The organism is Micromonospora sp. NPDC048063 (genome assembly GCF_043202855.1).
Classification (GTDB): domain Bacteria; phylum Actinomycetota; class Actinomycetes; order Mycobacteriales; family Micromonosporaceae; genus Micromonospora.
In genome coordinates this window covers 57,208-279,532 of record NZ_JBIDBG010000008.1, presented here as the reverse complement: position 1 = coordinate 279,532, position 222,325 = coordinate 57,208, and the positions used below count along the sequence as shown (strand labels likewise).

216 protein-coding genes, 2 tRNA genes, 1 other RNA gene and 1 pseudogene (1 of these 220 cut by a window edge) are annotated in these 222,325 nt (G+C 73.8%); 90 read left to right on the top strand and 130 right to left on the bottom strand.

The window, feature by feature from the left end; translation table 11 throughout:
* The 4 genes in view from ACGFZ2_RS21450 to ACGFZ2_RS21435 are tightly spaced (at most 43 nt apart) and all read left to right on the top strand, a layout consistent with a single transcriptional unit that may run on beyond the window.
* Positions 1-489, top strand: partial view of a sigma-70 family RNA polymerase sigma factor gene (locus tag ACGFZ2_RS21450; protein WP_393456131.1) — the 3' portion only. The gene continues 96 nt to the left of window position 1, outside the view; 489 of the gene's 585 nt are visible here — the last part of the coding sequence; its start codon lies beyond the left edge, outside the window; its stop codon occupies positions 487-489.
* A 43-nt stretch (positions 490-532) separates the two neighbouring features.
* Positions 533-1,057, top strand: coding sequence for a MauE/DoxX family redox-associated membrane protein (locus tag ACGFZ2_RS21445; RefSeq protein WP_393259124.1), 525 nt, complete (start codon positions 533-535; stop codon positions 1,055-1,057).
* Positions 1,050-1,766, top strand: a complete 717-nt coding sequence (locus tag ACGFZ2_RS21440; protein WP_393259122.1) for a DsbA family protein — start codon at positions 1,050-1,052, stop codon at positions 1,764-1,766. The genes ACGFZ2_RS21445 and ACGFZ2_RS21440 overlap by 8 nt, the downstream gene beginning before the upstream one ends.
* Complete coding sequence (locus tag ACGFZ2_RS21435; RefSeq protein WP_393456128.1) at positions 1,763-2,863, top strand: hypothetical protein; 1,101 nt, start codon at positions 1,763-1,765, stop codon at positions 2,861-2,863. Before ACGFZ2_RS21440 ends, ACGFZ2_RS21435 begins: the two co-directional genes overlap by 4 nt.
* Positions 2,864-2,974: 111 nt before the next feature.
* On the opposite strand, the gene ACGFZ2_RS21430 is transcribed toward ACGFZ2_RS21435, so the two are convergent.
* Genes ACGFZ2_RS21430 through ACGFZ2_RS21415 form a run of 4 tightly spaced genes read right to left on the bottom strand, consistent with a single transcriptional unit; the run spans position 2,975 to position 5,639 of the window.
* Complete coding sequence (locus ACGFZ2_RS21430; RefSeq protein WP_393456125.1) at positions 2,975-3,745, bottom strand: energy-coupling factor ABC transporter ATP-binding protein; 771 nt, start codon at positions 3,743-3,745, stop codon at positions 2,975-2,977.
* Positions 3,742-4,512: a cobalt ECF transporter T component CbiQ gene (cbiQ, locus tag ACGFZ2_RS21425; protein ID WP_393456122.1), complete on the bottom strand. Its 771-nt coding sequence runs from the start codon at positions 4,510-4,512 to the stop codon at positions 3,742-3,744. The genes ACGFZ2_RS21430 and cbiQ overlap by 4 nt, the downstream gene beginning before the upstream one ends.
* A 6-nt stretch (positions 4,513-4,518) precedes the next feature.
* The gene (locus ACGFZ2_RS21420; RefSeq protein WP_393259117.1) at positions 4,519-4,926 is read right to left on the bottom strand and encodes a PDGLE domain-containing protein; all 408 of its coding nucleotides are present in this window, start codon (positions 4,924-4,926) and stop codon (positions 4,519-4,521) included.
* Positions 4,923-5,639 (bottom strand): energy-coupling factor ABC transporter permease, encoded by a 717-nt coding sequence (locus tag ACGFZ2_RS21415; RefSeq protein ID WP_393456119.1) that lies wholly within the window; start codon positions 5,637-5,639, stop codon positions 4,923-4,925. Before ACGFZ2_RS21415 ends, ACGFZ2_RS21420 begins: the two co-directional genes overlap by 4 nt.
* 247 nt (positions 5,640-5,886) lie before the next feature.
* Here ACGFZ2_RS21415 and bcp point away from each other — a divergent pair, with 247 nt between their 5' ends.
* The 3 genes from bcp to ACGFZ2_RS21400 all read left to right on the top strand — a co-directional run bounded on the left by bcp (position 5,887) and on the right by ACGFZ2_RS21400 (position 7,180).
* Positions 5,887-6,363 carry a thioredoxin-dependent thiol peroxidase gene (gene bcp / locus ACGFZ2_RS21410; protein WP_350676747.1) on the top strand — a complete coding sequence of 159 codons (477 nt, stop codon included), beginning with the start codon at positions 5,887-5,889 and terminating at the stop codon, positions 6,361-6,363.
* A 100-nt stretch (positions 6,364-6,463) separates the two neighbouring features.
* Positions 6,464-6,546, top strand: a tRNA-Leu gene (locus ACGFZ2_RS21405).
* A 94-nt stretch (positions 6,547-6,640) separates the two neighbouring features.
* Positions 6,641-7,180, top strand: a complete 540-nt coding sequence (locus ACGFZ2_RS21400; RefSeq protein WP_393259113.1) for a GNAT family N-acetyltransferase — start codon at positions 6,641-6,643, stop codon at positions 7,178-7,180.
* A gap of 43 nt (positions 7,181-7,223) precedes the next feature.
* Here ACGFZ2_RS21400 and ACGFZ2_RS21395 read toward each other — a convergent pair whose 3' ends face one another.
* On the bottom strand, positions 7,224-8,057 hold the full coding sequence (locus ACGFZ2_RS21395; RefSeq protein WP_393259111.1) for a class I SAM-dependent methyltransferase: 834 nt from the start codon (positions 8,055-8,057) through the stop codon (positions 7,224-7,226).
* Between the two features lie 119 nt (positions 8,058-8,176).
* Between ACGFZ2_RS21395 and ACGFZ2_RS21390 the strand changes: the two genes are divergently transcribed.
* The 3 genes from ACGFZ2_RS21390 (at position 8,177) to ACGFZ2_RS21380 (ending at position 12,370) form a co-directional block, all read left to right on the top strand.
* Positions 8,177-9,259: an LCP family protein gene (locus ACGFZ2_RS21390; RefSeq protein WP_393456116.1), complete on the top strand. Its 1,083-nt coding sequence runs from the start codon at positions 8,177-8,179 to the stop codon at positions 9,257-9,259.
* 128 nt (positions 9,260-9,387) lie between these two features.
* Positions 9,388-10,905, top strand: coding sequence for a sugar transferase (locus ACGFZ2_RS21385; RefSeq protein WP_393456113.1), 1,518 nt, complete (start codon positions 9,388-9,390; stop codon positions 10,903-10,905).
* 91 nt (positions 10,906-10,996) lie between these two features.
* Positions 10,997-12,370, top strand: coding sequence for a glycosyl hydrolase family 28-related protein (locus ACGFZ2_RS21380; protein ID WP_393456110.1), 1,374 nt, complete (start codon positions 10,997-10,999; stop codon positions 12,368-12,370).
* Positions 12,371-12,388: 18 nt separating this feature from the next.
* On the opposite strand, the gene ACGFZ2_RS21375 is transcribed toward ACGFZ2_RS21380, so the two are convergent.
* From ACGFZ2_RS21375 to ACGFZ2_RS21350, 6 genes are read right to left on the bottom strand one after another with little or no spacing between them, the layout of a single operon-like run.
* Positions 12,389-13,630: a hypothetical protein gene (locus tag ACGFZ2_RS21375; RefSeq protein WP_393456107.1), complete on the bottom strand. Its 1,242-nt coding sequence runs from the start codon at positions 13,628-13,630 to the stop codon at positions 12,389-12,391.
* Positions 13,631-13,633: 3 nt separating this feature from the next.
* Positions 13,634-15,763 carry a hypothetical protein gene (locus ACGFZ2_RS21370; RefSeq protein ID WP_393456104.1) on the bottom strand — a complete coding sequence of 710 codons (2,130 nt, stop codon included), beginning with the start codon at positions 15,761-15,763 and terminating at the stop codon, positions 13,634-13,636.
* Positions 15,760-16,938: a glycosyltransferase gene (locus tag ACGFZ2_RS21365; RefSeq protein WP_393456101.1), complete on the bottom strand. Its 1,179-nt coding sequence runs from the start codon at positions 16,936-16,938 to the stop codon at positions 15,760-15,762. The genes ACGFZ2_RS21370 and ACGFZ2_RS21365 overlap by 4 nt, the downstream gene beginning before the upstream one ends.
* Before the next feature lie 3 nt (positions 16,939-16,941).
* Positions 16,942-18,051, bottom strand: coding sequence for a glycosyltransferase (locus tag ACGFZ2_RS21360; protein ID WP_393456098.1), 1,110 nt, complete (start codon positions 18,049-18,051; stop codon positions 16,942-16,944).
* Entirely contained in the window at positions 18,038-19,177 is a 1,140-nt protein-coding gene (locus ACGFZ2_RS21355) for a glycosyltransferase (RefSeq protein ID WP_393456095.1), read from the bottom strand. Before ACGFZ2_RS21355 ends, ACGFZ2_RS21360 begins: the two co-directional genes overlap by 14 nt.
* A gap of 57 nt (positions 19,178-19,234) precedes the next feature.
* The gene (locus ACGFZ2_RS21350; protein WP_393456092.1) at positions 19,235-20,467 is read right to left on the bottom strand and encodes a hypothetical protein; all 1,233 of its coding nucleotides are present in this window, start codon (positions 20,465-20,467) and stop codon (positions 19,235-19,237) included.
* A gap of 197 nt (positions 20,468-20,664) precedes the next feature.
* On the opposite strand from ACGFZ2_RS21350, the gene ACGFZ2_RS21345 reads away from it, so the two are divergent.
* The 6 genes from ACGFZ2_RS21345 to hutH all read left to right on the top strand — a co-directional run bounded on the left by ACGFZ2_RS21345 (position 20,665) and on the right by hutH (position 28,610).
* Positions 20,665-21,516, top strand: coding sequence for a MurR/RpiR family transcriptional regulator (locus ACGFZ2_RS21345; protein WP_393456089.1), 852 nt, complete (start codon positions 20,665-20,667; stop codon positions 21,514-21,516).
* A gap of 13 nt (positions 21,517-21,529) precedes the next feature.
* Positions 21,530-23,179 carry a urocanate hydratase gene (gene hutU / locus ACGFZ2_RS21340; protein ID WP_393259098.1) on the top strand — a complete coding sequence of 550 codons (1,650 nt, stop codon included), beginning with the start codon at positions 21,530-21,532 and terminating at the stop codon, positions 23,177-23,179.
* Positions 23,180-23,190: 11 nt separating this feature from the next.
* On the top strand, positions 23,191-24,411 hold the full coding sequence (locus ACGFZ2_RS21335) for an allantoate amidohydrolase (RefSeq protein WP_393456086.1): 1,221 nt from the start codon (positions 23,191-23,193) through the stop codon (positions 24,409-24,411).
* 106 nt (positions 24,412-24,517) lie between these two features.
* Entirely contained in the window at positions 24,518-25,876 is a 1,359-nt protein-coding gene (locus tag ACGFZ2_RS21330) for a formimidoylglutamate deiminase (protein ID WP_393456083.1), read from the top strand.
* Positions 25,873-27,075 carry an imidazolonepropionase gene (gene hutI, locus ACGFZ2_RS21325; RefSeq protein WP_393259093.1) on the top strand — a complete coding sequence of 401 codons (1,203 nt, stop codon included), beginning with the start codon at positions 25,873-25,875 and terminating at the stop codon, positions 27,073-27,075. The genes ACGFZ2_RS21330 and hutI overlap by 4 nt, the downstream gene beginning before the upstream one ends.
* Positions 27,072-28,610: a histidine ammonia-lyase gene (hutH, locus tag ACGFZ2_RS21320; RefSeq protein WP_393259092.1), complete on the top strand. Its 1,539-nt coding sequence runs from the start codon at positions 27,072-27,074 to the stop codon at positions 28,608-28,610. Before hutI ends, hutH begins: the two co-directional genes overlap by 4 nt.
* Positions 28,611-28,657: 47 nt before the next feature.
* Here hutH and rdgB read toward each other — a convergent pair whose 3' ends face one another.
* The 10 genes from rdgB to ACGFZ2_RS21270 all read right to left on the bottom strand — a co-directional run bounded on the left by rdgB (position 28,658) and on the right by ACGFZ2_RS21270 (position 36,421).
* A complete protein-coding gene (rdgB, locus tag ACGFZ2_RS21315) occupies positions 28,658-29,278 on the bottom strand; it encodes an RdgB/HAM1 family non-canonical purine NTP pyrophosphatase (protein ID WP_393259091.1) in 621 nt (206 codons plus the stop codon).
* Between the two features lie 52 nt (positions 29,279-29,330).
* On the bottom strand, positions 29,331-30,059 hold the full coding sequence (gene rph / locus ACGFZ2_RS21310) for a ribonuclease PH (RefSeq protein WP_393456080.1): 729 nt from the start codon (positions 30,057-30,059) through the stop codon (positions 29,331-29,333).
* Between the two features lie 72 nt (positions 30,060-30,131).
* Positions 30,132-30,908 carry a hypothetical protein gene (locus ACGFZ2_RS21305; RefSeq protein ID WP_393456077.1) on the bottom strand — a complete coding sequence of 259 codons (777 nt, stop codon included), beginning with the start codon at positions 30,906-30,908 and terminating at the stop codon, positions 30,132-30,134.
* A 57-nt stretch (positions 30,909-30,965) separates the two neighbouring features.
* On the bottom strand, positions 30,966-31,712 hold the full coding sequence (locus ACGFZ2_RS21300) for an MBL fold metallo-hydrolase (RefSeq protein WP_393456074.1): 747 nt from the start codon (positions 31,710-31,712) through the stop codon (positions 30,966-30,968).
* A gap of 292 nt (positions 31,713-32,004) precedes the next feature.
* Positions 32,005-32,970 (bottom strand): pyridoxal-phosphate dependent enzyme, encoded by a 966-nt coding sequence (locus ACGFZ2_RS21295; RefSeq protein WP_357698468.1) that lies wholly within the window; start codon positions 32,968-32,970, stop codon positions 32,005-32,007.
* A gap of 10 nt (positions 32,971-32,980) precedes the next feature.
* A complete protein-coding gene (locus ACGFZ2_RS21290; protein ID WP_350702868.1) occupies positions 32,981-33,316 on the bottom strand; it encodes a MoaD family protein in 336 nt (111 codons plus the stop codon).
* 73 nt (positions 33,317-33,389) lie between these two features.
* Positions 33,390-33,878 carry a M67 family metallopeptidase gene (locus tag ACGFZ2_RS21285; RefSeq protein WP_350676806.1) on the bottom strand — a complete coding sequence of 163 codons (489 nt, stop codon included), beginning with the start codon at positions 33,876-33,878 and terminating at the stop codon, positions 33,390-33,392.
* Between the two features lie 53 nt (positions 33,879-33,931).
* Positions 33,932-34,426, bottom strand: coding sequence for a DUF2017 domain-containing protein (locus ACGFZ2_RS21280; RefSeq protein WP_393259232.1), 495 nt, complete (start codon positions 34,424-34,426; stop codon positions 33,932-33,934).
* A 2-nt stretch (positions 34,427-34,428) separates the two neighbouring features.
* Entirely contained in the window at positions 34,429-34,719 is a 291-nt protein-coding gene (clpS, locus tag ACGFZ2_RS21275; protein WP_350702872.1) for an ATP-dependent Clp protease adapter ClpS, read from the bottom strand.
* A 148-nt stretch (positions 34,720-34,867) separates the two neighbouring features.
* On the bottom strand, positions 34,868-36,421 hold the full coding sequence (locus ACGFZ2_RS21270; protein ID WP_393456071.1) for a hypothetical protein: 1,554 nt from the start codon (positions 36,419-36,421) through the stop codon (positions 34,868-34,870).
* 203 nt (positions 36,422-36,624) lie between these two features.
* Between ACGFZ2_RS21270 and ACGFZ2_RS21265 the strand changes: the two genes are divergently transcribed.
* From ACGFZ2_RS21265 to ACGFZ2_RS21250, 4 genes are all read left to right on the top strand, one after another.
* A complete protein-coding gene (locus tag ACGFZ2_RS21265) occupies positions 36,625-39,300 on the top strand; it encodes a LuxR C-terminal-related transcriptional regulator (RefSeq protein WP_393456068.1) in 2,676 nt (891 codons plus the stop codon).
* A gap of 16 nt (positions 39,301-39,316) precedes the next feature.
* The gene (locus tag ACGFZ2_RS21260) at positions 39,317-40,603 is read left to right on the top strand and encodes a nicotinate phosphoribosyltransferase (RefSeq protein ID WP_393456065.1); all 1,287 of its coding nucleotides are present in this window, start codon (positions 39,317-39,319) and stop codon (positions 40,601-40,603) included.
* A gap of 13 nt (positions 40,604-40,616) precedes the next feature.
* Complete coding sequence (locus ACGFZ2_RS21255) at positions 40,617-41,198, top strand: isochorismatase family protein (protein WP_393456062.1); 582 nt, start codon at positions 40,617-40,619, stop codon at positions 41,196-41,198.
* 65 nt (positions 41,199-41,263) lie between these two features.
* Positions 41,264-42,487, top strand: a complete 1,224-nt coding sequence (locus ACGFZ2_RS21250) for an MFS transporter (protein WP_393456059.1) — start codon at positions 41,264-41,266, stop codon at positions 42,485-42,487.
* Positions 42,488-42,983: 496 nt separating this feature from the next.
* Here ACGFZ2_RS21250 and ctaD read toward each other — a convergent pair whose 3' ends face one another.
* The 5 genes from ctaD to ACGFZ2_RS21225 form a co-directional block, all read right to left on the bottom strand.
* Positions 42,984-44,741: a cytochrome c oxidase subunit I gene (ctaD, locus tag ACGFZ2_RS21245; RefSeq protein ID WP_393259076.1), complete on the bottom strand. Its 1,758-nt coding sequence runs from the start codon at positions 44,739-44,741 to the stop codon at positions 42,984-42,986.
* A 153-nt stretch (positions 44,742-44,894) separates the two neighbouring features.
* Positions 44,895-46,001, bottom strand: coding sequence for an FAD-dependent monooxygenase (locus tag ACGFZ2_RS21240; protein ID WP_393259075.1), 1,107 nt, complete (start codon positions 45,999-46,001; stop codon positions 44,895-44,897).
* A gap of 317 nt (positions 46,002-46,318) precedes the next feature.
* Positions 46,319-47,281, bottom strand: coding sequence for an N-acetylmuramoyl-L-alanine amidase (locus ACGFZ2_RS21235; protein WP_393456056.1), 963 nt, complete (start codon positions 47,279-47,281; stop codon positions 46,319-46,321).
* Positions 47,281-47,445, bottom strand: a complete 165-nt coding sequence (locus tag ACGFZ2_RS21230) for a hypothetical protein (protein ID WP_350702894.1) — start codon at positions 47,443-47,445, stop codon at positions 47,281-47,283. Before ACGFZ2_RS21230 ends, ACGFZ2_RS21235 begins: the two co-directional genes overlap by 1 nt.
* 186 nt (positions 47,446-47,631) lie before the next feature.
* Positions 47,632-48,420, bottom strand: coding sequence for an aldo/keto reductase (locus tag ACGFZ2_RS21225; protein WP_393259071.1), 789 nt, complete (start codon positions 48,418-48,420; stop codon positions 47,632-47,634).
* A 96-nt stretch (positions 48,421-48,516) separates the two neighbouring features.
* Between ACGFZ2_RS21225 and ACGFZ2_RS21220 the strand changes: the two genes are divergently transcribed.
* The gene (locus tag ACGFZ2_RS21220) at positions 48,517-49,566 is read left to right on the top strand and encodes a DNA polymerase ligase N-terminal domain-containing protein (protein WP_393456052.1); all 1,050 of its coding nucleotides are present in this window, start codon (positions 48,517-48,519) and stop codon (positions 49,564-49,566) included.
* Between the two features lie 75 nt (positions 49,567-49,641).
* Positions 49,642-50,835 carry a threonine synthase gene (locus ACGFZ2_RS21215; protein WP_393456049.1) on the top strand — a complete coding sequence of 398 codons (1,194 nt, stop codon included), beginning with the start codon at positions 49,642-49,644 and terminating at the stop codon, positions 50,833-50,835.
* A 65-nt stretch (positions 50,836-50,900) separates the two neighbouring features.
* Here ACGFZ2_RS21215 and ACGFZ2_RS21210 read toward each other — a convergent pair whose 3' ends face one another.
* The 3 genes from ACGFZ2_RS21210 to ACGFZ2_RS21200 form a co-directional block, all read right to left on the bottom strand.
* Entirely contained in the window at positions 50,901-52,697 is a 1,797-nt protein-coding gene (locus tag ACGFZ2_RS21210; RefSeq protein ID WP_393456046.1) for a glycoside hydrolase family 15 protein, read from the bottom strand.
* Positions 52,698-52,825: 128 nt separating this feature from the next.
* The gene (locus tag ACGFZ2_RS21205) at positions 52,826-53,230 is read right to left on the bottom strand and encodes a cupin domain-containing protein (protein WP_393456043.1); all 405 of its coding nucleotides are present in this window, start codon (positions 53,228-53,230) and stop codon (positions 52,826-52,828) included.
* Between the two features lie 286 nt (positions 53,231-53,516).
* Positions 53,517-53,969, bottom strand: coding sequence for a septum formation initiator (locus ACGFZ2_RS21200; protein ID WP_393456040.1), 453 nt, complete (start codon positions 53,967-53,969; stop codon positions 53,517-53,519).
* Positions 53,970-54,072: 103 nt separating this feature from the next.
* Between ACGFZ2_RS21200 and ACGFZ2_RS21195 the strand changes: the two genes are divergently transcribed.
* The 4 genes from ACGFZ2_RS21195 (at position 54,073) to ACGFZ2_RS21180 (ending at position 57,919) form a co-directional block, all read left to right on the top strand.
* Positions 54,073-54,765, top strand: coding sequence for a response regulator transcription factor (locus ACGFZ2_RS21195; protein ID WP_350676845.1), 693 nt, complete (start codon positions 54,073-54,075; stop codon positions 54,763-54,765).
* Positions 54,762-56,036, top strand: coding sequence for an ATP-binding protein (locus tag ACGFZ2_RS21190; RefSeq protein WP_393456037.1), 1,275 nt, complete (start codon positions 54,762-54,764; stop codon positions 56,034-56,036). The genes ACGFZ2_RS21195 and ACGFZ2_RS21190 overlap by 4 nt, the downstream gene beginning before the upstream one ends.
* A gap of 188 nt (positions 56,037-56,224) precedes the next feature.
* A complete protein-coding gene (locus ACGFZ2_RS21185; protein ID WP_393456034.1) occupies positions 56,225-56,713 on the top strand; it encodes a PepSY domain-containing protein in 489 nt (162 codons plus the stop codon).
* A 102-nt stretch (positions 56,714-56,815) separates the two neighbouring features.
* Positions 56,816-57,919 (top strand): hypothetical protein, encoded by a 1,104-nt coding sequence (locus ACGFZ2_RS21180; RefSeq protein WP_393456191.1) that lies wholly within the window; start codon positions 56,816-56,818, stop codon positions 57,917-57,919.
* A 54-nt stretch (positions 57,920-57,973) separates the two neighbouring features.
* Here ACGFZ2_RS21180 and ACGFZ2_RS21175 read toward each other — a convergent pair whose 3' ends face one another.
* Together ACGFZ2_RS21175 and ACGFZ2_RS21170 are read right to left on the bottom strand one after the other, a co-directional pair.
* Complete coding sequence (locus tag ACGFZ2_RS21175) at positions 57,974-58,255, bottom strand: adhesin (protein ID WP_393259059.1); 282 nt, start codon at positions 58,253-58,255, stop codon at positions 57,974-57,976.
* Positions 58,256-58,435: 180 nt separating this feature from the next.
* Positions 58,436-59,509, bottom strand: a complete 1,074-nt coding sequence (locus tag ACGFZ2_RS21170; protein WP_393456031.1) for an NAD(P)-binding domain-containing protein — start codon at positions 59,507-59,509, stop codon at positions 58,436-58,438.
* 167 nt (positions 59,510-59,676) lie between these two features.
* Between ACGFZ2_RS21170 and ACGFZ2_RS21165 the strand changes: the two genes are divergently transcribed.
* Both ACGFZ2_RS21165 and dacB read left to right on the top strand, forming a co-directional pair.
* Positions 59,677-60,108: a hypothetical protein gene (locus ACGFZ2_RS21165; RefSeq protein WP_393456028.1), complete on the top strand. Its 432-nt coding sequence runs from the start codon at positions 59,677-59,679 to the stop codon at positions 60,106-60,108.
* Positions 60,109-60,170: 62 nt separating this feature from the next.
* The gene (gene dacB / locus ACGFZ2_RS21160) at positions 60,171-61,754 is read left to right on the top strand and encodes a D-alanyl-D-alanine carboxypeptidase/D-alanyl-D-alanine-endopeptidase (RefSeq protein WP_393259054.1); all 1,584 of its coding nucleotides are present in this window, start codon (positions 60,171-60,173) and stop codon (positions 61,752-61,754) included.
* A gap of 73 nt (positions 61,755-61,827) precedes the next feature.
* Here dacB and ACGFZ2_RS21155 read toward each other — a convergent pair whose 3' ends face one another.
* The 6 genes from ACGFZ2_RS21155 to ACGFZ2_RS21130 all read right to left on the bottom strand — a co-directional run bounded on the left by ACGFZ2_RS21155 (position 61,828) and on the right by ACGFZ2_RS21130 (position 64,978).
* Positions 61,828-62,154 (bottom strand): hypothetical protein, encoded by a 327-nt coding sequence (locus ACGFZ2_RS21155; protein WP_393259053.1) that lies wholly within the window; start codon positions 62,152-62,154, stop codon positions 61,828-61,830.
* An 89-nt stretch (positions 62,155-62,243) separates the two neighbouring features.
* Positions 62,244-63,227, bottom strand: a complete 984-nt coding sequence (locus ACGFZ2_RS21150; protein ID WP_393456025.1) for a hypothetical protein — start codon at positions 63,225-63,227, stop codon at positions 62,244-62,246.
* Between the two features lie 72 nt (positions 63,228-63,299).
* Complete coding sequence (locus ACGFZ2_RS21145) at positions 63,300-63,644, bottom strand: DUF1330 domain-containing protein (protein WP_393259050.1); 345 nt, start codon at positions 63,642-63,644, stop codon at positions 63,300-63,302.
* Between the two features lie 119 nt (positions 63,645-63,763).
* Entirely contained in the window at positions 63,764-63,892 is a 129-nt protein-coding gene (locus tag ACGFZ2_RS21140) for a nitroreductase/quinone reductase family protein (protein WP_393259228.1), read from the bottom strand.
* A complete protein-coding gene (locus tag ACGFZ2_RS21135) occupies positions 63,889-64,338 on the bottom strand; it encodes a pyridoxamine 5'-phosphate oxidase family protein (RefSeq protein WP_393456022.1) in 450 nt (149 codons plus the stop codon). The genes ACGFZ2_RS21140 and ACGFZ2_RS21135 overlap by 4 nt, the downstream gene beginning before the upstream one ends.
* A gap of 46 nt (positions 64,339-64,384) precedes the next feature.
* Complete coding sequence (locus ACGFZ2_RS21130) at positions 64,385-64,978, bottom strand: pentapeptide repeat-containing protein (RefSeq protein ID WP_393456019.1); 594 nt, start codon at positions 64,976-64,978, stop codon at positions 64,385-64,387.
* Between the two features lie 79 nt (positions 64,979-65,057).
* Here ACGFZ2_RS21130 and ACGFZ2_RS21125 point away from each other — a divergent pair, with 79 nt between their 5' ends.
* Both ACGFZ2_RS21125 and ACGFZ2_RS21120 read left to right on the top strand, forming a co-directional pair.
* Positions 65,058-66,290: a serine hydrolase domain-containing protein gene (locus ACGFZ2_RS21125; RefSeq protein ID WP_393259048.1), complete on the top strand. Its 1,233-nt coding sequence runs from the start codon at positions 65,058-65,060 to the stop codon at positions 66,288-66,290.
* A gap of 137 nt (positions 66,291-66,427) precedes the next feature.
* Complete coding sequence (locus ACGFZ2_RS21120) at positions 66,428-67,069, top strand: NAD(P)-dependent oxidoreductase (protein WP_393456016.1); 642 nt, start codon at positions 66,428-66,430, stop codon at positions 67,067-67,069.
* Between the two features lie 72 nt (positions 67,070-67,141).
* Here the strand turns inward: ACGFZ2_RS21120 and ACGFZ2_RS21115 are convergent, their stop codons facing one another.
* On the bottom strand, positions 67,142-67,783 hold the full coding sequence (locus ACGFZ2_RS21115) for a DUF6642 family protein (protein ID WP_357698404.1): 642 nt from the start codon (positions 67,781-67,783) through the stop codon (positions 67,142-67,144).
* A gap of 304 nt (positions 67,784-68,087) precedes the next feature.
* Here ACGFZ2_RS21115 and ACGFZ2_RS21110 point away from each other — a divergent pair, with 304 nt between their 5' ends.
* Entirely contained in the window at positions 68,088-68,903 is an 816-nt protein-coding gene (locus ACGFZ2_RS21110; RefSeq protein WP_393259046.1) for a D-Ala-D-Ala carboxypeptidase family metallohydrolase, read from the top strand.
* 371 nt (positions 68,904-69,274) lie between these two features.
* Here the strand turns inward: ACGFZ2_RS21110 and ACGFZ2_RS21105 are convergent, their stop codons facing one another.
* Positions 69,275-69,988 carry a response regulator gene (locus ACGFZ2_RS21105; protein ID WP_393456188.1) on the bottom strand — a complete coding sequence of 238 codons (714 nt, stop codon included), beginning with the start codon at positions 69,986-69,988 and terminating at the stop codon, positions 69,275-69,277.
* On the bottom strand, positions 69,967-71,205 hold the full coding sequence (locus ACGFZ2_RS21100; protein ID WP_393456013.1) for a sensor histidine kinase: 1,239 nt from the start codon (positions 71,203-71,205) through the stop codon (positions 69,967-69,969). The genes ACGFZ2_RS21105 and ACGFZ2_RS21100 overlap by 22 nt, the downstream gene beginning before the upstream one ends.
* Before the next feature lie 133 nt (positions 71,206-71,338).
* Here ACGFZ2_RS21100 and ACGFZ2_RS21095 point away from each other — a divergent pair, with 133 nt between their 5' ends.
* The 5 genes from ACGFZ2_RS21095 to ACGFZ2_RS21075 all read left to right on the top strand — a co-directional run bounded on the left by ACGFZ2_RS21095 (position 71,339) and on the right by ACGFZ2_RS21075 (position 75,896).
* Positions 71,339-72,235: an ABC transporter ATP-binding protein gene (locus tag ACGFZ2_RS21095; RefSeq protein WP_393456010.1), complete on the top strand. Its 897-nt coding sequence runs from the start codon at positions 71,339-71,341 to the stop codon at positions 72,233-72,235.
* Positions 72,232-73,023: an ABC transporter permease gene (locus ACGFZ2_RS21090; RefSeq protein ID WP_393456007.1), complete on the top strand. Its 792-nt coding sequence runs from the start codon at positions 72,232-72,234 to the stop codon at positions 73,021-73,023. The genes ACGFZ2_RS21095 and ACGFZ2_RS21090 overlap by 4 nt, the downstream gene beginning before the upstream one ends.
* A complete protein-coding gene (locus tag ACGFZ2_RS21085) occupies positions 73,020-73,769 on the top strand; it encodes a hypothetical protein (protein WP_393456004.1) in 750 nt (249 codons plus the stop codon). Before ACGFZ2_RS21090 ends, ACGFZ2_RS21085 begins: the two co-directional genes overlap by 4 nt.
* A 39-nt stretch (positions 73,770-73,808) precedes the next feature.
* On the top strand, positions 73,809-74,360 hold the full coding sequence (locus ACGFZ2_RS21080; RefSeq protein WP_393259043.1) for an SOUL family heme-binding protein: 552 nt from the start codon (positions 73,809-73,811) through the stop codon (positions 74,358-74,360).
* Positions 74,361-74,474: 114 nt separating this feature from the next.
* Positions 74,475-75,896, top strand: a complete 1,422-nt coding sequence (locus ACGFZ2_RS21075; protein ID WP_393259042.1) for an amino acid permease — start codon at positions 74,475-74,477, stop codon at positions 75,894-75,896.
* On the opposite strand, the gene ACGFZ2_RS21070 is transcribed toward ACGFZ2_RS21075, so the two are convergent.
* Genes ACGFZ2_RS21070 through ACGFZ2_RS21050 form a run of 5 tightly spaced genes read right to left on the bottom strand, consistent with a single transcriptional unit; the run spans position 75,863 to position 79,986 of the window.
* Complete coding sequence (locus ACGFZ2_RS21070) at positions 75,863-76,651, bottom strand: 4Fe-4S single cluster domain-containing protein (protein ID WP_393456001.1); 789 nt, start codon at positions 76,649-76,651, stop codon at positions 75,863-75,865. The two genes, ACGFZ2_RS21075 and ACGFZ2_RS21070, sit on opposite strands and share 34 nt — an antisense overlap.
* Entirely contained in the window at positions 76,644-77,654 is a 1,011-nt protein-coding gene (locus ACGFZ2_RS21065) for a ComEA family DNA-binding protein (RefSeq protein ID WP_393455998.1), read from the bottom strand. Before ACGFZ2_RS21065 ends, ACGFZ2_RS21070 begins: the two co-directional genes overlap by 8 nt.
* Positions 77,638-77,850 carry a DUF2997 domain-containing protein gene (locus tag ACGFZ2_RS21060; RefSeq protein ID WP_393259039.1) on the bottom strand — a complete coding sequence of 71 codons (213 nt, stop codon included), beginning with the start codon at positions 77,848-77,850 and terminating at the stop codon, positions 77,638-77,640. The genes ACGFZ2_RS21065 and ACGFZ2_RS21060 overlap by 17 nt, the downstream gene beginning before the upstream one ends.
* Entirely contained in the window at positions 77,850-78,302 is a 453-nt protein-coding gene (locus ACGFZ2_RS21055; protein WP_350702960.1) for a hypothetical protein, read from the bottom strand. The genes ACGFZ2_RS21060 and ACGFZ2_RS21055 overlap by 1 nt, the downstream gene beginning before the upstream one ends.
* 31 nt (positions 78,303-78,333) lie before the next feature.
* The gene (locus ACGFZ2_RS21050; RefSeq protein WP_393455995.1) at positions 78,334-79,986 is read right to left on the bottom strand and encodes an AAA family ATPase; all 1,653 of its coding nucleotides are present in this window, start codon (positions 79,984-79,986) and stop codon (positions 78,334-78,336) included.
* Positions 79,987-80,171: 185 nt separating this feature from the next.
* On the opposite strand from ACGFZ2_RS21050, the gene ACGFZ2_RS21045 reads away from it, so the two are divergent.
* The 3 genes from ACGFZ2_RS21045 to ACGFZ2_RS21035 all read left to right on the top strand — a co-directional run bounded on the left by ACGFZ2_RS21045 (position 80,172) and on the right by ACGFZ2_RS21035 (position 82,353).
* Positions 80,172-81,104: a ParA family protein gene (locus ACGFZ2_RS21045; RefSeq protein ID WP_393455992.1), complete on the top strand. Its 933-nt coding sequence runs from the start codon at positions 80,172-80,174 to the stop codon at positions 81,102-81,104.
* On the top strand, positions 81,101-81,640 hold the full coding sequence (locus ACGFZ2_RS21040; protein WP_393455989.1) for a hypothetical protein: 540 nt from the start codon (positions 81,101-81,103) through the stop codon (positions 81,638-81,640). The genes ACGFZ2_RS21045 and ACGFZ2_RS21040 overlap by 4 nt, the downstream gene beginning before the upstream one ends.
* Before the next feature lie 173 nt (positions 81,641-81,813).
* A complete protein-coding gene (locus tag ACGFZ2_RS21035; protein ID WP_393455986.1) occupies positions 81,814-82,353 on the top strand; it encodes a DUF1697 domain-containing protein in 540 nt (179 codons plus the stop codon).
* Positions 82,354-82,423: 70 nt separating this feature from the next.
* Here the strand turns inward: ACGFZ2_RS21035 and ACGFZ2_RS21030 are convergent, their stop codons facing one another.
* Both ACGFZ2_RS21030 and ACGFZ2_RS21025 read right to left on the bottom strand, forming a co-directional pair.
* Positions 82,424-83,413 carry an MBL fold metallo-hydrolase gene (locus ACGFZ2_RS21030; protein WP_393455983.1) on the bottom strand — a complete coding sequence of 330 codons (990 nt, stop codon included), beginning with the start codon at positions 83,411-83,413 and terminating at the stop codon, positions 82,424-82,426.
* A gap of 153 nt (positions 83,414-83,566) precedes the next feature.
* On the bottom strand, positions 83,567-84,475 hold the full coding sequence (locus tag ACGFZ2_RS21025) for a serine hydrolase (RefSeq protein ID WP_393455980.1): 909 nt from the start codon (positions 84,473-84,475) through the stop codon (positions 83,567-83,569).
* 52 nt (positions 84,476-84,527) lie between these two features.
* On the opposite strand from ACGFZ2_RS21025, the gene ACGFZ2_RS21020 reads away from it, so the two are divergent.
* Complete coding sequence (locus ACGFZ2_RS21020; protein ID WP_393455977.1) at positions 84,528-85,484, top strand: LysR family transcriptional regulator; 957 nt, start codon at positions 84,528-84,530, stop codon at positions 85,482-85,484.
* A gap of 114 nt (positions 85,485-85,598) precedes the next feature.
* Positions 85,599-86,450: an aldo/keto reductase gene (locus ACGFZ2_RS21015; protein ID WP_393455974.1), complete on the top strand. Its 852-nt coding sequence runs from the start codon at positions 85,599-85,601 to the stop codon at positions 86,448-86,450.
* A gap of 125 nt (positions 86,451-86,575) precedes the next feature.
* Here ACGFZ2_RS21015 and ACGFZ2_RS21010 read toward each other — a convergent pair whose 3' ends face one another.
* Complete coding sequence (locus ACGFZ2_RS21010; protein ID WP_393259024.1) at positions 86,576-87,103, bottom strand: nuclear transport factor 2 family protein; 528 nt, start codon at positions 87,101-87,103, stop codon at positions 86,576-86,578.
* Between the two features lie 130 nt (positions 87,104-87,233).
* On the opposite strand from ACGFZ2_RS21010, the gene ACGFZ2_RS21005 reads away from it, so the two are divergent.
* Complete coding sequence (locus ACGFZ2_RS21005; protein WP_393455971.1) at positions 87,234-88,262, top strand: DUF5937 family protein; 1,029 nt, start codon at positions 87,234-87,236, stop codon at positions 88,260-88,262.
* A gap of 201 nt (positions 88,263-88,463) precedes the next feature.
* On the opposite strand, the gene ACGFZ2_RS21000 is transcribed toward ACGFZ2_RS21005, so the two are convergent.
* Together ACGFZ2_RS21000 and ACGFZ2_RS20995 are read right to left on the bottom strand one after the other, a co-directional pair.
* On the bottom strand, positions 88,464-88,844 hold the full coding sequence (locus tag ACGFZ2_RS21000) for a hypothetical protein (protein ID WP_393259021.1): 381 nt from the start codon (positions 88,842-88,844) through the stop codon (positions 88,464-88,466).
* Positions 88,845-89,458: 614 nt separating this feature from the next.
* Positions 89,459-89,959 carry a GNAT family N-acetyltransferase gene (locus ACGFZ2_RS20995; protein ID WP_393259019.1) on the bottom strand — a complete coding sequence of 167 codons (501 nt, stop codon included), beginning with the start codon at positions 89,957-89,959 and terminating at the stop codon, positions 89,459-89,461.
* Positions 89,960-90,179: 220 nt separating this feature from the next.
* Here ACGFZ2_RS20995 and ACGFZ2_RS20990 point away from each other — a divergent pair, with 220 nt between their 5' ends.
* From ACGFZ2_RS20990 to ACGFZ2_RS20980, 3 genes are read left to right on the top strand one after another with little or no spacing between them, the layout of a single operon-like run.
* Positions 90,180-90,725 carry an NADPH-dependent FMN reductase gene (locus ACGFZ2_RS20990; protein WP_393259227.1) on the top strand — a complete coding sequence of 182 codons (546 nt, stop codon included), beginning with the start codon at positions 90,180-90,182 and terminating at the stop codon, positions 90,723-90,725.
* A 25-nt stretch (positions 90,726-90,750) separates the two neighbouring features.
* Positions 90,751-91,764 (top strand): ATP-binding cassette domain-containing protein, encoded by a 1,014-nt coding sequence (locus ACGFZ2_RS20985; protein ID WP_393259018.1) that lies wholly within the window; start codon positions 90,751-90,753, stop codon positions 91,762-91,764.
* Positions 91,761-92,618 carry an ABC transporter permease gene (locus ACGFZ2_RS20980; protein WP_393259016.1) on the top strand — a complete coding sequence of 286 codons (858 nt, stop codon included), beginning with the start codon at positions 91,761-91,763 and terminating at the stop codon, positions 92,616-92,618. The genes ACGFZ2_RS20985 and ACGFZ2_RS20980 overlap by 4 nt, the downstream gene beginning before the upstream one ends.
* Before the next feature lie 61 nt (positions 92,619-92,679).
* On the opposite strand, the gene ACGFZ2_RS20975 is transcribed toward ACGFZ2_RS20980, so the two are convergent.
* From ACGFZ2_RS20975 to ACGFZ2_RS20965, 3 genes are all read right to left on the bottom strand, one after another.
* Entirely contained in the window at positions 92,680-93,993 is a 1,314-nt protein-coding gene (locus tag ACGFZ2_RS20975; RefSeq protein ID WP_393455968.1) for a hypothetical protein, read from the bottom strand.
* Complete coding sequence (locus ACGFZ2_RS20970) at positions 93,990-94,514, bottom strand: SigE family RNA polymerase sigma factor (RefSeq protein ID WP_393259013.1); 525 nt, start codon at positions 94,512-94,514, stop codon at positions 93,990-93,992. Before ACGFZ2_RS20970 ends, ACGFZ2_RS20975 begins: the two co-directional genes overlap by 4 nt.
* 92 nt (positions 94,515-94,606) lie before the next feature.
* On the bottom strand, positions 94,607-97,960 hold the full coding sequence (locus ACGFZ2_RS20965) for an ATP-binding protein (protein ID WP_393455965.1): 3,354 nt from the start codon (positions 97,958-97,960) through the stop codon (positions 94,607-94,609).
* Positions 97,961-98,246: 286 nt separating this feature from the next.
* On the opposite strand from ACGFZ2_RS20965, the gene ACGFZ2_RS20960 reads away from it, so the two are divergent.
* On the top strand, positions 98,247-98,975 hold the full coding sequence (locus tag ACGFZ2_RS20960; protein WP_393259010.1) for a DUF981 domain-containing protein: 729 nt from the start codon (positions 98,247-98,249) through the stop codon (positions 98,973-98,975).
* Positions 98,976-99,039: 64 nt separating this feature from the next.
* On the opposite strand, the gene ACGFZ2_RS20955 is transcribed toward ACGFZ2_RS20960, so the two are convergent.
* The 3 genes from ACGFZ2_RS20955 to ACGFZ2_RS20945 are packed head-to-tail and all read right to left on the bottom strand — an operon-like array spanning position 99,040 to position 100,402.
* Positions 99,040-99,441, bottom strand: a complete 402-nt coding sequence (locus ACGFZ2_RS20955; RefSeq protein ID WP_393455962.1) for a hypothetical protein — start codon at positions 99,439-99,441, stop codon at positions 99,040-99,042.
* Positions 99,438-99,698, bottom strand: a complete 261-nt coding sequence (locus tag ACGFZ2_RS20950) for a hypothetical protein (RefSeq protein WP_091097231.1) — start codon at positions 99,696-99,698, stop codon at positions 99,438-99,440. The genes ACGFZ2_RS20955 and ACGFZ2_RS20950 overlap by 4 nt, the downstream gene beginning before the upstream one ends.
* 17 nt (positions 99,699-99,715) lie before the next feature.
* A complete protein-coding gene (locus ACGFZ2_RS20945; protein ID WP_393455959.1) occupies positions 99,716-100,402 on the bottom strand; it encodes a hypothetical protein in 687 nt (228 codons plus the stop codon).
* Positions 100,403-100,727: 325 nt separating this feature from the next.
* On the opposite strand from ACGFZ2_RS20945, the gene ACGFZ2_RS20940 reads away from it, so the two are divergent.
* Both ACGFZ2_RS20940 and ACGFZ2_RS20935 read left to right on the top strand, forming a co-directional pair.
* The gene (locus ACGFZ2_RS20940; protein WP_393259006.1) at positions 100,728-100,949 is read left to right on the top strand and encodes a hypothetical protein; all 222 of its coding nucleotides are present in this window, start codon (positions 100,728-100,730) and stop codon (positions 100,947-100,949) included.
* Between the two features lie 33 nt (positions 100,950-100,982).
* The gene (locus tag ACGFZ2_RS20935) at positions 100,983-101,303 is read left to right on the top strand and encodes a GYD domain-containing protein (protein ID WP_393455956.1); all 321 of its coding nucleotides are present in this window, start codon (positions 100,983-100,985) and stop codon (positions 101,301-101,303) included.
* Positions 101,304-101,324: 21 nt separating this feature from the next.
* Here the strand turns inward: ACGFZ2_RS20935 and ACGFZ2_RS20930 are convergent, their stop codons facing one another.
* On the bottom strand, positions 101,325-101,963 hold the full coding sequence (locus ACGFZ2_RS20930; protein ID WP_393455953.1) for a TetR family transcriptional regulator: 639 nt from the start codon (positions 101,961-101,963) through the stop codon (positions 101,325-101,327).
* A gap of 81 nt (positions 101,964-102,044) precedes the next feature.
* Between ACGFZ2_RS20930 and ACGFZ2_RS20925 the strand changes: the two genes are divergently transcribed.
* Positions 102,045-102,980 carry an oxidoreductase gene (locus tag ACGFZ2_RS20925; protein WP_393455950.1) on the top strand — a complete coding sequence of 312 codons (936 nt, stop codon included), beginning with the start codon at positions 102,045-102,047 and terminating at the stop codon, positions 102,978-102,980.
* A gap of 123 nt (positions 102,981-103,103) precedes the next feature.
* On the opposite strand, the gene ACGFZ2_RS20920 is transcribed toward ACGFZ2_RS20925, so the two are convergent.
* Positions 103,104-104,030 carry an S-4TM family putative pore-forming effector gene (locus ACGFZ2_RS20920; RefSeq protein WP_393455947.1) on the bottom strand — a complete coding sequence of 309 codons (927 nt, stop codon included), beginning with the start codon at positions 104,028-104,030 and terminating at the stop codon, positions 103,104-103,106.
* 252 nt (positions 104,031-104,282) lie between these two features.
* Here ACGFZ2_RS20920 and ACGFZ2_RS20915 point away from each other — a divergent pair, with 252 nt between their 5' ends.
* Positions 104,283-106,805 carry a hypothetical protein gene (locus ACGFZ2_RS20915; protein ID WP_393455945.1) on the top strand — a complete coding sequence of 841 codons (2,523 nt, stop codon included), beginning with the start codon at positions 104,283-104,285 and terminating at the stop codon, positions 106,803-106,805.
* A gap of 26 nt (positions 106,806-106,831) precedes the next feature.
* Here the strand turns inward: ACGFZ2_RS20915 and ACGFZ2_RS20910 are convergent, their stop codons facing one another.
* Positions 106,832-107,341: a peptidase inhibitor family I36 protein gene (locus tag ACGFZ2_RS20910; RefSeq protein ID WP_393455942.1), complete on the bottom strand. Its 510-nt coding sequence runs from the start codon at positions 107,339-107,341 to the stop codon at positions 106,832-106,834.
* Positions 107,342-107,611: 270 nt separating this feature from the next.
* Positions 107,612-108,973 carry an AAA domain-containing protein gene (locus tag ACGFZ2_RS20905; protein ID WP_393258999.1) on the bottom strand — a complete coding sequence of 454 codons (1,362 nt, stop codon included), beginning with the start codon at positions 108,971-108,973 and terminating at the stop codon, positions 107,612-107,614.
* 196 nt (positions 108,974-109,169) lie between these two features.
* Here ACGFZ2_RS20905 and ACGFZ2_RS20900 point away from each other — a divergent pair, with 196 nt between their 5' ends.
* Positions 109,170-112,451: an NACHT domain-containing protein gene (locus ACGFZ2_RS20900; protein ID WP_393455939.1), complete on the top strand. Its 3,282-nt coding sequence runs from the start codon at positions 109,170-109,172 to the stop codon at positions 112,449-112,451.
* Between the two features lie 57 nt (positions 112,452-112,508).
* On the opposite strand, the gene ACGFZ2_RS20895 is transcribed toward ACGFZ2_RS20900, so the two are convergent.
* Positions 112,509-112,751 (bottom strand): hypothetical protein, encoded by a 243-nt coding sequence (locus ACGFZ2_RS20895; protein WP_393258997.1) that lies wholly within the window; start codon positions 112,749-112,751, stop codon positions 112,509-112,511.
* Positions 112,752-112,892: 141 nt separating this feature from the next.
* On the opposite strand from ACGFZ2_RS20895, the gene ACGFZ2_RS20890 reads away from it, so the two are divergent.
* The gene (locus ACGFZ2_RS20890) at positions 112,893-113,348 is read left to right on the top strand and encodes a hypothetical protein (RefSeq protein WP_393258995.1); all 456 of its coding nucleotides are present in this window, start codon (positions 112,893-112,895) and stop codon (positions 113,346-113,348) included.
* Between the two features lie 84 nt (positions 113,349-113,432).
* On the opposite strand, the gene ACGFZ2_RS20885 is transcribed toward ACGFZ2_RS20890, so the two are convergent.
* The 8 genes from ACGFZ2_RS20885 to ACGFZ2_RS20850 all read right to left on the bottom strand — a co-directional run bounded on the left by ACGFZ2_RS20885 (position 113,433) and on the right by ACGFZ2_RS20850 (position 121,412).
* Positions 113,433-114,941, bottom strand: a complete 1,509-nt coding sequence (locus tag ACGFZ2_RS20885; protein ID WP_393455936.1) for a hypothetical protein — start codon at positions 114,939-114,941, stop codon at positions 113,433-113,435.
* A 267-nt stretch (positions 114,942-115,208) separates the two neighbouring features.
* Positions 115,209-116,042 (bottom strand): peptidase, encoded by an 834-nt coding sequence (locus ACGFZ2_RS20880; RefSeq protein WP_393258993.1) that lies wholly within the window; start codon positions 116,040-116,042, stop codon positions 115,209-115,211.
* Entirely contained in the window at positions 116,039-117,349 is a 1,311-nt protein-coding gene (locus ACGFZ2_RS20875) for a VWA domain-containing protein (protein ID WP_393456185.1), read from the bottom strand. Before ACGFZ2_RS20875 ends, ACGFZ2_RS20880 begins: the two co-directional genes overlap by 4 nt.
* 379 nt (positions 117,350-117,728) lie before the next feature.
* On the bottom strand, positions 117,729-119,453 hold the full coding sequence (locus ACGFZ2_RS20870; RefSeq protein ID WP_393455933.1) for an HNH endonuclease: 1,725 nt from the start codon (positions 119,451-119,453) through the stop codon (positions 117,729-117,731).
* A 102-nt stretch (positions 119,454-119,555) separates the two neighbouring features.
* Positions 119,556-119,828, bottom strand: coding sequence for a DivIVA domain-containing protein (locus ACGFZ2_RS20865; protein ID WP_393455930.1), 273 nt, complete (start codon positions 119,826-119,828; stop codon positions 119,556-119,558).
* A complete protein-coding gene (locus tag ACGFZ2_RS20860; RefSeq protein WP_393455927.1) occupies positions 119,828-120,898 on the bottom strand; it encodes an FAD-binding oxidoreductase in 1,071 nt (356 codons plus the stop codon). The genes ACGFZ2_RS20865 and ACGFZ2_RS20860 overlap by 1 nt, the downstream gene beginning before the upstream one ends.
* Positions 120,895-121,188: a hypothetical protein gene (locus ACGFZ2_RS20855; protein WP_393455924.1), complete on the bottom strand. Its 294-nt coding sequence runs from the start codon at positions 121,186-121,188 to the stop codon at positions 120,895-120,897. Before ACGFZ2_RS20855 ends, ACGFZ2_RS20860 begins: the two co-directional genes overlap by 4 nt.
* Positions 121,185-121,412, bottom strand: a complete 228-nt coding sequence (locus ACGFZ2_RS20850) for a hypothetical protein (protein ID WP_393455921.1) — start codon at positions 121,410-121,412, stop codon at positions 121,185-121,187. Before ACGFZ2_RS20850 ends, ACGFZ2_RS20855 begins: the two co-directional genes overlap by 4 nt.
* A gap of 251 nt (positions 121,413-121,663) precedes the next feature.
* On the opposite strand from ACGFZ2_RS20850, the gene ACGFZ2_RS20845 reads away from it, so the two are divergent.
* The 7 genes from ACGFZ2_RS20845 to ACGFZ2_RS20815 all read left to right on the top strand — a co-directional run bounded on the left by ACGFZ2_RS20845 (position 121,664) and on the right by ACGFZ2_RS20815 (position 130,144).
* Positions 121,664-122,722 carry a DUF5919 domain-containing protein gene (locus tag ACGFZ2_RS20845; RefSeq protein WP_393455918.1) on the top strand — a complete coding sequence of 353 codons (1,059 nt, stop codon included), beginning with the start codon at positions 121,664-121,666 and terminating at the stop codon, positions 122,720-122,722.
* Positions 122,719-123,546, top strand: a complete 828-nt coding sequence (locus tag ACGFZ2_RS20840) for an inositol monophosphatase family protein (RefSeq protein WP_393455915.1) — start codon at positions 122,719-122,721, stop codon at positions 123,544-123,546. Before ACGFZ2_RS20845 ends, ACGFZ2_RS20840 begins: the two co-directional genes overlap by 4 nt.
* 4 nt (positions 123,547-123,550) lie before the next feature.
* Complete coding sequence (locus ACGFZ2_RS20835; RefSeq protein WP_393455911.1) at positions 123,551-124,489, top strand: aminoglycoside phosphotransferase family protein; 939 nt, start codon at positions 123,551-123,553, stop codon at positions 124,487-124,489.
* 119 nt (positions 124,490-124,608) lie between these two features.
* Positions 124,609-127,683 (top strand): DUF3427 domain-containing protein, encoded by a 3,075-nt coding sequence (locus ACGFZ2_RS20830; RefSeq protein WP_393455908.1) that lies wholly within the window; start codon positions 124,609-124,611, stop codon positions 127,681-127,683.
* Positions 127,680-128,576 (top strand): phosphorothioated DNA-binding restriction endonuclease, encoded by an 897-nt coding sequence (locus tag ACGFZ2_RS20825; protein WP_393455905.1) that lies wholly within the window; start codon positions 127,680-127,682, stop codon positions 128,574-128,576. The genes ACGFZ2_RS20830 and ACGFZ2_RS20825 overlap by 4 nt, the downstream gene beginning before the upstream one ends.
* Positions 128,577-128,619: 43 nt before the next feature.
* Positions 128,620-129,288 (top strand): hypothetical protein, encoded by a 669-nt coding sequence (locus ACGFZ2_RS20820; protein ID WP_393455902.1) that lies wholly within the window; start codon positions 128,620-128,622, stop codon positions 129,286-129,288.
* A gap of 91 nt (positions 129,289-129,379) precedes the next feature.
* Positions 129,380-130,144, top strand: coding sequence for a hypothetical protein (locus ACGFZ2_RS20815; RefSeq protein ID WP_393455899.1), 765 nt, complete (start codon positions 129,380-129,382; stop codon positions 130,142-130,144).
* 29 nt (positions 130,145-130,173) lie between these two features.
* On the opposite strand, the gene ACGFZ2_RS20810 is transcribed toward ACGFZ2_RS20815, so the two are convergent.
* From ACGFZ2_RS20810 to ACGFZ2_RS20795, 4 genes are all read right to left on the bottom strand, one after another.
* Positions 130,174-131,355, bottom strand: a complete 1,182-nt coding sequence (locus tag ACGFZ2_RS20810) for a phosphotransferase family protein (RefSeq protein ID WP_393455896.1) — start codon at positions 131,353-131,355, stop codon at positions 130,174-130,176.
* A 100-nt stretch (positions 131,356-131,455) separates the two neighbouring features.
* A complete protein-coding gene (locus tag ACGFZ2_RS20805) occupies positions 131,456-132,133 on the bottom strand; it encodes an ankyrin repeat domain-containing protein (protein ID WP_393455893.1) in 678 nt (225 codons plus the stop codon).
* The gene (locus tag ACGFZ2_RS20800) at positions 132,130-132,762 is read right to left on the bottom strand and encodes a response regulator transcription factor (protein WP_357454977.1); all 633 of its coding nucleotides are present in this window, start codon (positions 132,760-132,762) and stop codon (positions 132,130-132,132) included. The genes ACGFZ2_RS20805 and ACGFZ2_RS20800 overlap by 4 nt, the downstream gene beginning before the upstream one ends.
* A complete protein-coding gene (locus tag ACGFZ2_RS20795; RefSeq protein WP_393258967.1) occupies positions 132,759-133,889 on the bottom strand; it encodes a sensor histidine kinase in 1,131 nt (376 codons plus the stop codon). Before ACGFZ2_RS20795 ends, ACGFZ2_RS20800 begins: the two co-directional genes overlap by 4 nt.
* Before the next feature lie 174 nt (positions 133,890-134,063).
* On the opposite strand from ACGFZ2_RS20795, the gene ACGFZ2_RS20790 reads away from it, so the two are divergent.
* The 3 genes and pseudogenes from ACGFZ2_RS20790 to ACGFZ2_RS20780 form a co-directional block, all read left to right on the top strand.
* Positions 134,064-134,612 carry a heme-binding protein gene (locus ACGFZ2_RS20790; RefSeq protein WP_393258966.1) on the top strand — a complete coding sequence of 183 codons (549 nt, stop codon included), beginning with the start codon at positions 134,064-134,066 and terminating at the stop codon, positions 134,610-134,612.
* Positions 134,613-134,842: 230 nt separating this feature from the next.
* A complete protein-coding gene (locus tag ACGFZ2_RS20785) occupies positions 134,843-135,352 on the top strand; it encodes a VOC family protein (RefSeq protein WP_393455890.1) in 510 nt (169 codons plus the stop codon).
* A 124-nt stretch (positions 135,353-135,476) separates the two neighbouring features.
* Positions 135,477-135,917 (top strand): annotated as a pseudogene (locus tag ACGFZ2_RS20780) (SitI3 family protein); the annotation flags it as partial.
* Positions 135,918-136,005: 88 nt separating this feature from the next.
* Here the strand turns inward: ACGFZ2_RS20780 and ACGFZ2_RS20775 are convergent.
* Both ACGFZ2_RS20775 and yidD read right to left on the bottom strand, forming a co-directional pair.
* Positions 136,006-136,494 (bottom strand): hypothetical protein, encoded by a 489-nt coding sequence (locus tag ACGFZ2_RS20775; RefSeq protein ID WP_393258963.1) that lies wholly within the window; start codon positions 136,492-136,494, stop codon positions 136,006-136,008.
* A gap of 68 nt (positions 136,495-136,562) precedes the next feature.
* On the bottom strand, positions 136,563-136,994 hold the full coding sequence (gene yidD / locus ACGFZ2_RS20770) for a membrane protein insertion efficiency factor YidD (RefSeq protein WP_393456182.1): 432 nt from the start codon (positions 136,992-136,994) through the stop codon (positions 136,563-136,565).
* Positions 136,995-137,109: 115 nt separating this feature from the next.
* Between yidD and ACGFZ2_RS20765 the strand changes: the two genes are divergently transcribed.
* Complete coding sequence (locus tag ACGFZ2_RS20765; RefSeq protein ID WP_393258962.1) at positions 137,110-137,667, top strand: hypothetical protein; 558 nt, start codon at positions 137,110-137,112, stop codon at positions 137,665-137,667.
* Between the two features lie 82 nt (positions 137,668-137,749).
* Here the strand turns inward: ACGFZ2_RS20765 and ACGFZ2_RS20760 are convergent, their stop codons facing one another.
* The gene (locus tag ACGFZ2_RS20760; RefSeq protein WP_393455887.1) at positions 137,750-138,913 is read right to left on the bottom strand and encodes a hypothetical protein; all 1,164 of its coding nucleotides are present in this window, start codon (positions 138,911-138,913) and stop codon (positions 137,750-137,752) included.
* Between the two features lie 301 nt (positions 138,914-139,214).
* Here ACGFZ2_RS20760 and ACGFZ2_RS20755 point away from each other — a divergent pair, with 301 nt between their 5' ends.
* The 3 genes from ACGFZ2_RS20755 (at position 139,215) to ACGFZ2_RS20745 (ending at position 140,794) form a co-directional block, all read left to right on the top strand.
* Positions 139,215-139,742 (top strand): DUF6244 family protein, encoded by a 528-nt coding sequence (locus ACGFZ2_RS20755; RefSeq protein WP_393455884.1) that lies wholly within the window; start codon positions 139,215-139,217, stop codon positions 139,740-139,742.
* Positions 139,743-139,915: 173 nt separating this feature from the next.
* On the top strand, positions 139,916-140,326 hold the full coding sequence (locus tag ACGFZ2_RS20750; RefSeq protein ID WP_393456179.1) for a hypothetical protein: 411 nt from the start codon (positions 139,916-139,918) through the stop codon (positions 140,324-140,326).
* Positions 140,327-140,341: 15 nt separating this feature from the next.
* Entirely contained in the window at positions 140,342-140,794 is a 453-nt protein-coding gene (locus ACGFZ2_RS20745) for a SitI3 family protein (RefSeq protein ID WP_393455881.1), read from the top strand.
* Between the two features lie 110 nt (positions 140,795-140,904).
* Here the strand turns inward: ACGFZ2_RS20745 and ACGFZ2_RS20740 are convergent, their stop codons facing one another.
* The 3 genes from ACGFZ2_RS20740 to ACGFZ2_RS20730 are packed head-to-tail and all read right to left on the bottom strand — an operon-like array spanning position 140,905 to position 145,333.
* Positions 140,905-143,283 carry an acylase gene (locus ACGFZ2_RS20740; RefSeq protein WP_393455878.1) on the bottom strand — a complete coding sequence of 793 codons (2,379 nt, stop codon included), beginning with the start codon at positions 143,281-143,283 and terminating at the stop codon, positions 140,905-140,907.
* A gap of 26 nt (positions 143,284-143,309) precedes the next feature.
* The gene (locus ACGFZ2_RS20735; RefSeq protein ID WP_393455875.1) at positions 143,310-144,719 is read right to left on the bottom strand and encodes an RNA-guided endonuclease TnpB family protein; all 1,410 of its coding nucleotides are present in this window, start codon (positions 144,717-144,719) and stop codon (positions 143,310-143,312) included.
* Positions 144,716-145,333, bottom strand: a complete 618-nt coding sequence (locus ACGFZ2_RS20730; protein ID WP_393455872.1) for an IS607 family transposase — start codon at positions 145,331-145,333, stop codon at positions 144,716-144,718. Before ACGFZ2_RS20730 ends, ACGFZ2_RS20735 begins: the two co-directional genes overlap by 4 nt.
* 224 nt (positions 145,334-145,557) lie before the next feature.
* Here ACGFZ2_RS20730 and ACGFZ2_RS20725 point away from each other — a divergent pair, with 224 nt between their 5' ends.
* On the top strand, positions 145,558-147,093 hold the full coding sequence (locus ACGFZ2_RS20725; RefSeq protein ID WP_393455869.1) for a gluconokinase: 1,536 nt from the start codon (positions 145,558-145,560) through the stop codon (positions 147,091-147,093).
* A gap of 76 nt (positions 147,094-147,169) precedes the next feature.
* Entirely contained in the window at positions 147,170-148,420 is a 1,251-nt protein-coding gene (locus ACGFZ2_RS20720; RefSeq protein ID WP_393455866.1) for a serine hydrolase, read from the top strand.
* 102 nt (positions 148,421-148,522) lie between these two features.
* Here the strand turns inward: ACGFZ2_RS20720 and ACGFZ2_RS20715 are convergent, their stop codons facing one another.
* The 3 genes from ACGFZ2_RS20715 to ACGFZ2_RS20705 all read right to left on the bottom strand — a co-directional run bounded on the left by ACGFZ2_RS20715 (position 148,523) and on the right by ACGFZ2_RS20705 (position 150,225).
* Positions 148,523-148,807 carry a putative quinol monooxygenase gene (locus ACGFZ2_RS20715; RefSeq protein ID WP_393455863.1) on the bottom strand — a complete coding sequence of 95 codons (285 nt, stop codon included), beginning with the start codon at positions 148,805-148,807 and terminating at the stop codon, positions 148,523-148,525.
* A 33-nt stretch (positions 148,808-148,840) separates the two neighbouring features.
* Positions 148,841-149,599 (bottom strand): MerR family transcriptional regulator, encoded by a 759-nt coding sequence (locus ACGFZ2_RS20710; protein WP_393455860.1) that lies wholly within the window; start codon positions 149,597-149,599, stop codon positions 148,841-148,843.
* 98 nt (positions 149,600-149,697) lie between these two features.
* On the bottom strand, positions 149,698-150,225 hold the full coding sequence (locus tag ACGFZ2_RS20705) for an ArsR/SmtB family transcription factor (RefSeq protein ID WP_393455857.1): 528 nt from the start codon (positions 150,223-150,225) through the stop codon (positions 149,698-149,700).
* A 55-nt stretch (positions 150,226-150,280) separates the two neighbouring features.
* On the opposite strand from ACGFZ2_RS20705, the gene ACGFZ2_RS20700 reads away from it, so the two are divergent.
* Entirely contained in the window at positions 150,281-151,216 is a 936-nt protein-coding gene (locus ACGFZ2_RS20700; RefSeq protein ID WP_393455854.1) for a S41 family peptidase, read from the top strand.
* A gap of 307 nt (positions 151,217-151,523) precedes the next feature.
* On the opposite strand, the gene ACGFZ2_RS20695 is transcribed toward ACGFZ2_RS20700, so the two are convergent.
* From ACGFZ2_RS20695 to ACGFZ2_RS20650, 10 genes are all read right to left on the bottom strand, one after another.
* Positions 151,524-153,113 carry a hypothetical protein gene (locus ACGFZ2_RS20695; RefSeq protein WP_393455851.1) on the bottom strand — a complete coding sequence of 530 codons (1,590 nt, stop codon included), beginning with the start codon at positions 153,111-153,113 and terminating at the stop codon, positions 151,524-151,526.
* Positions 153,110-154,222 carry a hypothetical protein gene (locus ACGFZ2_RS20690; protein ID WP_393455848.1) on the bottom strand — a complete coding sequence of 371 codons (1,113 nt, stop codon included), beginning with the start codon at positions 154,220-154,222 and terminating at the stop codon, positions 153,110-153,112. Before ACGFZ2_RS20690 ends, ACGFZ2_RS20695 begins: the two co-directional genes overlap by 4 nt.
* Before the next feature lie 112 nt (positions 154,223-154,334).
* Positions 154,335-154,820, bottom strand: a complete 486-nt coding sequence (locus ACGFZ2_RS20685) for a hypothetical protein (protein ID WP_393455845.1) — start codon at positions 154,818-154,820, stop codon at positions 154,335-154,337.
* Positions 154,821-155,094: 274 nt separating this feature from the next.
* Positions 155,095-155,328, bottom strand: a complete 234-nt coding sequence (locus ACGFZ2_RS20680) for a zinc-ribbon domain-containing protein (RefSeq protein ID WP_393455842.1) — start codon at positions 155,326-155,328, stop codon at positions 155,095-155,097.
* Between the two features lie 48 nt (positions 155,329-155,376).
* Positions 155,377-156,261 (bottom strand): sugar phosphate isomerase/epimerase family protein, encoded by an 885-nt coding sequence (locus ACGFZ2_RS20675; protein WP_393455839.1) that lies wholly within the window; start codon positions 156,259-156,261, stop codon positions 155,377-155,379.
* A 167-nt stretch (positions 156,262-156,428) separates the two neighbouring features.
* On the bottom strand, positions 156,429-157,319 hold the full coding sequence (locus ACGFZ2_RS20670; protein WP_393455836.1) for a CHRD domain-containing protein: 891 nt from the start codon (positions 157,317-157,319) through the stop codon (positions 156,429-156,431).
* Positions 157,320-157,624: 305 nt separating this feature from the next.
* A complete protein-coding gene (locus tag ACGFZ2_RS20665) occupies positions 157,625-158,503 on the bottom strand; it encodes an SRPBCC family protein (RefSeq protein ID WP_393455833.1) in 879 nt (292 codons plus the stop codon).
* Positions 158,496-159,053, bottom strand: coding sequence for a helix-turn-helix domain-containing protein (locus tag ACGFZ2_RS20660; protein ID WP_393455830.1), 558 nt, complete (start codon positions 159,051-159,053; stop codon positions 158,496-158,498). The genes ACGFZ2_RS20665 and ACGFZ2_RS20660 overlap by 8 nt, the downstream gene beginning before the upstream one ends.
* Positions 159,054-159,140: 87 nt before the next feature.
* The gene (locus ACGFZ2_RS20655; RefSeq protein ID WP_393455827.1) at positions 159,141-160,484 is read right to left on the bottom strand and encodes a class I SAM-dependent methyltransferase; all 1,344 of its coding nucleotides are present in this window, start codon (positions 160,482-160,484) and stop codon (positions 159,141-159,143) included.
* Entirely contained in the window at positions 160,481-161,881 is a 1,401-nt protein-coding gene (locus ACGFZ2_RS20650) for an FAD-binding oxidoreductase (RefSeq protein ID WP_393455824.1), read from the bottom strand. Before ACGFZ2_RS20650 ends, ACGFZ2_RS20655 begins: the two co-directional genes overlap by 4 nt.
* A 159-nt stretch (positions 161,882-162,040) precedes the next feature.
* Here ACGFZ2_RS20650 and ACGFZ2_RS20645 point away from each other — a divergent pair, with 159 nt between their 5' ends.
* Positions 162,041-162,325 carry a DUF427 domain-containing protein gene (locus ACGFZ2_RS20645; RefSeq protein WP_393455821.1) on the top strand — a complete coding sequence of 95 codons (285 nt, stop codon included), beginning with the start codon at positions 162,041-162,043 and terminating at the stop codon, positions 162,323-162,325.
* A 51-nt stretch (positions 162,326-162,376) separates the two neighbouring features.
* Here the strand turns inward: ACGFZ2_RS20645 and ACGFZ2_RS20640 are convergent, their stop codons facing one another.
* A complete protein-coding gene (locus tag ACGFZ2_RS20640; RefSeq protein WP_393455818.1) occupies positions 162,377-163,732 on the bottom strand; it encodes an MFS transporter in 1,356 nt (451 codons plus the stop codon).
* Positions 163,733-163,751: 19 nt separating this feature from the next.
* Here ACGFZ2_RS20640 and ACGFZ2_RS20635 point away from each other — a divergent pair, with 19 nt between their 5' ends.
* Positions 163,752-164,723, top strand: a complete 972-nt coding sequence (locus tag ACGFZ2_RS20635) for a GlxA family transcriptional regulator (RefSeq protein WP_393455815.1) — start codon at positions 163,752-163,754, stop codon at positions 164,721-164,723.
* A gap of 147 nt (positions 164,724-164,870) precedes the next feature.
* Here the strand turns inward: ACGFZ2_RS20635 and ACGFZ2_RS20630 are convergent, their stop codons facing one another.
* From ACGFZ2_RS20630 to ACGFZ2_RS20595, 8 genes are all read right to left on the bottom strand, one after another.
* The gene (locus ACGFZ2_RS20630) at positions 164,871-165,335 is read right to left on the bottom strand and encodes a hypothetical protein (protein ID WP_350703116.1); all 465 of its coding nucleotides are present in this window, start codon (positions 165,333-165,335) and stop codon (positions 164,871-164,873) included.
* A 126-nt stretch (positions 165,336-165,461) separates the two neighbouring features.
* A complete protein-coding gene (locus tag ACGFZ2_RS20625) occupies positions 165,462-167,417 on the bottom strand; it encodes a VWA domain-containing protein (protein WP_393455812.1) in 1,956 nt (651 codons plus the stop codon).
* A 2-nt stretch (positions 167,418-167,419) separates the two neighbouring features.
* Positions 167,420-168,934, bottom strand: a complete 1,515-nt coding sequence (locus ACGFZ2_RS20620; RefSeq protein WP_393455809.1) for a magnesium chelatase — start codon at positions 168,932-168,934, stop codon at positions 167,420-167,422.
* Positions 168,935-168,996: 62 nt separating this feature from the next.
* A complete protein-coding gene (locus tag ACGFZ2_RS20615; RefSeq protein ID WP_393455806.1) occupies positions 168,997-170,064 on the bottom strand; it encodes a hypothetical protein in 1,068 nt (355 codons plus the stop codon).
* Between the two features lie 98 nt (positions 170,065-170,162).
* Positions 170,163-170,831 carry a response regulator transcription factor gene (locus ACGFZ2_RS20610; RefSeq protein WP_350703124.1) on the bottom strand — a complete coding sequence of 223 codons (669 nt, stop codon included), beginning with the start codon at positions 170,829-170,831 and terminating at the stop codon, positions 170,163-170,165.
* The gene (locus ACGFZ2_RS20605) at positions 170,828-172,072 is read right to left on the bottom strand and encodes a sensor histidine kinase (protein ID WP_393258919.1); all 1,245 of its coding nucleotides are present in this window, start codon (positions 172,070-172,072) and stop codon (positions 170,828-170,830) included. Before ACGFZ2_RS20605 ends, ACGFZ2_RS20610 begins: the two co-directional genes overlap by 4 nt.
* An 88-nt stretch (positions 172,073-172,160) precedes the next feature.
* Positions 172,161-172,658, bottom strand: a complete 498-nt coding sequence (locus ACGFZ2_RS20600; protein WP_393455803.1) for a hemerythrin domain-containing protein — start codon at positions 172,656-172,658, stop codon at positions 172,161-172,163.
* 5 nt (positions 172,659-172,663) lie between these two features.
* A complete protein-coding gene (locus ACGFZ2_RS20595; protein ID WP_393455800.1) occupies positions 172,664-173,632 on the bottom strand; it encodes an aldo/keto reductase in 969 nt (322 codons plus the stop codon).
* A 104-nt stretch (positions 173,633-173,736) separates the two neighbouring features.
* On the opposite strand from ACGFZ2_RS20595, the gene ACGFZ2_RS20590 reads away from it, so the two are divergent.
* Positions 173,737-174,189, top strand: a complete 453-nt coding sequence (locus tag ACGFZ2_RS20590) for a GNAT family N-acetyltransferase (RefSeq protein WP_393455797.1) — start codon at positions 173,737-173,739, stop codon at positions 174,187-174,189.
* Positions 174,190-174,227: 38 nt separating this feature from the next.
* Positions 174,228-175,217, top strand: coding sequence for an L-glyceraldehyde 3-phosphate reductase (gene mgrA, locus ACGFZ2_RS20585; protein WP_393455794.1), 990 nt, complete (start codon positions 174,228-174,230; stop codon positions 175,215-175,217).
* Positions 175,218-175,318: 101 nt separating this feature from the next.
* Here the strand turns inward: mgrA and ACGFZ2_RS20580 are convergent, their stop codons facing one another.
* The gene (locus tag ACGFZ2_RS20580) at positions 175,319-175,792 is read right to left on the bottom strand and encodes a hypothetical protein (protein WP_393455791.1); all 474 of its coding nucleotides are present in this window, start codon (positions 175,790-175,792) and stop codon (positions 175,319-175,321) included.
* 300 nt (positions 175,793-176,092) lie between these two features.
* Between ACGFZ2_RS20580 and ACGFZ2_RS20575 the strand changes: the two genes are divergently transcribed.
* Positions 176,093-176,671 (top strand): hypothetical protein, encoded by a 579-nt coding sequence (locus ACGFZ2_RS20575; RefSeq protein ID WP_393455788.1) that lies wholly within the window; start codon positions 176,093-176,095, stop codon positions 176,669-176,671.
* A 126-nt stretch (positions 176,672-176,797) separates the two neighbouring features.
* On the opposite strand, the gene ACGFZ2_RS20570 is transcribed toward ACGFZ2_RS20575, so the two are convergent.
* Together ACGFZ2_RS20570 and ACGFZ2_RS20565 are read right to left on the bottom strand one after the other, a co-directional pair.
* Positions 176,798-176,870: transfer RNA gene (locus ACGFZ2_RS20570), tRNA-Ala, on the bottom strand.
* Positions 176,871-176,959: 89 nt separating this feature from the next.
* The gene (locus ACGFZ2_RS20565) at positions 176,960-177,550 is read right to left on the bottom strand and encodes a YqgE/AlgH family protein (protein WP_393455785.1); all 591 of its coding nucleotides are present in this window, start codon (positions 177,548-177,550) and stop codon (positions 176,960-176,962) included.
* A 150-nt stretch (positions 177,551-177,700) separates the two neighbouring features.
* On the opposite strand from ACGFZ2_RS20565, the gene ACGFZ2_RS20560 reads away from it, so the two are divergent.
* Positions 177,701-178,504, top strand: coding sequence for an S-methyl-5'-thioadenosine phosphorylase (locus ACGFZ2_RS20560; RefSeq protein ID WP_393455782.1), 804 nt, complete (start codon positions 177,701-177,703; stop codon positions 178,502-178,504).
* A 61-nt stretch (positions 178,505-178,565) separates the two neighbouring features.
* The gene (mdlC, locus tag ACGFZ2_RS20555) at positions 178,566-180,161 is read left to right on the top strand and encodes a benzoylformate decarboxylase (RefSeq protein WP_393455779.1); all 1,596 of its coding nucleotides are present in this window, start codon (positions 178,566-178,568) and stop codon (positions 180,159-180,161) included.
* A 140-nt stretch (positions 180,162-180,301) separates the two neighbouring features.
* Here the strand turns inward: mdlC and ACGFZ2_RS20550 are convergent, their stop codons facing one another.
* The 10 genes from ACGFZ2_RS20550 to pruA all read right to left on the bottom strand — a co-directional run bounded on the left by ACGFZ2_RS20550 (position 180,302) and on the right by pruA (position 189,286).
* A complete protein-coding gene (locus ACGFZ2_RS20550) occupies positions 180,302-181,276 on the bottom strand; it encodes a hypothetical protein (protein ID WP_393456176.1) in 975 nt (324 codons plus the stop codon).
* A gap of 39 nt (positions 181,277-181,315) precedes the next feature.
* Positions 181,316-181,786 carry a hypothetical protein gene (locus ACGFZ2_RS20545; RefSeq protein ID WP_393258817.1) on the bottom strand — a complete coding sequence of 157 codons (471 nt, stop codon included), beginning with the start codon at positions 181,784-181,786 and terminating at the stop codon, positions 181,316-181,318.
* 209 nt (positions 181,787-181,995) lie between these two features.
* Positions 181,996-182,371, bottom strand: a transfer-messenger RNA (tmRNA) gene (ssrA, locus tag ACGFZ2_RS20540).
* A 107-nt stretch (positions 182,372-182,478) separates the two neighbouring features.
* The gene (gene smpB, locus ACGFZ2_RS20535; protein WP_357867720.1) at positions 182,479-182,958 is read right to left on the bottom strand and encodes an SsrA-binding protein SmpB; all 480 of its coding nucleotides are present in this window, start codon (positions 182,956-182,958) and stop codon (positions 182,479-182,481) included.
* A gap of 134 nt (positions 182,959-183,092) precedes the next feature.
* Entirely contained in the window at positions 183,093-183,968 is an 876-nt protein-coding gene (ftsX, locus tag ACGFZ2_RS20530) for a permease-like cell division protein FtsX (RefSeq protein ID WP_393258815.1), read from the bottom strand.
* 65 nt (positions 183,969-184,033) lie between these two features.
* Entirely contained in the window at positions 184,034-184,714 is a 681-nt protein-coding gene (ftsE, locus tag ACGFZ2_RS20525) for a cell division ATP-binding protein FtsE (RefSeq protein ID WP_091097362.1), read from the bottom strand.
* Positions 184,715-184,832: 118 nt separating this feature from the next.
* Positions 184,833-185,954, bottom strand: a complete 1,122-nt coding sequence (prfB, locus tag ACGFZ2_RS20520; protein WP_393455776.1) for a peptide chain release factor 2 — start codon at positions 185,952-185,954, stop codon at positions 184,833-184,835.
* Between the two features lie 159 nt (positions 185,955-186,113).
* Positions 186,114-186,629 (bottom strand): PadR family transcriptional regulator, encoded by a 516-nt coding sequence (locus tag ACGFZ2_RS20515; RefSeq protein ID WP_350685626.1) that lies wholly within the window; start codon positions 186,627-186,629, stop codon positions 186,114-186,116.
* Positions 186,630-186,746: 117 nt separating this feature from the next.
* Positions 186,747-187,550: a tryptophan 2,3-dioxygenase gene (locus ACGFZ2_RS20510; RefSeq protein ID WP_393455773.1), complete on the bottom strand. Its 804-nt coding sequence runs from the start codon at positions 187,548-187,550 to the stop codon at positions 186,747-186,749.
* Between the two features lie 107 nt (positions 187,551-187,657).
* On the bottom strand, positions 187,658-189,286 hold the full coding sequence (pruA, locus tag ACGFZ2_RS20505) for an L-glutamate gamma-semialdehyde dehydrogenase (protein WP_393455770.1): 1,629 nt from the start codon (positions 189,284-189,286) through the stop codon (positions 187,658-187,660).
* Between the two features lie 243 nt (positions 189,287-189,529).
* Between pruA and ACGFZ2_RS20500 the strand changes: the two genes are divergently transcribed.
* Complete coding sequence (locus tag ACGFZ2_RS20500; protein WP_393455767.1) at positions 189,530-190,603, top strand: hypothetical protein; 1,074 nt, start codon at positions 189,530-189,532, stop codon at positions 190,601-190,603.
* Positions 190,604-190,630: 27 nt separating this feature from the next.
* On the opposite strand, the gene ACGFZ2_RS20495 is transcribed toward ACGFZ2_RS20500, so the two are convergent.
* Complete coding sequence (locus tag ACGFZ2_RS20495; protein WP_393455764.1) at positions 190,631-191,140, bottom strand: DUF6912 family protein; 510 nt, start codon at positions 191,138-191,140, stop codon at positions 190,631-190,633.
* Between the two features lie 216 nt (positions 191,141-191,356).
* On the opposite strand from ACGFZ2_RS20495, the gene ACGFZ2_RS20490 reads away from it, so the two are divergent.
* Entirely contained in the window at positions 191,357-191,584 is a 228-nt protein-coding gene (locus ACGFZ2_RS20490; protein WP_350685633.1) for a helix-turn-helix domain-containing protein, read from the top strand.
* Positions 191,585-191,686: 102 nt separating this feature from the next.
* On the top strand, positions 191,687-192,289 hold the full coding sequence (locus tag ACGFZ2_RS20485; RefSeq protein ID WP_393455761.1) for an Rv3235 family protein: 603 nt from the start codon (positions 191,687-191,689) through the stop codon (positions 192,287-192,289).
* Between the two features lie 79 nt (positions 192,290-192,368).
* On the opposite strand, the gene secA is transcribed toward ACGFZ2_RS20485, so the two are convergent.
* The gene (secA, locus tag ACGFZ2_RS20480) at positions 192,369-195,290 is read right to left on the bottom strand and encodes a preprotein translocase subunit SecA (RefSeq protein WP_393258803.1); all 2,922 of its coding nucleotides are present in this window, start codon (positions 195,288-195,290) and stop codon (positions 192,369-192,371) included.
* A gap of 161 nt (positions 195,291-195,451) precedes the next feature.
* Between secA and ACGFZ2_RS20475 the strand changes: the two genes are divergently transcribed.
* Entirely contained in the window at positions 195,452-196,615 is a 1,164-nt protein-coding gene (locus ACGFZ2_RS20475) for a GNAT family N-acetyltransferase (RefSeq protein ID WP_393455758.1), read from the top strand.
* Positions 196,612-197,721, top strand: a complete 1,110-nt coding sequence (locus tag ACGFZ2_RS20470; RefSeq protein ID WP_393455755.1) for a GNAT family N-acetyltransferase — start codon at positions 196,612-196,614, stop codon at positions 197,719-197,721. The genes ACGFZ2_RS20475 and ACGFZ2_RS20470 overlap by 4 nt, the downstream gene beginning before the upstream one ends.
* Positions 197,722-197,818: 97 nt before the next feature.
* Here ACGFZ2_RS20470 and hpf read toward each other — a convergent pair whose 3' ends face one another.
* The 5 genes from hpf to mtrA all read right to left on the bottom strand — a co-directional run bounded on the left by hpf (position 197,819) and on the right by mtrA (position 203,690).
* A complete protein-coding gene (hpf, locus tag ACGFZ2_RS20465; RefSeq protein WP_393258797.1) occupies positions 197,819-198,457 on the bottom strand; it encodes a ribosome hibernation-promoting factor, HPF/YfiA family in 639 nt (212 codons plus the stop codon).
* Between the two features lie 249 nt (positions 198,458-198,706).
* On the bottom strand, positions 198,707-199,411 hold the full coding sequence (locus ACGFZ2_RS20460) for a ComF family protein (protein WP_393455752.1): 705 nt from the start codon (positions 199,409-199,411) through the stop codon (positions 198,707-198,709).
* Complete coding sequence (locus ACGFZ2_RS20455) at positions 199,411-201,204, bottom strand: LpqB family beta-propeller domain-containing protein (RefSeq protein WP_393455749.1); 1,794 nt, start codon at positions 201,202-201,204, stop codon at positions 199,411-199,413. The genes ACGFZ2_RS20460 and ACGFZ2_RS20455 overlap by 1 nt, the downstream gene beginning before the upstream one ends.
* Positions 201,201-202,988: an MtrAB system histidine kinase MtrB gene (gene mtrB, locus ACGFZ2_RS20450; RefSeq protein WP_393258792.1), complete on the bottom strand. Its 1,788-nt coding sequence runs from the start codon at positions 202,986-202,988 to the stop codon at positions 201,201-201,203. The genes ACGFZ2_RS20455 and mtrB overlap by 4 nt, the downstream gene beginning before the upstream one ends.
* A gap of 12 nt (positions 202,989-203,000) precedes the next feature.
* Positions 203,001-203,690, bottom strand: a complete 690-nt coding sequence (gene mtrA, locus ACGFZ2_RS20445) for an MtrAB system response regulator MtrA (RefSeq protein ID WP_089001893.1) — start codon at positions 203,688-203,690, stop codon at positions 203,001-203,003.
* 199 nt (positions 203,691-203,889) lie between these two features.
* On the opposite strand from mtrA, the gene ACGFZ2_RS20440 reads away from it, so the two are divergent.
* From ACGFZ2_RS20440 to ACGFZ2_RS20420, 5 genes are read left to right on the top strand one after another with little or no spacing between them, the layout of a single operon-like run.
* A complete protein-coding gene (locus tag ACGFZ2_RS20440; protein WP_393258790.1) occupies positions 203,890-204,732 on the top strand; it encodes a hypothetical protein in 843 nt (280 codons plus the stop codon).
* Complete coding sequence (locus tag ACGFZ2_RS20435; protein WP_393455747.1) at positions 204,729-205,310, top strand: DUF4129 domain-containing protein; 582 nt, start codon at positions 204,729-204,731, stop codon at positions 205,308-205,310. The genes ACGFZ2_RS20440 and ACGFZ2_RS20435 overlap by 4 nt, the downstream gene beginning before the upstream one ends.
* Positions 205,307-206,851 carry a DUF4350 domain-containing protein gene (locus tag ACGFZ2_RS20430; protein ID WP_393455744.1) on the top strand — a complete coding sequence of 515 codons (1,545 nt, stop codon included), beginning with the start codon at positions 205,307-205,309 and terminating at the stop codon, positions 206,849-206,851. Before ACGFZ2_RS20435 ends, ACGFZ2_RS20430 begins: the two co-directional genes overlap by 4 nt.
* Entirely contained in the window at positions 206,848-207,840 is a 993-nt protein-coding gene (locus ACGFZ2_RS20425; RefSeq protein ID WP_393455741.1) for an AAA family ATPase, read from the top strand. The genes ACGFZ2_RS20430 and ACGFZ2_RS20425 overlap by 4 nt, the downstream gene beginning before the upstream one ends.
* Entirely contained in the window at positions 207,837-209,147 is a 1,311-nt protein-coding gene (locus tag ACGFZ2_RS20420) for a DUF58 domain-containing protein (protein ID WP_393455739.1), read from the top strand. The genes ACGFZ2_RS20425 and ACGFZ2_RS20420 overlap by 4 nt, the downstream gene beginning before the upstream one ends.
* Positions 209,148-209,183: 36 nt before the next feature.
* Here the strand turns inward: ACGFZ2_RS20420 and ACGFZ2_RS20415 are convergent, their stop codons facing one another.
* Positions 209,184-210,170 carry a stage II sporulation protein M gene (locus ACGFZ2_RS20415; RefSeq protein WP_393455736.1) on the bottom strand — a complete coding sequence of 329 codons (987 nt, stop codon included), beginning with the start codon at positions 210,168-210,170 and terminating at the stop codon, positions 209,184-209,186.
* 33 nt (positions 210,171-210,203) lie between these two features.
* Here ACGFZ2_RS20415 and ACGFZ2_RS20410 point away from each other — a divergent pair, with 33 nt between their 5' ends.
* The 4 genes from ACGFZ2_RS20410 (at position 210,204) to ACGFZ2_RS20395 (ending at position 212,852) form a co-directional block, all read left to right on the top strand.
* Positions 210,204-211,259, top strand: a complete 1,056-nt coding sequence (locus ACGFZ2_RS20410; RefSeq protein WP_393455733.1) for an RDD family protein — start codon at positions 210,204-210,206, stop codon at positions 211,257-211,259.
* 122 nt (positions 211,260-211,381) lie between these two features.
* Positions 211,382-211,828 (top strand): hypothetical protein, encoded by a 447-nt coding sequence (locus tag ACGFZ2_RS20405; RefSeq protein ID WP_393258778.1) that lies wholly within the window; start codon positions 211,382-211,384, stop codon positions 211,826-211,828.
* Positions 211,825-212,697: a tetratricopeptide repeat protein gene (locus ACGFZ2_RS20400; protein ID WP_393455730.1), complete on the top strand. Its 873-nt coding sequence runs from the start codon at positions 211,825-211,827 to the stop codon at positions 212,695-212,697. Before ACGFZ2_RS20405 ends, ACGFZ2_RS20400 begins: the two co-directional genes overlap by 4 nt.
* Complete coding sequence (locus ACGFZ2_RS20395; protein ID WP_393258774.1) at positions 212,685-212,852, top strand: hypothetical protein; 168 nt, start codon at positions 212,685-212,687, stop codon at positions 212,850-212,852. The genes ACGFZ2_RS20400 and ACGFZ2_RS20395 overlap by 13 nt, the downstream gene beginning before the upstream one ends.
* Positions 212,853-213,040: 188 nt before the next feature.
* Here the strand turns inward: ACGFZ2_RS20395 and ahcY are convergent, their stop codons facing one another.
* The 8 genes from ahcY to ACGFZ2_RS20355 form a co-directional block, all read right to left on the bottom strand.
* Positions 213,041-214,540 carry an adenosylhomocysteinase gene (ahcY, locus tag ACGFZ2_RS20390; RefSeq protein WP_393455727.1) on the bottom strand — a complete coding sequence of 500 codons (1,500 nt, stop codon included), beginning with the start codon at positions 214,538-214,540 and terminating at the stop codon, positions 213,041-213,043.
* 315 nt (positions 214,541-214,855) lie between these two features.
* Positions 214,856-216,019 (bottom strand): mannose-6-phosphate isomerase, class I, encoded by a 1,164-nt coding sequence (manA, locus tag ACGFZ2_RS20385; RefSeq protein WP_393258772.1) that lies wholly within the window; start codon positions 216,017-216,019, stop codon positions 214,856-214,858.
* Positions 216,020-216,022: 3 nt separating this feature from the next.
* Entirely contained in the window at positions 216,023-217,024 is a 1,002-nt protein-coding gene (locus tag ACGFZ2_RS20380) for a cation diffusion facilitator family transporter (protein WP_393258770.1), read from the bottom strand.
* 76 nt (positions 217,025-217,100) lie between these two features.
* Positions 217,101-218,297, bottom strand: a complete 1,197-nt coding sequence (locus tag ACGFZ2_RS20375) for an SIS domain-containing protein (protein WP_350703202.1) — start codon at positions 218,295-218,297, stop codon at positions 217,101-217,103.
* Positions 218,294-218,479, bottom strand: a complete 186-nt coding sequence (locus ACGFZ2_RS20370; RefSeq protein ID WP_350682673.1) for a Trm112 family protein — start codon at positions 218,477-218,479, stop codon at positions 218,294-218,296. Before ACGFZ2_RS20370 ends, ACGFZ2_RS20375 begins: the two co-directional genes overlap by 4 nt.
* Positions 218,480-218,541: 62 nt before the next feature.
* Positions 218,542-219,927 (bottom strand): phosphomannomutase/phosphoglucomutase, encoded by a 1,386-nt coding sequence (locus ACGFZ2_RS20365; protein ID WP_393455724.1) that lies wholly within the window; start codon positions 219,925-219,927, stop codon positions 218,542-218,544.
* 69 nt (positions 219,928-219,996) lie between these two features.
* Positions 219,997-221,142: a hypothetical protein gene (locus ACGFZ2_RS20360; RefSeq protein WP_393455721.1), complete on the bottom strand. Its 1,146-nt coding sequence runs from the start codon at positions 221,140-221,142 to the stop codon at positions 219,997-219,999.
* Positions 221,143-221,482: 340 nt separating this feature from the next.
* Positions 221,483-222,175 carry an endonuclease V gene (locus tag ACGFZ2_RS20355; protein ID WP_393455718.1) on the bottom strand — a complete coding sequence of 231 codons (693 nt, stop codon included), beginning with the start codon at positions 222,173-222,175 and terminating at the stop codon, positions 221,483-221,485.
* Between the last annotated feature and the right edge of the window lie 150 nt (positions 222,176-222,325).

The following is a 222,325-nucleotide window of genomic DNA, read 5'->3' as shown; positions in this document are numbered from 1 at the left end:
GGGGATCCCGTCGCCCAGGCCGCCTTCGTCCGGCTCACCCAGGCCGAGGTGTGGCGCTTCGCCGCCGCGCTGGTCGACCCGGACAGCGCCGACGACCTGACGCAGGAGACCTACCTGCGGGCGTTCCGGGGGCTGCCGGCCTTCGAGGGGCGGTCCAGCGCGCGGACCTGGCTGCTCGGCATCGCCCGGCGGGCCTGCGCCGACCACCTGCGCACGGTCGTGCGTCGCCGGCGGCTCGACGAACGGCTCGCGGCCGACGCGGGAGCCGACCGGGCGCACCCCGACCCCGCCGGCCAGCTCGGCGCCGCCGACCTGGTCCGCCGGCTCTCCGCCGAGCGGCGCGGGGCGTTCGTGCTCACCCAGCTGCTCGGCCTGTCGTACGCCGAGGCCGCCGCCGTGGAGGGGGTGCCGGTGGGCACCATCCGCTCCCGGGTGGCCCGGGCCCGCAACGACCTCGTCGAGGCGGTCGGCGACGCCCTCGCCGGATGAGCGGGAACGTGGCCGGGAACTTCCGCGACGGACGCGACGTCCAATGATCGTGACCGCCCCCCGCACTCCGGCCGCCCGCTGGCCGGCCGTCCGTCCCTGGCTCGGTGTGGCCGCCCGGCTGGGCCTGGCCGCCGTCTGGCTGATCGCCGGCGGCAGCAAGGTCGGTGACCTGGCCGCCTCCGGACGCGCCGTCAACGCGTACCAGGTCATGCCGTACGACGCCGCCACGGTGGTCGGCGCGGCGCTGCCCTTCGTGGAACTGGCGCTGGGCGTGCTACTGCTCCTCGGGCTGGCCACCCGGCTGAGCGCCGCGATCTCCGCGGCGCTGCTGGTGGTCTTCGTCGCCGGCATCGCCTCGGCCTGGAGCCGGGGCCTGGCGATCGACTGCGGCTGCTTCGGCAGCGGCGGCCAACTCGCCGAGGGGCAGGCGCCGAGCTACCTCCCGGAGATCCTCCGGGACCTGGGATTCCTGGCACTGGCCGGGTTCCTGCTGATCTGGCCCCGCACGCCCGTCTCCGTGGACGGCTGGCTGACGGGGGACGCACCCGTGGAGGACGAGAATGAGTAGTCGCAAGGGGCAGAAGGTCGCCGCGCGGGTGGTCCGCGAACAGCTCGCCCGGGAGCAGCGGCGCAAGCGGACGCTCTGGGTCTCCGTGGCCGCCGTCGCCGTCCTGGTGATCGCCGGCCTCATCGGCTGGAGCGTCTACTCCAGCCAGCGCTCCGACGACTTCACCCCGCCGACCGGCGCGAACGAGGCCGGCACCGGCGTCGTCGCCGGCTCGGGCCCGGTCACGGTGGACATCTACGAGGACTTCCTCTGCCCGGCCTGCAAGCAGTTCGAGCAGGTCAGCGGCCCGACGATCGACCAGCTCATCAGCGAGGGCAAGGTCCGGGTCGTCTACCACCCGGTGGCCTACCTCAACCGATTCTCCACCACCCAGTACTCGACCCGCTCCTCGGCGGCCTCCGGCTGCGCGGCGGAGGGCGGCCGGTACCGGGAGTACGCCAAGGCACTGTTCGACCGGCAGCCGCCGGAGGGCGGCGCCGGGCTCAGCGACGACGAGCTGGTGGACATCGCGGCGGGCGCCGGCATCGACCGGGACGGGTTCGCCTCCTGCCTGCGGGAGGGCACCTTCAAGCCGTGGACGGAGCACGTGACCGACGAGGCCAGCAAGGCCGGCATCACCGGTACCCCGACCATCGTGGTCGACGGCCAGGAGGTCGCCGACCGCAGCCCGGAGGGGATCAAGGCGGCGGTGGAGGCGGCCGGCAAGTGATCCGTGACCTGCTGGCCCGCGCCGGCCTGGTGCTCGCCGCCGCGCTGGCCGCGACGCTCGCGCTCGCCGGGCCGGCGGCCGCGCACGGGGCGGACGCCCCCGACGGCACGGACTACCGCACCGAGGTGACGGCGGTCACCCCGGCGCGGGCCGGGCTGAGCGTACGGGTGGTGGAGGCGGGTGCCCGGCTGGAGCTGACCAACACCGGCGACCACGCCGTCGAGGTGGTCGGCTACTCCGGCGAGCCGTACCTGCGGGTGGGTCCCGACGGGGTGTACGAGAACGTCCGCTCCCCCGCGACGTACCTGAACCGGACCATCGCCGGGGACACCCGGCTGCCGGCCGAGGCGGACCCGGCCGCGCCGCCGGACTGGCGGCGGGTCGACGACTCGTCCACGGTGCGCTGGCACGACCAGCGGGTGCTCTGGCGCGAGTCGGCGCCGCCGCCGCAGGTGCGGGCCGCCGCAGACCGGGAGCACCGGGTGCGGGACTGGGTGGTGCCGCTGCGCGCCGGTGACGAGCCGATGGAGATCCGCGGCACCCTGGACTGGGTGCCGCCGCCGGACGCGTACGCCTGGTGGGTGGTCGCCACGGTCGGGCTGCTCGCGGTGGGCGCGCTGGGGCTGCTGCCGGCCGGGTCGGCGCCGGGCGCGCGGGCGCTGGCCGGGCTCGGCGGGCTGCTGGTGCTCGGCGGGGTGGCCGCGGTGGCGTTCACCGTGGGCCGGGAGTTCGATGCCGGGGCGCGGGGCGTCGGCGGCCTGCTGACCGGCCTGCTCGGCGGGCAGGTGTGGGCGCTGCTGACCGGGCTCGGCGCGATCGCCGCCGGGGTGTACGCGCTGGCCCGACGGCCGGCCGCCGACTTCGCGCTGGCGCTGGCCGGCGCCTGCCTGGCGCTCTTCGCCGGGGTGGCGAACGCCGCGGTCTTCGCCCGCGCCGTCGCCCCCGTCCCGTGGCCGGCGACGGCGGCCCGGATCCTGGTCGCCGTAGTCCTGATCGCGGGCGTCGGCGCTGCGGCGGCCGGCGCCCTCCGCCTCCACGCCACCTCCCGCCGCCCCTCTCCCTCTCCCACCCCCGCCCCCACGGCGCCCCGCCCCTGACACCTCCGCGATCTTGCATTTTCGGCCCTCCACATGAGAGGAAAGCCCCTTTTGCCGGGGCGGCAAGTGCAAGATCGCCGAGGGGCTCGACGCCGGAGGACGGGGTGGGGGTCAGTGGGGGGTGCGGGCCGTCGGGGTGAAGCCGTACGGGAGCTCCAGGCGGTGACGGGACAGGAGGTCCTGGTCGGCCAGGAGGTCCGGCGTCGCACCGTCGGCGACGATCCGGCCGGCGTCCAGGATCACCGAGCGGGCGCAGAGTTCCAGGGCGTACGGCAGGTCGTGGGTCACCATGAGCAGCGTCACCGGCAGCCCGCGCAGGATCTCGGCCAGCTCGCGGCGGGCCGCCGGGTCGAGGTTCGACGACGGCTCGTCGAGGACCAGGATCTCCGGGTGCATGGCGAGCACGGTGGCCACCGCCACCCGGCGCCGCTGCCCGAAGGAGAGGTGGTGCGGCGCGCGGTCCCGGTGTGCGCCCATCCCGACCGCGGCGAGCGCCTCGTCCACCCGGGCGGCCAGCTCCGCCCCGCGTAACCCCAGGTTGGCCGGCCCGAACGCCACGTCCTCGGCGACCGTGGGCAGGAAGAGCTGGTCGTCCGGGTCCTGGAAGACGATCCCCACCCGGCGGCGCACCTCGGCCAGCGTGGCCCGGTCCTGGCTGACGGTCAGGCCGCCGACGCTCACGCTCCCCTCGGTCGGGGTGAGGATGCCGTTGAGGTGCAGCACCAGGGTGGTCTTCCCGGCACCGTTGGGGCCGAGCAGCGCCACCCGGTCGCCGCGCGGCACGGTCAGGTCCACCCCGTGCAGGGCGACGTGCCCGTCCGGGTACGCGTACCGGACGCCACGGACGTCCAGCGAGACAGCGGTCTGCACGTCTCCGATCATGTCAGCACGACGGCGGTGGCGGCGATGGTGGCCGCCAGGACCGGCACGGTGGCCGCGACCAGCCACTGCCCGGCCGTCGCCGCGCCCGCGCCCTGCCACACCGCCGGCATCCGGCCGGCGTAGCCGCGCGACAGCATCGCCAGGTAGACCCGCTCGCCGCGTTCGAACGCGCGCAGGAAGAGCGCGCCGATGCCGGCGGCGAAGCCGCGCAGCTGCCACAGGAAGCGCGGGTCGTCGCCGCGGGAGACCCGGGCCACCCGCATCCGGCGGGCCTCGCCGACCAGCACGTCGAGGTAGCGCAGCATGAACGTGGCGATCTGGGTGAGGATCTGCGGGCAGCGCAGCCGGTCCAGGCCGACGATCAGGTCGCGGGTCGTCGTGGTCGCGGCCAGCAGGAGCGACGCGAGCACCCCGAGGGTGCCCTTCGCGACGATGTTCCAGGCCCCGAGCAGCCCGTCGGACGACAGGCTGAGGCCGAGCACGTCGACGCGCTCGCCGGCGCCGAGGAACGGCAGGGCGACGGCGAAGAGCACGAACGGCAGCTCGATCAATGACCGGCCGAGCAGCCAGCCCGGGCCGACCCGGGCCAGCGCGGCGACCACCGCGACCAGCAGGGCGTACCCGCCGAAGGCCCAGAACGCCTCGCGCGGGGTGGCCACCACGGCGAGGGTGAAGACCACCATCGCCGCGATCTTGGCCTCGGGCGGGAGGCGGTGCACCGGCGAGGTGCCCTCCCGGTACAGCACGTGCGCGTGCCCGGCGCCCATCCCCGGCTAGCCCCGGCCCGTCGCGCCGGTGCTGGCGCGCTCGCCGTCGACCGCCTCGCGGTCGGCCGCCTGGCCGTCTCGCGGGCCGCGGCGGCGGACCAGCCAGAAGGCCCCGCCGGCCACGGCGAAGGTGAGCAGCACGCCGAGGACGCCGGACAGGCCGGTGGAGAGGAAGTCGTTGTCGATCCCCGCGATGCCGTAGTCGGCCAGCGGGCCGCCGATCTCGTGTTCCTTCTCCTGCTGCGCCGGGCAACTGCCGCCGGTGATGTTGTCGTCGGCGTCGAACGTGCAGCCCTCGCGCAGCGACGAGTCCAGCCCGTCGGGGTGCGACGAGGCGAAGTTGCTCACCACCCCGGCGAGCAGCAGGGCCACCAGCAGCCCGCCGACGAGGAACCCCCAGGAACGCTTCCTCACCGGACACCTCCGACGGCCGGGACGGTGGGCGCGGACGCGGGCCGCAGCCCGCGCAGCGCGTAGACGAGGTCGGGCCGGACCTTGGCGACGGTGACCACCGTGGTCGCGGTGATCAGGCCCTCGCCGATGCCGATCAGCAGGTGGGCGCCGGCCATCGTGCCGGCCAGGCCGCCCAGGTTGCCGCCCAGGTCGGTGGTGCCGCCGAGCCAGTACTGGAACACGAAGCCCATCGACGCGACCACCACGCTGACCAGGGCGGAGACGAAGGCGGTCACGCCGAGGCCGGTCGGGGTCCGGGGCAGCACCCGCAGCAGCAGCGCGATCAGCAGGTACGCGGCGGCGGTGCCGAGCACCGCCATGTTGGTGATGTTGAGCCCGAGCATCGCGACGCCCCCGTCGCCGAAGACGAGCGCCTGCACGACGAGCACCACGGCCACGCAGAGCGCGCCGACCCACGGGCCGACCAGCATCGCGGCGAGCGCGCCGCCGAGCAGGTGGCCGCTGACGCCGGCGGTGAAGATCGGGAAGTTGAGCATCTGCACAGCGAAGATGAAGGCCGCGACGAGACCCGCCATCGGCGCCAGCCGGTCGTCCAGGTCGCGCCGGCCGCGCAGGACGCCGAGGGTCATCGCGGCCACCGCGACGGCCGCGAAGACCGCGGCGACGGGACCGTCGATGATCCCGTTCGAGATGTGCATCGCCAGCGTTTCCACACGACCTCCCACGCGTCGGCGGCCCGTCCGCGCCCCGCGGGGGTCAGCGTATTTCCCGTACATCGCTGTTGCCAATATCTGGCAACAGCACATGGCATCGATCACCGTCCGCCGCACGGACGCCGGGCCGGCGCGCACCGGACGCCGGGCCGGTGCCGATGCCGGCGCGCACCGGACGCCGGGCCGGTGCCGATGCCGGCGCGTCGCCCGGGGCCGGCGGGCCGGCGCCGGCGGTAGGGTCGTGGCCATGACCGCGCCCGACCGCCTCTCCCCCGGTGACCCCGCGCCCGACTTCCGCCTGCCCACCGACACCGGCGAGACGCTCTCGCTGGCCGACCTGCGCGGCCGCAAGGTCGTGCTGTACGCCTACCCGGCGGCCATGACGCCCGGCTGCACCAAGCAGGCCTGCGACTTCCGCGACTCGCTCGCCTCGCTCCAGGCGGCCGGCTACGAGGTCGTCGGCATCTCGCCGGACAAACCGGAGAAGCTGGCGAAGTTCCGCGAGCGCGACGCCATCACCTTCCCGCTGGTCGCCGACACCGACAAGTCGGTGCTGACCGCGTACGGCGCGTACGGCGAGAAGCAGTCGTACGGCCGGACGGTGACCGGCGTGATCCGCTCGACCTTCGTGATCGACGCCGACGGGAAGATCGAGCGCGCGCTCTACAACGTCAAGGCGACGGGCCACGTCGCCAAGCTGCGCCGCGACCTCGGGCTCGACTGAGGCCGGCCGCCCTCGACCGGTCGCGGGACCCGTCTCGCCGCCCGGCCGGCGAGACGGGCTCGGCACCGTCGTGACCCGACGCTCTAGACTCAGCGGGTCGGCGGGAGTGGCGTAACGGCAGCCGCGGTAGGTTTAGGTCCTATTGTCCGAAAGGACGTGGGGGTTCGAATCCCCCCTCCCGCACCTTCGGGGTCCACCCCGCCCGTGCCACCGGCTGCGCTGTCGGACGCGTCACGATCGCGGGTCGGCGCGGACCCCGCGCGGTCAGGATTGGCCGGTGACCCTGCGCTTCGTCCTCGACCCCGAACTGACCCCCGAGTTGCGCGAGGCGATCGTCGCGCTCTGGGTCGACGTCACCAACGCCGGCGGGGCGGTCGGCTTCGTGCCGCCGGTCACCGCCGCCGACGTCCGGCGCACCGCGGACCCGACGTTCACCGGCATCGCCGAGGGCCCGGACCGCCTCCTGCTCGGGTACGCGGGCGACCGCCTCGTCGCGGCGCTGATCTTCTGCGACAACCGGTTCAACCTGAAGGCGCACTGGTGCGTACTGAAGCGGGTGATGGTCCACCCGGACACCCAGGGCCACGGGTACGGCCTGACGCTGATGCGCGAGGCCGAGCGCCTCGGCCGCGAGCTGGGCCGGGAGGCGCTGCACGTGACGGTCCGGGACGGGCTGGGGCTGGACCGCTTCTACCGGCGGCTCGGTTACCGGGAGGTCGGGCGCCTGCCCGGCGCGCTGCGGGTCGCGCCCGGCGACGACCGCGACGAGATCCTCATGTGGCTCGACCTGACCGCCCCGCACGCGCCCGCGCGCTGACCGACCGCCCCGCGCGCCGAGCCGACGGCTCAGCCGCGCCCGGTCACCATGCCACGCCGATGCCGTCCCCCGGGTACCAGTGGTTGGCCGGGGTCTCCCGGTAGGCGAGGAACTTCCGGCCGGTGCGCTCGGCGTGCTCGGCGAGGACGTTGGTGGCGGTCACGTTGTCGGTGAGCAGGACCGCGCCCGGCGCGAGCTTGCCCTCGACCGCCTCGAACTCGCGCTTCTCGTGGGCCCGGCTGTGGTCGCTGTCGTGCAGGAAGAGGTCGACCGGCCGGTCCAGCGCGGCGATGGAGGCGATGGAGTCGCCGATCACCAGGTCGACCACCTCGGACCAGGGCGCGGTCCGGGCGAGGTAGCCGGCCTCGGGGTTGATGTCCAGCGAGGTGACCCGGCCGGGGTGCCCGTCGGCGGCGTTGCGCAGCAGCGCGGCGGCCAGGACGCAACTGCCGAGCCCCTTGTCGACGCCGGTCTCCACGACGTGCTGCGGTCGTGTGGCGCGGACGATCGCGTACCAGCCGATCCGGCGGGCATAGCGGACGTGCCGGTCGGCGAGGCCCCGGCGGGCCGCGCCGGCGGTGGCGGACTCGATGTGCCGGCGCAGCACGTCGTCCGACTCGATCTCGCCGAAGTACGCGCGGACCTGCTTGACGGGCACGTCGCAGACCACGCTGACGAACCAGGCGAGGTGGTGCCGGCTCAGCTTGGTCAGGTCGTACGTGTAGTTGTGGTGCTCCCGGGAGGTGACCAGCCACCGGGCCGACGTGCGCAGCACCTTGGCGTCGTGGCGGGCGACCCGGGCCAGGCGCTTGGGGAAGGCGGCGACGGGGGCGAAGGGAGTGCGGGCGATGGCTCGCCGGAGCTTCGTTGCGTCCACGAGAGGGTTCTACCAGGCGAAGGGAAACAGGCGCTCGTCGAAGTTTCGGTCATGAGGCCGACTCAGCCAGGCCCGGACGGGGGTACGCGGGCCGGAACCGGAATAAGTAGCATCACGCCATGCCACATCGCCAGTCGTACGCGGAGCCCGAGACCCCGTTTCTCGACCTCCCCTCAGCACCGGAGTCGACGGGCAAGCGCCGCCGGCGGCGGCCGCGGTGGCAGCGGGTCACCCTGATCACCTTCCTGGTGTTGGCGGTGCTCGGCGGCGGCGGCGTAATCGCGGGCGGGCTCTACCTGCGCTCCGTCGAATCCGGCATCGATCGGGTCGACGCCTTCACCGACGTGCCGGAAGCGGAACGCCCGCAGGTGGCGCCGGCTGCCCGCGGCGCGATGAACATCCTCATCCTTGGCAGCGACTCGCGGGACCCGGAGAACAGTTCCGGCTCGCGCACGGACACGATCATCCTGGCGCACCTGCCGAAGGACCGGTCGAGCGCGCAGCTCATCTCGATTCCGAGGGACACCTGGGTGAGCGTGCCGCGGGCGAAGGACGGTCGGAACGGCGGGCGCGACGCGAAGATCAATGCGGCGTTCGCATGGGGTGGTGTTCCGTTGATGGTGCAAACCCTGGAGAAGTTCACCAGCATCCGGATCGACCACGTCGCGATGGTGGACTTCGCCGGCTTCAAGGAGATCGTGGACGCCCTCGGCGGCATCGAGATCACCATCGATCGGGGCTTCACCTCGACGCACTCGCTGAACGCGGACAGCCGGCGGACGTTCCACGCCGGCCGGCAGACCATCGACGGCGCTGCCGCGCTGGACTACGCCCGCGAGCGTTACGCCTTCGCTGACGGCGACTTCTCGCGGATCCGCCACCAGCAGCAGGTGATCAAGGCGATTCTGGACAAGGCGTCGTCCGGGGGCGTGCTGGCCAACCCCGGGAAGCTCAACTCCTTCATCAAGGCCACCGCGGACTCCGTCTCCGTGGACAAGTCGCTGTCCATCCTCGACCTGGCGATGGAGCTACGCCACCTCCGCAGCGGCAACCTGCACTTCTACACCTGCCCCACGAAGGGCACCGGCCGGATCGGCTCCGAGAGCGTGGTGCTGGCCGACAAGGCGAAGGTCCCCGCCTTCTTCGACGCGGTCCGTAGCGACAAGGTCGACGAACTCACCCACATCGCCCAACCGTCCTGACCAACCGGAATCGTCCGTCCGGGCCTTCCGGCCCCTGCCTGGCCGGCCGTATCCTGCACTGCGCCTCGGCGGCTTCAGCGCGCCGCCCCGGCACCACGGGGGAGGACATGGAGATGTCGGGTCATTCGGTGACGACACAGCGTGTCGTCGGCATGCCCGCGCCGGAGCGCGTGCCGCACGACGTCGCACCGGAAGCCGGCCGGTCGGACGACGGCGCGGATCCCGGCGCCACCGCGGGGCATCCGGACCGCGGGGACGACTTCCCCGGGCTGGACACCACCACCGTCCTGCCGTACGCCAGTTCCCGCGCGTCCAAGCGGACCCGGCCTCTGCGGGCGTGGATGGTGACGGCACCCCTGGACGTCGCCGCGCTGCTGACACCGTTGCTGCTCAGCGACCGCCACTGGCGGGGGACGCTGTGCATGGCCGTCCTCACGGTCGCGCTCTTCGCGGTGGGCGGCCTCTACCGGGCCCGGCGACACCTGAGCATCCTCGACGAGCTGCCCGGCCTCACCGGGCGGTTGCTCGCAGCAGCGTCGGCCGTGGCGATCGTCGCCGCGATGCGCAGCGACTCCGCCGCGCACGTCGGGAGCTTCCTGCGGGGCGTGCTGCTGTCCGCGGCCCTGGTCCTGGTGGGGCGGGCGGTGACGCGCACCCTTGTCGTCATGGCGCGCCGCCGGCGGTGGGTGGAGCACAATGCGATCGTGATCGGCAGCGGGCCGATCGGCGTGGAACTGGCACGCCTGCTTCGCCGCTATCCGCAGTACGGTCTCCGGTTCGTGGGCTGCGTCGACAGCAAGCCGGACCCCAGCGGCAGACTGCCGATCCTGGGCAGCCTCGGTGACCTCGAACAGCTGGTTCGTCTGCTGCACACTGACGTGCTGATCCTCGCCGACCCGGCCTGCGCGGAGTCGACCCTGATGGACATCCTGCGGCAGCCCAGGAGCGCGAGCTGCGACCTGTGGGCCGTGCCGCGGTTGTGGGGCTCCCGCTCCTCGCACGCCGGAAACCCGGATCACATCGGCGCGATCCCGATCGTCAAGATCGGCGACACCACCCTCTCCGGTCCTCGCTGGGCACTCAAGCGGGCGTTCGACCTGGTCTTCGCGACCGTCGCGCTCGTCGTGCTGAGCCCGGTCATGCTGCTCTGCGCCATCGCCGTGTTCATCGAGGGCGGTCGGGGCATCTTCTTCTACCAGGAGCGGATAGGCCGGCACGGTCGTCCCTTCAACGTCATCAAGTTCCGCTCCATGCGGCCCGTCAACCAGCACGAGTCGCAGACCAACTGGTCGATCGCCCACGACCGGCGGGTCGGTCCGGTCGGGCGGGTGCTGCGCCGGACGTCGCTGGACGAGCTTCCCCAGCTGTGGAACATCGTGCGCGGCGAGATGAGCGTGGTGGGGCCGCGGCCCGAGCGGCCGTACTTCGTGGAGAAGTTCTCGGCCGAGTACCCGACCTACGCGATGCGGCACCGCGTCCCCGTCGGCCTCACCGGGCTCGCCCAGGTCAGCGGCCTACGCGGTGACACTCCGATCTCGGACCGGGCGCGCTTCGACAACTACTACATCGAGAACTGGTCCCCCTGGCTGGACGTCAAGGTGCTGCTGCGCACCGTCGCGGAGGTGTTCCGGGGCGGCGGACGCTGACCTTCGCGACGCTACCAGCCGGCCACCGCATGTCCGGCCGCTCGCCCCGACGTGGGATCATCGTCCGTCCACGTGTCTCGGGGAGGATGCCATGGCCGACGAGGGCAGCGCACGGCCGCACGCCGCGGTAACGCGACGGACCGCCCTGCTGAGGGGCGGCGCGGTCGCCGCAGGGCTGGGCACCGCCGCGCTCGGCGGTGCCGCCGCTGCGAGCGGCATCTCGTCCGGCGACGGCGCCGTGATCGACGTCCGGGACCACGGCGCCACGGGTGACGGTGCCACCGACGACACCGCCGCGCTCCAGGCGGCCCTGGACGCGGTGGGCACCCGGGGCGGGATCGTCCTCCTGCCGCCCGGGGTGTACGTGACCCGCCGGTTGATCCTGCGCTCCCGGGTGCACCTGCGGGGTGCGGGTGGCGACTCGTCGGTGCTGAGACTGCGGGCCGGCGCCAACTCGGCGATCCTCGAATCGGAGGGCTTCGAGCGGCTGACCGGGACCCGGTCCGACGCCGGCATCAGCCTGTTCAGCGTGCGCGACCTCACCCTCGACGGCAACAAGGGGCAGAACCCGGAGGGCGGCTACGGGCTGCGGATCTACGGGTACGGCTACGAGCTGACGGAAGTGATCGCCCACAACTGCCGCAACGACGGCATCGTCAGCGAGTGGGGACCGACCGCCGCGCTGCCCGCGCCGTCACACCAGATGGAGGCCCGGCTGTCCGCCGTACGGAGCCACGGCAACGACGGTCACGGCGTCAACTTCCAGGGTCCGCACGACTCGATGTTCCTCAACTGCGTGACATTCGAGAACGCGGGTGTGGGCTTCCGCATCGCGGGTGACGCGATGGGCACCCAGATGGTGAACTGTCACGGCTGGGGCATCCGGCAGGACGTCTCGTTCGACCTGGCGGCCACGAGCGTCGGCTGCGTGAACTGCTACGCCGACCTCAACGGCGGCGTGGGGGTCCGCATCTCCCGCAACGACTGCCGATGGATCGGCGGGTACATCCTCGGCTACAACCAGTCGCATCCGAACCCCGAGATCGGCGTGCAGTTCCTGCCCGGCACGCAGCCGGAGGAGCCGTCCGGCTGCCTCGTCGAGAGCAAGATCGTCAACTGTGGCACGGCCGCCGTCGACTTCGGTGCCGACCGGGGCCGTTCGTCGGTCCGGGTCAGCCTGTCCCAACCGGGCGCGCTGGCGGAGGACGGCCGGCGGATCCCCGGCACCGGACGCGGCTGGATCGGCAAGCCGGCCCCCACCACCGAGGTGGAGATCACACAGGGACTGGGGGATCCGGAGAAGAACCTGGTGGTCCGACCTGCGTTCGACCTGCGGGCGCAGGCGACGCCCGACCGCCCGACGGACGGGAACGTCCGCCTGTTCGCCCGCGAGGCCGGCGGCCGGACCCAGCTGTGCGCGCTCTTCCCGAACGGCACGGTGCAGGTGATGGCCAGCGAGCCGTGACGCTGCGGCGGCGGTGCCTCAGGCCGGTGCCGCCGTGACCGACGACGTCCGCGACTCGGGCACCACCTCGACTGCCTCCGGCCCGGCTTCGTCGGACGGGGTGGACCGCATCCGCACCAGAAACCACGCCCCGACCAGCGCCTCGCAGACCACGAGCTGGATCACCAGGTCGGAGAAGTCGGTGGCCCAAACCAGCGCCACGGCCACGCCGCCGAACGCGATGGCCCGGGACCCGACGGCGGAGACGAGGTACCGCCGCGGCCGGGCCCGGATCATGTGCCGTACCGACGTCCAGGTCGACACCGTGAGCAGCAGTTTGTACGCGCAGTATCCGGCGAGCGCAGCGGCGCCGACTGCGGCGAGGTCGGCGGCGAGCAGCCCGCGGACCCACTCGCTGCCGACGACCACCGCGGTCACGACCAGCCAGGTTACTAGCGTGAGGCCCCGGGTCGCGGTCACCCACCGGGCACGCCGGCCGGCCACGATGTCCTCGCGGGTGCTCGCCGAGAGCACCACGTGGAACGGACCGAACGCCAGGTCGAGCGCCCGCAGCACCACCACCGCCGTCTGCCCGGCCACCGCACCCGCCACCGCGGGAAGGGCCACGGTGTACGAGAGGTCTACCAGCGCCGCGACGCAGTACACCGCGCCGACCGAGAGGCTCGCCCGCGCCCCCGGCCGGACCCGGCCCGCAGAGCCGGTGCGTGGGCGCAACAGCACCCAGGTCAGCACCAGGAACTGCGCCGGCAGCGCGGCGACGTCGACGCGTACCTCCGAGGCGACGAACGCCGTCCCACCCAGCAGCGTCCCGATGGCCGTGAGCTGGGGAAGGAGGTTGGCGCGCGCCGTTCCTCGGGTACGCGCGCACGCCCAGAACAACGCCTCCACGGGCAGTTGCAGGAGCACCGGTGCGATCACGAACAGGCGGTCGGTGAGGCTGCTGTCCGGCAGCGCGACGGAGACCGCCGTGAAGGCCACCAGGCCCACCGGCAGCATGGTCAACGCCGCGACCCGCTTGGCCCAGCTCTCGACGTTCCAGGCCGCCGGCACCACGCCGGCCGACAACGGCCGGCCGACCAGCGCTTCCATCAACGCGTACGGGATGGCGAGCAGGGTGCCCTGGAGGGCGACCAGGGCCAGCCGGTCACCGTCGGCCCAGGAGGCGAGCAGGAACAGCGAGATGCTGGACAGGCGGGTGAACGCCTGCACGGACACCTGTGACCGCTGCAGTCGCGCCGCCGTCGAGGTGAGAACGCGCACAGATCACCGCCTTCCGGGGTGTTCGGGGGGCCCGGACGCCGGGCGGGCCGGCGGAAGGACATCGGTCTCGTCGTCGAGGGGCGGCGGGATGGCTCGGTGCCGGCGCGGCTGCTCGACACGTGGCCGCCGCGGTTCCGCATCCGACGACGGCCAGTGCGATTCCTCGGCCCGACGCCAGCGTGGGTCCGCCGGAGGACGCCGATGCCGTTCGGCCGGCCCGTACGCCTCGGTGCCCGAGAGCCGCCCCGGCTGCTCCGCCGGGTTCGGGTACGGGTCGGCAACCGGGGGCCGGTACGGCTCCTGGGGCGAAGGCCCGTACGGCCGATTGGCGGAGCGCCGATGCGGCGGCTCGGCCGGCGGACGGCGCGACTCCGCAACCGGTTGCCACTGCGGCTGCTCCACCGGATGCCCGGACGGCTCACCGGCCGAACGCCGACGCGGCCGGTCAGGCGACGAACGGCCCGGTTCGGCAGGCGGCGACCAGGTCGCTTCCTCGCCTCCCTGCCAGCGAGGTTCCTGGGCCGGGCGCCGTTGCGGCCCAGCCGGGGGCCCGTACGGCCGAGCAGGGCCGGGCGGTTGCGCCGGAGGGGCAGGGGGCGGCGTCACTGGCGACCCCGGCGGGGAACCGGGCCAGGAGGGCTGAGCAGCGGCCGGGCGTGACGGAGGAACCCGGGGCATCACGACCGTCGGTGCATCCGTCGGGGATTGCCTCGTTTGCAGCACCACCGTCTCGGCGTCGATCTGCCCGACGACGCCCGGCTCCGAGCGGGACTGCGGCTCCTTGTCGGCGTCGAGGAAGCGACCGTGGGCCACGAAGATGGCCAGGCCCATCATCGCGCCCAAGTACTCCCAGGCCTCGACCACGAGACACGCGGCGGAGAGACCGGCCAGGACGGCCACGTGGAGCACCGCCGACGGACGCGTCGCGCCGCGGCGCCACAGCCAGAAGAACAGATAGCCGACGGCGGCGAGGAGCACGACCATCATCGGCAGCCCGTACTGGAGGGCCACGCTGACGAAGTAGTTGTCCACGAAGATCTGTTCGCCACCGGCGACACGGGAGACGGTGGCCGCGCCCGCCGCACCGATCCCCCGGCCCCACAGCGGCAGGTCCCCGCCGAGCAGATCGGACCAGATCTCGAAGCGCTGGAAGAGGCTGCGGGCCCCGGTGGCACCCACCACCACGAAACCCGCCAGGACGCAGACGATGACGCCCAGGCCGACCAGCCGGGCACGGCGTCTGGCGGCGGCGCTGCCGGACCGGTTGGCCACGGCGGCCGCAACCACTCCGGCCACCACGAGCAGGGCGCCGGAACGGCTGGTGCTGAGTGCCAGGCACACCACGGCGCAGACCGCGCCGAGATGCCATGACCAGCGGGTGGGCCGGCCCCCCGGAGCCAACCACAGCGTCACGTAACCGAGCAGATACGCGCCGGCGAGGATGCCCAGCTCCGCGTTGAACTCGGTGAGACCCGGGGCCCGGAACGTGTCGCCGATGTAGCGGACGTTCCGCCCCTCTTCAAACCCCCACGCGACAAGCTGGGCCGGTCCGATGATCAGCTCGGCCACCGTGGCCGCCGCGTTCGCGATCATGAGCCAGGCCGCGACGGTCACCATGCGGACGACGTCGGGCCGGGGAAGCGCCGTCATGACCAGCAGCAGGAACAGCGGCATCACCGTCAGACGAAGCCCGGCTACGGTCTGCGCCGGGCCGTGGTGCGCCACGCCGATGAGGCTCCACACGCCGAGGACGACCAACACCACTACGCCAGCGATGAGCTGTTCGTTGCTCCAACGACCGCGCACCGCCGCACGCAGGGCGTGCACGCCGGTCACTGCGGCGGCGGAGAGCCCGAGCGCGTATTCCCGGCCGCCGAAGGCATCCCCGACCAGGCCCTCCACCCCGGCGAAGCGCAGCCCCAGCGGCGCATTCAGCACGACGAACACGTATGCCAGGCCCGGCACCGGGCGGACGGCGAGGAAGCCGAACGCGGCGAGGAACGCCGGCAGCAGGGGTGGAAGCCCGACGACGGCGCACGCCGCGACGGCCACCGGGAGTGCGACCGCGGCGGCGATCAGAAGCCGCCGATCGCGCCGCCGGCTCGGGGCCGCGGAGCGAGCGCCGGACGTCATCGTCGGGTCGCTCCGGCGGGTTGACGGGTCGCGCCGTGGCGCCCACGGACGGCGGTGTAGGCGTCGACCACCGCGTCGACGTGCCGGTCCCAGTCCAGTTCACGTCCGTCCGCGGCGGCGGACGCGGCGATCGGGGCGTACTCGGAGCGGGACATGCCGGCCGCGTGGCGCAGCAGCGCCGCGAGGTCCGCCGTGGTGTCGAAGACCCGCACCGACGTGTCCGACGCCATCGGCGGCCGGGCCACGGAGCTGGTGACGATCGGGCGGCCCGCCCGCAGCGCCTCCACGCACGAGATGGGGAAGTTCTCGGCCCACTGGCTGGGGAACACCAGCCAACCCGCGCGGCCCATCGCCGCTTCCTTGCCCGCCGAGTCGAGGAAGCCCAGGTAGTGCAGCCCCGGCAGCTGCCGGGCCGCCTCCTCGACGGCCGCCCGCCGCGGCCCGTCGCCGCCGACGAGCAGGGTGGCGTTCGTCTCCCCGGCGACGCGACGCCACGCGTCGAGCAGCAGGTCGATGCCCTTGTGCTCGCTCAACGCACCGAGGAACAGGAACACCGTCGGGTCGCCGGCCGGCCACGTCACCGGCGCATCGGCAGCCGGAACCGCCAGCGGTACGACGATCCCGTCGAGCCGGTGACCGGCCGGCACGTGACGCTGGGCGATGTCCCTCGTCCGCGCCGCCGGCCACAGCATCGAGACCTCGCGCATTCGCCGGACCAGCCAGGCGGACCGCAGCCCGAGGAGTCGGTTCCCCATCGCCGACCGGCCGTGGTTGGCGAGGCTGTTGTTCGGGTCGCAGAGGGCATAGTCGTGGACGGTGTGGCAGGTCGGCCAGGTGCGCGCGACCCGCGCCACCGGCAGCGCGCCGAGGCCCTGCCAGTTGTGGACGTGCACCACGTCGGGCGCGAACGCACTCAGCGTGTCGACGTTCAGACCGGTCGGGTCGAACAGGTCACCGAGGTGGGTCAGGGCCTTGCCCGCGCGCGTACCGGGCTGGCCCAGCCGGGCGGCGAGCCGGGGCGCGACCGGCGCGTCGTCGGGCAGGCTGTGCGGCGAGGGGCGGCTGAAGACCCGTACCTCGTGGCCGCGCTGTCGCAGCGAGTTGGAGAGGTCCCGGACGTACTGTTCCGCGCCGCCGCGGATCGCGAACGACGAGTGGACCATGGCGATCCGCACGACTCAGACCTGCTTTCCGATCGGGTGGAGGGTCGATGCCCGGTCGTGGTCGAGGGCCAGGAGGTCGGCGAGGTGCCGGGCGGCCTCCCGCCAGGACCGTCCGGCCGCGCCAGCGGTCGGCCGGGGCCCGCCGATCGCCTCTGTTGTCGCTCGCACCAGCGCCGTCGCCGTCCAGGCCGTCATGCGTGCGGCCTGCCCGTCGGTCGCCTCATGCAGGGCGGGGTCGGGTGAGATCACCGTCGGGGTGCCCAGCCGCAGCGCCTCGGCCGCCGGCAGCCCGTACCCCTCGAAGTGGCTCGGCATGAGGAAGGCGGCGGCGCCGGCGATCGTGGCGGCGTAGTCGTCGTCGGACAGCCGGTCGAGCAGCAGCACCCGGTCGGCAGCCGGGGACGCCGCCACCACAGCCTCGAACCGCTCGACCCGCTGCCCACCGGTGAGCACCACCAGCACGTGCCCGGGAACGTCGGGCAGGGCCCCGACCGCCAGCTCGACGCCCTTGTGCGGGGCGTGCCCGGCGACCACGAGGTACGGGCGACCGCCGGTGCCGGCGAGTACCTGCGCCGGGGGGCCGCCGGATACGAGGCGGACGTCGCTGCCCGGGTGCCAGACGACCGTGTGCTCCTCCGGCACCCCGTAGAGGCCCAGCAGGTCGTGTCGGGTGCGCGCACTGACGCAGAGCAGGCGACGGGACCGGTTGATCGCGGTGCCGTAGCTGGCCCGGCGGTACTGGCGCACCGCGGCCGACAGATCGTGCGGCCAGAGCTTGAACGCGAGGTCATGCACGACGGTGACGACCGGCAGCTGGCTGCCCAGGATGGCCATCGACGGGCTCAGCGACAGCATCGTGGTCGCGTCGCCCCGTACGCCGTTGGTCACCTTGCGCAACGTGGTCGTGGCGGAGGCGACGGCGCGGGCGCGGTCACCGCTCTGCCTGCTCACCACGTCCACGTACGCGGCCGAGTCGGCGGGCGGCTCCCAGGCCGGCGGCACGGCGACCAGCCGGAGGCGCCCTCCGGCCGGCCAGTGGCGGGTGACCTCGGTGAGCACGCGGGTGATTCCGCCGGGGCCCACCCCGCTGCAGTCGATGACCGTGGTCGTATCAGCGGGTCTCATACGCGATCCACTCCGCCATCCGCGCGGCGAATCGCTGCGTCGAGAAGGACCCCGCGTGCTCCCGGATCCGCGCCGCGGACAGTTCGCCCACCCGGCGCACCGCGGCGGCGTGGTCCGCGGGCCGCATCGAGCCGACCAGGAACCCGGTCTCGCCGTCCACCACGGTCTCCAACAGCCCGCCGCTGTTGACCCCGATGACGGGGGTCCCGCACGCCTGGGCCTCGACGGGGATGATGCCGAAGTCCTCGTGCGCGGGAAACAGCAGCGCCCGGGCGCCGGCGTACAGTTCCCGCAGCCGCTCGCGGGTCGGCCGAACCTCGAACGTGACCGGCACGCCGGCGTCGGCGGCGGCACGCCGCAGCCGCGCCTCCTCTGGCCCGGAACCGGCGATCGTGAGCGGAAGCCCCGCCTCGGCGGCCACCTCGATCATGAGGTCGAAGTTCTTGTACGGGATCCAGCGCCCGACGCCCAGCAGGTAGTCGCGTGGCGCGGCGGACCGCACGTCGGTCCCGCCGAAGAAGTCCACGTCGACCGGCGGATGGATGACCGCGGCGTCGCGCTTCCAGAACCGCTGGATGCGCTTCTGGACCTCCCGGGAGTTGGCAGCGTAGGCGTGCACATGCCGGCTCATCCGCACGTCCACCGCTTGGAGGACCCGGCGCGGTCCGCTGAGCAGCGCTCCTGAGCCGCGGCCGTCGAAGTCGGGACTCCAGACGTAGCGGGCGGGCGAGTGGATGTAGCTCAGGTGCCGCGTGCTCTCCGGCGGGCCGAGCCGGACGGTGTGGGCGAACGCGTGGCTGGAGGAGATCACCACGTCGTACTTCTCGTCGCCCACCGTCCGCCAGGCGAGCGGCATCAGCGGCAGGGCGAGGGCCTTGCTGCGGCGCAGGGGGGTGCGGGCGAGCCAGCTCTCGTGCAGGCCCAGCCGCTCGACCTCGACGTCCTCGTCCGCCCAGAGGACGATCCGCCGGGCGTGTGGCACGAGGTCCGCGATGGCCAGGAAGACGTTCTCCGAGCCGCCGGTCGCGCCGAACCACTCGTGCACCATCGCCACCGAGCGATTGGCGAGCAACGGTGGTCGTACCGCCGGCTGGGCAGCGGGTCGGATGTCGTCGAGGGAGGTCATGTTGTCTCGCTCACATCGGAGTCCGGTGGGGGTGCCGACGGACGCGGCCGCGCACGGTCAGCTGTTGCGGCGCCACAGGTCGCGCATGGCGTCCCAGTTGCCGGCGATGCCGGCCTCGCAGAGCGTCTCGACGTAGAACGCACCCTCGACGTCGTCACGGTCCCACCAGATGCCGCAGATCGTCCGACCGTCGTCGCCCTTGAACGCGTACTCGACGTAGCTGCCGGGCGCGCCGGTGACGCCGCCGGTCGTGCGGGTCGCCTCGCGCAGGCCCGGCGCCAGGGCGCCGCCGGCGAGGTTGAGCTGCTGGCGGTACGCGCGCGCGGCGTCCTTCTGCTCCCTCGCCGGGTATTGCGCGAAGTGCAGGGACGCGCCGCCGTAGCGGCAGAACACGTGGCGCTTCTCGTCGGCCGGCAGCTTCGGCCCACCGACCTCGGTGTCGGCCGTGCAGCCGCCGATGCGGGTCAGCCAGGGCTCGGCGAGCGGAGCCAGTTCGCCCTCGAACTTGGCCTTGTTGATGGAGAACTGGGTCGCCTCGAACGGCGGGAGGGACGTGCTGGAGGACGGTGCCGCGCCCGGCTCGGCCGCGTCGCCGCTGGCGGCAAGGACGTACCCGGCGGTGCCGGCGACCAGGGCGAGCGCCAGCGCGCCGACGGCGATCCAGATCCTTCCGCGCCGCTTCGGCTGGGGCCGCACCGGCGCGATCCGGCGATCGGTGGCGGCGAACGGATCGCGGGCAGCCTGGGGCGGCGCAGACGCTGGCGCGGCCGCCGAGGGCGTGGACGCGGGCAGGATCGGTGCCCCGGAGACCGGCGGGGCCGAAACCGACCAGGGCTGCGCGGCCCCGGCGGCCTGCGACTGGGTGGAAAACAGTTGCGTCGGCTCCTCCAGGCCGGGGACCGGCCTGGGCACGCCCGACACCGACTGGGGCATCCCGGATACGGGCTGGGGCATCCCGGAGACCGGGCGCGCGTCCGTCGGTTCCGGGGTGTACTCCACGCCGAGCGCGCGGAACAGCTTCTCCGCCCCCGGCCCGACCTCCGCCGAGTACGCCACCCAGGGCGCGGCGGCCGAGAAGTCGACGTAGGCGTAGGGCAGCGGGTCCGCCGCCTGCGCCAGGGAATTCGCCATCCCGACGAACGCCTCCCGCCAACCGGGGGCAGCGGCGACGGAGGCGTCCAGGACGGCCACGGTGACGAAGCGTCCCTGCTCGTCGATGCCTGCCCACGCCTTACCCACCGGAGACCCGCCCAGCACGTGGGTAAGCCTGTAGGGACCTCCCGGTTGCATGCCATCTCCTCTGCTCAACCGCCGTGCGGATCCTACAGAGCCGGCGCCAGCGCTTCCGCCCGCCCGTCGCCGGCCCGACACGGGCTGGGAACGCGCGCCGGGTCCACTGTGCCTCCGTAGGTCACTCGTCGGCCCCGCATGCGGCCGTTCGGGCAGGTGGCTTGCCCTGTGAAAGTTTCTATGCATAGAGTCCTTGCGTGAATGACGGAGCTGTCGCGGCGCCCACCGAGCAGGTGCTTGACCTGTTCCAGGGGGTCCGGCTCACACCGACCCAGCGCCGGATCGCGCACTGCCTGGTGCAGCACGCGCCGACGGCGGCGTACCTGTCGGCGGCCGAGGTGGCCGAGCTGGCGGGGGTCAGCCAGCCGTCGGTGACCCGCTTCGCGGTGGCGCTCGGCCACGACGGCTACCCCGCGCTGCGCCGCCGGCTCCGCGAGCTGACCGCCGGCACGCCGGGCGGCCCCGCCGACGCGGGCAACGAACTCCAGCAGGCCGTACGCGCCGAGATCGGCAACCTCGACCGGCTCGCCGGGCAGTTGGCCGACCGGGACCGGCTCGCCGAGACCGGGAGGCTGCTGGCCGCCAGCCGCCCCCTGCCGGTGCTCGGCCTGCGGGCCGCCGCGCCGCTGGCCGCGTACTTCGCCTACTTCGCGGCCAAGGTGCACCCCGACGTGCGGGTGCTCGACGACGGCGGCAGCCTGCTCACCGACCGCCTCGAACAGGCCGCCGCGGCCGGGGCGGGCGCCCTGCTCGCCTTCGTGCTCCCCCGCTACCCCCGGGAGACCATGGACGCGCTGCGCGAGGCGCGCGCCGCCGGCCTGCGTGTGGTGGCCATCACCGACTCGCCGGTCAGCCCGGCCACCGAGCACGCCGACGTGGTGCTGCCCGCCGCGGTCGGCGCTCAGCTCGTCTTCGACCTGCACACCGCCCCGATGACCCTGGCCATGGTGCTGCTCCAGGCCATCTGTGACGCCGACCCCGCCGACACCCAACGCCGGCTGGAGGCCTTCGAGGCGTCCGCCGCCCGCCGCCAGTTGTTCCTCGGCTGAGAGGAGACCCGAGATGTCCCAGCCCGTCCGCGCCGCGCGCGGCACCGAACGCACCGCCCGTGGTTGGCCGCAGGAGGCCGCACTGCGGATGCTGATGAACAACCTCGACCCGGAGGTGGCCGAGCGCCCCGAGGACCTGGTGGTCTACGGCGGCACCGGGAAGGCCGCGCGGGACTGGCCGTCGTACCACGCGCTGGTGCGCACCCTGACCGACCTGCGCGACGACGAGACCATGCTGGTGCAGTCCGGCCGGCCGGTGGGCGTCATGCGCACCCACGAGTGGGCGCCCCGGGTGCTGCTGGCCAACTCCAACCTGGTGGGCGACTGGGCCACCTGGCCGGAGTTCCGCCGCCTGGAGCAGCTCGGCCTGACCATGTACGGGCAGATGACCGCCGGCTCGTGGATCTACATCGGCACCCAGGGCATCCTCCAGGGTACCTACGAGACGTTCGCCGCCGTCGCCGCCAAGAGGTTCGGCGGCACCCTGGCGGGCACGCTGACGCTGACCGCCGGATGCGGCGGGATGGGCGGGGCGCAGCCCCTCGCGGTCACCATGAACGGGGGCGCCTGCCTGATCGTCGACGTGGACCGGAGCCGGCTGGACCGGCGGGTGCACGACCGCTACCTCGACGAGGTCGCCGACTCCCTCGACGACGCCGTCGAGCGGGCGCTCGCCGCGAGGCGGGACCGCCGCGCGCTGAGCGTCGGCGTGGTCGGCAACGCGGCCACGGTCTTCCCGGAGCTGCTGCGCCGGGGCGTCGCCATCGACATCGTCACCGACCAGACCAGCGCGCACGACCCCCTGTCGTACCTGCCCGAGGGGGTGGAGCTGGCCGACGCCCGGGACTACGCGGCGGCGAAGCCGGCCGAGTTCACCGACCGGGCGCGGGCGTCGATGGCGAAGCACGTCGAGGCGATGGTCGGGTTCCTCGACGCCGGGGCGGAGGTCTTCGACTACGGCAACTCGATCCGGGGCGAGGCGAAGCTCGGCGGGTTCGAGCGGGCCTTCGACTTCCCCGGCTTCGTGCCCGCGTACATCCGGCCGCTGTTCTGCGAGGGCAAGGGCCCGTTCCGGTGGGCGGCGCTCTCCGGCGACCCGGCCGACATCGCCGCGACCGACCGGGCCATCCTCGAGCTGTTCCCCGAGAACGAGTCGCTGGCCCGGTGGATCCGGATGGCCGGCGAGCGGGTCGCGTTCCAGGGTCTGCCGGCGCGGATCTGCTGGCTCGGCTACGGCGAGCGCGACAAGGCCGGCGTGCGGTTCAACGAGATGGTCGCCTCCGGAGAGCTGAGCGCGCCCGTGGTGATCGGCCGGGACCACCTGGACTGCGGCAGCGTGGCCAGCCCCTACCGGGAGACCGAGGCGATGGCCGACGGCTCCGACGCGATCGCCGACTGGCCGCTGCTCAACGCGCTGGTCAACACCGCCAGCGGGGCCTCCTGGGTGTCGATCCACCACGGGGGCGGGGTCGGCATCGGGCGGTCGATCCACGCCGGGCAGGTCTGCGTCGCCGACGGCACCGCCCTGGCCGGGCAGAAGATCGAGCGGGTGCTCACCAACGACCCGGCGATGGGCGTGATCCGGCACGTCGACGCCGGCTACGACGCCGCCCGCGAGGTCGCCGCGCGCACCGGCGTCCGCACCCCCATGGCCGAGGCGTGAGGCGGGGCACCTTGTTAACGGATTTGGTAGAGGAAGGGTCCCTTCCTTACAGGTTCCGGGCGCTGTGGGACGAGATCGCGCCGATCGGGCGGGACGACCGCAGCGGCGGCTACCTGCGGTACGCGCTGACCGAGCCGGAGCTGCGGCTGCGGGAGTGGTTCCGCGACCAGGCCGGCCAACGCGGCATGCCGGTCACCGAGGACGGCAACGGCAACCTGTTCGCCTGGTGGGGTGAGCCGGCGGCCGGCGGCGCGGTGCTGACCGGCAGCCACTTCGACTCGGTGCCGCACGGCGGGGCGTACGACGGGCCGCTCGGCATCGTCAGCGCGTTCCTCGCCGTGGACGAGCTGCGCGCGGCCGGTGTCGCGCCGGCCCGCCCGCTGGTGGTCGGCGCGTTCGTCGAGGAGGAGGGGGCGCGGTTCGGCGTACCGTGCCTCGGGTCGCGGCTGCTCACCGGGGAGATCGCGGTGGACCGCGCGGCCGGGTTGCGCGACGCCGCCGGGGTGAGCTTCGCCGAGGCGCTGGGCGAGCGGCCGGCGGGCGCCCGGCCGGAGCTGGTCGGCAGCTTCGCCGCCTTCGTGGAGCTGCACGTCGAGCAGGGCCGCGCGCTGGTCGAGGGCGACGCGCCCGTCGCGGTCGCCAGCGCGATCTGGCCGCACGGCCGTTGGCGCTTCGAGTTCAGCGGCGAGGGCAACCACGCGGGTACGACCCGGATGGTCGACCGCCGCGACCCCATGCTGACGTACGCCTTCACGGTGCTGGCGGCGAACAAGGAGGCCCGGCTGCGCGGCGCCCACGCCACCGTCGGCCGGGTGTCGGTGGAGCCGAACGCGACCAACGCGATCCCGTCGAAGGTGACCGGGTGGCTGGACGCCCGCGCCGCCGAGCCGGACACGCTGACCGGGCTGGTCGACGCGGTGCACGCCAAGGCCGCCGAGCGGGCCCGCCGGGACGGTACGGAGGTGGCGCTGACCGAGGAGTCGGCCACCCCGCTGGTCGCCTTCGACGGTGGCCTGGCCGGCCGGCTCGCGGCCCTGCTCGACGCGCCGGTGCTGCCGACCGGGGCGGGCCACGACGCCGGGGTGCTCGCCGCGCACGTGCCCACGGCGATGCTCTTCGTGCGCAACCCGACCGGGGTCTCGCACTCCCCGGCGGAGTCGGCCACCGACGCCGACTGCGCCGCCGGGGTGGCTGCCCTGGCCCGGGTGCTGGAGGAGCTGACATGCCGCTGAACATCCTGCCGGCGGCGGTGGGGCCCCGCCGGGACGCGCGATGGACGGCCGGGACGCCGGGGCTGGTGGTCTCATGGACGGGGCAGCTCGACAGGGGGCGAACGAGATGACCGCGACCCGCTGGCTGGCCGAGTACGCCTGGCTGCCCGACCACGCCGAACCGACCGCCGACGTGCTGATCGAGACGGCCGACGGGCGGATCACGGGCGTCACGCCGTTGACTGCCGGGAGCGACCCACCCGCCGGCGTGGAGGTGCTCGGCGACGCCGAGCGGCTGCCCGGGCTGACCCTGCCCGGGCTCGCGAACGCGCACTCGCACGCCTTCCACCGGGCGCTGCGCGGGCGTACCCACGGCGGGCGCGGCGACTTCTGGACCTGGCGCGACCGGATGTACGCGGTCGCCGCCCGCCTGGACCCGGACTCGTACCTGGCCCTGGCCCGGGCGGTCTACGCCGAGATGGCGCTGGCCGGCATCACCTGCGTGGGCGAGTTCCACTACCTGCACCACAACCCGGACGGCACCCCGTACGCCGACCCGAACGCGATGGGCGGGGCGCTGGTCGAGGCCGCCGCGCACGCCGGGATCCGGATCACCCTGCTGGACACCTGCTACCTCACCGCCACCGTCGACGGGCAGCCGCTCACCGGGCCGCAGCGGAGGTTCGGCGACGGCGACGCGCTGCGCTGGGCGGAGCGGGTCGCCGCGTTCACGCCCACCGGCGACCACGCCCGGGTGGGCGCCGCGATCCACTCGGTGCGCGCCGTGCCGGCCGGGCAGCTCGCCACCGTGGCCGGGTGGGCGGACCGGCGGGGCGCGCCCCTGCACGTGCACCTGTCCGAGCAGCCCGCCGAGAACGACGCCTGCCGGGCCGTGCACGGCCGCACCCCGACCCGGCTGCTCGCCGACCACGGGGCGCTCGGCCCGCACACCACGGCCGTGCACGCCACCCACCTGACCAGCGGCGACCTCACGCTGCTCGGCGACGCCGGCACCGGCGTCTGCCTCTGCCCGACCACGGAGCGCGACCTGGCCGACGGGATCGGCCCGGCCCGGCGGATGGCCGACGTCGGGCTGCCGCTCAGCCTGGGCAGCGACAGCCACGCCGTGGTCGACCTCTTCGAGGAGGCCCGCGCGGTCGAACTGGACGAGCGGCTGCGTACCCGCCAGCGTGGCCACTTCAGCCCCGCCGAGCTGCGCGACGCGGCCACCGTGGGCGGTCATGCCGCGCTGGGCTGGCGCGACGCCGGGCGGATCGCCGTGGGAGCCCGCGCCGACCTGGTGACGGTACGGCTGGACAGCCCGCGCACGGCCGGCGTACCGCCGGTGGGGGCCTGGTTCGCGGCGGGCGCCGCGGACGTCGCGCAGGTCGTGGTGGACGGCCGGGTGGTGGTACGCGACGGCCGCCACCTGACGGTCGACGTGCCGGCCGAGCTGGCCGCGGCCATCGAGGAGGTGACGTCTTGAGCAGTCTGCTGGTCGACGACATCGGCGAGCTGGTGACCAACGACGGCGGCGGCGAGGGCGGCCCGCTGGGCATCCGCCGCGACGTCGCCCTCCTGGTCGAGGAGGGGCGGGTGGCCTGGATCGGGCCGGCCCGCGACGCGCCGGCCGCCGACCGGCGCGTCGACGCCGGGGGCGCCGCGGTGCTCCCCGGCTTCGTGGACAGCCACGCCCACCTGGTCTTCGCCGGTGACCGGGCCGCCGAGTTCGCGGCCCGGATGGCCGGGCAGCCGTACACCGGCGGCGGCATCCGGACCACGGTCGGCGCCACCCGGGCCGCCTCCGACGACGAACTGCGGGCCACCGTGCGCCGGCTGCGCGACGAGGCGATGCGGCAGGGCACCACCACCATCGAGATCAAGAGCGGGTACGGGCTCACCGTCGCCGACGAGGCCCGCTCCCTGGCGATCGCCGCCGAGGTCAGCGAGGAGACCACCTTCCTCGGCGCCCACGTGGTCCCCGCCGAGTACGCCGACCGTCCCGACGACTACGTGGGCCTGGTCTGCGGGCCGATGCTGGCCGCCGCCGCCCCGCACGCGCGCTGGATCGACGTGTTCTGCGAGCGGGGCGCCTTCGACGCCGACCACACCCGGGCGATCCTGACCTGCGGCCAGGCCGTCGGGCTGGGCGTACGGGTGCACGCCAACCAGCTCGGCCCGGGGCCGGGCGTCCAGCTCGGCGTCGAGCTGGGCGCGGCGAGCGTCGACCACTGCACCCACCTGACCGACGCCGACGTCGACGCGCTGGCCTCCAGCCGGGTCGACTGCATGTGCGCCGAGGGCGGGCACACCGCCACCGTGGCGACCCTGCTGCCGGGCGCCGAGTTCTCCACCCGCTCGCCGTACCCGGACGCCCGCCGGTTGCTCGACGCCGGCGTCACCGTGGCGCTGGCGACCGACTGCAACCCCGGCTCGTCGTACACCTCGTCGATGCCGTTCTGCGTGGCGCTGGCCGTACGCGAGATGCGGATGACCCCGGCGGAGGCCGTCTGGGCCGCGACCGCCGGCGGCGCGCGAGCGCTGCGCCGCGACGACGTCGGGGTGCTCAGGCCCGGGGCCCGGGCCGACCTGATGATCCTCGACGCCCCGTCCCACCTGCACCTGGCCTACCGGCCCGGTGTGCCACTGATCCGCCAGGTCCTGCACAACGGAGTGCCGCAATGACGTCTGTTTCCATTCTGCCCACCGGGATCTCCCCCGCCGACGTGCTCGCCGTGGCGCGCGGCACCGCCAAGGTCGTGCTCGACCCGGCCGCCGTGGACGCGATGACCGCCAGCCGGTCCATCGTGGACGGCATCGAGGCCGCCGGCCGGCCGGTCTACGGCGTCTCCACCGGCTTCGGGGCCCTCGCCAACACGTTCGTCGCGCCAGAACGGCGGGCCGAACTGCAGCACGCGCTGATCCGCTCGCACGCCGCCGGGGTGGGCGCGCCGATGCCGCGCGAGGTGGTGCGGGCGATGATGCTGCTGCGGGTCCGCTCGCTGGCGCTCGGCCGCTCCGGGGTCCGGCCGCTGGTCGCCGAGGCGCTGGTCGACCTGCTCAACCACGACGTGACGCCGTGGGTGCCGGAGCACGGCTCGCTGGGCGCCTCCGGCGACCTGGCGCCGCTGGCGCACTGCGCGCTGGTGCTGCTCGGCGAGGGCTGGGTGCTGGGCCCCGCCGGCGAGCGGATCCCCGCCGCCGACGCGCTGCGCCGGGCCGGTCTGCAGCCGGTCGAGCTGGCCGCCAAGGAGGGGCTGGCGCTGATCAACGGCACCGACGGCATGCTCGGCATGCTGCTGCTGGCGATCCACGACGCCGCGCACCTGTTCACCATGGCCGACGTCACCGCCGCCCTCGCGATCGAGGCGATGCTCGGCTCGGAGCGGCCGTTCCTGCCGGAGTTGCACGCCATCCGGCCGCACCCCGGGCAGTCGGCCTCGGCGGCGAACATCCACCGGCTGCTCCAGGACTCCCGGGTGATGGACTCGCACCGCGACGACCTGGCCCACGCCGTGCAGGACGCGTACTCGATGCGCTGCGCCCCCCAGGTGGCCGGGGCGGCCCGGGACACGCTGGACTTCGTCCGCACGGTGGCCGACCGGGAACTGGTCTCGGTGGTCGACAATCCGGTGGTGCTGCCGGACGGCCGCGTCGAGTCGACCGGCAACTTCCACGGCGCGCCCCTCGGCTTCGGCGCGGACTTCCTGGCCATCGCCGCCGCCGAGGTCGGCGCGATCGCCGAGCGTCGGGTCGACCGGCTGCTCGACGTCACCCGGTCCCGGGAGCTGCCGGCGTTCCTCTCCCCCGACGCCGGGGTCAACTCCGGGCTGATGATCGCCCAGTACACGGCGGCCGGGATCGTCGCGGAGAACCGTCGGCTCGCCGCGCCCGCCTCGGTGGACTCGCTGCCCACCAGCGGCATGCAGGAGGACCACGTCTCGATGGGCTGGGCGGCGGCCAAGAAGCTGCGCACCGTGCTGGACAACCTGACCAGCCTGCTCGCGGTCGAGCTGCTCGCCGCCGTACGCGGTCTCCAGCTGCGCGCCCCGCTCGACCCGTCGCCGGCCGGTCGGGCGGCCGTCGCGGCCCTCGGCGGGATCGCCGGGGAGCCGGGGCCGGACGTGTTCCTCGCCCCGCTGATGGAGGCCGCCCGGGCCGTGGTGGCCGGGCCCGAGCTGCGCGCCGCCATCGAGCGCGAGACCGGCCCCCTCGCCTGAACCGGGGAACGGACGGACGGGCGGGCCGGTGGCCCGCCCGTCGGCGTTCAGGCGGTGGCCGGGGGCAGCACCTTCGCCACCAGCTTGGCCAGCTCGCGCAGCGCCTTGCCGCGGTGGCTGACCGCGTCCTTCTCCTGCGGCGTCAGCTCGGCGTTGGTCCGCTCCTGCCCGTCGCCGAGGAAGATCGGGTCGTAGCCGAAGCCGCCGTCGCCCCGCGGCGAGCGCAGCAGCCGACCGGTCTGCCGGCCGTCGACCAGGTGCTCCTTGCCGCCGGGCAGCACCAGCGCCACCGTGCAGACGAAGGAGGCCCCCCGGTGCTCGTCGCCGAGGTCCGCGATCTGGTCCAGCACCAGCTGGAGGTTGGCCTGGTCATCGCCGTGCCGGCCGGCCCAGCGGGCGCTGAACACCCCCGGCATGCCGTTCAACGCGTCGACGGCGAGGCCGGAGTCGTCGGCGATCGTCGGCATGCCGGTGCGCCGGCAGCCCTCCCGCGCCTTGATCAGGGCGTTCTCGCCGAAGGTGAGGCCGGTCTCCGGCAGCTCCGGATATGCCTCGACGTCGTCCAGGCCGACCAGGGCGACGCGGTGCGCGCCGAGCGCGCCGTCGAGGATGCGCTGCAGCTCGATGAGCTTCTTGCGGTTACGGGTGGCGAGCAGCACCTTGTTCATCAGACCTCACCTCTGTTCGCGACTGCGGGGCTCGCAAGCTCACTCCTCGCGCTCACGACCCGAGAGCCTTCCGCTGGGCTTCGGCCAGTTCCACGCAGCCGGCGACGGCCAGGTCGAGCAGGGCGTCGAGCTGCTCGCGGGCGAGCACGCCCGCCTCCCCGGTGCCCTGCACCTCGACGAACTCCCCGGCACCGGTGCAGACCACGTTCATGTCGACCTCGGCGGTCACGTCCTCGGCGTAGTTGAGGTCCAGCCGAGGCTCGCCGGCGATGACCCCGACGCTGACGGCCGCCACCGAGCGGTGCATCACCTTCTCCGGCTTGCCGGCCAGCGCCTTGCGCCCCGCCAGCCAGGTCACCGCGTCGTGCAGCGCCACGTACGCGCCGGTGATCGCCGCGGTCCGGGTGCCGCCGTCGGCCTGGAGCACGTCGCAGTCGAGCACGATGGAGTTCTCGCCGAGCGCCTTCAGGTCGATCGACGCCCGCAGGCTCCGGCCGATCAGCCGGGAGATCTCGTGCGTACGCCCGCCGACGCGCCCCTTCACGCTCTCCCGGTCGGAGCGGGTGTTGGTGGCGCGGGGCAGCATCGCGTACTCGGCGGTGACCCAGCCGAGCCCGGAGCCCTTGCGCCAGCGGGGCACCCCCTCGGTCACGCTGGCGGTGCAGAGCACCCGGGTGTCGCCGAACTCCACGAGCACCGAGCCCTCCGGATGGGTGCTCCAGCCCCGGGTCAGCGTCACAGGTCGGAGTTCGTCGGGTCGCCGCCCGTCAGGTCGTGCCATGCCTGCACCCTATGCGGTGCGATGGCCGGCCCGTTGCGGGGTGCCCGGTGCCCGCCGTGAGCGCGCCCCTCCTCAGTCGCACTCACGGATGCGGACGTTGAGCACGAGCGGCCGGTCCCAGCCGACCGGCACCTTGTCCAGCCCGGTCGTCGTCGCCGTCGCCCGGCACGCCTTCACCCGCCACGTCCAGGTGCAGGTGGGGCCGCCGTACTGGAAGCCGTTCGCCACGCAGCGCGTCACGTCCTCGATCTTCGCGTCCTGCGCGCCGGCCGCGACGAGCCACTCGTGCACCCGTTCGCCGAGGTCCACCGGGCACCGCCCCTGCGGGCAGGTGAACCGATACACCTGCAGCGTCGCGTCGTCGCCCTCGACGAGCCCGTCCGAGGTGAAGCTGTGCGGCCGCCCCCAGTCCGCGAAGATCGCCCGCCGCTCCGCCATGTCCTGCCGGGGCGCCCACCAGCCCACGTACCCCGCGATGCCACCGCCGGCGCAGAGGCCCATCGCGAGCAGCCCGGCGAGCACCACGAAGAACACCCGCAGCCCGGCGGAGCGGCGCGGCGGCGCCGGGGCGGGCCCGGCCGGCGGGAAGGTGGTCGCCGCCGGGTATGCGACGGGCTGACCGGCCGGCGGGTACGGTCCGGCGGCGAACGGCGCGGGCCCGGGAACCGGACCGGCGGCGGGCGACGGCGCGCCTTGCGGGAACGGGCCGGGCGGGTACGGCGCGCCTTGCGGGAACGGCGCTCCTTGCGGGTGCGGCGGGCCGGGCGGGTACGGCGCGCCGGGCGGACCCGTCGGAGGGGTCGGCGGGTGGGGCTGCCAGCCGGCCGGCTGGACGGGGGAGTTGCTCACCGGCGAGATCCTAGGCGGACGGTCCCGTTTCCGAGGCCCCCGGTACGCCGGCGCGGCTCAGACGTCGTACGTCGCGCCGGCGCGGACCACCTCGAGCGGCCCTGCGTACGCCGCCCCGGCCGCCTCCACGGTCATCGCCTCGCTGCCCCAGGCGGCCACGAGGTGGGTCAGCAGCAGCCGGCCGACGCCCGCCTTGGTCGCCGCCTCGCCGGCCTCCCGGCCGGTCAGGTGCAGGTCCGGCGGGTTGTCCACGCCGTCGAGGTAGCTCGCCTCGCAGAGGAAGACGTCGGCGTCCTGGGCGAGCCGGAGCAGCGCGTCGCAGGGCGCGGTGTCCGAGGAGTAGCAGAGCACCCGGCCGCCGTGCTCCAGCCGGACGCCGTACGTCTCGACGGGGTGGTTGACCCGGTCGACGGTGACGCTGAACGGGCCGATGGGGAAGGTGCCGGGCTGGAGGGCGTAGAACTGGTAGACGTCCTCGACCGTGCTGTCCTCCTGCCCGTACGCGGCCGCCAGCCGGTCGGGCGCGCCGGACGGCGCGTAGACCGGCAGCGGCGGGTAGGGGCCGTCCGGGGCGTAGCGGCGGACCACCACGTAGGACGCGGCGTCGAGGATGTGGTCGCAGTGCAGGTGGGTCAGCAGGATGGCGTCGGGGGCGTGCAGCCCGGCGTAGCGCTGGAGGTTGGACAGCGACCCGGAGCCGAAGTCGACCAGGAGTCGGAAGCCGTCCGCCTCGACCAGGTAGGCAGAGCAGGGGGACTCGGGGCCGGGAAAACTGCCGGCACAGCCCAGCACGGTCAGGCGCATCGAGTGGTCTCGCTGTCACGCTGCGTAGCGATCGCGCCGACGGTCGCTCTCTCGATGATCTTTACCGACGCGTGCGCCACGCTGCGCAGCCTACGCCGGCACGCGGGGCGGCAAGAATCATCCACAGGAAGTTGTCACCAACGTGACACCCGCCCCGGGCCCGCCGCGCCACCCGCGACCGGTGCGTGACGAGCCGAGACCCGACGGTAGCGCTGAGTGAGCAGGGCGCCTACCGCGGCCGGCAGCCGCCCGCAGGGCCACCGCGCCTGACGGTGACCCTGCGGCGACGTCCTCAGGCCCAGAGCTGACCCTCCAGCGCCGCCTCGGCGTCGGCGAGGGTGCCGCCGTACGCGCCGGTGGAGAGGTATTTCCAGCCGCCGTCGGCGACCACGAACGCCACGTCGGCGCGGCGGCCGTCGCGGACCGCCTCGTGCGCCACCGCCAGGGCGGCGTGCAGGATCGCGCCGGTGGAGAAGCCCGCGAAGACACCCTCGACCTCCACCAGCTGCCGGGTCCGCAGCACGGCGTCCCGCGTGCCGACGGAGAAGCGCCGGGACAGCACGGTGGCGTCGTAGAGCTCCGGGACGTACCCCTCGTCGATGTTGCGCAGCCCGTAGACCAGCTCGCCGTACCGTGGCTCGGCCGCGACGACCTGGATCCCGTCGACCTTCTCGCGCAGGTAGCGCCCGGTGCCCATCAGCGTCCCGGTGGTGCCGAGGCCGGCCACGAAGTGCGTGATGGTGGGCAGGTCGTGCAGCAGCTCGGGGCCGGTGGTCTCGTAGTGCGCCCGGGCGTTGGCCTCGTTGCCGTACTGGAAGAGCATCACCCAGTCGGGGTGCTCGGCCGCGATCTGCTTCGCCGTGGCCACCGCCTGGTTCGAGCCGCCCGCGGCCGGCGAGAAGATGATCTCCGCGCCGTACATCCGGAGCAGCTGCACCCGCTCGGTCGAGACGTTCTCCGGCATCACGCAGACCAGCCGGTAGCCGCGCAGCTTCGCCACCATGGCCAGCGAGATGCCGGTGTTGCCGCTGGTCGGTTCGAGGATGGTGTCGCCCGGGCGGAGCCGGCCGGCCTCCTCGGCCGCGCGGACCATGAACAGGGCCGCCCGGTCCTTGATGCTGCCGGTCGGGTTGCGGTCCTCGAGCTTGGCCCAGAGCCGCACCGGCGGCGCCCCCGCGGGCACCGTCGGAGAGAGCCGGGGCAGGCCCACCAGGGGCGTGCCCCCACAGGCGTCGAGGAGGCTGTCGTACCGCGTCATCGCGGCCGCCTCAGCCGGCGGCGACGGACGCGCGGTGGCCGGCGATCGCCGCGGCGGCGGCGAAGCCGAACGCGCCGCCGGCGACGGCCGGCAGGATGGTCACGCTGTCGCCGTCGTTGAGCTTGGCGTCGAGCGCGCCGAGGAAGCGGACGTCCTCGTCGTTGACGTAGACGTTGACGAAGCGGTGCAGCGCCCCGGTGTCGGTGACCAGCCGGGCCCGGAGGCCGGCGTGCCGGGAGTCCAGGTCGGCGAGCAGGTCGCCGAGCGTGTCGCCGGCGCCCTCGACGACCTTCGCGCCGCCGGTGTAGCTGCGCAGGATGGTGGGGATGCGAACCTCGATGGCCATGATGTCGTGCTCCTCGGTGATGATCGGGTGTGCCGGAAGGTGACGGGACGTGGACGGGTGGTGCGGCGCTGGGTCAGCGGCCGGAACACTCGTAGTCGACCGTCGCCGGGCTCTGCCCGAACATGTAGGACTGCACGGCGTGCGGGTCCACCCCCGCGTCGAGGATGCGCACCGGCTCCTCGGTCACCACGCCGTCGACGATCCGGAACGAGCGGATCTCCTCCGTGTCGGGCTCCCGGGTGGAGACCAGCAGGTAGTGCGCGCCCGGCTCGCCGGCGAAGGAGATGTCCGTCCGGGACGGATAGGCCTCCGTGGCGGTGTGCGAGTGGTAGATGACGACGGGCTCCTCGTCCCGGTCGTCCATCTCGCGCCACACCCGCAACTGCTCCATCGAGTCGAACTCGTAGAACGTCATGGAGCGGGCGGCGTTGTCCATCGGGATGTGCCGGGTGGGGGTGTCGCTGCCGGCGGGACCGGCGACCACGCCACACGCCTCGTCGGGGTGGTCCCGACGCGCGTGGGCGACGATCGCGTCGACGATCGACCGGTCGATGCTCAGCACGTGCTCCAGCCTAACGCGTACGGGGCACCAGCTTAAGGTGGTGCCGGTCACCCCTAGTCGATCAAGGCGTTGAGCAGGGACTCCTGGAGATACCCGAGGTATGCGTAGACCGACAGTTGGAACACCCGGCTGGAGGTCGGATCCTCGGCGACGGCGTCGTCGAGCTCCTCGCCGAGATCCGTGCCGTCCTTGATCTCCAGCCGCACGCCCATCGCCAACCGGGCGTCGTTGAGCGCCCGCAGCCACGCCTCGGCCGCCTCCGCGTCAAGGCGTACCTCGCCGCCGGCGGAGTCGGGCAGCGCGGCGAGGATCGCGCCGGCCTGGTCGATCTTGCCGGTCTTGAGGTCGCCCTCGGTGTAGCGGCGGAACTCGGCGGTGCCGGACGGGTCCTCCGGGTAGACGTCGGGGAAGAGCCGGCCGACCACCGGGTCGGAGTGGTCGAAGCCGTCGGTGAGCAGGCCGACCACCTCGGAGGCGACCTTGCGCAGCACCCGGACCTCGTCGACGGCGAAGGTGGCGACGTAGCAGTCGCCCTGGCGACGGAACATGCTCACGACCGGTCCACCGTCGCCCACAGCCCGTACGCGTGCAGCTGCGACGCGTCGTGCTCCATCCGCTCCCGGGCACCGCTGGAGACGACGGCGCGCCCCTTGTGGTGCACGTCGAGCATGAGCTGCTCGGCCCTCTCCCGGCTGTAGCCGAAGAGCTTCTGGAACACCCAGGTCACGTAGGTCATGAGGTTGACCGGGTCGTCCCACACGATCGTCACCCACGGCCGGTCGGACGCCGGCACCTCATCGGTGTCCGGCGTCTCGACCGGTGCAACCTGCGGAGCCGCCATGCCCCCCATCGTGCCACCGGATCCGGCGAACCGAGGAACCGGAACGCCGGCCCGTCGTGGAACACCGCGTCCGGCCTGGCCGGGCGCGTCGGAGGCAGCCCGCGGCGGCCCCGGCGCGGGGCCGGCGGCGCGGACGACGCGGTCGCCGTCAGGCGAGCAGGATGCCGTGGTCGACAGCATCGGAGAGCACCCCGTCCAGCGAGAGGCGGACCACCTCGATCCGCCGGGACACCTCCCGGGACAGCTCCAGCTCGATCTCGCGCAGTGCGCGCTGTGCCCAGGCGCGGGCGGCGTTGGGATCGTGGTTGCCGGGGCTGCGCCAGTGCTGCCAGCAGGCGCCCGAGAGGGCCACCGCGACGGGCGGGAGCACCTCCTCGCGCTCGGCGCCCGGGCAGCTCGCCAGCGCGTCGGTGGCGCCGGCACCGGTCAGCCCGGCCACGCCGCCGGTGCTGGTCACCAGCAGCACGCGGTCCAGCTCGTGGCCGGCCCGGTGGTCGGCCAGCCCCCAGCGCACCGCGAAGAAGAGGCGCCGGCGCACGCCCGCGGACAGCGGCGCGCCGAGGACGCGGCCGGCGGCCTCCTCGACGAGCCGGCGGACCGCGTGGTCGCACTGGGCGGTGGCCAGCAGCGACAGCGCCTCCATCTCCCGGTCGAGCAGCTGCGGCAGGCCGGCGCAGCCGACGCCGAAGACGATCTCCTGCACCACGCGCAGGTGGGCGTTGGCCAACTCCAGGGCGAGGTGCTGGCGGATGCGCTGGGCCCAGGATCGGGCCTGGCCGTCGAGCCGCTCGGACCAGTCGCCCGGGTCGGCGGCCACCGGCACCCGGCCCTGTGCCCCGGGCAGCACCGGCGGGTCGACGCTGGCCCGCCGCAGCCCCTCGTCGGCGGCCCAGCCCACCAGGGCCCGGCGCAGGTCCGCCCCGTCGCCGTCGGCGACCGCGAACCAGCGGGCGCGGGCGAGCCCCGGAACGGCGGCGAGCAGGGCTGCCCGGTGCGCCTCGACGGTGACCGCGACCGGGTCCACCGGGGCCGGCGCGGAAGCCGACCCGACCGGCGCGACGGACGCCCCCGTGCCCTCCGTCGCCGCCGGGACCTCGGGCACCGGCGCCCAGCCGGCCGCGCCCGGGGTGACCGCGAAGAAGACCTCCACGCGGGCACGGGCCACCTCGGCGAGCAGGTTCAGCTCGACGGCGGTGAAGGCCTGGTCGGCGGCGGTGACGAAGAGCACCGCCCCGGCCCGGCCCGCGGCGTCGAGCAGCAGCCGGGTGCCGGCCGCCCCGAGGGCGCCCGTGTCCGGCGTGTCGACGAGGCTGAAGTGCCGCAGCAGCGGCTCGGGCACGCTCAGCTCGACGCGGCGCGGCGGACGGGCCAGCGCCGGGCCGGCGGCCAGCAGGTCGGCGCCGTACGCGTGCGGCTGGCGGTAGCCGGGCACGTAGGCGGCCCGGGTCGACACCCGGGAGTGCCGGACCACCAGCCAGCTCCCGGCCGGCACGGCCAGCATTCCGGGATCCAGCCGGAGCACGCCGGCGAGCACCTCGGGCCGACCCGCGCCGGCCGGGCCGACGGCGACGACGGCCAGCGGTTCCTCCGGCCCCGACTCGGTCACCCCGAGCCTGGTGGGCAGGGGACCACGGTGGGGCAGCTTCGCGGCGCCGGTCGTGTCGTCGGGCACGTCGACCGCGGGGAGAGGACCGGGCTTCATTCGAGAGCGGCCTCCCATGACAGGCGGCCGGCAACTGCGGGCCGCGTGGAATCGTCCGGGGACGGCACCCGGATGCCGGAAGAGTACGGGCGACCAGGGCCCCTACCCGAACACCTCGGCTACTTAGGAGTTACCACGAGATTACTCAACTTCGCTGCGTGACGACGCGGGCGCGGACGGAATTCGATGGATATGCTGCCTCGATGAGTCGGTGGAGTTTCGTCGGCAGAACGGATGAGCTCAGCCGCCTGCTGTCGGCGGTGACCGGCGCGGAGGGGCGGGGCCTCTTCTTCAGCGGGAGCGCCGGCATCGGCAAGAGCCGCCTGCTGCGCGAGGGGGTGGCGGCGCTGCCCCGCGACGGGTATGCGGTGTGGTGGATCGCGGCCAGCGCCACCACCGCCGCGCTGCCGTTCGGCGGGCTGGTCCAGGTGCTCCCCGCCGAGCAGCCGCAGGGCCTGTCCCCCGCCGGCATCCTGCGCTGGGCGGTGGACGTGCTGCAACAGCAGGCGGCCGGCCGCCGGATCGTCCTCGCGATCGACGACGCGCACCTGCTCGACCCGCCCTCGGCCGCGCTGGTGCACCTGGTCGCCCGCGCGGAGAACGCCACGGTCATCGGCACGCTGCGCGACAGCGAGCAGCTCCCGCTGCCCATCCGTGCGCTGTGGACCGACGACCTCGTCGACCACGTCGAGCTGAACCCGCTGGCACCGGCCGAGACCACCCGGCTGCTCTCCGAGATCCTCGACGGCCCGGTCGACGCCACCTCCGCCGACCGGCTGGGCCGGCTCTCGGCGGGCAACCCGCTGCTGCTGCGCGAGCTGGTGTTCGCCGCCGACCGCGGGGAGCTGACCCGCACGTACGGGATCTGGAAGTGGACCGGCCGGCTGGAGCTGGCGCCCAACCTGACCGACCTGATCGACACCCGGATCGGGCAGCTCACCCCGGGCGTACGCGCGGTGGTCGAGCTGGTCGCCTTCGGCGAGCCGCTCGGCCTGCACCTGCTCAACCAGGCCGTGGACCCGGCAGACGTGGAGTACGCCGAGGAGCGCGGGCTGATCGTCGTGGTGCGCGACGACCGGCGCGCCAACGTGCGGCTGGCGCACCCGCTCTACGGCGAGGTGATGCGCCGCCGCTGCCCGGTCAGCCGGACCCGCCGCCTGGAGGCCCGCCTCGCCGAGCTGCTGGAGCAGATCGGCAAGCGGCGCCGCGACGACCTGCTCCGGGTGGCGGTCTGGCGGCTCGACTCCGGCACCGCCCAGGACCCGACCCTGCTGCTCGACGCGGCCGGGCAGGCGTTCGCCCGCTACGACGTACCGCTGGCGACCCGGCTGGCCCGCGCGGCGCTCGACGCCGGCGGCGGGTTCGACGCCGCGGAGCTGCTGGCCACCATCCTGATGTTCGCCGACCGGCCGGAGGAGGCGATCGCGGTCCTCGACGCGGTCTCCGCCGAGATCCACGGCGACCGGCGGCTCAGCCGCTGGCTGACCGTGCGGGGCATGGTCAGCTACTGGGGCCTGAGCCGGGAGTCCACGGTGGAGGAGATCGCGGCCCGCGGCTCGACGCTGGAGGACTCCGCCGACCAGGCCCGGGTGCTGGCCTTCGAGGGCATCATGCGGCTGCACCGGCTGGACACCGGCCTCGCGCTGCGGCTCGGGCAGACGGTGCTGGACCGGCCGGCCGCCAGCGTCTCCGCCCGGGAGCTGGCCCGCAGCACCATCGCCTACCTCCAGGCGGCGCAGGGGCAGCTGCACCGCAGCGCCGCCGCGATCGACCAGGTGCAGGCCGAGGCGGGCCGCTGGCGGGCCGACATGCCGTACCTGCAACTGGCCCTGGAGCTGGCCCGCGGCACCCGGCTGGCGCTCGCCGGCGACCTGCCCGGCATCGACGCGATCGTGGCCGACGAGTTCGCCGACCTGGCCGGCGCCGGGGACTTCCGGCTCGGCACCGGCTACCTGGCCATCCTCCAGGCGTACGCGGCCCGGCTGCGCGGCCAGAGCGACGCGGCGCTGCGGACCAGCCTCGAGGCGTGCGCGGTGCTCGCGACCAGCCGGGTCTACGCCGGGCTGGCCCAGGCCGAACGGGCCCAGGCGGCGGCCCTGCGCGGCGACGCCGCGCAGGCGGCCGAGGCGATGGCGGAGGCCGACCGCACCCACGCCCCGGGCATGGTCGTGCTGTATCCGTGGCTGGAGCAGGCGCGCGGCGCGGTGCTCGCCGCCGGCGGCGACGTGCCCGGCGCCGCCAAGCACCTCGTCCAGCTTGCCGACCGGCTCCGGGCGGACGGCTTCGCCGGCCACGAGGTGCACGTGCTGCACGATCTGGTCCGGCTGGACCGGGCGACCGCCCCGATCGGCCCGACCTGTTCCGACGGCAGCCGGCGCACGGTCGCGCAGCGGCTGGCGGAGCTCTCCGAACGGGTCGACGGACTGCTGCCGCCGCTGCTGGCCCGGCACGCCCGGGCCGCCGCGGCGGGCTCCGCCGACGACCTGCTGGCGGTGGCCGACGGCTTCGAGGCGCTGGACCTGGCCGTCTACGCGGCGGAGGCGGCCGCCGCCGCCCTGGACCGGCTGCGCCGGCAGCGGTCCCCGGCGGCGGGCGCGGCCCGGGAGCGCCTGGCCGCGCTGCTCGGCCGCTGCGACCTGATCCGCACGCCGGCGTTGCAGGCCGGGGCGCCCGCGCTGAGCGAGCGCGAGTGGCAGGTGGCCCGGCTCGCGGCGGACGGGGTGACCAGCCGGGTCATCGCGGAGCGGCTCTATCTCTCCGCCCGCACCGTGGAGAACCACCTGCAACGGATCTACAGCAAGCTCGGCGTGACCGGCCGGGCCGAGCTGCGGGCCGCGCTGCGGGCGATCCCGGGCCACGAGGGCGGCCTGCCGGAGTGAACTCTAGGCTGGGGCGGTGAGCACCCTTCGCCCCGCGCTGCTGACCGACCACTACGAGCTGACGATGGTCAGTGCCGCCCTGCGGGACGGCACCGCCGACCGCCGCTGCGTCTTCGAGGTGTTCAACCGCCGGCTGCCCGCCGGCCGCCGCTACGGGGTGGTCGCCGGCACCGGCCGGCTGGTCGAGATGATCCGCGACTTCCGCTTCGACGCCGACGAGATCGACTTCCTGCGCCGCACCGGGGTCGTCGACGAGCGGGCCGCCGACTGGCTGCGCGACTACCGCTTCACCGGCGACGTCGACGGCTACGCCGAGGGCGAGCTGTGCTTCCCCGGCTCGCCGATCCTCACCGTCACCGGCGGCTTCGCCGAGTGCGTCGTGCTGGAGACGCTGGTCCTCTCGGTGCTGAACTACGACAGCGCCGTGGCGGCGGCCGCCGCGCGGATGGTCACCGCGGCCCGCGGCCGGACGCTGATCGAGATGGGCTCCCGGCGGGCGCACGAGGAGGCGGCCGTGGCCGCGGCGCGGGCCGCGTACCTGGCCGGGTTCCGGTTCACCTCCAACCTCGCCGCCGGGCAGCGGTACGGCATCCCGACCGCCGGCACCGCCGCGCACGCGTTCACCCTGCTGCACGACGACGAGCGGGCCGCGTTCGCCTCGCAGGTCGCCACGTTCGGCAAGGAGACCACGCTGCTGGTCGACACGTACGACATCAGTGAGGGCATCCGCAACGCGATCGCGGTGGCCGGGCCCGACCTGCGGGCCGTCCGGATCGACTCGGGCGACCTCGCCGTCATCGCCCAGCAGTCCCGCGAACTGCTCGACTCGCTCGGCGCCACCGAGACCAAGATCATCGTCTCCGGCGACCTCGACGAGTACGCCATCGCCGCGCTCGCCGCCGAGCCCGTCGACATGTACGGCGCGGGCACCGCCGTCGTCACCGGCTCCGGCGCGCCCACCGCCGGGCTCGTCTACAAGCTGGTCGAGGTCGACGGCCGTGCGGTGGTCAAGCGCTCCGAGCGCAAGGGCACCATCGGCGGCCGGAAGGTGGCCGTACGCCGGCACAAGCCGACCGGCACCGCCACCGAGGAGGTCATCGTGCCGCAGGGCGTGCCCGACCGGCAGCCCAACGACCGGCTGCTCCAGCGGCCGTTCCTGGTCGGGGGCGAGCCGGTGGACCTGCCGACCCTGGACGAGTCGCGGGAGCACCTGCGGCAGTGCCTCATCTCCATCCCCTGGGAGGGGCTGAAGCTCTCCGGCGGTGACCCCGCCATCCCCGTCACGGTCGTACCGGCCGACTGAAAGGAGCCCTCCGGTGGGCAACGCGCTGATCATCGTGGACGTGCAGAACGACTTCTGCGAGGGCGGCTCGCTGGCCGTGGGCGGCGGGGCCGGCGTGGCGGCCGGCATCACCCGACTGCTCGCGGCCGAGCCGGACCGCTGGGACCGCGTGGTGGCGACGAAGGACTACCACGTCGACCCGGGCGCGCACTTCGGCGACCCGCCGGACTTCGTCGACTCCTGGCCCCGACACTGCGTGGTGGGCACGCCCGGCTCCGAGTTCCACCCCGAACTGGCGACCGACCGGATCGAGGCGATCTTCCACAAGGGCGAGCACGCGGCGGCGTACTCGGGCTTCGATGGGCACGCCGACGACGGCGAGTGCCTGGCCGACTGGCTGCGCCGGCACGGGGTGGACACGGTCGAGCTGGTCGGCATCGCCACCGACCACTGCGTCCGGGCCACCGCCCTGGACGCCGCCCGGGAGGGCTTCGCCACCACCGTGCTGCTGGACCTGACCGCCGCCGTCGCCCCGGAGACCACCGACGTGGCGCTGCGGGCGATGGAGGGCGCCGGGGTCGCCCTGCGCGGGCGGCCTGTGATCAGGGCCGCATGAGGCGGTAAATCGTTGGCGGGTGTCGTACCCCGGGCCGAGGATGTCCGGCGGAGGTACGCACCGACATGAACCTGAAGCCTTACCGGGAGGCGCTCGCCCTGCCCGGTCTCCGGTCGTTGCTGCTGGTGTCGGTGCTCGCCCGCGTCCCGCTCACCGCGACCGGGGTGACCCTGACGTTCTACGTCGTGTTCGACCTCGGGCGCGGCTACGGGGCGGCCGGTCTCGTCGGCGCGGCCATCACCGTGGGCGCCGCCATCGGCGGCCCGCTGCTCGGCCGGCTGGTCGACCGGCGCGGCCTGCGGCCGGTGCTCGTGCTGACCGGGATCGCCGAGGCGCTCTTCTGGTCCACCGCCCCGATGCTGCCCTACCCGCTGCTGCTGCCGGCCGCGTTCCTGGCCGGCTCGCTGGCCCTGCCGATCTTCTCGGTCGTCCGGCAGTCCATCGCCGCGATGGTGCCGCCGGAGCGGCGCCGCCCCGCGTACGCGCTGGACTCGATGTCGGTGGAGCTGTCGTTCATGGTCGGCCCGGCGCTGGCCGTGGCGGCGGTCACCGCGATCTCCGCCCGGACGACCCTCTACCTGGTCGGCGCCGGGATCGTCGCCTCCGGCATCGCGTTCTGGCTGCTGAACCCGCCCGTCCGGGGCGGCGGTGAGCCGACCGGGCCGCAGCCGAGGGTGCCCCGTCGGGCGTGGCTCACCCCGCGGCTGCTCGCCGTGCTGGCGATCAGCGCCGCCGGCACGCTGGTGCTCGGCGGCACCGACGTGGCCGTGGTCGCCGTGCTGCGGGAGAGCGGCGACGTCGGGTGGACGGGCGCCGTACTCGCCGTGTGGGCGGTCGCCTCGCTGGTGGGCGGTTTCGCGTACGGAGCCGTCAGCCGCTCCTTCCCGCCCCTGGCCCTGATGGCCGCGCTCAGCCTCTGCACCATCCCGGTCGGGCTGGGCGGGGCGCACTGGTGGCTGCTCTGCCTGGCGCTGATCCCCGCCGGGGCGCTCTGCGCGCCGACCCTCGCGGCCACCGCCGACGCGGTGAGCCGGCTCGTACCCGCGTCCGTCCGCGGCGAGGCGATGGGCCTGCACGGCTCGGCGGTCACCGTCGGCATCGCGGTGGGCGCCCCGCTCGCCGGCGCCGTCATCGACGCCTCCGCCCCGGCCTGGGGCTTCGCGGTCACCGGCGCGATCGGCGCGCTGGTGGCGCTGGCCGTGCTCCCGATCGAGCTGCGCCGCCGCCGCGCCACCACCCCGGCCACCCCCGAGCCCGAGCCCGACCTGGCCCCGCTCGCCACCACCTGACCCCGCGCCCTCGCCGCCGTCCCTCGCCCGGCGATCTTGCACTTTCGTCCCTCGGTATATGACCCTTTGTTCGGCTTCGCCGGGGCAGCAAGTGCAAGATCGCGCCGCGGTTGGCTGAGGGCCGGGTATCCTGCCGTGGGCGGTGTGGGCGGCTCGGGTTTCGGCTACGGGCCGTCGGACCGGATGCCCAGCGGCCAGCGCCGAACTCGGCGTCGACGCACCTGACGTCCATCCGGCCGGTGCCGCCTCGATCTCGTCAGTGGATCGATGCGGCCTGCCAGCGGCCCGGCCCGCCTGTCCCGTCCCACCGTCGGACGGCGCTGCGAGCCGTCGGGCGGGCGCTGCGAGCCGTCGGGCGGGCGCTGCGAGCCGTACCGCTGTCCGGTCGGCTGTCCGCGCCCCTGTCGGAGGGCGACCGGGCGACGTCACCTCCGACAACGGCGACGGGCGCCGCCCCTTGTGGGGGGCGGCGCCCGTCGTACGTGGTGCGTGAGCATCAGCGGCGGTCGACGTCGGAGGCGACGTCCTCCTGGTAGCTCGCGCCGCCGTCGGACTCGCTGGTCAGCGGCTTGGCGCCGCCCTCCGGCGGGCCGGCCAGCGTCTGCCCGGCGGCCAGCTCGGGGAACTTGAGGTCGAACGCGGGCCGCTCGGAGCGGATCCGCGGCATCCGGTCGAAGTTCCGCAGCGGAGGCGGCGAGGTGGTCGCCCACTCCAGCGAGTTGCCGTGGCCCCACGGGTCGTCGACCTCGACGACCGGCCCGGCCTTGTACGACTTCCAGCAGTTCCAGATGAACGGCAGCGTCGAGATACCGGTGAGAAACGCGCCGATCGTGGAGACCGTGTTCAGGAAGGTGAAACCGTCCTCGGGCAGGTAGTCGGCGTACCGACGCGGCATGCCCTCGTTGCCCAGCCAGTGCTGCACCAGGAACGTGGTGTGGAAGCCGATCATGGTCAGCCAGAAGTGCACCTTGCCCAGCCGCTCGTCGAGCATCCGGCCGAACATCTTCGGGAACCAGAAGTAGATGCCGGCGAAGACGGCGAACACGATCGTGCCGAAGAGCACGTAGTGGAAGTGCGCCACCACGAAGTACGAGTCGTGCAGGTGGAAGTCGAGCGGCGGGCTGGCGAGCAGCACACCGGTGAGACCACCGAAGAGGAAGGTCACCAGGAAGCCGAGCGAGAAGAGCATCGGCGTCTCGAAGCTGACCTGGCCCCGCCACATGGTGCCGATCCAGTTGAAGAACTTCATACCGGTCGGCACGGCGATCAGGTAGCTCAGGAAGCTGAAGAAGGGCAGCAGCACCTGGCCGGTGGCGAACATGTGGTGCGCCCAGACGCTCATCGACAGGCCGGCGATGGCGATGGTCGCGGCGACCAGGCCCTTGTAGCCGAAGATCGGCTTACGGGAGAAGACCGGGATGACCTCGCTGACGATGCCGAAGAACGGCAGCGCGATGATGTACACCTCGGGGTGGCCGAAGAACCAGAAGAGGTGCTGGTAGAGCATCGGCCCGCCGGTCGCGGGGTCGTAGACGTGGGCGCCCATGATGCGGTCCGCGGCCAGCGCCAGGAGCGCGGCGGCCAGCAGCGGGAAGACCAGGATCACCAGGAGGCTGGTGACCAGCATGTTCCAGGTGAAGATCGGCATCCGGAACATGGTCATGCCCGGCGCGCGCAGGGTCAGGATCGTGGTGATCAGGTTGACCGCGCCGAGGATCGAACCCAGACCGGAGATGACCAGGCCGATCACCCACAGGTTGGCGCCGACGCCCGGGGAGTGCTCGACGCCGCTCAGCGGCGCGTAGGCGGTCCAGCCGAAGTCGGCGGCGCCACCCGGGGTGATGAAGCCGACCATCGTCATCGAGCCGCCGAAGAGGAACAGCCAGTAGGCGAAGCTGTTCAGCCGGGGGAACGACACGTCCGGCGCGCCGATCTGCAGCGGCACCACGTAGTTCGCGAAGGCGAACACGATCGGCGTCGCGAAGAACAGCAGCATGATGGTGCCATGCATGGTGAAGAGCTGGTTGTACTGCTCGGGCGACAGGAACTGCAGCCCGGGTCGGGCCAGCTCGGCCCGCATGATCAGGGCCATCAGGCCGCCGATCATGAAGAACACGAACGCGGTGACCATGTACATGATCCCGATCTGCTTCGCGTCCGTGGTCCGCAGCAGCCGCGCGATGGCCGACCCCTTGACCGGCGCTCGGACCGGCCAGGGCCGGGTCACGACCGGCTTGGGTGCGACGGTGGTCACGAGTGGCCTCCGGTTCTGGGTTGTCCCGCTCGGCACGCGCTGGTTATCTGCGGGCCGTCATCCGCAAGGAGGATAGTCCCCGGCAGGTGGCTGCGCCGCGTGGGGTGGTCGGGTAACCTGCGCCACCCGCTCTGGTGGGCGGCTCGCCGCGACCTACAGCGGGCCGAGCAGCAGTCGGTAGTGCTCGCCGAAGATCCGACCGCCGCGCCCGCGCAGCAGCGGGTCGCGCAGCGCCGGCGGCACGTCCCGGGTCCGGTTGCGGTCGCGGGTCCGGTCCCGCACCCATCGCGTACGGGGGCGACGACGACTCTCGTACGCGGCCAGCGCGGCCTCGACGCCGCCGGCCGCGCGGAGCGACTCGGCGAGCACGACGGCGTCCTCCAGTGCCATCGCCGCGCCCTGGGACAGCGTCGGGGCGGTGGCGTGCGCGGCGTCGCCGACGAGCAGCACCCGCCCCCGGGACCAGCGTCCCAGCTCCACCTCCTCGGTGACCCCGACGTGCACCCGGTCCAGCGCCTCCAGCACCTCCGGCACCGGCCCGCCGTAGTCGCCGAACAGCTCGCGCAGCCGGGCCACCGGGTCGGCCGGCGGGACCGTGCCGGCCTCGTCGGCGTAGCAGTGCAGCCGCCCGGCGCCGAGCGGCACGGCCAGGAAGCCGGCGCGCTGGCCGAGCAGGGCGGTCCACTCCGCGAGCCGGGGGCCGCCGCGCACCACGCTGCGGTAGACGACCTGGCCGGCGGGCTGGGGCGGACCGCCGAGCGCGGCGAGGGCACGGACGGTGGAGCGCAGCCCGTCGGCGCCGATCACCAGGTCGTACTCGGTGGCGGTGCCGTCGACGAAGGTGACGCCGACCGACCGCGGCAGCAGGTCGAGGGTGCGCACCTCGGCGCCGTGCCGGACGGCGCCGCCGGCCCCGGTGAGCAGCACCCGGTGCAGTTCCGACCGGGGCAGGGCCCGGCACTCGCCGACGCCGGCCCAGAGCGCGTCGAGGTCCACCTCGCACAGCGGCGCCCCGGCCGCGTCGAGGAACCGCTGGCGGTGGATGACCTGCCCGAGCGGGCGGACCGGCCCGTCGAGGTCCAGCCGGCGCAGCGCCCGGGCGGCGTTGCCGGGCAGGTAGAGCCCGGTCTCGGCGTTCTCGCCCGGGGGCAGCTTCTCGGTGACGTCGGGCCGGAGGCCCACCATCCGCAGCGCCCGGGCCACGGACAGGCCGGCGATGCCCGCGCCGACGACGAGGATGCGCAGGGGGAAGCCACCCATGGTGGTGTACGCCTCCGGAGGGGTGCGGAACGCGTTGGAGGCAAGACACTACTCGGCGCAATCGGCACACACCAGAGTCAATCGTCCCACTCCGAAACATTCCTCGGCGGGCGCATCACGTTGCACGGAGGATCACCTGCCCACCGCGCGGCCGGTCGTGACAAACCCCACCAATCTCCCCAATACCCCGGGCCGTTACGCAGCGGTTTCAGAGATGTGGACGGGTCGCGGAGAAACGACGAACCGGCTGGGCGGCTGCCGAACGTAGGGCGGCTCCGGGTCACCGGAGCCGCCCTACGCGACGTACTGTCGAACGGTCAGACCCGGGTGAGTCGGACGGCGTCGGCGATGACCAGACCGCTGGCGGAACTCCACCGGCTGACGGCGACCCGGTTGGCGTCGCCGGCCGGCAGCGTGAAGGTGCCGAGCGTGCGCCACTGCCCGCCGGTCGCCCGCTGGTCGACGATGATCGTCCGGTTGCCGGTGGTGGTGGCGACGATGTACGGCGTCGCGGCGTTGTAGCCCGCGTTGGCCGGCCACCAGGCGTCGACCCGGTAGTTCGCGGTCGCCGGGACGTTGAACTTGTACCAGGCGGCGTCGCTGGCGGCGACCGGGTCCGCGAAGCGGTAGTCGGCCCCGTAGCGCTGGCCCGAGTACGTCGAGGTGCCCCAGCTGGAGCTGGCGGTGAACCGGCCGGCGGTGGAGTTGTCCACCACGGAGCTCCAGGCGGTGCCGCCCGCCATCTTCGCGGCGACGTCGGAGCGCATCTTGTCCAGGTCGATGAACGACGGGTCGATCTTGCCGGTGGTGCTCGTCTCCCGGTGCCCGCGCGCGTAGCTGGCGTCGCGGCCCAGCCGCTTGAGCACGGCCGCGGTGGCGGCGATCGACGCGTTGTACTGCGCCGCCGTCATCTGCTGGCTGACCCCGTTGTAGTCGATCTCCCAGCCGATCATCAGGGTGTTGCCGTCCCCGGCCGGGATCGGCCCGCTGCCGCCGCTGACGCCCGCGTGGTTGCAGCGGCCGGCGGAGATGACGTGGAAGACGCCGTGGTAGTCGACCAGGGCCTGGCAGAGCGGGCCGGGCAGGTCGGACCGGCCGTTGATGCAGACGTTGAGCGCCGGGTGCGGGTTGGTGGCGCTGGAGGTCGCGGCGGTGTGGTGCCACAGCACGCCGATCGGGTTGAAGTCACCCGGGCGCATCCGGTTGAGCCAGTCGCCCTCGACGACGACCTGGACGCCCGCCCCCCGCAGGACGTCCACCAGCCAGGGAATGGTGGCCATCAGGACTCCCCGAACAGGTCGGCGAGGCACTCGGCCTTCGGCGCGGCGATCGGCGCGGCGCTGGCCGCGGCGGGCTTGGCGGCGACGGCCACCGCGGTGGCCGCCAGGGCCGACATGCCCAGGAGCCTGCGGCGGCGCAGGCGGGCGGGTCGTGGCGCGTTCATGGGGGCTCCTTCAGCGAGGGCGGAGGGGTTCCGACTGACCGATGAACTGGTGACGCGCACGCTATATCGTCACGAGCATCTATGTCGATACCCTTCATCGCCCCTATTCAGGCTGAAGGAATTTGGCAACGCCGACCGCTGTCCGGGCCCCGCCGACCCCCCGACCAAGGGTCGCCGAGGGGGCCGTCAGGGGTTGCCGAGGGCGTCGATGTCGCGCATCTCCTCGGCGGTGAGCGAGAAGTGGAAGATGTCGGCGTTGGCGCGGATCCGGTCCGGGGTCACCGACTTGGGGATGACCACGATCTCGTGGTCGACGTGCCAGCGGAGCACCACCTGGGCCGGGGAGACGTCGTGCGCGGCGGCGATCCGGGTCAGCACCGGATCGGCGAGGTCACTGGTCTTGAACGGGCTGTAACCCTCCAGCACCACGCCCCGGTCCCGGTGCTCCCGGTGCCGCTGCCGGTCGTACAGCGACGGGCTCCACCGGATCTGGTTGACCGCCGGGTTCTCCTCCGTCGCCTGGATCAGCTCGTCGATCTCGGCGGTGCTGTAGTTGCTCACCCCCACCGCCCGCGCGAGCCCCTCGTCCCGGGCGGCGAGCAGCTCCCGCCACATCGGGATGCTGTCGCCCGGGTTCGCCGGCGGCCAGTGCACCAGCCACAGGTCGACGCAGTCGGTGCCGAGCGCGGTCAGGCTCGCCTCGAGGGTCTCCCGCTCCCGGCCGACCCGGTCCGGCGGCAGCTTCGTGGTGACGAAGACGTCCTCGCGGCGCAGCCCGCTCTCCTGCACCGCCCGGCCGACCTCGTCCTCGTTGCCGTACATGGTGGCGGTGTCGACGTGCCGGTAGCCGGCGTCCAGCGCAGCGAGCACGGCGTCGTACCCGGCCTGGCCGGTGGCCTGCCACGTGCCGAAGCCGAGCAGAGGCATCCGCACCTCGCCCGGGAGCGGAACCGTCGGCTGCTCCTGGTGGTCCATGCCGACGGGTCTACCCGTGCTGACCCCCGACATGCTCCGCCGATCCGGACAACCGGGCGCCCAGCGGGCCGGCGCGGTTTGCCGGAGAATGCGGGGGTGGCTGACCGGCTGGAGGAGTACCGGCGCAAACGGGACGCGGCGCGCACCCCGGAGCCGGTGCCGAAGCGGCCCCCACGGCGGAAGAAGCCGGCCGAGGGGACGGCCCGGTTCGTCATCCAGCAGCACCACGCCCGCAGCCTGCACTGGGACCTGCGGCTGGAGCACGAGGGCGTACTGGCCTCCTGGGCGGTGCCGCGCGGGCTGCCCCGCGACACGGGCCGCAACCACCTCGCCGTGCACACCGAGGACCACCCGATGGAATACCTGGACTTCCACGGCGAGATCCCGGCGGGCGAGTACGGCGGCGGCCGGATGACCGTCCACGACCGGGGCACGTACCGCTGCGAGAAGTGGCGCGACGACGAGGTCGTCGTGGTGCTCGACGGGGAACGCACCGCCGGGCGGTACGTGCTCTTCGCCACCGGCAGCAAGGGTGGCCGGGACTGGATGGTGCGGCGCACCGACCCGCCGCCGGAGGGCTGGACGAGCATGCCGGAGCTGGTCCGCCCCATGCGTCCCACGCCGGCGGCGAAGCTGCCGAGGGACCAGGCGGAGTGGGGCTACGAGCTGCGCTGGGACGGGGTGCGCGCGGTCGCGTACGTCTCCGGGGGACGCCTGCGGCTGCTCTCGGAGGACGACGACGACATCTCGGGGACGTACCCCTGGCTGCGCGAGATGGCCGAGGAGCTGGCCCCGGCGGAGGCCGTGCTGGACGGCGTCCTGGTCCGCATCGACACCGCCGGGAGGGTACGCCCCGCCCGTGGCGGGCGCCGGACCCCGGACGCGCAGTACCTGATCTTCGACCTGCTCTGGCTGGAGGGCGTGACCAGCACCGACCTGCCGTACGCGCAGCGCCGGGAGCTGCTCGACGGTCTGGCGCTCGCCGGCCCGCACTGGCAAACTCCGCCCTGGTTCCCCGGTGCCGGCCCCGAGGCGCTGCGGGCCGGGCGGGAGCAGGGGCTGCCCGGGGTGGTGGCGAAGCGGCTGGACTCGACCTACGAGCCCGGCCGCCGCAGCCGGCGCTGGCTGAGCATCGACGCGGGCTGAGGAACGGGGCGGCCGGAAGCCGGGACACGAGCGGGACCACGATCCGCGACACGAGTCGAGACGGCGAGGAGCAGCGTGTACCTGACCCACCTGGAGTGCCCGCGCTGCGGGCGGGAGCACGACGCCGGCAAGCTGGTCAACCTCTGCGACTGCGGCTCGCCGCTGCTGGCCCGCTACGACCTGGCCGCGGTGGCGAAGGTGCTCACCCCGGAGCGGTTTCCGCTGCGCCCGGCCGACCTCTGGCGCTACCGGGAGCTGCTGCCGGTGGCCGACCCGCGGCACACGACCACGCTGGGCGAGGGCTGGACGCCGCTGCTGCGTACCCCGGCCTACGGCGCGGAGATCGGCATCCCGGACCTGCTGGTCAAGGACGAGGGGCTGACTCCGACCGGCTCGTTCAAGGCGCGCGGCGCGGCGGTGGGCGTCAGCCGGGCCCGCGAGCTGGGCGTGCGGCGGATCGCCATGCCGACCAACGGCAACGCGGGCGCGGCCTGGGCGACGTACGCCGCGCGGGCCGGGCTGGGCGCGACGATCGTCATGCCGCTGTCCGCGCCGGCCGTCTGCCGGCGGGAGTGCGTGGCCGCCGGGGCCGACCTGCGCCTGGTCGACGGGCTGATCGGCGACGCCGGCCGGCACGTCGCGCGGCTGGTCGCGGACTCCGGCGGCGCGGTCTTCGACGCCGGCACGCTGCGCGAGCCGTACCGGCTCGAGGGCAAGAAGACGATGGGGTACGAGATCGTCGAACAGCTCGGCTGGCAGGTGCCGGACGTGATCGTCTATCCCACCGGGGGCGGGGTCGGCCTGATCGGCATCCACAAGGCACTGCACGAGCTGCGCGAGCTGGGCTGGATCGAGGACAGGCTGCCCCGGCTGGTCGCGGTGCAGTCGACCGGCTGCGCCCCGATCGTCCGGGCCTTCGCCGCCGGGGAGGAGCGGGCGCGGCCCTGGGCCGACGCGCACACCGTGGCGTTCGGCATCACCGTGCCCGCCCCGCTCGGCGACGAGCTGATCCTCGACGCGCTGCGGGCCAGCGCCGGCACCGCGGTCGCGGTCGACGACGCCGAGATCCTGGCCGACCTGCGGGACTTCGCGGCGCGGGAGGGGCTGTTGCTCTGCCCGGAGGGGGCCGCCTGCCTGACCGCCGTGCGGCACCTGCGTGCCGGCGGCTGGATCCGGGCCGGCGAGCGGGTGGTGGTGCTCAACACCGGGTCCGGGCTGAAGGACCCGGAGACCGTGGACGTCACCGACGTGCCGGTGCTGCCGGTCTGACGGTGTTAGGAAGGGCCCCTTCCTCTACACATTGCGATAGGAGGGGGCCCTTCCTTACACCGCCGTCAGTCCGTGGTGGGGTCGGTGAGGCGCCAGGCGGCGCTGACCAGGCCGATGTGCGACAGTGCCTGCGGGGTGTTGCCGAGCTGCGCGCCCGTCCGCGGGTCGATCTGCTCGCTGAACAGGCCGACGTCGTTGGCGTGCCCGAGCACCCGCTCGAAGAGCGCCTCGGCGCGCCCTCGCTCGCCGGCCATCACCAGGCATTCCACCAGCCAGAACGAGCAGAGCACGAAGCCGGCCGGGTCGGTGCCCCAGCGCCGCAGGAGACCGTCGCCGGCGCCCAGCTCGCGTTCGACCGCCTCGATGGTGGCGCGCATCCGTGGGTCGGTCGCCGGCAGGAAGTGCACCAACGGCAGCAGCAGCGCGGAGGCGTCCAGCTCGGGCGAGCCGAACGCCCCCGTGTACGCGCCGACCCGCTCGTCCCAGCCCTCGCGCAGCACGGCGGCCCGGATCTCGTCGCGGGTGCTCGCCCAGCGCCGCGGGTCGGCCCGGCCGCCGAGCCGGGGCGCGAGCCGCACCGCCCGGTCGATCGCCACCCAGCACAGCACCTTCGACGACAGGTAGTGCCGGTCGGCGTCCCGGGTCTCCCAGATCCCCCGGTCGGGCAGGTGCCAGGTGGCCGCCACCTGCTCGGTCAGGCCGAGCACCATCTCGCGCAGTTCCTCGTCGAACGTCTCGCCCAGGTGGTCCCGCATCCGCCAGACCGCCGAGATCACCTCGCCCGGCACGTCGAGCTGGCGCTGCCGCCAGGCGTCGTTGCCGACCCGGACCGGCAGGCTGTCGGCGTAGCCGCGCAGGTGGTGGCACTCGTACTCGGAGATGTCCCGTTCCCCCTCCAGCCCGAAGAGCACCGGCACGGGAGCGGGGCCGATCCGGCCGATCGACCGGGCCGCCCAGGCGAAGAGGCGGGACGCCTCCGACGGGCACGCGGCCACCCAGAGGGCACGCATGGTCATCGCGAAGTCGCGCAGCCACGAGTAGCGGTAGTCGTAGTTGCGGTCGCCGCCGATCCGTTCCGGCAGCGACGTGGTCAGGGCCGCGGCGACCGCGCCGCTGCGGGCGTACGTGAGGCCGGTGAGCACGGTCGCGCTGTGCCGGACCTGGCCCGGGTAGCGGCCGTCGTAGTGGTGCGTCTCCCGGTACGCCTGCCACGCCCGCACCGTCTCGGCGAGCGCGGTCACCGGGTCCAGCCGGACCGGCGCCGCCCCGTACGCCCGCCCGTACGCCACGTCGAAGCCGACCACCTGCCCGGCGGCGATCTCGAAGTCCTGCCGGACGCGGTCCCGCTCGACGGTCAGCGGGACCCCGCCGGCGCGCAGGCTCAGCACCATCGGGCCGGCCGCGGCGAGCACCCCGCCGTCGGGCCGCTCGTGCAGGTAGGGGGTGAGCAGGCCGTACTCCGGGCGGGGGCGGAAGTCCAGCGACATCCGCACCCGCCCGGTCAGTCCCTCGACCACCCGCAGCAGCACCGCCGGCGAGTTCATCCCCAGCTCGTGGCCCCGGGCGCCGAGTTCGGCGGCGAGCGCGTCGGTGACCGCCACGCTGCCCTCCGGGGTGTGGTGCACGGTGCGCAGCACCAGCGTGTCGGCGAGGTACGTCCGCTCCGTGCGGTGCCCGGGCAGCCCGGCCGCGACGGGCGCCAGCCGCCAGTGGCCGGCCGCCGGGTCGAGCAGCCGGCCGAAGACCGACGGGGCGTCGAACCGGTCCGGGCACCACCAGTCGATCGATCCGTCCCGGCCGACCAGTGCGCCCGAGCGGCAGTCGGAGAGGAATCCGTAGTCGGAGATCGCCGGCTGGTCCACCCGCTGCGGGTACCCCGTTCGGCCCGCCTCAGGCAGCCCCGCCGGGGCACCGATCGGGCCGGCCAGGGGGCGGCAGCGCCGGCAAGCGGTCAGGCGGTCAGGCGGGCGGCACCGCCCGGTTGACGGGGTCAGGAGGTGGGCGGCTCGTCCTCGCCGGCCTCCTCCGCCGCGTCGGCCTCCTCCTTCGTCCGGTGCACCGCCTGGTCGGCGTGCTCCGGCGGGCCGTAGACGGTGTAGAGCACCAGCGGGTTGGGGCCGGTGTTGACGAAGTTGTGCTTCGTACCGGCCGGCACCACCACCAGGTCGCCCTGGACGACGTCGCGCTTCTCCCCCGCCACCCGGGCCTCGCCGGTGCCGCTGACGAAGGTGAGAATCTGGTCGATGTCCTCGTGGACCTCCTCGCCGATCTCACCACCCGGCGGGATCGTCATGATCACCAGCTGGGTGTGCTCACCGGTCCACAGCACCCGCCGGAAATCCGGGCTCTTCTCGGCGACGGTCGCGATCGTGTAATGCTCCATGCCGACGCACATACCCGCTCGGGCGCGACGCCACGCCGAGACGTGCAGATGGTGGAATTCCCCACTGATCCCAGGTTTGGCGCCCCCGTGGGCGGGGATCGAGACAGGGACGGGCGCACGGCGCCGGTCGAGCCAGGTCCCCGCTGACGTACCGCCGTACGGCTGCGGTGGTGGGAGACGGCCAGAGCGCGGCGACGTTCCGATCCCGAGGGATCCGAGCGGCGCCGCGCGCTCATGTCCCGCGCCAGGGCGGCGGAACGCCCGTCGTCGCGCGCGCTCCTCCATGGCCGTCGCGCGCTCAGTCGTCGTCGGCGGCCGCCACGGGCTCCCGGCCGACGCAGCGCAGCTTCAGCTCGAACTCGCCGGCCGGGCCGGCGAACGCGACCTCCACGTCGTCGTCCGGCCCCCGGTCGACGTCGGAGACGCGGTAACCCTGCGCCGGCGCCCAGGAGACCAGCCGCACCCCGTCCGGCCCGCACTCGGCCACGGCCGTGCCGCCCGCCGTGACGAAGGCCCGGCGCTCGCCGTGCGGAGCGGAGCCGGTCGGTGCCGGGGACGACGGCCCCACGCCGGTGGCGGTCGGCTCGGGCGAGGCCAGCGCGCGCTCGACCTCCTCCTGGCTCAGCACGACGCCGCCCGGGGTGCCGGCGATGCTCTCCCCCACCCACCGGATCGCGGCCACCCCGATCAGGGTGGCGACGGCGGCGGTGGCCAGCCAACCGGCGACAGCGAGGAACGAACGGCGGCGCATCCACCGAGTGTCCCCGATCCCGGGTTGGGCCGAGCCCTGGCCGAGGCTAAGGGACGGTTAAGGACCCGGGTCGGCGCGTCCGGCGGCGGCTACCCTGCCCCCTGTGGCCCGCCTGCTGCTCATCGAGGACGACCTGACGATCCGTACGCCACTGCTGCGGGCGCTGCGCGAACGGGGGCACGCGGTGGCCGCCGCCTCGACGGCGATGGCCGGCCTGCGCGACGCGCTGGACGACCGGCCCGACCTCGTCGTGCTGGACCTGGGCCTGCCCGACCTGGACGGCCGGGAGCTGCTGCGGATGCTGCGCGCCGTCAGCGTCGTGCCGGTGATCGTGGCCACCGCCCGCGACGACGAGACCGAGATCGTCCGGGTGCTCGACGCCGGAGCCGACGACTACGTGGTGAAGCCGTTCACGGCGGCCCAGCTCGACGCGCGGATCCGGGCGGTGCTCCGGCGCGGGGCGGGGTCCGTCCCCGAGGACCCGGCGCTGGTGGTCGGCGGGCTGCGGGTGGACCCGAGGTCGCGGCAGGTCACCCTGGACGGCGAGCCCGTCGAGCTGACGCCGCGCGAGTTCGACCTGCTGCACCACCTCGCCGGCCGGCCGGGCCAGGTGGTCACCAAGCGGGAGCTGCTCGCCGAGGTGTGGCAGATCCCGTACGGCGGCGCAGACAAGACCGTGGACGTGCACCTGTCCTGGCTGCGCCGCAAGCTCGGGGAGAGCGCCCAGGCGCCCCGTTACCTGCACACGGTGCGGGGCGTCGGGGTGCGGCTCGAAGCGCCCGGGAGCGCCGGATGAGGGCGCGGCTGGCCCTGCTGGTCGCCGCCGTCAGCGTGCTCACCCTGGTCGCCTTCCTGGTGCCGCTGGCGCTGCTGGTGCGGACCGTCGCCGAGGACCGGGCCACGGTGCGGGCCACGGCCGACGCGCAGAGCCTCGTCACCGTCGTCGGCACCGCCGACACCGCGACGATCCGGTTGACGGTGGAGCAACTGGCCGCGGAGTCCGACCGGCCGGTCAGCGTCTTCCTGCCCGACGGCACCGTGCTCGGCACCCCGGCCCCGCGGACGCCCGCGGTGGCGCTGGCGGCGCGGGGGCAGAGCCTCACCGCGGAGTCGGGGCGGGGGCGCGAGGTGGTGATCGCGGTGCAGGGCCGCCCCGACGGCACCGGGGTGATCCGCACGGTGGTCCCGCCCGAGGAGCTGACCGCCGGGGTGACCCGCTCCTGGCTGGTCCTGGCCCTGCTCGGCGTGTTGCTGGTGCTGATCGGGCTGGCCGTCGCCGACCGGCTGGCCCGCACCCTGGTCCGGCCGATCGGTGAGCTCTCCGCGGTGTCGCACCGGCTGGCGAACGCCGAACTGGACGCGCGCGTCACGCCCGCCGGGCCGCCGGAGCTGCGTGAGGTGGCCGGTGCCCTCAACCACCTCGCCGGTCGGATCCAGGTGCTGCTGGCGCAGGAGCGGGAGGAGGTCGCCGACCTGTCACACCGCCTGCGCACCCCGCTGACCGCGCTGCGGCTGGAGGCCGAGTCGCTGCGCGACCCGGAGGACGCGGCCCGGGTGACTGCGGCGGCGGACGGGCTGGAGCGGGCGGTCACCGGCCTGATCCGGCAGGCCCGCTGGCGGGCGCCGACAGCCGGGGCGGCCAGCGCGGACGCGGCCACGGTGGTGGCCGAACGGGTCGCGTTCTGGTCGGTGCTGGCCGAGGACACGGGGCGCGCGGTCACGCTGGACCTGGCGCCGGGACCGCTGCCGGTGGGCGTACCCGCCGACGAGTTGGCGGCGGCCGTGGACGCCCTGCTCGGCAACGTCTTCGCGCACACCCCGGACGGCACGGCGTTCGCCGTCCGGCTGACGGCCCGGGCGGGCCGGGCCGTGCTGACCGTGGCGGACGAGGGGCCGGGCATCGCGCCCGACACCGTCGACCGGGGCGCCAGCACCGCCGGTTCCACGGGACTCGGCCTGGACATCGCCCGGCGCGCCGCCGAGGCCACCGGCGGCCGCCTCACCCTGCACACCGCGCCCTCCGGCGGCGCCGTGGTACGCCTCGAACTCGGCCCGCCGACGCCCTGACCGGGCAGCTCGCGCCGCGCCGGGCGGGGCGGTCGGGGTCCCGGCGACCGGACGCGGCGACCGGGCAGAGCGGCCGAGCGCGGCAACCGAGCGCGGCGACCTTAACCCGGGCTTAGCGTTCGGGCAGCGTGCCGCTATCCGGCCGGGCGCGATCCTCGTGGTCAGGAACCGAGGAAAGGCGAACCGAGATGAAGCGCAACCCCCTGATCCTGGCGTCGGTCGGCGGCATGGCCGTGCTCGCCGTAGCCGGCGCGACCCTCGGCGTCGCGGCCGCCGACAGCGGTCCCGCCCAGGCGACCACCCTGGCCGCCGCCACGACCACCCCGACCCCGGACGACAGCACGACCAGCGCCCCGGCGACCGGCGGCACCTCGGCGGCCCCCGGCACGCCGTCGGGCAGCGGAGCCCCGGCGACCGGCGGGAACGCCGTCAGCGAGCAGCGGGCCCGCGAGATCGCGCTCGCCCGGGCGGGCGGCGGCCAGGTCGTCGAGATCGAGGCCGAGCAGGAGCACGGACGTCCCGTGTGGAGCGTGGAGATCGTCTCCGGGCAGACGGAGCACGAGATCGACGTCGACCGGGAGAACGGCACCGTGGTCAAGGCCGAGCAGGAGCCCGTCGACGACGACCACGACGACGACGATGACGACGACAAGGACGACGACTCCGACGACGACTGACCCTGGTGCCGCCGCCTCCCGCGTCAGGGGGGCGGCGGCGCGTCGGTCGGGTCGCGTCCGATCGACCCTGTGACCGACACCGATGTCTGGCTACATTGGGGTATGGTGCCCGCCCACGGAGGCCGGGCGGCGGAACCGGTCTACCGCCCCATCCTCGCCACTCGGCGGGGCGAGCTGGAGGCGCTCGGTCATCTCGACGACGTCGTCACTTCCCTGCTCGCCCCGGTTCTCCAGGTGTCCATCCTGGACTCGTACACACTGGACGTTCTCGGTCGGCTGCCCACCGGGCTGCTCCCGGCCGTCGACGTCACCGGTCTGCCCGACACTCCGGAGACCGAGCTGGCCCGCTGGGGCGTACCGCTGGTGCCGGTGATCGGGCTCGCGGACAGCGACCGGCGCCTGGTGGCGCACGGCGCGGCGGCGCGGGGCCACGCCCACCGGGCGGTGGTCCGGCTGCGGGTCGGCCAGGACCGGGCCGGCCCGGACGCGACCACGGCGGCGGTGGAGCGCGTCTGGCGTCTCACGCGCCTCGTCCCGGAGCAGTGCGACCTGCTCCTCGACGCCGGGGACGTGTGCTGTGCGGCCGACGTTCGGCTCGCCGAGCCGCGGCTGCGCCGGCTGCTGGAGTGGGCCCGCCGGCACGCCTGGCGGTCGGTGAGCGTGGCGGCCGGCGGGATGCCGCCCACGGTGTCCCGCCTCCCCACCGACGAGCCGGTACGCCTCGACCGCTGGGACTGGCGGCTCTGGCAGCGGCTGGCGGACCTCGGCGTCGGGTACGGCGACTACGGCGTCGGCTCGGCGGTGCCCGGCGCCGACCAGCCGGGCGACCGGCTGCCCACCGTGCGCTACACCACCGACGACGCCTGGTGGGTGTACCGCTGGTCGCGGCGGGGTGGGCGGGGCGACGACCGGTTCGCGGACCTGTGCCGCGCGCTGATCTCGGCGCCGCACTGGCCCGCCGCCGGGGCCGACTTCTCCTGGGGCGACCACGAGATCGTCCGGCGCGCCCGGCGGGGCGCCGGTGCGGGCTCGGCCAGCAACTGGGCGGCGTGGAGCACGTCGCACCACCTGGCGCACGTGCTGGCGACGCTGGCGCGCCCCGGGCGGGAGGCCCGGCCGGGGCCGTGGCGTTCCGGTCAGCCGGCCGCCGAGCGGGGTCGGCCCGCCCGGCCGCACCGGGGCGGGGAGACCCGCCGGGCCGGCTGACCCGCTACCTCAGCGCCGGCGACCCGCACCGGCACCGGCACCGGCACCGGCACGTCACTGTTTTTCGGTGAACCCGAACTGCACGATGCCCTCGTCGTCGACGGAGGCATCGACGGAGGCGTCGCCGAGCAGCTCGGCGGCGTCGGAGTCCAGGAAGATCCGGGCGCCCTGGTTGTCGACCACATGGTCGCCCTTGACCGGTTCGGCGACCAGCTCGACGGTGAGCGAGCCCGCCTGGGTGTCGGCGGCGATCCGCACCCCGCCGTCCTCGGCGACGTCCTGCTGGTTGGCGAGGTCTCGAATCACCATCACGGCGTTGTCGGTCATGGTGAGCATGGCGGAACTCCTCGTGGATTCTCGGATACGCGGTGCGGACCGGGATTCGGCCCGCGCACGAGCGCACGTGGGAGGCGATGGAAGGGCGACACGCACATCGCCGTCGCAGGTCGGGGCAGGTGAGAGCCCCTCCACGGCCTACGTTGCCCCCTGCCGGGGGATCCGTCAAATAGAGCGGGATCAGTGCCGGGCGCCGGCCGGGGCGAGCAGTGCCCGGATCTCGCGTGCCGCCGCGCGGCCGGCCCGGTTGGCGCCGACGGTGCTCGCCGACGGTCCGTACCCGATCAGGTGGATCCGCTCGTCGGCGACCACCCGGGTGCCGTCCATCGTGATACCGCCGCCCGGGGCGCGCAGCCGCAGCGGCGCGAGGTGGTCCAGCGCGGCCCGGAAGCCGGTGCACCAGAGGATCACGTCCGCGGGCACGAACCTGCCGTCGTCCCAGGCCACGCCGTCGGGCGTGATCCGGTCGAAGACGGGTAACCGGTCCAGCACGCCGCGCTCGCGCAGCCGGCGCAGCTCGGGCGTGAGCGGCAGCCCGGTCACCCCGACCACGCTGGCCGGGGGGCGGCCGGCGCGGACCGCCGCGTCGACCAGGGCCACCGCCGCCCGCCCTCGTTCGGGGGTGAACTCCTCGTCGCGGAAGTCGGGCGGGCGCCGGGTCACCCAGGTGGTGCCGGCCGCGACGGCGGAGACCTCGGCGAGCAGTTGGACGGCGGACGTCCCGCCGCCGACCACCACGACCCGCCGGCCGGCGAACTCCGCCGGACCCCGGTAGTCGGCCGTGTGCAGCTGGCGGCCCCGGAAGCCCGACCGGCCCGGGTAGTGCGGCCAGAACGGCCGGGTCCAGGTGCCGGTCGCGTTGACCAGGGCCCGGGTGGACCAGGCAGCCCCGTCGGTCAGCACGTCCAGCCGGCCGTCGGGCCGGTCGCGCACCTCGCGGACCCGCACCGGACGCCGTACCGGCAGGGCGAACTCGCGCTCGTACGCGGCGAAGTAGGCGCTCACCACCTCGGCCGCCGGCCGGTCGGGATCCGCCACGGGGAACGGCAGGCCGGGCAGGTCGTGGAAGCCGTGCACCCGGTCGAGCCGCAGCGTCGGCCAGCGGTGTCGCCACGCCCCGCCGGGCCCGTCGTCCCCGTCGAGGATCACAAAGCCGTCACCGGGGGCGAACCCGACGCGGCGCAGGTGGTAGCCGGCGGAGAGGCCGGCCTGGCCGGCCCCGATCACCAGCACGTCGACGGAGCGCTCGTCCATGTCGGGTACAACAACGCACGCCCGGTCCTACTGCCCGCCGGGTGGCGTCTCGCCGCTCACACGGCGCGCCGCGCCGCCGGCATCGTGGCGTTCCGGTTCGGGTAGGAACCGGGCCGCCTCGCCCGGAGTCTGATCGGCGTACGGGCCGGGCTCGGGCGGGAGGCGGAATGGGTGGACGGCGGGGTTGGCGGGCGCTGCTGCCGGCGGCGGCGCTGGGCGTGCTGCTGAGCGGCTGCACGGGCGTCGGGGTGGCCGAGGCGCCGACCGAGGGCGCGGCGTCGTACGAGGCGTGGGGGCTCAACGAGGCGTCGAGCGACCTGAGCGGCGAGGACCGGACGGTGGTGCTCAACGGCGACCTGGAGCACGACAGCAAGGCGTTCTTCAGCGTCGACGGGCGGTGGCGGGCCGACGGGTTCGTGCTGGACGACGCCTCGGCCGAGAAGGTGCGCGCCCTGGCCGGCCGGCTCCCCGACCGGACCGGCGACCCCGAGTGCCGGCGGCTGGTGCTGGTGGCGGAGGGGCTGGTCGACCGGGCGGTCGCCGTCCTCACCCCGGAGGCGTCCGGCGGGCCGGTCACCGCCGCGCCACTCGACGGCTGAACGGTAATTTTCCTTCGGTTGGCGGTCTTCTCTGGCGAATACCTCCGTGGCAGCATCAGCGCATGCATCGTCGTCTCTTCCCCCGGACGCTCGCGCTGGCGGCGCTGGTGGCCGCCGCCGCCACGGCCGGCGCCCCGACCGCCACCGCCGAGTCGCCGACCCCCGCGGCGACCCGCCTGAACGCCACCATCGACGCGATCCTCGCCGACTCCCGGCTGGCCGGGGCGCAGGCATCGGTGGTCGTGAAGGACGCGGCCACCGGCGAGACCGTCTACCACCGCAACGGCGACCGCCGCCTGGTGCCCGCCTCCAACACGAAGCTGCTGACCTCTGCCGCGGCGCTGGAACTGCTCGGGCCCGGGCACCGCTTCGCCACCGAGGCGCGCACCACCGGCACCCGGCGCGCGGGCCTGGTCTCCGGCGACCTCTACCTGCGTGGCGGCGGCGACCCGACCATGCTCGCCGCCGACTACGACGCGCTGGCCGCGCAGGTCGCCGCCAAGGGCATCCGGGTCGTCACCGGCAACCTGGTCGCCGACGACACCCGCTACGACAGCACCCGCCTCGGCCCCGACTGGACCTGGGACGACGAGCCCTACTACTACGCGGCGCAGGTCTCCGCCCTGACCGTGGCTCCCGACACCGACTACGACGCGGGCACCGTCATCGTGCAGGCCGCACCCGGGGCGAGCGCCGGCACCCGCCCGGTCGTCACCACGACCCCGGCCACCGGGTACCTGAAGATCGACAACCGGGCCCAGACGGTCGCCGACGGGGAGACGTCGATCTCCTTCGAGCGGGCGCACGGCGGCAACACGGTCGTGGTCACCGGGCAGATCGCGCTCGGCGACGCGCCGGAGAGCGACTGGGTGACCGTCTGGGAGCCGACCGGCTACGCCGCCGACGTCTTCCGCTCCGCGCTGCGCAAGCACGGCGTTCGGGTGCTCGGCCGCACCGTGCTGGGCCAGGCCACCCCGGAGGAGGCGGCCGAGGTGGGGCGGCACGAGTCGATGCCGCTGGCCCAGTTGATGGTGCCGTTCCTCAAGCTGTCCAACAACGGGCACGCCGAGGTGCTGACCAAGGAGATCGGCCGGATGCTCTCCGGCACCGGCACCTGGACGGCCGGGCTGACGGCGATCAGCGAGTACGTCGCCGACGCGGGGATGGACACCGGCACGCTGCGCCAGCGGGACGGCTCGGGGCTCTCCCGCCGCAACCTGATCCCCGCCGACGAGTTCGTGGACCTGCTCACCGCCGTCCGGGCCGAGCCCTGGTTCGACACGTGGTACGCCGCCCTGCCGGTCGCCGGCGACGCGGACCGCTTCGTCGGCGGAACGCTGCGCAGCCGGATGCGCGGCACCCCGGCGGCGGGCAACGTGCACGCCAAGACCGGCAGCCTGACGGGCGTCTCCGGCCTCTCCGGCTACGTCACCGACGCCGACGGGCGGGTGCTCGCGTTCTCCATCCTGCTCAACAACTACCTGGCCTCGTCCGTGAAGGGGCTGGAGGACCAGATCGCGATCGCGCTCGCCTCGTACACCGAGAAGGGCGCCGCCGCGGCGCGGGTCGCGCCCCCGACGGCACCCGACGCTCCCCGGGTCCCCGAGGGCCGGGAGTGCTCCTGGGTGAAACCCGTCGCCTGCTGACGGGCCGGCGGGGCTGGGCCCGCCGACGGGCCGGCGGGGCCGGGTGCGAGGGTCCCGCCGGCGCTCAGGGCGCTCAGGCGCCCGGGCGCTGCGGCGGCTCGGCGGTCGGGTCGCCGCGCGCGATCAGCGCGGCGATGTCGGCGGGGCGCAGGCCGCGCTGCGCCAGCACCCGGACGCCCCAGCGGTGCAGCCGGCACGGGTGCGGGCTGGCGTCGTTGCGGCAGACCGTCCCGCCGGACCAGCTTCGGGGCGCGTGCACCACCACCGCCCGGACGGCGAACTGCGCGTCCTCGGCGGTGACGTACGGCGGCAGCGGGATCTCCCGGAGCACCTCCCCGGACGGCTCCCCGGCGCCGCGTGGGGCGGGCGGACGGACGGTGCGGGCGATGGTGCTGCTCATCGGTCGAGCCTCCACAGAGGATTGTCGGACGTGGACAGCAGAAAGTTACGACACGGCGAACGCAGCGCGACGGACAAACTGTCCCGGAGTCAGCGACCGCAGCCCCGGCACGGGCGCCGCGTACGCAGGTGGTGGCCGACCGCCGCGCCCCCCAGCCCCCACCCCCACAGCCAGTACGCCGGCTCCGCGACCCAGAAGAACGCGAGCGGGTAACGACCGTCCCCCGGGTCGAACGTGCCGGTGACCGTCTCGACGGTGAGCTGGGCGAGTCCCACCCCGAAATAGCAGACCAGGCCGACGGAGAACAGCGCGGCCGGGACGAGGAGCAGCAGCCGGGGGATCCGCCGGCCGGCGAGCAGCGGCACCCAGCCCGGCCAGACCACGCCCCAGGAGTGGGCCAGGGCCAGCGGCAGCAGCACGCCCGCGAGCAGGAAGCCGACCTCGAAGGCGACCATCGACGCGCCCGCGCTGAGCGGCACGTCCTCGAAGCCGACCCACAGCTGGGCGGCCAGCCGCAGCAGGCAGCCCGCCACCGCCGACCAGGCCGCCACCCGGACCCAGGTCGGCACCGTCGTCGCCGCCTCGCGCGCCGCGCCCGTGCGCCCGCACCGGCGGCAGTCGCCCCGGAGCCGACGCCGGTGTTGCAGGACCGCCGCGTGCAGCAGCGCGGCCCCGGCGAGGCAGGCGAGGCGGCTGAGCAGGGCACCCGGGTGGAACGCCGCACCCGGATCGAGGATCAGCAGCCCGACCACGTCCAGCAGCAGCAACGCGCAGGAGAGCAGCACCGCCGCGCAGACCCCCCACCCGGCGACGGCCAGCGCCGGCCGCCAGGAGCGGGCGGCGGCGAGGCCCGCGCCGACCAGCCCGGCGGCGGCACAGAGCGCCACCGCCCACCAGCCGGTGAAGACCACGAGGTCCGTGTCGAGCGGCGGGAAGGCCGGCGACCCGACGAGGGCCCAACGCACCCGCACCGCGCCGTAGAGCAGGGCCCAGGCGATCACGGCGTACGGCAGGACCGGGCGGCGCGGGCGGGCGGCGGCGGGTGACGGGGCCGGTGACGGCAGCGTGGTCATGCCGCCAGGCTGCCGTCGTACGCGGCGCGGCGGTTCCCCGGCAGGGGTGGACCGGCTCCCCCGCCCGGGGGATCAGCGGGCGGCGCGCTCCCGCAGCCGGGCGGCCGTGCGGCGGGCGTCGTAGTCGGGGGCGACCCCGTCGACGATCAGCGTCGCGCCCGGGATGTGCCGGGTGCGCAGCGGAACGATCTCCTGGTAGGCCGGCGAGTCGTACCAGGCCCGGGCGCGCTCCAGGTCGGGGAACTCCACGATGACCACGGTGCCGGGCCAGTCGCCCTCCTTGACCTCCACCTCGGCGCCGTGCACCCGGAACCGGCCGCCGAACGGGTCCAGCGTGCCCTGGATCCGCTCGATGTAGGTCAGGACGTCCTCGTTGATCTGCGGTGCGTGCAGGTGGGCGAGCGCGAACGCGGGCATGGGTCCCTCCCCGTGGGCCGGTCCGCCCGGCCGGATCGCCGGTGCGGTACGCCGAGTCTCGCGCCGGCGCCCGCCCGGCGTCGATTACCCACGGGGTAACGGCGGCCCGCCGCCCCTGCTCAGACGCGGTCGAGCACGACGACCGGGATGTCCCGGCCGGTCCTCGCCTGACACTCGTCGTACGACGGCCAGACGGCGGCCATCGTGGACCACGTCCGCGGCCCCGGTGGGCGTCGCGCGGAACTCAGTGCCGTCGGCGGCGGTGCAGCCCGCGGCCGGGGTGCCAGCTCTCGATGACCAGGTGGTCCGGCGGATCCCCCACCCGGGTCAGGACCACCTCGGTCAGCTCGATCCGGAACCGGTGCGAGCCGTCGTCGCCGGGCGGCTCCTCGTGCGCCCGGCCGGCGATCTTCGCGTCGCCGTCCCAGGACCGCGGATCGTCCTCGGGAGCGTCCTCCGTCGGGCAGTGCAGCGCCACCCGTGGGTCGCGGCGCAGGTCGAGGGCCTTTAGCGCGCCGGCCATGCTGCCCAGCCGCAGGCGCTCGGGGCCGAAGTCGAACTCCGTGCCGCTGATCCGGGGCGAGCCGTCCCGGCGCAGCGTCGCCATCGTGCCGTGCTTGCGTACCGCGAAGCGGGCACGCACCCGCTCGGCGAACTCGGGTTCCTCGCGCAGGAGGTCGGACCACCATGTCATGGGGCCCAGCGTGGCAGCCAATCCGGACAACCCGTGGCGGCTTTCCTCAGCGGATCTCGAACCCGAGCGCCTGCGCGATCACCACGGTCTGCTCCGGGTCGACGATCGCGCCGGCCCGCTCCACGACGGTGGGGTCGAGCGCGGTCAGGTCGCTGCCGCGCAGGTCGGCGCCGGACAGCCGGGAGCTGTGCAGTTGCGCGGCGGAGAGGTCCACGCCGGTGACGGTGGCGCCGGTCAGGTTGGCCCCGGTGAGGTCGGCCTCCCGCATCCGGACGTCGGTGATCCGCACGCCGCGCAGGTCGGCGCCGGGCAGCGCGACGAACGACCAGTCGCCGCCGGAGACCGTCAACGGCCGCAGGTCGCACTGCGCGAACGTGCTGCCCACCAGCTTGCAGCCGGTGAACTCGGCCTCGAAGAAGTTGCACCGTTTGAAGGTGCAGCGGGTGAAGGCCGAGTCGGTGTGCCGCGAGGCGTTGAACCGCACGTTGCCGAAGGTGCACCCGTCGAAGACCGCGCCCTGGCTGACCGCCTCGGTCAGGTCGACGTGGAAGAACGAGCAGCCGACGAAGTGCCGGTCCACCAGTTCCTCGCCGTACCAGTCCTCGTCGCGGAAGGTCGCGTCCTCGGTCAGTTCGGGCATCGGGCCAGGCTACCGACGTCGTACGACATGTGGCCGCCGAATCTTCCGGTGCGGGGTACCGGCTAGTAGGTTCGGCGGCGTGAGTGTGGCACGCAGCATCGACCCGGACCAGATCGGCTTCGACCCGGCGCGCCTGGCGCGGATCGACGCGCACTTCGGCAGGTACGTCGACGACGGCAAGCTCGCCGGCTGGCAGGTGGTGGTCACCCGGCGCGGCGAGATCGCCCACTCGTCGACGTACGGGCTGCGCGACGTCGAGGCGGGGGCGCCCGTCGAGGCGGACACGCTCTGGCGGATCTACTCGATGACCAAGCCGGTCACCTCGGTCGCCGCGATGATGCTCTGGGAGGAGGGCCGCTTCGAGCTGACCGACGAGATCAGCCGCTGGCTGCCCGAGTTCGCCGACCTGCGGGTCTACAGCAAGGGCTCGGCCCTCAAGCCGTACACGGTGCCGGCGGTCGAGCCGATCCGGGTCTGGCACCTGCTCACCCACACCGCCGGCCTGACGTACGGCTTCATGCAGACCTCGGTGGTCGACGGCCTCTACCGGGCCGCCGGCTACGACATCTACCCGCCGGCGGACGTCGACCTGGCCACCGCCTGCCAGGCGTTCGGCGAGCTGCCGCTGCTGTTCCAGCCCGGCACCGCCTGGGGCTACTCCGTCGCCACCGACGTGCTGGGCCGGCTGGTCGAGGTGGTCTCCGGGCAGAGCCTGGACGCCTTCTTCGCCGACCGGATCTTCCGCCCGTTGGGCATGACCGACACCCACTGGTGGGCCGACGGTGACGCCGCCGACCGGCTCGCCGCGCTCTACGCGCCCGATCCGCGCACCGGCCGCGCGTTCCGCTACGACAAGCTGGGCGCCCTGGCGTACGAGAAGCCGCTGCTCCTCTCCGGCGGCGGCGGCCTGATCTCCTCCGCCGCCGACTACCACCGGTTCACCCAGATGCTGCTGCGCGGCGGCGAGCTGGACGGGGCGCGCCTGCTGGCGCCGCGCACGGTGCGCTTCATGGCCCGCAATCACCTGCCCGGCGGGCAGGACCTGGGGACCCTCTCCACCGGCGGCTTCGCCGAGACCACCTTCGACGGGATCGGCTTCGGGCTGGGTTTCGCGGTGGTGGAGGACCCGATCCCGAGCCGGGTGCCGAGCAGCGTGGGCGAGTACTACTGGGGCGGGGTGGCGAGCACGGCGTTCTGGGTCGACCCCGCCGAGGAGGTCACCGCGCTGCTCTTCACCCAGCTCATGCCGTCGAGCACCTACCCGCTGCGACCGCAGCTGCGCCAGCTCGTCTACTCCGCCCTGGTCGACTGAGCCGGCCGGGCACGGTCGGATCGCCGGTTACCGCACCGGCCGGGCCACCCGCTCCATAACCTGGGAGGCGGACGGCAACCCGGCGGGCGGGCAGGCAGACGGTCACCGCCCCGGCCGGACGGGGGCGGGAGGCGGTCATGAGCAACATCGTCGTGTTCGGGGCGGGCGGCACCGCGGGCTCGCGGATCACCGCCGAGGCGGTCGGCCGGGGGCACCGGGTCACCGCCGCGGTGCGCCGCCCGGAGGCCACCTCGTACCTGCCGCCGTCGGTCAAGCTGGTCACCGGCGACGCCACCAGCGGACGGAGCGTGCGGGAGCTGGCGCCCGACACCGACGCGATGGTGGTGGCGATCGGCGGCGGGGAACGCGGCCTCTGGCTCAACGCGGCCCGGACCCTGGTCGGCACGCTGCGGGACCTGCCGGCCGCGCCCCGGATCATCCACGTGGGCGGCGGGTCCACGCTGCTCACCCCGAAGGGCACCCGCTACCTCGACGAGCCGGACTTCCCCGACGAGTACCGCGACGCCGCGCTGGGCCAGGCCGACGCCCTGGAGTTCTACCGCTCGTCGGCCGACGGGGTGACCTGGACGTACGTCTCCCCGCCGCCGCTGGAGTTCCATCCGGGCGAGCGCACCGGGCACTACCGCACGGGCGGCGACCAGCCGGTCACCGACGACGAGGGCCGCTCGGTGCTCAGCTACGAGGACCTGGCGGTGGCGATCGTCGACGAGATCGAGGCCCCTCGCCACACGAACGAGCGGTTCACCGCCGCGTACTGACGGCGGTTCCGCCCGCCGGGGGTCGACCCGGGTTCGTCGCGATGCCTGCCACCACCCGTTTCTACCAGCCGGTCAGCGCGGGCGGGGCGCGGCGCGGCCGGCGGCGGGCTGGGCGGGGACCCGGGGGCGGACCGAGGGTCGCCAGGCGCGGCCGTTGGCGTAGATGATCCGGAAACCGAGGTACGACGCGAGGGGCGCCCAGTGCGCCGAGCCCATCCGCAGCTCGGCGGCGTTGTGCCGCTGCCCGTTGGCCAGCACGTCGAGCAGTACGGTTTCGAAGGCAGCCGATTCCACCCAGTCCACTTCCCGGGTGAAACCGCAGATCAGCGCCGCTCCAGTGGCGGCCAGGAAGTCCCGCAGCGCGGCGTCGGAGGCGCGCAGCACGGAACAGCTGCCGAAATAGAGCCGCCGGCCCTCGCAACGGCCGGCCATCAGCTCGGCGACGTCGGCGAGTTCGACGGATTCCCAGTCGGTGAGGCAGAGCCGGCTCGGTTCGCCGTGCATCGCGAAGAAGCCCACCCGGTGGTCGGCGTACTGCTTGAGCAACCAACGGTCGACGAAATAGAAGAGTTCGTCGCGGGTCGCCGCGTCCTTGTGGATGAAGCGGATCTTCCCGAGCCGTTCGAGCAGTTCGAGGGTGGGCAGGACGGAGCCGCGCTCGTTGAGGTCCCGGTGCCACTGGCCCTCGACGCAGAAGACGCCACCGCGCGCCACGCCGCCACCTCCCCCGTTCCCGCCGGCGCTGACGTTACCGCGTCGAACCGCCCGCAGAACATCACCCTCGGTGTCGCCTGGTGCGACGCCACGTGCCGTTCGCGGTTCTCTGCGGCCGGTTCGCAGCGATTGGGCGTTTCGCAAATGGGCCCGATGCCCGGGCAGGACCCAGGAACAGCCAATCGTGAGGACAATTCTTGTTAATTGCCACCAAAGGGCCGCCCAGGTGCCAGGGTGGAAACGCGGGACGCCCCGGTCGAGTCCCGAAGGCCACCCCAATCGCACTCCTATCGGGAGGACTTCTGTGCGCGTTAACACCCTGAAGCGGGCGCTTGTCGCATTCGCCCTGGCGGTGCCGGGAGCCGCGATCGCCACGGTGGTCGCCGCGCCGGCGGCCCACGCCGACGCCTGCTACACGTGGAACCGCAACCTCTACCAGGGGCGCTCCGGCGAGGACGTCCGCCAGCTACAGATCCGGGTCGCCGGCTGGGCCGGCAACCGGGACATCGTCGAACTCGACGGCCGCTTCGGGCCGAAGACCGCCGCCGCGGTCCGGCGGTTCCAGTCCGCGTACGGGCTGCGGGTCGACGGCGTCGCCGGGCCGCAGACGTACGCGAAGATCTACGAGCTGCAGGACAACGACTGCACTCCGCGGCACTTCAGCTTCGCGGAGATGGACGACGGCTGCGGCCGCGGCGGGTGGACCGGCGGCCCGCTGTCAGCCGCCCAGACCCGGCAGAACGCCCTGCAGACGATGTGGAAGCTGGAGGCGCTGCGGCGCAGCCTCGGCGACAAGCCGCTCTACGTGAGCAGCGGCTTCCGCAGCCGCGCCTGCAACGACCAGGTCGGTGGGGCGTCGGACAGCCAGCACCTCTACGGCAACGCCGCCGACGTGGTCTCCCGCACGAGTTCGCTGTGCGAGGTGGCCCGGGACGCCCGCAACCGGGGCTTCAGCGGGATCTACGGGCCGGGCTACCCGGACCACGACGACCACGTGCACGTGGACTCGCGGCGGGAGAACGACAGCGATCGCACGCCCAACACCACCAGCTGGTCCGCGCCGGACTGCGGGATCGGCGCCGCCAACACCCGAGCCGGCCAGGGGCCGACGGATCGGTAGGACGGTCACGGCGACGCCGGCCCGGAGCGCGGGTGGGCAATCCCCGCACCCCGGCCGGCGTCGTCCCGCCCCGGGTCGCCGCGGGCGGGCGTACCACGGTCGTCCCGCTGCGGGACACCGCGACCAGCGGCACCTGCTCGTCGGCCCCGGGCAGCCGGGACCGGTGCAGCAGCAGGCGATTCAGGTCGTGCACGTCGAAGGGACGATTCTCCAGCCACTTCACCGATCCGACGACGGTGATCCGCTTTGCGATCGGCTCACGATCGGCGCCGACCAGATCGATCTCCGGATCGTTCGTCCACGTCCATCCTTGATAGTTCCAAGGGTGAAACCCTCACGGATGAGTGTGTCCGCCGGGAGTGGGTCGCGGCTCAGACCAGGCCGGCGTCGTGGACCAGCAGGGCGACCTGGACCCGGTTGTTCAGGTCGAGCTTGACCAGCAGCCGCGACACGTACGCCTTGACGGTGGCGACGCTCATGAACAGCTCGCCGGCGATCTCGGCGTTGGTCCGGCCCTGCCCGAGCGCGACGGCGACCTCGCGCTCCCGCTCGCTGAGCCCGGCGAGCTGCCGCAGCGCCCGCTCCCGGCGGGGGTCGGGGCCACCGGGCGCGCGGGGGGTCGTCACGTGGTCGATCAGCCGGCGGGTCACCGCCGGGGAGAGGGTCGCCTCCCCGGCCGCCACCCGGCGCACCGCCCGCACGATCTCCGCGGGCGGGGTGTCCTTGAGCAGAAAGCCGCCGGCACCGACCCGCAGCGCCCGGAGCACCTGCTCGTCGGCGTCGAAGGTGGTCAGCACCAGCACCTCCGGCGGGTCGGGGGACGCCCGCAGCGCCTCGGTGGCGGCGAGCCCGTCGAGCCGGGGCATCCGGATGTCCATCAGCACCACGTCCGGCGCGCACGCGGCCACGGCGTCGGGCACTTCGCTGCCGTCGGCGGCCTCGCCGACCACGAGCACGTCCGGCACGCCGCCGAGGATCATCGACAGCCCGGCCCGGACCAGCGCGTCGTCGTCGACGATCAGCACCCGCACCGGCCCCTCGGTGGCGGCCGTCGCCGGCCCGGTCACGCCGGCCATGGCAGCCAGGCGGCCAGCCGGAAGTCGCCCGAGTCGTCCCGCCCGTGCTCCAGCCGGCCGCCGGCCAGGCTGACCCGTTCGGCGATGCCGACCAGGCCGGTGCCCGCGCCGGGGATCTCCGGGCCGGTGATGCCGCCGACCGGCCACCGGTTGCGGATCTCCACGGTCAACCCGTCGCCGGGGCCGCCGCCGACGTCGACGGTGACCGTGGCCCCGGCGGCGTGCTTGCGGGCGTTGGTCAGCCCCTCCTGCACGATCCGGTAGACGCTGCGCCCCGCCGCCGCGGGCACCCGTTCCGCCGCCGTGACCACCTCGCGGATGCTGACCCGCACCCCGGCCGACCGAGACTCCTCGATGAGCGCCGGCAGGTCGCCCAGGGTGGGCTGCGGGCGCTCCGGGTCCTCCTCGGCGGCGGTCTCCGCGCGGAGCACCCCGATCACCTCGCGCAGGTCCTGCAACGCGGCGTGCGCGCTGTCCCGGATCACGCCCGCTGCCCTTGCCACCTCCTCCGGCGCGGCGTCCGGCCGGAACTCCAGCGCCCCGGCGTGCAGGCTGAGCAGCGAGATCCGGTGCGCCAGCACGTCGTGCATCTCCCGGGCGATCCGGGTGCGCTCCAGGTGCCGGGCCTGGGTCACCCGCAACTGCTGCTCCGCCTCGGCCCGCTCGGCGCGCTCCCGCAGCGACACGACGAGCTGCCGCCGCGCCCGGACGAACATGCCCCACGCGAGCACGGAGAGGCTGAGCACCACGCCCCAGACGGTCGCCACCCAGTACGGCAGGTGGGGATCGGGACGCAGGTAGCTGAAGAAGAAGTTGGTGACCAGACCGGCTGCGGTGATCCCCAGCGCGACGGCCGTGCGGCGGTGCACCACGACGGTGAAGTAGATGATCAACAGCGGGACCGCCGACGCCAGCGAGAAGACGGTCAGCGGCAGGGTCGCGACGGCCAGCCCCAACGGCCACCGGCGCCGCACCCAGAGCAGCACGCAGCAGACGAGCCCGAGCAGGGCGTCGACCGGGACCATCCAGCGCTGCGGCAGCGGGGTGGCGAATTCCGGGTCGGGCCCGGCGGCGTCCGCCGTGACGAGCAGGACCCAGCCGAGGCCGAGCAGGAAGCAGAGGCTGTCGACGAGCCAGTCCCGGGTGGTCCGCCGACTCCGCCCGGCCGCCCCGGCGAGGGCCCCCGGCAGCAGCCAGGGATGCTCGGGTACGGCCGCGCTGGTCATGCCGCCATGCTAGGCAGCCGCGCCGGACGCCTGCCAGCTACCAAAGTCGAGACCTCAGCGTCGACCAAGGTAGCCGCCGGGCGAGACCCTCGGCCGCTGCGGACAGCCGGCCGGCGCGGGCAGCCTGACCGACATGATCGACGTGGAACATCTCACCAAACGGTACGGGCGGCACACGGCCGTCGACGACGTGTCGTTCCGCTGCGAGCCGGGCACCGTGACCGGCTTCCTCGGGCCGAACGGCGCCGGCAAGTCCACCACCATGCGGATGATCTGCGGCCTGACCCCGCCGAGCGGGGGCGGCGCCACGGTCGCCGGCCGGCCGTACCGGGAGCTGCCCAACCCGGGACGGGAGATCGGCGTGCTGCTGGACGCCTCGGCCCAGCACGCCGGGCGCACCGGGCGGGAGGCGCTGGCCGTCGCCGCCGCGACCATGGGCGTGGACCGCCGGCAGGTGGCCGCCACGCTCGACCTGGTCGGGCTGAACGCGGTCGCGGCCAGGCGCCGCGTCCGGGCGTACTCGCTGGGGATGCGGCAGCGGCTCGGCCTGGCACACGCGCTGCTGGGCGACCCGCGGGTGCTGATCCTCGACGAGCCGGCCAACGGCCTGGACCCGGAGGGGATCTTCTGGATGCGCGGCCTGCTGCGCGACTTCGCCGACCGGGGCGGCACCGTGCTGCTCTCCTCCCACCTGCTGCGCGAGGTGGAGGCGGTCGCGGACCGGCTGGTGGTCATCGGGGGCGGCCGGATCGTGGCCCAGGGCGACAAGGACGAGCTGCTGGCCGGCGGCGGCACCCTGGTCCGGGCGCGGGACGCGGCGGCGCTGCGCCGCGCGCTGGACCGGGCCGGGCTCCCGGTCACCGAGGGCACCGACGGGCTGCTGGTCCGTGCCGACGCCGAGGCGGTCGGGCAGGCCGCCGCCGACGCCGGCGTCGCCCTCACCGAGCTGCGCGCCGCCGGCAGCGGCGGCCTGGAACAGCTCTTCCTCACCCTGACCGCCGGCACGTCGACCCGGGAGGCCGTCCGATGACCACCACAACCGCCACCTCACCCACCGTCGCACCCCACCGTCGTCCGGCGGTACGCCGACCGTCGCTGCTCCGGCTCACCGGGGTGGAGCTGCGCAAGCTCGTCGACACCCGGGCCGGGCTGTGGCTGCTGATCACCATCGGGCTGCTCGCCGCCGCCCTCGTCGTCGTCCAGCTCGTCTGGGCGCCCGACGCCGACCAGACCTTCGCCAACTTCTTCCTCCCGACGCTGCTGCCGGTCGGGTTGCTGCTGCCGGTGCTGGGCATCCTTTCGGTCACCGCGGAGTGGTCGCAGCGCACGGCCCTGACCACGTTCGCCCTGGTGCCCCGCCGCGGGCGGGTGATCACGGCCAAGCTGGCCGCGATGGTGCTGGCCGCCTTGGCATCGGTGCTGGTCAGCCTCGGCGTGGCCGCCGCGGGCACGCTGGTCGCCGGGGCCACCGGCGGCGCGGGCACCTGGCGCTTCGAGGGGTCGCTGCTGCTGCACGCGGTGGTGGTCCAGGTGGCCAACGTGCTGATGGGCGCCGGCTTCGGCCTGCTGCTGCTCAACACGCCGCTGGCCATCGTCGGCTACCTGCTGCTGCCGGCCCTCTGGTCGATCCTCGGCGGGCTGATCCGGCACCTGGAGGGTCCTGCGGGCTGGCTGGACACGGGCCGCACCATGGAACCGCTGTTCACCCCGGACGTGACCGCCGGGCAGTGGGCGCGGCTCGGCGTGTCGCTGCTGGTCTGGCTGGTCGTCCCGCTGGTCGCCGGGCTGGTCCGCACGCTACGCCGCGAGGTGTCGTGACGGTGGTCGGCCACGGCGCTCCCACCGCCGTCGACGGCGGTGTGGCGGAGCTGGCGCTGCTCTGGGGCGGCTTCCCGGCGCTCGGGGCGGGCGCCGGGTGGCTGCTCACCGCGGGCGCGGGGTGGCTCGCCGAGCTGCCCTGGGCCCCGGCACAGAAGCTGTTCGGGCTGGTCGCCGGGCTGCCCGACCCGCAGGCGAGCATCGGCGGGCTGGCGGTCGGCGCGCTGGGCGGCCTGCTGGTCGCCGCCATCGGCACCGCCGAGCGGCTCGCCGTCACCGTCGACGCCGAGCGGGTGGTGCTGCGCCGCGGCGGCACCCGCCGGGAGGTCGGGTGGCGGGGAGTGCGCGCGGTGTTCCTCGACGGCAGGGACCTGGTGCTGCTCGGCCCGGACGACGGGGAACTGGTCCGGGAGAAGTCCGACCTGGCCCCCGACCGGCTGCGCGCCGCCTTCCGCGCGCACGGCTGGCCGTGGGCGGAGGCCGACCCGCACCGGGACGCGTACCGGCGGTGGGTGCCGGGGCTGCCCGGCCTGCCGGTCGGCGCGGACGCGTTGCTGCGGGCCCGGCAGAAGGCGCTCGACGACGACCGGGGCGGCGAGGCCCGGGAGCTGCGCGGCGAACTGGCCCGCTCCGGGGTGGTGGTCCGGGACGAGCGCAAACGGCAGTACTGGCGGCTGACCCGATCGGCCGTGCGTCCCTGGCCGGAGGACGCGACTTCTCCTGAGCCGGAGGGCGACGGACGGTAGCGTTGCGATAGACGGGGCCCTGGGCACGGGGAGCGCGCGATGACCGAGCAGCAGCCGTACCGGGTGGTGACCCGGCACCCCGGCTTCGAGCTGCGCCGCTATCCGCCGTTCCTGGTCGCCGAGGTGCAGGTCGAGGGAACGTTCGAACAGGCCGCCCGGGACGGCTTCCGGCCGCTGGCCGCGTACGTCGGGGGTGCCAACCGGCCCCGCGCCGCGAGCGGGACCGCGGCGCGGGAGGCGGGCCCGGAGACGATCGCGATGACCGCGCCGTACCTCCAGGAGGAGGCCGACCGGCCGGGCTGCTGGCTGCTGCGGTTGGTGTTGCCGGCGGCCTGCGCCCCCGACACGCTGCCCGAGCCGACGGACCCCCGCGTCCGCACCCGGCAGGTCCCCGCGCAGCTCGCCGCCGCCGTCCGGTTCCGGGGCCGGTGGACGGCGCGGGCGTTCGACCGGCGGGCGACCGCGCTCGGCCGGGCGGTCACCGCGGCCGGGCTGCGCCCCACCGACGCGGTCCGGTACGCGCGCTTCGACCCGCCGTGGAAGCCCTGGTTCCTGCGCCGCAACGAGGTGGTGCTGCCGGTCGCCGAGTGAGCCCGTGCCGCACCCCGGCACGGGCGTCCTCGTTGGAGATTTACCCGCGTCGTTCGCGGGTACCGGCAGGGGCGCACGGGTGACCGCCCGGGCGGGTTCGGAAGGGGGACGAGGATGACCTCCGCGGGAAACGCTGCGGGCGGCGGCGGCACGGGCATCTTCCGCCGCAAGCCGGTCGAGGAGATCGCCGACGAGCGCGGCGGCGGGCTGGCCCGATCGCTCGGCCTCTGGCAGCTCACCGCCATCGGGGTGGGCGGCATCATCGGCGCCGGCATCTTCGCCCTGGCCGGAGCGGTGGCACGCGAGACCGCCGGCCCGGCCGTGCTGCTCTCGTTCCTGATCGCCGGGCTCGCCAGCGCGGCCGCCGCCCTGTCGTACGCGGAGTTCGCGGGCATGATCCCGAAGGCCGGCTCGGCCTACACCTACGGGTACGCGGTGCTCGGCGAGGCGGTGGGCTGGTTCATCGGCTGGGACCTGCTGCTGGAGTACACGGCGATCGTGGCCGTGGTGGCCATCGGCATCTCCGGCTACTTCTCGTTCCTCGTCACCGAACTGGGGGCGGAGCTGCCGGCCTGGATGCTGGGCGCCCCGGGCACCGGCGACGGGCACGTGGTGGACTTCTTCGCGGTGATCCTCTGCCTGTTCATCGCGTTCCTGCTGAACCTCGGCATCTCCTCCGCCGCCCGCTTCGAGACGTTCGTCGTCGGGTTGAAGGTCACCGTGGTGCTGCTGGTCATCGTGGTCGGCTTCTTCCACGTCCACACCGCGAACTACTCGCCGTTCTTCCCGTTCGGGGTGAGCGGGGCGTTCACCGGCGCCGCCACGGTCTTCTTCGCGGTCTTCGGCTACGACGCGATGAGCACCGCCGCCGAGGAGTCGAAGGACGCCCGCCGGCACATGCCCAAGGCGATCCTCTACTCGCTGGCCATCTCGATGGTCCTCTACGTGCTGGCCACCCTGGTGCTGACGGGCATGCAGAACTACCGCGACATCGACCCGGAGAGCGGCTTCTCCTCCGCGTTCGCCTCCGTCGGCCTGTCGGGCCTGGCCAGCGTGATCGCCGTCGGCGCGATCATCGGCATCCTGACCGTGATGTTCACCTTCATGCTCGGCGTCACCCGGGTGTGGTTCTCGATGAGCCGGGACGGCCTGCTGCCGGGCTGGTTCGCAAAGGTGCACCCGGTCCGCCGGGTGCCGAGCCGGGTCACCTGGATCGTCGGCGTCGGCTCGGCCCTGATCGCGGGCTTCCTGCCGATCCGGGAGGCCGCCGAGCTGACCAACATCGGCATCCTGCTGGCCTTCGTGGTGGTCTGCGTCTCGGTGATCGTGCTGCGCTACCGCCGTCCCGACGCGCCGCGCACGTTCCGGCTGCCGGGCATGCCGGTGGTGCCGGCGGTCGGCGCGCTCTTCTCCCTCTGGCTGATCACCTTCCTCGCCCCGGTGACGTGGCTGCGCTTCGCGGTCTGGTTCGTGCTCGGCGCGCTGATCTACGCCTTCTACGGCTACCGCCGCTCGAAGCTCGCCCGGCGGGGCTGAGGACGGGCCACCGACGCCAGCAGTTCGTCGAGGGCGTCGGCTTCCGCCCAGCCGTTCACGGCGATCCCGCCGGCGGCGTCGACGGTGACCTCGACGCGGTCCGGGCTGCGCGACACCGCGTCGAGCAGGTCGGGGAAGCGGTCGCCGAGCAGCACGAACTCCTGGTTGGTGGAGCCCACCCAGGGTCGCCGGGTGTCGAGCCGGTCGGCCAGGAACGGCCCGGCGACGAGGAGGTCGGTCGTCGCGAGCAGCGCCGCGACGTCGTCCCGGCCGGCGTCGACGGCCCGGTCCAGCTGTGCTCTGGTGTAGCCGGTGAAGGTCATCACCGAGCGCCCGGCGGCGCGTACGCCGGCGGCGACGGTCGCCAGCGGGGCCGCCTGGTCGAAGGGCTCGCCGCCCAGCAGCGTCAGCCCCTCGGTGCCGGCGTCGAGCACCCGCCGCACCAGGTCGGCCGGGGCCACCCGCTCGCCGCCCCGGAAGCTCCACAGGTGCGGGTTGAAGCAGCCGGGGCAGCGGATGGCGCAGCCCTGCACCCAGACGGCGGTGCGCTCGCCCGGCCCCTCGGCCCGGGTGGCGTTGAGGAACCGGGCCACGGCGACGGTCTCCGCCCCGCCCGCCGCGCGGGGCGCCGGGCCGAGCGCCGCCCCGGATGCCGGACCGAGCGCCGCCCCGGATGCCGGGCCGAGCGCCGCCCCGGATGCCGGACCGAGCGCCGGCTCGGGTACCGCGCCGGGTGCCGGGGAACTCTCAGACATCGAGGACCCGGCCGAGCGGCGGTTGCTGCCCCGGCGCCGGGCCGGCGAGCGGGGCGCAGACCAGGACGTCCCGCAGGCGCGCGTACTCGTGGGGGGCCAGGTTGGCGGCGGCGGCGAACTCGGCCAGGCTGCCGAACCCGCCCCGCCGGTCCCGCTCGGCCAGCACCTGCCGCGCGCGGTGCGGGTCGAAGCCCGGCAGCGCGGCGAGGTCGTCGTGGCCGGCGGCGTTGACGTCCACCGGCCCGCCGGACGGCCGGCCCGCGACCGGTTGGCCGGGCCGGGAGACGGGAGCCGCGACCGGCCCGGTCCCGTAGTAGTCGACGGGCTGGTGCGGCACCATCGTCGGGTCGGCCGGCGGCGGCGACCCCGCCGGCACGGGCGGGTAGGTCGACGCGGAAGGCGGGTACGCCGGCGCCGGCGGATACCCGGGCGATCCCGGCGGAAAGGCCGGCGACGCGGGCGGGTACGCCGACGACGCGGGCGCGTGGACCGGCGACCCGGGCGGGTACCCGGTGGCGGGCGTGAACGCACCGGCGGGGGTCGACCCGGGGGGCGGGGCCAGCGGGCCGGGCGGGTACGGGCCGCCGGGCCACGACGCCGCCGGCTGCGGGGCGTACCAGGGGCGGTAGCCGGCCCGCCAGCGCAGCCACGCCGAGTTGATCAGCAGGGCGTGCAGGATGCCGGCCGCCGTGACGGCCAGGAGCGTGCCAGCGGTGAAGTCGCTGAGGGCGCTCTCCTGGTCGGACTCGCCGAAGACGACGAAGACGGTCCAGCCCACCACGGTGTAGACGATGCCGGGGATCCACCACGCCGCGCGCCGGGCACGGAGCCCCACGTAGATGAACCCGAGGCCGCCGAGGCAACTGCACCCGAACAGCGGCAGCAGCAGCCACCAACTGTGCAGCACCCGCCACCTCAGGCTCCCCACCGGGCCGGCCAGGCCCGGGGCGGTCGGGTGCGGGGCGGTCGGGTGCGGCCAGCCCGGGCTAGGCGCGCTCGACATCGCGTTGCTCCTGCCGTGCGGTCACGGCGGCGCGGGCGTGGTCCGCCGTGTACGCGCTGCTCACCGTCCGCGCCGCCAGCAGGTCCTCCAGCACGGCGACGTAGTCGAGACAGCGGTCGCCGAGCACGTCCCGGGTCTCGGCGCTCACCACGCCCTCACTGGAGACGGTGACCACGATCCGCGGCTGCCCACCCATCAGGACCTGCCCTCCACGGCGAACACCAGGCGGACGCTCGCGTCCTCGGTGACCTGCTCGGACTCCAGGCGCAGGCCGGCGACGGGGGCCTGCTCGCGCAGCCGGGCCAGCACGGCCCGCTGGACCTGCCGCCCGTAGGCGGCGTCGATGGCCCGCACCACCTCGACCGCCCGCTGCTCGTCGACCTCGCCGGTGAAGTGCGCCGCCCAGACGCCGTCCTCGCCGCGCCGGAAGCTCGCCCGCACGCCGGCCCACTCCGCGGTGATCGCGTCCCCGTCGGTGCCGACCACCGCATCCGTGTCGCGCAGCGCCGCGGCGAGCAGCGTCTCGTCCCGCATCCGGGTCTGCACCTGGCAGACGACGCGGCCCTCCCGGTCCCGGCCCGCGGTGGCGCCGTGGGTCGCGGCGACGGCGGCGACGGCCAGCGGCAGGAGTATCAGTGAGACGCTCATCGGGCACCTCTCCTTCCAGTCGGGGCACACACTAGAACTCGACCGCTCGTCCGCCCTGCCCCCGCTGCGGGGGTGGGCCGGGGCGGGATCCGCGCGGGCCACCGGGACGGCCGCCGAGGTCCCAGTCCTCGGCCGCGGTGGCGGCGACGGCACGGGTGTCGGCCCAGGAGCGTACGGAGTCGATCCGTTCCGCCTGCGTGACGCTGAGCGGCACCATGCTGACCAGCGCCCGGACCAGGTCGTCGCGGCGCAGCGGACGCCGCTCGGCGAACGCGTCGAAGAGCCCGCCGACGACGGCCTGCTCGATCTCGGCCCCCGAGTAGCCCTCGCTGAGCCCGGCCAGCTCGCCGAGCAGGGCGTCGTCGAGGGCCAGGCCGCCGGCGACGGCCGGGTTGCGCAGCCGCCGGGCCAGGTGGACCCGCCAGATCGACGCCCGCTCCGCGCGGGTCGGCAGGTCGACGAAGAAGATCTCGTCGAAGCGGCCCTTGCGGAGCAGCTCCGGGGGCAGCCCCTCGAAGTCGTTGGCGGTCGCGATGACGAAGACGGGCCGCGTCTTCTCCTGCATCCAGGTCAGGAAGGAGCCGAAGACCCGGGCGGAGGTGCCGGAGTCGCCGGCGCCACCGGCGAAGCCCTTCTCGATCTCGTCCACCCACAGCACGCACGGCGCGGTCGCCTCGGCCGTCCGGATGGCGGTGCGCATGTTCTGTTCGCTCGACCCGACGAGCCCGGCGAAGACCCGGCCGACGTCCAACCGCAGCAGCGGCAGTCCCCAGGCCGCGGCGATCGCCTTCGCGGTCAGCGACTTGCCGCAGCCGGGCACTCCGGTGATCAGGACGCCCCGGGGCGCGGGCAGCCCGTACGCCGCCGCCTCGGCCAGCCAGGAACCGTCCCGCCGGGCCAGCCACCGCTTCAGGTTCTCCAGCCCGCCGACGTCGGCGAGGTCGACGGTGACGTCGACGAACTCCAGCAGCCCCGACTTGCGTACGGTCTGCCGCTTCTCCTCGTGCACCACGGCGAGGTCGCCGTCGTCGAGCACCCCGTCGTTGACCATGGCGCGGGCGAACGCGTTCTCCGCCTCGTGCAGGGTGAGCCCGAGCGCGGCCTTGGCGAACCGTTCCCGGCCGAGGTCGTCCAGGCCCATCCGGATCCGGCCGCTGGCCGAGTTGGCGGCGATCATCCCGTCGAGCACCCGCCGGATCTCCGCCTCGGTGGGCAGCGGGAAGTCGACGATGGTCACGTCCTTCTCCAGCTCCACCGGGATGTGCAGCACCGGCGAGACGAGGACGAGGGTGCGCGGCACCGGCCCGGACTTGAAGGCCGCCGCCAGGTCCCGCAGCCGGCGGACCACCCCGGGGCCGCCCCGTTGGTCGCCGCCGTGCGCGGGGTGCAGGTCCTTGAAGATCAGCACGCTCGGGTGGTCGACCCGCAGCGCCGCGTCGAGCGCGTCCTCGGGGTCGGTCGTGCCCTTGCGGGCGACGCCGTCGGGCTGCACGAGCCCCGTCGTCTGCGACCAGGTCCACACCGCGCGGGGCGTGCGGACCGCCATGGCGTCCTGGGCGACCGCGCAGACCTCGGCGACAACGCGCTGTTCCTCGAACGACTCGACGTAGAGGATCGGGAAGCGGGCCTTGAGCAGCTGCGACAGCGCGACCCGGAACGGCACCACCGTCGATCCCTCCCCCACGCCGGCCCATCCGAGCAGCGCAGACTCTAACAGCCGGGTCGACCGGCATCCGGGCCACCGACCCGGCGCGGGATCGGTGGTCGAGCGCCCAGGTCTCGCGGGCGAGGTGGGCGAGGCGGCGGCCGGAGCGGTTCCGCGCACGATCCGCCCGCCCGTTACCGTTCCCGGTCGGGGAGGTGCCGCCGATGTACGTGGTGTCCGTGATCAACTACAAGGGCGGGGTCGGCAAGACCACCGTCACCGCCAACCTCGGGGCCGAACTGGCCAACCGGGGCATGAAGGTGCTGCTCGTCGACCTCGACCCGCAGGCCAGCCTGACGTTCGGCTTCTACGAACCCGACGACTGGCGGGAGCGGCTGCGCGACGGCCGGACGGTGAAGCGCTGGTACGACGGGTTGCGCGGAGACACCCCGGCGGTGACCCTGGGCGAGCTGGTCGTCTCTCCCGGCCCGGCCAACGCGCGGCTCACCGGCGCCGGCCGCCTCGACCTGATCGCGTCTCACCTCCAGCTCGTCGACATCGACCTGACCCTGGCCCGGGGCGTGGCCGACGGCGAGGAGTACGACGCCGAGCTGTTCCGGGTGCGCGGCTCCCTCGCCGAGGGGCTGCACGACGACGCGCTGGGCGGCTACGACCTGGTGCTCATCGACTGCCCGCCGAACTTCAACGTGGTCACCCAGTCGGCCATCATCGCCAGCGACCACCTGCTCATCCCCGCGAAGGCGGACTACCTCTCCACATTGGGCATCGACTACCTGCACGGCAACGTCCGGGAGCTGGTCGACCACTACAACGCCGACGCCCGCCGGTTCGCCACCACCCGCCGGCACCACAAGGTCGCCCCCGGCGTGGCCGGGGTGGTGTTCACGATGATCCAGCTGATGGCGCAGCGGCCGATCGCCGCGCACCAGGGCTACATGGACCAGGTCCGCGCGCTCGGCCTGCCGGTCTTCCCCACCGCCCTGCGGGAGAACGTCACGGCGTTCGCCACGAACACCCCGCGCGGCGTGCCGGTGGTGCTGCGTGACCGGATCACCACCCCGGTGGTCCGCGACGAGCTGCGTCAGTTCGCCACGGAGTTCCTCGAACACCTCCAGCCCGAGCGGGTCGTGGCGTGACCGGGCCGGGCCGCGACGTCACCGACCTGCTGACCGCGTTGCTGCGGGACCTGCCCGCCGCCGACCTCGCCGCCCTGGTCGAGGGACGCGCCCGACTCGCGGTGGTGCCGCTCGACGGGGCCCCGCCCGGTCCGCCCACCGCCGCGCGCCCGGCGCCCCCCGCCCGTCGGACCGCCGCACCCGCGGATCCGGCCGTCCCGCCGGCGGGACGGTTCGGCCCACCCGCGGATCCGGCCGCCCAGCCGGCACGTCCGGTCGCCCCACCCGCGGATCCGGCGGGCCCGGCCGCGCGGTCCGCCCGGCGGGCGGTGCCGGCGGCCGACCCGGCCCGAGCCCGCGCCGCGCTGGCGGCCATGTCCCGCCGCGCTGACGGTACGGCGTACCTCTCCGGCTGGACCGCCCGCGACCTGCGGGCGCTGGCCGCGGGCCTGGAACTGCGGGGCGTCGCCGGGCTGCGCAAGGCGGACCTGGTCGACCGGATCGTGGACCGCACCATCGGCTTCCGCCTCGACTCCACCGCCATCCGCCGCCGCTGAACCGGCGCGCGAGCCGGCGCGCGAGCCGACGCTGAGCCGGCGCGCGAGCCGATGCCAACCCGGTGCGCGGGCCGACGCTGAGCCGGCGCGCGGGCCGACGCCAACCCGGCGCGCGGGCCGACCGGCGGGCCGCCGGCCCCTAGGCTGGCCGTACCAGGGGTCGAGGAGGTCGCATGGACAGGTGGGTGGCGCTGTTGCGCGGGGTCAACGTCGGCGGCGCGAAGGTCGGCATGGCCGACCTGCGCCGGCTGGTCGCCGGCCTCGGGCACGACGACGTGAAGACCTACCTCCAGAGCGGGAACGTGGTCTTCGGCAGCACCGTGCGCGACGCCGACGCGCTCGCGCGGGGCATCGAGCGGGCGATCGCCGACGAGCTGGGGCTGACCGTGCCGGTGCTGGTGCGCGGCGGCCGGGAGCTGGCGACGGTGGCCGGCGGCAACCCGTACGCCGACGGGGAGGACGACCCGACGCGGCTGCTGGTCGCCTTCCTCGCGACCGCGCCCGAGAAGTCCACGGTGGACGCGCTGACCGTGCCCGGCGGCGAGAACGTCGCGTTCACGGTCACCGGGCGCGAGGTCTACCTGCACTACCCCGACGGCGGCTACGGCCGGTCGAAGTTCACGAACAACTACCTGGAGAAGAAGCTCGGCGTGGTGGCGACCACCCGCAACTGGCGGTCGGTGCGCGCCCTCGCCGAGCTGGCGACGCCCTGAGCCGGACGAGCATGGTCGGGGCGCGCCGCCCCCTGTCAGCGGCGCGCCCCGAGCGTGTGCCGGCGACCGGTCAGAAGTGGTACGCGGTGTGGTACTCGGGCACGACCACCCGGCTGCGCGGGGAGACCCGCCGCACCGCCGCGACGAGCCCGTCGAGCCGCTCCCGGTCCTTCGGCGCCACGGGCACCGGGTTGCGCAGCTCCGTCTCGAAGTTGTCGAAGTGCACCGGCACCACGACCTTCGGCCGGTCCAGCGCGTCGAGCAGCCGCTCGGCGTAGTCGGCGGTGGCGGTGCTGCTCGGCAGCGCCACCATGGCCACGTCGGGGGCGAGGCCGGTCAGGTTCCGCGCGACGAAGTCGCTCGCACCCATGAAGAACACCGACGGTCCGTCGGCCACCCGCACCTGGTACGCCAGCGTGTCCCCCTCCGGCAGGTCCGCGATGGTGGCCGGCCGCGCCGGCTGGCTGACCCGTACGCCGGGGAACGCCATCGAGTACGACGCGTTGCGGCTGTGCAGGGAGCCGACCACCTCCACGGTGTACGCGCCGAAGTCCAGCACCTCCCCGCCCCGGACCGGGCTGAGCCTCCCCGACGGCAGCCCGTACGCCAGCCCGAGGTGGTAGGCGGTCAGCGTGCCGACGACCCGGGCGCCGGTACGGCCGACGATGTGCGGCACGTCCATGTAGTGGTCCCAGTGGGTGTGCGTGACGAGCACCGTCTCGGCCCGGTCCACGAGGGAGTCCACCACGTCGGTGCGGACCTCCAGCGGCGCGGCCGCGTCGAAGGCGCCCTTGAACAGCCCGGTGTCGATACGGCTGAGGAAGGGGTCGACCAGGACGGTGCGGTCGCCGATGTCGATGCGCCAGGCCGTCGTACCCCACCAGCGGAAGCTGACCGGGCCACGGCGGCGGCCGGCCGGGGCGGCGGCGACCGGGGCGGTGGCCGGCGGCGCGGCCTGCGCCGGGCCGGCCAGGGCGGTGCCGGCGAGCCCGCCGGCGGAGACCAGCGCGGTGCTGGCGGCGGCGTCGCGGAGGAAGCGGCGGCGGTCGAGGTTGGGCATGCGGAACTCTCCCCGTCGTGGTGCTGATCGGTCGGTGCCGAGCCAATCAGCACGCCCCCCGCCCGGTCCAAGATCCACGGCCGGAACGGTCGATACCCGCCGGCATATCGGGCCAGCTCAGCGGGGCCCGGCGCGGCTCGCCCCGGCCGAAGATCAGGGGGCGCGCAGCGCCTCGACGGCGGTCCGGGCCGCCTCGCCCATCGCCAGGTCGACGTCGATGCGGCGGGTGGCGAGGTGGGCGGCGCGGGCGAAGACGGCGATCGCATACCGGCCGCCGTCGGGGTACTCGGCCACGCCGGCCTCCAGGTGCAGCCCCGGCAGGCTGCCGGTCTTGCCGGCCACCCGCACCCCGGACGGGAAGCCGGCGGCCAGCCGGGTCCAGAAGAGCTGCCGGGCCATCCAGCCCCGGACCATCGCGCAGGCCCCGGGTGGGCCGGCCTCGTCCCGCCAGACCAGGCCGAGCAGCCGGGTGATCTCGCGAGCCGTGCTCGACGTGGTGTGCGCGGGGTCGAACACCCGCATCGCGCGGACCCGCTCGGCGGGCAGGGTGGGGAAGATCCGGGCGAAGTCCGCCTCGGTGCGCGCGCCGACGTCGGCGAGCATCATCTCCACCAGATGCCGGGGGCCGCCGACGATCCGGGTGCGCGGCAGCCCCAGCTCGGCGGCGAGCATCGGCAGCACGTCCGCGCCGACCCGGCGCAGCAGCAGGTCGGCGGCGGTGTTGTCGCTGACCGACATGGCGAAGTAGGCCAGGTCCCGCAGCGACACCTCGGCGTCGTCGGCGCAGCCGGCGATCCCCCACCCGCCGAGCCGGTCGGCGGCGGTGACCAGCACCCGCTCCTGCGGGTCGAGCTGGCCGGCGACGACCTGCCGCGCGAACTCCAGCACCAGCAGGATCTTGAAGATCGAGGCGATCACCACCTGCTCGTCGGCCCGGACCGCCACCTCCCGCCGGCCGCCGGGCTGCCCCGCGCCGTCGTCGGCCGCGTCGAGGTCGACCGCGTGCAGGCAGCCGGTGACCCCGACCCGTTCGAAGATCTCCGCGATCCGCTCCGTCACCACGCTACGCACCGTAGCCGCCGCCCGCGTCGGGGCGCTGGCGTAGGGTCCGGCCGTGGACCTGCTCCGGCACCTGCGGCACTTCGTGGTGGTCGCCCGCGAGCTGCACTTCGGCCGGGCCGCCGAGTTGCTCGGCATGGCCCAGCCGCCGCTGAGCCAGTCGGTGCAGCGCCTGGAGCGGGAGCTGGCGGTGGAGCTGTTCGACCGGTCCCGCCGCCAGGTGCGCCTGACCACCGCCGGCCAGCTGCTGCTCGGCGAGGCCGAGGACCTGCTCGCCGGGGAGGGGCGGCTGCGCAACCTGATGCGCCAGGTGCGCGAGGGGGTGTCCGGGGTGCTCCGGGCGGGGGTGCCCCCGGAGACGCCCGCGGTGACCCTGCGCGAGCTGCTCGACCGGCTGGCCGACCGGACGCCCGGGCTCGACGTGGACCTGCACGAGCTGACCAGCGGCGAGCAGGAGCGGATGCTGGCCGAGGGGCGGCTGGACGTCGGCCTGCTCCACCACCCCGTCACCGACGAGGGGCTGCGCCTCGGCGCCGCCGTCGACGTACCGCTGGGGGTGCTGCTGCCGCGCGCGTCGCCGCTGGCCCGGGGCCGGGAGGTGGAGCTGGCGGCGCTGGCCGGCCTGGACCTGGTCACCGCGCCCCGGGCCACCGCGCCCGGCTGGCACGACCACCTGCTCGACGTCTGCCGCCGGCACGGGTTCACGCCGGCGCGGGTCCGCCCGGCGCGCAACCCCGAGTTCCTGTTCGGGCTGGTGCTGGCCGGCGGCGGGGTCGCCGTCGAGCCCGCCGCGACGGCCCGCCGGGAACCACGGATCGCCTGGCGGCCGATCGCCGGGTCGCCGCTGGTCAAGCGCACCTCGGCGGCCTGGCCGCGCCGGTCCGCGCACCCGGCCGCGCCGATGTTCGGGCAGCTCGCGGCGGAGGTGCTGGCCGACGGGTCCGCGCCCCCGGCGCCGCCGCCCGGGCCGGCGCCCCGGCCCTGGCCGGTGCTCTTCGACGAGCCGACCTAAGGCCGGGATCACCGGTTGGAACACCTCGGATCAGGGGTACGCCAGGGGATGGCCCGCCGGGCGTGGAAGCGGTTCCGCGCACCCGGCTTCGTGACGACCGGCGAAGGAGCCCCGATGGCGAACGCGGTCCCCATCCTCTCCCTGAACGACGGCAACACCATCCCGCAGTTCGGCTTCGGGGTGTTCCAGATCGATCCGAAGGACACCGTCGCCGCGGTCCGCAGGGCCCTGGAGGTCGGCTACCGGCACATCGACACCGCCGAGATGTACGGCAACGAGGCGGAGGTGGGCCAGGCGGTCCGCGAGTCGGGGCTGGACCGCGACGAGGTCTTCGTGACCAGCAAGTTGAGCAACGCCTTCCACCGGCCCGACGACGCCCGCAAGGCGTTCGAGTCGACGCTGGCCGCGCTGAAGATGGACCACATCGACCTGTTCCTGATCCACTGGCCGCTGCCCACCCTCTACGACGGCGACTTCGTCTCGACGTGGAAGACGCTGAAGGAGTTCCAGCTCGACGGCCGGGCCCGCTCGATCGGGGTGTCGAACTTCCAGGTGCCGCACCTGGAGCGGCTGGCCGCCGAGGCGGACGTGGTGCCGGCGGTCAACCAGGTCGAGGTCCACCCGTACTTCGGCAACGAGGAGGTGCGGGAGTACGGCCACCGGCACAACATCCTCACCGAGGCGTGGTCGCCGATCGCGCAGGGCAAGGTGCTGGGCGACCCGACGATCGTCGACGTCGCCGAGCAGGTCGGCCGGACCCCGGCCCAGGTGGTGCTGCGCTGGCACGTGCAGCGCGGCGACATCGTCTTCCCCAAGTCCACCACCCCGGAGCGGATCGAGGAGAACATCCGGATCTTCGACTTCGAGCTGGACGACGCGGCGATGGAGCAGATCACCGGGCTGGACCGGGGCGAGGCCGGCCGGCAGGGCGGGCATCCGGACACCTTCGACTACCTACCCGCGTAACGCGACACGACGGAACGGCGCGGGTGGAAGGGGGCCGGACGGTGCACGCTGCTGCTGGTCCGGGGCAACTTCGTGGCGGGCGCGGCAGTGACCGCGCCCGCCCCTCCCCCCGATCGCCCCCCGGGTCAGATCCGGCCCACCGAGTCCTGGTTCTGCACCACCAGCCACCGGCCGTGCTCGTAGGCGAAGCTGACCCCGATCAGCAGCGACACCCGGGTGCCGGTCGCGGGCACCGCGTAGACGGAGTCGAACAGCACGAACCCGGTGCGACAGCCCACCACGGTCCGCTTCGCCACGCTGAACGACTGGGTCCAGGAGTCGTCGGCGAAGAAACCGCGCAGCCAGTCCACGGTGGCCTGCTTGCCGTCGAGGATTTCCCCGTCGGAGGCGAAGACCGAGGTGACATCGGGGTGCAGCAGGGCCGCGAAGCCGTCCAGGTCGCGCCGCGCGGTGGTGTCCACGTACGCCTGGACGGCGCGGTCGAAGGCGCGCTCGCAGCCGTGGGCGGTGGCGTCGCCGCTTCCGGCCGTCGCGGCGTCGGGGGCGGCCGACACGGCCGCGGGGGCCGCGGCGAGCAGGCCGGCGGCGAGCCCGACCAGGGCGAGCGTGCGGCCGAGCCGGCCGGCGGTACGGACGGGGGCGGGTGGGCGCATCGCATGCTCCTCGGCGAAGAGTGGGTCGGTCGGGTGGCAGCAAACCCCGCTCACGGCGCACCCGGCCACTGATTCGAGCCCGGTCGAATGCTCGACACCGCACCGACCACGCCGCCGGTAGGATCCCCCCGTGCTGGTCGCGCATCTGGACTGCCCGACTCTCGCCCAGCTCCGCCTGGCGACCTCGCCGGCGGCGGAGGTGACGTCCTGGCTGCAGGCCGCGCTGTCGCCGTTCGGGCACCCGGTGCACGGCGACCCCGGCCCCGCCGCGCGGGCCACGCTCCGGCACCCCGACGTGGCCCTGGTCGCACAGCTGGTCACGCCGCCCGGCCGGGGCGGCTACACACCGGACCTGCTCACCCCGAAGCCGCCGCTGAGCCCGCCCGACGCCGTGTTCGACGAGCAGTTGGCGGCGGCCGAGGCGACGTCAGCCGACGAGGTGGCCGTGCAGGTGCACGAACGGTTCCCGGCCGGCCGGCTGCCGGTGTGCGTCCGCGCGGCGGTCGAGGACGGCACCCTGGCCCGGCGGGTCGCCGACGGGCTCCGACACTTCTGGCGGGCCGCGCTGGCCGACCAGTGGCCGGCGCTGCGGGCCACGCTGGAGGCGGAGTTGGCCCTGCAGGCCACCACGATGGCGACCACCGGGGTGGGCAGCGTGCTGAACAGCCTGCACCCGAGGGTGGCCTGGACCGGCCGGGCACTGACCATCGACAGCTCGTACCGGATCACCACGGCGCTCGCCGAGGCGGAGCTGGTGCTCGCGCCGTCGGTGCTGGCCTGGCCGCACATCTCGACGCAGCTCTGCGACGCCGGCAACGCGGTGCTGGTCTACCCGCTCGGCGCCAGGCGGGCCGACCAGCGCCGGGGCGGGCTCGGTGAGCTGGTCGGCGCGAGCCGGGCCGCGATCCTGGCGGACCTGGACGTGCCCCGCTCCACCCGGCAGCTCAGCGAGCGGCACCGGCTGGCCCCGGCCACCGTCTCCTACCACCTGGGGGTGCTGCTGCGGTCCGGTCTGGTGCTCCGGAGCCGGGACCGGCACAGCGTGCTCTACCGGCGCTCGGCTGGCGGGGAGGAGCTGGTGGGCTGCCAGCCGGAACCGACACGCTCGGCGAGCCGGCGGAAGACCGCCTGCGTGGGCGAGCCGGGCTCGGGGACGTAGACGACGAGCCGCTGCCCGGTTGAGCTGCGGCGATGAACGACCGTCGAACGGTGGCGGACGCCCCTGAACGTCCCTGGATGAGACGACGAATGAGACGGCGCGAGCCGTCCAACTAGCTGTCGGACGCTTAGAGCCTCAGCGTCCGACTACGCAATCGCCGTGCCCGGCGCGCCAGCTGGGCGCGCCGGGCTTCCACGGCCGTCAACGGTGTGAAAACTTGACCTTGCGCGTGGGGATCTCGCCGTAGGTCCGGAACACGTTGTGCTCGCCCGTCTTGATCATCTTCCAGTCGATCCAGAACGTCGCGCCGTCGCTGGTCCGGTAGGCATACACGTGGACAGGCTCAGTGCTGCCGCTGCGAAGCGCCATGCTCCAACATTTGCCCGGCGCTACCAGGTAACTGGAAAATCCGCCACGAGAGGGGAACTGCAGGTACGACCAGTAGCTTGCCTTGTTGCAGAGTCCGGTCCGGTTGGTGCTCGCTGCCACTGCCGTAGTCGAGGTTGTGGCCAACCCTGCCAGGACCAGGGCGCCGACCAGGACCGGTCGCCACGCCTTGCGCATGCGTGTCAATGCTGTCATCTGGGCTCCTAGGATGTCGTAGTGGGAGCTTGTAGTGGGACGTTGCCGTGGATCGGTTGCGCCTGACACGCGCGAAACATGTGTGTCGATGGAGACACGGATGCATCCGGTGGTGGGGTTCACGGAGCTCTGTATCGCCGGTCTCCGCGCTGTCGTCCTGTCGGAGCGGGCCCGAGGAGGCCACCGGCGTGCTCTGGCTGGCCGCGAAGAACCACCTGGACGCCCTGCTCACCGGCCGGCACGGCGGCCACGCGCCCGGCAGCCGGGTCCCACCCTGACCGACGGCCGGCCGCGGCCGCGTGTCGTTCTGTGCTGCCAACGGTGCGAGCACCCTGTGCACGCCAAGGTGTCTGCGGGTGGTCTGCGGTTCTTCGCGCATGACCCGCAGCGCGGTCCGGACTGTCTGGTGACGCGGGAGACGGTGGAGCACCATCTGCTGAAGTTGGGGTTGGCCGCCGCGGTGCGGTCGGCGGGGTGGCGTGCCGAGTTGGAGGCGACCCAGCCGGGCGCGCAGTGGCGCGCCTTCACGGGTCGCCACCCTGCCCGCTCGATGCGCGTTCAGCAAACTGAACACGCCGGCGTTACTCATGGAGCGGTTCTTACCAACGCCCCGACTACGCGCTCAGGTCGAGGCGCCAGTCGTTGGAGCGCATCAGGTGCCCGGGCGGGAACTCGAACTCGGTCTCGCCGAGCAGCGTGAAACCCGCCTTGCGGCAGACCGCGTTGGACGGGGCGTTGTCGACAGACGGGTACGCGTGCGCGAAGCGGTGCGTCCTCCGGGCACGGGCCACCGCCGCCGCCGCGCGCACCGCCGCCGTCGCGAGCCCCCGGCCCTGGTGCCCCGGCAGGATCGCCCAGCCCAGCTCATAGACCCGCTGGTCGCGCCACTCCCGCTCCCAGTAGCCGACGCTGCCCACCCTGGCCCCGTCGGGCAGCACCACCGCATACATGCAGCCCTGACCGGTGTCGCCGAAGCGCACGTAGCGCCCGTGCCGGGCGAGCACCTGCTCGTCGGTCTCCGGGCCGCCGGTGTGCGCCCGTATCTCCGGCGCGTTGAGCTGCCGCAACAGGTCGAGGTCGCCCTCGCTCCACGGCTCGATGCGCACGTCGGTCATCGCGTCCCCCTCTTCTCCGCCGGTGCAGTCAAGCAGCCACCACCGACGATCAGCGGTCCCACCCGGCCCCGAGTGGGTCGGGCCGGCAGGCCCGCCGCCACCCGTGCACCGGACCTGGCGGCGTCGCGGGGCCGCTAGATCTGATCTCGCGGACCGCCGGCCACCGTCTCGCGCCTGACGGGTGGGACCGGAACGGCCGGGAGGAGGAACCGTGGAGCCGATGCGACTCGCCGTGATCATCGGCAGCACCCGGGAGGGGCGGGTGGGCGACCGGATCGCCCGCTGGTTCGTCGACCGGGCGGAGGCGCACGACGGACTGGCGGTCACCGTGGTCGACCTCGCCCACTACGACTTCCCCGCCGGCTACCCGGCGGAGCCGACCCCGGCGATGCGCGCGTTCGCCGAGCAGGTCGGCCGGGCGGAGGCGTTCGTCGTGGTCACCCCGGAGTACAACCACAGCTTCCCCGCCTCGTTGAAACAGGCGATCGACTACGCGTACGACGAGTGGCAGGCGAAGCCGGTCGGTTTCGTGTCGTACGGCTGCGGTTCCGTCGGCCTGCACGCCGTCGACCAGCTCCGGACGGTCTTCACCGCCCTGCACGCCGTCACGATGCGCGACGTCGTCGGCGTGGACCTGCTCTGCGGCGAACCGACCCCGCTGGCCACCGACCAGCTACGCCGGGCCGCCCGCGTACTGCTCGACCAGCTCTGCTGGTGGGGCCTGGCCCTGCGCGACGGCCGCGCCGCTCGCCCGTACGTCTCCTGACAGTTCGCGAAGGAAGGTAGGGATCATGAATAGACGCAGCACCGGGCTGGCCGTCGAGGCCGAGGGGCTGACCCGCTCGTTCGGGGACACCCGGGCGCTGGACGGCCTGGACCTCGCGGTGCCCGCCGGCACCGTCTACGGGGTGCTCGGCCCGAACGGCGCCGGCAAGACCACGGCGGTACGGGTGCTGGCCACGCTGCTGCGCCCAGACGGTGGGCGGGCGCGGGTGTTCGGCCACGACGTCGTCCACGAGGCCGACGCCGTCCGGGCCCGGGTCAGCCTCACCGGCCAGTACGCCTCGGTGGACGAGGACCTGACCGGGTTGGAGAACCTGATCCTGCTCGGTCGGCTGCTCGGGCACGGCAAGCCGGCCGCGCGGCAGCGGGCGGACGGGCTGCTCGCCGCGTTCGGGCTGACCGAGGCGGCCGACCGGCAGGTCAAGAAGTACTCCGGCGGCATGCGGCGGCGCATCGACATCGCCGCGAGCATCCTCAACACCCCGGACCTGCTGTTCCTCGACGAGCCGACGACGGGGCTGGACCCGCGCAGCCGCAACCAGGTGTGGGAGATCGTCCGGGCCGTGGTGGCGCACGGCACCACGGTCCTGCTGACCACGCAGTACCTGGACGAGGCCGACCAGTTGGCCGGCCGGATCGCGGTGGTGGACCACGGCCGGGTGATCGCGGAGGGCACCCCGGGCGAGCTGAAGTCCTCGGTCGGTTCCGGCACCGTCCACCTGCGACTGCGTGACGCGCACCAGCGGCCCGAGGCGGAGCGGCTGCTGCACGCGGTGCTCGGCGTGCCGGTGCAGCTCGAGCCCGACCCGGTGGCGCTGACCGCCCGGGTCGGCGGCGAGGGCGGCGACCTCGACGCCAGCGAGCAGGCCGCCCGGGTCCTCGGCGACCTGGCCCGCGCCGGCATCGTCGTCGACAACTTCTCCCTCGGCCAGCCGAGCCTGGACGAGGTCTTCCTGGCCCTGACCGACCACGCCGCGGTCGGCGCCGACGAGCGGGACGAGCAGCTGGAGGCAGCCCGATGAGCAGCAACGCCACCACCACGGCCGGGCCGGCCCCGTCGGTCTACGTACCGTCGGCGGAGGCGCTGGCGACCGTTCTCGCGCCCGGCGCCCGGCCGTCCCGCCCGAGCCCGCTGTCGGCGTCGCTGACGTTCGGCTGGCGGGCCATGTTGAAGATCAAGCACGTGCCGGAGCAGCTGTTCGACGTGACGGCGTTCCCGATCATCATGGTGCTGATGTTCACGTACCTGTTCGGCGGCGCCCTCGCCGACAGCCCACGGGACTACCTGCAGTTCTTCCTGCCCGGCATCATGGTGACCAGCGTCGTGATGATCACCATGTACACCGGGGTGGGCCTGAACACCGACATCGAGAAGGGCGTCTTCGACCGGTTCCGGACGCTGCCGGTGTGGCGGCCCGCCGCGCTGGTCGGCATGATCTTCGGCGACGTGCTGCGGTACGTGCTGGCCGCCGTGGTCATCCTCGGCGTCGGCCTGGTGCTGGGCTTCCGCCCCGACGGCGGGCTGCTCGGCGTGCTGGGCGGCATCGGCCTGCTGGTGGTCTTCTCGTTCGCGTTCTCCTGGGTCTGGACGTTCTTCGGCCTGGTGCTGCGCAGCGAGAAGTCGGTGATGGGGGTCAGCATGATGGTGCTGTTCCCGCTGACCTTCCTGAGCAACGTCTTCGTCGAGCCGGCCACCATGCCCGGCTGGTTGCAGGCGTTCGTGAAGGTCAACCCGGTCACCCAGCTCGTGGCCTCGGTGCGGGCGACGATGTCGGGGGCGTCGGACGCGTCGAGCACGATGTGGACGTTGGTGTGGAGCGCCGGGTTCGTGGTGGTCTTCGGCACCCTCACCATGTACCGCTACAACCGCCGCTGACCCGGCCGACGACGGGCACCGCCACGGAGGTGGGGGTGCCCGTCGTCGATCCGGTGGCCGCCTAGGAGTCGATCCGGACGGTGGCCGTGCCGCCGGCGGTGGCGACGCGTACCTGGGTGGCGTCGGCGGGTAGCAGCGCCGCGCCACGCCCGGCGTCCTGCCACCGCCCGGCGCCGACCCGGTAGCTCAGCGCCGCGCCCTCGGCGACGACGAGGACGCCCTGCCCGTCCGGCAGCCGCAGCCGCACCGGCAGCGGCGCCTTCCAGTCGATGAACCCGCTGGCCGCCGGCTCGAACGGCGCGTCGCCGCGGGCGAGCAGGGCGATCGCGCGGGCAGGATCGTCGTCGAACTGGATGGTCTGGAGCAGCAACCGCCGACCGTCGGGGGTCGCACCGTGGACGACCAGCAGCGGAGCATCACCAGAGCGGTGGGCGCCGCCGCGATCCTCATAGGCGGCGAGCGCCTCCCGCCGCTGGAAGGCCTTGGCGATCGCGGCGGGGTCGCCGCCCCACACCTGTTCCGCCCCGGGCAACGTGTGGGTGACCCACCTCGGCTGTGGGCTGTCCTTTTCCTTGTCGGGGAAGAGGATCTCGTCAATGTTAGTGACCTCGACGGCGGTCGCCGTGCTGAACGGCACCCCGACCAGGGCGAAGGTCACCCTGTCGCGCTGCGACGGCACCGACAGCACGGCGGCCCCGTCCCGGAACGCCACCCGCTGGAAGGTGCGCTCGACGCGGCCGTCCGGGGCGTACCGGAACGTCGGTGAGAACTCCACCGGGTACCCGGCGTCGAGCACGACCAGCACGTCACGCCGCGGCCCGAGCAGCACGGCCGCCGAATTGCCGGCCGTGCTGTCGTTCATGCCGCCCAACGCCATGACCCGCGGGCCGCTGGCGGTGGGCTCGACGAACGCGGCATAGCCGATCAGGCGGTCGTTGCCCGGCTCGGACACCATCCGGGTGACGGTGGCCCGCTGCGCGACGTAGGCGGCGGGCCCGGCCGGGGTGTCACCCGCCCAGACCACGTGCGGCTCGCTCCCGGCGTCGAACTCCTTGTCGCTCGTACGCTGCCGCCACGCCTCCCGGACCTGCCGCAGGTACTCCTCGTCGCCGGCCAGATCGCCGCGGGTGGGTCCGTCGAACAGCGGCGAGGCGACCTCGACCGCAACCTTGCCGGCCCTGTCGTCGGCGAGGTGGATCGCACCGCCGACGGGTACCGCCACCACGGCCGCGCACACCGCGGCCAGGACGGCCCGACGTCGCAGCAGTCGGCGACGCCCACCCCGTCGCACGTCGTCGAGCAGGGTCGGCGGGGCGACGAGGTCGTCGGTCACCCGGCGCAGGACGCCCTGCACCTCGCTCTCTTCGATGGTCATCGCGCACCCCTGGTGTCGGTCGGGACGGACAGGACGAGACTCGATCCGGCCAGCGCCTCCCGGAGGCGGGCCAGGCCCCGGGAGGCGTGGCTCTTCACCGCGCCCTCGGAGCAGCGCAGCGTCGCGGCGACGTCGGCGACCGACAGGTCCTCCAGGTAGCGGAGCACCACGGCGGCGCGCTGCCGGGGCGGCAGGGTACGCAGCGCCGCGACGACCGCCTGACGGAGCGCGATGTCGTCGGCGTGGTCCCGGGCGACCCCGTCGTTGTCACCCAGTGCCTGCTCCGGCCGCCGGCCCCGCCGCCGCCACCGGTTGATCGACCGGTTGACCAGGGCCCGCCGGGCGTACGCCTCCGGGAAGGCACACACCCGGCGCCAACGCACGTACATCTGCTCCAGCACCTCCTGGAGCAGGTCCTCCGCCGCGTGCCGGTCGCCGGTCAGCAGGTATGCCACCCGCAACAGCGCCACCGACCGGGTACGGACGAAGTCGTCGAACTCCGTGCCATGCGGATCTCGCATCTGGCCCTCCTGGTCTCTCAGTCACCAAGACACCGCGGAAGGCCGCGCGGTTTACCGGCTTCTGATGTCGACGATCGACGGGTGCCCGAGGGCTAGAGCCGCCAGGGGGGCGGCTCGGGCGGGAGGTAGCGGCAGGTGCCGCCGGTGGAGACGGTGTCGCGCAGGTGGGCGGCGAGCGCCGGGTGCCGGTCGTCGAGCTTGCGCAGCACGTCGCGAATGCGGGCGGTCACCGTCTTGCGGGCGCGTTCCGCCTCGTCGCCGAGGCGGCGGCTGCGGCCCGCCAGCCCGGCGGCGGCGCGCAGCTCGGCGAGCAGGGCCGCCCGCTCGGCGTCGAGGGCGGCCACCTTCGCCTCGTCGTCGCGCCCGGCGGCGCGGTCGATCTCGGCGTCCAGCCGCTCCAGATGGCGCCGGTAACGGGCCTTCGCCTCGTCGTCGAGGACCGGGTCGCCGCCCATCCGGCGGGCGGCGACGAGCTCCGGCCCGGCGGCCGGGTCGAGCAGCTCGACCGCCGGCACGTCGACACCGGGCCGGGCCAGCAGCAGGTGCAGGTCGTGCAGGCCCTTGGCGTCGGGCAGGTGCACGACCGTGCCGGCGTAGGCGAGCTGCCAGACCGGGCCGTCGCGGCGGAATTCGTACGCCTCGACCGGCGGCTGCCCGACGACGGGCCCGGCGGACGGAGCCCGCCCCTGCGGCCCGGGGACCGCCGGCACGGACGCGACAGCCGGCACGGGCGCGCCGACCCGGTGCTGCCGTCCATCCGCGACGGCCGGGTGCTGCCGTGCCGCCGGGAGGTCCACCGGCCCGAGCGCACTGGCCGACCGGGCGGCCACCTGGTGCATGCCGAGCGCGGCGGCGTCCCGGGCGGCGGCGGCGCGCAGCGCGGTGGCGGCGGCCGCGTCGCCGGGGCGGTCGCGCCCGGTCAGCGCGTCCGCCAGCGCGGCGCGGGCCAGCACCGACCAGGGCCGGGCCCCCATCCGGTCGGCGGCGTCGCGGGCCGCGGCGAGCCCGGCCACCGCGTCGTCCCAGCGTTGTTCCGCCGCGTCGACGGCGGCGAGCCAGTGGTCGACCGGGCCGCTGACGTCGCAGCCGAACAACGCCGTCATCCACTGCCCACGGTGCGGCCGCAGCGCCTCCCGGGCCTCGGCGCAGCGCCCGGGGTCGCGGGTGGCGGCGGCGACCTGGGCGCGCAGCCGCAGCCACAGCGGCGCCACCATCCGGCTGTACGTCGTGCCGTCGGCCTCGATCCCGGCGGTCAGCCGCAGCGCCGTCGCGCCGTCGCCGCGCTCGGCCGCGGTGATGGCCCGAACGACCTGTAGGTAGGGGTGGTCGCCGGGGTCCAGCCCGTCGAGCAGGGCGTCGGCCTCGTCGTGCCGGCCCTGGAGCAGCAGCCACGACCAGCGCACGTGGTGGCCCATGAAGGCGGACTCGGAGTGGTCCCACTCGGACAGCTCGTCCAGCTCGGCGAGCAACTCGCCGGCGCGGGTGAAGTCGCCCCGGAACCCGGCGATGATGCCGTCGTCGATGGTCGCGCCGATCCGGTGCCGGGCGTCGCCCTCGCGGGCTCCGGTGACGAACGTGGTGAGTTCGTCGTGGTATCGCGGATCGCCGAGTTCCAGCAGCGCCACCCAGCGCAGCGAGGTCGCCCAGAGCTGGGTCTCCCGGTCGCCGGTCCGGCGTGCCACCTCGCGGATCTCGGCGGTGATCGCGGCCCGGTCGGCGGCCGTGCCGAGGCCCCAGGTGGTGTCGTGCCGGGCCCACAGGCTGAAGGTGAGTGCCTCGTCGTCCCGGCCGCGCCGGGCGAGCGACTCGGTGGCGGTGATCAGGTCGGTGACGAGTGTGCCGGCCGCGAGGGTGGCCGCCGGCTCGCCGATCAGCCGCCGGTACGCCTCCCGCAGCAGACCGTCCGCGTCGACGGTGGGCGCGGAACCGGACTGGTGGCGGTGGCGGTGGACGGTGAGGGCGACGCGGGCCAGCACCACCGGGTCGTCGACCGTCAGCGCCAGCGTGGCGGCCTCGGCGACGAGGTGTCGGGCCTCGACGCTGTCGCCGCAGTGGTGCAGCAGCTGGCCCAGCTCGACCATGATCTTCACCCGCCGGGTCGGGTCGTCGGCGACCTCCAGCGCCCGGCGGAAGTGGACGATCGACTCGTCCACGGCCAGCCGGCCGCTCGCGTCCCGGGCGGCGGCCACCAGCAGCTCGGTCGCGCGGGCCGGTTCGAGCGCGTCGCCGGCGAGGTGGGCGTGGCGTGCCAGGTCGGCCGGGATCAGCCGCTCGGCGAGCGCCGCCGACCCGTCGACGGCCCGCACGACGGCGGCGTGCCGGGCCCGCCGGTCGTCCTCGGTGAGCCCGTCGTAGAGGGTCTCCCGGACCAGGTCGTGGGCGAAGGCGAAGCGACCGCCGTTGCGGGCCAGCACGAGCCGGGCGGTCACCGCGCGGTCGAGGAGGCGGTCGACCTGCGCCGCCGGGGCGCCGGCGGTGGCGGCGAGGACCTGGCGGTGGAACTCGCGGCCCAGCACGGCGGCGACGGTGAGCAGGTCGGCCACCGGCGCGGGCAGTTGGGCGAGCCGGCGCCGCACCGCCTCCCGTACGCCGGGCGCGATCGTGCTCACCTGGCCGTCGGCGCGCCACAGCCGGGCGGTCTGCTCCACGAAGAACGGGTTGCCGCCGGTGCGCCGGTACACCTCGTCGACGAGGTCGGCATCCGGCTCGCGGCCGGCCGTGCGGGCCATCAGCGCGCCCACCTCGTCGCGGGACAGGCCGGTGAGGGTGATGCTGGTCGCCTTCGCCACCAGCGGCATCAGCAGCGGGCGCAGCGGGTGGTCGGCGGCCTCCACCTCGGCGTCACGGTAGGTGCCGACCAGCAGCAGCCGTTCGAACCAGGTGTGCTGGGCGGCGAACTGGAGCAGCCGCATCGAGGCCGGGTCGGCCCAGTGCAGGTCGTCGAGGACGACCACGACCGGCCGGCGCTGGGAGACCGCGACCAGCGCGGTGGTCACCGCGTCGTAGAGGTCGAACTCCTCCCGGTCGCCCTGGTCGTCCCCGCTGCCGTCGGCCGGCCCGCCGATCGCCTCGCGGATCGTCTCGCGGATGGCCCGGTCGGCCGCCGCGCCGGTCGTCTCGCCGAGCAGGGCGGCCAGGCCCGGCTCGGCGGCCTCCCGCGCCACCGCCCAGTCGTCGGGCGAGCGGCGCAGCCCGCGCAGCACCTGCACCCACGGCCAGTAGCCGGGCGCGCTGTCGGAATCCCAGCAGGCGGCACCGACCACCAGGGCGCCGTGCTGGCGGGCCTCCCTCGCGGCGGCGGTGACCAGGGTCGTCTTGCCGATGCCGGGCTCGCCGGCGACCAGGACGAGGCCGCCGTGGCTGGCGGCCGCCCGGTCGACCTCGGCGCGCAGCAGGCCCGCGGGGTGCTCCCGCCCGATGACGACCTCGCCGAACCGCGGCTCCATGACGCCCCGACCGTAGCGGAACCGTCGGACATCCCGCCGCCACCGACCCGGCAAGCGGATCGTCTGGCGGCGGGCTTCGTCGGCCCGCGCCCGGTCAGCGGGCGTCGGTACCACGTGGGAGCAGCCGGCGCAGGCCACCCGACCCCGCTCGGCGTACCAGCGGCAGGCCCTCCGGCGGGTCCGGCGTGGCGTTTCCGCCGCGTGATGGAGGGAACTCGCCGTGCCGCCCGCTTTGTCGTGCGGTCGTGCCGACCTGCGTCGAGAGCGGCGAACGGAGGGAGACGCCATGTTCGAGACATTCGCCCAGGAGGACTTGAAGATCGACTGGGCGCAGATGCCCACCTACAACACGATCATGGCGCTCGCCGCGGGCGTCGGCCTGCTGCTGGTCGTGGCCCTCGGTTGGCAGATGATGAAGGACAGACCGCTCGCCACCGAAGGGTGGGCGATCGCCTTCGCGATCCTGGGTACGATCCTCACCGTCACGGGCCTGCACATGACGCTGACCTGGCCGCTGGCACCCGGGGGTTTCGCCTTCGACAACATCATCTTCGGCGAGCCGTCCCTGGGCTTCGGGGTGCTGATGCTCGGCGCGGCAATCATCCTGTGGCGGCGGGGTGAGATCTTCGCCGAGGCGTCGCTGGAGAACGGCGGCATCCGGACGGAGCAGGCGCGGCGACTGCTGTGGCCGATCTCGATCTTCGTGTTCGCGCTCGGCCTGGCCTGTTTCGGCATCGCGGCAGCCGGCTGGACGTACACGCTCTTCGCGGCGCCGCCGCAGGAGCCGATCTCCGGGGAGTTCGCGGAGTACCCGGAGGTCGAGGCCGCCTTCATCTCCGGCCTGTACGTCCTGGTGGGGATCGGCTCGGTTCTCGCCCCGTTCGCCCTGCTGAAGCTGAACCGCGTGCTGCTGGGCATCATCGGCGTGGTGTGGGCGATCGCCGGCGCCATCTTCACTCTCTTCGGGGCGTTGAACTACTTCACCCACATCGGGCTGATCGTCAACACGATGTGAGACCACACCGTCATCACGACGCGGCGGACGACGACCCCGGCGGCGACGTCGCCCACGGCGGCGGTCAGCGGGCGTCGGTGACCACGTGGGAGCAGGCTGCGCAGGCCGCGCGGCCCTGCTCGGCGTACCACCGGCAGGTCCGTCGGATCGCGCAGCGCGGCAGGTCGGCCTCGGCCGGGCCGGCGGTGTCGCTGTACGAGGCGGCGACCCGTTCGCCGAGACCGCAGTGCTCGCCGGTCCAGAAGCCGCACTTCGCGGTGACGCATGGGCCGGCGAGCCGGTAGCGGGACTCGACCGGCGTGTCCGCGTCGGCCTGGGCGAGGGCGACCTCGGCCGGGAGCGGCGGCGTGACGTAGGCGACCCGGCCCGCCGGAGTGATCATGCCGAGGAACACCGTGGCGTTGGCCGCGGGAGTGCTCGGGCACATCCGCTCCGGCGGGTCCGGCCGGTGGACGGGGTCCGTCACCTCTGCATCCAGAAGCCGAGGTCGTTGATCTTCTGGCCGAGCTCCTCGGCGAACGGGCCGTCGATCAGCCACAGCCCGTACCACTCGGGCCGGAGCTTGATGTTGGCGTGCCCGACGGCGAGCGGGTTGGTCAGCTTGCTGCCGGCCACGGACAGCGCGTTGAGGCCCGCCTTCTGGATCTCGCCAGCGATGAGGCTCTGCTGTTCGGTGGTCAGCTCGACGCCGTCGACGACGAACCGGAATTCGCTTCGTGCCATGTCCTTACCTCCACAGATCAGTACGATTCGGTCCGCAGCCCGTGCCGCAGACTCGCCCTGGTGAATGCCGCCCAGCCGGAGCGGGAGGCGGGGTCGGCCGCGAGCCCGGCCCGGCTCGCGTGTGCCCGCCAGCTGGTCGCGTCGGCGGCGCGCAGCCCCCACAGCTCCCGGCAGGCGGTGACGGCGAACGCGACCTGCTCGGCCGAGCCGGTCCAGCCGGCGGGGCCGTCGGTCACCCGTAACGCGCCGCCGGCCTCGACGCGGACCGACGGGAAGTGGTGGTGCAGGCTGGCGAGGGTGGCCAGGTGGGCGGCGTCCACCCGCCGGGCGGCGAAGGCGTCCCGCGTCTCGTCGTCGCGGCTGATCCGGATCGTGCACAGCGTGAACGCGTCGCCGTCCGCGCTCACCGTGCCCTCGACCTCCACCGGCGTGCTCCAGCTCCGGGGCGAATTGGCCGACCAGAAGGCCAGCCAGGCGTCGAGGCGTTCGTGGAAGTCGGCCTGGAAGCGGGCCGGCCCGCCGGCCAGCCGTGCCGTGGCGACCCGGTCCCGGGCCACGAGGGGTTGGGTGGGTCGCGCCGGGGATGCGCCCCCGGCGGGTGGTGCGGCGTGCGCGGCGCTCGCCCCGATGACGGTGACCGCCGAGGCCGCGGCGGCGCCGAGCAGGATCCGCCGCCGGGACGGTGAGGTGATGGGATGTGTCATGGCCCGCCTTTCATGGACGGCCTTTGCCCGTCACGCTATCGACCGACATTGATCAGATGAATCGCCGCTCTATCGGTAGGCCGACATGAATTCCGGTGATCGACGGCGGCGTGGATACGGGTCTTGTGCTGCCGGTCGGCTTTGTGTCCGGACCGAGTCGGATGCCCGCTTCTCGCTCCCTGTCGAGCTGCCCCGTCGGTGGGACCACCGACCCCGCCGCCGAACGCCCCGCGCCCCCGCCGCGCCACCCCGACCGCCCGCCGCCCCGTCGCCAGCCGACAGCGTGGCAAGGACTAGCCACCGGTGGACCGGGTACGCGCGGCGCATGGGTAGTCACAAGGACAACAAGCATGATCCCGGCGGCGAGTCGGCGCGCGGCCGGCAACATCCCGGCAGCGGCGCGCGCGGCCACCAGGGCTCGTCCACCGAGCACTCGCCGAAGGCCCGCCACCTGCGCACCGCCAGCGGATCGGCCGGCACGGAACGCGATCAGGGCCGGGCCAAGGTCGAGGGCGCCGAGCGGATCCAGCGACAGGGCACGCGCTGAGGCCCGGCGATGGATGTGGGGAGGTGATGGCGCGTGGGCAAGTTCCTGTTGAAGTCGACCTACACGGTCGACGGAATCAAGGGGCTCACCGCCGACGGCGGCAGCAAACGCGTCGAGGTCGTCCGGAAGATGGTCGAGGGCGCGGGCGGGCGGATGGAGTCGATGTACTTCGGGTTCGGGGCGGACGACACCTACGTGGTGTGCGATCTGCCCGACCACAAGACCGCCGCCGCGCTGGCCATCGACATCCGCGCGGCCGGCGGGGTGGACACTCGTGTCACCCCGATCCTGACCGCCGAAGAGATCGACGAGGCGACGCGCGAGCGAATCGAATACCAGCCCCCGGGCCGCTGACCGAGGTGGACCCGCCGGCTCCTATGACGATGCGGGTGCGCCGGCGGCTCGCCGTTCGACGGCGTCCAGCGCCGGCGCCATGACGGCGAAGGCCCGGTCGGTCAGGTCGGCGGGGTCTTCGGTGCCGTCGTTGTCGCTCCAGCGTTGCAGCACGGTGTCGAACGCGCTCAGCGCCATGCCGGCGGCGAGCTGCGGGTACAGGTCGGTGCCCGGGTCGAGCCCCAGGCGGCTCTCCAGCACCGCCGTCAGGTCGTCGCGCCACTGCGCCTGGCGTTCCAGGAAGCGTGCGAGCAGCGCGGGAGTACGCAGGATCAGCTGGACCACGCGCAGCGCCCTGTCCGGGTGGTCGGCGCACGCGGCGATCGGCACCCAGACGGCGTGCCGCAGCGCGACGGACGGTCGCTCGTCAGCGGGACGGGCCGCCAGCTCCGCGCCGATGTCGGAGCCCATCCCGGTCAGGAACTGGACGACGACATCCTCCTTCGACGCGAAGTAGCGGAAGAAGGTGCGCCGGGACACGCCGGCGGTCGCCGCGATCTCGTCGATGGTGACCACGTCGAACCCCTTCAGCGCCAGTAGCTGAAGCGCCGCTTCGGTCAGCTCGTCCGCGACGAGCTGGCGCTTGCGCTGCGCCATGGTCACTTCCGGGTGTTTGCTCACCCGCCAATGATAGGCGATGACACTGGCGGCACCCTGACTCTCTATTGACACTGAGTGCCACATGCGGCGATGCTGTGCCGCATGATGCGGAATCGCTGGACCGCCGAGCGGATGCCGGACCAGACCGGCCGGATTTTCGTCGTCACCGGAGCCAACAGCGGCCTCGGCCTGGCCACCACCCGGGCGCTCGCCCGCCGGGGCGGACACGTCATCCTCGCGGTACGCGACGAGGAGAAGGGCCGCCGGGCGGTCACGCAGATCGCCGCCGAGCACCCCGACGCGAGCCTCGACGTACGCCGCCTCGACCTGGTCGACCTCGACTCGGTCCGCGCCTTCGCCGACCAGCTGCGCGCCGACCATCCGCGCCTGGACGTGCTCGTCAACAACGCCGGCGTGATGGCGCCACCCCGGTCGCTGAGCGCACAGGGCCACGAGCTGCAGTTCGCCTGCAACCACCTCGGCCACTTCGCGCTCACCGGGTTGCTGCTCGACCTGCTGACCGCGGGGCACGACCCGCGCGTGGTCACGGTGAGTTCGATCAACCACCGGCAGGGGCGGCTCCGGTTCGACGACCTCACCGGCGAGCACGGCTACTCGCCCATGGCCTTCTACAACCAGTCCAAGCTCGCCAACGCCGTCTTCGGGTGGGAACTGCACCACAGGCTGACCGCCGCGGGCAGCCCGGTCCGCAGCGTGCTCGCCCACCCGGGCTACACCGCCACCAACCTCCAGACGAGCGCGCCGGTCGGCCCGTGGCGGGTCGTGCTCGGCCGCCTCGGCAACCCGTTGTTGGCCCAGGCCCCGGCCGTGGGCGCGTTGCCACAGTTGTACGCGGCGACCGACCCGACCGTGCGGGGCGGCCAGTTCATCGGGCCGGACGGCCTTGCCGAACTGCGCGGCGGACCGACGCAGGTGCGGTTGTCCCCCGCGGCGACCGACGCCGAGACCGGCCGCCGCCTGTGGGACCTGTCCGAACAGGCGACCGGCGTCCGGTTCAACCTCCCCACCACCGCCTAGCGCCGGACCCACCGCCCCGCAGCCATCCCCGCCCAGCGTCCCGACCCGATCGCCGACACGGCCGGCGGGTGCGCCCCTCGTCGGGCGGGTCCGCCGGCCGGCGACCGGGTTGGCGCGGACGGGTCATTCCGGTCGCGGGACCGGGCCGCGGGCATTCAGCAGCTCGGCGAGGCCGGCCATGGCGGCCTGGAAGTCGGCGCGGTCGCTCGGGTGGTACCGCCGGAAGAACCAGTCGGGCACCCGGGCCTGCACCTGCCTGGTCTGGAAGATGAGGTCCTGGACCTGCCGGGCGAGGACCAGCGACTCGCGGCTCGCCGTGGCGGTGTCGCCGCGGGGGACGGCCGTGACGATGTGACGCTGCATGGTGGACAGCGCGCGGTCGCGCTCGGCCGCGATGTCCCGTTGCCCGCGGTAGATCTCCAGACCGAGGAACAGGGCGCCCAGCGACGGGACGAACCACCGCGCCAGCAGATCGGAGACCGTCAGCCCGGTCACCGCCGCGAACACGACGCCGGCAGCCGTCCACGCGCCGACGCCGGCAAGCACGGCGTACGCGTAGCGGCGGCGCAGCCGGGCGCCCCAGCCGAGGTTCTGCTGCTGACAGGCCAGCACGTCGTACGGGTGGGGCAGGGGCGGGATCTCGTAGTAGTCGCGGAGGTACTTCTCGTCGCCCCGGAAGGCCCGCTCCAACCGGCTCACCTCCTCCGCGCCGAGCTCGTCGCCCGCGGCCACGGCGTTCCAGGGCAGACCGAAGAGGCGTACGTCGAACATCTCCTGAAGGACGGCGGCGCGCCGGATCTGGCCGCGCGACCAGGAGGCGAGACCGACCGCGTTCACCAGCGCCCAGAGCGCGCCCACCGCGGTGACGGCGGCGCCCGACACGCCGGTGAAGGCCACCACCGCCCCCGCCACCCCGAGGGCGACCGAGAGCCCCATCCGCAGGTTGTCGAGCCGCTGGGCGCGGGCGTGGCAGACCGACATCGCCCGCAGGAGGGCCATCATCTCGGGCTGGATCTGGCGCTTGAGCAGGGAATCGTTGCTCTCCGTCATCGCGGCCTCCCAGTCGGGTGACCGATTCTATATCCAGCGGTCTAGATGTGACCGACCGTGCGGGATGCGAGGCTGAAGGCGATCTAGCGGTTACCTTTGGGTAAGTACATGGCGGAGCGCCGAGTGTCGCCCCGTTCGCCCGAAAGTTGAGGTAACTTTGCCTCCGCGCTCACCAGCGCATTGCCCTTCGGACGATCCACCCCGCTCGTCCCACCCCCTCTTTCACTCCTCGTGGAAGGTCCAACGACGGACATGGGCGATGGTCTCGACGACCTCGGAAGCTACGCGCCGGATACGACAGTCGCGGCTGGGCTGCGGGACTGGGCCAGCCACCTGGGCGGCACCGTGCACCGCCCCCGCCGGCCCCGCCACGCCCGCGGATACACGCCAGCGCTGCTGTTCACGATCATCCTGAAGCTGCCCGGCGGCCCGGGGCGCTTCACCGGACGGAAGCTACTGGTCAAGGTGCTGCCGGCCGCCGGCGCCGCCCGGCGGGAACCCGGGCGGCACGAACGCGCGGTGAGGTCCTCCCCCGGCTTCGCCCAGCGTCACCTCGTTCGCCAGCCCTATCCCCCGCACCCACTGGCCGACGGGCGCTACCTGATGTTCCAGGAGGTCGCCAACGGCGCGGACGACATGGTGACGCTGCACGACCTCGACGACGAGGAGATCGTCCCCGTCATCCGCACCGTGTGCGACCGCGTCCTCAACGACTGGAACAGCGGTGGGCAGCAGACCGCGGACGCCAGGGTCGCCGAGTACGTCCAGCGGGAACTCGCCGCCCTCGACGCGCTGGACGGCATCCACGACGCGATCCGTGACCTCGACCTCCCCGGCCCGGAGACGCGCTGGCTGACGCTCAACGACGGCGAGCTGGTGCTGCCCCATCCACTCCAGACGCTCGAGACCGGCTCGCCGTTCGGCACCGCCGAGATGGACTACCTGTACGGCAACGCCCACGGGGACCTGCACGGTGGCAACATCCTCGTGCCGAGGGACGCGGAGGAACGGCTCGCACCCGGCGCCTTCCGCCTCGTGGACCTCGACACGTTCGAGGACGCCGCGCCGCTGACCCGGGACCCGGTCACCCTGGTGCTGACCACGGTGCTGCGGCACGTCGCGGACCTGCCATCCGACCAGGCGGAGGCCCTGACCCGCCACCTCGTCTTCCCGACCACCCGGCGTCCGCTACGGCTGCCCCCGATGCTCGCCGAGTTGGTGCAGGCCGGGCACGAGGTGGGCGACGCGTTCGCCCGGACGGACAACTGGGTCTCCGAGTGGCGCGCCCAGTATCTGCTCTCCCTGTTGTGCCAGGCGCTGACGTGCTGCACCTACGACGACGTCCCACCGGCGGCCCGGCGGTGGTGTTTCATGCTGGCGGCGTGGGCGTTGGAGGCGCACCGGCGCGAGTTCCGTCCGCTCATCGAGCCGCCCCTGGCACGTACCCCGTCGACGACGGCCGACCGGAACGAGCCGGCGCCGATCCTGGCGCTGGACAACGGCCACCGGTCCCGCTACGAGCCGCCGGGACCACGCCCGGGCCAGCCCAACAGCCGCGGCCCAGTGGCCCGTACGCAGGTGGACGTGGCGTGGCCGCCGCCGCACGCGACGCTCTCCGGGGCGCCGCCGACCGGGGACGGGCCGGTCGGCTGGCACGGCGCCGGCCCCGCCCCGGTGCCCCGACTCGGTACGGACCCGGCCCTGCCGCTGCGGCCCGACGGCGGCGGCAACCGGCCGGCGTTCCACTCCCGACCGGTCGGCGACAACGCGTCCGCGCCGCGTACGCGCCCGCCCTCCACCGGACCCCGGCTGTTCCGCAGCAGGCCGGCGCCGCGCCACCTCGTCACGCCCGCCGGTCGGCGGGTGCCCCGTACCCGCCCCGCCCCGCGCGGGGAGCGCGTCCCGGCCGCCCCGGCGCGCCCGGCCGTCCGGGTGCCGGCGCGGGTCGGCGTCCTGCTCGGGGTGGCGGTCGCGCTCGGCGTGGTCCTCGTACCGACCCTCACCGCGAACCCACCGTCGGTCTTCGGCCGCCGGGAGTCGCCCCACCCACCGCCGCCGGAGGACCCCCCGACGTCGCCCGCCGGGACGGCGAACGCCGGCGCTCGGCGGCCGTTGAACGACCTCGCACAGTCGGTCGCGGGGCTGGTGGAGCCGCCCGGCGAAGGGCCGTACACCTTCGTCTGCCTGCGGGCCTGGTCGCCGAAGGACCTGGCGCCCGGCACCGACGACCCGCGCACCTACCGCGACGAGCAGTTGTGGTGGAACTCCCGCCTGGCCGGCCGCCGGATCGTCACCCCGGTCATCGACGGGCGGCGGTCGACGGACCCGTCGGTGGTGCGCTACGGCGAGGGCGACCTGACCGAGGTGCCCCCGCGACCGTCGGCCGACCCGGCCGACCTGCGCGAGCAGTTCGCGCAGCAGTTGGGCGCCCTGCCCCCGGAGCAGCGCGACGCCGCCGGCACGCTCCAGGTGGTCGCGAGGCTGAACCGCTACCACCAGCTCGGCGCGGCGGAGCGGTCGGCGCTGCTGCACCACCTCGCCGACACGCCGGGCATCGAGGCACGGGGCGCCTACCCGGACCGCGCCGGCCGGCCGGGCCTGGCGTTCAGCGCCGACGACCGGCACGGCCGCCGGGAGACGCTGCTGTTCGACCCCGGGAGCGGCGAGCTGCTCAGCCACGAGACGACCCGGGTGGCCGACGACGCCGTCCTGGGCCATCAGCTCTTCCTGAGGCGCGGTCGCACCGACACGGTCTCCGGCCCGAGCTGCCGCTGAGCCCGGCGGCACGTGGCGGGGGTACGTCAGCCGCAGCGGCGCTCGACGTAGTTGGCCCAGTTCCGGTAGGGGTACGCGTCGCTGCGGACGCGGTTCGCCGCGCCGATGTCGAACAGGCGGGTGCCGTAGTAGTAGAACGAGACGGACCCGCTGCCGAGGTTGTAGTGGGCCGACTCGACGCGGTACTGCCACTGCCAGGTGAAGAGACTCTGCCGGCCGCAGTCGGAGAGGCGGCCCCGGGGGTAGCCGTAGTTGGGCCATTCGTAGAAGCAGAACCAGCCCAGGGGGCAGTCGGCCATGCCATACGTTCCCACCGGGGCGCGGAGGGTGACGACGAGCGCGCCCCCGCCGTAGCTGATCTCGTTGTCGTTGATCGGGGTGCCGCCGGGATGGGCGGACAGGTATCGCCGCAGTTCCTCGCGGGCGGCGGCCCGGTCGCGTACGGCAGCCCACGCCGGTGCCGGCGTCGTCACCACCAACAGGACGCAGGCGAGCACCGCCGCGAGTGCGGCGCGGAAACAGAGTGCACTGACCATTCGACACCTCGCGATGTGGGGCGCGCAGGAGACGAGCGAAGGGCCGCCGGTCAGGTGGGCCGGCAGGCCGCAGGTCGGGCTGTGGCGGCGGGTGGCGCCATGGTCAGGATAGGAAGCGCTAGGCGATGATCACCATCAATGTTTTGACAGAGATTGCGCACCATGTTGACAACGGCCATTTTGAAAGTTATCGCCCGTCGGCACCTTGCGGCCCGCACGTTCCCTCCCGTATCCGGGGCTCCGGGCCGGCCTCGGATCGTCTGGTCCTCGTCACCGGGCGGCGCGGCTCCCCGACCCGCTGCGGGCGCCCGCCAGGGTCGCCACGCCGGCCAGGAGCGTCAGGATCGTCTGGTTCGCCTCCCAGCCGTCCGGGAACTTCACCGGCACGTCGAGGTGCACGATCTCGGTGGACGGATGGGCGTCCAGCAGTTCGCCGATCCCGGCGCGCGCCACGACGATGCACGCGTGCCGGTGCCGGGACGTCAGCACGCAGAGCCGCCCCGACTCCAGGTGGAACGCCGTCGCGTCCCGCCGCCCCGACAGCGGGTGCAGCACGATCGTCACGTCGTACTCCCGGCCCTGGAGGCGGTTGGCGGTGTCGACGGTGATGCCGGCTCCGGCCTCGCCGAGGTGCGCGCGGATGGCCGCGACCTGGTCGCGGTGGGCGGCCCCGACGGCGATCCGGTCCGCCGTGACCGGCGCGCCGGTCGGCGCGTGCTCGGAGACGGCGACCGCGCCGCGCCGCAACACGCGCAGCGCCAGCGCCGCACAGGCCGAGGCGGCCTCCGCATCGGTACGCAGCGTGTGCCGGGCCGGCAACTCGTGCAGCGCCCAGCCGGTGGACGCCGCCAGGTCCACCACCCCGTCCAGCGCGTCCCCCGGCCCCGCCTCGGTGAAGGACAGGGCCCGGTCGGGCGCGGACGTGCCGGCGCGGAACCCGGTGAACGGGTAGAACGCCGCCGCCACCACCGGGGCCGCCGAGGCGGGCAGCCGCCACGACACCGGCAGCCGATGCACCGGCAGCTCCGGGTTGTGCCGCAGCAGCACCGCCACCGCCGACTGCATCGGATCCCAGGTCAGCCCCGTCCAGCGCGCCGTCTCCACCGTCGAGAACGGGTCGAGCTGACCGGGATCGCCGACGAACAGCGCCCGCTCGAACCTGCCGGCCACGCGCAGCAGGGCGTCCGAGCGCATCTGGTACGCCTCGTCCACGATCGCCCACGGCCAGGAGCCCTCCGCGACCGTGGCCCACTTGGCGGCCGTACCGATGATGACGGCCGGGCCGCCGAGGTCGGCGACCTTCGCGGCGACCCGGACCGTCTCGTGGCCCCGCACCCGCTCGGACGGCTTGTAGTCGGCGGCGGAGAGGCGGCCGATGCGCAGCTCGGGTGCCTTGCGGGCCAGACGGTCGATGAGGTCGTCGACCTGCTCGTTGGTCTGCGCGACGATGATCAGCGGCTCGCCGGCGGCGGCCAGCTCGACGGCCGCGCGCACCACCAGGGTCGACTTGCCGGCCCCGGGCGGGGAATCCACCACGACGCCCCGGTGCTCGCCGGAGCGCAGGTCGGCCAGCACGGCCGTGATGACCCGCTCCGCCTCGACCGCGGGCGGCATCTCCAACCCGGCACGCATCGTCTGCACCTCCCCCAACGAGGTCTACGGGACCTTACGCCAGACGACCGACGGCGGGCGAGGACCGGGGTTGAGGGGGCCGGCGCGGGAATGCCGGAACCGGGCACTGGCCTGCCGCGACGGCACTAGCGTTGGCGTGGAGTGGAGGGCCGGCACCGCCGTCCGTAGCCGACCATGTCGATCATGGGGGGTGTCCATGCACGGGCCGAAACGTGGTCCGGTCTGGGCGGCCCAGCTGTGGTTGCGCCAGCGGCGGCGTCGGTGGCGCACCCGACGGGAACGCCAGGCGGAACGGCACCGCCGCCGGCGTACGGACGAACGCGGCGACCACCGGATGAGCTGGCGGCACCACCGCGGGCTGCGGTGGGCGATCATCGCCATCGCCGGGGTGTTCCTGGCGTGGACCGCCCTCTCCCTGGTCCTGATGATCCTCGACACCGAGCCCGGCTTCCTCCGGGTGTCGGCGTGGTGCGCGGGCGAACCGCCGAGGTCGTACTACTGCGGCCAGGTGGAGGGCTTCGTCAAGCCCCCCATGGTCGCGGCGCTGGGCCTGGCGCTCTTCCTCTTCTGGCGGTACGTGCCGGTCCGGCGCTGGTACCGGCGCAACGTCCTGCGCAACAGCCGCATGCTGCTGCCCACCGCCGAACGGGACCTCGACCCGAGCAACGTCGTCGGCCGTGACGAGCTGTGCGAACTGATGATGCAGCGGCTCCGCGACGAGACGACCCGGCGCCCGCTGCTGCTGGTGGGCGGCATCGGCACCGGCAAGACGGCCACCCTGGCGCGCCTCGCGGAGATGCTGATGGCCACCGACGTCGTGCCGATCGGGATCGACCTGCGGACGGTGACCGATCCGGAGAAGCTGAACTTCCACCAGCTCGCCCTCGAACAGTTCCAGCGCACCATCGACACCCGCCTCCACGCCGCCGGCGAGGCGGACCGGATGTGGCGGCGGCTCTGGCTGGACAACCGCATCGTGGTGCTCGCCGACGGCCTGGAGGAGGTCCTCGCCGACGCCGCCCAGCCCGCCGACCGGGACAGCGTGCTCCGGGAGGCCGTCCGGGGCGCGGTCCGCGAGCGCCTCCCCCTGGTGGTCGCGTCGCGGCCCGACGATCCGCTGCGCGGCCTGGACGCGCTGCTGCTGCAACTGGAACCGCTCTCCCAGGGTGCCGCCCTCGAGTACGTGCGGGCCCACAGCCGCCGCTCGGACGCCGGACACCGGTGGGACCGCATCACCGGGCTGGTCAAGGCCGCCGACGTCGCCGACTCACCGTTCTACCTGCGGGTCATCGGGCAGCTCCACGAGGTCGACCGCCTCGACCGGGTCGAGCCGGCGGGCCCGGGCAGGTCGGCGCTGCGCTGGAGCCTGCTGGAGGAGTGGTGTGACGCCACCGTCGCCGGCGACCTGTACGAGGACTACGGCATGCCGCAGACGGAACGCTCCGACGCGATCGAGGTGCTCTCCGCCCTCGCCTGCATCGGGTTGCGCAACAACCGGCTGTCGGTGCGTACGACGGAACTCACCGGCGGCGACGCCGCGACCGACGCCGGCCGGCGGTGGATCCTGACCGAGCTGAGAGCCCGGCTGCACAAGCTCAGCGCCGACAACCCGCAGGACATCGGGCTCGCCGAGACCACCGGGGACGCGCTGAACATCGTGGTGAAGCGGCAGGACGGGGTGCGTTTCCAGCACGGGGTGATCCAGGCATACCTCGGCTCGCGCTTCCTCACCGCCGCCATGCGCGACGACGGCTTCCTCGCGCATGCCTTCACCCGCAACCACGGCCCGGGGCGGGAACTGCTGTCCGCCCTCACCCTGCACACCCGCAGCGCGGGCGCGTTCGAACGACTGGACGGGCGGCGCAGCAACCACTTCCGGCGAGCCGACCTGACCCGTCTCGCCGACACCGCCAGGCGGACCGTCGGCCTGCCCACCAGCGGCCGGGACGAAAAGGCCACCCGGCACCGGTCGATCGCGCTCGTGCGCCGGCTCCGCGACGAGGCCGCCGCGACGCGCAACCGCACCCGGGCGCTGGAGATGTTCGCGGTCGCCCTGGAGATGGACGCCGCCACCGGGCACCCCGCGCACCGGCAACTGGCCGACGCCATCCGCCACGCCTGGCCCCGCTACCAGGGGGACGGGTCCGTCACCGACCGCCCCCTCGAAGACGCCAAGATCGCCCTCGTGCACCGGTACGGCGACGCCGCCCGGCAACTCGCGGACCGGCCACCCGAGCCCACCGGACTCCGGTCGCGGCAGCCCACGCCGCAGTACCGGCAGCTGTTCCAGATGATGGCCGACGAAACGTCCTACCTCCCCCGGCTCGCCGCGGCCCGCGAGATCGCCAGCGGCGGCAACGCGGCCGTCCGCGCGCTGCGCGACCTGCTCCACGAGCCGCCGCAGGCGGCCGACCCCACGGGCCGGGAGCGCCTGGAGGAGCTGCGGACCTGGATCGCGCCGTCGCTGTTCCTCTACGCCGACGGCGCGCACGCCCCCGGCGAACCCCACTGGCAGCACGTCGCCCGGGAGGCCCTGCGCCGCTGGGTGCACCGCCTGGCCACCGACGCCTCCGACGGGGCCCGCGTCTACGAGCTCACCCTCGCCCAGGGGTTCCGGCTCGCCGCCAACTGCCGCACGTACCCGGCGCACCGCAGCCTGCTCATCGAGGAGGCCGAGAAGGCGCTGCGGCACTCCCGGTTCTGGTACTCCCACCTGGTGCTCATCCAGGCGCTCACCCTGCTGGCCCTGCCCCGCGACCCCGGCGAGACACTGCACGAACGGGGCCACGGCTCGGACCCGCGCGGGCTGGTCGCCTTCTGGACCTCGATCGCGGGCGGCGGGCACCGCGCCCCGCAGCCCGGCAGCGGCACGGCCCACCCGCTCGTCCTCGAGGTCGCGGACCTCTGCGTCGAGGCGCTCATCGACCGCCACCCCGAGCGCCACTGCTGGGTGGACGAGCGGGAGATCGTCGGCCGGGTGGGGGCGGTCAGCCCACAGCCGGGCATCCGCCGACTCCAGGACTCCTGGCTGCCGCCGTCGCACGGCTGGGCCGTCCTGGAACCGCGGGCCCAACGGCTGCTGGCCGACGTGATGCTGCTGCTCAACCTCGCCGACCGGGGCCGGGACAACGACGAGCGGGCGCGCCGGCTCAGCCGGGCCAGCCGCGCCGACCTGCCCCCGTGCCTCACCATCGACCGCACCGCCATGCGGGTCACCCTCAGCCGCCGCCAGGCCCACGACGTCCAGCCGGGCTCCACCTGCATCGACGACTGCCCGTTCCGGCTGTGCCCGCTGCCGCCGAAGGGCGACGAGCTGCCGTACCAGATGGACGAGGCGTTCTGCGCCCACCAGATCGACCTCGTCGGGCGCTGGTTCCGCTCGCCGGGGCGGGCGGACTGGCAGGCGGTCAACCGGGACGACCTGCGGACCTTCTGGCACGAGATGTCCGAGCGGATGGCCCCCGCCTGGCGGAAGTGACCAGACGCGCGGCAGGCGCGGGTGGCAATGAACGCCGAGGCGTCATGAGCCGCTTACTCAAGCCCGCGAGCGGAGGCCAACCTGGCTCGCCTTGCGCGCCTCGATCTCTTCCATCGTGGTGGCCTGGTACCGGCGTCGCCCGGGACGCGGCTCGGTCACTGCCAACAGCGCCTCGAACGGAGCCGCATGCTCCGCGCAGCGGTCGGTTTCCGCAGTCCGGCCCTCCGACACGACCTCGTACGTCTTGGCCTCACGCTGCCTGTCCTGACAAACGTCACACACGGTGATGGTGACTTTCACAACCGTTCCTGTTCATGCCGCCGATGCTGCACCGCAGCCTACTGACAGCGGTTGACGTGTCGACCACCCGGATGTTCACTCTTCCCGCAGGTTGTTGATCAGCTGGCGCGCCCAGCCAGGAAGAAAGTCGAACGAATCGGGATGCCCGCTAGCAAGATCCAGAATGAGCAAGAGGTCCTGCGATGGTTCGAGGAGGGGCGAAGCTACCAGTGGATGGTGGAGGAGTACCGCCGCAAGTACGGCATCGAGACCGTACCCTCGCTCTGGGGAAACTTCCGCCGACGGCGAGGGCTCCAGCGGCGGACGACCCGCGACGACGACCTGATCCCGTGGCTTCTCAAGGACGAGCACCGGTGGCTCTTCCCGATCCGGATGTTGCGCACCGAAGCGCGCCGCCGCGCCGGCAAGCAGCTGCGCGAGGAGGACAGAGTCAAGCTGGACGCCTGGCTCAAGCGGCTCGCGAGGGAGAACATCGTTCTGCACTACGACCCGGACACCGATGAGGGCTGGTTCTACGTCCCCCGGCGACCAGGCATCGACACGGACCTCATCCGGGTGCCCGAGCGCAAGACGACGACCCGCCCCGCAGCGGACTGAGGGCCGCCGGGCCGCCACGCCTACTCTGCCGCGCGAGTTGCAGGGCGTATACGGCCGATCACTCACCCGACCCCGCGTACGGCATCAGGCATACGACAGGGCGAGCCGACGGTGTTCGGGGTCGTCGGTGCGCTTGGCCAGTGCCCGCAGCTCCGCCGAGGCGGTGGCGGAGTTACGCGCGCACCAGGCACGCATGAGGACGGCGGCGGTTTCTGCCGGGCTGCTGGTGGCGGTGGCCACGACGACCTCCGCGACCTCCTCCAGCAACTGGTCGAGGGTTGGCACGGCCACGCCCTGTTCGCGCAGGTGCCCGGCGAGCAGACCGACGCCCAGGGCGGTCAACCCGACGACGTCGCCGTCCTTCTCGACCGCGCCGAGCCTGGCGAGCTGGTCGATCAGACGGTCGGTGTCGTTGTCGGCGAGCTGACGCCAGCCCCGCTCCTGCTCCTCGGTGCCGGGCTCGAACCCCAGCTCGTCGCAGGCCACCTGGTAGGCGAGCTGGCGCAGCTCGTCGACCGGCATCGGCTTTCGCGCGACGAGCAACGCCATCATCACGGCGAACACAGCATCGTCGAACCGCCACCGCAGGACCGACTCCGCCCACCCGCTGCCGCAGACCGCCTTGCCGAGCTCGAACAGCCCGTCGAAGGCCCGCCGGGCCAGCGCGAGTGGGTCGGCCAGCGTCTTCGCCGCGCTCTTGACCGGCACCAGCCGGCCCTTCACCACACGTACGACGCGGGTTGCCCGGGCCCAGGCGACCAGCACGGCGAGCCCGTACAGCTCGTCGCTGCTGCGGGTCTTGAACATCCGGTCGCCGATCACAGGGTCGACGACGTCGCCGGTGTCGAGCAACACGACCAGTTCCCGCGCGTCGGACAGCCGCAGTCTGCCCGTCGTGGTCAGCGTCCGCCCGTCCCCGAGCCACCGCACCAGCTCCTCCAGCCGGCGTACGGTCACCGACCCGGCGGCCAACTCGCGGAGCGTGTCGTCGTCGGGCACGGCCACCAGCGGTAGCGGCGGGTGCCGGTCAGAGTCCTCGGCGTGCAGGTGGTTGGCCATTACACGGTTCAGCACCGCCTGGTTGACGGCGATGCGGCCCGCGTGCAGGTCGGCGATGAACCGCTCGGCGGCCACCTGGTCCGTCGGGTCGACGCCCTCGGCGAGCATTCGCATGGTCCAGAATTTCGCGAGCCCGTACCGGCTCTGGTCCGCCATCGCGTCCTCGAAGGGAGCGGCGATCTTGTCCAGGAGGCCGTGCAGCAGGTGCCGGTCGGCGCAGCGCCGGTCGGCGAGATCCTGCTCGAAGAGGAAGTCGACGAGGGCAACCATGCTCGGCACGACCTCGGCCCACTCGTCAGGTGGCAACGTCACCCTGCGGGGAAACCAGTCGAGCAGCGTCTCCTCCAGGTCCTCGGGCTGCCACCGCCCGAGAAGCCCGTCACCGGCCGACCATCGGTGCTCGAGCAGTTCCTCGATGACGAACAGGTCGATCGGCCGGCGGCGCTTGCGGGCCCACCGGTCGAGCTTGCGCAGCAGCCGCTCCCGCGCCGGATAGAAGACGTCGGGGGGTGCCGAGGTGTAGACCATCCGCATGACGGCAGACCCTACCGGCGCCGCCCGCCCCGCCGGCACGATCATCAGCCAGCCGTGGACCTTGACGCGGTTCCCGGCGCGGGTGGGTCGAGTTGGCGGATGCGGTCGCGCAGCGCGTGGGTGAGGCGGTGCGGCAGGGCGTCGAACTCGTCGACCCGGCAGCCGAGGCAGGCATGACCCGTTCAGATGACCATCGAGGCTCCGCACGCCTTCTGATCGTCCGAGGCGGGTCATGCCCGCACTGCCGTCATCGTTGATCTCGTATGGTCAGCCGACGCGCCGGCGGGGCCGGGTCAGGGCGAAACCGACCACACCCGCGACGGCGGCCAGGATGCCGCCCCCGATGGTCCAGTACCAGCGGGACGACAGGCTCGGCCACCGAACCCAGTCGAACCAGCCGTCCTCCTCCTCACCGGCCGCCGCCGGGTCCGGCGTACTGGCGGTCGGATCGTCGACGAGCACCTTGCCCGGGTTCACCGCCGGGACCAGGGGCTCCTTCAGCTCGCCGCCCTCCGGCTTGGTGTCGCCGTCGGACTCCACCCCGACCAGCAGGCTCACCTCGATCGGCAGGCCCAACTCCTGCTCCGGCAACTCGGTGCCGGACAGCCGGACGTAGTAGGTGCCCGGCAGCGGATCCCCCGACCACGGCTCGGCCCACGAACGCACCTGGCGTAGCTCGCAGTCGAGTTCGATGCTGGCGGCGCTCTTCGACGCCACCGGCGTCTGCGCCCCTGCGACACAGGCCTGCCGGCGGCGCAGCCCGTCGAAGACCTCGACCGTCCAGGTGGAGTCGCCGTGTCGGCTCGCCGCAGCAGGCAGCGACACGGTGGCCGCCACGTGATGCGTATCCCCCGCCGCAGCTGTGAACGACCAGTACAGGTAGTCGCCCACGGAGGCACCGACCCGTACCGGCTGGCCGGGACTGATCCCGGCGGCGGTGAGGAACGAGGTGCCGGCCTTGTTGATGGTGGCCGCCCCCGGTGACGGGGTGGGCGTCTCCGCGCTGGCGGCGGCCGGCAGCGCGATGGCGACACCGGTGATGGCAAGCACCACCGCCGCCCGGCGGGCCGAGATCAGGGCCGGAGCCTTCCGCATCGTCATCGGGTCCTCCAGACCGCTATCCACCAACGGGTCAGCCAACCAACGATCAACCCGCTGAGCAGACCCGCGAGGGTCAGTACACCCAACAGCGCCCAGCCCCGGCCGAGACCTGGACTGTTGGGGGCTGGCGACGCGTCGACCAGGTCGATGGTCAGTTCGAGCGGCATGCCCGGAGCCTGACCGGCACCAGCCTTGGCGGAGAAGGAGTTGCTGACCACCAGGCAGACGACGGTGGGCTCGGGAGCCTTGTCGGTCGAGTTCGTGAAGATGCCGCCCTTGTCGTCGTCCTCACTCTCCTCGTCGTCGTCCGCCGCCGCCGCCGACCAGCGCAGGCCGGTCGACAGCACATCGGTACGACCACTGCCAGCGTCGTTGCCTCGGACCAGTTCCCGCCCGTCGGTGGCGGTGGCCCGCAGCAGTACGCCATAGTCCCGGTTCAACGGCCGGTCCAGGCCGATGCTCACCGAGGCCCGCAGCTCCTGCCCTGGCTGGACCGGAATCCGGTACCACCGGTGCTCCTCGAACCGCTCCCGGTCGGTGTAGACACCGGGGGTGAGCACGGGCGCCTCGGCACAGACGTCGGTGCCGGTCACCTTCGCCGGCGTCTTGGCGTGGGTGTCCTTGGCCCGTTCCACGATCTGCTTGATCCGCCGGGTCAGGTCGTCCTTGCTCTGCGCCGAGGTGTAGGTCCCGCCGGTGGCCGAGGCGATGCAGACGAGCTGCTTACGTACCTTCTCGTCAGGGATGAGGCCGAGCGTGTCGACCACCAGGTGGGTGCCCTGGGCGGCCAGTTCCCGGGCCACCTCGCAGGGGTCCGGCGGCGCGCAGGTGTCCTCGCCGTCGGTGATGAGCACGATACGTCGGGTGGTCTCGCCGGTGCCGAGGTCCTTGGCCGCCTCGCGCAGGGCCAACCCGACCGGGGTGAAGCCGGTCGGGCGCAGCGTGGCGATGGCGTTCTTGGCCTTCACGCGGTCGACCGGGCCAACCGGTACGAGCTGCTGGGTGTCCTGGCAGCCGACTTTCTTGTCGTCGCCACCGTAGGTGGCGCCGAGGACACGGATGCCGAGATCCGTCGTCTCGGGCAGCGCGTCCACGACGTCGTTGAACGCCTCCTGCGCAACCTCGATACGGGCTCGGCCGTCGATGTCCTTGGCGCGCATGGAACCACTCACGTCCAGCACGAGCTCCACCTTGGGCGGTTCGACCGGTGCGGTCTCGGGCTCGGCGGCGTGAGCGGGAGGCACGCCCAGTGCCGGGAAGGCGACCAGCAGTCCTATCAGGATCGCTGGGAACCGTCGTTTGATCATCACGGCGCCGATCCTAATGATCTTCACGCTCATGACCCGACCGGGTGGCGTCTCCGCCCTCCACTGAGGACCGGTCAAACTCATCGACGGCCGACACACTGCTCCGATGGTCGTCATGATGCCGAGGCGGCCGTAGAGCCCGGACGGCGACCGTTCACCGGGCGGCCTGTCGGGCCTGCGAGCGCTCTTCCGGTGTGCCGGGTTTTCGAGGCGCGCAAAGCCTCAGGCAGGCATGACGAGTAACCGCCTGGGCGACCCGAACTTCTCGATCGACCACCGCGACGGCCCGTCCGCAACGCCCACGTTGATCGCCGTTCGCATCCTGTCGCGCACGCTCCCACATAGGCAATCTCGCAGAGGTCGATGTCGAACAGGGGTCTCACGGCATCCCGGCCACCTCCTGGCGGTGGGCGCGCAACGCGGCGGCGTCCGGACGGTCCGCCGCACGCATCGGCAGGCGCAGCTCCTCGCCGTGCCAGCGCCCGTAGTGCGCGGCCTCCGCCTTGACCCGGACGCGGAGTTGTTCGTCGACCCAGATCAGGCCCCGGTCGAAGAGGTTGTGCACGTCGGCCCGGAGCAGCAGACCATTGGTCACCCGATTCGTGGCGGATCCGTCGTACGGCGAAATGTGGGCCGCCTGGAGTGCGGCCCCGGTGTCGCAGCCGGTGATCGCGCAGCGCCCCCCGTACGCCTCAAGGAGCCGGCGCCGGAAGTCGGCCTGCCCCTGGCGGGCAGTGACCTCCGCGAGCCTCCGGCGACGCCCCTCGGGCAGGGCCTCGGGCTCCGGCGCCCCGCCCGCCTCCAGCCCGTCAGCGAGCCGGTCGAGCTCGGTCGCGCTCATCCCCCGCAAGCCACGCACCGATCCGGCTGGCTCCACGGGCACGTCCGCTTTGTTGCCGAGCAGATGCCGGGTCAGCTCGGCGTCCCACCGGATCGGCACCCGCCACTCCAGCCCGCTTCCCGTCGCCTGCTGGTAGGGGTCGTCCCAAGCGACGCCCGCCGCGACGAGACGGGCGGGTGGCTCGGTGGTGTACGCCCAGATCCGGTCTCCGGCGGCGATCTGGTGGTAGCCGGCGGCAAGCCGCAGGTCGACCACCGCGTCGCTGTGGAAGTACTCCCACACACGCCCCGATGGACTACCGCCTCCGTCCACCGGGTAGATCCAGTCGGTGTGTTCATGCCGGCCGAACACCGCATCGGCGAGTGGCTGACTGTGGCCTCGCGCATGCAGGGTCCGGGACCGCAGCAGTGGTTCGGTGAGGGCACGGGCAGCGAGGACGACACGCTCGTCCCCAAGCGCCGCGATCAGGTCGTCAACGCCACCGGCGAGGCACTCCTGGTCGGATCCGGCATCGACGTAGTCCGACGGCCATCGGATGATGCCGGGGTGGGCCGCCCGGAAGGCCGCGGGCGTCCAGTGCGCGTCGAGCACCGACTTGCGCACGATCAGAAAGCCTTCAGCCCGCCCATCGGCGGCCGGCTCGGTCGGCTCGTGCAGCACGAACGTCTCCATCGTCTTCATGGAGATTGCCGACAGTCGTGGCGGGTTCGTCCTGGTGCCGGGCAGGCAGGAAAGCGCCCAGTGCTCCCGCTCGAGGGTTGCCGCGTCCGGCACGACCGCGTCGAGGTAGGCACGGTTGGCCACCACCACGGAGTCGAAGTACCGGCCCTCCGCCAGCCGCGCGAAGCGGCTCGCGGCCCCCGTGGGCGTGACTCGCTGCCCGGGCAACAGCTGGTTGAAGCGTGGAGCGGTCCGGGTGAGCAGGGCTTCCTTGAGCGCCTTCGAGTCATCCGTCTCCCGCCACCTGATCTCGCACTGGCCCAGCCACGCAGCGATCTCGCCTGGGCTCGCCTGCCGGCCGAGTTCCTGATCGAGCAGCTCGCCGATCTGCTTGTGCAGCACCGACGAGCCCCGGTTGCCCCTCAGGTGGGTCCGGAGTCGTTCCCGAAGGGTCCGCCCCGTCTCACCCACGTAGACAATGTCGCCGTCGAGAGTGACGACGTGTGTTCCGGGCGCGAGCGGTGCCCGGTCGGCCGTGTCCCGCGTGAACGGCTTCGGTTCGGTGAACGCGGCCAGCAGACCGTCGAGACTGGAGTCCGGCATCCCAGGAGGTTACCGAGCCCGAAGTTTCTTCGCGCTTTCCAGACTGTCCCGGAACCGCCAGGATCAGAGCCGGCGGGCAACCGGAGCCCGGACGGCGACCGTTCACCGGGCGGCCTGTCGTGCCCGGGAGCGCTCCTCGGCGTGCTGGCCCTGCCAGGTGCGGAGCGCCTCCTTGATGCGGTGGTTCTCGGCCCGGGTGAGGTCGAGTTGGCGGGTGCGGTCGCGCAGCTCGTGCGCGAGGCGGTGCAGCAGGGCGTCGACCTCGTCGACGCGGTAGCCGCGCCGGCAGAGCGACGTGCGCGGCAGCGCGACGCCGAGGACCCGGTCCGGGGTCAGCGGGCCGGGCTGGGCGTGCCGGCTGCGGTAGACGGCCATCAGGGCACCATCTCCGACGGCAGGTGGATGCGGTCGGCGGGCACCCCGACGGCGAGCAGCCTCAGCCGCGCTCCGGCGAGCATCGGCGGCGGGCCGCAGACGTACACGTCGTGGTCGGGACGATGGTGGTCGAGGGCGATGGTGAGGGCGTCGCCCTGCTCGGCCGGCTCGGCGCAGGGGTCGTGGCTGAAGGCGGGCACGACGGTCAGCCAGTCGTGGGCACGCTGAAGTTTGTCGAGGGCGATCGCGTCGTAGAGGTCCGCGAAGCTGCGGACGCCGACGACCAGGGTGACCCGCCGGCCCTCCGGCGCGGCGGCGACCTGCTCGACCAGGGCGCGCAGCGGCGCCAGGCCGGTGCCACCGGCGACGAGCAGCAGATCTCTCCGCAGGGGCAGGTCCAGGCAGAGGCCGGCGTCGCGCGGCGGGCCGAGCCAGAGCAGTTCGCCGGGGCGTACGTCGTGGACGAGGCTGTGGGAGACGGTGCCGGCGGCGAGGGCGCGGACGTGCAGCTCGACGGTGCCGTCGGGGCGCGGGGCGTTGGCCGGGGAGAGCCAGCGCCAGCGGCCGGGCCGGCGCGGCGTGCAGACCGGGACCGCCTGGCCGGGCCGGTGGGGCAGGCGACGCCAGGGGCGTACGGTCAGGATCGCGACCGTGTCGCACGGCCGGTCGCGGTCGATCACCTCGGCGGGCCACCACGCCGGCCCGTCGCCGGCGCGGGCGGCGGCGTCGCGCACGGCCTCGGCGGCGCGGCGGCCGGCGCGCTCCCACACTGCGGCGAGCGGCGGCGTCCACAGTGGGCGGGCCTGCCGGGCGACGGCGGCGAGCAGCGCCTCGCCGATGGCGGCCTCGTGGGACAACAGGTCGTGCCGGCGGTACGCGCGGCCGAGCACCGTCAGCAGCGCCGCCCGCCCGGCGGGGTCGTCGCCGCCGCTGGTCAGGCGGCCGAGCGCGGCGAAGAGCAGCGGGGCGTCCCGTTCGGGGAGCACGCCGGGGCGGCCGTCCTCCAGCGTGCACCAGAAGTCGTCGGCGCCCTTGTCGACGGCCGCCTCCCAGGCGGCGGTGACGGTCACGCGCCCACCTCGCCGGTGAAGGCCCGCCGCACGCGGGCGACCCGGTCGTCCGGCAGGCCGAGCGCCCACAGGACGCCGGCCAGGTAGTCCATGATCCGCCGGTGCTGCGCCTCCGACAGACCGAGCCCGCGCCACGGGTCCGGGGCCGGCTGGCCTTCGAGGGCCGCGGCAAGGCTCGCCGCCAGGTGCGCGCCGAGCCGGTCCAGGTCGACCCCGATGAGATACGGCGACAGCTCAACGTCCGCCACCACCAGCCGCAGCCACTGGCCGACCGCCTCCTGCCCGGTCATGCCCAGCCACCCTGCTCGGCCTGGGCTTCGGTGAGGCCGGCGACTTCGAGGGTGGCCCGGCCCCAGCGGGCGAGACGGCAGGGGTACGGGACGCGCTCGCTGCGGCACAGCTCGCCCTCCGGCCAGCTCTCGGGCACGTGGGTGCGCACCGCCCGTACGGCGATGGCGAGATCCTCGTCGGTGACGGGGGTGAGGACCGGGAAGTCGTCGAGCAGGGTGGGCATGCCGGCTCCGAGGGTGTGTAAGGAGGGTGCCCTTGTTAACGGATCCGGTAGAGGAAGGGCCCCCTGTTAACGGGTGGAGTGGCGCCGGGGCGGGCGGGAGCGGAGCTGCGTCGTTCGGGTCGACGCAGTTCCGGAGCCAGCACCCGCCCCGGGCCATGCGTCCACCCTTTCCGAGCTGCGAAAAGGCCGGAATGACCACGCACTGCACTTGGCCGGTAACTGCGCTGCATGTGCTGCCGGTAAGGTGCACGATGACCGATCTCGACATGATCGAAGGCGGCACGATGACACCCGTGCAGCGATGGACTGGCCGTGAGACGAAGGCACTCCGCCACGCGCTTCGCATGAGCATCCGTGACTTCGCCGTGCATCTCGGAGTGGCCGAACGGACCGTCTCGAAATGGGAAGCCGGCGGGGAGAGCGTGAACCCCCGCCCTGAGATGCAGTCGGCCCTGGACACCGCCCTCGCCCAAGCCGCCGAGGAGGCGCGACGCCGGTTCGCATTGGCGCTGCGCCGAACGGAGACGACCGCACCAGGCGCACCCGGCGGACTCGACCTGCGGGCCGCCGCATGTGAGCAGGTTGCGCGGGCTCGTCAGGCCCTCGGCCTGAGCGCCGATGACTTCGCCGTCGTGCTGGCCCGCATGCTGACGTGGCAGCCCACCGGTGATGACGTCACCGGCTGGGAAACGAACTCGGTCCCACCCGGGGACGTCGTACTCGCGCTCTCCGCGATTCTCGGCCCGTCCGCCCCAGCCAACGAAGACACGGGCCGGTTCGGTGACCTCGTGGCCGTCTACCCGAACCGGTCCGAGTTTTCCACCGACCTGCCACCCGATCAACTGCTCGGCGGCGCGAAGGAGGTGCGAGCGATCGGTCTGTCGCTCAACCTGTTGTCACAGGGCTATGCCGATCGCCGCTGGCACGACCTGGTCGAGGCCGGCGCGCACGTCCGCTGCCTGTTCCTCGACCCGGATGGGCTGGCAATTCAGGCGCGCGAGGCGGAGGAAAGCTTCCCGGCGGGGCAACTGTCCGGGCTGACGAAGCTCAACATCGAAACCCTGATGCGCGTGCGCGACAGGCTTCCCGACGGCCTTCAGGAACGCATGGAGTTGGCCGTCTATGACGACACGCTGCGCTTCAACGTCGTCCTGGTCGACGATCTGTGCGTCGCTCAGCCGTATCTAGCGGAGAGTCGAGGGGTCGACTCCCCCGCGTTCGTCGTCAGGCGGAGACAGGCTCGGGGTGGGCTGTATCCGGTGTTCGACCAGTTCTTCGAAACGCAGTGGCGACGGGGGCGACAGCTGTGAGCGACTACCGACACCTGCTACCGGTCGCGATCGAGGCAGTTGCGCGGGCAGCCGAGGCCATGCAACGCAGGCCACCGGGCGCGCTCACCGTCAAGGGTGACCGTGACATCGCCTCCGCGCTCGACTACGAGATCGAACGCGACATCCGCGAGCTTCTTCGCGTCGCTACACCTGGGATCGGGTTTCTCGGCGAGGAACACGGCGTCAGCGGACCCGGAGAAATGCAGTGGGTACTGGACCCGATCGACGGGACGGCCAACTTCGTGCGAGGTATCCCGCTCTGCGCGGTGTCGCTCGGGCTGCTGCACCACGGTGAGGCCGTTCTCGGCATCATCGAGCTGCCCTTCCTCGGCAACCGCTACGCCGCCGCCCAGGGCGACGGTGCCACTGCCGACGGCAAGCCGATCCGGGTGAGCAGGACGAACCGGCTGAGCGAGGCGATCGTGGCCATCGGCGACTACGCCGTGGGCGCCGACGCTCCGGCCAAGAACCAACTCCGGCTCGCACTGACAGCTCGGCTCGCCGAGTCTGTGCAGCGGGTACGGATGACCGGCACTGCGGCGCTGGACCTGGCCTGGCTAGCCGAGGGCAAGCTCGATGCTGCGCTCACCCTTTCCAACCATCCCTGGGACATGGCAGCAGGAGTTGCCATCGCACGGGAGGCGGGAGCTGAGGTGGTGGATTGGGACCGCACCAGACATAGCGCAAACTCGTCTATGACGCTGGGCGTCACGCCAGCTCTGATCGACGACACCCTCGGCTTACTCAGGGATACGGGGCGCCTACCGAACCCGTGCAGGCGCTCGCAGCGGTTCGAGCCGTAGTGGCATGGACATGGGCGCAACAGGTCGCTTCAACGCAGAGGCTATGACGGCGGCTATGCGGCAGGTAGCCGACAAGTTGGGTGTGCCCGCCGATGACGCACGCCTACTACGGATGACGAACAACGCCGTTTTCGCTCTCCCCGACATCGGCATCGTCATCCGTGTCGCGCGCACTCATCGACTCCGTCACCGCGTCGGCACGGCCGTCGAGCTGGCAAAGTGGTTCGCGCAGGTGGACGCTCCGACAATCCGCTTGGCGCCGGATATTGCCCAGCCCGTAGAGATCGGCGAACTTCGGGCCTCGGTGTGGCGGTATCTCGCTCCGGCGCCGCCAGCGCCCGCCGCCGACAACCTTGGACGCGTCCTACGCGAGTTCCACACCCTCGGCGCGCCGCCATTTCCTGTGCCTCAGTGGGATCCGGTCGGCGACGCACGTCGGCGCCTGGCCGACGCCGAGGAGCTCCAGGAGGCGGATCGAGTTTTCCTGTGGGAGTGGTGCGGGGCGCTCGATGCACGGATAGCCGCCCTCCGGCAAAGGGAGCCGGAGCGACTCATCCACGGAGACGCACACGTCGGCAACCTGCTCCGTGGCCCGGACGGTCGAGTCGTCCTCTGCGACTTCGACGCAACCTGCCTGGGGCCGTGGCAGGTTGACCTGGTGGCGGTCGCCGTTGGTGAGGCACGGTTTGGCCGAGCCGGGGCCCACGCTGCTCTAGCCAGTGCGTACGGCTACGACGTCACGACCGACCCGAACTGGCCCTTGCTGCGAGAGGCTCGCGAGCTGAAGATGGTTGTGGCTGCCGTACCACTCCTAGAGAGTTCGCCTCGATACGCAGCCGAGTTCGCCAATCGTCTCCGATCAGTGCGCTGTGGTGATCACGAGGCGGGCTGGATTCCGTTTGCCGACTTGGCACAGACGGCGAACAGCGCAACTGTCCCTTGATTGCCTCCTAGCCGTCCACAGGTAGGCGCGTCGAGGTACAGGACTGCAAAGCAAACTGTCATGGATCCGACAGGAGATCTGGAACAGCATCGCAGCGTGCAGGCAGCTACTTTGCCGGGGTGACGGATCTTGGGCAGGGCATCTACGAGCACCTCATTACCCGCGAGCTGGCCACCCGCCTCCAGCACGTCGCCCCCGCCCTCATCCAGCACAACAAGCTAGACCCCGCTGACGCCCCCGACACCCTCGCCCGCCACATCGCCGCCCTGGCCCGCCGCGCCCTGCACGCCCTCCCCGGCGGCGACGACAAGCTCGCCCGCCAGGTAGACCTGGCCAACCGCATCGCCGACGCCATCGCCGCCGAAAGCCCCCAGGCGGCCACGGCACAAGACCAGGTCAGCGACGCCAAGCACCTCCTGCACGCCATCGCTGCCCCGCCGACCCCACCCGCGCAGCCCGCCTTCCCGCAGCGCCCCACCACCCCGCTCTCCACCGGCGCGCTGCTGGTCAACGGCCGCCACCAGCCGCGCATCGGCCACGAGGTCACCCACGAGATGGCCTCGGCAGAGCAAGTCGACCTGCTCTGCGCGTTCATCAAGTGGTACGGCCTGCGCATCGTCGAGCCCGCCATCCGCGACCTGATCGCCCGGGGCGGCAGGCTGCGGGTCATCACCACTACCTACCTCGGGGCGACCGATCAGCGGGCCCTCGACCGGCTCGCCGAGCTGGGTGCCGAAATCAAGGTGTCCTACGAGACCAGGACCACCCGCCTGCACGCCAAGGCATGGCTGTTCCGCCGGGGCAACGGCATGACCACCGCGTACGTCGGCTCGTCCAACCTGTCAAAGGCCGCGCTGGTCGACGGCGTGGAGTGGAACGTGCGGATCTCCAACGTCGAGCAGCCGCACGTCATCGACACGTTCACGGCCACCTTCGAGGACTACTGGAACGACCCGGCGTTCGAGGACTACGACGCCACCCGGGACGCGGAGCGGCTCAGGCTGGCGCTCAGCGGGGAGCGCCCCGGCGAGACGCCGATCCAGATCGCCAACCTGGACGTGCGGCCGTACCCGTATCAGGCGGAGATCCTGGCCGACCTGGACGCCGAGCGACACGTGCACGGGCGCTGGCGCAATCTCGTCGTCATGGCCACCGGCACCGGCAAGACGGTGGTCGCCGCCCTCGACTACCGCCGGTTGCACAGGGCGGGCGAGGCGGACTCGCTGCTCTTCGTCGCCCATCAGGAGCAGATCCTGCGGCAGAGCCTGGCGACGTTCCGGCAGGTGATGGGCGACGGCAGCTTCGGCGAGATGCTGGTCGGAGGCAAGGAGCCAACCCACTGGCGGCACGTCTTCGCCTCCATCCAGTCGCTGCACCGGCGGGAGATCGACCCCGAGGCGTACGACATGGTGATCGTCGACGAGTTCCACCACGCGGAAGCACCGACGTACGCCAGTCTCCTGGAGCGGCTGCGTCCGCGCGTACTGCTGGGGCTGACGGCGACCCCCGACCGGGCCGACGGCGGCGACGTGCGCCGGCACTTCGGCGGACGCACGGCCGTGGAGCTGCACCTGTGGGACGCCCTGGAGCGGCAGTTGCTGGCGCCGTTCCAGTATTTCGGGCTGCACGACGACGTGGACCTGTCGCAGTTGCACTGGAAGCGCGGGCAGGGGTACGACCTGGCCGAGCTGGACGTCGTCTACACCGGCAACCACGCGCGGGCGCGGGCGGTGCTGCGGGCGGTACGCGACAAGGTCGACGTGGGCCGGATGCGGGCGCTCGGGTTCTGCGTGAGCATCGGGCACGCCCGGTTCATGGCGGATTGGTTCACGAAGCACGGCGTGCCGTCGGCGGCGGTGACCTCGCAGGTCGACACGCCCAGCCGGCACGCGCTGCTCGCCGAGTTTCGCAAGGGCGCGCTGCGGGTGCTCTTCACCGTGGACCTGTTCAACGAGGGCGTCGACCTGCCGATGGTCGACACGATCCTGATGCTGCGGCCCACCGAAAGCGCGACGATCTTCCTTCAGCAGCTCGGCCGTGGGCTGCGCCTGGACGACGACAAGCCCTGCCTGACGGTGCTCGACTTCATCGGCGGGCAGCACGCCAACTTCCGCTTCGACCTGCGCTGGCGGGCGCTGACCGGGGTGAGCCGGAAGTCCGTCTACGACGCGGTCGACCAGGACTTCCCGAGCCTGCCGAGCGGCTGCCACATCGAGCTGGACCGGGTGGCCAAGGAGATCGTGCTCGGCAATCTGCGCTCGGCGTTGCCGACCTCGAAGCGGGGGCTGGTGGCGGAGCTGCGGCTGCTGGGGGACGTCAGCCTGGGCGAGTTCCTGCGTGAGACCGGCGTGGAGATCGAGGACGTGTACCGCTCGGCGAGCGTCGGCGGGTGGACCGGCCTGCGTCGGCTCGCCGGGCTGGAAGCCTCGACGCCCGGGCCGGACGACCGCGAGCTGGGCCGGGCCATCGGGCGGATGCTGCACCTCGACGACCCGGACCGGCTGGACCTGCTCGCTCGGGTGGCGGCGGGCGAGCAGCCCGACGCCGGGCGGCTGTGGGACATGCTGCACTTCGACCTGTGGGGGCCGAGCGCCCCGCTGACCTCTCGGGAGGAGCGGCTAACGCGGCTCCGGGCGGAGTCGGCCCGCTGCGCCGAACTGCGGCAGGTGGCCGAGGTGCTGCGCGACCGGATCCACCGGGTCACACCGAAGCCGCTGTCGGCGGCGGTGCCGCTGCGGGTGCACGCCCGATACAGCCGCAACGAGGCGTGCGCCGCCTTCGGCATGCCGAACCCGGGGTCGCTGCGGGAGGGCGTGAAGTGGCTGCCGGACGCCCAGGCCGACCTCTTCTTCGTCACGCTGGTCAAGTCGGAGGCCCACTACTCCCCCACCACGATGTATGCCGACCGCGCCATCACCGACAGCCTGTTCCAGTGGGAGTCGCAGAGCACCACGTCGTCGGCGTCGGCGACCGGCCAGCGCTACATCCACCACGCCTCACGCGGGTCGACGGTGCACCTCTTCGTGCGGGAGACCCGGGTCGCCGACCGGGACCTGGGCGCGCCGGCCTACCTCTACGCCGGCCCGATGACCTACCAGGAGCACACCGGAGACCGGCCCATGCGGATCATCTGGCGGCTGCACCACGCGCTGCCCGCCGACATGTACGCCGCCGCTCGGGCGATCGCCGCATGAGCACCCGGCAGGAGGTGTTGGACCGGCTCACCTCGCTTCGGCTGCACCAGCAGCGCGGCCGGAGGGCACCGCACAAGCCGCTGTTGGTGCTGCTGGCGCTCGGGCAGCTCACGCACACCGGGTCGAGCGAGTTGCCGTGGTCAGCGGCGCAGGAACGGCTGAGTGACCTGATCGCCGAGTTCGGGCCGGCGTCGAAGACCGGGCGGGCGCAGAGTGCCGCGTACCCGTTCACCCGGCTCCGTAGTGACGGCGTGTGGACGCTGAGCCGGGACGTACCGATGGATCTGGTCGGGCCGTTGGCGTCGCACGACGTGGCGGGGCGTCTCGACGCTGCCACCGAGTCGGCGCTGCGCCGGGATCCCGAGCTGGTGCGGCGGGTCGCCCGCGCCCTGGTGGAGCAGCACTTTCCGCCCACCATCGCGCCCGACGTGCTGACTGCGGCGGGCCTGGACCCCGACGACATCCTCCAGGCGCCGGGCGTCACGCCGATCCCCGGGCGGCGGCGGGACGCGGCGTGGCGGGTGGCGGTGCTCCAGGCGTGGGACCGGCAGTGCGCGTTCTGCGGGTACGACGGCCAGCTCGGCCACGCCTCGGTCGGCGTGGAGGCGGCGCACGTGCGCTGGTGGGCCTTCGACGGCCCGGACAGCCCCGACAACGGGCTGGCGCTCTGCGTGCTGCACCACAAGCTGTTCGACTTCGGCGCGCTGGGGCTCGACGCCGACCTGCGCATCGAGGTGTCGGCCGCCTTCACGGCTCGTACGCCGGCCGGCCGGTCGACCTATGACCTGCACGGCAGGATGTTGCGGCCGCGCCCCGGGACCCAGGTCCCCGCCGTCGAACACATCTCCTGGCACCGCCGTGAGGTGTTCAAGGGCGAGTCTCTCGCTGCCTAGTGACGTCCACTTACGGGCGCGTCGAGCGGTTACCGTGTACCGGATGATCACTCCCGCGCAGACGACGAGCCGGCTGAACAAGGACATCGGCGCCGTTGTGCGGCCGCTGGGCTTCCAGGGCACTCGCGGGACCTGGTCGGTCGTCACGCCCGACGGCGTCGCACAGATCAATGTCGGACGGAGTGTGATGCGCAGCGTCGGCGGCGGCACGATCTTCGTCAGCGTGGGCATCGGTGTGGTGCCGGCTGCCTGGTGGGAGTACGTGAACTGGCGCGCCGCCCGCTGGGGCCAGCCTCCGATCCCGTTGGACAAGGACGCCACGTCCTACCGGATCGGGTTCGTCGAGACCCGCCAATGCCCGGAGGGCAGCTTCTACCACCTGCGCATGGACCCTGCCAGGTACCCGGCGACCGTGACGACGGCCGAGGAGCTCGACCACGCCGCGGCGCTGCTGGTCGGTGCGGCCGACAAGCTCGCCCGCACCGCGCTCGACCTGCTCCGGCCGGGCCGCTACCTCGAGGCGCTGCGCGGCATACGCGATCTCGGCGGCGCGATGTGGGAGCCGCTGGTGGTGCTGCTCGCCGAGGGCGGCCCGTCGGCCGAGCTCGATGCCGCGATCGAGGACATGCGTGCCGACTACGCCAACTACGGCTTCGGCCCACCCGACATGGAGGTCGAGTACGCCCGCATGCGGGCCGCGGCGGCGGTGTGAACGGCAAGGTGCCCCTGGCTCCGCCATCGGCGGTCGCTTGAATCGCCCTGCAATGCTCTCCACGGCGGCCTGACGAGATCGAGGTATGGGCATGGAGCTGCGCAAGAGCCGGCGCTTGCTGGTGGCTGGCATTGTGTTCCTGGCATTCGGCGTACTCGTGCTGCTGTGCGCAGCGGGCAGTTCGTCCCCTTCCATCGGCTCGTGGCTCTTCGGTGGGATCGTGGCGCTGATGGGTGGCGCGTTCGCCGTCAGCGAGCTCAAGCCGTTCAGGTTCCACATCGGAGCCGACGGGCTGACCCTGCGGCTGGCCGGGCTCGACCGGCTCGTGCCGTGGGCGGAGATCGACTCCATCATCCTCGACGAGCCGGTACCGACGCCCGGTGGCAAGAAGTCGACTTCCCCGTCGCTGATGCTGGTGCCGGCCACCGGATCGACCATCGATCGCCCGCGCACCGGCCGGAGCCCGGTCGATGGCCGAACTGCCCTCGTCCTCCTCGACCTCGATGACGTTCGGCAGTCGGCAGACGAGGTGGCAGCCGCCTTGGCCCGCTTCGGAGGTAGCCGTTTCACGGATGTCCGGAAACTACGCCGGGAGCGGTTCGACTCGCCCGACTTCACCATCAGCCTGCGCGGTTACGACCCGGCGCGGGTGGACGAGCTGATCCGGCGGGGCCAGGACGCGCTGATCTCGGGCGTGACGTCGCAGCGCTACGCGGCCAAGGCCGAGCTCGACAAGGCTCGCACCGCCCTGCCTGTTGCCATGCGCGGCTATTACACCGCACAGGTCGACGCGTTTCTGGAGGAGCTGTCGGCCGCGCTGGCCCAGTGGGATGACGAGGGCGCCAAGCCTGACTGAGTGTTGGGGCGGCCGACCGGACAGGCGCGTCACGCCGGAATGGCCGCGCCCCCGAGCGCCTGCTTCAGGCAGGCGTCGACGTCCGTCGCGTGGTACACCCGCTCGCTGGCCTCGATTCCGTCGAGGAACATCGCGTACACGGCGGCCATCCGCAGCGCCGCGACCGGACGCAGCAGCTCGGCGGCCCGCTCCGGCTCGCACCCCGGCACGTCGGCCCGCCACCGCGCGCACCACTCCGCAACGACCGCCTGAGACGCAGCGGCGTCGAGCCCCTCCGCCAGCCGCAACACGTCGAACGCCGGGTGCCCCACGAACGCGTCGCCCCAGTCGATGACGACATGCCTGCCAGCACAGGCGCGCACGTTGCCGGGATGCAGGTCCCCGTGCACCAGCGTCTCCGGCAGCCCACACCGGGCCACCTCGTCCAGCCGCGCCTCCAGCCCGGCCAGCAGGGAATCCACCGACGAGATGTCGTGACCGGAAAGCCGGTCGCGGATCCAGCCAGCGAGACGAGGGGCACGCAGGTCCGGCACGCCCGACGCCACCAACTCCGCCACGTCCGCGACGGACCGCGCCTGCACCGGGTGGAAGTCGGCGGCCATCACCAGCCGCTCCTCGATGGGCGCCCCGTAGCGGTCCTCGCCCGGCACGTGGTCGAGCAGCATCCGGCCGTCGCCGTCGTCGGCGAGCAGCGTCGAGGTCTTCCCCGGCACGGCCCGGCCGAGCCAGCGCAGCACGGCGGCCTCGTGCCGGAAGAACACCGGCACCTGCTTCAGCCAGGCCGTCCCGCCCGGCCCGTCGAGCCGCCACACCGCCGACAGGTTCCAGGTGCGCTGCTGGGCGACGGTCTCCGCCGGCCGGCCGAGCAGCTCCAGCTCGGCCGTCGCCCAGGCGACGCTGCGCGCCGGGCCGCCCGGCTCGGCGTAGGGGGCGCGCAGCCGGTCCGCCGACAGGTCCACCTCCGCCGGGACGAGCGGCGTGGCGGGCGGGTCGCTCACCTGCCCGAGGTACGCCACCGCGCCGCCTGCCGCCCTCGGTCCGTCGCCGGTCAGCAGGCGCAGGACGGCCACCTCGACGCCGTACCGCCGGCGGGCCTCGGCCACGACGGGGGCGACGTCCTGCCACCAGGGCGACGGCACGTCGAACGGCGGCAGGGTGCCCAGCGGCGCGCCGGCCGCGTCGAGCAGGGCGAGGGTCACGGTGCGGGACACGTCGGCACGCTACCGCCGGCCGCCGAACCTCCGCGACCGCTTAAGCCGGCACCGTGGGGGCAGCCGACAAGCCCAGACGCCCGGTTGGGAGCACGCCGTCTCAGCGCGACAGGATGGCGACGATCTCGGCGTACCCGTGCTGGCGGGCGTGTTCCCGCGCGTCGACGCCGTCCCGGTCGGGCACGTCCACGCGTGCCCCGGCGCCCACCAGGATCTCCGCGATCTGCTGGTACGGCCGGCTGCCGTCGCCGAGGATCACGCACTCCAGCAGCGCGGTCCAGCCGAGGTTGTTGACGTGGTTGACGTCGATGCCGGTGCGGACCACCCGCCGGACGTAGTCGACGTGGCCGCGTTCGCTGGCCGGGATGACGGAGATGCCGCCGTAGCGGTTCACGATCGTCAGGTCGGGGTCGGCGGGCAGCAGCACCTCCAGCATCGCCACGCTGCCGGTCACCCCGGTCACCAGCCACGGGGTGTCGTGCTGGTCGTCGAGCGCGTCCGGGTCCGCTCCCGCCTCGACGAGGATCCGGGCGACCTCGACGTGGTCGTTCGCGGCGGCCAGCAGCAGCGGCGTACGCCGTCGGGCGTCGCGGGTCTCGATGTCGGCGCCGGCGGCCAGCGCGGCGCGTACCACCGTGGGGTCCCCGGCGTCGGCGGCGGTGAGCAGGTCCTGGTCGGCGGGGCGGGACATGGGTTCCTCCGGGGGTGGTGTCGGGGCGGGCCGGGCGCAGCCGGCGGCCGTGGCGAGGGTGAGGGCGAGCAGGGCGCGGCGCTTCACCGGCGGATCAGCTTCCGCTCGACGGCGGCGTGCACGGCCGCGGTCCGCGAGTCGACGCCGAGCTTGGCGTAGATGCGGACCAAGTGGGTCTTGACGGTGGCCTCGCTGATGAAGAGTTGACGGCTGATCTCCTTGTTGGCGAGGCCCCGGGCGAGCAGCGTGAGGATCTCCACCTCGCGGGCGCTGAGCGTGGGCTGCGGGCCGCGCATCCGGCCCATCAACCGGGCGGCGACCGGCGGCGACAGCACGGTCTGCCCGGCTGCGGCGGCGTGCACGGCGCGGAAGAGTTCGTCGGGCGGGCAGTCCTTGAGCAGGTAGCCGGTCGCGCCGGCCTCGACGGCGCGCATGATGTCCTCGTCGCTGTCGTACGTGGTCAGGATCAGCACGCGCGGCGGCTCCGGCAGGGCGAGCAGGTTGGCGGTGGCCGCCGCGCCGTCGACGCCGTCGCCGAGTTGCAGGTCCATCAGCACCACGTCGGGGCGCAGCGCGGCGGCCTGCCGGAGCGCCTCCCCGGCGGTGGCCGCCTCGGCGACCACGGTCATGTCGGGCCGGCCGCCGAGCAGCGCCCGCAGTCCGGCGCGGACCACCGGGTGGTCGTCGACCAGGATCAGCCGCAGCGGCGTGCTCATCGGGCCTCCCGCAGCGGCAGGCTGACCGCGATCGCGGTGCCCTCGCCGGGTGCGCTCTCGACGGCGACGGTGCCGCCGAGCTGCGTGATCCGCTCCCGGATACCGGTCAGCCCGAACCCGGTGACGGCGGCGGGGTCGAAGCCGGTTCCGTCGTCGTACACGTCGAGCGTCACCTCCTGGTCGCCGAAGGTCAGTGTCACGGCGGTCCGCCGCGCGCGGGCGTGCTGGCGCACGTTGGCCAGGGCGCCCTGGGCGACTCGCAGCAGGGCCACCTCGTCGTCGACGCCGAGCGGCGCGACGGTCCCCACGACGGCGAACCGGACCGGGATGCCGGTGTCGCGCTCGGTCGCCGCGCACAGCCGCCGCAGGGCGTCGGTCAGTGTGGCGCCGTCGAGCGCCGGGGAGGCCAGGCCGCGGACGAAGCGGCGGGCCTCGGCCAGGTTCTCCCGGGCGGTCGCCGCGGCCTGCCGCACGTGCGCGCGGGCCTGCGCGGGCCCGGTGTCCCACTCCTGGTCGGCCGCCTGGAGCAGCAGGTTCATGCTGGACAGGCCCTGGGCGAGGGTGTCGTGGATCTCCCGGGACAGCCGGGCCCGTTCCGCCAGCGCCCCGGCCTCGCGCTGGCTGCGGTCCAGCTCGTCCCGCGCGGCCAGGAGGTCGTCGAGCGCGCGCTGCCGGGCCCGGTTCTGCCGGTCGAGTTCGAGGAAGACGACGGTGGTGATGGCGGCGACGCCCACCGGGCCGAGCACCAGGCTGGGGTCGAGCCGGTCGGCCAGCCGGATCTGCGCGACGACGACCGCGCCGGTCAGCAGCCCGACCAGCGGCCAGACCGCGCGGCGCGGGAGCTGGCGCAGGCCGACGAAGAACAGCGGGATCGCCACCAGGGCGAAGCTCGGCGCGGCGAGCACCAGCGCGAGGAAGGCGACGAGCACCGCCGCGAAGCGCGCGCCGGGCGCGCGCCGCCCCAGCTCGTTGATCGCGTACGCGGCCAGCAGCACCCCGGCCAGCGCCAGCACCGCGCCGGTGTCGGCGCCCCAGCCGTGGCGTACGCCGTAGCGGGAGGCGGCGGCGGCGAGCAGGAGCAGGAACCCCCACCGCATCGCCGGGCGCAGCCGGTCCTGCCGTCCCACCGCCCACCTCCGATCAATTGATCTTGACAACTGTCCAGCGTACGGCAGGAACGGGGTGGCCGGTTCAACCATTCGAGGTATCCCGGTTGCATCCGGCGTGCCATGACCGCGCCGCGCGCGGCGGCCAGGCTGAGGACTGTCACCCCCGATCCGAAGACCTCAGGGAGCATCGTGATGATCCACAACTTCCGCCGCCGGATGGCGCTCGGCCTGGGCGCCGGCGCCGTGGCCGTGGCCGCCGTCACCGGCGTCGCCGTCACCGCCTCCGCCGCCGAGCCGGTGGCGAAGCCACAGGCCGCGACCGTCGCGAAGAGCAACGTCGTGGCGAACCCGTCGCTCGACCTCGACGCGGCGCTGCGCGCGGCCGAGGCGACCGTGAAGGCCGCCGAGAAGGGCGGCCACCGGGTCACCGTGGTCGTCCTCGACCGGTCGGGCACCGTGCAGGTGCAGCTCAAGGGCGACGGCGCCGGCCCGCAGACGGCCGAGTCCGCGCACCGCAAGGCGTTCACCGCCGTCTCCTTCGGCCAGCCCACCTCCGCGCTGGCCGGCCGGGTGACCGGGGCGGGCGCCACCCTCCGCGACATCCCGGGGACCCTGTTCCTCGGCGGTGGCGTGCCGGTAAGCGTCGACGGGCAGGTCGTCGGAGCCATCGGCGTCGGCGGCGCGCCCTCCGGCGACCTCGACGAGCAGTACGCCGACGCCGGCGCGGCCACCCTGCGCTGAGCACGGCAACCCTGCGCCGAGCGCGGCCACCCTGCGCTGAGCGCCATGACCCGCCAGGGGTGGGCCTCCGGGACTGTTGACCGGAGGCCCGCCCCTGCGGCGTCGGATCCACGGTGCCCGGTCGGACGCCGGCTGCGGCAGCATCATCCGTCCGCGTGCCGCCGCCCCGGCCTGTCGTGAGCCCGCGTTACGGTGGCCGCGATGCCGGTCGTCCCCTGGAGGTTCCCGCGATGATCGATGACGTCCACGACCCGGGCGACGACCCTCGGGGCCGGGCGATGGAGCAGCGGATCAGCCTGGTCACCCTCGGCGTCGCCGACGTGGCCCGCGCCCGCGCCTTCTACGAGCGGCTCGGCTGGCGCGGCCAGGAGGTCGAGGAGACCGTCTTCTTCCAGGCCGGCGGCCTGGCGCTGGTGCTGTGGAGCCGCGACAAGCTGGCCGCCGACGCCGGCGTGGCCGACGGGCGCGGGTTCGGCGGGATGACGCTGGCGCAGAACGTCCGGTCCCGGGGCGAGGTCGACGAGCTGCTGGCGGTGGCGGCCGACGCCGGGGCGGAGGTGACCCGGCCGGCGCGGGAAACCTTCTACGGCGGCTACGCCGGCTGCTTCGCCGACCCCGACGGGCACGTCTGGGAGATCGCCTGCAACCCGGGCTTCCCCCTCGCCGACGACGGCTCGCTGACCGTCCCCGACTTCGGCCGGGGCGCCGACGACGTGGAAGCCGGCAGCGGCCCGGAGTGACTCAGGTGCCACGGGCTGCTTCGTGGCCCCAGCCTCCCGGACCTTGACCGCCTTCGATCGGGGGCACCGGCCACATGTCGCACACCGAGAAGCTCAACGCGGAACTGAGGGAGTGACTGCGAGGATGGCTGTTGAGTTCCGGTTGACGCTGGCAGGCGAGATCCCCCTCGACGAGGTGGCTGAACTCGCCGCACCGAACGCCGTCGAGACGTGCACCTTCTCCGGCAACCGCATGCTCACCTCCGCACTCAACGAGGAATGCGGCTTCGTCGTCGACATCACGTCGGGCAGGCACGGCTACTACGACGCCGAAGACGACGACGGCTCGCTGTGGGTGTGGGAGCCGGAAACGTACGTCGACATCGACTTCTACATGCGCAAGGACGTGCTGGCCGACAAGGGGATCCCCAACGTGCTGGCGACCACTGCGCGGGTCCTGAACGAACGAAGCGAGGACGCGGCCCTCGTGTTCAACCACAACCTGCTGTTGCTGACCCGCGTCGCGGGGAGGTTGAGCAAACACCGGCCGACGTGGTGGAGCCACCATGAGGCGGACGATGATCGTCCGGCCGTAGCCGCCGCAACCGGGCGGAGGGAGGGGCCCACACCACCGCCGGCAGCACGGCGCACGGTCGCGGCCGGGTCGGCGGCAGTCAGCAGGCGACCCGGCGGGGGTACGCCTCGACTTCCCGCGCCCACTGCTCCGCCGCCACCGCGAGGGCCCCGGCGGAGACCGTGAGCGTCAGCGGGTAGACCGCGCTGAGCGGCCGCCGCGGCATCCACGGGGGCAGCGACTCGTACGAGAACTCGACCGTCAGCGCCAGCCGGCGACGGCGCAGCACCCGGGCGCGGAAGGCCAGGTTCGGCTCGATGAAGCGCACCACCGCCAAGGGTTCCGCCGGGTCTCCGGTCGTCTCGGCCTGCTGCCGCAGCCAGCCCGCCAGCGCGTACGCCTCGGACACCGTCAGGCAGGGCGTGTAGTGCGACCACGACTGCCCGTCGGCGGTGCGGGCGTCGGTCTCGACGAGCAGCCAGTCGTCCCAGTCCGCCGCCTCGTCCGGGTCGTCCGGCGGCTCGACCCCCGGCTGGTAGCCCACCGGCCGGATCCTCACCCGGGCGCCGTCGTCGGAGCGGATCTCCATGGCCCCATCATGGCCGAACCGGGAGCGCGGGCGGGCGGGATATTCCGCAGGTCAGGGGCATCCCCGGGTCAGCGCACCGGGTCGTGGGTGCCGCGCGGCACGTCGGGACGGCAGCGGCGCACCCGGTCGGCGGCCATCCGCCCGCCGACGGCCAGCCCGTACCGCTCCACGGCGGCCAGCCCGTACGCGCTGCACGTGGGGGTGTAGCGGCACTGCCCCGGCCAGCGGTGCGACAGCCAGCGCCGGTAGCCGAGGATCGCGGCCCGGCCGGCCCGATCCACCAGCGGCGCCCGCCTGGCCGGAGCGGCCGTGGGTGCCGACGCCCGACCGGGCGCGACGAGCCGGGCGAGCAGCGCGCCGAGGGTGAGCAGCGTGGAGAAGAGCCCGAAGTTGCAGTTGGGCACGTCGCAGTTGGGCACGTCGCAACTGCACCCGCCGCAGTAGTCGCGCTTCTTCTTCTTGCGGTGCTGGTCGTGCTTGTCGTTGATCACGGGGAACATCATGCGAAGGGCGCGCCACCCTCGCATCCCCGGGCGGTGCTCGGGGTGGTCGGTCGGGGGCCGATGCGGGAAGTCCCGGATGGAGCGCGGCCGGTCGGGCGTCGACGCTGGGTGGATGACTGACACCGATGCGCGGACGTCGACGAGGCTCGTGCGGGCGGCCGCCGTCGGCGGCCCGGCGCTCCTGCTGCTCTACGGCCTGCTCCGCCTGGTCGACGGCCTCGACGGCGACCGGGGCGACGGCTTGGCCTGGGACGTCGGCCACACCTTCTTCCTCGTCGGGATCCTGCTGTTCGGCGCGCTGGTCGTCGGGCTGCGCCGGCTGTTGCTGGCCGTCGCGCCCCGGCGACGGGTCCTCACCGAGGCGGCGACCGTGCTGGGGCTGGTCGGGGTGGCCGCCTTCGTGTGGGTGATCCTCGGCGACCTGTTCCCCGGGCTGGCCGATGCCGCCGCGCTGCCCGATCCGGCCATGATGCTGGGGCCGCTGCTGTTCCAGGTCGGCATCCTCACCCTGCTGGTGCAGGCGGGGACCACGCGACCCCGGCTGCTGCCGGCGTGGGTGCCGGTGCCGGTACTGCTCGGGTTCGTGGGGATCGCCGCGGACCTGGACCTGCTGCCCCTCGCCGCCGCGGCGATCCTCGCCGGCCTGCTCCCCCTGCAACGGCTGCGCTGAGGCGGTCGTCGCGGACCCGCCCGACGCGGAGCGCGCTGAGCAGCGAGGCCGCACCGCGCGCCCGGGACACACCCGCCGAGGGTCAGCTCCAGACGGTGCGGCGCATCCCGTCGTGCTCGGCGCAGGCGTCGCGCCGCCCGCCGGTGAGGCTGACCGAGCCGTCGCGGCACTGCACCAGGTAGCCCCGCCCGGCCCAGAACTCGGGGACGCAGTCGAACCAGTCGCAGATCTCCGCCGCCGGCTTGCGGATGCGGTTGCCGCCGCAGAAGTCGTACCCCATCGGGTTGGCGGGGGCGCCGCACCGCCGCTCCCGGGCGGGCGTCGGCGAGGGCGACGTGGTGTCGCGGCGCGGCGCGGACGCGGTCGCCGCCTTCGGCGGGACGACGGGCGTCGCGGCCTTCGGGGCGGGGGTGCCGCTGGGCGCGGGGGTGCCGCTGGGCGCGGGGGTGGCGGCGACGGCGACCTCGGAGCCGGTCGGGTCGGAGGGGTCGGTGTCGAGCAGCGCGGCGGGCACCAGCAGGGCGATGCCGGCGGCGACGGCCACGGTGCGCCGGCCGCCGGGCACGAACGCGAAGGGCCGGGCCTGCCCGGGGGTCGCGATCTGTGGCCGGAACGGCTTGAGCTGTGCGTGCTCGGCGATCGCCTCGTCGAGCTGGTCGAGCACCGCGCCGCGCTGCTCGATGGCGTCGGCGAAGGCCAGCGCCAGCTTGAACCGGAAGTCGGCGGCGACGTCGGCGGGGAGCATCAGCCCGGAGGTGCGCCGCCGGTCCAGCACCTGTATCAGCGTGACCGGCGCGTGCGGGTCGTGGGACAGGCCGGTCATCTTCCCGTACGCCCAGTCGCGCCGGCCGCGCCCGCCGAGCAGCACGAGCCGGCGGTTGGTGATCACCGCCATCCCGGCGTCGGCGACGCGGACGCCGTCGGGCCTGCGGGCGCGCAGTGGGGCGGCCTCCGGGGCGATTGTCAGGTCCGGCGCGGGCAGCACGGCGGTGTGCCGGACCTCCACCAGTTGCGCGGCCGGCAGCACCCAGAAGACCACCTCGTCGGGGGCCAGTTCCAGGGGCAGTCCCGCGCCCGCGGCGGTCGAGCCGTGGAACGCCTCGGCGAGGGTACGCAGGCGGCGCAGTTCGTCGTCGCGTCGTCGCCATTCCTGCTCGGCGCTGCGGAACTCGCGCCGCCGTCGTTCGTTCTGCCGGTGCGCCCACCGGTACCGCCACGTGGAACCCGTCGAATCAGTCTTTGCCACGCCGACTCCTTCGCCGCGCAGGCCACCAATCGGGGTGTCACCGGTGTCAACGGTGACAACGGCCGGCAGGGACACGACGCATCCGGGCAAAATAGCCGAACGGCGGACCAAATCGGACGATAAGGGGGTTCTGCCGCCTCGACTCACATTGTGGCGACGCAAGGGTTGCCACGGGGACCAGCACGTCACACGCTGCCCGCCTACCGGGAGCCACCCTCCTGTCGTCTGGTCGGCGCCACGGCGCCACGGTACGTTCTGACATGCGAACATCCTCACCATCGTCGATCGGGGAGGGTCAGCCGTGTCGCACATCGAGAGGATTGTCGGCCAACTCCGTGTGCTGATGAACGGCGTCGACAGAGCTCAGGGGCTGGCAGCCGCCGCCGACGATCAGGCGCGAGAAGTAGCGCTGCGAGCTGCCGGCGCCGGTTTCGCCGCTGTGGCCGCCGGTACGGCCCGGGTGCGGCAAGAGATCACCGGAATCCGCGAAAGCCTGACCGGCCTCGCCACCTCGGTCGGCGAGGCGACGACGGCAGCCATGGCCGTCCCCCAGGAGGCCACTCCGCAACAGACGATCACCGTACTGACACCCGTGCGGAACACCGTCGACGGCGCCCGTGACGCGGCGGCCGGAGCCATCGCCCGGGCCGACGAGGCGCGGCGGCTCACCGCCGTGGTCCTGCAGGGTGGCCAGCCGGGCCCGCTCCTGTCAGCGCTAAGCAGCATCAAGCAGGTCCTGGTGCTGGTAGTCCAGCGCGCCGGGAGCGCCCGACAATTCGTCGAAGCGGCGATCGTCGACGCACGTCGCCTGGGGGCATCGGGAAATTGACCGGGGCTGGCGGTCCTGCACCGACCAGCCCCACCCCCACCACCGCCGGCGATCCGACCTCCACGGGCGATGCCGCCGCCGCTGGCGAAGACGCAGGGGTGTCCTGGAACCGGCGCGCCACCGGCAGGCCTGGAGGTACGCCGACCGGACCACGCACCAGGATCAGACCGAAGCTGGACATCGGCGGGCGCCGTCCCCTGGAACTTGAGAACGAGTGCGCCGACCAGGTCGCCGACAGAGGCTACCGGGTGCACCAGAACCCGACCAGGCAGGAGATCGCCGAGGCGCGGCTCAGCACCGGCGACTCCGGCAACCCGGACAAGGACCCGGATTACCTCATCGAGGGCCACGTCTTCGATTGCTACTCTCCCACTCCCGACAAACCAGTACGGGGTGTGTGGAGCGAGGTCCACGCGAAGATCGACAAGGAACAGACCCAACGCGTGGTGCTGAACCTCCAGGACTGGCGTGGTGATCTCTCGGCCCTGCGGAATCAGTTCGACACCTGGCCTGTCGACAAGCTGAAGGAACTGGTGGCGGTGACACGAGGAGGCGCGATCGTGCAAATCGTGTGGCGAGATTGACGAGAGGCTGGAGAGATGGCTGTCGAGTTCCGATTGACGCTGGCGGGCAGTGCCCCGTTGGAGGAGGTGGCCGAACTGGCGGCCGCGGATGTCACCGAGATGCCGACTCCGACGGACAACCCCCGGCTGTTCAGCGCCCGGCTCTACGAGGAACGCGGGTACGCCTTGACCATCTACGCGGGCCGTCACGGTTACTACGACGCCGAGGACGACGACGGAACCCGCTGGGAGTGGGAGCCTGAAACGTACGTTGACCTCGACTTTTCCATGCACGCGGACGACCTGGTCGACAAGGGGATTCCGAACATGGCGGCGGCGGTCGCACGAGTGCTGGCCGGGCGGTCGGAGGACGCGGCACTGGTGCAGAACGGCAACTGGCTGCTGTTGACCCGCGTCGCAGGGCGCGTCCGCAAGCACCGACAGTCCTGGTGGGACCACTACGGTGTGGATCGCCTCGTCGCTCCGTGAGCTTTCGGGCCGACTGTCAGCGGGGTGGATGATCTGGCTGGGTCGGTCGCGGCGAGACATGGCGCGCCGGCCGGGCCGAGTGACCCGACCGGCGCGGCGAACGGAGCGGGTCAGTGGCGGTGGCCCTCCCCCACCCGGTAGGTGCGCAGGTTGGGGTCGGCCTTGAGCTGCGCCTCCGTGTACTTGATGGTGTCCCAACCCTTGCCCGAGTAGAGCCGCGTCTGGTCGCCGTACCAGGGGGAGTTCGGGTTGCTCGACTGCGAGTAGGTGAGGATCTGCCGTCCCGACGGGCCGTTCCGGCCCAGCTCGACGGCCATCACGAACGACGAGCCGTGCACCACCTTCGGGTAGCCGACGCCGGGTGCCAGCGGGCTGATGATCATGTTGAAGACGCCGGCCTCGGCGCGCCCGCCGTGGATCGGGATGCGCCGGTCGCCGCGCGGCTCGGTCTGGACGTCGCCGAGGCGCGCGTCGAGCGGGATGCCGGCGAGCCTGCGGACCGCGTCGGCGAGCGCGGTGAGCACGCGCGGGTCGGCGGTGTTCAGCCGGCTCGGGGTGCGCACCGGGTCGGCGGCGTCGAACGCGTCGGCGAAGCGGATGCCGCCGGACAGGGCGAACTCGGTGAACAGGTGCGCGCCCCGGCTGTCCAGGTCGACGCGCAGGTCCCAGCCCTTCAGCGCCGCGCAGGCGTCGCGCAGGTCGACCGTGGTCCCGTTCGAGGCGGTCGCGGTGGGGTGCGTGGTGCACAGCGCCACCAGGTCGTCGCGGACGAGTTCGCCGCCGTACGCGCGGTTGCCGAAGACGGTCTGCCAGAGCCGGGACGTGGTGTAGCCCCGCCCCGGCAGCCCGTCGGTGCCGGCGAGCCGCCCCCGCACCTGCTCCACGCCGAGCCGGGTGCGCAGGCTGCGCTCGGTGCGCTCGTTGCCGATGATGCGCGGGTAGCCCTCCAGCGGCGCCTCCGGGTTGGCCAGCCAGTGGCTGTCGTTGGAGTTGGTCACGTAGTCGGCGCGGATGCGGACCGGCAGGTTGGCCGGGCCGAGGATGCCGGGCACGGCCGCGTCGGGGTCCCGGCCGAGCGCGCAGGCCGACCGGGAGCCGTCGAGGACGGCCTGGCCGCTGGCGGCGTAGAGCGGCTGGAACGGCGCGGGGATGCAGGCGGCGGCCAGCTCGTGGGTGACCCGGGGCACCACCGAGTGGTCGGCGTAGAGCGCCTCGCCGCGGGCGTCGGCGGCGATCACGTTCACCCAGGGCAGGAACTGGTGCCGGTCGAGCACCCGCTTCAGCTCGCGCACCGTCTTCGCCCGGCCCATCTGGAGCCAGCCGTCGAACGCGCGGTTGTTGGTCGCGTTGGCGTCGGTGATCGCGTACGCGCTGGTGGCGGTCCAGTCGAACGTGCCGGGGACCACGACCACCGGGCCGAGGTGGGTGTCGTGGAAGGTACGGCTGACCGGCACCGTCCCGCCGCCCGGGCCGGGCACCTGCACGGTGACGGTGCGGGTGGTCATCTTCCGGGGCCGACCGTCCACGTAGTACGAGGTGGGGTCGCCGGGGACCAGCGCGAGCCGGTGCCAGACGAAGCGGCGAGCGGTGGAGACGGTGTGGCTCCAGGCGAGGGTGCGGTTGTGCCCGATCTCGACGATCGGGTCGCCGACCAGCGCCGCACCCTCCACGTCGTAGCGGCCGGGGACCTTGAGGTGCATCCGGTAGAAGCGCTCGGCGCCTTCCCACGGGAAGTGCGGGTTGGCCAGCACCATCCCGCCGCCGTGCGTGGTGGCCTGCGCGCCCAGCCCGTACGCGTTGCTGCCCACCCCGGCGGGCGCGCCGTCGGCGGAGGCGACCACCGCCGCCGCGCCCGGCGCGTCCAGCGCGGCGGCCGGGCCGGTCGCCGTCGGCGGGGCGGCGGCGACGATCCCGTCGAGCACCGCCCGCGAGCTGGCCCGGACCATGCTGGCCCAGCTCGCGCGCCAGACGTCCAGCTCGGTCAGCGGGCGCACCCACGGCTTCGCCCGGCACGCCGGGTCGGTGAGGTTCGCCGCGCCGGTGCGGCGCAGATAGTGGTTGTAGCCGGCGACGAAGCCGCGGATCTGGTCGCGGACCTCGTCCGACGGGGAGTGCACGCCGTCGCGCGGCCCCTGGAGCAGCCGCTCGGCTGTGCGCTCGTCGATGGCCTTACGGAAGAACAGGTCGCTGCGCACGTTCGCGTCCGTCGGGCCGGTCGCCCCGAAGAAGCGGGACCGCTCGGCGTTGACCGTGACCATCTTCTCGGCGATGACGCAGACGTTGTCCTCGGCCTGCACGTAACCGACGCCGAAGCCGAGGGAGGCGAAGTCGCGGGCGGTGATGTGCGGGACGCCGTACGACGCCCGGCGGATCTCCGCCGAGTAGCCGCTGTCGCGGTGCTGCGCGGCGGCCGGCGGGACGCCGGTGACCACCGTGGTGAGGACCGTGGCGAGTGCGGTGAGCACCGCGCCGGCCGGCTTCAGCCTCATCCTGTTTCCTGCTTCCTACTCGTTGCTCATAGCCGAGCAGTTCGGATAGTTCGCTCTCCGCCCAGCGGTAGCCGCGGGCTGGAGTCCTGGACCGGCAGTCTGGTCCGGTGGCGATCGGTCCGGTCCTGCAGGATCTGCTTCACCCGCTGGTGTGGGGTGTGCAGGGCGATGTCGGGGTCGCCGGCTCGGTGCAGGATGTTGATCGCGGCGTTCACGTCGGCCTGCCACACCACCCCGCAGCGGGTGCAGTGAAACCGGTCCCCACTACGGCGGCCGAAGGCGCCGCATTGGTGACAGGTTTGTGAGGTGTAGGCGGCGTTGACGGGAACGAGCGCAGAACCTCTACGCTCCGACACGCTTTTCAGGGCCTCGGCGGTGACTCCTCTGGTCCACGCGGCGAGACGCCGGTTCATGTTCTTAGGAAGCTTTCTGCGGCTGGTGAAGCGTGTGGTGAGGTCTTCGGCGACCACCGTGGCGGCCTTGTCCACGACCTCGTGCACGGCGGTGAAGATCTCCGTGCGCACCCGCGCCCGATGCCGGGCGGCCTGCCGGTCCCGCTTCACGGTGCCGAGATTGTTGACCTTGACCCGGTGCGCTTTCGCGTGGTCCCCACGCCGGGCGGCGGTGTTCGCGATCGAGCGCAGCTTCGCCCGCCGCCGGTTCCGTTCCTTCAACCGGTCCGACTCACTGGACAGCAGCACACCAAGCTGTTCACCGTGGGGCTGGCCGTCGGAGTCGGTCAGGGCTTCGGTGTAGCCCTTGTCCACACCGACCGTCGCCTCGCCGCACGGCCGCTGCGACGACCGCATCTGCGCCGCGTCGATCTGGTAGTGCACCTCGACCCGGCCGCCGCGCAGGATCAGCCGCAAGGTACCCGTCGGCGTGACCGTCGTGGACAGCGGGATCCTGACCATCTTGCGGGGCTCCAGGCCCGGGACCGCCAGCCACAACCGGCCCCACCCATCGACGGCGGTGTGGTACTTGTCGGCGCGCACCACGATCTGATCATGCGTGCGGTTGCGGCCCCGCTTCCAATGCTTGCGCATCTGCCGGGCCAGGAACGGGTCACTGGCCCACTGGTCGGCCCGCAGCGCGGTGAACATCCGCTGACGCTCGCCCGGATCGTTGGTGCGTTGGCTGACCGCCCGCCGGACGTCGACCTTGGCCGCCTCCATGTTCGCTGCGATGTCGGCGACGGCGTCGCGGACCGTTTCCTTCCACGCGTTCGCCAACACACCAAACTGCACGTGGATGCCGTCGGCCAACCAGCGGTCCCGCACCTGCCGGTCTCTCAACCCGGACCCGACACCGTTGATCGCGCCGTAACGCTGCCACACCTCACTACGCACCCGACCCAACCGGCGGGCCTGCTCCACCAGAGCGGCGTACTTGCCAGGATTCAGACGGGCCGAGTAGGCGATCCGGGTGACCTTCACCGGTCACCCTCCACGGTCAAGTCCGCCCGTTTCAACTCCTCCTCAAAGCGGCGCAAACCGTACAGCCGGCACGAGAAGGAGTTGATGATGGCCAGGAAATCCTCGACCAGCTCCTGCCGCGGGGACAGGGACTCCTGGTTGGCCACGACGATCTCGCAGCCGCCGCGCGCCGCCACATGCTCCAGCAAGTCGAACCCGAACCGGGCCAACCGGTCCTTGTGCGCCACCACCAGCGTGGCGACCTCACCCCGGTCGACGGCGTCCATCAACGCCAGGAATTCCTTACGGCGAAGGTCCATCCCGCCGCCGACCTCACTGATCCACTCGTCCACGGCCAGACCGCGAGCGAGGCAGAACTGCTGCATCGCCGCCACCTGCGAAGCCAAATCGGACTTCTGACCCGGCGACGAGACCCGGCAGTACACCACAACCTTCCGCCGGTCGACGGCGAAGCCCGGCTGCAAAACCCTGCGCACATCCGAATCGTCGAAATACCGCTGCCCCGACGGCAGACGACGAGCCGCGATCCGGCCCTCCGCCTCCCACCGGCGCACCGTGCTCACCGAACGGCCCACCCGCTTGGCAAACTCGCCGATCCGATAAACACTTCCCACGACAGTCAATTATGGACAGCTCTAGAAAGGAAAACAACCACTAGTAGCTGCTGCCCGTCTGGGTGAACATGCAGAACATTCACACTGATCGGCATTCTGGTGCCGCGAGGGCGGCCCGGGGAAGGGCTGATCGTGACTCCTTGTTCCCCCTGCGGGGCGTCGGGACGCTCGGTAACGTCAGCGGCGGCCGGTGTCACCGTGCGTACGGCGAGGGGGTGGAGTCGGTGAGCGAGCCGCTCCGCGCCGTCGTGGTCGGCGTCGACATCGGCACCACCAGCACCAAGGCGGTCGCGTACGACGTCGACGGCACGCAACTCCTGCACCGCTCGGTCGGCTACCCGCTCGACGAGCCGCACCCCGGCTGGGCCGAGCAGGATCCGCGCCGCATCCACACGGCGGTCCTCGAGTCGATCCGCGCGGTCGTGGCGGAGCTGGGCCGGCCGATCGCCGGCTTGGCGTTCAGCACCGCGATGCACAGCCTGATCGGGCTGGACGCCGACGGCAACCCGCTCACCCCGTCGCTCACCTGGGCCGACTCGCGGGCCAGCCGGCAGGCCGAACGGCTGCGGGCGGTCCCGTCCGGGCTGGCGCTGCACCGCCGCACCGGCACCCCGGTCCACCCGATGGCGCCGCTGCCCAAGCTGCTCTGGTACGCCGAGCAGGATCCGCAGCTGTTCGGGCGGGTCGCCTACTGGGTGGGCATCAAGGACTGGGTCCTGCTGCGGCTGTGCGACGCGCTGGTGACCGACCACTCGGTCGCCTCCGCGACCGGCCTGATGGACATCCACCAGCTCTCCTGGGACTCCGAGGCGCTCGGCATCGCCGGGATCACCGAGGAGCAACTGCCCGAGCTGGTGCCCACCACCGCCGTGCTGCCGGGGCTCACCGCCGAGGCGGCCGCCGCGACCGGGCTGCCGCCCGACACGAAGGTGGTCGTCGGCGCGGGCGACGGCCCGCTGGCCAACCTCGGGCTCGGCGCGGTGGCCCCGGGCGTGATGGCCTGCTCGATCGGCACCAGCGGCGCGATGCGGGTGATGGTGGAACGCCCCGGCGTGGACCCGCTCGGCGGGGTGTTCTGCTACGCGCTGACCGAGCAGCGCTGGGTGGTCGGTGGCGCGATCAACAACGGCGGTCTCGTGCTCGACTGGGCCGGCGACGCGCTCGCCCCGGAGCTGGGCGAGCACGCCGAGCGGGAGCTGCTGGCGGTGGCCGCCGAGGCCCCGGTCGGCTCCGGCGGGTTGATCATGCTGCCGTACCTGCTGAGCGAGCGGGCACCGCACTGGAGCGCGCTGCCGCGCGGCGCGTACGTGGGGCTGACCCACGGGCACCGCCGCGCGCACCTGGTGCGGGCCGGGCTGGAGGGGGTCTGCCAGCAGTTGGCGCTGGTGCTGGCCTCGGTACGGGCCGCCGGCAACGAGGTGCGGGAGATCCGGGCCAGCGGCGGGTTCGCCCGCAGCCCGCTGTGGCGGCAGATGCTCGCCGACGTGCTCGGCATGCCGGTGCGCTTCCCCGTCGAGCGCGAGGGCTCCAGCTTCGGGGCGGCGCTGCTCGGCATGGAGGCGCTGGGGCTGGTCGCCTCCGTCGACCTGGCCGCCGACCTGGTGCACCTCGAGGAGACCGTCCGCCCCGACCCGGCCGCCGCCGCCACGTACGCCGCCCTGCTGCCGCTGTTCTCCCAGCTGTACGACGCGCTGGTCCCCACGTTCGCCTCGCTGCGCCGACTCGCCCCGGGCCTGCCGCCGGAGCGGTCGCCACGATAGCCGCCGCCCGCGCCCCGGACGGGTGACACCGCTGGGCGCGATGCCGAGCGACCCGCGGGCTTCATATCGTATAAACGTGAGAAAAACGGACAAGAAGCGCTCATCTTCCTGGCGGGGCGCGGTGCGCGTACCGCTGGCGGTCGTCACCCTGCTGGCGCTGGCGGCGGGGCCGGCGGCGGCGGACGGCGGCGGGCCGGAGCCCGGGCCCGGGCGCCCGCCGGCCAGCACGGCGGCCTGGCTGCCCTTCCCCGGCGGGGTGTTCTCGGTGGACACCGGCACGCGCACCGTGCGCTACCGGGCCTGCGACGGCGACACCGGCCGCGCCGCCGACCCGGACATGCGGGTCGTCGGCCGGTCCGCGCGCGGCACGCTGACCCTCGACGGTACGACCTACGCCTACGACGTCCCGCTCGTCGGCCGCCGGTGGGGCTTCCTGGAGGTGGCCCGCCCCGGCGCCCGGCCGCAGCGGCTGGCCGGCCCGGTGGTCACCGACCCCCCGCCGCCCACCGATCCGGCCGCCGGCCGCCGGCTGCTGCCGCTGACCGACCGGCTCCGGCAGGTGGTCGACGCCACGGCCGGCACCAACCCGGCCGGCGTCACGGTCCGCGACCTCTCGGGCCGGTACGGCGACCAGCAGGTCGCGGTGAACGGCACGTTCCGGCCGAAGGCGGCCAGCGTGATCAAGCTGTGGATCCTCGTGGAGCTGCTGCGCCGGGTCGACTGCGGCCAGGTGTCGCTGGACGAGGGCGTGCTGGTCACCCCGGCCGACGTGGTCGACGGCACGGGCGAGCTCCAGCACGAGACGTTCCCGCAGGTGGTGAGCCTGCGTCGGCTCGCCGAGTACACGATCGTCTACAGCGACAACACCGCCGCGAACGTGCTGATCGGCTACCTGCACGGGTTCGGGCCGGTCAACGCCCTGGCGGACTCGATGAACCAGTGGCAGACCATCCTGGCCCGCAAGTTCCTCGACGAGGACGCCGCCCGGCGGGGCGAGGAGAACTACACCAGCCCGGACGATGTCGTCTCGCTGCTCGGCGCGGTCTGGGACGCGCAGATCCTCACGCCCGGCTCCCGCGACCTGCTGATCGACTTCATGCGGCGGCAGACCCTGAACACCAAGATCCCCGCCGCGCTGCCGCCCGGCGTCCCGGTCGCCCACAAGACCGGCGACCTGCCGGACGCCTCCCACGACGTGGGCTACTACCTCATCCCCGGCTCCGAGGTCGCGGTCGCGTTCCTCACCTCCGGCCCGATCGCCACCGGCGACGAGGTGGTCCGCCGCCTCGCCCGCACCGTCTACGACCACGTCGCCGATGGACGGTGAGCCCCGCTCCGGCCGGCCGGCCGCACGGCCAGCCGGGCTCGGCCGGCCGTGCCGGAGCGGATCCGGGGCCGGCCGGGCGCGAAGGCGCCCGGCCGAGCCCGGTCAGGGAGCCTCGACGCCGGAGATGCGGTACCTGTGCACCTCGGCGCCGCGGATCGCCACCGTCTGCTCCTCGGCCGGCCCCGCACCCCGGAAGGCCAGCAGTTGCGCGTCGGACTCCCAGCGCTCGTAGACGTTGATCCGGCCCGGCTCGACCAGGTCGGCGCCGATCGCGAAGTCGACGCAGCCCGGCGCGGACCGCGCCTGCCGGACGACCTCGACGCAGTCGGCGAGGTAGGCGTCCCGCTCGTCAGGGTCGACGTAGAGACTGCCGGCGACGATGAGCACTGGTGACCTCCAGGGTGCGGACGGACCGCACGATCAGGCGCGGCTGATCGCGTTGGCGTGGATGGCCTCGCTCAGGTACGCCGCCATCCCCGTCCTGATCCTCTCGAAGTACGCGGTGAACCGCTCGTCCGCCACGTACATGTCGGCCAGCCCCGTGTGGACCTCGTACGAGCACTCGTAGAACCAGCGGCTGATGAGCTGCCGGTGCTCCTCGGCCAACTCCATCGCCGCCGGGCTGTCCGCCGGCGCGCCGGAGGACATCACCTCGACGAACCGCCGCCCCCAGTCCTCGTTCTCGGCCTTGTTCCGCAGCCAGTCGTCCTTGGTGTAGCGGGACACGCGCCGGTTCGACTCCCGGTACGCCTCGGTGCCGCCCCACCGTTGCTCGGCCTCCTCGGCGTGCGCTTCCGGGTCGAAGTCGCCGAAGACCTCGAACCGCTCCTGCGGGGTCAGTGCAATGTTCAACTTGCTCGCCTCCATCGCGAACTCGATCGCCGTGACCATCTCCTGGAGCCTCTTGATCCGTACGGTCAGCAGCTCGTGCTGGCGGCGCAGGTGCGCCGCCGGGTCACTCGCCGGGTCGTCGAGGATCGCGGCGATCTCCTCCAGCGGGAACCCCAGCTCCCGGTAGTAGCGGATGTGCTGCAACCGCTCCAGGTCGGCGTCGTCGTAGCGCCGGTAGCCCGTGCTGCTGCGGCCACTGGGCGAGAGCAACCCGATCTCGTCGTAGTGGTGCAGCGTCCGCACGGTCACCCCGGCAAACTTCGCCACCTGTCCCACCGTGTACGCCATGGTTTCCCTCCCTTCCGCCAACGAGGCTCCCGCCTGCCGTTACGTGAGGGTCAAGCCCGATTCTGGACCGGCGGGCGGCGGCCCGTCGGCGGGACCGGTCAGGCCGGTGGCGGCGGGGTCTGCCGGTAGAGGCTGACCAGCACGCCGTAGCGGTCCTCGCCCTCGCCGGCGTCCTCGGCGGTGTCGAGCAGCTCGCTGAGCGCGGCGCCGAGCCGTTCGGCCTGGGCCGCGGTGAGGCGCAGGTGGCGCAGGTGCAGCAGCGGCTCGCCGGGCGCCGCGGAGACCTCCTCGGCGACCGCCCCGAGCATCGCGGCGGTCGCGGCGGCGTGGCCGGGCGCCACGCGCATCCGTCGGGCGCTGCGCTGGTAGTACTGCTCGGTGCCGCCGCGGACCTGGCGGGTGTGGGCGACGCGGACCATGCCGGCGTCGCGCAGCACCTTGAGGTGGTGGGCCACGTTGCCCTTGGCCGCGCCGAGCGCCACCGCGAGTTGGCTGATGGTGGCGGGGCGCTGCCCGAGCGCGAAGAGCAGCCGCTGCCGCAGTGGGTGCCCGAGCGCCTTGAACTGCGCCGGGGTGGTGACCTCCAGCAGGTCGTCGAGCGGCTGCTCCGCGGGCGTCGGCGTCATACCGAAAGTGTCTACCTCTCTTGACGCTTTGTCAAAGCGCTGCTCTACTGCGGGCATGACAACCCTCGACACACGGGAACAACCGGCATCGCAGATCGAGATCGCCGAGGTCGTCGAGCGCACGGCCCGGCTGGTCGGCGAGCACTACGTCTTCGCCGACGTCGCGGCCCGGCTCGCCGGGCTGCTGCGGGCGGAGACGGACCAGCACCGGCAGGCAGCATCCTGGTCGGCGCTCGCCGACTCGCTCACCCGGACACTCCGGTCGGTCAACGGCGACCGCCACCTGCGGGTGAAGTTCCACGACCGGCCGCTGCCGGAGGACGGCGGGGATCCGCTCGCCGACGCGCTGCCCGGGATGGCCCGGGCCAGCCTGGGCGGCATCCACCGGGTGGAGCGGCTGCCCGACAACGTCGGCCTGGTGCGGATCGAGCCCGCACTGTTCTCCCCCACGCTGGCCGGGGAGGCGATGACCGCCGCGCTGCGCCTGGTCGCCGACGCCGACGCCCTGATCCTCGACCTGCGCGAGACGATCGGCGGCGACCCGGAGATGGAGGCGCTGGTCTGCGGGCACCTCTTCGACCGCCCGACGCACATCTACACCATGCGCCAGCGCCACCTGCCCGACCGCCAGTTCTGGAGCCCCGCACCGCTGGCCGGAGCCCGCTTCGGCGGCGACCGGCCGCTGGCCGTCCTGACCAGCGCGACGACCTTCTCCGGCGGCGAGTCGCTCGCCTACGCGCTCCAGCAGCACGGCCGGGCCACGGTCGTCGGCGAGCGGACCGGGGGCGGCGCCCACCCCCGGACGGGGTTCCCCGTCCACCCGCACCTGCACCTCTCGGTGCCGATCGCCAGCCCGGTCAACCCGGTCTCCGGCACCAACTGGGAGGGCACGGGCGTCGTTCCGGACGTCGAGGTGCCAGCGGCCGAGGCGCTCGACGCCGCCCACCGGACCGTCCTGCGCACCGCCCCGCCATCACTCACCGTTACCTAGCGCTCCTCGTCACGCAGCGTCACGCCACGGCCGGAGGACCGCACCGCCCCGTCGCCCCTTTGCTCTGCACCCATCACCGCACCACGGGTCTTGACCTGGACATATCCAGTCAGCGGGCAGTTCGCGGAGTTCACGCAGCGTGCCTGGCGCGTCGGTGGGTGCAGAGCAAAGCGCGCGGAGGGGGTAGGTCCCGGAAACGCAAGAAGGTAACGGAGAGTGGCGGCGAGTTCCGGGCCAGATGGCGCTGGACCGGTGACGGGAGTCCAGCCCAGGCCCGGGCGGGTGGGAGACCGACGCGTCGGGCCGGTCAGGCCCACTCCTCGTCGGGGTCGCCGTACGCGTCGGCCGAAGAGACCGCCGCGACCGCGCGGTCGGTGGAGCCCGAGGCGGGGCCGTGCGACCCAGGCGCAAGGGCCGGGCCGGAGCCGGGCGGCGCGGGGGCCGGCGGGCCCCCGTGGGTCCACGGGGTCTCCTCGACGGCAGGGAAGGTCCCCGCCGGCATGAAGGAGTCCGACAGGGTGGTGTAGCAGAGCCGCTCCCCCACCTCGGGCACGGTGCCCGGCGGGGCCGTCAGCCCCCGGCCCATCCCGCCGGAGAGTTCCAGCACCACCTCGGTCTTGCCGTCCGCCGCCGGGGTCACGAAGACCACTTTGGCCTTCTGCGCCGGCCGGGCCGGCGAGTACAGCGTGGTGCCGACCGGCATCGGCACCGGCTCGGTGGTGACGACCTGGACGCGGGGGCGCAGCACCGGCCGCTTCCCGGTGTCGTCCACCCGCTTCGGGTCGGCCAGGGTCACCTCGCCCACGAACGCCTCGCCGGTCAGCCGGTGCTCCGCCATCACCAGCGGGTCGTCGTAGGCGCGCTGGACGGCGTACGAGGTCAGGGCCCGTTCCAGCCGGTGCAGCCGCTGGGCGGCGGCCACCGCCCCGTCGCGGCGGGGCTGCGGCGGGCCGCCCGCGTCGACGTGCTCGGCGTACCCGGTGAACGCGTCCTTGTCGCCGTCCCACCGGCCGGCCACCCGGGCCCCCGGCGGCAGGCCGCGCAGCAACCCCACGCCGCGCCACATCAGTTCCCAGGTGGGCGCGAGCTGGTCGCGCAGCAGCCGCTCCAGCTCCGCGTACGCCCCGGCGCGCGCCTCCGGATCGTCCTCGGCGGCGGCGTACGCGGCGATGGCCGGGGCGAGGCGGTGGTTGTCGAAGTCGGGGTCGGTGGCCGGCCCGGCGGGCGGGCACAGCGCCGGGTCCTCGGCCCGGGCCGCCGCCTCGGGGCCGGTGAGCCCGGCCGGCGGGTCGATCCAGCCGAGCAGCGCCGGCAGGTGCAGGTCCTCCACCACGCTCTGGCCGGTGGCCCAGTGCAGGGTCAGCGCGTCGGTCATCGCCACCAGCGCCGACGAGCCTGGGTGCTCGGCCCGCTCGGCGAGGAAGGTCAGCCAGCGCCCGAGCACCGGCACCGACGGGTGCACTGGATACTCCCCGTCGGGGCGACGGAAGCGGGTGGAGCGGCCGAGCAGCCGCAGGAAGGTCACCCCGGCCGGGTTCGGCACCAGCAGCTGCGGGGCGTCGACGTACCGGTACCGCACGTCCCTGCCCCGGTCGATCGGCACCGCCTCGGCGACCCCTCGGAACCCGTCGAGGTACGGCAGCACGGTCGCGGCCAGCTCGGCGGCGAACCGGAATCGCTGGTCGCGGTTGCGGGGCTGCGGCACGATCAGCAGCCGCGCCGCGTCGGGCGCGTCGCCGACCAGCGCCGCCAACGGGGCGTTCGCCTCGCCGGCCATCGCCAGCGGCACCAGCACCAGCGGGCGCTCGGCCAGGTGCAGGTGCCGGACGGTCGCCACCGGCTGGGCCACCCCGGCGGCGAGCGCCTGCGCCCTGGCGAGCGCGCGGAGCGTACTCATGCCGGGGTCCCGGCGAGGGCGTCGGCGCGCAGCCGGGCGGCGGCCCGCAGCAGCGCGGCGGCCTCCTCCTGCCCCGGGTCCGGCGTGCGCTCGCCGGCGGCCAGCGCCAGCACCTCGTCGACGTCCGCGATCCCGCCCAGCGCCTCCCGGACCGGCCGGCCCAGCGCCCCGCTGTGGCCGCGCGCCTCGTGCCGGCAGAAGTACGCCAGCTCGCAGGCCGCCAGGCACTCCGGCGCGTAGCGGGCCTCCACCCGGGACAGCGCGGCGAGCAGCGCCGCGGGCTCGGCGGCCAGGTCGGCGGTGAAGTCCTCGGGCACGGCGGCCAGCAGCGCGTCGTGCCGGGCCATCCGGTCGAGCTGCCGACGCAGCACCAGCAACTGCTTGCGCACGTCGACCAGGCTGGCCACCGGCTGGTTGGCGAAGTCCCGCGGGCAGACCAGCACCACGTCGTGCGACACCAACTCGGGGCCGTGGCCGGCGGAAGCGAGCAGCTCGCGCAGGGCCAGCACGTATACGGCGGCCTGGGTCGCGGCGGCGGACACCTTGGCCGCGTCGGCCTGACCGTCGACCACCGGGAACGACTTGATCTCGACCACGTGGAACCGACCGGCGAGCCGGGCGGCGACCAGGTCCGGCTCCAGGTGCACCCGGCGGCCGGCGACGTCCAGGCCGAGCAGGGGATGGTCGAACAGCGCGGCGGCGTCGCCCGTCCCGTCGCCGGGCGTGGCGCCGGTCAGCAGCTCGGCGGAGCGCCGGTGCCGGGCTGCCGTGTCGTCCTCGACGCCGTCGCCGAGGTCCGTCCAGGTCGCCGCCGCCGGCACCGGTACGCCCAACCGCTCGGCGACCAGCCGCAGCAGCTCGGCCCCGCCGTCGGCCTTGACCTGCGCCTCGAAGGCGTTGCCACGGGTGATGGCGAACCGGGACTGCCCGAACCGGGCGGGGAAACCGATCCGCTCGGCCAGCTTCGGCTTGTCCACCCCGGCGCCGTCCAGCACGGCCCGCCGGGTGCAGCCCGGGTTGCCGGTCAGCGCGGCGATGGTGCGGGCGTTGTGCCGCCTGGGTGGCACGCCGCCGCGGATCGCCGCCAGTCGCTCCTCGCTGCTCGTCACGATCCGCCACGATAGGCGGTCCCCGCCGGTCGCGCCGGGCGACGCCCCGGCGCGAAGAGCGCGGGACGCCGCCCGGTGCGCGCGTGCCCGGCCAAACCGCGCCGGAGCCCGGTCAGGCCGAGCCGGAGAGACCGGCCAGGAGCGCGGAGCCGCCGCAGCAGACCACGCCGAGCACAAGGAGGGTGACCAGCAGGATGCTGTAGTTCGACCACATCCCGAACTTCGTCACGTCGGTGCCCTGCCCGTCGTGGACGCGGTTGCGCCACCCACCGAAGCGGAACGACAGGTGGTGCACCGCGCCGGGATGGGCGACGAGCGCGGTGGTCATCACGGGAATGCCCATGAAGTCGGTGTAGCGGACGTCGTGCGGGCCCGCCGGGACGGCCACGTGCCAGGTGCCCTCGCCGGGAATCGGCACGACCTGGCGGTCGACCTTGAACTTGCTGGTCGAGGGGGCGGGGACGAGGTACGGCCCGCGGTTGACCGAGACGGCCAGCACGGCGTGGCCCGGGGGTGGCGGGATCGGGTGGGGGTAGGCGACCAGCGGGGTGACCGCGCCGGGCCCCGGCGGGTACGACGGATGAGGGGGATACGACATCGCCACATCCTGGCACGCCCCGGCACGCGGGCCGGGGCGCGCGCTGTCGGGCCGGCTGACACCGGCACCCACGGGTCACGCGGCGGTCAACGGCCGGAGGAGCGGTTCCAGGGCGAGCGGGGCAGGGCGGTGCCGGCCGTCGGGCGGCGGTCTCGGCGACGCCGGCGGCGCCCCGGGGTGCAGGGCGGCCGGGAGACGGTGTGCACGGGCGCCGGGGCGGGCGCGGCGGGCTGCCGGCCGATCAGCCAGCAGAGGAAGCGGGCCATCGGTGGGCTCAGCCGACCGCGAGGCGCTCGGCCTCGGACGTGGGGATGTCGTACTGGGCGCCGCAGAAGGTGCACTGCTGCACGTAGCGGGTGCGGATCGGGATGATCGGGACGAAGAACAGGCTGAACTTCGTCGACCGGCGGGTGATCACCTGTGCGGCGTCGTTGCCGCAGTTGCGGCAGACCTGCCGCACCACGCCCGACTGGCTGACCTTGGTGCGGAGCCCGAAGATGAAGAACATCGCCCGGCAGTACCCACTGCCGGGCCCGCAATCACCCCGCGACCGGGGTCAGGAGCGGGAATTCTTGGCGGACGGCACGGCCGACAGCCCGCGCAGGAAGGCCAACCCCTCGACGGCGAGCGCGTCGGGGCCGGTGGCGAGCGGTCGCCACACGGACATCGGCACGGCCAGGGCCGGCGCCGTGAACGACTCGATGCTCAACTGGCCGGCGTAGTCGATGTCCGCGAGGGCGGCCAGCATCGCCCGCCAGTCGAGGTGGTCCCCGCCGGGCACGCCGCGGTCGTTGCCGCACACCTGCACGTGGGCGAGCCGGTCACCGGCCGTCCGGATGGCCGCCGGCAGGTCGCGTTCCTCGATGTTCAGGTGGAAGGTGTCCAGCGCGAGCCCCAGGCCGTCGATCCCGTCGACCACCTCCAACGCCTGCTCGACGGTGTTGAGCAGGCTGGTCTCGAACCGGTTGAGCGGTTCGAGGGCGATCGTGACGCCCCGCTCGGCGGCCTCGGCGGCCAGCGGCCGGAGCCGGTCCACGAGGCGCGCCGTGGTGGCGCGCCGCGCGTCCGCGTCGAGCAGCCAGGTCCGACCGGCCGGCGCGTAGAGCGGGCCGGCCACGACGTCGGCCCCCACCTGGCTCGCGGCCCGCAGGCAGTGCCGGACGAAGTCCTCGGTGAGCCGCACGACCTGCTCGTCGTCGGCGAGCAGGTCGTGCTCGGGCAGCAGGCCGGCGCAGACGGCGGGGGCCAGGTCCAGCCCGGCGAGCAGCTCCGCGGCCACCGTGGGATCCCAGTCACCCGGGGCCTGGATGGGCAACTCGACGGCGTCGAAGCCCCACGCCTTGATCCGTGGGGCGAGTCGGGCGAGCTCCTCGTCGGTCAGCGGCGCGACCCACGCCCACGTGTTGATGCCGATCTTCATGCCCGCCCTCTCGCCCTCCACAGTCGACGGAATCCGTCGACTGTAGAGGATCGTGGGGGCGCCACGGCCGGCCGACACCGGGGCATCCGCTCGTGGCAAACGAGCGGATGCCCCTGCCGGGCCCGTGGCCCGCCCGCCGCGACGGCAGGCTCGCACAGGCACGACGGCCGACGATGAGTACGTCGCTGTCAGGCGTCGCTCATCTGCCGGTCCCAGTCGTCGCGCTTCTGCTCGCCGGAGTCGCCGCGCTTGTCCTGGCTCCGATCGTCACCCTTGTCCTGGCCCCACTCGCCGCCCTTGTCCGGGCCCCACTCGTCACCCTTGTCCTGACCCCACTCGTCGCGCTCCTCGTCGCGACCCGAGTCGTCACGCTCGTCCTGGCCCCACTCGTCACCCTTGCCCTGGCCCCACTCGTCGCGCTCCTCGCCACGGCCCGAGTCGTCACGCTTGTCGTGGTCCCGCTCGTCGCTCTTGATCTGGCCCCGGATCTCGCCCTTCGGGTACTTCTTGGTGTGCACGTTGGCGTACGTGACGCCGGCCTCGATCGCGTCGACCAGCTCGTCGAACTCCCCGGGCTCGATGCCCTGGTCGGCGGGGCCCACCACGTCAGCGGGCCTGATGGTCCCCTCGATCTTGGCAGGGGCGGGAGGGCAGGCCTGGGTGCCCTGTGGCGCGCCGCCCTTCGCGTCCTTGAGGTTCGAGCAGAGGAAGGCGGCGATGCCGCCGCTCTGGTGTCTTCCTCCGAAGTGGATGTGCGCCTGCTCGACGTCCTTCAGGTCGTCGTAGCTCAGTCGCCACTTGATCTCCTTGTTCCGTTCGTCGATGTGCGCCTCGAACCGGCCCGAACCGGGCGTGGAGATCGTGAGCGGGTCCTCCTGGTAGCCGCTGAGCTTCGCCCGCACGGTGTCCTCACCGCGCCGCGAGTCGTCCCAGTCCCACGAGTTCTGCGACTCTCGCGACTCGTGCTTGTCGCGCGAGTCGTCCCGTCCGTCGCCCATGGCGGCGTTTCCGACGGCGACCGCCGCCACCGCCGCGCCGGCCGCCACCGCAACTGCCCACAGTCGAGTACGTCCCACCATCACTGCTGCTCCTTCCTAGGCGAGGCCTGGCCCAAGCTCACGGACGGCCGTCGACCGATCCGTCGGAGGCGCAGGCGGAAGGCGCCGTTCAGCCGAGAACGGAGTCACGATGCCGACGGCTCAGGCTGAGCAGGCGCCCCTATGATGAAATTGTCCCATATTTCCCATATGCCGTCGCGGCTTCCCCGATCCGACCGTGAGAGACTTTCGCGACCTGTGGACCGCCTGCACCGGCTCTGCGGCGCTTGGACAGGCAAGAGCCCCCTGTACCCCGATGGGGTGACAGGGGGCTCCCGCTCCCGAGGTCAGCTCGTCGCCTGAGCGACCTCCGGCTCCAGGCCCGGCACCTCGGCCGGTAGCCAGATGGGCTGCCAGTCCTTCATCTCGTGGAAGCGGCGCAGCTCGAACAGCCCCGAGAGCGACCCGGCCCAGCCCGCGTACGGGGGGTTCTGCTCGTCGAAGCCGGACTGCACGAAGGTCAGCTTCGTCTTCCCCTGCGACTCGGCCAGCTCCCAGGTGCTGACGCCGATCGGGCCCCAGTCGACCGAGAGCTTCCGGCCGGGCTCCAGGTCGACGACCTTGGCGGCGTGACCGGATTCGAAGCCACCCATGGCGTAGCGGCCGCCGACCCAGGGCTCGATGCCGATCGGATAGCCGAACCAGGCGCTGGCCTGCGCGGAATCGGTCAGCGACTCGAACACCTTGGCCGCCGGCGCGTCGATCAGCACCTCGCCGCGCAGCTCGGCGGAGGTGAAGTCGACCTTCGGCAGCAGCGGGTCGCCCTCCAGGTGGGCGGCCAGGTTGGCGAGCGACAGGCTCCAGAAGGTCTGCAGCACGCCGCGGATGCTGCTGCCGCTCATCATCTCGGCGAAGTCGAAGTGGCTCTGGGTCAGCGTCAGGACCGTGCTGTCGGGCCCCTCGGCGCGCAGGGCGAACTCGGTGGTCGTCTCGACCCCGTCGAGCAGCCAGGCGAAGCGCAGGGTGTCGTCGTCGACGTGCAGCAGCCGCTGGTGCGGCGCGTCGCCCTCGGGGGTGTGCCGGCCCCAGAACTCGTACCGGTGCGGCAGCTCGACCTCGGCGTGCTCGGCGAGCCAGACGCGCAGCTCGGCCGGGTCGGTCAGGGCGCGGCGGACGGTCGCGACCGGCGCGGCGAGGCGGACGGGCACCTTCATCGGTTCACTCACGGTCTTTCCCCTTCGGATAACAGGCCACGGCAAGCTTGAAGGCGTCGCCCTCGGCGCCCCCGTAACGCGTGAAAAGGTCCTGCAGGGTCGTCTGCAGGTCGTGCAGAAACTGCTGACGTTGCTCCGCCGGCACCCGGATCTCGCCGGCCACCCCCACCGAGGGGAGCTCGGGGGCGGCGCGGTCCAGCCCGGCGATGTCGGCCTGGACCTCCTCCATCAGGTCCAGCAGGTAACCGAGGCTCAGCTCGTCGCGGGCCCGGCGCAGGCCGATCCGGCCGACGAGCCGGGGCGACAGCCAGTAGGACCGGGCGGCGGCCTGGTAGATGCCCTCCGTGATGCCCCGGACCTTGCGCTCGCTGACCTGCTCGGCCAGCCCGGCGGCGACGAGCTGCTTGACGTGGTAGTAGACGCGCTGCGGCGTCTGCTCCAGCCGGGCGGCGACCTCGGTGCAGGTGCGCGGCTCGGCCAGTTGCCGCAGCACCTCGACGCGCTGCGGCTTGAGCAGGGCCTCGGCCTGCTCCATCTGCTCCAGGTACAGGACATCTCTCATGGCAAAATCAGTTTGTACGTACAAAATTTATTTGTCAATGGGTTCGACGTAAGCCGCGCCGGCCGGCCGGCGCGGCTTACGTCAGGATCAGGGCAGCCAGTCGGGGCGCAGCGGATAGCCGCTCGACCCCTCCGGGCCGTTGCGGGTGGCCAGCACCTGGTGCAGCTGGATGCCGTTGCGCTCGAACGCCAGCCGGGAGCCGGCCATGTAGAGGCCCCACACCCGGGCCGTGCCCGGCCCCACCTCGGAGACGCAGAAGTCCCAGTGCTCCACGAGGTTGCGGCACCAGCCGGCCAGCGTCAGCGCGTAGTGCCGGCGCAGGTTCTCCTCGTGCTGCACCTCCAGCCCGACGTCGTGGATTTCGCTGACCACCCGCCCCGGGCCGGCCAACTCACCGTCGGGGAAGACGTACCGGTCGATGAACGCGCCCGAGCGGTGCGGCGCGTGGTTGTCGGCCCGCGTGATGCAGTGGTTGAGCAGCCGACCGTCCGGCCGCAGCCGGTCCCGCAGCGTGGCAAAGTAGGCCGGGTAGTTGCGCACCCCGATGTGCTCGGTCAGCCCGATCGAGGAGACCGCGTCGAACTGCTCGCGCGGCGCGTCCCGGTAGTCGAGGTGGCGCACCTCCGCCAGGCCGGTCAGCCCCTCCCGCTCGATCGCCGCCCGGGCCCACTCGGCCTGCGCCCGGGACAGGGTCACCCCGAGCGCCCTGACGCCGTACTCGCGGGCCGCGTGCCGGACCATGCCGCCCCACCCGCAGCCCACGTCGAGCAGGCGCATCCCGGCCCTGAGCGCGAGTTTCTGCGCCACCAGGTCGTACTTGGCCGCCTGGGCCTGCTCCAGTGTGTCGTCGGGCGAGCGGAAGACCGCGCAGGTGTACGTCATCGACGGGCCGAGCACCTTCTCGTAGAAGGCGTTGGAGACGTCGTAGTGGTGGGAGATCGCCGTGCTGTCCCTGATCCGGGAGTGCCGCAGCCCGTTCACCAGCCGCTTCCAGCGCGGCTGCGCCTCCTGCGGCGGGGGCGGCGGCGGCATCAGCCGCTCCCAGCCCAGCCCGCGCACCAGGGCCAGCGCCTCGGCCAGCGGGGGCGTACGCAGCCGCAACTCGTCCTTGAGCACCCGCAGCGCCTCGTACGGGTCGCCCGGGTGCACGCCCTGCAACGCCAGGTCACCGCTGACGTACGCCCGGGCCATGCCCAGGTCGCCAGGGGCGGTGAGCAGGTAGGTCAGGCCCCGCTCGGAACGGATCGACAGGGTGATCCCGGCGTCGGCCGGGCCCACCGCGCTGCCGTCGTACCCGATGACCCGCACCGGAAGGCCCCCGGTGGTCAACGCGCGGACGACGTCCGCCACGCGCGGGCCCGGGCGCCGGCCCCCCGCCGGCGGGGAGGCGGGAGCGCTCGCCGCTCCCTGGTCTCGATCGGTCAGGCTCATTTTCGTGCTACCGCCTTCTCGTACAGTCCCGTGAGCCGGTGGTCCGGGTCGTAGCGGTCCTTCACCGCGCGCCACGTCGCGCCGCCGTAGAGCCGGTCGAAGGATTCCCGGTCGTAGTACGCGTCGGAGTAGAGCGACTTGTGCCCGCCCAGCTCCGACACCATTCGCTCGATCACCCGGTTGACGTCGCCGTCGGCGGCGCCGCCCTCGATCGGCACGCTTCCCCAGAAGCCGATGTTCACGTAGTCCTGCCCCGGCCGGAGGGGATACAGCGGCCAGGCGCGGGCCGATTCCGGGCCGGCCGGCTCGCGCAGCCGCAGCGGGCACAGCCAGACCGGGGTCATCCCCACGGCCCGGGCGAACCAGCGCAGGAACTCCGCCGTCCGGTCCAGCGGGATCTCCACGTCCTGCACCACCCGCTCGCGCGCCGGCTGGCCCCGCAGCCGGTCGATCCGGGCGGCCACGCCGTGCCGGTGCTCCAACCGGACCAGCCGGTGGTAGACGTCGCTGCGCCGCCACCGCGCCGGCCAGATCCGCCGGACCACGGGGTGCTGCACGCCGAACGCCGCCGAGCACCAGAACCAGTCGGTGTCCCAGCGCCAGAGATAGTCGTACGTGGTCAGGGCGTCGCTGGTGCGCCGACGCAGCGACCGGTAGTAGATGTCCTGCCCCGTGTAGTCGCTGGCGTGCGGGACGTCGTCGGTGAAGGTGCCGAGCACCAGGTACGCCTCGCCGGGGCTGAACATCACCCCGTCCATCGCGTCCACGGCCTCGCCCGCCCAGGAGCGGGTCGCGGTGACCTCGGCGACCGCGTCGGTGAGGGCCTCCAGCCGGGTGAACCGGACGTTGCGCACGGCCACGAAGCGGCGTACCGGCTGCAGCTCGATGCGCAGCCGGGTGGCGTAGCCGAGGCTGCCGAGCGAGTTGGGGAAGGCCGCGAAGAGGTCGGCGTGCTCGCCCTCCGGGCGGGCCGTGACGACGTCGCCGGCCCCGGTGAGCACGTCCAGCTCCACCACCGACTCGTGCGGCAGCCCGTTGCGGAACGAGGTCGACTCGATGCCGAGCCCGGTGACCGCCCCGCCGAGGGTGATGGTGCGCAACTGCGGCACCACCAGCGGCATCAGCCCGTGCGGCAGGGTCGCGTCGACCAGGTCCTCGTAGGTGCACATGCCCTGCACGTCGGCGGTGCGGGCCGCCGGGTCCACATCGAGCACGCCGGTGAGCCCGCTGACATCCAGCCCCGGCACGCGGGGGGCGGACCGGGGACGGAACAGGTTGGAGGTGCGTTTGGCGAGCCGGACCGGTTCGCCCGCGGGCACCGCCGCGTACGACCGTCGCAGCTGGGCCACCGCGCCGTCGTGGTCGACCGGGTGATGATCCACACGCACCGCGCACATGAGATCACTGTACGCTCCCGCCGCTCTTCCCCGTGGGATGTCCACGGTGGCCGTTTCGCGCCGCGACCGCCGCCCGTCGCCCGGTGGGGCGGTGGATCCGGCGGTTCCGGATCGACGACCGCGTGGCCGCGCGGGCCCCGTCGGCATAGCGTGGGAGCCATGCCGAAAGCTGTGTGGAACGACGTGGTCGTGGCCGAGAGCGACGACACCGTGCTGGTGGAGGGGAACCACTACTTCCCGCGGACCGCCCTGCGCGACGACCTGATCCGGGAGTCCGACACGCACACCGTCTGCCCGTGGAAGGGCACCGCCTCCTACTACACGCTCGTCCACGACGGGCGGACCAGCCCCGACGCCGTCTGGTACTACCCCGACCCGAAGGCGGAGGCGGAGATGGTCCGCGACCGGGTCGCGTTCTGGAAGGACGTCCGGGTCGTCGAGTGAGCCACCCGCGCGCACCGGCGGTCGGAGCGGCAGTGGACGGTCGGCCGACCGTCAGCCCCGGTAGCTCCACGCCCGCCGGCCCCCGGCGGCGACCGCCGGGGCCGGCGCGGGCGGCGCCTCGCGGCGACGGCGCAGCAGCAGCGACAGCACGGCCGCGCCGATCGACAGCGCCCCCGCCGCGTACCAGGCCGGCGCGTAGTCGCCGAGCCGGTCCCGGACCAGCCCCGCCCCGGTGGCGGCGACCGCTGCGCCCAGCTGGTGCGCGGCGAAGACCCAGCCGAAGACCACCGCGCCGGACGCGCCGAAGTACTCCCGGCACAGCGCCACCGTGGGCGGCACCGTGGCGACCCAGTCCAGCCCGTAGAAGACGATGAAGACCAGCATGCTCGGCTCGGCCGTGGCCGCGAAGAGCCCCGGCAGCACCAGCAGCGAACCGCCGCGCAGCGCGTAGTAGGCGCCCAGCAGCAGCCGGCTGTCCACCCGGTCGGTCAGCCAACCCGAGGCGACCGTGCCGACGATGTCGAAGAGCCCGACCAGCGCCAGCAGCCCGGCGGCGGTGGTCTGCGGCATCCCGTGGTCGTGCGCGGCCGGCACGAAGTGCGTGCCGACCAGTCCGTTGGTGGTCGCGCCGCAGATCGCGAAGCCGCCGGCCAGCAGCCAGAACGGCCGCGTCCGGGCCGCCTGCGCCAGCGCGCCGACGGCCCGCGACGCCGCCCCGCCCGCCGGCGGCGTCGGGGGCACGACCTCGGCCGCGCCGTAGGCGGGCAGGCCGAGATCCGCCGGGTACTCGCGCAGCAGCCACACCACCAGCGGTACGACCGCCAGCGCCGCCCCGGCGACCACGAGCGCCGCCGCCCGCCAGCCGTGCGCGTCGACGAGCATGGCGACCAGCGGGAGGAAGACGAGCTGGCCGGTCGCGCCGCCGGCGGTGAGCACGCCGGTGACCAGGCCACGGCGGTGCACGAACCAGCGCCCGGTGACGGTCGCCACGAAGGCCAGCGCCATCGACCCGGTGCCGAGCCCGACGAGCACGCCCCAGCACAGGACGAGTTGCCAGCTCGCGGTCATGAAGACGGTCAGCCCGCTGCCCGCCGCGACCATCAGGAGCGCGCCGGTGACCACCCGCCGGATGCCGAACCGGTCCATCAGCGCGGCGGCGAACGGCGCGGTGAGCCCGAAGAGCAGCAGGTTGACCGAGACCGCGGCGGAGATGGTGGCCAGCGGCCAGCGGAACTCGGCGTGCAGCGGATGCAGCAGCACCGAGGGGGTGGCGCGGAAACCCGCCGCGCCGACCAGCGCGACGAACGCGACGGCGGCGACGGTCCAGGCCGGGTGCAGGCGACGAGGTCGGTTCACGGCTCGAGTCTGCGGATCGGGCCGGCCGACGACGAGTGGCCGGAAAGCCATCATGCGCAATAATCGGGCCATGACCGTCCGCCCGCACCGGATCGCCGTGCTCGCCACCGACCAGGTCGTCGGCCTCGACCTCGGCACCCCCGCCCAGGTCTTCGGCACCGCGCGCGACGCCGACGACGTACCGCTCTACCTGGTCGACACCTGCACCGCGGGCGCCCTCCCGGTGCGCAGCACCGCCGGCTACCAGGTGCTCCCCGACCACGGGCTGGAACTGCTGGAGGCCGCCGACACGGTGGTCGTCCCCGGCATCCACGGCGGGCCACCGATGCGCGACGGGACGCTCGACCCGGCGGTGGCGGACGCGCTGCGCGGGGCGTACGCACGGGGCGCCCGGATCATGTCCATCTGCACCGGGGCGTTCGTGCTGGCCGCCGCCGGGCTGCTCGACGACCGGCGGGCCACCACCCACTGGGCGTACGCCGACCGCTTCCGGCGGCTCCACCCGACTGTGGACCTCGACCCGGACGTGCTCTTCATCGCCGACGACCGGGTGCTCACCTCGGCCGGGGTGGCCGCCGGGATCGACCTCTGCCTGCACGTCATCCGCACCGACCACGGCAGCGAGGTGGCCAACCGGGCGGCCCGGCGTTGCGTGGTCCCGCCGTGGCGCGACGGCGGCCAGGCCCAGTACATCGAGCGCCCCGTGCCGAAGACGGCGGACGCGGGCACCGCCGGGGCGCGGGAGTGGGCCCGCCATCGGCTGCACGAGCCGGTCAGCCTGCGCGACCTGGCCGGGCAGGCCCGGATGAGCGTCCGGACCTTCACCCGGCGCTTCCGCTCCGAGACCGGGATGAGCCCGGCGCAGTGGCTGCTCCAGCAGCGCACCGACCACGCCCGGCTACTGCTGGAGACGACTGACCTCACCGTCGACCAGGTCGCCCGCCGCTCCGGCTTCGGCACCGCCGCGGCGCTCCGGCAACAGTTGCACCAGCGCATCGGCGTGACCCCGTCGACCTACCGCCGCACCTTCCACCACCCCTGACCCCTCCCCCTCCCCGCCCGCCATCCCCCGCGCCCAGCCCGCCCGCCATCCCCCGCGATCTTGCACTTTCGGCCCGTGATTCGTCAGCTTTCATCACATTTTGTCGGGACGGCAAGTGCAAGATCGCGGAGTGGGGACGGGGTCAGGTCAGGGGGTGCGGAGCATGCGGAGTTGGGCCAGGTGTTTCGGGAGGTGGACGCGGGTGTGCAGGTCGAGGGTGCGACCCCAGGGCAGGGTGTCGTCGACGACCAGGTCGAAGCCCTCGCGCAGGTGCGTCTCGACCGGGGTCTCCGCCGCCGGGCCGAGCCGCTCGGTCAACACGCAGAGCTTCTGGCTGGTGGCCCGCAGCAGGGTGGCCAGCCCGTCCAGCCCGCCGCACTCGACGACCAGCGCGTCCACCTGCGGACGGTGGATGGTCTCCAGGTCGTAGTACGCGAACGGCGAACCGGCGATGACCGCCTCCGTCGCCTCGGTCATCAGCTCGTCGTTGGCGGCGAGGTGGGCGACGATCTGTTCGGCGCTGAGCTGCCCGGCCGGCGGTGGCCCGAACCCGCCCGCGTCGACCTCGGCGAGCACCTCCTCGTACGCCCCTCGCAACGCCCCGCTGTCCATGCCCTCAGTGAATCCCGCCCCGCGCCGTCCGCCCCGGCGTTCCCGCACGTGGTTCACCCGGACGGGGCCACTGGGAACGCGGCCCGGACCTCAACCTGGAGCCAGCGGGCCGAAGGGGCAGCGGGGTCAGCGGCGACGGGGCTGGCGGGCGCGGAGGTAGTCGGAGACGACGTACTCGCCGAGGTCTTCGAGGTCGGGGGTGAACATGCGGCCCTTCGAACGGCGGGCGACGGCGTCGACGAAGCGGCGCAGGCCGGGGTCGTCGCCGAGCATGAACAGGTTGAGCGTGGCGCCGTAGCGGGTCAGCCGGTCCACCTCGCGGACGGTCGCCTCGATCGTCTCCCGCAGGGGCGGCCAGTGGAACAGCGCCTCCCCGTCGTCCGGGTCCAGGTGGGCGGTCGGCTCCCCGTCGGTGACCACCAGCACCACGGGCTCGGCGCCCGGGTGCCGGCGCAGGTGCCGGCCGGCCAGCCGCAGCGCGTGCTGGAGGTTCGTACCCTGCTGCGTGTCCGGCTCGACGGCGGCCAACTCCTGTTGCGTCAGTGGCAGCGCCTCCCGGCCGAACCCGACGATCTGCAGCGCGTCCTGCGGGAACCGGGTGGCCATCAGGTGCGCCAGCGCCAGCGCGGTCTGCTTCATCGGGCCCCACCGGCCCTGCGAGATCATCGAGTAGGAAAGGTCGACGCAGAGGGCCACCGCCGCCGACGCCCGCCGCTCGGTCTCCACCACCTCGAAGTCCTCGACGGCCAGCTGCACCGGCACGCCCGTCCCGGCGCGACGGACGGCCCGGGTCAGCGTCCGCACCACGTCCAGGGGCTGCTCGTCGCCGTACTCCCACGGGCGGGAGCCCCCGCTGACCTCACCGGCGGCGCCCGCCGAGCGCAGGTCGTGCTGGCCGCGCGGCCCGGCCGTCAGGTCGGCGAAGACCCGCCGCAGCGCGGTGCCGCCGAGCCGGCGCAGCGCCTTCGGGCTCAGGGTCAACCCGTCGGCGTCCCGGCTCACCCATCCCTGCCGGCGCAGTTCCCGCTCCAGCTCCCGCAGCCGGCGTACGTCCTCGGCGGCGTCCCGGCCCAGCGTCCGGGCCACCGCGTCGACGTCGACGTCGTCCAGGGTGGCGCCCGGGTGCTCCTGGTCGAGCTGGTCGAGCAGCTCGTCCAGTTCGGCGATCTCGCCGAGCGCGCCGGCGGCCTCGCCGTAGCCGAGCGGCCGGTCGCCGCGCACCCGCTCGCCCCGGCCCCCGTGCAGGTCGGGCCGGAGCGCACGGAGGTTGGCGTCCAACGCGGCCAGCTCCCCGGCGAGCCGGTCGCCGAGCGACTGCCGCATCAGGCCCGCCAGCTCCTCCCGCTGCCGGTCGGACAGCGAACGCAGCAGCCGCTCCCCGGCGGCCGACCGGCGGGCCAGCACGTCAACCAGCTCGTCGACGTGGGCCGGCTGCTCCGGGAAGAACTCGCCGTGCCGGCGCATGAACTCGGCGAACGCGTCGGTGGTGTCCTCGGACCGGGCGTGTCGGGCCAGCAGGTCGTTCAGGTCGCGCATCATCTCGGCCAGCCGCCGCTGGGCGGCCGGGTCCGCCGAGGCGCGTACGGCGTCCCGCAGCCCGGCGAAGCGCTGGCCCAGCACGTCGTCGCGGAGCCCGTCCAGGATCCGCTGGTACGTCCGGCGCGCCTCGTCGCTGGCCCACCCGTAGCCCGCCAGTTCCGCCACCGCCCGGGCGGTCGAGCGGGGCAGGTTGTCCAGCACCGCCTCGGCGAACCGCGCGGCGTCGCCGTCGCGCCCGCGCAGCTCGTCCCGTTCGGCGGCGAGCGCCTGGTCGAGCAGGGCCCGGGCCCGGGTGACCGCACCGTCCAGGTCGCCCCGACGCAGCGCCTCCCGGCGCAGCCGCCTCGCCCGGGCGGCCAGGTCGTCGAGGCCGCCGCGCCCGTGCGGGCCCCGACGCAGCAGGTCGCGCAGCGCCTCCCGGAGACTGCCGCCGGCCAGCACCTCCGCGCCGACGGCGTCCACCGCGCCCCGCACGTCGTACGGGGGCGCGAGCGGGTCGGGGCCGCCGCGCCACTGCCCGTACCGGAACCGGTTGCCGGCCATGCTCAGGCCCGGCCGCCGTAGCGGGTCCGGCCGGAGTCCGTGACGTCCTTGCCGAGCCGGCGGGTCAGGTGCAGCCCCTCCAGGACGAACTCGACTCCGGCGGCGGCCTGCTCGGGAGTGGGCGCGTCGCCCAGCCCGAGCCGGTCCAGCGCCTTGGCGAGCCCGGGGACGGTGCCCACCTGGCGCAGCAGCTCCGCCGAGCTGACCAGCTCACCCGTCTCGATCACCGCGTCCTCGTCGACCAGGGCGGTGAAGCCGGACAGGTCCAGCCCGGCCAGCCGGGCCCGGAACGTCTCGGCCGTCGCGGTCCGCAGCAGGTGGCCGAGGATCTCGACCTCCCGCCCCTCCTCGCCGCTCTCGAACTCCACCTTCCCGCGCAGTGTCGACGTCACCGACACCGCGTCGCCCACCCGCGCAACCGGCGCCTCCGGTGAAAGGAAGGGCACCTTGCTATCGCCTTCGGTTGTATAGGGGGCCCTTCCTAACACCTCGGGCGGGTGGGGGGCGGCGGCGAGCAGGCCGGCGCGGCGCAGCGCGGCGGCGGCGACCGTCTCGGCGGCGGCGATCGCGAACCGGGCGGAGACGCCGGAGCGCGGGTCCACCGACGGCGACTCGCGTACCGCGCGGGCGAACCGCGCGAGGACCTCCAGCACGTGCTCCGGCACCTCGGCGACCGGGTCGGCCTCCTGCCGGATCAGGGCCAGCTCCAGGTCGAGGTCGGCCGGATAGTGGGTGCGTACCTCCGCGCCGAAGCGGTCCTTCAGCGGGGTGATGATCCGGCCCCGGTTGGTGTAGTCCTCCGGGTTGGCGCTGGCCACCAGGAACAGGTCCAGCGGCAGCCGCAGCTGGTAGCCGCGGACCTGGATGTCCCGCTCCTCCAGCACGTTGAGCAGCGCCACCTGGATTCGCTCGGCCAGGTCGGGCAGCTCGTTGACCGCGAAGATGCCCCGGTTGGTGCGCGGCACGAGACCGAAGTGGATGGTCTCCGGGTCGCCGAGGGTGCGCCCCTGGGCGACCCGGATCGGGTCGACGTCGCCGATCAGGTCGGCGACGCTGGTGTCCGGGGTGGCCAGCTTCTCGCCGTAGCGCATCGAGCGGTGCAGCCAGGCGACCGGCAGGTCGTCGCCGGCCTCGGCGACCAGCGCCCGGGAGGCCGGGGTGAGCGGGTGCAGCGGGTGCTCGTTGAGCACCGAGCCGGCGATCACCGGGGTCCACTCGTCGAGCAGCCCGACCAGCGAGCGGATGAGCCGGGTCTTGCCCTGGCCCCGTTCGCCGAGCAGCACCATGTCGTGGCCGGCGAGCAGCGCCCGCTCGACCTCGGGCAGCACGGTGTCGTCGTAGCCGACGATGCCGGGGAAGCGGTCGGCGCCGGAGCGCATCCGGGCCAGGAGGTTGTCGCGGAGTTCCTGCTTGACCGTGCGGTACGCGTGGCCGGCCGCCCGCAGCGCGCCGAGCGTGCCGGGTAGGTCGGCCGGTGGGACCGGGGTAACCGGGGAAGGCGCAGTCACCCGACCCACGCTAGCTCACGGAGGCGGGGGCGCCCGGTCCGTCGACCGGGCGCCCCCGCCGTCGGTACGGCTCAGCCTCGGCCGCAGTCCCCGCAGGCGCCCCGGCGGCGCAGGTGGTACGCGTACGTGGCCGCGCCGAGGGCGACGCCCCAGAACGGCCACAGCAGCATCGGCGCGGTGGCCAGGCTGACCTCGCCGAAGTCCCAGAAGTCGGGGGTGGCGAGCAGGCCGAGGGTCGCCGCGGTGACCGCCACCGCGACGAGGGTGGCCGGGACCACGGCCAGCTTCACCGGCACCGGCCGCCCGGCCAGGCCGACCATCCAGCGCGGGAACCGCTCGCCCCAACGCTGCACCAGGCCCACTGTGAGGATCGCGCCCACCAGCGCGAACCCGCCCAGCCCGGCGCCCGCCCACACCAGCCCGGTCGCCCGCATCTCGTCGAGGAACGCCTGCTCGATGCCGAGCGGGATGCCGGCCGCCCAGGCGAGCCGGGTGACGGCGTACAGGGCCGGGATGGTGGCCGCGATCCAGGCCGCCCAGCGCCCCCAGCGGGTGGCCGAGGCGGGCGAGGTCCAGCCGTGGTCGGTGCCGTCGCGCCCGCACCCCGGGCAGGCGCCGGCGGTGCGCCGCTGCCAGCCCAGCACGGCCCCGGCGAGCAGCACCCCGCCGACGACGGCCGCGAACCGGGCGAACAGCGCCCAGGTGAAGACGTCGGCGTAGTCCACCGGCGGCCAGCCGAACGGCGCGCCGATGATCAGGATCGGGGCGTACCCGAGGATGGTCAGCACTCCCACGTCCGGCACGACGACGGCCAGCAGGAACGCGACCGCCCAGGCGTACGCCGACAGCAGCGCGCGCAGAGGCCGGCCCGGACGCCGCTGGCCGGTCATGGCGAGCGCGGCGACGGCGGCGCCGAGCAGCAGCGCGGCGAACAGCGGTGGCCCGACGGCGGTCGGGACCAGCCGCAGCAGGTTCATGTCACCGCCGGGGTCGTTCGCGCCGAACGGGTAGCCGGCGCGGGTGACGGTGGAGACGAGGGCGAGCACGCCCCACAGGCCGAGCCACGCGGCGGCGAGCGGGGCGAGCCGGGCCGACCGGTGCACGGCCGGACGGCGGGTGGGCGGAAGGGTCGTCGTCATGCCTTCAGCCTCGGCCGGCGGGCCCCGCGTTCCCTCCCGTGCGGCGGTGAACCCGCTCCCCCTCGGGAGGGAACCACCTGCTGAACCAGGAAGGGCCCTCAGCCCGACGGGGTGACGAACCCCGACTCGTACGCCGCGATCACCGCCTGGGTGCGGTCGCGCACGCCGAGCTTGGCCAGCACGTTGCCGACGTGGGTCTTCACCGTCTCCACGCCCACCACGAGGTGCGCGGCGATCTCGGGGTTGGACAGGCCGGTGGTCATCAGCCGCAGCACCTCGGCCTCCCGGTCGGTGAGCCGGGCGGCCTCCAGCCGGTCGGCGCCCCGCCCCCCGTACGCCCCGGCGAGGCGGCGGATGGCGGCGGGGAAGAGCAGGGACTCGCCCCGCGCGACCACCCGGACCGCCTCCACCACCTCCGCCGGCCGGGCCCGCTTGAGCAGGAACCCGCTGGCCCCGGCGCGGAGCGCGTCGTAGACGTACTCGTCGTTGGCGAACGTGGTCACCACCAGCACCCGGGGCGGGTCGGCCGAGGTGGCGAGCAGCCGCCGGGTGGCCTGGATGCCGTCGATGCCGGGCATCCGCACGTCCATCAGCACCACCTGGGGGCGCAGCCGGGCGACCAGCGGCGGCACCTCCGCGCCGTCGGTGGCCTCGCCGAGCACCCGCAGGTCGGGCTGGGCGTCGAGGATGGCCCGCAGCCCGACCCGGATCAGCTCGTCGTCGTCGACGATCAGCACGCCGGTGGTGGTCGTCGCGGTGTCGGTCATCGGGTCCCCTCGAACGGCAGCCGTACCTGGATCCGCCAGCGGTCGCCGTCGGGCCCGACGGTCAGCCGGCCGCCGAGCAGCAGCACCCGCTCCCGCATCCCGTCCAGGCCCCGGCCGCCCCGGCCCGGGTCGGCGCGGCGCCGGCGGCCCACCGCGTTGTCCAGCTCCAGCTCCAGCGCGTCGGCGTGGACGCCCAGGCGCAGCGTGACCGGCCCCCGACCGTACCGGGCGGCGTTGGTCAACCCTTCCTGGACTATCCGGTAGCCCTCCCGGGAGACGGCCGCGGGCAGGTCGGCGAGGTCGCCGGCGCACCGCGTGTCGACGGGCAGGCCGGCCGTGCGGGTGTCGGCCACCAGCCGGTCCAGGTCGGCGAGCGTACGCTGCGGGGCGGGCGCGGCCCGCCCGCCCGCGGGCTCGCGCAGCAGCCCGAGCACGTGGTCCAGGTCGTCCATGGCGGTGCGCCCGGCCTCCTCGATCGCGGTCAGCGCGCGCCGGGCGAACTCCGGGTCCCGGTCGAGCAGCTCGCGGGCCGCCCCCGCCTGGAGGGTGGCGACGGTCAGGGCGTGCCCCACCGAGTCGTGCAGCTCCCGGGCCAGCCGGTTGCGTTCAGCGAGCCGGGCGGCGCGGGCCTCCAGGGCCGCGATCCGTTCCGCCTGGGCCGGGCCGAGCAGCACCGGGGCCATCGACACGGCCAGCGCGCCCAGCCCGGCGACGGTGTAGCCGAGCGCCACCAGCACCACGATGCCCGTGAGGGTCAGCCAGCCGGTGTCCCGCCCGTCGAACGGCCCGAACCGGTCTCCGCCGGTCATCCCGGTGTCGAGGCCGAACTGCTGGCCGATGAAGGCCAGCGCCATCGGCACCGCGCTGAACAGGGCGGCCACCACCAGCCCGCCGCTGACCAGGTGCAGCCCGATCCAGAGCGCCGAACGCAGCCGGGTCTCGCGGTCGGCGGCGTGCCCGGGCGCCGGGTCGGGCAGGTCGACGCCGAGCAGGGCCCGCGCGGCTGCGATCTCCAGCGCCCGGGGGCCGTCGAGGAAAACCGGGACCGCCGCGATGGTCGCCGCGACGACGAGCAGCCCCAGCACCAGCGGCCGGGGCACGTCGGGCTGCGTCAGCAGCTGCGCGAAGGCCACCGCCAGCAGCACGTACGGCAGCACGAGCACCCCGCCGAGCAGCAGGAACACTCCGCGCCGCCAGGTGCTGCCGGCCACCAGCGGGGCGAGGACGGTGCGGGGCTTCACCCGCCCATTCTGTCCCGGGGCCGCCCCGCGCCGACTCCCCCGCGTCGGGGAGATCGGTGGCCCGGCCGCCGGTCGGACGAGGGGCGCGTCAGCGGTGCTCGTCGACGTAGCGGTGCGGGTCCTTGTCGGCGAAGGGCAGGTCGCGGCCGTTCTTGTGCTCACCGTAGAAGGTCAGCCAGCGGCGGCCCAGTTCGGCGCGCAGCTCGTCGCTCGCGTGCCGGCGGAAGTCGGGCAGCGCCTCGTCCTCCTCCTCGGCGAGGTGCTCGCTGTTCTCCCGGCGGGCGGTACGCACCGCCGCCCACCACTGGTCGGAGCCCACCGGATGCAGCTTGGACTCGGCGACCGCGTCGCGGATCTTGTTGTGGTCGCCGATGGCGTCGACGGTTTCGGCCTCGCCGTCGTCGCCGTGGCGCACCAGGTGCGGGTAGAGGATCGCCTCCTCCGCCTCGGCGTGGATGTCGAGGTGCAGGGCGAGCGCGTCCCAGATCGCCAGCAGCTCGTGCTCGTCGCGGGCGTCGTCGAGGCGGGCGAAGCCCCGCCGGAAGGCGGCGTGGTCGTCGAGGATCAGCGCGGTGATGTCGTCCATCGGGCTCACTTTCCGGTTCGGGCCCGGAGCAGGCGGGGCATCGCCGCCAGCCCGGTGATCGGGCGGAACTCCTTCGCCGCGCGGGCCAGTGCGGCGTACTCGTCGTCGGCCAGGTCGATCTCGGCGGCCGCCGCGTTGCGTTCCACCTGCTCGACGCCGGACGCACCGGGGATGGCCACCACGCAGGGGTGGCGCAGCAGGTAGGCCAGGGCGATCTGGCTGGGGGTGGCGTCGTGCGCGTCGGCCACCTGCCGCAGGGTGTCGATCAGCGCCGCGCCGCGTTCCAGGTTCTCCGGCAGGAAGTACGGGTTGGCCCGGCGCACCGCCCCGCTCGGCGGGTTCCTCGCGTCGTACCGGCCGGACAGGAAGCCCTGGGCCAGCGGGCTGTACGCGATCACCACCCGGCCGGCCTGCCGGGCGTACGGGAGCAGGTCGTGCTCGGGCCCGCGGTCGACCATGCTGTACCGGACCTGGTTGCTCAGCACCCGCCGGCCGAGCGCCGCCTCGGCGACCTGCCAGCGGCGCAGGCCGTAGTTGCTGACCCCGACCTCGCCGACCAGCCCGACGTCCTGCAACGCGCGCATGCCGCGCATGGTGGTGTGGTCGGCGACCAGCGGGTGGGGCTGGTGCACCTGGTAGAGGTCGAGGTGGGTGACGCCGAGCCGGGCGGCCGAGGCGACCGCCCGCTGCTGCACCACCGGGGCGACCGGCAGGACCGGGAAGATCTTGGTGGCGAGCACGACCTTGTGTCGGTCGTCGCCGAGCGCCTCCCCGAGAATCCGCTCGCTGCGGCCGAAGCCGTACAGCTCGGCGGTGTCGAAGAGGGTGATGCCGAGGTCGACCGCCCGCCGGACGATGTCCGCCGCCCGGCGCTCGTACCCGGGGCCGTAGCCCCACTCCCGGGACCCGAACTGCCAGGTGCCGAGGCCGATCTTGGACAGGGGCTTCGGGGTGTCGAGCTGGACGAAGCGCATGGCACCGAACCTACCGGGACAAGAGGGACGGTACGCCCGTTCGGGCTCGCGCAGAGAGCGGCAGCGCCAGGTGCCGCTCGCCGCACCTCCGGCACAATGGTCGGGTGCGATTCCTCATCCGGCCCGCCCGGCCCGACGAGGCGACCGAGTTGACCGAGCTGGCGCTGCGCTCCAAGGGCCACTGGGGATACGACACCGAGTTCCTGGCCCGCTGCCGGACGGAGCTGACGCTGACGCCGGCGGACGTGACTGCCCGGCACGTGGCGGTGGCCGAGCGGGACGGCCGGGTGGTGGGCCTGGTGGTGCTCGCCGGCGCGCCGCCCGAACTGGAGCTGGACATGCTCTTCGTGGACCCGCCGGCGATCGGCACCGGCGCCGGCCGGGTGCTGTTCGACCACGCCGTGGCCACCTCCCGCACCGCTGGCGCCCGTACGCTGTGGATCGAGGCGGACCCGGGCGCCGAGGCCTTCTACCGGCACGTCGGCGCGGTGCCCACCGGCACCCGCGTCTCCCCCTCCACCGGCCGCACCCTGCCCCGCCTCCGCTACGACCTCTGACCTCCGCGTCGGATCGGGCGGGGGTCTAGGGTCGGGGCGTGACGTACCTGGCAGCGGACGACCGCTACGAGACGATGGCCTACCGGCGCAGCGGGCGCAGCGGGCTGCGGCTGCCCGCGATCTCGCTCGGGCTGTGGCACAACTTCGGCCCGGACCGCCCGTACGAGCGGCAGCGGGACATCGTCCGCCGTGCCTTCGACCTCGGCGTGACCCACTTCGACCTGGCCAACAACTACGGCCCGCCGCCGGGCGCCGCCGAGGAGAACTTCGGCCGGATGCTCGCCACGGACCTCAGGGCGTACCGGGACGAGCTGGTGATCTCCAGCAAGGCCGGCTACCTGATGTGGCCGGGCCCGTACGGCGAATGGGGTTCCCGCAAGTACCTGGTCTCCTCGTTGGACCAGTCGCTGCGCCGCCTCGGGCTGGACTACGTCGACATCTTCTACTCGCACCGCTTCGACCCGGATACCCCGCTGGAGGAGACGATGGGCGCGCTCGACGCCGTCGTCCGCTCCGGCAAGGCGCTCTACGTCGGCATCTCCAACTACGACTCGGAGCAGACCGAGCGGGCCGCCACGATCCTGCGCGAGCTGGGCACGCCGCTGCTGATCAACCAGCCGTCCTACTCGATGCTCAACCGCTGGACGGAGGACGACGGCCTGCTCGACACGCTGGAGCGGGTCGGCGCGGGCTGCATCGCCTACAGCCCGCTCGCCCAGGGCCTGCTCACCGACCGCTACCTCGGCGGGATCCCCGCAGGCTCCCGGGTGCGCACCAGCGTCTTCCTCAGCGAGAGCGACCTCGGCGAGGAGAAGATGGCCACCGTCCGGGCGCTCGGCGCGATCGCCGAGCGGCGCGGCCAGTCCCTGGCGCAGCTCGCGCTCGCCTGGGCGTTGCGCGATCCGCGGATGACGAGCCTGATCATCGGGGCGAGCAGCGTGCCCCAGCTGGAGGCGAACATCGCCGCGCTGGACAACCTCGACTTCACCGCCGAGGAGCTGACCGAGATCGACCGTCACCTCGGCTGAGCCGCGCCGGTTCCCGGGAGGTCCGGAAATGGTGTCGACGTGATTGCCGGACGGGCCGATGGAATCGCACCACCGGCCCGTCCACACACTTGGCAGTTCATTTACTGCGGGTGCGAGACGTCCCCGCAGGTGACGATTCCACCGATGGCCGGGTTGGCCCGAGCGTGGTACCAGACGGCGCCGGACGAGTCCGCCATCGAGCCGCCCCAGAGAACGCAGCCACCGAGGCCCACGTACGTCTTGGCCGGGCCGGCGTAGTAGAACCTCAGCCCCTCGTCCTGAACCGGCGACGCGTAGTCCGTGTCGGCGTAGACCCCGGTGCGGGTCGCCACCCCGACGTACGCCGACTTGAGCGTCACCACGCACGCGTAGCCGGTCAGGTTGTTGCGCAGCAGGTGGAGCGTACCCAGCAGCTCGCCGGTGTCCTTGCGGATCGGGTCCTGGTCGATCCGCGTGTAGCCGACGCCGCACACCGCCTCCGGCGTGTACGGGTTGACTGCCGCCTGCGCCGGGGCACCCACCACGCCGACCAGCGCCGCCGCCGCCGTCACCGCGACCGCAATTCTCCGCATCATTCGGAACACCCGTTCTCCCCCTTCACCGAGCGATCTGGTTGCCGGGACAGCGTGGCAATTCCGGCACGCAACGATGTATGTCCGGGCCCGACACCACAACGGCATCGATGTGTGCCCGACGGCCACCCCGACCATTTCACCAGCGACGGCACGGCACTTTCATTGGCGCTCTTCGATTATGACCAATCACACGATCAATTCCGCCGCCGTCACAAGATCACTCGTGCGGGGGAGGCGGCGGTCCGAGCGGGCTTGTGATGCTGCGAGTCGAGAACACATCCGCTCACCCGAGGAGAAGGCATGACCAGAGCAGGCTTGCGTACGTTGGTGGCCCTCAGCGTGGCGACGGTGACCGCGTCCGCCATCCCGGCCGCCACGCCGGGGGTGGCCTCCACCCGGACGCAGTCGACCGCGAGCGTGACCGGGTCCGCACGGGTCTTCTACCCCCAGGCGCCCGACGACGACGTCCGTTTCACTTTCGACGCCCGCGCCGTCTCCCCCGCCGCGGGCCAGGTCCCTTACCCGGCCGATGCCGAGGGAACGGTCCGCGTCTACCACCGGGTGGCCGCCCTGGATCTCACCCTCTGGGCCGAAGGGGAGGTGAACTGCGTGATGACCAGCGGCCGGGCCTCGACACTGACCGCGATCGTCACGAAGACCTCGCCCGAGCTGAATCAGAGCTGGCTGGGCAAGCACCTCGGCTTCACCGTCTTCGACGGTGGTGACGACGACTCCGGGCGCAGCCTCGACCAGATGGGGTCGACAGGACCACTGGAGAACCTGGCAAAGTGCATGGCCGGGAGCCCGAACGCACCCGTCATGGCGCCCGCGCCGTTCTTCACGGTGCGGAGCGGCGGCTACCGGGTCACATCCGCCTGAAGCGCCGCGCCACTGCCAGCCGACACCTGCCGGCGCCAACCGGCTGGGGCACGTAGCGGGCCAAGCGCAGCAGGAACGCCAAACGCCCTGGTGGAGGATGTCCCTCACCAGGGCGTTTCGCAAGGGTGGAGCCGAGGGGACTCGAACCCCTGACCCCCACACTGCCAGTGTGGTGCGCTACCAGCTGCGCCACGGCCCCTTGCCGTTGTCCCGGTCGCCCGGGCACGAGAGAACTATACACACGACCCGCCGCATGGTCATCTCGCGGGGTCCCCACCCGCCGGCGGCTCAGTTGAGCGCCACGTCCGGCGGGAAGTGGGCCACCGCCGCCATCATGCCGCCCTGCCGGCGCAGCACCATCGGCCACAGGTCGTCGGGCCGGTCGACGAAGCCGTCGCCGGGAAGCGCGTCCAGCACGAACCAGGAGCCGTCCTCGATCTCCTGCTCCAACTGGCCCGACCCCCAGCCCGAGTAGCCGGCGAAGACACGGATGCCGCCGATGCCCTCCCGCAGCCGCTCCGGGTCGACCGACAGGTCGAGCGTGCCGACCGCGCCGGAGATCGGGTGGAAGCCCTTGAGCCGCTGCACCGGGTGGCGCATCCGGGCCAGGCAGATCGCCGAGTCGGGCTGCACGGGCCCGCCCTCGAAGAGCACCGCCGGATCGCGGGCCAGGTCGCTCCAGTCGCCCAGCACGTCGGCGACCGGCACCTCGGTCGCCCGGTTGAGCACCACGCCGAGGGCGCCGCCGGGCTCGTGGGCGACCAGCAGCACGACGGTACGGTCGAAGTTCGGGTCCTTCAGCGCCGGCGTCGCGACCAGCAGCCGCCCGGCCATCGACCCCGTAGCCCGCCCGCCGATCGCCTGCCCCTCTCCCTGCATGCCGGACCCCCGTCAGACCGACCGCACCGGGACGCCCGGGGGCACCGGTGCCGTCCGCGCCGTCAACGCCATGCCTGGCACCATAGCCTGCCCCCGGGGCGGTGGTTAAGGTCTGACGGTCGGGTGATCGACAGACCTGAGGGAGGACCGATGGGCGTCACGGCGGAACTCGCGGTGATCGGGGGCTCTGGGCTCTACGCGCTGCTCGACGGCGCGACCGAGCACAAGGTGGACACGCCGTACGGGCCGCCGTCCGACGCCGTCACCATCGCCGACGTGGGCGGCCGGCGGGTGGCCTTCCTGCCCCGCCACGGCCGGGACCACCGCCACCCGCCGCACCTGATCCCGTACCGGGCCAACCTCTGGGCGCTGCGCTCCCTCGGGGTACGCCAGGTGCTCGCCCCGTGCGCGGTGGGCGGGCTGCGGCCGGAACTGGGGCCGGGCACGTTCGTGGTGCCGGACCAGCTCATCGACCGCACCAGCGGGCGCGCGCAGAGCTACTACGACCAGAGCGCGGTGCACGTCTCGTTCGCCGACCCGTACTGCCCGGCCGGCCGTCGCACGCTGCTCGCCGCGGCGGCACGGCGGGACGTCCCGGCGGTGGACGGCGGCACGGTGGTGGTGGTCGAGGGCCCCCGCTTCTCCACCCGCGCCGAGTCGCGCTGGTTCGCCTCGATGGGCGGCGCGGTGGTCAACATGACCGGGCACCCGGAGGCGGTCCTCGCCCGCGAGCTGGCTCTCTGCTACTCCTCGATCGCCCTGGTCACCGACCACGACGCGGGCGTGGAGGGTGGCGGCGCGGTGACCCAGGAGGAGGTGTTCCGGGTCTTCGGCGAGAACACCGACCGGCTGCGGGGCCTCCTGCTGGACGCGGTCGCCGCGCTGCCCGCCGAACGGGACTGCGACTGCGGGCGGGCGCTGGACGGCATCACCCTTCCCATCACGCTCCCCTGACGGGCGGGGGAGGCGGCGAAAAGCCCGAGCTGCCCGGGGAGCCCCGATAGATTGGGGGGCGATGGCAACGGTCCGCGACACCACGTACGACCTGCTCCGTGCCCTCGGCCTGACCACCGTCTTCGGCAACCCGGGATCCACCGAGGAACCGTTCCTGCGGGACTTCCCGGACGACTTCCACTACGTGCTCGCCCTGCACGAGGCGTCGGCGGTCGGTATGGCGGACGGCTACGCGCAGGCCACCGGCCGGCCGGCGCACGTCAACCTGCACACCGCGCCCGGCACGGGCAACGGCATGGGCAACCTCGTCACGGCCTGGCACAACCGGACCCCGCTGATCATCACCGCCGGCCAGCAGACCCGGGAGATGCTGCTGCTCGAGCCCCGGCTGACCAGCAGGCGGGCCACCGAGCTGCCCCAGCCGTACGTGAAGTGGAGCCACGAGCCGGTCCGTGCGCAGGACGTTCCGGCGGCGCTGATGCGGGCGTACGCGACCGCGGTGCAGCCGCCCGCCGGGCCGGTCTTCCTCTCCCTGCCCCTCGACGACTGGGCGCAGCCCGCCGACCCGCCCCCGCAGGTGCGGACGGTGGCCACCCGGTTCGCGCCCGACCCGCAGCGGCTGCGGGAGTTCGCCGCCGTGCTGGCCGGCAGCCGCGCGCCCGCGCTGGTGCTCGGCGCGGCCGTGGACCGGGCCGGCGGGTGGCCGGCCGCGGTGGCGCTGGCGGAGCGGCTCGCCGCGCCCGTCTGGTCGGCCCCCGCGCCGGAGCGGGCCGCGTTCCCGGAGGACCACCCGCACTTCCGCGGGGTGCTGCCCTTCGCGACGGGGCCGCTGGCGGAGGCGCTGGACGGGCGCGACACCGTGCTGGTCGTCGGCGCGCCGGTGTTCCGCTACTACCCGCACGTGCCGGGCGACCATCTGCCCGACGGCGCCCGCCTGCTGCACGTCACCGACGACCCCGAGGAGGCGGCCCGCGCCCCGGTGGGCGACAGCCTGCTCGGCGACGCGGGGCTGGCCCTGGCCGCCCTCGTCGACCTGCTGCCGGCGGCCGACCGGCCGGCGCCGCCGCCGCGCCCCGACCCGCCACCGCCGCCGGACGGGCTGCCGCCGGCACCGGACGCCCTCTTCGCGGCCCTGGCCCGGCACTGGCCCGCCGACGGGATCCTGGTCCAGGAGTCGCCGTCCAACCTGCCGGCGCTGCGCCGCCGGCTGCGCAGCACCCGGCCCGGGTCGTACTTCACCATGGCCAGCGGCGGTCTCGGGTACGGCCTGCCGGCGGCCGTCGGCATCGCGCTGGCGCAGCGCGACACCGGCCGGGGCCGGCCGGTGGTCGCGGTCATCGGGGACGGCTCGTTCCACTACTCCGTGCAGGCCCTCTGGACCGCGGCGCGGCTGCGCCTGCCGCTGGTCGTCGTCGTGCCGGTCAACCAGCAGTACGCCATCCTGAAGTCGTTCGCCGACTTCAAGGACACCCCGGGGGTGCCCGGGCTGGACCTGCCGGGGCTGGACATCACCGCCATCGCCCGCGGCTACGGCTGCACCGCGACCGTCGTGACACACCCGGACCAGCTCGGCGACGCCCTGGCCGCCGGACTGCGGGCGGACGGCCCGACGGTGCTGCCGGTGCCGGTCAGCACCGAGGTGCCCCGGCTCCTCTGACCCGCCACCCGGGCAGCGACGACCTGGGCCGTGCGTCGCCGTCAGGCGGCGTCGTTGCGGAGCACCAGGATGGCGATGTCGTCGCGGGGCGCCTCGGCCGCCTGGCAGCACCGGCCCGCCTCCCGCGAGCCGGCGCCCCGTCAGCTCGTGGTGAGTCGCAGCGGCGCGCCGGTGAGCACGTCGAGCACCGGCCGGTCGCCGAGCGGCGCCTTCAGCGTGGCGGTGACCGGCTCGAGCTTCAGCATCATGGTGCACTGGCCGGTGGCGGTGGTGACGCCGCCGCCGACCACCACCACGTCGTCGCGCTCCTGCACCAGCGGGGTGATCCCGGTGTCGCAGCTGCCCACGCCGAGCCGCCAGGTCAGCGTGGCGCCGTCGACGGACCGCAGGTCCTGGGCGCCGACCACGCCCGGCGGGGCCGGGCTCGCCGGCGCGGCCGGCTCGGGCAGGGCGGTGACGGCCGAAGGTGCCACGGCGACCCGGGCCACCGGCGCGGAGAGTTCCTCCACGGTGAACAGCCACGCCGGCACCTGCGCCTCGCCGCGGCTGGTGCGCACGGGCGCCGTGCCCAGCTTCACGGCGGTGACCGTCAGCGGGACGCAGGCGGTGTGCGGGGTGCTGCTGACCGGGCCGTCGGGGCCCGGCTCGATGGTAGGGCCACCGGGGCCGGGCCGGCCGGGGCCGTTCGGCCCGGCAGGGCCCTTCGGCCGGCCCCCGCACGGCGGCGGGTCGCCCTGGTCGAGCTGCCCGTAGGCGGTGGCCGCGCTGATCAGCGGCACGGTGAGCGTGCCGTCCGGGAACCGGATGGTGCCGTCGGCGGGCCGGTCGGCGGGCAGGTCGACCTGGTCGCGGTACCAGCCGCTCTGGAAGGCCGTCCTGGTCGCCTCGGTGAAGCCCGGATCGCCGAGCAGCACCGTCGGGTCCTGCACCGGCACGTATCCGGTCGTCCACGTCGGGGCCGGTCGCCACGCCTCGGCCACCTCGGTGGCCCGTTGGGTGAACGCGTCCCGGCGGGAGTCGGAGTCGGCGGGAGCGACCGGCTCAGAGCCGGCCGGGGCGCACCCGGCGACGATCATCAACAGCGGCAGGCCCAGCAGGGCGGCGGTACGGCGCATGTCGGTTGGACGCCGGGGCACCGCCGCCGGTTCCCGCGCTCAGGTCTCCCCACCGAGATCCGTCTCGTACGCCTGCCAGATGAGGTCCGCGCCGCGCTGCCGGTGCCGGGCGAGGGCGCGCGCCAGGTGCCCGGCCCGGCCGAGGAGGTCGTCGGCCGATGCGTCCGGCAGTTCCGCCGCCCGGTGCAGGGCGGCCAGCGCGGCGGCGATGGCGGCGTGCTCCCGGGCCAGCAGCCGCACCCCGTGTTCCAGCCGGGGCGCCTGGCCGAGCAGCTCGGCGTAGAGTCCGGCGGGCCCCTCGGTGACCCGGACGTGCTCCGCGAAGCCCTGCCGCACGGGCCCCAGCCGGAGCAGGACCCGCTCCCGCCAGCGCGGCTCGGCCGGCGGGGCCGCCAGGGCCCGGGTGAGCGCGTGCAGGTCCCCGAGCAGGGTGGCGGGGGGCCGGCGGGCGGCGGGCGGCCGGAGCGCCCCGGAAACGGTGGACGGCTGCTGGATCGGACCGGTGACCATGGGCACCTCCCGCGTCGCGTCTGACCGCGTACTGCGATGGTGGACCCGGCGCGTTTGCCCTGTCCAGAGGCGGGGGCACCTCATCCGCCCCGTCGGCCGCAGCAGCCCCTCGTGCCCCACCGGTCCCACGTCCGGGCCCTCCCGTCCCCGCGTCCGGGGCCGGAGACGACGATGCGCCCCGGTCCGGTGGACCGGGGCGCATCGACTGGTGGTGGAGGTGCCGGGAATCGAACCCGGGTCCTTCGCCGGTTTGTCAGGGCTTCTCCGAGCGCAGCTCGCTGTGCCTCTACTCGGCCCCACCGCTCACGCGAGCAAGTTGGTGTGACGGGCCCAGTCGCTGATTGATCTCGCCGCACGGACCCCGCGACCGGGTCCGGTTGGCCAGCCTTCTAGCTGATGCCGGCTAACTGGGTCGAAGGCGCTCCCAGGCCGACAGACTTGCTACTCGCCTCAGGCGGCGAGAGCGAAGTCAGCGCGATTGTTCTTGGCGCTTATTGGTTTCCGACGACCGATTCTCGAGACGACGTCGGCTTCCTCGGCTCGCTTCCCCTGTCGCTGCGTACGAAGTCGAAACCAGTCACCCCCTCGACAGGCCGCCGGTTTGTGGCGGCACTGACAAGCGTAACGCCTGCCGCAACGGGTTTCATCCCGAGCCCCGGCTCGGCGCGCCGACCCGGACAGAGGCGGACAGATCAGTCATCCATTCCCTTGCCGCGCCGGCCGGCGACCCGGGCGATCTCCCGGTCCGCGTCCCGCTTGGCGAGGTCCTGCCGCTTGTCGTACGACTTCTTGCCCTTGGCCAGGGCGATCTCGACCTTGGCCCAGCCGTCGGAGAAGTAGACCTGCAACGGCACCATGGTCAGGCCGCCCTCGCGGGTCTTGCCGATCAGCCGGTCGATCTCCAGCCGCTTGAGCAGCAGCTTGCGGGTCCGCCTCGGCTCGTGGTTGGTCCAGGTGCCCTGCGTGTACTCCGGGATGTGCATCCCGTGCAGGTAGAGCTCGCCGTTGCGCTCCTGGGCGAACGCGTCGACCAGCGACGCGCGCCCGGCCCGCAGCGACTTGACCTCGGTGCCGGTCAGCGCCATGCCCGCCTCGTACGTGTCGAGGATCGAGTAGTCGTGCCGGGCCTTCTTGTTGGAGGCGACGACCTTGCGCCCCTTTTCCCGTGGCATCGGCGCCACCCCCTTTCCGTGTGACCGCGCCCGGAGTGACCGGCCGCGGGGCGGAGATCATGCTACCCGAACGACAAGGACCCTCCCGCGCCGTTTATTCCTGGCGCGGAAGGGCCCGTCGAGCCGTGCGGAGGCTAGACCCGCAGGTAGAAGCGGAGGGTGACCCAGGCGGTGACCGCGCTGACCAGGCCGCCGACGCCGGCCATCAGCGGGAACATCACCAGGATGTCGCCCCAGCCCACCGGGGAGAGCAGGCCCTGTAGCGCCTGCAGCGATCCGTCGAAGAGGAGGTACTTCGCCGCGATCAGCGCCACCAGGCCGAGCAGCGAGCCGATCAGGCCCGCGACCACGGCCTCCAGCACGAACGGCGCCTGGATGAACCAGTTCGACGCGCCGACCAGCTTCATGACCGCGACCTCACGCCGCTTGCTGTACGCCGCGACCTGGATCGTGTTGGCGACCAGGAGCAGCGCGGCGATGGCCATCACGATCGCGGCGGCCAGGGCGATGTTCTGGATCGAGGTGAGGATGTCGAAGATCTTGTCCAGCAACCGGCTCTGGTCGACGATCTCGTCGACGCCCTCGGCGTCCTTGTACTGGTCGTAGATGCTCTTGTACTGCTCCGGGTTGTTCAGCGTGAGCCGGAACGACTCGGGCAGGCTGTCCGCCTTGACGGCGCTGAGCAGGTCCGGAGCGTCCTGGAACATCTCCTGGAAGCGCTTGTACGCCTCGTCCTTGTTGACGTAGATGACCTCCTTGACCAGCGGGTCACCCTTCAGCTGGCCGTCCAGGGCGTCACGCTGCTCGGGGGTCACCTCCTGGTCCAGGAAGATCGAGACCTGGATGTTCTTGTAGTAGAGGTCCTTCATGTCGTCGACCTGGCGGTACATGAGACCGCTGGCGCCGAGCATGGTCAGCGAGACAGCCATCGTGATGATCATCGCGATGGTCATGGTCACGTTGCGCCACAGTCCGACCAGTACCTCGGACAGGACGTATTTCACGCGCATCGGGATTTCCTCCGGGTCTCCGGCATGAGGTGTTCGTCGTCAGGCTGCGCAGGGGTGGCGTCGGCTCAGCCGTAGACGCCGCGGGCCTGGTCGCGCACGATGCGGCCGCTCTCGATCTCGATGACCCGGCGGCGCATCTGGTTCACGATGTTGGAGTCGTGCGTGACCATCACGACGGTCGTGCCGGTGCGGTTGATCCGGTCCAGCAGGCGCATGATCTCGATCGAGGTGTCCGGGTCGAGGTTTCCGGTCGGCTCGTCCGCGAGCAGGATCAGCGGGCGGTTCACGAACGCCCGGGCGACGGCCACCCGCTGCTGCTCGCCACCGGAGAGCTCGTGCGGGTAGCGGTGCTCCTTGCCACCGAGCCCGACCAGCTCCAGCACCTCCGGCACGACCCGGCGGGCGACCGCCTTGGTCTTGCCGATCACCTCGAGGGCGAACGCCACGTTCTCGTACGCGGTGCGGTTCGGCAGCAGCCGGAAGTCCTGGAAGACGCAGCCGATCGAGCGCCGGAAGTGGGGTCGCTTCCACGAACGCATCGAGGTGACGTCCTTGCTGTTGACGATGACCCGGCCCTTGTTGGGCGAGACCTCGTGCAGCAGCAGCTTGATGATGGTGGACTTGCCGGAGCCGGATGGACCGATGAAGAAGACGAACTCGCCCTTCTCGATCGAGACGGACACGTTGTCGAGCGAAGGCCGGGACGCCTTCGGGTACGTCTTCGTCACTTGCTCAAGCTGAATCACGGGTGGTGAGTCTACGCGGTGTAACCGTGGAGCCAAGCCCCACGCCCCGCCGTTGCGAGTCGCGTCATCTATTTGTGGGGTTACGCGGAGATCGAAGACGCGCTCCGCCTGCGGATGATCACGCAGCGTCGCCGGCCATCTCCTGCTGCTTGCGCCACCGGATCCCGGCCTCGATGAAGCTGTCCAGATCACCGTCGAAGACCGAGGACGGGTTGCCGGTTTCCTGCTCCGTCCGCAGATCCTTCACCATCTGATAGGGGTGCAGGACGTACGAGCGCATCTGGTCGCCCCACGCGCCGGTGGTCTCCTTCTTCAGGCCCTGGAGCTTGGCCTGCTCCTCCTGGCGCTTGACCTCCAGCAGCCGCGCCTGGAGCACCCGCAGCGCGGACGCCTTGTTCTGCAGCTGGGACTTCTCGTTCTGGCAGGTGACCACGATCCCGGTCGGGATGTGCGTGATCCGGACGGCGGAGTCGGTGGTGTTGACGCTCTGCCCGCCCGGGCCGGAGGAGCGGTAGACGTCGATCCGCATCTCGTTCTCGGGGATGTCGATGTGGTCGGTCTGCTCCACCACCGGCAGCACCTCGACCCCGGCGAAGCTCGTCTGCCGGCGGCCCTGGTTGTCGAACGGGCTGATCCGCACCAGCCGGTGGGTGCCCGACTCGACGCTGAGCGTGCCGTAGGCGTAGGGCACCTTCACGGTGAAGGTGGCCGACTTGAGGCCCGCCTCCTCGGCGTAGGAGGTCTCGTAGACCTCCGTCGGGTAGCCGTGCCGCTCGGCCCAGCGCAGGTACATCCGCAGCAGCATCTCGGCGAAGTCTGCCGCGTCCACGCCGCCGGCGCCGGCCCGGATGGCGACCAGCGCCTCCCGGGAGTCGTACTCGCCGGAGAGCAGGGTGCGGACCTCCATCTCCTGGATGGCCTTGGTCAGCCCGGCGATCTCCGACTCGACCTCGGTGAGCACCCCGGGGTCGGACTCGGCCTCGGCCAGCTCCAGCAGCACCCCGGCGTCGTCGAGGCGGGAGCGGAGGGTGGAGAGCTTGTTGATCTCGCCGTTGACGTACGACAGCTGGGAGGTCACCTGCTGCGCCTTGGCCTGGTCGTCCCACAGGTCGGGCGCGGAGGCCTCCTGCTCCAGGCGCGCCTTGTCCTCCTGCAGGCGGTCGACGTCGAGCACCGACTCGATGTTGCGCAGGGTGGCGTCGAGGTCCTTGAGCTGTTCGGCGTAATCGGCAGCGGTCACGACAGACAAGGGTACTGCTCGTGCGAGGAGTGAGCTTGCGAGCCCCGCAGTCACGAGCAAAAAGATGACCCTGCTCGTGCGAGGAGTGAGCTTGCGAGCCCCGCAGTCACGAGCAAAAAGATGACCCAGCTCGTGCGAGGAGTGAGCTTGCGAGCCCGATCAGCCGACCGGGGCGCTCTTCAGCCAGGACAGGGCCGCCTTGTGGTAGGCGACGGCGAACTCCAGCGCGCTGGCGTCGTACGTCTCGCCTTCCTTCTTGGCGTTCTTGACCTGCTCGCGGACCTTGGCGAGCGCCTCGGTGTGGTATTCGTTGGCCGCGGCCTGGAGGTTCTTGAGCTGGCTGGCGGAGTGCAGGTCGCCGAAGGCGATCCGCAGGGCGATCGGGTTGCGGATCGTGTCCCGCCCCGGATCCTCCGTCAACCAGCGGGAGAATGTCCGTTTCCCGGCTGCGGTGATCGCGTACGGCTGGCTGGAGCGCGGCCCGGGCTTGCCCATCCGGACGAGACCCCGCTCGGCCAGCACCGGCAGCTCCCGGTAGACCTGACTACGGGTCATCGACCAGTACGGCGCCAGCCGGCGCTCGGCGGCGGCCATCAACTGGCCACCTGTCATGGGGCCCTCATGGAGCAGCCCGAGCAGGGCCGCCGCCGTGGGGTTGACTCCGGAATCCGCCATGCCCATTACGCTGCCACTTTGCTGACGTGGCGTCCAGGATTTCACGGTTTCGCCACCCGGTAGGGCTTCCTATGTGCACTGTCGGCGCGAGACAGTCCGCGCCGGAGCGCCGATGTCTCAGAGCCGGCTGCGCAGCTCCCACAGCTCGGGGTAGAACCGGCTCTCGACCCGGGAGCGCAGGTACGCTCCGCCGGCCGAGCCCCCGGTGCCCGGTTTGGTGCCGATCTGCCGCTCGGCCATGAGCACGTGCCGGGCCCGCCACAGCGAGAACGCCTGGTCGTGCGCGACCAGCGCCTCCGCGAGGTCCCACAGCGGCCCGAACCGCTCCCGGTCGGCGGCGATCGTCGCGTACGCCGCGAAGCGCGCCTCCGCCTCGGAGACGTCGAAGCCGGCCCGGCCGAGCACGGCCAGGAAGCCGTCCCAGAGGCTCGGCTCGGCCAGCCGCCGCTCCAGCCGTTCCCGCTCGACGGCGGGCAGCCCCCGGAACCGGCGCAGGTAGTCCGGGTCCTTCAGGCCGGAGAGGAACTCGATCTCCCGGAACTGGGCGGACTGGAAGCCCGACGCCGGGGCCAGCTTGGTGCGGAAGGCCAGGAAGTCCTGCGGGGTCATCGTGTCGATGACGTCGACCTGGCCGATCAGCACCCGCTCCACCGCGTGGCAGCGCTCCAGCCGCACCCGGGGCAGGTAGGTCTCGCCGGCCAGCATCCGCTCCCGGGCGTCGGTCAGCTCCGCGAGCAGCAGCTTGAACCACAGCTCGTAGACCTGGTGGATGGTGATGAAGAGCAGCTCGTCGTGGGAGGCCGGGTCGGACTCCGGCACCTGTGCCGCGAGCAGGTCGGCCAACCGCAGGTAGTCGCTGTAGGTGAGCAGGCCACCCTGCTCGCCGAAGCGGGGGTCGTGCGCGGGGGTGGGGTGGGTCACAGCGGCCACGGTACCGCCGCCCGGCCGCCCCCGCCTCTCCCGCTACGGGTGTAAGGAAGGGGCCCTTCCTATCCAAAAAACGATAGGAAGGGCCCCTTCCTTACACCTCAGCCCATGTGCGGGTACGTGTGGTCGGTCGGCGCGACGAAGGTCTCCTTGATCGTCCGGGGCGACATCCACCGGACGAGGTTGTGCCAGGAGCCGGCCTTGTCGTTGGTGCCGCTGGCCCGGGCGCCGCCGAAGGGCTGCTGCCCGACAACCGCGCCGGTCGGCTTGTCGTTGATGTAGAAGTTGCCGGCGGCGTACCGCATCTTCTCGGCCACCGCGTCGACCACCCGGCGGTCGGTCGCGAAGATCGACCCGGTCAGCGCGTACGGCGCGATCGACTCGGCCTGGGCGACCACGTCGTCGAAGCGGGCGTCGTCGAAGACGTGCACGCCGAGGATCGGCCCGAAGTACTCGGTGGTGAACGTCTCGTGTGCCGCGTCGGTGCACTCGAACAGCGTCGGCCGGACGAAGTATCCGACGGAGTCGTCGGCGGTGCCGCCGGCGAGCACACGGCAGGCGTCGTCGTCGGAGATCAGCTCCAGCGCGGCGGTGTGCCGGTCGAACGCCTTGGCGTCGATCACCGCGCCGCCGAAGTTGCCGAAGTCGGTGACGTCGCCGTAGGTGAGGGACTCCGTGGTGGCGGCCAGCCGGTCGCGCAGCCCGCCCTCCCAGAGCGACCGCGGGACGTACGCCCGGGAGGCCGCCGAGCACTTCTGGCCCTGGTACTCGAAGGCGCCCCGGATCAGCGCGGTGTGCAGGGCGTCGACGTCCGCGCTGGTGTGCGCGACGACGAAGTCCTTGCCGCCGGTCTCGCCGACCAGGCGCGGGTAGCCCCGGTAGCGGGAGATGTTCTCCCCGACGGTCTTCCACAGGTGCTGGAAGACCTTGGTGGAGCCGGTGAAGTGGATGCCGGCCAGGTCCGGGTCGGCGAGCACGACGTCGGAGACCTCCTCGCCACGCCCGGTGACCATGTTGATCACACCGGGAGGCAGGCCGGCCGCCTCGAACAGCCGCATGGTGAAGTGCGCGGCGAACTGCTGGGTCGGGCCCGGCTTCCAGACCACCGTGTTGCCCAGCAGGGCCGGCGCCGAGGGCAGGTTGCCGGCGATCGCGGTGAAGTTGAACGGGGTGATCGCGTAGACGAAGCCCTCCAGCGGGCGGTGGTCGAAGCGGTTCCACACCCCCGGCGACGACATCGGCTGCTCCTCCAGCAGCTTCCGGGCGAAGTGCACGTTGAACCGGAGGAAGTCGACGAACTCGCAGGCCGAGTCGATCTCGGCCTGGATGGCGGTCTTCGACTGGCCGAGCATGGTGGCCGCGTTCAGGGTGTCCCGCCAGGGGCCGGCGAGCAGCTCGGCGGCGCGCAGGAAGATCGCGGCGCGCTCCTCGAACGGCAGGGCCCGCCACATCGGGGCGGCGTCCTTGGCGGCCTTGACCGCCGCGCGGGCGTCTTCGTGGTCGGCGTGCCCGGTGACGCCCAGCACGTGCGCGTGCTTGTGCGGCTGCACCACGTCGATCGACTCGCCGCCGGCCATCCGCTGCTCACCGGCGATGGTCATCGGCAGGTCGATCCGCTCGGCGGCCAGCTCGGCCAGCCGCCGCTGGAGCCGTTCCCGGTCGGCACTGCCCGGCTCGTAGTTGCGCACCGGCTCGTTGCGCGGCTCGGGTACGGAGAACACGGCGTCCATCAGGGCTCCTGGCGATCTCGACAGCGGTGGCGAAATCGGACCCGCGGGCACCGGCCGGACGACCGGCGCCGGACGCCGCAGGGGTGGTCGCGGCGGCGGGACCTCGCCCGATTGTTCCACGGCGCGACCCCCGTCCCCGCCCCCACCACCGACCGACCGGGGTGGGCCCGGCGGGCGCGTACGCTGGGTGGCCGGTGAACTGCCGGCCCCGCCGAGGGCCGGGCGTCCGTCGGAGGGAAGACGATGACCAAGCAGCCCGGCAGCTCCGCCGCCGCGGAGTCGGACCAGCCGGTTCCGGCCGCCGACGCCACCGCTGCCGAACCGGGGCGGGAGCCGGGCCCGGCCGACGCCGACGGGTCGGACCGGCCGGCCGCCGACGGCGACGGGTTCGCTCCGGCGCTCGCGCCCGGCGCACCGGTGCTCGCGCTCCTGGCGCTCGGCTGGCTGACCGCGATGCTCTGGTCGACCCGCGAGGCGATCAACTCGGCGGCCGCCGGGATCACCGCGATCAGCCTCTCCGCCTTCGCCCTGCCGGGGGTGATCTCGGCTGCGCTGGTCGCCGGCGCCGCCTTCGCCCTCTTCGGCGTCGACCTGCTCGCCCGCCGGGGCAGCGACCGGGTCACCCTGCGCTTCGTGGCCGCGATCGGCACCGGCCTGCTGGTGGCGCTGGCCGCCGCGTTCGCGATCAACCTGACGTACGCCGACAACGCGACCACCAACGTGATCGCCGGCACCACCGCCGCCGCGGCGACGATCGGCGGGGCCATCGCCGGCGCCCGCAGCGCGCCCGTGGTCGGTGCCGTGGTCGCCGCCGCCCTCGGCACGCTCGTCTTCGTGGTGGCCTTCAGCCGGGCCCGCGACCCCCTGTTCGACCTCTTCGGCGCCGGCGACACCCAGGAGTCGCTGCTCACCGCCGCCAAGTGGGTGTCGCGCACCGAGTCGCTGCTCGCCGGCCTGTTGGCGGGGCTGCTCGCCTTCGGCTACCTGACCTGGGCCCGGCGCCGGGCCGCCCGGCGGGAGGCGGCGACGCCCGCGCCGCGCTGGCCGGCGTACCTGCTGGCCGGGGCCGGCCCGGGCCTGCTCCTGCTCCTCGCCGAAGTGATCATCCGGGTCGGCGGGCGCTCCCTGCTCGACCTGGCCGGCGCCCTGAGCGAGGCGGACGCGGTGGCGCAGACCTCGCTGGGCACCTCCCGGGTCGACAACGGCATCTGGGTGCTCTTCGTCGGCGCCCTGACCGCCATGATCGCCTTCGGCCGCACCCTGGGCCCGGCCCACGCCGACGACGACGAGCCGGCCGAGGCCGCCCCCACCCGCTGACGCCCGGCACCGCCGGCGACGGCGGGGTCAGGAGGCGGCGCGGAGCAGCAGGTCCAGCTCGGAGACGTCGTACCACTCCAGCTCGTGGTCCTCGGCCCCGTCGACCGTGAACTGGGCGTCCGGGTCGCCGGCGAGGGCCTCGACGACCACCTCCGCCGCGGCGGCCACGTCCTCGGCCGCGTCGGCGCCGTCCACGTGGATCGCGGCGACGGCGGCGACGGGCACGGGCGCGCTCAGCTCGACCGCGCTGGAGCCCAGCTCCCCGTCGCCCCGGCCCACTGCCGAGGCGGGCAGGTCCACCGAGACGACCACCCGGCGGCGGGGCGCGTCGGGATCGGCCCGGAGCAGTTGCAGCGCGTCCTGGGCGGCGCGGGTGAAGGCGACGTACTCCAACTCCTCCTCGTCGCCCTCGGCGTACCACTCGCGCAGGGCGGGGGTCACCGCGTGCGCGGCGGCCACGGGGAGCCCGGGCCCGCGCAGGAGGGTCAGCATCGGGACGGTCGCCGGCACGTACACCCGGACAAGCTCCTCGGTCACCGGTCGTCTCCCCCGCTCAGGTCCTCCGCCGGCCTCCGCCGGTCCGGCGCCGATCATGCCGTACGCCGTGACCGTCATACACCTCGGACCTGCGCGACGGAAGCTCCCGGCCGGTGTGTCCCGCCGGACGCGTCGCCGCAGGTCCCGTCCGCCGGCTGGGCGACGTCGGCGGTCGGTGGCAAACTGAGCCAAACGACGCCGACCCCGGGAGTTTCCGTGGAACCGAGGTTCCTGCTGCTCTCCGACGTGGCCACCGAGCTGAACGTGTCGGACTCGCAGGTCTACCACATGGTGCGCAGCGGCGAGCTGCCGGCGATCAAGATCGGCGGGCGTGGCCAGTGGCGCGTGGAGCGTGCCCGGCTGGAGGAGTACATCGAGCGCAAGTACGCCGAGACCGCCGAGTGGGTGCGGAGCAACCCGCTGGCCGAACGCGACCCGGAGTAACCACCCGAACGCTCCCAGGCATTGACCGCCGGCTCTGCCGTGTCCGAGAATGGAGCCAGTCGAAGGCAAACGGAAGCAAACGCAAGATCACGGGAGGTCCGGATGACCGACTCGCGCCGCCCCGGCCCGCCGCGCCCTCCCGTCCGGCTGCGTCCCGCGCCCTCGTTCGAGCCGCCGTTCGCCGACGACGACGCCGCACACTGGCCCGCCCCGGCGCACGCCCAACTCGTCCTCGACCTGTTCGAGCCGGCCCGCCGCGACCCCGACCGGCCGCCCGGCCGCCGGGCCCGGGTGTCGCCCGCCCCGGCGGGACCCGGCCGCGGGTCCGCCGCCCCGCTGCCTCCGGGCGCGCTGGTGACCGCCACCCCCGAGGCCACCCGGGCCGCCCACCGCTTCGTCAGCACCTGCCTGGAGGTGCTCAACGACTACCGCCCGCCCGGGCAGCTCCGCCCGCTACTCGACCCGACCAGGGCGGCCGGGCTGCTGCCCGAGCTCGCCCGCGCCACCGCCCGGTCCGGCCCGGCACGCCGCCGGTCCACCCGGCCCGCCGTGCGACTGCGTCGGCTGCGGGTCTGCGAGCCGCGCGCCGCGGCCGTGGAGGCGGCCGCGGTGCTCGCCGGCGCGGGCGGGCGCACCTGGGCGATGGCGCTGCGCCTGGAGCACCGCCGCGGCACCTGGCTCTGCACCGCCCTCCAGGTGCTGTGAAACGCGCATCGAGCCGCGGTCGGCGAGGACCGCGGCTCGATGCGCTTCGACACGGGGCGCAGCCCCGCTCACCTGCCGGTCAGGCGCCGCCGTTGGGGGCGCCGTGGCAGCGCTTGTACTTGCGGCCGGAACCGCACGGGCACGGCGCGTTGCGGGACGGGCCGTTGCCGGCCTCCGCCTGCCCGGGCGCCGGGCGCCGGGCGGCGCTCGCCGCGACGGCCGGGCCGCGCAGGCCCGTCGCCGGGCGCTGCGGCGCGGCCGGGGCCGTCGTCCCCGGTGCGGCCGGGGCGGCCGGTTCCGGCCGGCCGACGCCGAGCGCCGGCGCCTGCTCGTCGGCGCGCTCGACGGCCACCGCACCCGCGCCGGCCTCGCCGTCGATGGTCGGCGCCGAGTACTGGAGGCCCTGCTGCTGCGGCGACCGGCCCAGGCCCTTGGCCCGGATCTCGACCGGCTTGTCGAGCAGCTGCACCTCCTCGGCCGCGGGCTCCGGCTCGTTGACCTGGACCTCGACGTTGTAGAGGAAGCCGACCGTCTCCTCCTTGATGCCGTCCATCATGGTGGCGAACATGTCGAAGCCCTCGCGCTGGTATTCCACCACCGGGTCGCGCTGGGCGTACGCCCGCAGGCTGATGCCCTCCTGGAGGTAGTCCATCTCGTAGAGGTGCTCGCGCCACTTGCGGTCGATCACCTGGAGCAGGACCATCCGCTCCAGCTCGCGGGTGCCCTCCGCCCCGAGCTGCTCCTCGCGCCGGTCGTACGCGGCGTGCGCGTCCTCCTTGAGGCGGGCGAGCAGGAAGTCCCCGTCGATGCCCGCCCGGGACCCGCCGGCCTCCTCCTCCAGCTCCTCGATCGTCACGCCGACCGGGTAGAGCTGCTTGAGGCTGGACCAGAGCTGCTCCAGGTCCCAGTCCTCGCCGTAGCCCTCGGAGGTGGCCCCCCGCACGTACGCCTCGACGACGTCGTCGATCATGTTGCGGACCTGGTCGGAGAGGTCCTCGCCGTTGAGCACCCGCAGGCGCTCGGCGTAGATCACCTGGCGCTGCTTGTTGAGCACCTCGTCGTACTTGAGGACGTTCTTGCGGATCTCGGCGTTCTGGCCCTCGATCTGGGCCTGCGCGCTCTTGATCTGGCGGGTGACCATCTTCGACTCGATGGGCACGTCCTCCGGGATGTTGAAGCGCTCCATGACCGCCTCGACCGCCCCGGAGCGGAAGCGCTTCATCAGCTCGTCCTGGAGCGACAGGTAGAACCGGGACTCGCCCGGGTCGCCCTGCCGGCCGGACCGACCGCGCAGCTGGTTGTCGATCCGGCGGGACTCGTGCCGCTCGGTGCCCAGCACGTAGAGGCCGCCGGCGTCGGCGACCTCCTCCGCCTCGGCGTCGCAGGCCTGCTTCCACTTGGGCAGGACCTCCTCCATCGCCTTGGCGTACTCCTCCTCGTGCTCGATCGGGTCGAGGCCACGCTGGCGGAGCTCGTTGGCGGCGAGGAACTCGGCGTTGCCGCCGAGCAGGATGTCGGTGCCGCGACCGGCCATGTTGGTCGCGACGGTGACGGCGCCCTTGCGGCCGGCCTGGGCGACGATCTCGGCCTCACGCGCGTGGAACTTGGCGTTCAGCACGGAGTGCGGGATGCCGCGGCGGCGCAGGAGCTGGGAGAGGATCTCGGAATTCTCCACCGAGACGGTGCCGACGAGCACCGGCTGGCCGATCGCGTGCCGCTCGGCGATGTCCTCCACCACGGCGTTGAACTTGGCCTTCTCGGTCTTGTAGATCACGTCCGGCCGGTCCTGCCGGACCATCGGCCGGTGGGTCGGGATGGTCACGACACCGACCTTGTAGACCTTGTTGAACTCGCCCGCCTCGGTCTGCGCCGTACCGGTCATGCCGGAGAGCTTCTCGTAGAGGCGGAAGTAGTTCTGGAGGGTGATGGTGGCCAGGGTCTGGTTCTCCTGCTTGATCTCCACCCCCTCCTTGGCCTCGATCGCCTGGTGCATGCCCTCGTTGTAGCGGCGCCCGTGCAGGATGCGGCCGGTGAACTCGTCGACGATCAGGACCTCGCCGTCGCTGACGATGTAGTCCTTGTCGCGCTTGAAGAGCTCCTTGGCCTTGATGGCGTTGTTGAGGTAGCCGACCAGCGGGGTGTTCACCGACTCGTAGAGGTTGTCGATGCCCAGCCGGTCCTCGACCTTGGCCACGCCGCGCTCGGTGACGGCGATGGTCCGCTTGGCGTGGTCGACCTCGTAGTCGCCCTCGCCGTCCTTGCCGGCCTGGAGCCGGGCCACCACGCCCGCGAACTCCGTGTACCAGCGGGCGGAGTGCTCGGCCGGGCCGGAGATGATCAGCGGGGTGCGGGCCTCGTCGATCAGGATCGAGTCGACCTCGTCGACCACCGCGAAGTTGTGGCCGCGCTGGACCAGCTCGTCCCGCGACCAGGCCATGTTGTCGCGCAGGTAGTCGAAGCCGAACTCGTTGTTCGTGCCGTAGGTGACGTCGCACTCGTACGCGGCGCGGTGCTCGGCGGCCGGCCGGTTGGGCAGGACCACGCCGACGGTGAGGCCGAGGAACTCGTGCACCCGGCCCATCCAGGCGGCGTCGCGCTGGGCCAGGTAGTCGTTGACCGTGATGACGTGCACGCCCTTGCCGGAGAGCGCGTTGAGGTAGACCGGCATGACCGAGGTCAGCGTCTTGCCCTCACCGGTCTTCATCTCGGCGATGTTGCCGAAGTGCAGCGCCGCGCCGCCCATCACCTGGACGTCGTACGGGCGCTGGCCGAGCACCCGGGCAGCCGCCTCCCGGCACACCGCGAAGGCCTCCGGCAGCAGGTCGTCGAGGGTCTCGCCGTCCGCGAGCCGTTCCTTGAACTGGTCGGTCATGCCGCGCAGCTCGTCGTCGCTGAGGTTGACGTAGTCGTCCTCGATCGAGTTGACGGCGGCGGCGATGGCCTTCAGCCGGCGCACCATACGGCCCTCGCCCGCGCGGAGGACCCTTTCCAGAATCGACACGGATCAACGCTCCCCTAGACAGTCTCGAACCATCGTAGGCGCTCCATCGGCGCGATGGTCACTGGTGGCGGCCCTCCGACCCGGCGAAACCGACATAACTCGCTCGACGCGCGCCGCCTCCGCCGTAATCCGGTTACGCCGTCCGCGAACGATCCGGCACGATGGCTCGGGTGGAACCCGTGGAGATCACCGAGGACGGCCTGCTGCTGCGACCCTGGCGGGCGACCGACGCCGACGCGGTGCACCGGGCGTGCCAGGACCCGGACATCCAGCGCTGGACCACCGTACCTCGCCCGTACCTGCCCGAACACGCGCACAGGTTCGTCACCGAGGTGGCCCCGGGGGACTGGGCGGCCGGCACCGGGGCGCCGTTCGCGGTCTGCGACGCCGCCACCGGCGAGGTGCTCGGCTCCTGCGGGCTGGTCTCGATCGACCCCGGCCACGGCACGGGCGAGATCGGGTACTGGACCGCGCCCTGGGCCCGGGGCCGGGGCGTCACCGTACGGGCCGCCCGGGCCGTCGCGCGCTGGGCCCTCGACACGCGGAAACTGCGCCGACTGATCTGGCAGGCCGAGGTCGGCAACCACGCCTCCCGCCTGGTCGCGCTCCGGACGGGCTTCCGCGTCGAGGGGCAACTGCGGCTGGCCGACCCCGCGCCGGAGGGCCGGCCGGACGGTTGGATCGGCTCGCTGTTCCCCGGCGAGGTGCCCGCCCCCGGCGAGACCGGGCCCGCCGGGCCCGGCACCCTGGAGGCCCGGCGGGCCGCCGTCTTCGGCCGCCCCCAGCCCGTCCTCTTCGCCACCGCCGGCGGCGATGAGCTGCGGCTGCGCCCGATGGAGGAGCGCGACCTCGACGCGGTCGTCGAGACCTGCCGGGACCCGGGGACCATCCGGTGGACCACCGTGCCCGACCCGTACGACCCCGCCGAGGCCGAGTCCTACCTCGTCTACTCGCGCGGCACCTGGGCGGCCGGCACCTGCGCCTGCTTCGTGGTCGCCGGCGCCGACGACCGGTACGCCGGCTCGATTGACCTGCGGCTCTCCCCCGCCGACCCGCTGCTGGCCGACGTCGGCTTCATGACCGCGCCGGCGAGCCGGGGCCGGGGCTTCATGCCGGCCGCGCTGACCGCCCTCGCCACCTGGGGCTTCACCACGCTGGGCCTGGCCCGGATCGAGTGGCGGGCCAACGTCGGCAACACCGCCTCGCGCCGGGTCGCCGAGAAGGCCGGCTTCACGGTCGAGGGCACCGCCCGGGGCGGGCTCACGCACCGGGGCGAACGGGTGGACGCCTGGGTCGGCGCGCTGCTCGCCGGGGACCTGACGTGACGCCCGAGGTGATCGACGCCCACGGGGTGCGGCTGCGGCCGTTCCGCCCCGGGGACGCCGCCGACCTGGCCGCCGGCTGCGCCGACCCGGTCAACCTGCGGTTCAACCCGGGCCTGCCGGAGCCGTACACCGATGCCGACGCCCGCTGGTGGATCACCGAGGGCGCCCCGGCGGCCTGGACCGCCGGCGGGGCCGCGTACGCCATCGCCGACCGCGCCACCGACCGGCTGGTCGGCGGGGCGGGCCTCGGCCAGGTCGTGACGCAGCGCCGGCAGGCCGAGGTGGGCTACTGGGTCGCGCCCTGGGCGCGGCGTCGCGGCGTCGCGACCGCCGCGACGCGGGCCCTGGCCGACTCGGCGTTCCGGTGCGGGTTCGACCGGCTGGAGCTGCTGACCCACGCGGAGAACCCGGCCAGCCAGCGGGTGGCGCTCGCCGCCGGCTTCCGCCACGAGGGGGTACGCCGGGCGGCCGGCCAGCTCCGCGGCGGCGTCCGGTCGGACCTGATGGCCTGGGTACGCCTCGCCGACGACCCGCCCGGGCCCACCCCCCGGCTGCTGCCCGACCTGCCCGACGGCCGGCTCACCGACGGCGTGGTGACCCTGCGCCCGCTCGGCCCGGACGACGTCGACCTGATGTACCGCCTGCACACGCTGCCGGACGTGGTGGCGAACCAGGCCCCGCCGGTGCCGCCCACCCGGGCGGCGATCGCGCGACGCTGCCGGCTGTCGGAGAGCGGGTGGCTGACCGGCAGCATCGCCCGGCTGCTGATCCTCGACGCGACCACCGGCGAACCGGTCGGCAGCTGCGGGATGTCCTACCTCGACGCCGCCGCCGGGGAGGCGAGCATCGGCTACGCGCTGCTGCCCGCCGCGCGGGGGCGCGGGCTGGCCACCCGGGCGGTGCGGCTCCTCGCCGGCTGGGCGTTCGGGCCGGTGGGGGCCGCCCGGCTGACGGCCGCCACCCTGCCCGGCAACGTCGCGTCGCAGCGGGTGCTGGAGAAGGTCGGCTTCCGCCGGGAGGGGCTGCTGCGCGGCCGGCTGCCGGGGCTGGCGGGCACCCGGATCGACGACCTGGTCTTCGGGCTGCTCCCCGACGAACTCCGCTGACCCGCGCCTGGTCGCACCTCAGGCGTGCGGTGGGCCGGAGGCCCGTCGTCCGGTCGGCCGTGGCGGCGGCGCGGGCCGCCACCACGGCGCCGGAGGATCAGAGGGCGAGGGAGATGATGCCGTAGTCGTAGGCGTGCCGCCGGTAGACGACGCTCGGCCGGCCGGACTCCTTGTCCTGGAACAGGTAGAAGTCATGGCCGACGAGTTCCATCTGGAACAGGGCGTCGTCGACGGTCATCGGCTCGGCGGGGTGCACCTTCTCCCGCGCGATGTGCCAGGGCTGGTCGTCGTGCTCCTCCTCGACCCGTTCCGCCACGGCCGTGGCCGTGCCGGCGCGGGCGCCGTCGACGGACGCCCCCAGGGGCGCGTCGAGGTCGGCGACCGGCAGGCCGGCGGTGGCGGCGGCGACGGAGAGCGGGGCGTGCCGACCCCGGTGGACGCGGCGGCGGTCGGCCGCCCGGCGCAACCGGGTGTCGAGCTTGGCGATGGCCGCGTCGAGCGCGCTGTAGAAGTCGTTCGTGCACGCCTCCGCCCGGATCACCGGGCCCCGGGAGACGCAGGTGATCTCGACGCGCTGGCAGTGGTCCGCCTGGCGGGGATTCCGCTCGTGAAAAAGCTCGACATCGACACGAATAAGTTTGTGGTCGTAGCGTTCGATCTTTGCGAGTTTCTCCGCTACGTGCACCCGGTAATGGTCCGGCACTTCGACGTTACGGCCCTTGACCACGATGTCCACGTGACCTCCCTAGTTCGGACGGTCGTTCGATCCGGCATCCGGTCGCGCGCATCTGGGGGAGGTCCCACTCGGCGTCGACCGGTCAGTGCGGCTACGCCTCCTTTCACCGCCGGGAGCGGGTGGGAAGACCTCCTACCCCCGACAGGCAAACGCTAACTCCTGTTCGCCCGGCAGTCACCCCCGGTCGCGGAGACGGCCAGAAATTTTTCACACCTCATACACCAACGGGTGAAACGGAAACACGATCGGTTACGACCGGTGCCGTTTCTCGGTCGCGGCGAGCACGGCGGCGACCGTCGGCGACAGCCCGCTCACGGTCAGCGCGCGCGCCACCGCGGCGAGGGTCGACCCGGTGGTGAGGATGTCGTCGAGCACCACGACCGCGGCCCCGCCCGGGGCGGGCGCGACCCGGGGGCGAACCCGGAAGGCGGACTCGGCCGCCGCCGCCCGCCCGGCGCTGTCCAGCGTCACCGAGTCGGGGCGGGGCAGGGCGCGCAGGGGCCGCCGCACCCGCACCGGCCAGCCCGCCCGGCGCAGCCGGTCCGCGCAGTGCCGGGTCAGCCGGCCGAGGTGGTCGCCGTACCGGGCGCGGGCCGCCGCCGCGGTGTCCGGCACCGGCACCAGCGTCACCGGCCGCGCCCCGCCGACCGCCGCCGCCACGACCTCGGCGAGCAACGCGCCGAGCGGCCGGGCCAGCCCGTGCCGGCCGTGGTCCTTGTACGCGAGCAGCGTCTCCCGCAGCGGGCCCGCGTACGGGCCGAGGGCGAGGCAGGGCGGCAGGTCGGGCGGGGCCGGGGTGGGGCGTACCGCCCGGGGCCGCAGCGCGTCCAGCGCCGCCGCACACTCCGGGCAGACGCCGTGCCGCAGCCCCTGCCGGCGTTCCCGGCAACCGGCGCACTCCACGGGCAGCACCAGGTCGGTGAGGTCCGACCAGAGCCCGCCGAGGCCCGGCATCAGTAGAGGAAGAAGGGGGCGGTCGGGTTGCCGGCGCGCGTCCCGGTCGAGGGCGGCGACACCTGCACCTGCTCGGGCTGGATCCGCTCGAACGGAGCGCTGCCGTACGCCACCTCGTTCGCCTCGTACATCGCCGCGCCGCGTGGCACCTCCGTGTTGGCCGGGTACGCGGCGAGGTGGGTCACCCGGGCGCCGATCTTGTCCTCCACCCGGCTGTCCCGGGTGCCGTCCACGCTGACCTCGTAGACCGCGGGGCGGCCGACCTCCCCCGCGAGGAGCAGCTTGTCCTCGCCGTACCAGTCGACGGCCGACAGGCCGGTCAGCCGGGTGGGCAGCCGACGGGCCGGACCGAGGGTGACCCCGCCCTCGGTGGGGGTCAGGGCGGCGACGTAGAGCGCGCCGCCGGCGATGACGGCGATCCGGTGCCCGTCCAGCGAGGCGGCCACCGCGGTCACCGTGCCGGGGACGCCCAGCGACACGGGGGTGAGCTGCGCCTGGGCGTCGAACCGGTAGAGAGCGCCGTCGGCGACCACCAACCCGGCCGGCTCGCCCCGGTCCGTCGAGCGCAGCCAGACCGGCCGGCCGATCGCGCCGTAGCCCCTGCCGCTGCGGTGGAAGACGGCGACGGGGTCGAGCCCGGCGCCGACGGACAGCCACTGGCGGCCGGCCTCCGTGACCACCAGCGCCGCCCGGATCTGGTCCTCCGCGCGGCTGAGCCCCGCCGACACGACGTTCCTGTTCGCCTCGGCCGCCACCGGCACCGTGGCGACCGTTCCGGCGGCGTCGGACAGCGGGTGGACGGCGCCCTCGTAGACGCAGAACCGCTGGTAGCCGTCGCCGACCCGGTACACCGGGTTCGCCTGCCGGTGCGCCTCCAGGTCGGGGATGTCCTTCCGGGGCTGGGTACGGATCTTGATCTCGAGCTGCCCGTCGACGTCGTGCAGCGACCAGGCGAGCTGCGTGGCGAGTTGCTCCAGGCGGACCTTCTCGTCCGGCATCTCCAGGTCGACCTCCCAGCGGCCCTCCGTCCGGGTGGCGTTGTTGATCAGGCGGGTGCCGTCCGGCAGCCCGGTGACCCCGGAGCGCAACCAGAGGGAGGGGCCGGCGGTCAGCCACTTCACCACCTCGCTGACCAGCCGCTCGTCGGGCACGGCGAGGGGCAGGTAGCGCTGGTCGGGCACCAGCCGGGTACGGCTGGAGTTCCAGAAGTAGATGGTCCGGCTCTGGTAGTACGCCTCGAGCGCGTCGACGCTGAGCAGCAGCACGTTCGGCGGGTTGGCCACGAACAGGCCCGGCTCCCCCTTGCCCTCCTGCCGGGGCGGGTTGCGCAGCTCGAACGTGTACGACGTGGTGCTCGTCTCCGGCGGGGCCAGCGTGCCGTCGGCGCGCAGCTGGCCGACCTGCTGCACCTTGAGGGTGACCTCGATCTTGCTCGGGGCGGTGACGATCACCGGCTCCTCCGTGAGCCGGACGACGGTCAGCGCGACCTCGCTGCCCTCCTTCACCTGGAGGCGGTCCTGGTCCTCCGGGGTGATGAAGTTCCGGACCCGCTGGTAGGCGCGGTCCGGCTCGCCCGCCGCGGCGGAGAGGAAGTTCTTGACGAACTGCCCCGGGACGCTGCCGCTCGCGCTGCGGTTCGGGGGCTCGCCCCGGATGCCGCTGGTGGAGCCGGCCTCGGCCGCCGGCCCGGCGCCCTCCACCCGGACCTCGGTGTTGGCCGGGATGCCGCAGCCGGCCGTGCCGCCCAGCAGCAGCGTGCCGCCGAGCACAGTGGCGAGCAGGCGCCGCCTCACGATCCCACCTCCGCGCGCCCCCCGGTCCCCTGCCGCCCCGGCCCGGCGGCCACCACGCCGTCGGCCGGGCCGATCGCGAGCACGCCGCCGCTGCCCGGGCCGATGGCCAGCAGGCCGCCCTCGCGGGGGCCGCCGAAGGGCAGGGCGGCGTCGGCCGGGACCAGCCGCAGCGGCGAGGTGGTCAACCGGTCGCCGGCCCGGGCCGGCAGGGTGAGCCGGAACTGGGCGCCCTGCCCGGGCGCACCCCACGCCTCCAGCCAGCCGCCGTGCAGCCGGGCGTCCTCCAGGCTGATCGACAGCCCCAGCCCGGTGCCGCCGGTCTGCCGGGCCCGGGAGGGGTCGGCCCGCCAGAAGCGGTTGAACACCAACTTCTCCTCGCCCGGCTTGAGGCCCACCCCGTGGTCGCGGACGGTGATCGCGACGGCCGTGTCGTCCATCCCCAGGGTGATGCGCACCGGCTTGCCCTCGCCGTGCTCCACGGCGTTGCCGACCAGGTTGCGCAGCACCCGCTCGACCCGCCGCGGGTCGACCTCGGCGATCACCGGCGTGGTGGGCACGTCCAGCTCGATGGGCACCCCGACCCGCTCGGCCAGGCCGGCCAGCCGGTCGGCCACCCGGTGCACGACCGGCACCAGATCGGTCGGCTCGGCGTCCAGCATCGCGAAGCCGGCGTCGAAGCGGCTGATCTCCAGCAGGTCCGTGAGCAGTTCCTCGAAGCGGTCCAGCTCGGCCTGGAGCAGCTCGGCGCTGCGCGCCACCGCCGGGTCGAACTCGTCCCGCTCGGCGAAGATCAGGTCGGCGGCCATCCGGACCGTGGTGAGCGGAGTGCGCAACTCGTGCGACACGTCGGAGGTGAAGCGGCGTTGCAGCCGGGACATCTCCTCCAGCCGCAGGATCTGCCGCTGGAGGTTGGTCGCCATCTGGTTGAACGACGCGGCGAGCAGGGCGAGATCGTCCTCGCCGTTGACCGCCATCCGCTGGTCGAGCAGGCCGGCGGAGAGCCGCTGGGCCGTCCGGGCGGCCACCCGCACCGGGGTCACCACCAGCCGGGTGACCAGGCCGGCGAGCAGGCCGAGCAGGATCACCAGGGCCGCGCCGGTGGCGACCACCGTCGCGCGGGCGTCGCCGGCCGTGTCGTCCTGCCGCGTCAGTGGCACGAGGTAGTAGAGCTCCACCTGGCCGAACTTGGTGGGCACGGGCGAGCCGTAGACCAGGTATTTCGTGCGCTCCCCGCCCAGCCGGCCGGTGCGGATCTGGCTGGCGACCTTGCCTCCGGCGACAGTGGCGCGCAACTCACGGCTGATCAGCGGCCGGACGTTGACCGCGGGCGAGGAACGCGGCTGGATGAGGCCGGCGTGGTTGTCGGCGGTGAGCGCCACGATCACGCCGGTGGTCTGCTGCGGGTCACCGCCGGCGAGGTAGTTGACCGTGCCGTCGACGGTCTCCTGGAACTGCGCGTCCTGGGGCTGGTTGTAGAGGCCGAACTGCCGCACCGCGTACGTCGCGCCGCTCTCCAGCCGCACCCGCACGTCGGTCTCGGCGTTCTCCACCAGGATGTTGGTGATCTTGTCGGCGATCAGGTAGGCGAAACCGCCCACCAGCAGGCTGGACGCGACCAGGGTGATGGTCACCACCCGCAGCTGCAGCGACCGTCGCCAGGTCTGGTGCAACCCGGCCAGCAGGCGCGCGGACCGGCCGCTCACGCCGCGCCACAGCTTCCGCGCGGCGGCGACACGCCGGTGGGGAGCTGTCGGCTGGGGGTCCGGGATCGGGGAGGTGGCCACAGTGTGACCAGGCTATCCGGTGCCCGCCTTGTAGCCCACGCCCCGCACGGTGAGGATGATTTCCGGTCGCTCCGGATCCGGCTCGATCTTGGCGCGCAGCCGCTGCACGTGCACGTTGACCAACCGGGTGTCCGCGGCGTGCCGGTAGCCCCAGACCTGCTCCAGCAGCACCTCGCGGGTGAACACCTGGCGCGGCTTGCGGGCGAGCGCGACCAGCAGGTCGAACTCCAGCGGCGTCAGCTTCACCTCCTCGCCGTTGCGGCTGACGGTGTGCGCCGGCACGTCGATGGTGATCTGGTTGCCGGGCGGCCCGATGGTCAGCATCTCGGGGGCCACGTCCTCGCCGCGCCGCAGCCGCGCCCGCATCCGGGCGACCAGTTCCTTGGGCTTGAACGGCTTGACCACGTAGTCGTCGGCCCCGGACTCCAGGCCGAGGACCACGTCGACGGTGTCGCTCTTGGCGGTCAGCATGACGATCGGCACGCCCGACTCGGCCCGGATCGACCGCGCCACGTCGATGCCGCTCATGCCGGGGAGCATGAGGTCGAGCAGGACGATGTCCGGCCGGTTCTCGCGGAACGCGGCCAGGGCCCGCTCCCCGTCGGCGACAAAGGAGGGCAGGAACCCCTCGCTGCGCAGGACGATGCCGAGCATCTCGGCGAGCGCGGGGTCGTCGTCGACCACCAGTACCCGGGCTCTCATGGGGTTAATGTTTCCATCCCGTTCAGTTTCGGTGGGATCCGCGTCACCCGGCACGGTACTGCCGTGGGACGCCGCCGCCCAGCAACCGACGCCGGCGTCGCCGCCCCGGCGTGCGGGTCCACCCGATCGGACCGCGCGTGTCACCATGATCCCCGCGTGCGCCGTCACGCGCCACCGCCGCCCGTCCCCAGGAGTACGCGTGCCCGACGCCGGCCCGACCGCCGTGCTCCCGCGCCGCCCGCTCACGGTCGGCGAGCTGCTCGACTCCGCGGTCCTGCTGCTGCGCGGCCAGGCCCGGGTGCTGGTCCCACTCGCCCTCGCCCTGGCCGTCGGCGAGCAACTCCTGCTCTACCCGCTGCGGCTCGCCGCCGACGTCGAGCCCCCCGTCTGGTTCGTGGAGTTCGATCACTTCGGCATGTACTGGCTGCTGCTGGCCGTCGGCGCGGCGACCGAGGCGATGATCATCACGCTGCTGGGCAACCCGGCCGCCCGGTCCGCCGGCGGCGCGCTGTTCGGCCGTACGGTCGGGCCGCGCGAGGTGCTCCGTCCCGCCGGCGCCCGCTGGGGCGCCACGGTGCTGCTCACCGCTTTGGTCGGGCTGGTGATGTGGGTGGCCGCGCTGTTCGGGCCGGCCTGGTTCATCGGTTTCGCCCTGCTCGGCGCCGTGGCGCCGGCGCTGGTCGTCGACCGGGTGCACCCGCTGCGGGCCCCGCTGCGCGCCGCCACCCTGGCCGTACGCGGCGGCGGCCGGGCCGGCGGAATCCGGCTGCTCGGCTACCTGTCCTGGTGGATCGTCCGCCTCGGCCTCGGCATCGGCGTCTACTACGGGCTGAACGCGCTCGACCTGGTCGACCGGGCCTGGGCCCCCTGGCTGTCGCTGGCCGTGTGGGCGGGCGTCAACAGCGTCGCGTACCCGGCGCTGGCCTGCCTCGACGCGGTGCTGCACCTGGAGACCCGGATGCGCACCGAGGGGCTGGACATCCGGCTCTCCCGGGCCCGGACGGGCACGCCGGAAACCGTTCTGCTGGCGGCCGACCGATGAGCTTCAGCCGGTGGTGGACCGAGACCACGGCCGCGCTCGGCGACCGGGTGCCGCTGCCCCTGGCCGCGCTGCTGCTGGTGCTCGCCGCGGTGCTGGTGGCGGTCGGCTGGTACATGTACCCCGCCTGGGTGCCCCGCCGGCTGCCCCGACTGCCCCGGCTGCGTCGACGCGGCCGGCAGCCCGGGCCGGTGGACGTCCCCGCGCCGGTCGTACCCGCGCCGCGCGAGCCGGAGCCGGAGTTGCCGGCCGCCGCGTACGTCTCCCTCGCCGACCGGCTGGCCGCCGAGGGCCGGTACGCCGAGGCCGTCCGGGAACGGCTGCGCGCGATGATCCGCGAGCTGGTCGCCCGGGGGTTGCTCCAGCCGCAGCCCGGCATGACCGTCGTCGAGGTGGTGCGGGCCGCGACGGCCAGCCGTCCGCAGGTCGGCCCGCCGCTGGGCGCCGCCGGGGCGATCTTCTCCGAACTCTGGTACGGCCAGCGCCCCGCCTCGGCCGAGCACGACCGGCGGATGCGGGAGCACGCCGCCGACCTGGACCGGCTGCTGACCGGCCGACCCGAGGACGGGCCACGACCATGAGCGCACAGACCATCGCCGCCCAGCCGGCCCCGAAGGCCGGCGACGCCCCCCGGCGACGTCGCCGCCGGCACCGGCTGCTGATCCCGTTGGGCCTGGCCGCGCTGCTGCTGACCACCACCCTGGTCACCCACACGGTCGACCAGCCCGATCCCACCGACCGGGGGTTCCTCTCCCCCGTCGCGACCGGGGACGACGGCGGCAGCCGGCTCGCCGAGGCGCTGCGCGAGCGGGGCGTCACGGTGCAGCGCGAGACGGACACGCTGCGCGCGCTGCTGGCCGCCAGCAGCGGGCCGGCCACGCTCTTCGTGCCCGCGCCGGCGCTGCTGCACCCGGACACGGTCGGTGCGCTGAGCTCGCTTCCCTCGGCCACCCGGCTGGTGCTGGTGGATCCGCCGCGGCGGGTGCTGGACGCGGTCCCGCTGCCGGTGGAGCCGGCCGGCCGGCGGTGGGCCGCGCAGGCGGTGGAGCCCGACGCGGCGGGCCTGCCCTGCCCGATGCCCGAGCTGCGCCAGCTCGGGCGGGCGGCGGTCGGGCTGCAACGCTACGCGGTCACCCCGGGCCGGTCGGCGCCCGTGCAGTTCTGCTTCGACGGCGGGCTCGCCCGGCTGCTCCGGGTCCCCGAGAGCGTGGTGGTGGTCGGCGCCAGCGACCCGTTCCGCAACGACCGGATCGACGAGTGGGACAACCGGGCGTTCGCCACCGCCCTGCTCGGCGGGACCGGCCGGGTGGTGTGGCTCGACCTGGACGGCCAGGCGCCCCCGCCGACCTTCGGCTCCGGCAGCAGCGGCAGCCCGGCCTGGTCGCCCACCCCGGGCGGCTCCACCGAGTACGGCGGGCCGGGCGGCGGTCGCCCCGGCGGTCCGGGCGACGGCGACGGGCGGCCCGGCGGCCCGGGCGGCGGCTCCGACGACGACGGTGACGACTCCCGCGCCGACGGCTCCGACCCGCCGAACCCGCTCTGGTCCGCCTTCCCCGGCTGGTTCTGGGCGCTGTTGGTGCAGCTCGCCGTCGCCGCCCTGCTGGCCGCGCTCTGGCGGGCCCGCCGCCTCGGCCCGCCGACGCCGGAGCCGCTGCCGGTGACGGTCCGCTCGACGGAGACGGTGCTCGGCCGGGCCCGGCTCTACGAGAAGGCCGGCGCCCGGGACGCGGCCGCGCGGACGCTGCGCACCGCCGCCCGGGACCGCCTGCTGCCCCGGCTGAACCTGCCGCCGACCGCCCCGCCCGCCGAGGTGGCCGCCGCGGTCGCCGCCCGCACCGGCGACGGCCCCGGGCGGACCGAGGAACTGCTCTACGGCGGCGCGCCCGACACCGACCAGGACCTGTTGGAGCTGGCCCGCGCGCTGGACCGGCTGACCCGCACGGTCGCCCCGCACCCGGCCGACGGGCCGCCGACCGAGGCGCACGCCGCGACGCACCCCGCGCGCCCGACCGAGGCGCACACCGCGCACCAGGCCGACGCGCACGCCGTGTCCCACCCCGCCGACGGGCCGCCCCCGGCAGCCGCACCGCACCCGCACCGACCCGAAGGAGATCCTCGGTGACCCGACCCGCCGGAACCGCCGATCCGCTGACCGCCGGCCCCGCCGATCCCCGGGCCGCCCTGCACCGGCTGCGCGCCGAGGTCGCCAAGGCGGTCGTGGGGCAGGACGCGGTCGTCACCGGCCTGGTGATCGCCCTCCTCTGCCGTGGACACGTGCTGCTGGAGGGCGTGCCGGGCGTGGCCAAGACCCTGCTGATCCGCACCGTGGCCACCGCGCTCGACCTGCGGTCCAAGCGGGTGCAGTTCACCCCGGACCTGATGCCGGGAGACGTGACCGGCTCGCTGATCTTCGACCCGCGCACCGCCGCCTTCACCTTCCGCGAGGGGCCGGTGTTCACCAACCTGCTGCTCGCCGACGAGATCAACCGGACGCCCCCGAAGACCCAGTCGGCGCTGCTGGAGGTCATGGAGGAGCGGCAGGTCTCGGTCGAGGGCGACCGGCGTCCGCTGCCCGACCCGTTCATCGTCGCCGCCACCCAGAACCCCATCGAGTACGAGGGCACCTACCCGCTGCCGGAGGCGCAGCTCGACCGGTTCCTGCTCAAGCTCACCGTGCCGCTGCCCAGCCGGGAGGAGGAGCTGGGGGTGCTCCGCGCGCACCACGCCGGCTTCGACCCGCGCGACCTGACGGCCGCCGGCGTACGGCCGGTGGCCAGCGCGGCCGACCTGGCTGCCGCCCGGGCGGCGGTCGGCCGGGTGCACATGGCCGAGCCGCTGTTCGGCTACATCGTCGACCTGTGCCGGGCCACCCGCAGCACGCCGGCGCTGGAGCTGGGCGCCTCGCCCCGGGGCGCGACCGCGCTGCTCACCACCGCCAAGGCGTGGGCCTGGCTGGCCGGCCGCGACCACGTCGTCCCGGACGACGTGAAGGCGGTCGCCCGGCCGACGCTGCGGCACCGACTGCGGCTGCGCCCCGAGGTCGAACTGGAGGGCGTCGGCGTGGACGCGGTGCTGGACACGGTGCTGGCCACCGTGCCGACGCCGCGATGACCTGGCGGGCGGCGCTCCTGCTGGCGGCGGGCGCGCTGACCCTGCCGGCCTGGCCGGCGCCGTTCGTCGGCCTGCTGGTGATGACCGGCGCGGTGCTGCTGCTCGTGCTGGTCGACCGGGCACTGGCCGCGTCGCCGGGGGCGCTCGCGGCGACCCGGGAGGGCGACCGCGCGGTGCGGCTCGGCGGCACCGCCACCGTCGCGCTGCTGCTGCACAACCCCACCGGCCGTACGCTGCGTGCCCGGGTCCGCGACGCCTGGGTGCCCTCGGCCGGCGCCCGCCCCGACGTGCCCCCGGCGCAGCTCGTGCGCGTCGGGCCGGGCGGGACGGTGGCGCTGCCCAGCCGGCTCACCCCGCTCCGGCGGGGCGACCGGCCGGCGGTGGCGCTGACCGTGCGCTCGTTCGGGCCGATGGGGCTGGGCTTCCGCCAGCGCTCCGGCCGCCCGGCCACCCCGCCCTGGACGCTGCGCGTGCTGCCCCGCTTCGACTCCCGCCGGCACCTGCCGGAGAAGCTGGCCCGGCTGCGCGTGATCGACGGCACCCAGGTCAGCCGGGGGCGCGGCCAGGGCACCGAGTTCGACACCCTCCGCGAGTACGTGGTGGGCGACGACGTGCGGTCGATCGACTGGCGGGCGAGCGCGCGCCGGGCCGACGTGCTGGTGCGGACGTGGCGGCCGGAGCGGGACCGCCGGCTGGTGTGCGTGCTGGACACGGGCCGCACGTCGGCGGTGCGCGTCGGCGACGAGCCCCGGCTGGACACCGCGATCGACGCCGCGCTGCTGCTCGCCGCCCTCGCCGCCCGCGCCGGTGACCGGGTCGACCTGCTCGCCGCCGACACGGCGGTCCGGGCCACGGTGACGGGCACCGGCCGGCCGGCCCTGCTCTCCCGGCTGGTGCACGCCCTCGCCCCGCTCCAACCGGCGCTGGCGGAGACGGACTTCGACCTGATCGCCGGTGAGCTGCTGCGCCGGCAGCGCCAGCGCAGCCTGGTGGTGCTCTTCACCGCGCTGGAGGCGGGCGCCCTCGGCGAGGGGCTGCTGCCGGTGCTGCCCCGGCTCGCCGCCCGGCACAAGGTGGTGATCGCCGCGACGCACGACCCGGTGCTGACCGCGCTCACCACGGCCGTCCCGCAGCGCCTCGGCGACGCCTACGCGGCTGCGGCGGCCTGGCGGGCGCTGGCCGAACGCGACCGGGTCCGCGCCGCGCTGGGCCGGCACGGGGTGACGGTCGTCGACGCCCCGGCGGGCCGTCTGGCCCCCACCCTGGCCGACACCTACCTGCGCCTCAAGTCCCTCGGCCAGCTCTGATCCCCGGGCCGGTCTGGGCCGGTCGGGGCGAGGCGGTCAGCGGCGGGCGTGCGGGTCGAGGACGTCGTCGCCCTCGGGCGCGGCGGTCGCCCGGCGGCCGAGCAGCACGACGTACGCCAGGAAGGCGAGCCAGACGGCGGCGCCCGCGAGGACGCGGAGCGGGACCGGCACGGGCGCGGGCGTCACGAACGCTTCGATGACGGCGGAGACCGCGAAGAGCCCCACCAGGCCGACGGCGACCAGGACGCCCTCGCGGCCCGCCCGGGCGACCGCCTGCCCCCGGGTGATCTGGGCGGGCGGCGCGATCCACGCCCACCCGACGCGCAGGCCCACCCCGGCGGCCACGAAGACGCCGGTCAGCTCCAGCAGCCCGTGCGGGGTGATCAGTCCGAAGAAGACGTCCGCCCGGCCGTAGGCGACCATCACCCCGCCGACCACGCCGATGTTGAGCGCGTTCTGCCAGAGCAGGTAGAGCACGGGGACGATGAGCACCCCGGCGGCGAGGCACTGGGCGGCGAGCCAGGCGTTGTGCGTCCACAGGTGGAAGGCGAAGGTCGGCGCGGCGAACTCGGTGTAGTAGCCGGCGAAGCCGGACTCGACGAGGTCGGCGGCCGCCTCCTCGCCGATGAACGCGCCCGCCGTCTCCGGGTTGCCCGCCACGTACCAGATGAGGAAGAAGCTGAGCAGGGTAAAGCCGGTCGCCACCCCGCACCACCAGGGCCAGGCGCGGTAGACCGCGCCGGGGAAGCCGACCAGCAGGAACCTGCCGACCGCCGCCCAGGACGGCCGCGGGCGGCCGGTGAGCCGGGCCCGGGCCCGCAGCACCACCTGGGAGAGCTGGCTGACCAGCGCCGGGTCGGGTGAGCGGCTGCGCAGCACCGAGAGCTGGGTGGTCGCCCGCTGGTAGAGGGCGACGAGTTCGTCGACCTCGGCGGCGTCGAGCCGGCCGCGCCGGGAGAGTTCCTCCAGCCGCCGCCACTCCCCGCCGTGTTCCGCGACGTACGCGTCGAGATCCACCGTCACCCCCGTCCGGCGATCATAGTGTTCACTGTCGGGGTGAGAGCGCAACCACGACCGCCGGCCCGACCCGCCCCGTGGGGCGACGCCGGGCTGGTCAGCGGGGAGGCCGTGGAGCTGGACGTCCGGGCCGCCCGGATCGGCTCCCGGGTGCTCGCGCTGATGCTCGACATCCTGGCCCAGCTGGTCCTCGTGCTGGTGCTGTCGATCGCCGCCGGCATGGTGCTCGCCAACCTGCCGACCGGGCTGGTCGACGAGGCGCTGACCGGTGCCCTCGCGACGGTGGGGCTGGTCCTGGTGCTGGTCGGCTACCCGGTGCTCTGCGAGCGGTTCAACCACGGCCGGACGCTGGGCAAGCTGGCGGTCGGGCTGCGGGTGGTCAGCGCCGACGGCGCCCCGGTGGGGCTGCGGCAGTCGCTGACCCGGGCGCTGGTGGGCGTGGCGGTGGAGTGGCCGGGCCTGGTGCTGCCGCTGCTGAGCTGGGTCGCCGGCGTGACCGTGATGCTGACCGACCGGCGGGGGCGCCGGCTGGGCGACCTGGTGGCGGGCACTCTCGTCGTGCACACCCGGGCGGCGACCGCCTGGCGACCGGTCCCGACGGCGGTGCCCGTGCTGGTCGGCTGGGCGTACACGCTGGACCTGAGCCGGCTGGACGACGGCCTGGCGCTGGCCGCCCGGCAGTACCTGGCCCGGGTGCGCCACCTGGCGGAGCCGGCCCGCGGGCGGCTGGGCCGCGGCCTGTGGGCCGAGATCTCGGCAGTGATCACGCCGCCCCCGCCGCCGGGCATGCCGGAGTCGGTCTACCTGGCCGCGGTCCTCGGCGAGCGGCACCGGCGGGCCTGGCACCGGCTGGGCCGCGGTCGCGCCGTCGCCGCGACGCTCTGGCCGGAGCTGATGCCCGGCCCGCCCGCGCCGCCCCGCGCGGTCCCGGCCGCCGCCCCGCCCGAGGTCGCCGCGCCACCCGGCACGATCCGTCCGGCGGCGTCCGGCGGCGCGCCGGTCGCCGTGCCGGCGCAGCCCGTCGCGGCGGTACGACCGGCGGTCGCCACGTCGGCGCCGGCGGGTGCCATGTCCACGCCCGACGCCGGCACCTGACCGACGGGCGCGGGCACCCGAGCGGCGGGCGCGGGACACCCGAGCGGCGGGCGCGGGAGCGCCGGCCGTCGCCCGGCTGTGGCAGGATCCGGCTCGCTCGCCCCTACCGAGACGGGAACACCGTGGCCGACGACCTGTTCACCCCCACCATCGCGCCGGCGGCGTACGAGGCGCGTCGCCCGCCGTGGCGACCGCAGTCGCTGCTCTTCCCCGCCGTGTTCGGCGGCCCGACGGCGGCCACCGTGCTGGCCCTGGTCAACGGGCACCGGCTGGGCCTGCCCCGCCGGACGCACCTGGCGGTGCTCGGCGTCGGGCTGGCCGGGCTGGTGGCCCGGCTGGTGGTCACGCTCGTGGTCTTCGACGACGGGGCCGACCGGCCCGTCCGGCTGATCGGGGCGCTGGCCGGCGCGCTGGTCTGGCTCGCTGCCTCCGCCACGCAGAAGCGCCGGTTCCGGGCGTACGAGCTGCGCGGCGGCGAGCCGGCGTCGCTGTGGCTGCCCGGCGTCGGGGCGGTGCTCCTGTTCGGCTTCGCCGAGGCCGCGCTGATCATGCTGGTGGCCGCCGCGTGACCGCCCCGGAGACCCAGCTCGCCCGGGTGGCCCAACTCCTGGAGCTGAACCGGCTGGAACAGGCCCTGGACGAGGTGAACCGGCTCCCCGCCGCGCTGGCCGCCAGCCCCGCCGCGTTCCGGCTGCGGGCGGCGACACTGACCGGGCTGGACCGCTGGGACGAGGTGGTCGCCGTCGCCCGTCAGGGCCTGGCCGAGACCGGCCCGGACGCGGAGCTGCTCGGCCGGCTGGGTCTCGCGCTGCGCCACCGCCACGAGTTCGCCCCCGCCGAGCGGGCGCTGCTCGACGCGCTGGCCATCGAGCCCGAGAACCCGTGGCTGCTCTGCCAGTACGCCGACCTCTGCTCGTCCGTGGGCCAGACCGACAAGGCGGAACGCCTGGTCGCCCGCGCCGCCGCGATCGTCCCGGACGCGCCGGCCGTCTTCGCCTCCCGCTTCCAGCTCGCGTACGCCCGGGGCGACGACCGGGCCGCCGAGCGCATCTCCCGCGAGTTCCTCGGGGCGTGGCCGGCCAACCCCGCGGCGCTCGCCCTGCACGGCGTCGCCGCGGCCCGGCGCGGCCGGGTGGGCACCGCGCACCGCGCCTTCGGTCAGGCGGTGGCGCACGACCCGACCGACGCCGACTACGCCGAGGCCGCCTGGGAGACCCGGGTGTACACCCACCCGCTGCTGCTGCCGCTGCGGCCGCTCTACCGGCTGGGGATCCTCCGCACCTGGCTGCTCGCGATCGGCGTGGTGGTGCTGCTCAACCTCGCCGGGCTGGACCTGCTCGCGGGCCTGTTCGGCCTGGCGTGGGCGCTCTTATGCGTCTGGTCGTGGATCGCCCCGCCGCTGGTCCGCCGCATGGTCCTCGGCCGGTGGCGGTCGTGAGGGCGTTCGGGCCGTGGCTGGCCGTCCTGGCGGTGGTGCTGCTGCTCAGCGCGCTGCGCCTGCGCGCCCTGGCCGCGGTGGTCTCGCTGGCCTGGCTCGCCTGGTGCGTGTGGACGTGGGTCCGCCCCGCCCGCCGCCGCTCCCGCCCGGACTGACCCCGCTCCCGCCCCGGCTGGCCCCGGCCCCGAGGGCTCCCCGGCCCCGACTGACCCGCGCCGACTGATCCGCCCCGACTGGCCCGCGCCCGCCGCGGCACGCCGACGGGGGCCGGCGGCCCGCGGTCGCCGGAGACGCCGACGGGCCGGCCCGCTGGCGCGGGCCGGCCCGGTCGGTGCGGGGCGGCTCAGTACCGGTAGTGCTCCGGCTTGAACGGGCCCTCGACGGAGACGCCGAGGTAGGCGGCCTGCTCCTTGGTCAGGGTGCTCAGCTTGGCGCCGAGCGCCTCCAGGTGCAGCCGGGCGACCTTCTCGTCCAGGTGCTTCGGCAGCACGTAGACGCCGACCGGGTATTCCTCGGTCTTCGTGAACAGCTCGATCTGGGCGATCGTCTGGTTGGCGAACGAGTTCGACATCACGAAGCTCGGGTGGCCGGTGGCGTTGCCCAGGTTCAGCAGGCGGCCCTCCGACAGCACGATGATCGCGTGCCCGTCGGCGAACTTCCAGAGGTCGACCTGCGGCTTGATGTTGACCCGCTCCACGTCGGACCGCTTCGCCAGACCGGCCATGTCGATCTCGTTGTCGAAGTGGCCGATGTTGCCGACGATGGCCTGGTGCTTCATCCGGGCCATGTGCTCGTTGGTGATGACGTCGAAGCAGCCGGTGGCGGTGATGAAGATGTCCGCCTGCTCGACCACGTCGTCCAGGGTGGCGACCTGGTAGCCGTCCATCGCCGCCTGGAGGGCGCAGATCGGGTCGACCTCGGTGACCACGACCCGGGCACCCTGGCCGCGCAGCGACTCGGCGCAGCCCTTGCCGACGTCGCCGTAGCCGAGCACGACCGCCATCTTGCCGCCGATCAGCACGTCGGTGGCGCGGTTGATGCCGTCGATGAGCGAGTGGCGGCAGCCGTACTTGTTGTCGAACTTGCTCTTCGTCACCGAGTCGTTGACGTTGATGGCGGGGAAGAGCAGGGTGCCGGCGCGGTGCATCTCGTAGAGCCGGTGCACGCCGGTGGTGGTCTCCTCGGTCACGCCCCTGATGCCGGCGGCGATCCGGGTCCACCGCTGGCCGTCCTCGGCGAGCGAGCGGTGCAGCACGCCGAGGATGACCGCGTACTCCTCGGAGTCGGCGGACTCGACCGGCGGGACGGCCCCGGCCTTCTCGAACTCGACGCCCTTGTGCACCAGCAGGGTGGCGTCGCCGCCGTCGTCGAGGATCATGTTCGGGCCCTGCCCGTCGGGCCAGGCGAGCACCTGCTCGGTGCACCACCAGTACTCCTCGAGGCTCTCGCCCTTCCAGGCGTAGACCGGGACGCCGGCCGGGGCCTCCGGGGTGCCCTCCGGACCGACCACCATCGCGGCGGCGGCGTGGTCCTGGGTGGAGAAGATGTTGCAGGACGCCCAGCGGACCTGCGCGCCGAGCGCGACCAGGGTCTCGATCAGGACGGCGGTCTGGATGGTCATGTGCAGCGACCCGGTGATCCGGGCGCCAGCGAGCGGCTGGGCGTCGGCGAACTCACGACGGATCGCCATCAGGCCGGGCATCTCGTGCTCGGCGAGCTGGATCTCCTTGCGCCCGAACTCGGCGAGCGACAGATCCGCCACCTTGTAGTCGCCCTCGGCGAGGGTGCTCGGCCGGGCCTCGGACGGCGTTCCACTTGCGGACGCCGGGAGGGTGCTGGTCATGGAAGCTCCTGTCGGACGATGTGCTGCGCGACCCTCCACCTTACGCGCGCGGGCCGCCGCGGAAGGGACCGGCCGGTGAAGAGAGCAGGAAGACAGAAGCGGGCAGCGCACGGGGCGGTCGGTCGTGGACGGACTCTCCGTCCACCAGCCGCCCGCCCCGTGCATCCCCCCGGTTTGGATCCCTCGCGCGCGTTCTCGGACCGTCGTCGCGATAACGCTGCGTACCCATAGAGTCACACTGCGCAGCCGCAGCGTCAAGTCATTCCGGGAAAGTCGGACTTGCCCTGCTCGACGATCGCTGGGCGGACGACCGGCTCAGCGCAGGCCGCAGCTAGCCACGTACGCCTCGCCCGCGCCCGCCACGCGCAGCGGCCCGGCGGCGGCCGTACCGACCGCGGCCTGTCCCCGTCCGAGCGTCACCGCGCCCGTCCCGTCGTCGACCGAGAGTTCCCCCGCGCCGCAGAGCACCACGCGCGGCCCGGGCACCGACAGCGTCACCGCCGGCAGCGCCGCGCCCACCGTCACCCGGTGCAGCGCGAAGTCGTCCACCGGCACCGGCCAGGTGACCACCCCCGGGTCGACCTCCAGCGGCGGCACCACCGGGTCCCGGAGCACCTCGAAGCGCAGCACCCGGAGCAGCTCGTCGACGTCCACCCGCTTCGGCGTCAGACCGCCGCGCAGCACGTTGTCGCTGGCCGCCATGATCTCCACGCCGGTGCCCCGCAGGTAGGCGTGCAGGTTGCCGGCCGGCATCCAGATCGCCTCCCCGGGCGCCAGCCGCACCCGGTTGAGCAGCATCGCCACGAGCACCCCCGGGTCGCCTGGATAGGCGGCGGCCAGCTCCCGGGCCAGCTCCGCGTCGGGCCCCGCGACCGCCGCCGACGACGCGGCCCGCACCAGCGCGTCGCGCTCGTCGGCGGGCCAGGTCAGCAGCAGCCGTACGGCGTCGCGCAGCCCCGACGGGCCGGTGCGCAGCGCCGCCAGCACGGGCTCCAGCGCGGGTACGCCGAACCCGGCGAGCGCCTCCGCCGAGGCGACCGGGTCACGGAACCCGCAGAGCGCCTCCATCGGCGAGAGCGCGACCAGCAACTCCGGCTTGTGGTACGGGTCGACGTAGTTGCGCTGCCCGTCGGGGCGGCCGGCGTCGGCGGCGTGCCCGGCACGGGCCTGCTCCGCGTCCGGGTGCGCCTGCAGACTCAGCGGGGCGTCCGCGGCGAGCACCTTGAGCAGGAACGGCAGCCGGGTGCCGAACCGGCCGACGACCCGCTCGCCGAGCCAGTGGTCCGGCTCGGCGAGCAGCAGGTCGGTCAGGTCGACCCGGCCGCCGTCGCGGTCGACCGTGGCCGGGCCGCCCGGGTGGGCGCCCAGCCACAGCTCGGCCTCCGGGCCGTCGCTCGGCACCGGCCTGCCCTGCAACTGGGCGATCGCCGAGCGGGACCCCCACGCGTAGTCCCTGATCGGTCCGTACAGCAGTTCCACCGGTCAGCTCCCGGGCCGCCCGGTGGCCTCACCCGGCTCGGATCCCGGCACGGCGGTGTGCGCCGCGCTTCCGCTGCCCGCCCGCTCGGCGGCGGCGCTGTAGATGTCCGGCTCCAGGTAGATCACCCGGGCGGCCGGCACGGCGGCGCGGATCCGGGCCTCGACGACGTTGATGCCGCGGGCCAGTTCCTCGGCGTTGTCACAGGCCGGCACGCCGATCTTCGCGGCGACCAGCAGCTCCTCGGGGCCCAGGTAGAGCGTCTTCATGTGGATGATCCGCTCCACCTCCGGGCCGTCCGTGACCGCCTTCTCGATGGCGGCGACGTCGTGCGCCTCGGCGCCCTCACCGAGCAGCAGGCTCTTGGTCTCGACGGCCAGGATGATGGCGATGGCCACCAGCAGCACGCCGATCGCCGCCGTACCTGCGGCGTCCCACTCGCCGTTGCCGGTGGCCAGAGTCATGCCGACGCCAAGGAGCGCGAGGACCAGACCGACCAGGGCGCCCAGGTCCTCCAGCAGCACCACCGGCAGCTCCGGGGCCTTGGCCCGGCGGACGAACTTCACCCAGGACTGGTTGCCCCGGACGAGGTTGGACTCCTTGATGGCGGTGCGGAAGGAGAATGACTCCATGACGATCGCGACAACCAGCACGGTGACCGGCACCCACTGCCACTTGTCGATCGGGTGCGGGTCGGACCACTTGTGGTACGCCTCGTACAGGGCGAACAGACCACCGACGCTGAACAGCACGATGGACACGATGAACGCGTAGATGTAGCGCTCGCGGCCGTAGCCGAAGGGGTGCTGCGGGGTGGCCGCCCGCTTGGCCCGCCGGCCACCGAGCAGCAGCAGCCCCTGGTTGCCGGAGTCGGCGACCGAGTGGATCGACTCGGCCAGCATCGACGACGACCCGGTCAGCACGAACGCGACGAACTTGGTGACGGCGATGCCGACGTTGGCCAGCAGCGCGGCGACGATCGCCTTCGTCCCGCCGTTGGCGCTCACGCCGCCGCCCCGTTCCGTCGCGCGGCGCCGCCGGGCACCGGCGCGCCGCGCCGCTCGACCCGCACCCTGCTATCGCTCACTGGTTCGCCAGCTCCTTCATCTCGGTGATGGCCGGAACGGCCATCGGATCCAGTCCGTGTGCCAGGGCGAGGTAGACCGAGGCGAAGTCCGGCACGGCGACCAGCGAGGCGAGCCGCTCCAGCGCGGAGCCGCCCTCGGCGGTCACCACGTCACAGCGCACCCCGCGCCGCTCGGCGAGGGTCTGCACCGCGTCCGCGCGGCGCTCCTCGACGTCGAGCGGCTCGTCGGCGTCGTCCTCGGGGTTCAGCCCGCCGTCGCGCAGCAGCACCAGCCGCAGCCGGGTGCCGGCCGGCGCCTCGTCGTCGGGGTCGGCGAAGATGTCCCGCTCCCCCTCCGCCAGGCCGCCGAAGACGCCGTCGAGCAGGCCGACCCGCCCCCGCCCGGCCTCGCCGAGCGCCCCGCTGACCACCGGGTAGCGGGCGTTGGCGGACAGGGTGTCGCCGAACCGGCGGGCCGCCACGGTGGCGAGCGGCGACGAGCCCCAGACGATCGGCACCGAGCCGGCCAGGCCCAGGGCGAGCGACTTCGCCGGGTTGACGAAGGACTCGGCCGTCGGGCGGCACCGGTCGGCGTCCGCGTCGAGCCGGGCCGCGGTCTCCGCCAGGTCCGCCTCGTTGACCTTCACCAGGCCGAGCGTACGGGCGGCGAGCAGGACCGGCACGGTGAGCGCCCAGAGGCTGGCCCGGGCCGGGGCGCGCCGGGGCACCGGGATGAACGGCGCCCGGGCCCGCTCGGCCACCGACTGCAACTGCGAGTCGGGCGCGCCGACGGCGACCAGCCGGGCGCCCCGCCGGTGCGCGGCCTCGGCGGCGCCCAGCGCCTCGGGGCTGCGGCCGGAGGCGCTCACGGCGATGACCACGTCGGCGGCCCCCACCCAGCCGGGCACGCCGGCGCTGCGGTGCGGGATGACCGGCACCGGGCAGCGCGGCCCGGCGACGGTGGCCAGCACGTCACCCGTACGGCCGGCGGTGCCGATGCCGGCGATGACGACCGCGCGGGGCCGACCCTCGTCGGCGAGCACCTGGAGGTTCGCCTCGGCGGCCAGGGCAGCCGACTCGCGGACCTGCGCCCCGGCGGAGGCGGTGTGCCGCAGCATGCCGCCCGGGTCGTGCTCGGCGAGCGCGTCCTGGTCGTCGAGCAGGGCCTCGTCGGGATCGCGGCGGCCGCTGACCCCGGCCGTACCCTCGATCACGACCGCTCCGCGGGGCCGCCGCGCGCCTCGTCCAGCAGCAGCACGGGCACGTCGTCGCGGACCTCGAAGATCCGACCGCACTCGGTGCAGGTCAGCGTCTGCGCCTCCGCGTCGTAGTCGAGCGGGGCGTGATGCGTGTCCGGACAGGCGAGGATTTCCAGCAACTGCGGGTCCAGGGCCACGGCGCGGCTCCTTCCACGTATGCGGTTTCACCGATCGGCGGTGCCGACCGGCGCAGGCGATCTTATCGGCGAACCCGGTCGAGCACCTCGTCGCGGAGCGAGGTCATCCGCTCCCGGCTCGGGGCCTCGACGTTGAGCCGCAGCAACGGCTCGGTGTTGGAGGCGCGGAGGTTGAACCACGCGCCGTCCGGGAAGCGCAGCGTGAGCCCGTCCAGCTCGTCGGCCTCGGCCTGCGGGTACGCGGCCCGCACCTCGGCCACCTTGGCGGCCTGGTCGGCCACGGTCGAGTTGATCTCGCCGGAGGCGACGTACCGCTCGTACTCGCCGGCCAGCACGGACATCGGCAGCGACTGCTCGCCCAGGGCGGCCAGGGTGTGCAACGCGGCGAGCATGCCGGTGTCGGCGAACCAGAAGTCCCGGAAGTAGTAGTGGGCGGAGTGCTCGCCGCCGAAGATCGCGTTGGTGCGGGCCATCTCCGCCTTGATGAAGGAGTGCCCGACCCGGGCGACGACCGGCTCGCCGCCGTGCTCGCGGATGATCTCCGGCACGGCGCTGGAGGTGATCAGGTTGTGGATCACCGTCGAGCCGGGGTGCTTGGCCAGCTCCCGGGCCGCCACCAGGGCGGTGATCGCCGACGGGGAGACCGGCTCGCCGCGCTCGTCGACCACGAAGCAGCGGTCGGCGTCGCCGTCGAACGCCAGGCCGATCTCGGCGCCGTGCTCGAGCACCGCGCGCTGGAGGTCGACCAGGTTGGCCGGGTCCAGCGGATTGGCCTCGTGGTTGGGGAACGTGCCGTCCAGCTCGAAGTAGAGCGGCACGATCTCCAGCGGCAGCGCCGGCAGGACGGCGTCGCCGAGCACGGCCGGGACGGTGTAGCCGCCCATGCCGTTGCCGGCGTCGACGACGACCTTCAGCGGGCGGATGGTGGAGAGGTCCACCAGCTCGCGCAGGTACGCCGCGTAGCCGGCCAGCAGGTCGCGGCGCTCGGCCGGCGCGGTCGGCTCGCCGGCCGGGCGGGGCTCGTCCTTGTCCAGCAGGGCCTGCGCCCGCTGGCGGATCTCGGCCAGCCCGCTGTCCTGCCCGATCGGCCGGGCGCCGGAGCGGCACATCTTGATGCCGTTGTACTGCGCCGGGTTGTGGCTGGCGGTGAACATCGCGCCGGGCAGCCCCAACGCGCCGGAGGCGTAGTAGAGCATGTCCGTCGAGCCGAGCCCCAGCTCGATCACCGAGCGCCCCTCGGCACGCACCCCGGCGGCGAAGGCGGCGGCCAGACCGGGGCCGGTGGCACGCATGTCGTGCGCGATGAGCACCGCCTCGCCGCCCTCGCCGTAGGCGTCCAGCACCTGCGCGAAGGCCGCGCCGAGGGCCTCGGCGGCCCGCTCGTCCCACTGGTCCGGCACCGTCCCACGGACGTCGTAGGCCTTCACGATCTGGGACAGATCAGACACCGGTATCGCTCCTCGCGCCGCAGGTCGTCAACGGCCTGAGCGTATCGGAGGGGCGCGGGGCGCCCCGGCTCAGCCAGGGAGCCGGGGCATGAACCTGGTGTGGTCGCCACCGTCGGCCTCCGGGGGCGGGTCACCGGGTCGCCCGGTGACGGGCGGAGCCGACGTCGGCCGGCCGTACTGCCCCGGGGCGGGCGGCGTCGACGGCGGGTTCCCGGGTGGGGCGGACACCGGCGGCGGGGTGGACCCGCCGGGCACCACCTGGGTGGCCTCCGGGGCCGGGCGGCTGCCGTACACGCCGCCGGCCGGACGCGGGGCGGGGGTGCTCCCGTACACGCCGGGGACGGGCGGCTGCTGGCCGTACACCTGGCCGGGCGGCACGGGGGCGGCGGCCGGGCCCTGCGCGGAGCGGTAGGTGGTGCCGCCGGGGTTGCCGCGGGGCAGCGGGACGGGCGGCAGGTCGTCGGCGGGCTCCTTGTCCGCCCGGGAGCGGCGGAAGATCAGGAGAATGAGCAGGACCCCGACGGCCACCATGGCGATGCCGAAGAACATGACCACCGAGCCGCCGCCGGACTCCTCCTCGGCGGCGTTGACGGTGGCGCCGGCGCCCTGCCCGGCGACGGCCGCCAGGGCCGGCGACTCCTCGGCGGTAGCCGCCTGCGAGGCGACCGCGCTCGGGGTGGGCGACGGCTTCTTCGAGGGCGTCGGCGACGCGGAGGCCCGGCCACCGACCACCCGGGACGCCTCGGCGCCCCGGCCCAGCAGCTGCCCGAGCGCGTTGCTGGCCGCGCCGGTGACCGTCAGCCGGCCGCCCGGCGCACCCTGGACGAACGCCACCCGGTAGCGCACCGTGATGCTCTTGCCCTTGCACAGCCGCGGGTTCGCCGGCGAGGTGGCCGGCGTGGCCACGCTGCCCCCGCCCCCGGAGAGCGACACCGGGAACCAGTGGCCGCCCACGTTGACCTGCGCCCTGACCTGGTCGGCGCGCAGGCCGCCCAGGCGCAGCCCCAAAGTGGTACGCAGCAGCACGCAGCCGTCGCTGCGCTTGCGCACCTCGATCGAGACGCCCTCGGCGGAACCGCCGGCCGTGAAGCTGCCGGCCGACCGCACCCGGACCGAGTCGCCGTCGGCGAGCGCCGGCGTCGCGCCGAGCGCCACCAGGCCACCCAGCAACGCACAGACCGTCGCAAGCCGCGCCGCGTGCCGACGTACCGCCATGATCACCTCGCCGTTCCTCCCCCGACGGGGGTCCGCCGGTAGGCTACTACCGCCGCCGGGTGGGGCCGGGTCATAGAGCGCGCCGGATGTGCGCCGTATTACCCCGGTGGTCGCGTCGCTGCACCTGCCATCCGGTCCCTGCACCTGACCTCCATCAGCGGGGCGGGCCGGCCTCTCGGCGTCGACACTCCCGGTGGCGCCCTCCGCGCGTTTTCCTGGCGGGCCGGGCGACTGGGGGTCTCGGGCGGGGTGCCTGCGGACGTCCCCGGGCCGGCGGGTGCCTGTGGACGTCTCGGGCGGGCGGGTGCTTGCGGGCGTCTCGGGCGGGCGGGTGCGGGCGTCAGCCCGCTTCGGCCGCCGCCAGCGCGTCGCGACAGAGCCGGTCGGCGGTGCGGGTGGTTTCGGGCAGCCGGTAGCGCGGCGTCAACGCGAGCACCCGGGCCGTCGCGTTGTCGAGGCTCATCCGGTGGCCGACGCTGACGAAGACCGGCTTCACGCCGTCCCGGGTACGCAGCACCCGGCCCACGATCTCGTCCCCGTCGCGCAGCGGCGCCCACGCGCCGCGCTCGCCGGCCGGCGGGGCCCACTCGCCGAGCAGCGGCGTCTTTCCCACCCCGATCGCCGGCAGTCCGGTTACCACGCCCAGGTGGCAGGCCAGCCCGAACCGGCGCGGGTGGGCCAGCCCGTGCCCGTCGCAGACCAGCACCTCCGGCCGCACGGTCAGCCGGTCGAGCGCGTCGAGCAACGCGGGCAGCTCGCGGAACGCGAACAGCCCCGGGACGTAGTCGAAGGCGGGCCGGCCCACGCTGACCGCCGAGTCGACCACCGCGAGCGTCCGGGCGTCCAGCACCGTCACGGCCGCCGCGAGACGGTCGCCGCTCTCCGCGTACGCGACGTCCAGGCCGGCAACCGTCGCCGGCTCGACCGGCCCCGGCCCCACCAGGTCCACCAGCGGCCGCAACCGCTCCTGCACGGCCAGCGCCTCCGCCACGCTGCCCGGCACCACAATGGGCGCACCGGACACCTCAGACATGCCGACCTGCGCGATCCCCGATCCGCCCGTCGTCACGACGACCGGCCAGTGGCCTGCCTGCCGGCACTCTGCTGGCCAGCGGACCGCTGGTCGGTGTCTGATTCAGCCATTTCGCCATGCTATTCCGGCCGTCACAAGCCACCCCGTCCA

Bases quoted from the DNA above. Each gene is read 5' to 3' on its own strand.
- ACGFZ2_RS20765 (WP_393258962.1), top strand. From the start codon at position 137,110: ATGACTGACACCGATGCGCGGACGTCGACGAGGCTCGTGCGGGCGGCC.
- ACGFZ2_RS21165 (WP_393456028.1), top strand. From the start codon at position 59,677: ATGGGTGGACGGCGGGGTTGGCGGGCGCTGCTGCCGGCGGCGGCGCTG.
- ACGFZ2_RS20740 (WP_393455878.1), bottom strand. From the start codon at position 143,283: ATGAGGCTGAAGCCGGCCGGCGCGGTGCTCACCGCACTCGCCACGGTC.
- ACGFZ2_RS20430 (WP_393455744.1), top strand. From the start codon at position 205,307: ATGAGCGCACAGACCATCGCCGCCCAGCCGGCCCCGAAGGCCGGCGAC.
- ACGFZ2_RS21070 (WP_393456001.1), bottom strand. From the start codon at position 76,651: ATGTCTGAGAGTTCCCCGGCACCCGGCGCGGTACCCGAGCCGGCGCTC.
- yidD (WP_393456182.1), bottom strand. From the start codon at position 136,994: ATGTTCCCCGTGATCAACGACAAGCACGACCAGCACCGCAAGAAGAAG.
- ACGFZ2_RS21090 (WP_393456007.1), top strand. From the start codon at position 72,232: ATGACCACCACAACCGCCACCTCACCCACCGTCGCACCCCACCGTCGT.
- ACGFZ2_RS20960 (WP_393259010.1), top strand. From the start codon at position 98,247: ATGTTCGAGACATTCGCCCAGGAGGACTTGAAGATCGACTGGGCGCAG.
- ACGFZ2_RS20900 (WP_393455939.1), top strand. From the start codon at position 109,170: ATGCACGGGCCGAAACGTGGTCCGGTCTGGGCGGCCCAGCTGTGGTTG.
- ACGFZ2_RS20600 (WP_393455803.1), bottom strand. From the start codon at position 172,658: ATGGACGACATCACCGCGCTGATCCTCGACGACCACGCCGCCTTCCGG.
- ACGFZ2_RS21370 (WP_393456104.1), bottom strand. From the start codon at position 15,763: ATGACGTCCGGCGCTCGCTCCGCGGCCCCGAGCCGGCGGCGCGATCGG.
- ACGFZ2_RS21155 (WP_393259053.1), bottom strand. From the start codon at position 62,154: ATGAGCAGCACCATCGCCCGCACCGTCCGTCCGCCCGCCCCACGCGGC.
- ACGFZ2_RS21065 (WP_393455998.1), bottom strand. From the start codon at position 77,654: ATGTCGAGCGCGCCTAGCCCGGGCTGGCCGCACCCGACCGCCCCGCAC.
- ACGFZ2_RS20635 (WP_393455815.1), top strand. From the start codon at position 163,752: ATGACCGTCCGCCCGCACCGGATCGCCGTGCTCGCCACCGACCAGGTC.
- ACGFZ2_RS21100 (WP_393456013.1), bottom strand. From the start codon at position 71,205: ATGACCAGCGCGGCCGTACCCGAGCATCCCTGGCTGCTGCCGGGGGCC.
- ACGFZ2_RS21015 (WP_393455974.1), top strand. From the start codon at position 85,599: ATGGCGAACGCGGTCCCCATCCTCTCCCTGAACGACGGCAACACCATC.
- ACGFZ2_RS20695 (WP_393455851.1), bottom strand. From the start codon at position 153,113: ATGAGTACGCTCCGCGCGCTCGCCAGGGCGCAGGCGCTCGCCGCCGGG.
- ACGFZ2_RS21095 (WP_393456010.1), top strand. From the start codon at position 71,339: ATGATCGACGTGGAACATCTCACCAAACGGTACGGGCGGCACACGGCC.
- ACGFZ2_RS20655 (WP_393455827.1), bottom strand. From the start codon at position 160,484: ATGAGCCTGACCGATCGAGACCAGGGAGCGGCGAGCGCTCCCGCCTCC.
- ACGFZ2_RS20985 (WP_393259018.1), top strand. From the start codon at position 90,751: ATGAATAGACGCAGCACCGGGCTGGCCGTCGAGGCCGAGGGGCTGACC.
- ACGFZ2_RS20835 (WP_393455911.1), top strand. From the start codon at position 123,551: ATGGACATGGGCGCAACAGGTCGCTTCAACGCAGAGGCTATGACGGCG.
- ACGFZ2_RS20420 (WP_393455739.1), top strand. From the start codon at position 207,837: ATGACCTGGCGGGCGGCGCTCCTGCTGGCGGCGGGCGCGCTGACCCTG.
- ACGFZ2_RS20995 (WP_393259019.1), bottom strand. From the start codon at position 89,959: ATGACCGACGTGCGCATCGAGCCGTGGAGCGAGGGCGACCTCGACCTG.
- ACGFZ2_RS21190 (WP_393456037.1), top strand. From the start codon at position 54,762: ATGAGGGCGCGGCTGGCCCTGCTGGTCGCCGCCGTCAGCGTGCTCACC.
- ACGFZ2_RS20705 (WP_393455857.1), bottom strand. From the start codon at position 150,225: ATGACGCCGACGCCCGCGGAGCAGCCGCTCGACGACCTGCTGGAGGTC.
- cbiQ (WP_393456122.1), bottom strand. From the start codon at position 4,512: ATGGGCGCCGGGCACGCGCACGTGCTGTACCGGGAGGGCACCTCGCCG.
- ftsX (WP_393258815.1), bottom strand. From the start codon at position 183,968: ATGCGCGTGAAATACGTCCTGTCCGAGGTACTGGTCGGACTGTGGCGC.
- bcp (WP_350676747.1), top strand. From the start codon at position 5,887: ATGACCGCGCCCGACCGCCTCTCCCCCGGTGACCCCGCGCCCGACTTC.
- ACGFZ2_RS21200 (WP_393456040.1), bottom strand. From the start codon at position 53,969: ATGCGCCGCCGTTCGTTCCTCGCTGTCGCCGGTTGGCTGGCCACCGCC.
- ACGFZ2_RS21150 (WP_393456025.1), bottom strand. From the start codon at position 63,227: ATGACCACGCTGCCGTCACCGGCCCCGTCACCCGCCGCCGCCCGCCCG.
- ACGFZ2_RS21010 (WP_393259024.1), bottom strand. From the start codon at position 87,103: ATGCGCCCACCCGCCCCCGTCCGTACCGCCGGCCGGCTCGGCCGCACG.
- ACGFZ2_RS20945 (WP_393455959.1), bottom strand. From the start codon at position 100,402: ATGACACATCCCATCACCTCACCGTCCCGGCGGCGGATCCTGCTCGGC.
- ACGFZ2_RS21445 (WP_393259124.1), top strand. From the start codon at position 533: ATGATCGTGACCGCCCCCCGCACTCCGGCCGCCCGCTGGCCGGCCGTC.
- ACGFZ2_RS20785 (WP_393455890.1), top strand. From the start codon at position 134,843: ATGATCGATGACGTCCACGACCCGGGCGACGACCCTCGGGGCCGGGCG.
- ACGFZ2_RS20875 (WP_393456185.1), bottom strand. From the start codon at position 117,349: ATGATCAAACGACGGTTCCCAGCGATCCTGATAGGACTGCTGGTCGCC.
- ACGFZ2_RS20825 (WP_393455905.1), top strand. From the start codon at position 127,680: ATGAGCACCCGGCAGGAGGTGTTGGACCGGCTCACCTCGCTTCGGCTG.
- ACGFZ2_RS21350 (WP_393456092.1), bottom strand. From the start codon at position 20,467: ATGCAACCGGGAGGTCCCTACAGGCTTACCCACGTGCTGGGCGGGTCT.
- ACGFZ2_RS20485 (WP_393455761.1), top strand. From the start codon at position 191,687: ATGACCGACTCGCGCCGCCCCGGCCCGCCGCGCCCTCCCGTCCGGCTG.
- clpS (WP_350702872.1), bottom strand. From the start codon at position 34,719: ATGGCGGCTCCGCAGGTTGCACCGGTCGAGACGCCGGACACCGATGAG.
- ACGFZ2_RS20845 (WP_393455918.1), top strand. From the start codon at position 121,664: ATGACCGATCTCGACATGATCGAAGGCGGCACGATGACACCCGTGCAG.
- ACGFZ2_RS21270 (WP_393456071.1), bottom strand. From the start codon at position 36,421: ATGAAGCCCGGTCCTCTCCCCGCGGTCGACGTGCCCGACGACACGACC.
- ACGFZ2_RS20820 (WP_393455902.1), top strand. From the start codon at position 128,620: ATGATCACTCCCGCGCAGACGACGAGCCGGCTGAACAAGGACATCGGC.
- ACGFZ2_RS20850 (WP_393455921.1), bottom strand. From the start codon at position 121,412: ATGCCCACCCTGCTCGACGACTTCCCGGTCCTCACCCCCGTCACCGAC.
- ACGFZ2_RS20610 (WP_350703124.1), bottom strand. From the start codon at position 170,831: ATGACCGACACCGCGACGACCACCACCGGCGTGCTGATCGTCGACGAC.
- ACGFZ2_RS20580 (WP_393455791.1), bottom strand. From the start codon at position 175,792: ATGATGCGGAGAATTGCGGTCGCGGTGACGGCGGCGGCGGCGCTGGTC.
- ACGFZ2_RS20915 (WP_393455945.1), top strand. From the start codon at position 104,283: ATGGGCGATGGTCTCGACGACCTCGGAAGCTACGCGCCGGATACGACA.
- ACGFZ2_RS21230 (WP_350702894.1), bottom strand. From the start codon at position 47,445: ATGAACGCGCCACGACCCGCCCGCCTGCGCCGCCGCAGGCTCCTGGGC.
- ACGFZ2_RS21120 (WP_393456016.1), top strand. From the start codon at position 66,428: ATGAGCAACATCGTCGTGTTCGGGGCGGGCGGCACCGCGGGCTCGCGG.
- rph (WP_393456080.1), bottom strand. From the start codon at position 30,059: ATGGCACGACCTGACGGGCGGCGACCCGACGAACTCCGACCTGTGACG.
- ACGFZ2_RS20560 (WP_393455782.1), top strand. From the start codon at position 177,701: ATGGGCGTCACGGCGGAACTCGCGGTGATCGGGGGCTCTGGGCTCTAC.
- ACGFZ2_RS20650 (WP_393455824.1), bottom strand. From the start codon at position 161,881: ATGTGCGCGGTGCGTGTGGATCATCACCCGGTCGACCACGACGGCGCG.
- ACGFZ2_RS21030 (WP_393455983.1), bottom strand. From the start codon at position 83,413: ATGCCCAACCTCGACCGCCGCCGCTTCCTCCGCGACGCCGCCGCCAGC.
- smpB (WP_357867720.1), bottom strand. From the start codon at position 182,958: ATGCCACGGGAAAAGGGGCGCAAGGTCGTCGCCTCCAACAAGAAGGCC.
- ACGFZ2_RS20710 (WP_393455860.1), bottom strand. From the start codon at position 149,599: ATGGCGTACACGGTGGGACAGGTGGCGAAGTTTGCCGGGGTGACCGTG.
- ACGFZ2_RS20640 (WP_393455818.1), bottom strand. From the start codon at position 163,732: ATGGCTTTCCGGCCACTCGTCGTCGGCCGGCCCGATCCGCAGACTCGA.
- ACGFZ2_RS20950 (WP_091097231.1), bottom strand. From the start codon at position 99,698: ATGGCACGAAGCGAATTCCGGTTCGTCGTCGACGGCGTCGAGCTGACC.
- ACGFZ2_RS20970 (WP_393259013.1), bottom strand. From the start codon at position 94,514: ATGCGAGATCCGCATGGCACGGAGTTCGACGACTTCGTCCGTACCCGG.
- ACGFZ2_RS21390 (WP_393456116.1), top strand. From the start codon at position 8,177: ATGCCACATCGCCAGTCGTACGCGGAGCCCGAGACCCCGTTTCTCGAC.
- ACGFZ2_RS21295 (WP_357698468.1), bottom strand. From the start codon at position 32,970: ATGACGCGGTACGACAGCCTCCTCGACGCCTGTGGGGGCACGCCCCTG.
- ACGFZ2_RS20575 (WP_393455788.1), top strand. From the start codon at position 176,093: ATGACCAGAGCAGGCTTGCGTACGTTGGTGGCCCTCAGCGTGGCGACG.
- ACGFZ2_RS21380 (WP_393456110.1), top strand. From the start codon at position 10,997: ATGGCCGACGAGGGCAGCGCACGGCCGCACGCCGCGGTAACGCGACGG.
- ACGFZ2_RS20545 (WP_393258817.1), bottom strand. From the start codon at position 181,786: ATGGTCACCGGTCCGATCCAGCAGCCGTCCACCGTTTCCGGGGCGCTC.
- ACGFZ2_RS21130 (WP_393456019.1), bottom strand. From the start codon at position 64,978: ATGCCCGAACTGACCGAGGACGCGACCTTCCGCGACGAGGACTGGTAC.
- ACGFZ2_RS20550 (WP_393456176.1), bottom strand. From the start codon at position 181,276: ATGCGCCGTACCGCCGCCCTGCTGGGCCTGCCGCTGTTGATGATCGTC.
- ACGFZ2_RS20870 (WP_393455933.1), bottom strand. From the start codon at position 119,453: ATGCCGGACTCCAGTCTCGACGGTCTGCTGGCCGCGTTCACCGAACCG.
- mtrA (WP_089001893.1), bottom strand. From the start codon at position 203,690: ATGAGAGCCCGGGTACTGGTGGTCGACGACGACCCCGCGCTCGCCGAG.
- rdgB (WP_393259091.1), bottom strand. From the start codon at position 29,278: ATGAACAAGGTGCTGCTCGCCACCCGTAACCGCAAGAAGCTCATCGAG.
- ACGFZ2_RS20790 (WP_393258966.1), top strand. From the start codon at position 134,064: ATGATCCACAACTTCCGCCGCCGGATGGCGCTCGGCCTGGGCGCCGGC.
- ACGFZ2_RS20515 (WP_350685626.1), bottom strand. From the start codon at position 186,629: ATGGCGGATTCCGGAGTCAACCCCACGGCGGCGGCCCTGCTCGGGCTG.
- ACGFZ2_RS20700 (WP_393455854.1), top strand. From the start codon at position 150,281: ATGACAACCCTCGACACACGGGAACAACCGGCATCGCAGATCGAGATC.
- ACGFZ2_RS20745 (WP_393455881.1), top strand. From the start codon at position 140,342: ATGGCTGTCGAGTTCCGATTGACGCTGGCGGGCAGTGCCCCGTTGGAG.
- ACGFZ2_RS20890 (WP_393258995.1), top strand. From the start codon at position 112,893: ATGCCCGCTAGCAAGATCCAGAATGAGCAAGAGGTCCTGCGATGGTTC.
- ACGFZ2_RS21440 (WP_393259122.1), top strand. From the start codon at position 1,050: ATGAGTAGTCGCAAGGGGCAGAAGGTCGCCGCGCGGGTGGTCCGCGAA.
- ACGFZ2_RS20680 (WP_393455842.1), bottom strand. From the start codon at position 155,328: ATGTTCTTCATCTTCGGGCTCCGCACCAAGGTCAGCCAGTCGGGCGTG.
- ACGFZ2_RS20625 (WP_393455812.1), bottom strand. From the start codon at position 167,417: ATGGCCGGCAACCGGTTCCGGTACGGGCAGTGGCGCGGCGGCCCCGAC.
- ACGFZ2_RS20910 (WP_393455942.1), bottom strand. From the start codon at position 107,341: ATGGTCAGTGCACTCTGTTTCCGCGCCGCACTCGCGGCGGTGCTCGCC.
- ACGFZ2_RS20965 (WP_393455965.1), bottom strand. From the start codon at position 97,960: ATGGAGCCGCGGTTCGGCGAGGTCGTCATCGGGCGGGAGCACCCCGCG.
- ACGFZ2_RS20980 (WP_393259016.1), top strand. From the start codon at position 91,761: ATGAGCAGCAACGCCACCACCACGGCCGGGCCGGCCCCGTCGGTCTAC.
- ACGFZ2_RS21265 (WP_393456068.1), top strand. From the start codon at position 36,625: ATGAGTCGGTGGAGTTTCGTCGGCAGAACGGATGAGCTCAGCCGCCTG.
- ACGFZ2_RS20855 (WP_393455924.1), bottom strand. From the start codon at position 121,188: ATGACCGGGCAGGAGGCGGTCGGCCAGTGGCTGCGGCTGGTGGTGGCG.
- ACGFZ2_RS20565 (WP_393455785.1), bottom strand. From the start codon at position 177,550: ATGCAGGGAGAGGGGCAGGCGATCGGCGGGCGGGCTACGGGGTCGATG.
- ACGFZ2_RS20885 (WP_393455936.1), bottom strand. From the start codon at position 114,941: ATGCGGATGGTCTACACCTCGGCACCCCCCGACGTCTTCTATCCGGCG.
- ACGFZ2_RS20800 (WP_357454977.1), bottom strand. From the start codon at position 132,762: ATGAGCACGCCGCTGCGGCTGATCCTGGTCGACGACCACCCGGTGGTC.
- ACGFZ2_RS21055 (WP_350702960.1), bottom strand. From the start codon at position 78,302: ATGAGCGTCTCACTGATACTCCTGCCGCTGGCCGTCGCCGCCGTCGCC.
- ACGFZ2_RS20775 (WP_393258963.1), bottom strand. From the start codon at position 136,494: ATGGAGATCCGCTCCGACGACGGCGCCCGGGTGAGGATCCGGCCGGTG.
- ACGFZ2_RS20360 (WP_393455721.1), bottom strand. From the start codon at position 221,142: ATGGCGGTACGTCGGCACGCGGCGCGGCTTGCGACGGTCTGTGCGTTG.
- pruA (WP_393455770.1), bottom strand. From the start codon at position 189,286: ATGGACGCCGTGTTCTCCGTACCCGAGCCGCGCAACGAGCCGGTGCGC.
- ACGFZ2_RS20905 (WP_393258999.1), bottom strand. From the start codon at position 108,973: ATGCGTGCCGGGTTGGAGATGCCGCCCGCGGTCGAGGCGGAGCGGGTC.
- mdlC (WP_393455779.1), top strand. From the start codon at position 178,566: ATGGCAACGGTCCGCGACACCACGTACGACCTGCTCCGTGCCCTCGGC.
- hutU (WP_393259098.1), top strand. From the start codon at position 21,530: ATGTCCCAGCCCGTCCGCGCCGCGCGCGGCACCGAACGCACCGCCCGT.
- ACGFZ2_RS21185 (WP_393456034.1), top strand. From the start codon at position 56,225: ATGAAGCGCAACCCCCTGATCCTGGCGTCGGTCGGCGGCATGGCCGTG.
- ACGFZ2_RS20500 (WP_393455767.1), top strand. From the start codon at position 189,530: ATGACCAAGCAGCCCGGCAGCTCCGCCGCCGCGGAGTCGGACCAGCCG.
- ACGFZ2_RS20920 (WP_393455947.1), bottom strand. From the start codon at position 104,030: ATGACGGAGAGCAACGATTCCCTGCTCAAGCGCCAGATCCAGCCCGAG.
- ACGFZ2_RS21000 (WP_393259021.1), bottom strand. From the start codon at position 88,844: ATGACAGCATTGACACGCATGCGCAAGGCGTGGCGACCGGTCCTGGTC.
- ACGFZ2_RS20660 (WP_393455830.1), bottom strand. From the start codon at position 159,053: ATGAGAGATGTCCTGTACCTGGAGCAGATGGAGCAGGCCGAGGCCCTG.
- ACGFZ2_RS21300 (WP_393456074.1), bottom strand. From the start codon at position 31,712: ATGCGCCTGACCGTGCTGGGCTGTGCCGGCAGTTTTCCCGGCCCCGAG.
- ACGFZ2_RS21170 (WP_393456031.1), bottom strand. From the start codon at position 59,509: ATGGACGAGCGCTCCGTCGACGTGCTGGTGATCGGGGCCGGCCAGGCC.
- ACGFZ2_RS21330 (WP_393456083.1), top strand. From the start codon at position 24,518: ATGACCGCGACCCGCTGGCTGGCCGAGTACGCCTGGCTGCCCGACCAC.
- ACGFZ2_RS20355 (WP_393455718.1), bottom strand. From the start codon at position 222,175: ATGTCTGAGGTGTCCGGTGCGCCCATTGTGGTGCCGGGCAGCGTGGCG.
- ACGFZ2_RS20670 (WP_393455836.1), bottom strand. From the start codon at position 157,319: ATGGTGGGACGTACTCGACTGTGGGCAGTTGCGGTGGCGGCCGGCGCG.
- ACGFZ2_RS21360 (WP_393456098.1), bottom strand. From the start codon at position 18,051: ATGAGACCCGCTGATACGACCACGGTCATCGACTGCAGCGGGGTGGGC.
- ACGFZ2_RS21035 (WP_393455986.1), top strand. From the start codon at position 81,814: ATGGACAGGTGGGTGGCGCTGTTGCGCGGGGTCAACGTCGGCGGCGCG.
- ACGFZ2_RS20595 (WP_393455800.1), bottom strand. From the start codon at position 173,632: ATGCGCTTCGTCCAGCTCGACACCCCGAAGCCCCTGTCCAAGATCGGC.
- ACGFZ2_RS20615 (WP_393455806.1), bottom strand. From the start codon at position 170,064: ATGACGACGACCCTTCCGCCCACCCGCCGTCCGGCCGTGCACCGGTCG.
- ACGFZ2_RS20925 (WP_393455950.1), top strand. From the start codon at position 102,045: ATGATGCGGAATCGCTGGACCGCCGAGCGGATGCCGGACCAGACCGGC.
- ACGFZ2_RS20435 (WP_393455747.1), top strand. From the start codon at position 204,729: ATGAGCTTCAGCCGGTGGTGGACCGAGACCACGGCCGCGCTCGGCGAC.
- ACGFZ2_RS21045 (WP_393455992.1), top strand. From the start codon at position 80,172: ATGTACGTGGTGTCCGTGATCAACTACAAGGGCGGGGTCGGCAAGACC.
- ACGFZ2_RS21250 (WP_393456059.1), top strand. From the start codon at position 41,264: ATGAACCTGAAGCCTTACCGGGAGGCGCTCGCCCTGCCCGGTCTCCGG.
- ACGFZ2_RS21205 (WP_393456043.1), bottom strand. From the start codon at position 53,230: ATGTGCGTCGGCATGGAGCATTACACGATCGCGACCGTCGCCGAGAAG.
- hutH (WP_393259092.1), top strand. From the start codon at position 27,072: ATGACGTCTGTTTCCATTCTGCCCACCGGGATCTCCCCCGCCGACGTG.
- ACGFZ2_RS21080 (WP_393259043.1), top strand. From the start codon at position 73,809: ATGACCGAGCAGCAGCCGTACCGGGTGGTGACCCGGCACCCCGGCTTC.
- ACGFZ2_RS21145 (WP_393259050.1), bottom strand. From the start codon at position 63,644: ATGCCCGCGTTCGCGCTCGCCCACCTGCACGCACCGCAGATCAACGAG.
- ACGFZ2_RS20630 (WP_350703116.1), bottom strand. From the start codon at position 165,335: ATGGACAGCGGGGCGTTGCGAGGGGCGTACGAGGAGGTGCTCGCCGAG.
- ACGFZ2_RS20460 (WP_393455752.1), bottom strand. From the start codon at position 199,411: ATGCCGGGCCTCGGCGGGCTCTGGTCGGACCTCACCGACCTGGTGCTG.
- dacB (WP_393259054.1), top strand. From the start codon at position 60,171: ATGCATCGTCGTCTCTTCCCCCGGACGCTCGCGCTGGCGGCGCTGGTG.
- ACGFZ2_RS21290 (WP_350702868.1), bottom strand. From the start codon at position 33,316: ATGGCCATCGAGGTTCGCATCCCCACCATCCTGCGCAGCTACACCGGC.
- ACGFZ2_RS21280 (WP_393259232.1), bottom strand. From the start codon at position 34,426: ATGTTCCGTCGCCAGGGCGACTGCTACGTCGCCACCTTCGCCGTCGAC.
- ACGFZ2_RS21135 (WP_393456022.1), bottom strand. From the start codon at position 64,338: ATGACATGGTGGTCCGACCTCCTGCGCGAGGAACCCGAGTTCGCCGAG.
- ACGFZ2_RS21355 (WP_393456095.1), bottom strand. From the start codon at position 19,177: ATGACCTCCCTCGACGACATCCGACCCGCTGCCCAGCCGGCGGTACGA.
- ACGFZ2_RS21060 (WP_393259039.1), bottom strand. From the start codon at position 77,850: ATGGGTGGGCAGCCGCGGATCGTGGTCACCGTCTCCAGTGAGGGCGTG.
- ACGFZ2_RS21075 (WP_393259042.1), top strand. From the start codon at position 74,475: ATGACCTCCGCGGGAAACGCTGCGGGCGGCGGCGGCACGGGCATCTTC.
- ACGFZ2_RS20685 (WP_393455845.1), bottom strand. From the start codon at position 154,820: ATGTCGTATCCCCCTCATCCGTCGTACCCGCCGGGGCCCGGCGCGGTC.
- ACGFZ2_RS21235 (WP_393456056.1), bottom strand. From the start codon at position 47,281: ATGGCCACCATTCCCTGGCTGGTGGACGTCCTGCGGGGGGCGGGCGTC.
- ACGFZ2_RS21430 (WP_393456125.1), bottom strand. From the start codon at position 3,745: ATGATCGGAGACGTGCAGACCGCTGTCTCGCTGGACGTCCGTGGCGTC.
- ACGFZ2_RS20865 (WP_393455930.1), bottom strand. From the start codon at position 119,828: ATGGCCGTCTACCGCAGCCGGCACGCCCAGCCCGGCCCGCTGACCCCG.
- ACGFZ2_RS20990 (WP_393259227.1), top strand. From the start codon at position 90,180: ATGCGACTCGCCGTGATCATCGGCAGCACCCGGGAGGGGCGGGTGGGC.
- ACGFZ2_RS21225 (WP_393259071.1), bottom strand. From the start codon at position 48,420: ATGGACCACCAGGAGCAGCCGACGGTTCCGCTCCCGGGCGAGGTGCGG.
- ACGFZ2_RS20975 (WP_393455968.1), bottom strand. From the start codon at position 93,993: ATGACCATCGAAGAGAGCGAGGTGCAGGGCGTCCTGCGCCGGGTGACC.
- ACGFZ2_RS20940 (WP_393259006.1), top strand. From the start codon at position 100,728: ATGGGTAGTCACAAGGACAACAAGCATGATCCCGGCGGCGAGTCGGCG.
- ACGFZ2_RS21180 (WP_393456191.1), top strand. From the start codon at position 56,816: ATGGTGCCCGCCCACGGAGGCCGGGCGGCGGAACCGGTCTACCGCCCC.
- ACGFZ2_RS20815 (WP_393455899.1), top strand. From the start codon at position 129,380: ATGGAGCTGCGCAAGAGCCGGCGCTTGCTGGTGGCTGGCATTGTGTTC.
- ACGFZ2_RS20645 (WP_393455821.1), top strand. From the start codon at position 162,041: ATGCCGAAAGCTGTGTGGAACGACGTGGTCGTGGCCGAGAGCGACGAC.
- ACGFZ2_RS20880 (WP_393258993.1), bottom strand. From the start codon at position 116,042: ATGACGATGCGGAAGGCTCCGGCCCTGATCTCGGCCCGCCGGGCGGCG.
- ACGFZ2_RS20475 (WP_393455758.1), top strand. From the start codon at position 195,452: ATGGCTCGGGTGGAACCCGTGGAGATCACCGAGGACGGCCTGCTGCTG.
- ACGFZ2_RS21175 (WP_393259059.1), bottom strand. From the start codon at position 58,255: ATGCTCACCATGACCGACAACGCCGTGATGGTGATTCGAGACCTCGCC.
- ahcY (WP_393455727.1), bottom strand. From the start codon at position 214,540: ATGACCAGCACCCTCCCGGCGTCCGCAAGTGGAACGCCGTCCGAGGCC.
- ACGFZ2_RS21240 (WP_393259075.1), bottom strand. From the start codon at position 46,001: ATGGGTGGCTTCCCCCTGCGCATCCTCGTCGTCGGCGCGGGCATCGCC.